Source organism: Candidatus Acidulodesulfobacterium ferriphilum (genome assembly GCA_004195035.1).
GTDB lineage: Bacteria > SZUA-79 > SZUA-79 > Acidulodesulfobacterales > Acidulodesulfobacteraceae > Acidulodesulfobacterium > Acidulodesulfobacterium ferriphilum.
The window spans coordinates 172,704-403,389 of the sequence record SGBD01000001.1 but is presented as its reverse complement, the minus strand read 5'-3'; the positions used below and the strand labels follow the sequence as shown (position 1 = coordinate 403,389).

The 230,686-nt window shown below is 37.0% G+C and carries 220 protein-coding genes, 8 tRNA genes, 1 other RNA gene and 1 pseudogene (2 of these 230 only partly in view); 159 read left to right on the top strand and 71 right to left on the bottom strand.

The window, feature by feature from the left end:
- The 20 genes from EVJ47_02040 to EVJ47_01945 all read left to right on the top strand — a co-directional run.
- A protein-coding gene (locus EVJ47_02040; protein ID RZD15076.1) for a hypothetical protein crosses the window boundary here: on the top strand, positions 1-567 show its 3' portion. The gene continues 477 nt to the left of window position 1, outside the view; 567 of the gene's 1,044 nt are visible here — the last part of the coding sequence; the start codon falls outside the window, past its left edge; it ends in the stop codon at positions 565-567.
- A 188-nt stretch (positions 568-755) separates the two neighbouring features.
- The gene (locus EVJ47_02035) at positions 756-1,760 is read left to right on the top strand and encodes a PhoH family protein (protein ID RZD15075.1); all 1,005 of its coding nucleotides are present in this window, start codon (positions 756-758) and stop codon (positions 1,758-1,760) included.
- Entirely contained in the window at positions 1,723-4,038 is a 2,316-nt protein-coding gene (locus tag EVJ47_02030; protein RZD15074.1) for an HDIG domain-containing protein, read from the top strand. The genes EVJ47_02035 and EVJ47_02030 overlap by 38 nt, the downstream gene beginning before the upstream one ends.
- Entirely contained in the window at positions 3,944-4,474 is a 531-nt protein-coding gene (ybeY, locus tag EVJ47_02025) for an rRNA maturation RNase YbeY (protein RZD15073.1), read from the top strand. The genes EVJ47_02030 and ybeY overlap by 95 nt, the downstream gene beginning before the upstream one ends.
- A 5-nt stretch (positions 4,475-4,479) precedes the next feature.
- On the top strand, positions 4,480-5,235 hold the full coding sequence (locus EVJ47_02020; protein ID RZD15072.1) for a phosphatase PAP2 family protein: 756 nt from the start codon (positions 4,480-4,482) through the stop codon (positions 5,233-5,235).
- 51 nt (positions 5,236-5,286) lie between these two features.
- Positions 5,287-6,150: a nucleoside triphosphate pyrophosphohydrolase gene (locus EVJ47_02015; protein RZD15544.1), complete on the top strand. Its 864-nt coding sequence runs from the start codon at positions 5,287-5,289 to the stop codon at positions 6,148-6,150.
- A gap of 40 nt (positions 6,151-6,190) precedes the next feature.
- Complete coding sequence (lnt, locus tag EVJ47_02010; GenBank protein ID RZD15071.1) at positions 6,191-7,765, top strand: apolipoprotein N-acyltransferase; 1,575 nt, start codon at positions 6,191-6,193, stop codon at positions 7,763-7,765.
- 80 nt (positions 7,766-7,845) lie between these two features.
- Positions 7,846-8,929 (top strand): peptide chain release factor 2 gene (locus EVJ47_02005; GenBank protein ID RZD15543.1). Its coding sequence is split into 2 segments (ribosomal slippage): positions 7,846-7,893 and positions 7,895-8,929, totalling 1,083 coding nucleotides; the frame shifts between segments, so codons are not numbered across the junction.
- A gap of 19 nt (positions 8,930-8,948) precedes the next feature.
- Complete coding sequence (gene lysS, locus EVJ47_02000) at positions 8,949-10,439, top strand: lysine--tRNA ligase (protein RZD15070.1); 1,491 nt, start codon at positions 8,949-8,951, stop codon at positions 10,437-10,439.
- Positions 10,440-10,441: 2 nt separating this feature from the next.
- Positions 10,442-11,686, top strand: coding sequence for a lipoprotein-releasing ABC transporter permease subunit (locus EVJ47_01995; protein RZD15069.1), 1,245 nt, complete (start codon positions 10,442-10,444; stop codon positions 11,684-11,686).
- Positions 11,679-12,416, top strand: coding sequence for an ABC transporter ATP-binding protein (locus EVJ47_01990; GenBank protein ID RZD15068.1), 738 nt, complete (start codon positions 11,679-11,681; stop codon positions 12,414-12,416). The genes EVJ47_01995 and EVJ47_01990 overlap by 8 nt, the downstream gene beginning before the upstream one ends.
- A 31-nt stretch (positions 12,417-12,447) precedes the next feature.
- Positions 12,448-15,192 (top strand): outer membrane protein assembly factor BamA, encoded by a 2,745-nt coding sequence (gene bamA, locus EVJ47_01985; GenBank protein ID RZD15067.1) that lies wholly within the window; start codon positions 12,448-12,450, stop codon positions 15,190-15,192.
- Positions 15,193-15,228: 36 nt separating this feature from the next.
- Positions 15,229-15,762 (top strand): OmpH family outer membrane protein, encoded by a 534-nt coding sequence (locus EVJ47_01980; protein RZD15066.1) that lies wholly within the window; start codon positions 15,229-15,231, stop codon positions 15,760-15,762.
- A 49-nt stretch (positions 15,763-15,811) separates the two neighbouring features.
- Complete coding sequence (lpxD, locus tag EVJ47_01975; protein RZD15065.1) at positions 15,812-16,855, top strand: UDP-3-O-(3-hydroxymyristoyl)glucosamine N-acyltransferase; 1,044 nt, start codon at positions 15,812-15,814, stop codon at positions 16,853-16,855.
- Between the two features lie 36 nt (positions 16,856-16,891).
- The gene (gene fabZ, locus EVJ47_01970) at positions 16,892-17,326 is read left to right on the top strand and encodes a 3-hydroxyacyl-ACP dehydratase FabZ (protein RZD15542.1); all 435 of its coding nucleotides are present in this window, start codon (positions 16,892-16,894) and stop codon (positions 17,324-17,326) included.
- Positions 17,327-17,353: 27 nt separating this feature from the next.
- Positions 17,354-18,124 (top strand): acyl-ACP--UDP-N-acetylglucosamine O-acyltransferase, encoded by a 771-nt coding sequence (locus EVJ47_01965; GenBank protein RZD15064.1) that lies wholly within the window; start codon positions 17,354-17,356, stop codon positions 18,122-18,124.
- Positions 18,125-18,133: 9 nt separating this feature from the next.
- Positions 18,134-18,937, top strand: a complete 804-nt coding sequence (locus EVJ47_01960; GenBank protein ID RZD15063.1) for an LpxI family protein — start codon at positions 18,134-18,136, stop codon at positions 18,935-18,937.
- A gap of 14 nt (positions 18,938-18,951) precedes the next feature.
- Positions 18,952-20,103 carry a lipid-A-disaccharide synthase gene (lpxB, locus tag EVJ47_01955; protein RZD15062.1) on the top strand — a complete coding sequence of 384 codons (1,152 nt, stop codon included), beginning with the start codon at positions 18,952-18,954 and terminating at the stop codon, positions 20,101-20,103.
- Positions 20,104-20,142: 39 nt separating this feature from the next.
- On the top strand, positions 20,143-21,897 hold the full coding sequence (locus EVJ47_01950) for an ATP-binding cassette domain-containing protein (GenBank protein ID RZD15061.1): 1,755 nt from the start codon (positions 20,143-20,145) through the stop codon (positions 21,895-21,897).
- Positions 21,898-21,901: 4 nt separating this feature from the next.
- Entirely contained in the window at positions 21,902-23,257 is a 1,356-nt protein-coding gene (locus tag EVJ47_01945; protein ID RZD15060.1) for a hypothetical protein, read from the top strand.
- A gap of 25 nt (positions 23,258-23,282) precedes the next feature.
- Here EVJ47_01945 and EVJ47_01940 read toward each other — a convergent pair whose 3' ends face one another.
- From EVJ47_01940 to rplU, 14 genes are all read right to left on the bottom strand, one after another.
- Positions 23,283-24,548: a transcription termination factor Rho gene (locus EVJ47_01940; protein ID RZD15059.1), complete on the bottom strand. Its 1,266-nt coding sequence runs from the start codon at positions 24,546-24,548 to the stop codon at positions 23,283-23,285.
- Positions 24,549-24,600: 52 nt separating this feature from the next.
- Entirely contained in the window at positions 24,601-25,605 is a 1,005-nt protein-coding gene (locus tag EVJ47_01935; GenBank protein ID RZD15058.1) for a GGDEF domain-containing protein, read from the bottom strand.
- Between the two features lie 70 nt (positions 25,606-25,675).
- A complete protein-coding gene (locus EVJ47_01930; protein RZD15057.1) occupies positions 25,676-26,266 on the bottom strand; it encodes a dephospho-CoA kinase in 591 nt (196 codons plus the stop codon).
- A 59-nt stretch (positions 26,267-26,325) separates the two neighbouring features.
- On the bottom strand, positions 26,326-27,072 hold the full coding sequence (gene pgeF / locus EVJ47_01925) for a peptidoglycan editing factor PgeF (protein RZD15056.1): 747 nt from the start codon (positions 27,070-27,072) through the stop codon (positions 26,326-26,328).
- A complete protein-coding gene (locus EVJ47_01920; GenBank protein RZD15055.1) occupies positions 27,069-28,001 on the bottom strand; it encodes an RluA family pseudouridine synthase in 933 nt (310 codons plus the stop codon). The genes pgeF and EVJ47_01920 overlap by 4 nt, the downstream gene beginning before the upstream one ends.
- Positions 27,992-29,536, bottom strand: a complete 1,545-nt coding sequence (locus tag EVJ47_01915; GenBank protein RZD15054.1) for a 2,3-bisphosphoglycerate-independent phosphoglycerate mutase — start codon at positions 29,534-29,536, stop codon at positions 27,992-27,994. The genes EVJ47_01920 and EVJ47_01915 overlap by 10 nt, the downstream gene beginning before the upstream one ends.
- 13 nt (positions 29,537-29,549) lie before the next feature.
- The gene (locus EVJ47_01910; protein ID RZD15053.1) at positions 29,550-30,923 is read right to left on the bottom strand and encodes a hypothetical protein; all 1,374 of its coding nucleotides are present in this window, start codon (positions 30,921-30,923) and stop codon (positions 29,550-29,552) included.
- 44 nt (positions 30,924-30,967) lie between these two features.
- Positions 30,968-31,285 (bottom strand): ribosome silencing factor, encoded by a 318-nt coding sequence (gene rsfS, locus EVJ47_01905; GenBank protein ID RZD15052.1) that lies wholly within the window; start codon positions 31,283-31,285, stop codon positions 30,968-30,970.
- A gap of 95 nt (positions 31,286-31,380) precedes the next feature.
- Positions 31,381-32,031, bottom strand: coding sequence for a nicotinate (nicotinamide) nucleotide adenylyltransferase (gene nadD / locus EVJ47_01900; protein ID RZD15051.1), 651 nt, complete (start codon positions 32,029-32,031; stop codon positions 31,381-31,383).
- A complete protein-coding gene (locus EVJ47_01895; GenBank protein RZD15050.1) occupies positions 32,028-33,299 on the bottom strand; it encodes a glutamate-5-semialdehyde dehydrogenase in 1,272 nt (423 codons plus the stop codon). The genes nadD and EVJ47_01895 overlap by 4 nt, the downstream gene beginning before the upstream one ends.
- Positions 33,300-33,370: 71 nt before the next feature.
- Positions 33,371-34,546, bottom strand: coding sequence for a glutamate 5-kinase (gene proB, locus EVJ47_01890; GenBank protein ID RZD15049.1), 1,176 nt, complete (start codon positions 34,544-34,546; stop codon positions 33,371-33,373).
- 65 nt (positions 34,547-34,611) lie between these two features.
- Complete coding sequence (obgE, locus tag EVJ47_01885) at positions 34,612-35,616, bottom strand: GTPase ObgE (GenBank protein RZD15048.1); 1,005 nt, start codon at positions 35,614-35,616, stop codon at positions 34,612-34,614.
- A gap of 171 nt (positions 35,617-35,787) precedes the next feature.
- Positions 35,788-36,048: a 50S ribosomal protein L27 gene (locus tag EVJ47_01880; GenBank protein RZD15047.1), complete on the bottom strand. Its 261-nt coding sequence runs from the start codon at positions 36,046-36,048 to the stop codon at positions 35,788-35,790.
- Positions 36,049-36,137: 89 nt separating this feature from the next.
- Positions 36,138-36,449: a 50S ribosomal protein L21 gene (gene rplU / locus EVJ47_01875; protein RZD15046.1), complete on the bottom strand. Its 312-nt coding sequence runs from the start codon at positions 36,447-36,449 to the stop codon at positions 36,138-36,140.
- A 218-nt stretch (positions 36,450-36,667) separates the two neighbouring features.
- Between rplU and EVJ47_01870 the strand changes: the two genes are divergently transcribed.
- From EVJ47_01870 to ychF, 24 genes are all read left to right on the top strand, one after another.
- Positions 36,668-37,840: a PAS domain-containing protein gene (locus EVJ47_01870; protein ID RZD15045.1), complete on the top strand. Its 1,173-nt coding sequence runs from the start codon at positions 36,668-36,670 to the stop codon at positions 37,838-37,840.
- Positions 37,841-37,845: 5 nt separating this feature from the next.
- Complete coding sequence (locus tag EVJ47_01865; GenBank protein RZD15044.1) at positions 37,846-39,207, top strand: sigma-54-dependent Fis family transcriptional regulator; 1,362 nt, start codon at positions 37,846-37,848, stop codon at positions 39,205-39,207.
- A gap of 117 nt (positions 39,208-39,324) precedes the next feature.
- The gene (locus EVJ47_01860) at positions 39,325-41,136 is read left to right on the top strand and encodes a methyl-accepting chemotaxis protein (GenBank protein ID RZD15043.1); all 1,812 of its coding nucleotides are present in this window, start codon (positions 39,325-39,327) and stop codon (positions 41,134-41,136) included.
- Between the two features lie 97 nt (positions 41,137-41,233).
- Entirely contained in the window at positions 41,234-42,733 is a 1,500-nt protein-coding gene (locus tag EVJ47_01855) for a leucyl aminopeptidase (protein ID RZD15541.1), read from the top strand.
- 105 nt (positions 42,734-42,838) lie between these two features.
- On the top strand, positions 42,839-43,207 hold the full coding sequence (locus EVJ47_01850; GenBank protein RZD15540.1) for an NADH-quinone oxidoreductase subunit A: 369 nt from the start codon (positions 42,839-42,841) through the stop codon (positions 43,205-43,207).
- The gene (locus EVJ47_01845) at positions 43,198-43,692 is read left to right on the top strand and encodes an NADH-quinone oxidoreductase subunit B (protein ID RZD15042.1); all 495 of its coding nucleotides are present in this window, start codon (positions 43,198-43,200) and stop codon (positions 43,690-43,692) included. The genes EVJ47_01850 and EVJ47_01845 overlap by 10 nt, the downstream gene beginning before the upstream one ends.
- A 59-nt stretch (positions 43,693-43,751) precedes the next feature.
- On the top strand, positions 43,752-44,294 hold the full coding sequence (locus EVJ47_01840; protein RZD15041.1) for an NADH-quinone oxidoreductase subunit C: 543 nt from the start codon (positions 43,752-43,754) through the stop codon (positions 44,292-44,294).
- A gap of 30 nt (positions 44,295-44,324) precedes the next feature.
- The gene (locus tag EVJ47_01835; GenBank protein ID RZD15040.1) at positions 44,325-45,524 is read left to right on the top strand and encodes an NADH-quinone oxidoreductase subunit D; all 1,200 of its coding nucleotides are present in this window, start codon (positions 44,325-44,327) and stop codon (positions 45,522-45,524) included.
- 31 nt (positions 45,525-45,555) lie between these two features.
- A complete protein-coding gene (locus EVJ47_01830) occupies positions 45,556-47,460 on the top strand; it encodes a dihydropyrimidine dehydrogenase subunit A (GenBank protein RZD15039.1) in 1,905 nt (634 codons plus the stop codon).
- 107 nt (positions 47,461-47,567) lie between these two features.
- Positions 47,568-49,694, top strand: a complete 2,127-nt coding sequence (locus EVJ47_01825; protein ID RZD15038.1) for a 2Fe-2S iron-sulfur cluster binding domain-containing protein — start codon at positions 47,568-47,570, stop codon at positions 49,692-49,694.
- A 70-nt stretch (positions 49,695-49,764) separates the two neighbouring features.
- Complete coding sequence (nuoH, locus tag EVJ47_01820; GenBank protein RZD15037.1) at positions 49,765-50,751, top strand: NADH-quinone oxidoreductase subunit NuoH; 987 nt, start codon at positions 49,765-49,767, stop codon at positions 50,749-50,751.
- 6 nt (positions 50,752-50,757) lie between these two features.
- A complete protein-coding gene (locus EVJ47_01815; protein ID RZD15036.1) occupies positions 50,758-51,273 on the top strand; it encodes an NADH-quinone oxidoreductase subunit I in 516 nt (171 codons plus the stop codon).
- Between the two features lie 28 nt (positions 51,274-51,301).
- A complete protein-coding gene (locus tag EVJ47_01810) occupies positions 51,302-51,805 on the top strand; it encodes an NADH-quinone oxidoreductase subunit J (protein ID RZD15035.1) in 504 nt (167 codons plus the stop codon).
- Positions 51,806-51,846: 41 nt separating this feature from the next.
- Positions 51,847-52,146 carry an NADH-quinone oxidoreductase subunit NuoK gene (nuoK, locus tag EVJ47_01805; GenBank protein RZD15034.1) on the top strand — a complete coding sequence of 100 codons (300 nt, stop codon included), beginning with the start codon at positions 51,847-51,849 and terminating at the stop codon, positions 52,144-52,146.
- 43 nt (positions 52,147-52,189) lie between these two features.
- Entirely contained in the window at positions 52,190-54,073 is a 1,884-nt protein-coding gene (locus tag EVJ47_01800; GenBank protein ID RZD15033.1) for an NADH-quinone oxidoreductase subunit L, read from the top strand.
- Between the two features lie 47 nt (positions 54,074-54,120).
- Positions 54,121-55,662: an NADH-quinone oxidoreductase subunit M gene (locus tag EVJ47_01795; protein RZD15032.1), complete on the top strand. Its 1,542-nt coding sequence runs from the start codon at positions 54,121-54,123 to the stop codon at positions 55,660-55,662.
- Entirely contained in the window at positions 55,655-57,235 is a 1,581-nt protein-coding gene (locus tag EVJ47_01790; GenBank protein RZD15031.1) for an NADH-quinone oxidoreductase subunit N, read from the top strand. The genes EVJ47_01795 and EVJ47_01790 overlap by 8 nt, the downstream gene beginning before the upstream one ends.
- Positions 57,223-58,170: a 4-(cytidine 5'-diphospho)-2-C-methyl-D-erythritol kinase gene (gene ispE, locus EVJ47_01785; protein ID RZD15030.1), complete on the top strand. Its 948-nt coding sequence runs from the start codon at positions 57,223-57,225 to the stop codon at positions 58,168-58,170. Before EVJ47_01790 ends, ispE begins: the two co-directional genes overlap by 13 nt.
- Before the next feature lie 36 nt (positions 58,171-58,206).
- A complete protein-coding gene (spoVG, locus tag EVJ47_01780; protein RZD15029.1) occupies positions 58,207-58,470 on the top strand; it encodes a septation regulator SpoVG in 264 nt (87 codons plus the stop codon).
- A gap of 39 nt (positions 58,471-58,509) precedes the next feature.
- Positions 58,510-58,584: transfer RNA gene (locus EVJ47_01775), tRNA-Gln, on the top strand.
- A 153-nt stretch (positions 58,585-58,737) separates the two neighbouring features.
- Positions 58,738-59,685, top strand: a complete 948-nt coding sequence (locus tag EVJ47_01770; protein RZD15539.1) for a ribose-phosphate pyrophosphokinase — start codon at positions 58,738-58,740, stop codon at positions 59,683-59,685.
- Positions 59,686-59,730: 45 nt separating this feature from the next.
- Positions 59,731-60,360 (top strand): 50S ribosomal protein L25, encoded by a 630-nt coding sequence (locus tag EVJ47_01765; protein ID RZD15028.1) that lies wholly within the window; start codon positions 59,731-59,733, stop codon positions 60,358-60,360.
- A gap of 20 nt (positions 60,361-60,380) precedes the next feature.
- The gene (locus EVJ47_01760; GenBank protein ID RZD15027.1) at positions 60,381-60,980 is read left to right on the top strand and encodes an aminoacyl-tRNA hydrolase; all 600 of its coding nucleotides are present in this window, start codon (positions 60,381-60,383) and stop codon (positions 60,978-60,980) included.
- A 230-nt stretch (positions 60,981-61,210) separates the two neighbouring features.
- Complete coding sequence (ychF, locus tag EVJ47_01755) at positions 61,211-62,311, top strand: redox-regulated ATPase YchF (GenBank protein RZD15026.1); 1,101 nt, start codon at positions 61,211-61,213, stop codon at positions 62,309-62,311.
- Here ychF and EVJ47_01750 read toward each other — a convergent pair.
- Positions 62,308-62,946 carry a MarC family protein gene (locus tag EVJ47_01750; GenBank protein ID RZD15025.1) on the bottom strand — a complete coding sequence of 213 codons (639 nt, stop codon included), beginning with the start codon at positions 62,944-62,946 and terminating at the stop codon, positions 62,308-62,310. The genes ychF and EVJ47_01750 overlap by 4 nt on opposite strands.
- An 87-nt stretch (positions 62,947-63,033) precedes the next feature.
- Here EVJ47_01750 and EVJ47_01745 point away from each other — a divergent pair, with 87 nt between their 5' ends.
- From EVJ47_01745 to EVJ47_01730, 4 genes are read left to right on the top strand one after another with little or no spacing between them, the layout of a single operon-like run.
- Complete coding sequence (locus EVJ47_01745; GenBank protein RZD15024.1) at positions 63,034-64,185, top strand: glycosyltransferase family 1 protein; 1,152 nt, start codon at positions 63,034-63,036, stop codon at positions 64,183-64,185.
- Positions 64,186-64,232: 47 nt separating this feature from the next.
- The gene (locus EVJ47_01740) at positions 64,233-64,988 is read left to right on the top strand and encodes a hypothetical protein (GenBank protein ID RZD15023.1); all 756 of its coding nucleotides are present in this window, start codon (positions 64,233-64,235) and stop codon (positions 64,986-64,988) included.
- Positions 64,985-65,821: an ABC transporter ATP-binding protein gene (locus EVJ47_01735; protein ID RZD15022.1), complete on the top strand. Its 837-nt coding sequence runs from the start codon at positions 64,985-64,987 to the stop codon at positions 65,819-65,821. The genes EVJ47_01740 and EVJ47_01735 overlap by 4 nt, the downstream gene beginning before the upstream one ends.
- A 14-nt stretch (positions 65,822-65,835) precedes the next feature.
- Positions 65,836-66,792, top strand: coding sequence for a hypothetical protein (locus EVJ47_01730; protein RZD15021.1), 957 nt, complete (start codon positions 65,836-65,838; stop codon positions 66,790-66,792).
- 58 nt (positions 66,793-66,850) lie between these two features.
- Here EVJ47_01730 and EVJ47_01725 read toward each other — a convergent pair whose 3' ends face one another.
- The 3 genes from EVJ47_01725 to hemW all read right to left on the bottom strand — a co-directional run bounded on the left by EVJ47_01725 (position 66,851) and on the right by hemW (position 69,391).
- Positions 66,851-67,471, bottom strand: coding sequence for a hypothetical protein (locus EVJ47_01725; protein ID RZD15020.1), 621 nt, complete (start codon positions 67,469-67,471; stop codon positions 66,851-66,853).
- A 490-nt stretch (positions 67,472-67,961) separates the two neighbouring features.
- Positions 67,962-68,049, bottom strand: a tRNA-Ser gene (locus tag EVJ47_01720).
- A 64-nt stretch (positions 68,050-68,113) separates the two neighbouring features.
- On the bottom strand, positions 68,114-69,391 hold the full coding sequence (gene hemW / locus EVJ47_01715; protein ID RZD15019.1) for a radical SAM family heme chaperone HemW: 1,278 nt from the start codon (positions 69,389-69,391) through the stop codon (positions 68,114-68,116).
- A 123-nt stretch (positions 69,392-69,514) separates the two neighbouring features.
- Between hemW and EVJ47_01710 the strand changes: the two genes are divergently transcribed.
- The 6 genes from EVJ47_01710 (at position 69,515) to panB (ending at position 75,923) form a co-directional block, all read left to right on the top strand.
- A complete protein-coding gene (locus EVJ47_01710; protein RZD15018.1) occupies positions 69,515-70,747 on the top strand; it encodes an FprA family A-type flavoprotein in 1,233 nt (410 codons plus the stop codon).
- A gap of 42 nt (positions 70,748-70,789) precedes the next feature.
- Complete coding sequence (locus EVJ47_01705; protein RZD15017.1) at positions 70,790-71,914, top strand: TIGR02757 family protein; 1,125 nt, start codon at positions 70,790-70,792, stop codon at positions 71,912-71,914.
- 110 nt (positions 71,915-72,024) lie between these two features.
- Positions 72,025-74,013 (top strand): DUF3857 domain-containing protein, encoded by a 1,989-nt coding sequence (locus EVJ47_01700; protein RZD15016.1) that lies wholly within the window; start codon positions 72,025-72,027, stop codon positions 74,011-74,013.
- Between the two features lie 104 nt (positions 74,014-74,117).
- Entirely contained in the window at positions 74,118-74,630 is a 513-nt protein-coding gene (locus EVJ47_01695) for a rubrerythrin family protein (protein ID RZD15015.1), read from the top strand.
- 144 nt (positions 74,631-74,774) lie between these two features.
- On the top strand, positions 74,775-75,104 hold the full coding sequence (locus tag EVJ47_01690) for a hypothetical protein (GenBank protein RZD15014.1): 330 nt from the start codon (positions 74,775-74,777) through the stop codon (positions 75,102-75,104).
- Positions 75,105-75,128: 24 nt separating this feature from the next.
- A complete protein-coding gene (gene panB, locus EVJ47_01685; protein RZD15013.1) occupies positions 75,129-75,923 on the top strand; it encodes a 3-methyl-2-oxobutanoate hydroxymethyltransferase in 795 nt (264 codons plus the stop codon).
- A gap of 67 nt (positions 75,924-75,990) precedes the next feature.
- On the opposite strand, the gene EVJ47_01680 is transcribed toward panB, so the two are convergent.
- Positions 75,991-77,262, bottom strand: a complete 1,272-nt coding sequence (locus tag EVJ47_01680) for an acetate/propionate family kinase (GenBank protein RZD15012.1) — start codon at positions 77,260-77,262, stop codon at positions 75,991-75,993.
- A 149-nt stretch (positions 77,263-77,411) separates the two neighbouring features.
- Here EVJ47_01680 and EVJ47_01675 point away from each other — a divergent pair, with 149 nt between their 5' ends.
- Positions 77,412-77,753, top strand: coding sequence for a hypothetical protein (locus EVJ47_01675; GenBank protein ID RZD15011.1), 342 nt, complete (start codon positions 77,412-77,414; stop codon positions 77,751-77,753).
- A gap of 35 nt (positions 77,754-77,788) precedes the next feature.
- Here EVJ47_01675 and EVJ47_01670 read toward each other — a convergent pair.
- Positions 77,789-77,865: transfer RNA gene (locus EVJ47_01670), tRNA-Arg, on the bottom strand.
- Between the two features lie 172 nt (positions 77,866-78,037).
- Between EVJ47_01670 and EVJ47_01665 the strand changes: the two genes are divergently transcribed.
- Positions 78,038-78,114 (top strand) — tRNA-Arg (locus EVJ47_01665).
- 183 nt (positions 78,115-78,297) lie between these two features.
- On the opposite strand, the gene EVJ47_01660 is transcribed toward EVJ47_01665, so the two are convergent.
- Positions 78,298-78,927, bottom strand: a complete 630-nt coding sequence (locus EVJ47_01660; protein ID RZD15010.1) for a hypothetical protein — start codon at positions 78,925-78,927, stop codon at positions 78,298-78,300.
- Positions 78,928-79,029: 102 nt separating this feature from the next.
- A complete protein-coding gene (locus tag EVJ47_01655) occupies positions 79,030-79,359 on the bottom strand; it encodes a transcriptional regulator (protein RZD15009.1) in 330 nt (109 codons plus the stop codon).
- A 309-nt stretch (positions 79,360-79,668) separates the two neighbouring features.
- Between EVJ47_01655 and EVJ47_01650 the strand changes: the two genes are divergently transcribed.
- The 3 genes from EVJ47_01650 (at position 79,669) to EVJ47_01640 (ending at position 81,405) form a co-directional block, all read left to right on the top strand.
- The gene (locus EVJ47_01650; GenBank protein RZD15008.1) at positions 79,669-79,860 is read left to right on the top strand and encodes a CDGSH iron-sulfur domain-containing protein; all 192 of its coding nucleotides are present in this window, start codon (positions 79,669-79,671) and stop codon (positions 79,858-79,860) included.
- 109 nt (positions 79,861-79,969) lie between these two features.
- Positions 79,970-80,383, top strand: a complete 414-nt coding sequence (locus EVJ47_01645; protein ID RZD15007.1) for a DoxX family protein — start codon at positions 79,970-79,972, stop codon at positions 80,381-80,383.
- 302 nt (positions 80,384-80,685) lie between these two features.
- Positions 80,686-81,405: a hypothetical protein gene (locus EVJ47_01640; GenBank protein RZD15006.1), complete on the top strand. Its 720-nt coding sequence runs from the start codon at positions 80,686-80,688 to the stop codon at positions 81,403-81,405.
- Between the two features lie 16 nt (positions 81,406-81,421).
- Here the strand turns inward: EVJ47_01640 and plsY are convergent, their stop codons facing one another.
- Positions 81,422-82,000 (bottom strand): glycerol-3-phosphate 1-O-acyltransferase, encoded by a 579-nt coding sequence (plsY, locus tag EVJ47_01635; protein RZD15005.1) that lies wholly within the window; start codon positions 81,998-82,000, stop codon positions 81,422-81,424.
- 24 nt (positions 82,001-82,024) lie between these two features.
- On the bottom strand, positions 82,025-83,086 hold the full coding sequence (locus EVJ47_01630) for a hypothetical protein (protein ID RZD15004.1): 1,062 nt from the start codon (positions 83,084-83,086) through the stop codon (positions 82,025-82,027).
- Between the two features lie 288 nt (positions 83,087-83,374).
- Here EVJ47_01630 and EVJ47_01625 point away from each other — a divergent pair, with 288 nt between their 5' ends.
- From EVJ47_01625 to trxA, 3 genes are all read left to right on the top strand, one after another.
- Positions 83,375-84,643 (top strand): radical SAM protein, encoded by a 1,269-nt coding sequence (locus EVJ47_01625; protein ID RZD15538.1) that lies wholly within the window; start codon positions 83,375-83,377, stop codon positions 84,641-84,643.
- 162 nt (positions 84,644-84,805) lie between these two features.
- On the top strand, positions 84,806-85,801 hold the full coding sequence (locus tag EVJ47_01620) for an ATP-binding protein (protein ID RZD15003.1): 996 nt from the start codon (positions 84,806-84,808) through the stop codon (positions 85,799-85,801).
- Between the two features lie 74 nt (positions 85,802-85,875).
- A complete protein-coding gene (gene trxA, locus EVJ47_01615) occupies positions 85,876-86,211 on the top strand; it encodes a thioredoxin (GenBank protein RZD15002.1) in 336 nt (111 codons plus the stop codon).
- Positions 86,212-86,298: 87 nt separating this feature from the next.
- Here trxA and EVJ47_01610 read toward each other — a convergent pair whose 3' ends face one another.
- The 6 genes from EVJ47_01610 to galU form a co-directional block, all read right to left on the bottom strand.
- Positions 86,299-87,552, bottom strand: coding sequence for an HlyC/CorC family transporter (locus EVJ47_01610; protein ID RZD15001.1), 1,254 nt, complete (start codon positions 87,550-87,552; stop codon positions 86,299-86,301).
- Positions 87,533-88,504, bottom strand: coding sequence for a DUF21 domain-containing protein (locus tag EVJ47_01605; protein ID RZD15000.1), 972 nt, complete (start codon positions 88,502-88,504; stop codon positions 87,533-87,535). Before EVJ47_01605 ends, EVJ47_01610 begins: the two co-directional genes overlap by 20 nt.
- 109 nt (positions 88,505-88,613) lie before the next feature.
- The gene (thiL, locus tag EVJ47_01600) at positions 88,614-89,654 is read right to left on the bottom strand and encodes a thiamine-phosphate kinase (protein ID RZD14999.1); all 1,041 of its coding nucleotides are present in this window, start codon (positions 89,652-89,654) and stop codon (positions 88,614-88,616) included.
- 3 nt (positions 89,655-89,657) lie between these two features.
- Positions 89,658-92,135, bottom strand: a complete 2,478-nt coding sequence (lon, locus tag EVJ47_01595; protein RZD14998.1) for an endopeptidase La — start codon at positions 92,133-92,135, stop codon at positions 89,658-89,660.
- Positions 92,136-92,302: 167 nt separating this feature from the next.
- Entirely contained in the window at positions 92,303-92,767 is a 465-nt protein-coding gene (locus EVJ47_01590; protein RZD14997.1) for an Hsp20/alpha crystallin family protein, read from the bottom strand.
- A 32-nt stretch (positions 92,768-92,799) separates the two neighbouring features.
- Positions 92,800-93,666 carry a UTP--glucose-1-phosphate uridylyltransferase GalU gene (galU, locus tag EVJ47_01585; protein RZD14996.1) on the bottom strand — a complete coding sequence of 289 codons (867 nt, stop codon included), beginning with the start codon at positions 93,664-93,666 and terminating at the stop codon, positions 92,800-92,802.
- A 207-nt stretch (positions 93,667-93,873) separates the two neighbouring features.
- Between galU and EVJ47_01580 the strand changes: the two genes are divergently transcribed.
- The 21 genes from EVJ47_01580 to EVJ47_01480 all read left to right on the top strand — a co-directional run bounded on the left by EVJ47_01580 (position 93,874) and on the right by EVJ47_01480 (position 116,834).
- A complete protein-coding gene (locus EVJ47_01580) occupies positions 93,874-94,434 on the top strand; it encodes a TlpA family protein disulfide reductase (GenBank protein ID RZD14995.1) in 561 nt (186 codons plus the stop codon).
- 362 nt (positions 94,435-94,796) lie between these two features.
- Positions 94,797-94,888 (top strand) — tRNA-Ser (locus EVJ47_01575).
- A 206-nt stretch (positions 94,889-95,094) separates the two neighbouring features.
- Entirely contained in the window at positions 95,095-95,430 is a 336-nt protein-coding gene (locus tag EVJ47_01570; GenBank protein ID RZD14994.1) for a hypothetical protein, read from the top strand.
- Positions 95,423-96,895 carry a hydrogenobyrinic acid a,c-diamide synthase (glutamine-hydrolyzing) gene (gene cobB, locus EVJ47_01565; protein RZD14993.1) on the top strand — a complete coding sequence of 491 codons (1,473 nt, stop codon included), beginning with the start codon at positions 95,423-95,425 and terminating at the stop codon, positions 96,893-96,895. The genes EVJ47_01570 and cobB overlap by 8 nt, the downstream gene beginning before the upstream one ends.
- A gap of 243 nt (positions 96,896-97,138) precedes the next feature.
- Positions 97,139-98,335: a dissimilatory-type sulfite reductase subunit alpha gene (gene dsrA, locus EVJ47_01560; GenBank protein ID RZD14992.1), complete on the top strand. Its 1,197-nt coding sequence runs from the start codon at positions 97,139-97,141 to the stop codon at positions 98,333-98,335.
- A 68-nt stretch (positions 98,336-98,403) separates the two neighbouring features.
- Entirely contained in the window at positions 98,404-99,489 is a 1,086-nt protein-coding gene (gene dsrB, locus EVJ47_01555; protein RZD14991.1) for a dissimilatory-type sulfite reductase subunit beta, read from the top strand.
- A gap of 24 nt (positions 99,490-99,513) precedes the next feature.
- Positions 99,514-99,744 carry a hypothetical protein gene (locus EVJ47_01550; GenBank protein ID RZD14990.1) on the top strand — a complete coding sequence of 77 codons (231 nt, stop codon included), beginning with the start codon at positions 99,514-99,516 and terminating at the stop codon, positions 99,742-99,744.
- A gap of 64 nt (positions 99,745-99,808) precedes the next feature.
- Entirely contained in the window at positions 99,809-101,521 is a 1,713-nt protein-coding gene (locus EVJ47_01545) for an FAD-dependent oxidoreductase (GenBank protein ID RZD14989.1), read from the top strand.
- Positions 101,522-101,577: 56 nt separating this feature from the next.
- Positions 101,578-101,919 (top strand): TusE/DsrC/DsvC family sulfur relay protein, encoded by a 342-nt coding sequence (tusE, locus tag EVJ47_01540; protein RZD14988.1) that lies wholly within the window; start codon positions 101,578-101,580, stop codon positions 101,917-101,919.
- 154 nt (positions 101,920-102,073) lie between these two features.
- Entirely contained in the window at positions 102,074-102,835 is a 762-nt protein-coding gene (locus tag EVJ47_01535) for a nitrate reductase (GenBank protein ID RZD14987.1), read from the top strand.
- Positions 102,836-102,910: 75 nt separating this feature from the next.
- Positions 102,911-104,398, top strand: a complete 1,488-nt coding sequence (locus EVJ47_01530; protein RZD14986.1) for a (Fe-S)-binding protein — start codon at positions 102,911-102,913, stop codon at positions 104,396-104,398.
- A 90-nt stretch (positions 104,399-104,488) separates the two neighbouring features.
- Positions 104,489-104,839: a sulfurtransferase complex subunit TusD gene (gene tusD / locus EVJ47_01525; protein RZD14985.1), complete on the top strand. Its 351-nt coding sequence runs from the start codon at positions 104,489-104,491 to the stop codon at positions 104,837-104,839.
- A 44-nt stretch (positions 104,840-104,883) separates the two neighbouring features.
- On the top strand, positions 104,884-105,258 hold the full coding sequence (gene tusC, locus EVJ47_01520; protein ID RZD14984.1) for a sulfurtransferase complex subunit TusC: 375 nt from the start codon (positions 104,884-104,886) through the stop codon (positions 105,256-105,258).
- Positions 105,259-105,331: 73 nt separating this feature from the next.
- Positions 105,332-105,631 carry a sulfurtransferase complex subunit TusB gene (dsrH, locus tag EVJ47_01515; GenBank protein RZD14983.1) on the top strand — a complete coding sequence of 100 codons (300 nt, stop codon included), beginning with the start codon at positions 105,332-105,334 and terminating at the stop codon, positions 105,629-105,631.
- A gap of 247 nt (positions 105,632-105,878) precedes the next feature.
- The gene (gene sat, locus EVJ47_01510; protein ID RZD14982.1) at positions 105,879-107,102 is read left to right on the top strand and encodes a sulfate adenylyltransferase; all 1,224 of its coding nucleotides are present in this window, start codon (positions 105,879-105,881) and stop codon (positions 107,100-107,102) included.
- Positions 107,103-107,214: 112 nt separating this feature from the next.
- Positions 107,215-107,649, top strand: a complete 435-nt coding sequence (gene aprB / locus EVJ47_01505; GenBank protein ID RZD14981.1) for an adenylyl-sulfate reductase subunit beta — start codon at positions 107,215-107,217, stop codon at positions 107,647-107,649.
- Between the two features lie 87 nt (positions 107,650-107,736).
- Positions 107,737-109,644, top strand: a complete 1,908-nt coding sequence (gene aprA, locus EVJ47_01500; GenBank protein RZD15537.1) for an adenylyl-sulfate reductase subunit alpha — start codon at positions 107,737-107,739, stop codon at positions 109,642-109,644.
- Positions 109,645-109,843: 199 nt separating this feature from the next.
- A complete protein-coding gene (locus EVJ47_01495) occupies positions 109,844-111,133 on the top strand; it encodes a CoB--CoM heterodisulfide reductase iron-sulfur subunit A family protein (protein ID RZD15536.1) in 1,290 nt (429 codons plus the stop codon).
- Positions 111,134-111,174: 41 nt separating this feature from the next.
- Complete coding sequence (locus EVJ47_01490) at positions 111,175-113,493, top strand: hydrogenase iron-sulfur subunit (GenBank protein ID RZD14980.1); 2,319 nt, start codon at positions 111,175-111,177, stop codon at positions 113,491-113,493.
- A gap of 17 nt (positions 113,494-113,510) precedes the next feature.
- A complete protein-coding gene (locus EVJ47_01485; GenBank protein ID RZD14979.1) occupies positions 113,511-114,683 on the top strand; it encodes a 4Fe-4S dicluster domain-containing protein in 1,173 nt (390 codons plus the stop codon).
- A gap of 81 nt (positions 114,684-114,764) precedes the next feature.
- The gene (locus tag EVJ47_01480) at positions 114,765-116,834 is read left to right on the top strand and encodes a sodium-translocating pyrophosphatase (protein RZD15535.1); all 2,070 of its coding nucleotides are present in this window, start codon (positions 114,765-114,767) and stop codon (positions 116,832-116,834) included.
- Between the two features lie 70 nt (positions 116,835-116,904).
- Here the strand turns inward: EVJ47_01480 and EVJ47_01475 are convergent, their stop codons facing one another.
- Entirely contained in the window at positions 116,905-118,260 is a 1,356-nt protein-coding gene (locus EVJ47_01475) for a hypothetical protein (GenBank protein ID RZD14978.1), read from the bottom strand.
- 444 nt (positions 118,261-118,704) lie between these two features.
- Between EVJ47_01475 and EVJ47_01470 the strand changes: the two genes are divergently transcribed.
- Positions 118,705-120,069 carry a divalent metal cation transporter gene (locus EVJ47_01470; GenBank protein ID RZD14977.1) on the top strand — a complete coding sequence of 455 codons (1,365 nt, stop codon included), beginning with the start codon at positions 118,705-118,707 and terminating at the stop codon, positions 120,067-120,069.
- A 40-nt stretch (positions 120,070-120,109) separates the two neighbouring features.
- The gene (locus EVJ47_01465) at positions 120,110-120,316 is read left to right on the top strand and encodes a hypothetical protein (GenBank protein ID RZD14976.1); all 207 of its coding nucleotides are present in this window, start codon (positions 120,110-120,112) and stop codon (positions 120,314-120,316) included.
- Here the strand turns inward: EVJ47_01465 and EVJ47_01460 are convergent.
- The gene (locus EVJ47_01460; GenBank protein RZD14975.1) at positions 120,313-120,780 is read right to left on the bottom strand and encodes a nucleoside deaminase; all 468 of its coding nucleotides are present in this window, start codon (positions 120,778-120,780) and stop codon (positions 120,313-120,315) included. The two genes, EVJ47_01465 and EVJ47_01460, sit on opposite strands and share 4 nt — an antisense overlap.
- 97 nt (positions 120,781-120,877) lie before the next feature.
- On the opposite strand from EVJ47_01460, the gene lipA reads away from it, so the two are divergent.
- The 29 genes from lipA to EVJ47_01315 all read left to right on the top strand — a co-directional run bounded on the left by lipA (position 120,878) and on the right by EVJ47_01315 (position 152,787).
- On the top strand, positions 120,878-121,777 hold the full coding sequence (gene lipA / locus EVJ47_01455; GenBank protein RZD14974.1) for a lipoyl synthase: 900 nt from the start codon (positions 120,878-120,880) through the stop codon (positions 121,775-121,777).
- A 60-nt stretch (positions 121,778-121,837) separates the two neighbouring features.
- Positions 121,838-123,046 (top strand): aminotransferase class I/II-fold pyridoxal phosphate-dependent enzyme, encoded by a 1,209-nt coding sequence (locus EVJ47_01450; protein RZD15534.1) that lies wholly within the window; start codon positions 121,838-121,840, stop codon positions 123,044-123,046.
- A 14-nt stretch (positions 123,047-123,060) separates the two neighbouring features.
- Positions 123,061-124,362, top strand: coding sequence for a homoserine dehydrogenase (locus EVJ47_01445; GenBank protein RZD14973.1), 1,302 nt, complete (start codon positions 123,061-123,063; stop codon positions 124,360-124,362).
- Between the two features lie 96 nt (positions 124,363-124,458).
- Positions 124,459-125,520 carry a threonine synthase gene (locus tag EVJ47_01440; protein ID RZD14972.1) on the top strand — a complete coding sequence of 354 codons (1,062 nt, stop codon included), beginning with the start codon at positions 124,459-124,461 and terminating at the stop codon, positions 125,518-125,520.
- 40 nt (positions 125,521-125,560) lie between these two features.
- On the top strand, positions 125,561-126,799 hold the full coding sequence (locus EVJ47_01435) for a cofactor-independent phosphoglycerate mutase (protein RZD14971.1): 1,239 nt from the start codon (positions 125,561-125,563) through the stop codon (positions 126,797-126,799).
- Positions 126,800-127,061: 262 nt separating this feature from the next.
- Complete coding sequence (gene icd, locus EVJ47_01430; GenBank protein RZD14970.1) at positions 127,062-128,306, top strand: isocitrate dehydrogenase (NADP(+)); 1,245 nt, start codon at positions 127,062-127,064, stop codon at positions 128,304-128,306.
- Positions 128,307-128,376: 70 nt separating this feature from the next.
- Entirely contained in the window at positions 128,377-129,618 is a 1,242-nt protein-coding gene (locus EVJ47_01425; GenBank protein RZD14969.1) for a succinate--CoA ligase subunit beta, read from the top strand.
- A 15-nt stretch (positions 129,619-129,633) separates the two neighbouring features.
- Positions 129,634-130,632: a succinyl-CoA synthetase subunit alpha gene (locus EVJ47_01420; protein ID RZD14968.1), complete on the top strand. Its 999-nt coding sequence runs from the start codon at positions 129,634-129,636 to the stop codon at positions 130,630-130,632.
- A 121-nt stretch (positions 130,633-130,753) separates the two neighbouring features.
- Positions 130,754-131,545 carry a citryl-CoA lyase gene (locus EVJ47_01415; protein ID RZD14967.1) on the top strand — a complete coding sequence of 264 codons (792 nt, stop codon included), beginning with the start codon at positions 130,754-130,756 and terminating at the stop codon, positions 131,543-131,545.
- Positions 131,546-131,701: 156 nt separating this feature from the next.
- Positions 131,702-132,658 (top strand): class II fructose-bisphosphatase, encoded by a 957-nt coding sequence (glpX, locus tag EVJ47_01410; protein RZD14966.1) that lies wholly within the window; start codon positions 131,702-131,704, stop codon positions 132,656-132,658.
- A gap of 21 nt (positions 132,659-132,679) precedes the next feature.
- Positions 132,680-133,600, top strand: a complete 921-nt coding sequence (locus EVJ47_01405) for an NAD-dependent epimerase/dehydratase family protein (GenBank protein RZD14965.1) — start codon at positions 132,680-132,682, stop codon at positions 133,598-133,600.
- An 18-nt stretch (positions 133,601-133,618) separates the two neighbouring features.
- Positions 133,619-133,993, top strand: coding sequence for a hypothetical protein (locus EVJ47_01400; protein RZD14964.1), 375 nt, complete (start codon positions 133,619-133,621; stop codon positions 133,991-133,993).
- 201 nt (positions 133,994-134,194) lie between these two features.
- On the top strand, positions 134,195-134,638 hold the full coding sequence (mraZ, locus tag EVJ47_01395) for a division/cell wall cluster transcriptional repressor MraZ (protein RZD14963.1): 444 nt from the start codon (positions 134,195-134,197) through the stop codon (positions 134,636-134,638).
- A gap of 89 nt (positions 134,639-134,727) precedes the next feature.
- Positions 134,728-135,615 (top strand): 16S rRNA (cytosine(1402)-N(4))-methyltransferase RsmH, encoded by an 888-nt coding sequence (rsmH, locus tag EVJ47_01390; protein ID RZD14962.1) that lies wholly within the window; start codon positions 134,728-134,730, stop codon positions 135,613-135,615.
- The gene (locus tag EVJ47_01385) at positions 135,608-135,874 is read left to right on the top strand and encodes a hypothetical protein (protein RZD14961.1); all 267 of its coding nucleotides are present in this window, start codon (positions 135,608-135,610) and stop codon (positions 135,872-135,874) included. The genes rsmH and EVJ47_01385 overlap by 8 nt, the downstream gene beginning before the upstream one ends.
- Positions 135,867-137,834, top strand: coding sequence for a hypothetical protein (locus EVJ47_01380; protein RZD14960.1), 1,968 nt, complete (start codon positions 135,867-135,869; stop codon positions 137,832-137,834). The genes EVJ47_01385 and EVJ47_01380 overlap by 8 nt, the downstream gene beginning before the upstream one ends.
- A 34-nt stretch (positions 137,835-137,868) precedes the next feature.
- The gene (locus EVJ47_01375) at positions 137,869-139,488 is read left to right on the top strand and encodes a UDP-N-acetylmuramoyl-L-alanyl-D-glutamate--2,6-diaminopimelate ligase (protein ID RZD14959.1); all 1,620 of its coding nucleotides are present in this window, start codon (positions 137,869-137,871) and stop codon (positions 139,486-139,488) included.
- A complete protein-coding gene (gene murF / locus EVJ47_01370; GenBank protein ID RZD14958.1) occupies positions 139,472-140,917 on the top strand; it encodes a UDP-N-acetylmuramoyl-tripeptide--D-alanyl-D-alanine ligase in 1,446 nt (481 codons plus the stop codon). The genes EVJ47_01375 and murF overlap by 17 nt, the downstream gene beginning before the upstream one ends.
- 53 nt (positions 140,918-140,970) lie before the next feature.
- Complete coding sequence (locus EVJ47_01365) at positions 140,971-142,026, top strand: phospho-N-acetylmuramoyl-pentapeptide-transferase (GenBank protein ID RZD14957.1); 1,056 nt, start codon at positions 140,971-140,973, stop codon at positions 142,024-142,026.
- Positions 142,027-143,466: a UDP-N-acetylmuramoyl-L-alanine--D-glutamate ligase gene (gene murD / locus EVJ47_01360; protein RZD14956.1), complete on the top strand. Its 1,440-nt coding sequence runs from the start codon at positions 142,027-142,029 to the stop codon at positions 143,464-143,466. It abuts the gene before it with no gap.
- A gap of 2 nt (positions 143,467-143,468) precedes the next feature.
- Entirely contained in the window at positions 143,469-144,599 is a 1,131-nt protein-coding gene (gene ftsW / locus EVJ47_01355; GenBank protein ID RZD14955.1) for a putative lipid II flippase FtsW, read from the top strand.
- The gene (gene murG, locus EVJ47_01350; protein ID RZD14954.1) at positions 144,600-145,703 is read left to right on the top strand and encodes an undecaprenyldiphospho-muramoylpentapeptide beta-N-acetylglucosaminyltransferase; all 1,104 of its coding nucleotides are present in this window, start codon (positions 144,600-144,602) and stop codon (positions 145,701-145,703) included.
- Positions 145,704-145,727: 24 nt separating this feature from the next.
- Positions 145,728-147,185, top strand: coding sequence for a UDP-N-acetylmuramate--L-alanine ligase (locus EVJ47_01345; protein RZD14953.1), 1,458 nt, complete (start codon positions 145,728-145,730; stop codon positions 147,183-147,185).
- 28 nt (positions 147,186-147,213) lie between these two features.
- Positions 147,214-148,155 carry a UDP-N-acetylmuramate dehydrogenase gene (gene murB, locus EVJ47_01340; GenBank protein ID RZD14952.1) on the top strand — a complete coding sequence of 314 codons (942 nt, stop codon included), beginning with the start codon at positions 147,214-147,216 and terminating at the stop codon, positions 148,153-148,155.
- A 14-nt stretch (positions 148,156-148,169) separates the two neighbouring features.
- Positions 148,170-149,105, top strand: coding sequence for a D-alanine--D-alanine ligase (locus EVJ47_01335; GenBank protein RZD14951.1), 936 nt, complete (start codon positions 148,170-148,172; stop codon positions 149,103-149,105).
- The gene (locus EVJ47_01330; GenBank protein ID RZD14950.1) at positions 149,086-149,919 is read left to right on the top strand and encodes an FtsQ-type POTRA domain-containing protein; all 834 of its coding nucleotides are present in this window, start codon (positions 149,086-149,088) and stop codon (positions 149,917-149,919) included. The genes EVJ47_01335 and EVJ47_01330 overlap by 20 nt, the downstream gene beginning before the upstream one ends.
- 59 nt (positions 149,920-149,978) lie before the next feature.
- A complete protein-coding gene (gene ftsA / locus EVJ47_01325) occupies positions 149,979-151,211 on the top strand; it encodes a cell division protein FtsA (GenBank protein ID RZD14949.1) in 1,233 nt (410 codons plus the stop codon).
- Between the two features lie 73 nt (positions 151,212-151,284).
- Positions 151,285-152,442, top strand: coding sequence for a cell division protein FtsZ (gene ftsZ, locus EVJ47_01320; GenBank protein ID RZD14948.1), 1,158 nt, complete (start codon positions 151,285-151,287; stop codon positions 152,440-152,442).
- Positions 152,443-152,451: 9 nt separating this feature from the next.
- Positions 152,452-152,787 carry a LysR family transcriptional regulator gene (locus tag EVJ47_01315; GenBank protein RZD14947.1) on the top strand — a complete coding sequence of 112 codons (336 nt, stop codon included), beginning with the start codon at positions 152,452-152,454 and terminating at the stop codon, positions 152,785-152,787.
- A gap of 2 nt (positions 152,788-152,789) precedes the next feature.
- Here the strand turns inward: EVJ47_01315 and EVJ47_01310 are convergent, their stop codons facing one another.
- Together EVJ47_01310 and EVJ47_01305 are read right to left on the bottom strand one after the other, a co-directional pair.
- A complete protein-coding gene (locus tag EVJ47_01310) occupies positions 152,790-154,523 on the bottom strand; it encodes a radical SAM protein (GenBank protein ID RZD14946.1) in 1,734 nt (577 codons plus the stop codon).
- Between the two features lie 4 nt (positions 154,524-154,527).
- Positions 154,528-154,902: a cobalamin biosynthesis protein CbiX gene (locus EVJ47_01305; GenBank protein ID RZD14945.1), complete on the bottom strand. Its 375-nt coding sequence runs from the start codon at positions 154,900-154,902 to the stop codon at positions 154,528-154,530.
- Between the two features lie 153 nt (positions 154,903-155,055).
- On the opposite strand from EVJ47_01305, the gene EVJ47_01300 reads away from it, so the two are divergent.
- Positions 155,056-155,874 carry an ATP-binding cassette domain-containing protein gene (locus tag EVJ47_01300; protein RZD14944.1) on the top strand — a complete coding sequence of 273 codons (819 nt, stop codon included), beginning with the start codon at positions 155,056-155,058 and terminating at the stop codon, positions 155,872-155,874.
- Here the strand turns inward: EVJ47_01300 and EVJ47_01295 are convergent.
- Positions 155,863-156,621: a hypothetical protein gene (locus EVJ47_01295; GenBank protein ID RZD14943.1), complete on the bottom strand. Its 759-nt coding sequence runs from the start codon at positions 156,619-156,621 to the stop codon at positions 155,863-155,865. The two genes, EVJ47_01300 and EVJ47_01295, sit on opposite strands and share 12 nt — an antisense overlap.
- A 138-nt stretch (positions 156,622-156,759) precedes the next feature.
- On the opposite strand from EVJ47_01295, the gene ssrA reads away from it, so the two are divergent.
- From ssrA to EVJ47_01250, 9 genes are all read left to right on the top strand, one after another.
- Positions 156,760-157,114: a transfer-messenger RNA gene (ssrA, locus tag EVJ47_01290) on the top strand.
- A gap of 80 nt (positions 157,115-157,194) precedes the next feature.
- Positions 157,195-157,668 carry an SsrA-binding protein SmpB gene (smpB, locus tag EVJ47_01285; protein RZD14942.1) on the top strand — a complete coding sequence of 158 codons (474 nt, stop codon included), beginning with the start codon at positions 157,195-157,197 and terminating at the stop codon, positions 157,666-157,668.
- A gap of 64 nt (positions 157,669-157,732) precedes the next feature.
- Positions 157,733-158,305 carry a TlpA family protein disulfide reductase gene (locus EVJ47_01280; protein RZD14941.1) on the top strand — a complete coding sequence of 191 codons (573 nt, stop codon included), beginning with the start codon at positions 157,733-157,735 and terminating at the stop codon, positions 158,303-158,305.
- A 181-nt stretch (positions 158,306-158,486) separates the two neighbouring features.
- Complete coding sequence (locus EVJ47_01275) at positions 158,487-159,053, top strand: chemotaxis protein CheZ (GenBank protein RZD14940.1); 567 nt, start codon at positions 158,487-158,489, stop codon at positions 159,051-159,053.
- A gap of 62 nt (positions 159,054-159,115) precedes the next feature.
- Positions 159,116-159,192: transfer RNA gene (locus EVJ47_01270), tRNA-Glu, on the top strand.
- Positions 159,193-159,513: 321 nt separating this feature from the next.
- Positions 159,514-160,200 carry a hypothetical protein gene (locus EVJ47_01265; protein ID RZD14939.1) on the top strand — a complete coding sequence of 229 codons (687 nt, stop codon included), beginning with the start codon at positions 159,514-159,516 and terminating at the stop codon, positions 160,198-160,200.
- Between the two features lie 48 nt (positions 160,201-160,248).
- Positions 160,249-160,950 carry a hypothetical protein gene (locus tag EVJ47_01260; protein RZD14938.1) on the top strand — a complete coding sequence of 234 codons (702 nt, stop codon included), beginning with the start codon at positions 160,249-160,251 and terminating at the stop codon, positions 160,948-160,950.
- A gap of 2 nt (positions 160,951-160,952) precedes the next feature.
- Positions 160,953-161,027 (top strand) — tRNA-Thr (locus EVJ47_01255).
- 294 nt (positions 161,028-161,321) lie between these two features.
- Positions 161,322-162,131 (top strand): hypothetical protein, encoded by an 810-nt coding sequence (locus EVJ47_01250; protein ID RZD14937.1) that lies wholly within the window; start codon positions 161,322-161,324, stop codon positions 162,129-162,131.
- A gap of 14 nt (positions 162,132-162,145) precedes the next feature.
- On the opposite strand, the gene EVJ47_01245 is transcribed toward EVJ47_01250, so the two are convergent.
- Positions 162,146-162,976 carry a site-specific DNA-methyltransferase gene (locus tag EVJ47_01245; protein RZD15533.1) on the bottom strand — a complete coding sequence of 277 codons (831 nt, stop codon included), beginning with the start codon at positions 162,974-162,976 and terminating at the stop codon, positions 162,146-162,148.
- A gap of 384 nt (positions 162,977-163,360) precedes the next feature.
- On the opposite strand from EVJ47_01245, the gene EVJ47_01240 reads away from it, so the two are divergent.
- From EVJ47_01240 to EVJ47_01220, 5 genes are all read left to right on the top strand, one after another.
- A complete protein-coding gene (locus tag EVJ47_01240; protein ID RZD14936.1) occupies positions 163,361-163,792 on the top strand; it encodes an XRE family transcriptional regulator in 432 nt (143 codons plus the stop codon).
- An 88-nt stretch (positions 163,793-163,880) separates the two neighbouring features.
- Positions 163,881-164,126, top strand: a complete 246-nt coding sequence (locus EVJ47_01235) for a hypothetical protein (protein RZD14935.1) — start codon at positions 163,881-163,883, stop codon at positions 164,124-164,126.
- Positions 164,127-164,345: 219 nt separating this feature from the next.
- Positions 164,346-165,365 (top strand): ATP-binding protein, encoded by a 1,020-nt coding sequence (locus EVJ47_01230; protein ID RZD14934.1) that lies wholly within the window; start codon positions 164,346-164,348, stop codon positions 165,363-165,365.
- A gap of 202 nt (positions 165,366-165,567) precedes the next feature.
- A complete protein-coding gene (locus EVJ47_01225) occupies positions 165,568-165,993 on the top strand; it encodes a hypothetical protein (GenBank protein ID RZD14933.1) in 426 nt (141 codons plus the stop codon).
- A gap of 648 nt (positions 165,994-166,641) precedes the next feature.
- A complete protein-coding gene (locus EVJ47_01220; GenBank protein RZD14932.1) occupies positions 166,642-166,983 on the top strand; it encodes a hypothetical protein in 342 nt (113 codons plus the stop codon).
- A 224-nt stretch (positions 166,984-167,207) separates the two neighbouring features.
- Here the strand turns inward: EVJ47_01220 and EVJ47_01215 are convergent, their stop codons facing one another.
- From EVJ47_01215 to EVJ47_01200, 4 genes are all read right to left on the bottom strand, one after another.
- A complete protein-coding gene (locus tag EVJ47_01215; protein RZD14931.1) occupies positions 167,208-167,477 on the bottom strand; it encodes a type II toxin-antitoxin system RelE/ParE family toxin in 270 nt (89 codons plus the stop codon).
- A gap of 1 nt (position 167,478) precedes the next feature.
- Entirely contained in the window at positions 167,479-167,745 is a 267-nt protein-coding gene (locus tag EVJ47_01210) for a hypothetical protein (protein ID RZD14930.1), read from the bottom strand.
- 248 nt (positions 167,746-167,993) lie between these two features.
- On the bottom strand, positions 167,994-168,587 hold the full coding sequence (locus tag EVJ47_01205) for a hypothetical protein (GenBank protein RZD14929.1): 594 nt from the start codon (positions 168,585-168,587) through the stop codon (positions 167,994-167,996).
- On the bottom strand, positions 168,536-168,937 hold the full coding sequence (locus tag EVJ47_01200) for a hypothetical protein (GenBank protein RZD14928.1): 402 nt from the start codon (positions 168,935-168,937) through the stop codon (positions 168,536-168,538). Before EVJ47_01200 ends, EVJ47_01205 begins: the two co-directional genes overlap by 52 nt.
- 521 nt (positions 168,938-169,458) lie before the next feature.
- Here EVJ47_01200 and EVJ47_01195 point away from each other — a divergent pair.
- Positions 169,459-170,712, top strand: a complete 1,254-nt coding sequence (locus tag EVJ47_01195; GenBank protein RZD14927.1) for a hypothetical protein — start codon at positions 169,459-169,461, stop codon at positions 170,710-170,712.
- Between the two features lie 702 nt (positions 170,713-171,414).
- On the opposite strand, the gene EVJ47_01190 is transcribed toward EVJ47_01195, so the two are convergent.
- Positions 171,415-171,490: transfer RNA gene (locus EVJ47_01190), tRNA-Lys, on the bottom strand.
- A gap of 461 nt (positions 171,491-171,951) precedes the next feature.
- On the bottom strand, positions 171,952-172,284 hold the full coding sequence (locus EVJ47_01185; GenBank protein RZD14926.1) for a rubredoxin: 333 nt from the start codon (positions 172,282-172,284) through the stop codon (positions 171,952-171,954).
- Positions 172,285-172,534: 250 nt separating this feature from the next.
- Between EVJ47_01185 and EVJ47_01180 the strand changes: the two genes are divergently transcribed.
- The 5 genes from EVJ47_01180 (at position 172,535) to EVJ47_01160 (ending at position 179,002) form a co-directional block, all read left to right on the top strand.
- Positions 172,535-173,149: a thiamine phosphate synthase gene (locus EVJ47_01180; GenBank protein ID RZD14925.1), complete on the top strand. Its 615-nt coding sequence runs from the start codon at positions 172,535-172,537 to the stop codon at positions 173,147-173,149.
- A gap of 117 nt (positions 173,150-173,266) precedes the next feature.
- A complete protein-coding gene (thiC, locus tag EVJ47_01175; protein ID RZD15532.1) occupies positions 173,267-174,556 on the top strand; it encodes a phosphomethylpyrimidine synthase ThiC in 1,290 nt (429 codons plus the stop codon).
- Positions 174,540-175,559, top strand: coding sequence for a DUF815 domain-containing protein (locus EVJ47_01170; GenBank protein ID RZD14924.1), 1,020 nt, complete (start codon positions 174,540-174,542; stop codon positions 175,557-175,559). The genes thiC and EVJ47_01170 overlap by 17 nt, the downstream gene beginning before the upstream one ends.
- A gap of 163 nt (positions 175,560-175,722) precedes the next feature.
- A complete protein-coding gene (locus EVJ47_01165) occupies positions 175,723-177,960 on the top strand; it encodes a diguanylate cyclase (GenBank protein ID RZD14923.1) in 2,238 nt (745 codons plus the stop codon).
- A 58-nt stretch (positions 177,961-178,018) separates the two neighbouring features.
- The gene (locus EVJ47_01160; protein ID RZD14922.1) at positions 178,019-179,002 is read left to right on the top strand and encodes an ROK family protein; all 984 of its coding nucleotides are present in this window, start codon (positions 178,019-178,021) and stop codon (positions 179,000-179,002) included.
- Between the two features lie 25 nt (positions 179,003-179,027).
- On the opposite strand, the gene dnaB is transcribed toward EVJ47_01160, so the two are convergent.
- The 6 genes from dnaB to EVJ47_01130 form a co-directional block, all read right to left on the bottom strand.
- Positions 179,028-180,434: a replicative DNA helicase gene (dnaB, locus tag EVJ47_01155; GenBank protein ID RZD14921.1), complete on the bottom strand. Its 1,407-nt coding sequence runs from the start codon at positions 180,432-180,434 to the stop codon at positions 179,028-179,030.
- 10 nt (positions 180,435-180,444) lie between these two features.
- Entirely contained in the window at positions 180,445-180,888 is a 444-nt protein-coding gene (locus tag EVJ47_01150) for a 50S ribosomal protein L9 (GenBank protein RZD14920.1), read from the bottom strand.
- A gap of 3 nt (positions 180,889-180,891) precedes the next feature.
- Positions 180,892-181,914, bottom strand: coding sequence for a DUF2232 domain-containing protein (locus EVJ47_01145; GenBank protein ID RZD14919.1), 1,023 nt, complete (start codon positions 181,912-181,914; stop codon positions 180,892-180,894).
- Positions 181,907-182,182, bottom strand: coding sequence for a 30S ribosomal protein S18 (rpsR, locus tag EVJ47_01140; GenBank protein RZD14918.1), 276 nt, complete (start codon positions 182,180-182,182; stop codon positions 181,907-181,909). The genes EVJ47_01145 and rpsR overlap by 8 nt, the downstream gene beginning before the upstream one ends.
- Positions 182,175-182,540 (bottom strand): 30S ribosomal protein S6, encoded by a 366-nt coding sequence (gene rpsF, locus EVJ47_01135; protein RZD14917.1) that lies wholly within the window; start codon positions 182,538-182,540, stop codon positions 182,175-182,177. Before rpsF ends, rpsR begins: the two co-directional genes overlap by 8 nt.
- A 133-nt stretch (positions 182,541-182,673) precedes the next feature.
- Positions 182,674-184,101, bottom strand: a complete 1,428-nt coding sequence (locus EVJ47_01130) for a radical SAM protein (GenBank protein RZD14916.1) — start codon at positions 184,099-184,101, stop codon at positions 182,674-182,676.
- A 274-nt stretch (positions 184,102-184,375) separates the two neighbouring features.
- On the opposite strand from EVJ47_01130, the gene EVJ47_01125 reads away from it, so the two are divergent.
- The gene (locus EVJ47_01125) at positions 184,376-185,704 is read left to right on the top strand and encodes a divalent metal cation transporter (protein ID RZD14915.1); all 1,329 of its coding nucleotides are present in this window, start codon (positions 184,376-184,378) and stop codon (positions 185,702-185,704) included.
- Positions 185,705-185,765: 61 nt separating this feature from the next.
- On the opposite strand, the gene EVJ47_01120 is transcribed toward EVJ47_01125, so the two are convergent.
- Both EVJ47_01120 and EVJ47_01115 read right to left on the bottom strand, forming a co-directional pair.
- Positions 185,766-186,521 (bottom strand): DivIVA domain-containing protein, encoded by a 756-nt coding sequence (locus EVJ47_01120; protein ID RZD14914.1) that lies wholly within the window; start codon positions 186,519-186,521, stop codon positions 185,766-185,768.
- Positions 186,522-186,619: 98 nt separating this feature from the next.
- On the bottom strand, positions 186,620-186,940 hold the full coding sequence (locus EVJ47_01115) for a YggT family protein (protein ID RZD14913.1): 321 nt from the start codon (positions 186,938-186,940) through the stop codon (positions 186,620-186,622).
- A gap of 138 nt (positions 186,941-187,078) precedes the next feature.
- Here EVJ47_01115 and polX point away from each other — a divergent pair, with 138 nt between their 5' ends.
- Positions 187,079-188,848 (top strand): DNA polymerase/3'-5' exonuclease PolX, encoded by a 1,770-nt coding sequence (gene polX / locus EVJ47_01110; GenBank protein ID RZD14912.1) that lies wholly within the window; start codon positions 187,079-187,081, stop codon positions 188,846-188,848.
- Between the two features lie 44 nt (positions 188,849-188,892).
- Positions 188,893-189,708, top strand: a complete 816-nt coding sequence (locus tag EVJ47_01105) for a hydroxymethylpyrimidine/phosphomethylpyrimidine kinase (GenBank protein RZD14911.1) — start codon at positions 188,893-188,895, stop codon at positions 189,706-189,708.
- 9 nt (positions 189,709-189,717) lie between these two features.
- Here the strand turns inward: EVJ47_01105 and EVJ47_01100 are convergent, their stop codons facing one another.
- The 4 genes and pseudogenes from EVJ47_01100 to dgt all read right to left on the bottom strand — a co-directional run bounded on the left by EVJ47_01100 (position 189,718) and on the right by dgt (position 192,580).
- Complete coding sequence (locus tag EVJ47_01100) at positions 189,718-190,404, bottom strand: hypothetical protein (protein RZD14910.1); 687 nt, start codon at positions 190,402-190,404, stop codon at positions 189,718-189,720.
- A 37-nt stretch (positions 190,405-190,441) separates the two neighbouring features.
- On the bottom strand, positions 190,442-190,606 hold the full coding sequence (locus EVJ47_01095; GenBank protein ID RZD15531.1) for a rubredoxin: 165 nt from the start codon (positions 190,604-190,606) through the stop codon (positions 190,442-190,444).
- A 203-nt stretch (positions 190,607-190,809) separates the two neighbouring features.
- A pseudogene (locus EVJ47_01090) lies at positions 190,810-191,012 on the bottom strand (rubredoxin).
- 83 nt (positions 191,013-191,095) lie between these two features.
- On the bottom strand, positions 191,096-192,580 hold the full coding sequence (gene dgt, locus EVJ47_01085) for a dNTP triphosphohydrolase (protein ID RZD14909.1): 1,485 nt from the start codon (positions 192,578-192,580) through the stop codon (positions 191,096-191,098).
- A gap of 309 nt (positions 192,581-192,889) precedes the next feature.
- Between dgt and EVJ47_01080 the strand changes: the two genes are divergently transcribed.
- Positions 192,890-193,285, top strand: coding sequence for a TraR/DksA family transcriptional regulator (locus tag EVJ47_01080; GenBank protein ID RZD15530.1), 396 nt, complete (start codon positions 192,890-192,892; stop codon positions 193,283-193,285).
- Here EVJ47_01080 and EVJ47_01075 read toward each other — a convergent pair.
- The 6 genes from EVJ47_01075 to purH all read right to left on the bottom strand — a co-directional run bounded on the left by EVJ47_01075 (position 193,266) and on the right by purH (position 201,329).
- Positions 193,266-194,264 (bottom strand): ABC transporter ATP-binding protein, encoded by a 999-nt coding sequence (locus tag EVJ47_01075; GenBank protein RZD14908.1) that lies wholly within the window; start codon positions 194,262-194,264, stop codon positions 193,266-193,268. The two genes, EVJ47_01080 and EVJ47_01075, sit on opposite strands and share 20 nt — an antisense overlap.
- Complete coding sequence (locus tag EVJ47_01070) at positions 194,249-195,250, bottom strand: ABC transporter ATP-binding protein (GenBank protein RZD14907.1); 1,002 nt, start codon at positions 195,248-195,250, stop codon at positions 194,249-194,251. The genes EVJ47_01075 and EVJ47_01070 overlap by 16 nt, the downstream gene beginning before the upstream one ends.
- Positions 195,251-195,282: 32 nt before the next feature.
- Positions 195,283-197,487, bottom strand: a complete 2,205-nt coding sequence (gene argS / locus EVJ47_01065; GenBank protein ID RZD14906.1) for an arginine--tRNA ligase — start codon at positions 197,485-197,487, stop codon at positions 195,283-195,285.
- 225 nt (positions 197,488-197,712) lie between these two features.
- Positions 197,713-198,285 (bottom strand): SIS domain-containing protein, encoded by a 573-nt coding sequence (locus EVJ47_01060; GenBank protein ID RZD14905.1) that lies wholly within the window; start codon positions 198,283-198,285, stop codon positions 197,713-197,715.
- A 16-nt stretch (positions 198,286-198,301) separates the two neighbouring features.
- Positions 198,302-199,579: a phosphoribosylamine--glycine ligase gene (gene purD, locus EVJ47_01055; GenBank protein RZD14904.1), complete on the bottom strand. Its 1,278-nt coding sequence runs from the start codon at positions 199,577-199,579 to the stop codon at positions 198,302-198,304.
- Between the two features lie 142 nt (positions 199,580-199,721).
- On the bottom strand, positions 199,722-201,329 hold the full coding sequence (gene purH / locus EVJ47_01050) for a bifunctional phosphoribosylaminoimidazolecarboxamide formyltransferase/IMP cyclohydrolase (protein RZD14903.1): 1,608 nt from the start codon (positions 201,327-201,329) through the stop codon (positions 199,722-199,724).
- A gap of 318 nt (positions 201,330-201,647) precedes the next feature.
- On the opposite strand from purH, the gene purE reads away from it, so the two are divergent.
- The 7 genes from purE to EVJ47_01015 all read left to right on the top strand — a co-directional run bounded on the left by purE (position 201,648) and on the right by EVJ47_01015 (position 206,819).
- A complete protein-coding gene (gene purE / locus EVJ47_01045; protein ID RZD14902.1) occupies positions 201,648-202,151 on the top strand; it encodes a 5-(carboxyamino)imidazole ribonucleotide mutase in 504 nt (167 codons plus the stop codon).
- Between the two features lie 33 nt (positions 202,152-202,184).
- Positions 202,185-202,634, top strand: a complete 450-nt coding sequence (locus EVJ47_01040; GenBank protein RZD14901.1) for a hypothetical protein — start codon at positions 202,185-202,187, stop codon at positions 202,632-202,634.
- Between the two features lie 14 nt (positions 202,635-202,648).
- Positions 202,649-203,290: a threonylcarbamoyl-AMP synthase gene (locus EVJ47_01035; GenBank protein ID RZD14900.1), complete on the top strand. Its 642-nt coding sequence runs from the start codon at positions 202,649-202,651 to the stop codon at positions 203,288-203,290.
- Positions 203,291-203,339: 49 nt separating this feature from the next.
- Positions 203,340-204,209, top strand: a complete 870-nt coding sequence (gene mtnP, locus EVJ47_01030; GenBank protein ID RZD14899.1) for an S-methyl-5'-thioadenosine phosphorylase — start codon at positions 203,340-203,342, stop codon at positions 204,207-204,209.
- Positions 204,210-204,280: 71 nt separating this feature from the next.
- Positions 204,281-205,192: a sugar kinase gene (locus tag EVJ47_01025; protein ID RZD14898.1), complete on the top strand. Its 912-nt coding sequence runs from the start codon at positions 204,281-204,283 to the stop codon at positions 205,190-205,192.
- A 33-nt stretch (positions 205,193-205,225) separates the two neighbouring features.
- Complete coding sequence (locus EVJ47_01020) at positions 205,226-206,005, top strand: tetratricopeptide repeat protein (GenBank protein ID RZD14897.1); 780 nt, start codon at positions 205,226-205,228, stop codon at positions 206,003-206,005.
- A gap of 19 nt (positions 206,006-206,024) precedes the next feature.
- Positions 206,025-206,819, top strand: a complete 795-nt coding sequence (locus EVJ47_01015) for a helix-turn-helix domain-containing protein (GenBank protein ID RZD14896.1) — start codon at positions 206,025-206,027, stop codon at positions 206,817-206,819.
- Here EVJ47_01015 and EVJ47_01010 read toward each other — a convergent pair.
- On the bottom strand, positions 206,811-207,560 hold the full coding sequence (locus tag EVJ47_01010; GenBank protein RZD14895.1) for a hypothetical protein: 750 nt from the start codon (positions 207,558-207,560) through the stop codon (positions 206,811-206,813). The genes EVJ47_01015 and EVJ47_01010 overlap by 9 nt on opposite strands.
- A gap of 318 nt (positions 207,561-207,878) precedes the next feature.
- On the opposite strand from EVJ47_01010, the gene EVJ47_01005 reads away from it, so the two are divergent.
- The 4 genes from EVJ47_01005 to tatC all read left to right on the top strand — a co-directional run bounded on the left by EVJ47_01005 (position 207,879) and on the right by tatC (position 211,008).
- Positions 207,879-208,112, top strand: a complete 234-nt coding sequence (locus tag EVJ47_01005; protein RZD14894.1) for a sulfurtransferase TusA family protein — start codon at positions 207,879-207,881, stop codon at positions 208,110-208,112.
- A 159-nt stretch (positions 208,113-208,271) separates the two neighbouring features.
- Complete coding sequence (locus EVJ47_01000) at positions 208,272-208,739, top strand: hypothetical protein (GenBank protein RZD14893.1); 468 nt, start codon at positions 208,272-208,274, stop codon at positions 208,737-208,739.
- Positions 208,720-210,117, top strand: coding sequence for a hypothetical protein (locus EVJ47_00995; GenBank protein RZD14892.1), 1,398 nt, complete (start codon positions 208,720-208,722; stop codon positions 210,115-210,117). The genes EVJ47_01000 and EVJ47_00995 overlap by 20 nt, the downstream gene beginning before the upstream one ends.
- Entirely contained in the window at positions 210,118-211,008 is an 891-nt protein-coding gene (gene tatC, locus EVJ47_00990) for a twin-arginine translocase subunit TatC (protein RZD14891.1), read from the top strand.
- Here the strand turns inward: tatC and EVJ47_00985 are convergent.
- The 9 genes from EVJ47_00985 to queA form a co-directional block, all read right to left on the bottom strand.
- Positions 210,995-211,585: a hypothetical protein gene (locus EVJ47_00985; GenBank protein RZD14890.1), complete on the bottom strand. Its 591-nt coding sequence runs from the start codon at positions 211,583-211,585 to the stop codon at positions 210,995-210,997. The two genes, tatC and EVJ47_00985, sit on opposite strands and share 14 nt — an antisense overlap.
- Positions 211,586-211,603: 18 nt before the next feature.
- Complete coding sequence (locus EVJ47_00980) at positions 211,604-212,191, bottom strand: hypothetical protein (protein RZD14889.1); 588 nt, start codon at positions 212,189-212,191, stop codon at positions 211,604-211,606.
- Between the two features lie 2 nt (positions 212,192-212,193).
- Positions 212,194-213,135, bottom strand: a complete 942-nt coding sequence (locus EVJ47_00975) for a hypothetical protein (protein ID RZD14888.1) — start codon at positions 213,133-213,135, stop codon at positions 212,194-212,196.
- Positions 213,136-213,166: 31 nt separating this feature from the next.
- Entirely contained in the window at positions 213,167-215,260 is a 2,094-nt protein-coding gene (locus EVJ47_00970) for a hypothetical protein (protein ID RZD14887.1), read from the bottom strand.
- Positions 215,261-215,268: 8 nt separating this feature from the next.
- Positions 215,269-216,174 carry a protein translocase subunit SecF gene (secF, locus tag EVJ47_00965; protein ID RZD14886.1) on the bottom strand — a complete coding sequence of 302 codons (906 nt, stop codon included), beginning with the start codon at positions 216,172-216,174 and terminating at the stop codon, positions 215,269-215,271.
- A 25-nt stretch (positions 216,175-216,199) separates the two neighbouring features.
- Positions 216,200-217,765 carry a protein translocase subunit SecD gene (gene secD / locus EVJ47_00960; protein ID RZD14885.1) on the bottom strand — a complete coding sequence of 522 codons (1,566 nt, stop codon included), beginning with the start codon at positions 217,763-217,765 and terminating at the stop codon, positions 216,200-216,202.
- A gap of 80 nt (positions 217,766-217,845) precedes the next feature.
- Positions 217,846-218,196, bottom strand: a complete 351-nt coding sequence (gene yajC, locus EVJ47_00955) for a preprotein translocase subunit YajC (protein ID RZD14884.1) — start codon at positions 218,194-218,196, stop codon at positions 217,846-217,848.
- A 121-nt stretch (positions 218,197-218,317) separates the two neighbouring features.
- Complete coding sequence (locus EVJ47_00950) at positions 218,318-219,427, bottom strand: tRNA guanosine(34) transglycosylase Tgt (protein RZD14883.1); 1,110 nt, start codon at positions 219,425-219,427, stop codon at positions 218,318-218,320.
- A 31-nt stretch (positions 219,428-219,458) separates the two neighbouring features.
- Positions 219,459-220,580: a tRNA preQ1(34) S-adenosylmethionine ribosyltransferase-isomerase QueA gene (gene queA / locus EVJ47_00945; protein ID RZD14882.1), complete on the bottom strand. Its 1,122-nt coding sequence runs from the start codon at positions 220,578-220,580 to the stop codon at positions 219,459-219,461.
- A gap of 62 nt (positions 220,581-220,642) precedes the next feature.
- Between queA and tmk the strand changes: the two genes are divergently transcribed.
- The 5 genes from tmk (at position 220,643) to EVJ47_00920 (ending at position 226,531) form a co-directional block, all read left to right on the top strand.
- A complete protein-coding gene (gene tmk, locus EVJ47_00940) occupies positions 220,643-221,386 on the top strand; it encodes a dTMP kinase (GenBank protein RZD14881.1) in 744 nt (247 codons plus the stop codon).
- Positions 221,387-221,521: 135 nt separating this feature from the next.
- The gene (locus EVJ47_00935; GenBank protein ID RZD14880.1) at positions 221,522-222,694 is read left to right on the top strand and encodes a hypothetical protein; all 1,173 of its coding nucleotides are present in this window, start codon (positions 221,522-221,524) and stop codon (positions 222,692-222,694) included.
- Between the two features lie 71 nt (positions 222,695-222,765).
- Entirely contained in the window at positions 222,766-223,482 is a 717-nt protein-coding gene (locus EVJ47_00930) for a stage 0 sporulation protein (GenBank protein RZD14879.1), read from the top strand.
- A gap of 14 nt (positions 223,483-223,496) precedes the next feature.
- Positions 223,497-225,083: a methionine--tRNA ligase gene (gene metG / locus EVJ47_00925; protein RZD15529.1), complete on the top strand. Its 1,587-nt coding sequence runs from the start codon at positions 223,497-223,499 to the stop codon at positions 225,081-225,083.
- Complete coding sequence (locus tag EVJ47_00920; protein RZD14878.1) at positions 225,080-226,531, top strand: YchF/TatD family DNA exonuclease; 1,452 nt, start codon at positions 225,080-225,082, stop codon at positions 226,529-226,531. The genes metG and EVJ47_00920 overlap by 4 nt, the downstream gene beginning before the upstream one ends.
- 6 nt (positions 226,532-226,537) lie before the next feature.
- On the opposite strand, the gene EVJ47_00915 is transcribed toward EVJ47_00920, so the two are convergent.
- A complete protein-coding gene (locus EVJ47_00915) occupies positions 226,538-227,689 on the bottom strand; it encodes an HD domain-containing protein (protein ID RZD14877.1) in 1,152 nt (383 codons plus the stop codon).
- A 141-nt stretch (positions 227,690-227,830) separates the two neighbouring features.
- On the opposite strand from EVJ47_00915, the gene EVJ47_00910 reads away from it, so the two are divergent.
- From EVJ47_00910 to EVJ47_00895, 4 genes are all read left to right on the top strand, one after another.
- A complete protein-coding gene (locus tag EVJ47_00910) occupies positions 227,831-228,868 on the top strand; it encodes a rod shape-determining protein (GenBank protein ID RZD14876.1) in 1,038 nt (345 codons plus the stop codon).
- A 2-nt stretch (positions 228,869-228,870) separates the two neighbouring features.
- Complete coding sequence (gene mreC, locus EVJ47_00905; GenBank protein ID RZD14875.1) at positions 228,871-229,695, top strand: rod shape-determining protein MreC; 825 nt, start codon at positions 228,871-228,873, stop codon at positions 229,693-229,695.
- Positions 229,696-229,753: 58 nt separating this feature from the next.
- Positions 229,754-230,221 (top strand): hypothetical protein, encoded by a 468-nt coding sequence (locus tag EVJ47_00900; protein ID RZD14874.1) that lies wholly within the window; start codon positions 229,754-229,756, stop codon positions 230,219-230,221.
- Positions 230,222-230,509: 288 nt separating this feature from the next.
- Positions 230,510-230,686: the 5' portion of a hypothetical protein gene (locus EVJ47_00895; protein RZD14873.1), read on the top strand. 867 nt of this gene lie beyond the right edge of the window; only the first 177 of its 1,044 coding nucleotides appear in the window; its start codon is at positions 230,510-230,512; its stop codon lies beyond the right edge, outside the window.

Sequence of the window (230,686 nt, the reverse complement as noted above, 5' to 3'; positions counted from 1 at the left end):
GAAAATATCGAAAATCTTATAAATAAACTTAAGATACTTGATGAGGTCTGGAAATCGTTGATTGAGGAACCGGAAGAAATAATAAAAGGATTAACCCCTGTTTTTAGTAAAATAATAATTGAAGGGTATCCGGATTTTAAATTCGAAACTATGATGATTGAAGATTTTTTAAGAGAGAGGATTAAAGAAGGAATTTTATCCGCCGAGGAAATTGAGCCAGAACATACCAATACTCAGGTTGAAGAAAACATAAATCCAAAGAGCATTAAAATTAATGGTAATTATTTTGAGGTAAGAAAATCTCTGGAAATATTGACTAATACTGCGGAATGGCTTATTAAGAAAGGTAAATTGACTAGGAAGGAGTGTCCGATACCAACGGGCCGCAAAAGAAATCTGATTAATACAGAACCTAAACATAGGTATAAGGATAATTTTAGAGCGCCAAAAAAATTATCTAACGGATTATTTATTGAAACGCATTTTAGTACCGCCGGTTGTATTAACAATAGTAGAATGCTGCTTGAAAAATTTGGATACAAAGGAAATATTCTGGAAGTGCATTAGATTTCAGGCTTAAATATGGCAGACGCCATATTTTAAATCTTGCGATTTTGACTTTTTTGACTATAATGTTATAATTAACTATAAATATAAATTTATAAGTGCCGAGAGGTCGTCAAAAACATAATTTGAGAAACATCGATAAAATACGGAAGGCAGCAGCTGCGGAGCGGAAAACGGCGCAGGCGGTTATGGTAAAGGAGTGCGAGCCGAAAGAAAATGTTTCCGCCCGTATTGAAAAGATCGAGTTGGAAGACATTGACCTTTTCAATAAGTTTTCCAGCCCATCCTCGCATATCTTAGATATTATCGGGGCTGAATTTGCCGTCGATATATCGGTCAGGGGCAATGTTTTGTTGGTTAAGGGCAGTAAGGAAAATGTGAGAATTTGCGGCGAATTTATATATGACCTCATAGATTTATATAAAACAAATAAAGTTGTTACGGATAACGATTTAATAAGACTGGCAAAGATGAAAACTGAAAGCCCCGGTCAAAATATCGGCGCCAATTTTTATAATTCCGTCTTAATAACCCCGAGAAAAAAGATTGTAGCTCCCCGAACGATAAATCAAAAAAAATATGTGGACGCCATTTATAAAAACGATATAGTTATCGGGGTCGGGCCTGCAGGGACTGGAAAAACTTATCTTGCTATGGCTTGTGCAGTGTCGTTATTTCAAAAAAAGCTGTTTGACAGAATAATATTAACGCGCCCCGCCGTAGAAGCCGGTGAAAAATTGGGGTTTTTACCCGGAGACATTTCACAAAAAATCAATCCTTACTTAAGACCTTTATATGACGCTCTATACGAGATGCTCGAGTTTGATAAAGTAATGAAACTTATCGAAACGGATGTTATAGAGGTTGCGCCGATCGCGTTTATGAGGGGCAGAACCCTCAATAACTCTTTTATAATATTGGATGAAGCGCAAAATGCCACAAACGAACAGATGAAGATGATGCTTACAAGAATCGGTTCAGGTTCAAAAATTGTCGTAAACGGCGATATAACGCAAACCGATCTTCCTTTAGATAAAGAATCAGGTCTCTTAACCGCAAGCAAGATTTTAAACAATACCTCAGGGATCGAAGTAGTACATTTTAACGGGACTGATGTGCTAAGGCATAAACTTGTTCAAAATATAATAAAAGCCTATGAAACGAACGAAATTTCTCGAATTTCTAAAAAATAACGCCTTAGAAGCAGGAAACCGTTATTATCCCCTTTTAGCATTACTTTTAATATCCTCAATATTTTTGACCTTTTTGCTTTACAACGGCGTGGAATTCATTAAGAACAAGTACAAAGCGGGTGAAATTGCAAAAAAGACAATAATAGCCGAGAAAAGTTTTAGGTATATTAATGTAAAGGCGACCAACAACCTGCTTAAACAAAAAATTGAAAATACCCCCGATGTTTACTTGTTTTACCCCGAAGTCAAGGTAACGCTCCTGAGAAAGATAAGGAGGGCTTTTGCCTTTGCAAGATCTTATAAACATGCTCATCCGCAAAATAATGGAAATTTAGCCGTATCAGGGAATATATTCGCTTCGAAGCTTGGCATAAAATTAGACAAAGCCACCCTCAACGAGTTTTATTTTTTAAATTATAATAAAAATGTCGAAAATTATATTTTAAAAATAGTTGACGATATTTATAAAAAAGGTGTTTTGTCAGAGCCGCCTTCGAATGATAAAAAGATAGAAATAAGAAATGTTATAACAAACAGCTCAAGGATAATAGGCTATCCCCAGATATTTTTCACACTAAACAAGGTTAAAGGTTTTACATATTATTATACGAGGCAGTATTTGAGCTTTTTGCCGTCTTATATGCAGAACGATATATATAAATTGGTTTACCGTGTTATTAAGCCTGATATTGTGTATTCTAAATATCTTACGCTAAAAAAAATCGAGGATATTAAAAAGAAAACCCCGCTTATCTATATACATGTGGATAAAGGTATGCTTCTGATTAATGCGGGCAAGCTTATCACTAAATCCAAGGCTCTCGAGTTAAATACCTACGAATCGATATTTAAATTAGAAAACAATATTCCCTCCCTGATCGGCCTATTTTTTGTTGTCGTAATTCTTTTGTCTCTTTCCTATATTTTTCCTTATAGATATATCAGGAAGTTCAGATTATCGCTTGATTTCAAGAATATTCTTTTTATCATTACGATTTTAATAACATCTATTTTGATAATTAAAGCGGGGATTATTTTCGCGAATGCCCTGACTTTATATTTTCCGTTTATTAATCGTAACGATATTTATTATTTAATACCCTTTGCCTTCGGTCCCATGCTGATTAGAATAGTGTTGAATTCGGAGGTTTCGGTTGTTTATATAGCCCTTTTTTCGATTTTAACATCGATAATTTTCAAAAACTCCATCTTTTTTATGATTTACACATTTGGCGGGAGCTTAATCGCATCCTATGAGGTTTTTGACTTTTCTTCATGGGGCAGAATAGTGAAAGCGGGGGTTATAACCGGCGTTTTAAATGTCTGCATAGTTATCGCATTCGCTTTAATGAGGCTTAACCTGATCAATATCCAGAACATTTACAGCATTGTCTTTGCGTTTTTATCGGGCGTTATTTCATCCATAATGGTAATCGGGCTGATACCTTTACTTGAAAGGATTTTTGGATATACGACGGATTTTAAACTGCTTGAGCTTTCAAATACCAATCACCCTTTGTTAAAACAATTATCCATTGCGGCTCCCGGCACCTATCAGCATTCGATAATGGTTGCCACACTGGCGGAATCAGCCGCATTTGCCATCGGCGCAAACCCCTTGCTGACAAGAGTCGCGAGCCTGTATCACGACATAGGAAAGATCATAAAACCAAATTATTATATCGAAAATATATCTAATCGAGAAAACCCGCACGATAAACTTGCCCCGACGATGAGCAGTTTGATAATAGCCTCCCATGTTAAAGAGGGGCAGGAGCTTTCAAAAAAATATAGATTGGGAACCAGGGTCGAAAATATAATTAGCGAACATCATGGAACATCCATGATTGGAGCATTTTACGAGAAGGCTTCTAAGGAGAATAAAGACGAGGGTCTTTCCAAAGACACATTCAGATACAACGGGAAAAAGCCCCAAACCAAGGAAGCCGGTATAATAATGTTAGCCGATTCCGTCGAGGCTATTTCAAGGACAATGGTTAATATTTCTCCATCCCGGTTAGAATTAATGGTTAGAAAGACGGTGAATAGAATTTATAGCGACGGACAACTCGATGAGTGCGAGTTGACATTAAAAGACCTGCATATTATAGGGTCGGCATTCGTTAAAGTGTTGAACAGCGTTTTTCACCAAAGAATTCCTTATACGGGCAGGTCACTAGAATATGAAGAAACGGAAGCCAAAGAAGATAGTAAATATAACGAATCTCCAAAGGAAGCAGGGAATAAATCAAAGGTTAGTCCGTTATATCGTTCATAGCGCTATCCTAAATCTTTTTTGCGGTTCTTACGAAATCGATATAATTTTTTGCTCCCCTGCCTATATACGGAAACTAAATAAAGCTTACCTGCATAAAGATGCCGCGACCGATGTTTTATCCTTTGAAATCAAAGAGTATGAGGGGGATATTTTTCATATAGGAGAAATTTATATAGCTCCGTCCGTTGCCCGGAAAAACTATTTAAAATACAAGGATTTTTGGGAGAAAGAAAAATGGATTACATGTAACAATAGCAGGGGCATAAATCCCTGCAAGATTAACGGATTCAACAAAGAATTAGCCCTTTTGATAATTCACGGAATTTTACATCTTTTTGGATATGTTCATGACGAAGAGCATATTTTAGATATTAACGATGAAACTTACGATAAAGAAATGAAGGATATGCAAAAACTATTATTCGATAAGATTTGAATATCATGGAAAGCAACCATATTAAAATTAAAGACGATTATAAGCATAGGGATAAAAAATATACTCCGCAAACATTGACCGAATCGTTAAATGCGGCAATAGAAGGAATAATACTTGCAACTAAGACCGAAAGGAATATGCGGATTCATTTTATAGTTGCTTTAAGCGCAATTTTGCTTGCCCTTTTTTTACGGTTGCCCAAAATCGACCTGCTCCTGATATTCATTTCCGTATTTTTTGTCTTATTTGCCGAAACCGTGAACACTTCCATAGAATATTTGTCCGACTTTATTTCTAAAGAACAGTCCCCAAAAATGGCTGCCGTAAAAAATTTGGCGGCAGGGGCGGTTCTTTTGTCGGCTTTTGGAGCTTTTATAGTAGGTTATGAAATATTTTCAAAATATCTTTATTATATGATATACTACATTGTAAATATGATAAGGACACCGGGTTCGGACATCGCAATCGTTGTTATATCGCTTGTTTTTGTCGCTATAATCATAATAAAGGCAATGTTTAATAAGGGTACGCCGCTTCGGGGCGGGCTGCCGAGCGGGCACTCCGCTATTGCTTTTTCAATATGGCTGATGGTTTCATTTTTAACATTAAACCCTGTTGTTTCGCTTCTTACATTTGTTCTGGCTTTGCTTATAGCCTTTTCCCGAATAAATAGCGGTATTCATACAAGGCTCGAGGTTTTTGTCGGCAGTTTAATAGGCGTCCTGATAACCGCTCTAATTTTTAAACTGTTTTATTTTTAAATCCCCTTTTCTTTCAAAATAAGAGGCTATATTATGATTGGTCAAAAGAATATGAAAAATTATGAAAACTATGAAAAATATTCAGGGATTCAGGGACTAATAAACATAGTCAAGAAATTGCGGTCGGAAGAGGGTTGCCCATGGGATAGAAAACAGACCGAAGAGACATTAAAGCCCTATGTTATAGAAGAAGCCTACGAAGTCGTAGATGCGATAAGTTCGGGGGAAAAGATAGAGATAATGGAAGAGTTGGGCGATTTGCTACTCCAGGTCATATTTTTATCCGACATATACGAAGAAAAGAAAGAATTTTCATTAGACGATGTCGTAAATGCCATAATTAAAAAATTGCTCAGAAGGCATCCGCATGTTTTTGATGCCTCTTTTTCATTAAAAGAGGGGGAGTGTTTAGACGATGTTATTCTTAAAAATTGGGAAAGAATTAAGGCTGAAGAGAAAATGGAAAAACAACAAAACATCGGAGCCCCTTCAAAAACAAAAAACTCCTCCGTGTATGTATCCGAAAGCTTGCCCGCTCTTCACAGGGCTAATATGATACAGGAAAAGGCTAAAAGATTAGGATTTGATTTCGACAATTTAGGCGATGCCTTTAATAAGATTTATGAAGAGCTTGCCGAACTTAAAAATGAATTAAATGAATTAAATAAAAGTAAAGATAAACCGAAAGATGAAAATATTTTAAACAAGATTAAAGAGGAATACGGGGATATAATATTTTCGATTGTTAATATAGGAAGATTTATGGATATTCATCCCTGCAATGCTTTAAATAAATCATCGAATAAATTTATAGAAAGATTCGGTTATATGGAGAAGAAAGCTTTGCTTCCGTTTTCCGAACTCGGTCCTCAAAAACTTGACGACTTATGGGAAGAATCGAAAAAGGTTCTTTAGAAATTCAAACGAAGTTTAAATAAATGACCTTAATTCTATAATGCCGAAAATTTCCAGAGACTTTTTAATGAGAGCCGCTTTATCCGCCTTATCGGGATTGCTTATAGCTTTTTTGTTTCCGAATTTCAATCTTGAGTTTCTTGCATGGTTTGCCCTCATCCCTCTTTTATATGTAATAAAGAAATCCAGAGGCTTCAAAGATTCGTTTTTTTACGGCTTTATAGCAGGACTTGTTTCCTATATTTTTATAATGTACTGGATAGTATATACCGTCCATGTTTTTGGAAACCTTCCATATTATACAGCCGTCTTTGCCCTTCTGCTTCTTTCCGCTTATTTAAGCCTGTACATCGCTTTATTTGCAGGGTTCGGTAAAATTTTGTTAAATAATTATAAAAGATTAAGCATTATTTTAATTCCGTCATGCTGGGTTTTTTTTGAGTTTCTGAAATCAAACCTGCTGACAGGTTTTCCGTGGGAAAATTTGGGTTTTTCCCAATATTTAAATCTTCCATTCATCCAAATTTCCAATATAACGGGGGCGTTTGGACTTTCTTTCATCATAGTTCTTATAAATTACTCCATTTTCCACTTTATATTCTTTAAAAATGAAATATCAAAAAAACAGGCGCTTTTTGAGCTGATTTTGGTTTTACTTATCTTTATTTCGGTTATATTGTACGGCTATTATAATATTTATTCCGTAAGGGCATCGTTAAAGAACAAAAAGCCGCTGGAAGTTGCTTTAATTCAAGGAAATATCGGGATGTTTCAAAAATGGAGGATTACAAAAAAAAGGACTACCAAAATTTATTTAAATTTAACTAAAAAATCGTTAAAATACAAGCCCAAAATTGTCGTATGGCCTGAAACGGCGCTTCCATACATCATATCATTCTATCCGTACTATTGGAACAAAATTATGGATTTTGTAAAAAAAAGCAATATCAATTTAATTTTTGGAGCCATAGGCGTCAGGTTTTTAAACGGAAAATACCTCTATTATAACAGAGATTATATGTTTGACAAATCGGGAAGATATTCTTATTACGATAAAAATCATCTCGTTCCGTTTGGCGAATATATTCCGTTAAGGCATCAATTTCCTTTTTTAGCCCATATTTTAAAAGGAGCGGGAATCGGAAATTTCACTGCGGGTAAAAAATTTAGAATTTTAAAAGACGGTAAGATTAAGGCGGGTTCCATGATATGCTATGAAGCATATTTTAACTCATTGGTAAGAAATTTTTCAAAAGACGGCGCTAATCTTTTAATCAGTATTACGGACGACGCCTGGTACGGAAAGACATCCGCGCCGTATCAGGATATGTCTATGACCGTTTTTTCGGCAGTAGAAAACGACAGGTATGTGGCAAGGGCTGGAAACTCCGGAATTAGCGGAATAATATCTCCAACCGGTAAAATACTGGAAGAAACAGGCATTTTCAAAAGAACATTTATGATAGGATATGTAAAATTAATTAATAAAAAGACTTTTTTTGCTTTATATGGTAATATATTTACTTATATCGTTACTGCTCTTTTTTCTTTATCTTTAATATATTTAATAATATCATACCTTTTTTTAAATAAATCTTTTAAAAGGCGGATTTAAATTTTATAATATTTAAGGGAGATTATATAGTGTCTGATTCAAAGGTAAGCGATGTTTTAAATTTAAGCCTTCTGGATAGAATGGTAAAAGGTCTTGACGATAAACTTGAAAAAATAGGGAGGAGGCTTTGAAGTTGCCAGACTAAAGGACAGGCTTAAAGAAATAGACGGGATAACCGCAAAAGAGGGATTTTATAACGATATTTCTTTTTCGACATCGGTGCTAAAGGAAAAGTCGGCAATTGAAAATAGATTGAAGCCGTTTTATAAGGTCTATGGCGAATTTAAACATATAAAGGATTTATATGCTCTGTCTTTAGAGGCTAACGATGAAAATATGTTATCCGACCTTGCGGAGAGCCTAAAGCCGCTTGAAAAAGAGATTTCTGGTTTAGAAATAGATCTCACTCTTTCGGGAAAAGACGATAAGCTTAACGCTATTGTTGAAATTCACGCAGGTTCCGGCGGAACGGAGTCTATGGATTTTGCAAACATGCTTTTGAGAATGTATTTAAGATGGGCGGAACGAAAAAGATTTAAAACCATTATAATGGAGTATAACGCCGGCGAAGAAGCCGGTGTTAAAAGCGTGACATTTGTTGTGTACGGTGAATTTGCTTACGGCTACCTTAAGGCTGAAATCGGGGTTCACAGGCTTGTCAGGATTTCCCCCTTTGATGCCAATAAAAGAAGGCATACATCCTTTGCCTCTGTTTTTGTCTATCCTGAAATAGACGATAATATCGACATCGTCATAGATGAAAAAGATTTAAGGATAGATACATATCGTTCTAGCGGGGCTGGCGGACAGCATGTAAACACTACCGATTCGGCCGTCAGAATCACTCATATTCCGACCGGGATTGTTGTGGCATGTCAAAATGAAAGGTCCCAGCATAAAAACAAGGATGTTGCATATAAGCTGTTAAGGGCAAGACTATACGATTATTATAAAAAGAAAAAAGAGGAAGAGGAAAGCAAGCTTCAAAAAACCAAAAAAGATATATCATGGGGTTCTCAGATAAGGTCTTACACGCTCAATCCAAACCGTGTAATAAAAGATCATAGAACGGGGGTAACCGTTTATGACGACCAGAGTGTTTTTGACGGGGATATAGATGAATTTATAAGCGCATATTTGCTGGGAGTAAAGGCAAAGGAATAAAAATAGGGAGGGCTTTAGTTTGGAACAGGAGCTAAATCTTGTCGAAAAAGGGCGCATTGAAAAGCTAAAAAAATTAAAAGAAAAAGGGATAAACCCTTTTGATAATAATTTTATAAAAGAAGAAAATATTAAAGAGATTATAGGCGAATATAATTCAAAAGACAGAGAGTTTTTTGAAAAAAATACGGCAGGCGTAAAAACTGCCGGCAGAATTCTTATCATAAGAAATTTTGGCAAGGCTTCGTTTTTCAGGCTTCGGGACGGCGAAGGGGAGATACAGTGTTATATCCAAAAAGGTACGGTAAAAGATGGTGATTTTGAGCTTTTTACCGAATTTATCGATGCGGGAGATATTGTCGGGGTGGAGGGACATCTTTTCAGGACAAAAACAAATGAACTGACGATAAAAGTAGAGCGTATCGGCATCCTGACTAAATCTATTTTGCCTTTGCCTGAAAAATGGCACGGGCTTAAGGACATCGAGGCCCGTTTCAGAAAAAGATATATAGATTTAATAGCAAACGAGGGGGCGCGCGAGATATTTAAAAAAAGGGCGCAGACGATTAATTTTATACGCTCCTTTTTAAATTCCAACGAATTTTTAGAGGTTGAAACGCCGGTTATGCAGACTAACCCGGGTGGCGCAACGGCAAGGCCTTTTAAAACGCATCATAACGCCCTTAATTTAGAACTTTATATGCGAATAGCGCCAGAGTTGTATTTAAAAAGATTAGTCGTAGGCGGCTTTGACAGGGTGTACGAAATTGGGAGAAATTTTCGCAACGAAGGCATTTCCGTAAAACACAACCCCGAATTTACGATGTTAGAATTTTATATGGCATACGCGACGCACGAATATTTAATGAATTTTGTCGAGGAGATGCTTTCCGAACTCGCAAAACATATTTGCGGGAATCTTCAAATCGACTATGCCTCTGAAAAATTAGATTTTACTCCCCCCTTTAAAAGAATAAAATTAAAGGACAGCCTTTTCGAAATTGCGGGATTCAAGCCCGAAGAAGTAGATTCCGCCTCAAAGATTTATGACATCCTAACGGCAAAAAATGTTTCTAATATAAGCAGAAATGACAGCTATGGCGAACTATTAACCCTTTTATTCGATGAAACGGTGGAGCCGAAACTTATAAATCCTACTTTTGTGACGGATTATCCCGTCGAAAGCTCGCCTTTAGCGAGAAGGAACGATGAAGATCCCTCGGTTGCGGACAGGTTTGAGCTATTCATAGCAGGAAGGGAAATAGGAAATGCCTTTTCGGAGCTTAATGACCCGTTCGATCAGGAAGAAAGGTTTAAGTCGCAGGTGGATGCAAAAATTAAAGAAGGACTTCCTGTGGAAATGGACGACGACTACATCGAGGCGCTGAAACAGGGGCTTCCCCCCACTGCCGGCTGCGGTATAGGCATAGACAGGATTGTTATGCTTTTAACGAATTCGTATTCCATTAGAGATGTTATATTATTTCCGTTGCTTAAACCCGTTAACAAGTAAAAATGACCGATGATATGAATTTTCATACAAATATTGCTCTTCGTTATTTAAAGCCGAAAAATAACTCCTTTATATCTTTGCTGAGTTTTATATCTATATCGGGCATAGCGATAGGCGTGATGGCTTTGATTGTAGTTATATCGGTAATGAGCGGTTTCGACCGTGCGCTCGAAAACAAAGTTATCGGAATCGAATCTCAAATTATTGTTTTAAATTATAACAGCTCCATTAATCATTATGACGGCGTGATGAAAGATATATCCGCCATAAAAGGGGTTAAAAGCGTTTCACCTTTCATTTATACGGATGTTATGATTTCTTCCGCCGGTACCTCAACAGGCAGCGTCTTAAGAGGAATCGATATTAAAACGGAGGAAAAGGTAACAAATCTAAAAAAGTATTTAATTAAAGGGAGTTTAAACGGGCTTAACGGCAAAAAGTACAACGGTATAGTGCTTGGAAAGGTTCTGGCGCAAAACCTCGGGGTTTCGGTAGGGGATAAGGTGCTTATAATGTCTCCCGAAGGGCAGATGACCCCGTTTGGTATTGTGCCGAAAACCGAAAGGTTCACCGTTTGCGGAATTATAAACAGCGGCATGTACAATTACGACTCCACATTTTCTTTTATCTCTATAAAAAATGCGCAGATGTTTTTGGGATTACCCCGCGGCACCGTAACGGGAATGGAGGTTAAACTTGATAAGATAGGGCTTGCAAACCTCTACGCAAAAAAGATAGAGAGAATATTAAACAAAAAGCCGTCATCCTCTTTTTATGCGTTAAGCTGGGAGGAACTTAACAAAAACCTATTTTCCGCCATAAGATTGGAAAAGCTTACTATGTTTATTATACTTTCCTTAATTGTATTAGTGGCGGCATTTAATATTATTTCTACATTGATTATGGTTGTTATGGAAAAACGCAAAGACATAGCCATATTAAAATCTATAGGTGCAAGTTCGAGGGATATAATGATTATTTTTATGGCCCAGGGCATCATAATAGGTCTTGTCGGAACTTCGCTCGGGCTTATATCGGGTTTTTTAATCGGTTACCTTGAAAAGACTTATCATATAATAAGCCTGCCGTCCTCTGTTTATTACATAACAACCCTGCCTGTAAGAATGACCCCGGGCGAGTTTATAGTTATCGGATCCAGCGCCCTTTTTTTAAGCTTTATAGCAACGCTGTACCCTTCCTATAAAGCAAGCAAAATAGATCCTGCTGAGGGCGTAAGACATGAATAAATATCATGGAATTGAAAATCAGCGGTCCGCAGGACCGGCGGAGCCAACCTCACCTGCAATATGCTTAAGGAAGGTAAGCAAAATATTTAAAACGGGGGACGAAACCGTCAGCATTCTTGACGCAGCCGATTTAGAAATAAAAGCCGGCGAGACATTTGCAATAACAGGGGAATCGGGCACAGGCAAAAGCACTCTGCTTCACATTATGGGGACGCTTTTAAAACCGGATTCGGGAAGTGTCGGGTATTTTGAAAATGCAGATATATACGGGCTGACGGATAAAAGACTTTCCGAATTTCGCAACGAAAATATAGGTTTTGTTTTTCAGTTTCATTATCTTTTAAACGAATTCAGCTGTATTGAAAATGTTGCCATGCCGCTATATATAAGGAATGAACCAAAAGCGAAGGCGTTAAAAATTGCGCGCGATTATTTATGCGAGCTGGGGCTTGAACACAGGCTGAATTTTAAGCCGTATACGCTTTCGGGAGGGGAACAACAGAGGGCGGCAATTGCAAGGGCTCTTATAGGCTCTCCAAAGGTTGTTTTAATGGACGAACCGACGGGTAATTTAGACCCGAGACATGCGGAAAAACTACACGAGATAATTATAAATCTAAATAAAAAATATAATAAGACGCTGATTGTCGTTACTCATGACGAAGAGTTTTCAAATATGATGGGACATAAAATTAAAATCGTAAACGGTATCATAGAACATATAAATTGACATATAATTTATTATTTGATAGGTTATTAAAATGAAATTTTTCAGATTGTCTTTATTTTTACTTTTCATTTCTTTTGTTGTTTTTTTAAATTCGACAAAAGCTTATGCCTTATTAAACAACAAGGATGTGTTTGTCGGTTTTTTCCATCAAAAGGGGACTCCGGCATTAAAAAATATAGATAAATCGTTTACCGATGTTTTTAAAACCTATATGGATTCAAAAAAACCATACTTTGTATTAGCATACACGCTCCTTAAAAAACCGCCGTATTTTAATTTTAATACAAAGATGAACCTTGCCGGAATAAAAAGGCTTGGCATAAAATATCATTCAAATTATATTATAACAGGCAGCATCGCAAGGTTTGGATCTCATTACGAAATTCATGCCATGCTGATAGAGGCCGCGGATATTTATAACTCCAAAACGGTAAAATATTCGGGCGCCGGTAAAAAGTCTTTGGAAAAAAGCATTTATACCTTATCCCAAAAGGTGTCCTCGTTAATTTTGAGCCGCTTAAAAGCGGAAAAAATCAAAAAGCATGTGCCTGTTTCAAAAAAGATTTATTCTATCAGGGTAAAAGGTAATATAAGGACGGGCGCTTCATTTATCGCAAGCAAGATTAAGATAAAAAAAGGGGGTTATTATTCGATTAAAAAAATCAACGAAAGCGTTAAAGACCTTTATAAAACAGGGTATTTTAAAAATATAATGGTTAATGCCCGGGCCGTACCCGAAGGGCTGGCGGTTACTTTTATAGTGTCCGAAAGACCGTACATTAAATACATTAAATATTCGGGAAACGCCTCCGTAAGCGTAAAGAAAATCAAGAAGGTAATAAATCTGAAGGTTAATTCGCCTTATAGCTCTTATGGCTTAGATAAGGCGTTAAAAATTCTTAAATTTATATATTCGGCCGAGGGATATTATAATGCGAAGATAAAAGTAAAAAAGACAACCTTTCAAGGCAATTATATCGGCATCCATTTTCTTATAAACGAAAATTCCCCCGTAATGGTTGAGAAAGTTGAATTTGAAGGCAACAGCTCTTTCCCTTCGGCAAAGCTTCAATCCGTGATGGGCATAAAGACGGTTAATCTGCTGACATGGATAACGGGTGCGGGAAAGTTCAAGAAAGCAAAATTAAATAACCAGATTATTAAATTATTAGGTTTTTACTATAATCACGGTTATATAAATGTAAGGGTCAGAAAACCCGTATTCATTTTCTCTAAAAATAAGAAGTATGTAACAATTATCATAAAGATAGTCCAAGGGCCGCAGTATAGAATATCGAATGTTGACCTTGAAATAAAAAATGTTAAAAAGGATTCGGGGGAATATATTTCCGTTAAAAAACTTATAATCACAAAAGTGGGGGATATTTTTAACAGGCAATATATAGAAAAAGAGATACTGAATATTACCAAGTTCTACACAAATAAAGGGTATGCCTTTGCGAATGTCGAGCCGTCCATAAAAATCAGACAAAAAACAAATTCTGTTTTGATTAAACTAATCGTTCATAAGGGTAAGATTGCAAAATTCGGCAAAATTACGATAACCGGAAATGATGTTACTTACAGCTATGTCATACTTAGAGCGCTCGCTCTTTACCCCGGCGAGGAATATAACCCAAAGCTTATAAAAATATCGAGACAAAATTTAAAAAACTTGATGTATTTTAAGCATGTCGCCATCACCACCGAAAAGGTTCCGGGTGAAAGCATATTAGATGTCAAAGTGCATGTTAAGGAACAGAATACGGGTAAATTTACGATTGGCGGCGGGTATAGCTCTGCCACGGCTTTTATGGCAATATCGTCAATCTCCGAGTCAAATTTATTTGGGACGGGAATATCCGCCTCTTTAAATGCTCAGGTTGGCGGGCCGTATCAGTCGTATAGTTTTAATATTCTTCAGCCGTACCTTACTTATATTTTTGCGAAACCTTTATCGTTTAATTTATCTTTATATGACACCTTTAACGGTCTTTACTATGAATTTGCCTATCGTTCGGTCGGCGGTTCGATTACTTTAGGTTATCCGCTTTATAAAAATGTGCTTACGGAATATTTTAGGTACCTTTTAGAGGAAGACACATCGGTTATAATTCCCGGTCTTTTAAATATTTTGCCTCAGGGGAGATTGATAACGAGCGAGGCTTCTTTAACGACCGTTTATAACACATTAAATAATCCTATGGTTCCGACCGCGGGCAATTTAGACAGTTTCAGGGTCAGCTTTGCCGGTCCCCCGATCGGCGGCAATGACGATTTTATCAAATTTGTAGCGCAGGCAAACCACTATATACCGTTATGGTGGGGGACATCTTTCATGCAGGGGGCGCAGGCAGGTTATGTAACTTCAACCAGGTCTTCCGTTGCATTGCCGATATACCAGAGATTTTTTGTCGGCGGTATAATGAATACATACCCGCTTTTAGGATTTATGTACGATTCCGTCGGTCCCTCGCAAAACGGCTTGCTTATCGGCGGAACAAAGATGTTTACGGTTCAGGCAAAATATTCAGTACCCATTCTTAAAAAGATGGGCTTTTATGGATTTTTATGGTGGAATGCGGGTAATGCATGGGGGCAGAGCGAACCGGTATTTCCATTGGACCTCGTTCAGGCGGCGGGAATCGGTTTTAACTGGTATTCCCCGTTTGGACCCATAACTATTACTTATGGCAAAATACTTGGAACGCCGATAAACGGGAATAATCCGACGAGGATTCAGTTTAGCCTGGGTCAGAGTTTTCCTGGTATTTAGCAATAAAAAAAATAAAAAATAAAACAAGGAGATTGTATGAAAAGATTAATTTTTAATTTAAGTCTTGCGGTAATTTTAACTTTATTCGCCATGGCATTAACTTATTCAAATTCAAAAAATGTATGGGCGGCGGGTTCCTCCATTGCCGTAGTTAATATGCAAAATATTATTTCGATGTCAAATCAGGGCAAAAAAGCTAATGCGGAGCTAAAGGCTTTGTATTCCACATATACCGCCAGATTGTTAACGATGAGAAAAAAAATAGCCGCGATTCAAAATGATTTGAAGCAGAACGGCTCTATAATGTCGGCCAGCGAAAAGGCGCATAAGACAAAGGAGTTTGAAACGGATATTTCAAAGTTTAGAGCCGAGGAGAAGCATGTTCAGGGTGCTATGGCAGAAAAAAGATATACGCTTTTAAAAGGAATAGTAGATAAAGCCACTGCTATTATAACCGCAATTGCAAAGAAAAACGGCTACCAGCTTGTTATCGACAGACCAAGCGTAGTTTACAGGGCTCAGGGGATTGATATTACAAATGAAGTTTTAACGCAGATGAACTCAAAATAAGATATTGTAATATCATATAATATAAATCGTATTTTAATTTTTATTTTTTATGGCCATACCGCTTAACGACATTGTTTCAAAGTTATCTTTACACAGCATAGGCAAACTTCCGGCAGATATTTTTATTTCGGGAGCAGGCTCTTTGCAGGGAGCGAAAAGCGATGAGATTTCGTTTATTTCAAATTTAAAATATCTTAAATATCTTAGCGAAACAAAGGCTTGTGCGGTAATTATGGATTACGAGTCTTTAAAACGGGAACTTCCTTCGGGAATTAAATTCCTTATACTCGACTCAAAAAATCCTTATTTAGCCTTTGCAAAAGCAACGCAGTTATTTAGCGGGAAGAATAGTTTAGACAAAACGGTTTCTAAGGATTTTCTGCAATATGCCAGAGTCGATAAAACTGCGTTAATAAGCGAAAACTCTATATTATACCCGGGCGTTTTTGTAGATGCCGGTTCGGTTATAGGTAAAGATTGCAATATAATGAGCAATGTTTTTATCGGAAAAAATGTTAAGATAGGGGACAGCGTCAAGATTTATCCGAATGTTACCGTTTACGACAATTCTAAAATAGGTAATAACTGCATAATTCATTCAGGTTCCGTTATAGGAAGCGACGGATTTGGGTATGCCAGAGATAAAAACGGCTATGTGAAAATTATTCATTCAGGTTATGTTATTCTGGATGACGATGTCGAATTAGGCGCCAATGTTACCGTCGATAGGGGTGTTGCCGATTTTACTAAAATAGGCAGGGGAACAAAGATAGACAATCTGTCCCAGATTGCTCATAATGTAATAATCGGCAGCAATTGCGTTATTGCCGCACAAACCGGAATTGCCGGCAGTTCGGAGGTAGGAGATAATGTGACGATCGGCGGGCAGGTGGGTATTGCAGGGCACATCAGGATAGGGAACGGCGTTATAATAGCGGCACAGTCGGGCGTTGCGCATAACATAAAGGATAACGACATCATATCCGGTTCCCCGGCTTTTTCTATTAAAGATTGGCGCAGTTCGGTTGTGCTATTCAAAAGACTCCCCGAACTTTTTAAAAGAATAAAAGATATCGAAAAGACAAGGGACTAAAAAATGATTAATGAAGGGTCTTCAAATTTAACGGAAATAGGTATTCAGGAGATACTAAATCTTCTTCCGCATAGATTTCCTTTTCTTATGGTGGATAAGGTTATTGCGCTCGAAAAAGGAAAATCTATTACCGCTATTAAAAATACCACAATTAATGAGCCGTTTTTTCAGGGGCACTTCCCGTCCTATCCCGTTATGCCAGGAGTGCTTATTCTGGAGGCATTAGCTCAGGCAGGGGGAATTCTTGCATATAAAACGGAAGAAGACGACGATCTAAAAAATATGCTCACTTATTTTATGGGAATAGATAAGGCAAGATTTAGAAAACCGATTTTCCCTGGAAGCACTATAGTATTGAATGTCGAGCTTGTTAAAAGAAAGCAGTTTATATGGATGTTTCACGGGAAAGCCTTAGTTGACGGAAAATTATGCGCAGAGGCAGACCTTATGGCTTCTTTTGTAAAACCATAAAAAATATATTTAAGGATAAAAGGGTTTATGATAGATAAAACCGCAATTATTTATGAAGGCGCCAGAATAGACGACTCAACGGATGTAGGGCCATATACCGTTATCAAAGACGGCGTAAAAATCGGCAAGAATAATAAAATCGCTTCCCATGTCGTTATAGAAGGAAATACCACGATAGGGGATAACAATAAAATATTTCAATTTGCTTCTATAGGTTCAATTCCGCAGGACCTTAAATACAGAGGGGAAGATACAAAACTTATCATAGGCAATAATAACATCATAAGGGAATATGCGACATTTAATACCGGAACCGTAACGGGAAACGGTATTACCGCGGTCGGCGATTCTAACCTGTTTATGATGCATGTTCATGTGGCGCATGATTGTATTATCGGTAATCATGTAATTCTCGCAAATAATGCGACATTAGCGGGCCATATCGAGATTCACGATTATGCCATATTGGGAGGTATTTGCGCCGTTCATCAGTTTGTCAGAGTCGGCGAATCGGCTTTAGTTGCCGGCGGTTCGATGGTTGTTCAGGATATTCCGCCGTATCTTATTGCATCTGGAGACAGGGCAAGGATATACGGGATAAATAGAATAGGCTTGGAAAGGAGGGGTTTTTCAAAAGAAGAAATAGATAAAATAAAAAATGCCTTTAAAATTATATATAAATCAAAAGTTACCACCAAAGCCGCATTAGAAAAAATAAAACTGGAGTTAAACGGTTCGGATAAAATAGAAAAGTTTACTAATTTTATCGAAAAATCCAAAAGGGGCATAACAAGGTAACTTTTATTTATGGAAGATAAAAATATTGGAATAATTGCCGGTTACGGAGAGTTTCCTTTAATATACATAAATGAACTAAAATCCAAAGGGTATTCCGTGCATGTGTGCGCGATAGAGGAAGAAGCCGACAAGGGTTTGGCGGAGCATACGGATTCGATTGTTTATATAAGCGTCGGCCAGCTCGGAAAATTGGTAAAATTTTTTAATTCCGTTGGGGTTAGAGATGTAATTATGGCAGGCAAGGTAAAAAAAACCCTTATGTTTAAAAAGGTCAAACCGGATTTAAAGGCTATCACGCTTTTTTTATCGCTTAAAGATAAAAGGGATGATACTATCTTGAACGCAATTTGCAATTTCTTTGAAAAAGAAGGCATAACCGTAGTTCCGCAAACTAAGTATATAACCTCTATTTTCCTGCCAAAGGGCGTTGCTTCTAAACGGGTTCCCACTAAAAAAGAAATGGACGATATCGGCTTTGGATTGAATGCCGCAAGATTGATTGCCGCCGCCGATATTGGACAGACCGCCGTTATAAAGGATAAATCAGTTATGGCATTAGAAGCGATAGAGGGAACGGATGAAGCAATTATAAGAGGAGGAAAACTTGCAAGCGGCGGGGCTGTCGTCGTAAAAGTCAACAAGCCGAACCAGGATTTAAGATTTGATGTTCCTGCCGTCGGCGGCAATACGATAGATGCACTTATGTCGGTTAATGCTACTTGTTTAGCATTCGAAGCCAACACTATTGTTCTAAACAAAGAAGAGTTTATTAAAAAGGCGAACGAATCATCCATTTCCATATATGTAATGTAAATTTATGTTAAACTATTAAAGCCCGACGAAAATTGGCAAAAGTACTTATTATCGCAGGAGAACTTTCAGGGGATATATTTGCTTCCGGCTTAATTAAATACCTTAAAAAAATTAAATCCGGGACAATGTATTACGCGATGGGAGGCGAAAATCTAAAATCGGAAGGGGCAGAACTGATTGCTGGCATCGATAAATTAGCCGTCATGGGTTTTACGGAGGTTATATGCAAGATCAAAACAATCAAAAGTGTTTTAAAGAACGTTTCAAGCTGGATAAGGCTTAATAAACCGGATGTTGTCATATTGGTCGATTTCCCCTCTTTTAATTTTAAAATAGCAAAATTATCGCATAAGTTAAAAATTCCCGTAGTTTATTTTATTCCTCCGAAAATATGGGCATCAAGATATAAAAGGATTAATTTTATAAAAAGGTATATTAAATTTGTGATTACTATTTTTCCATTCGAGCTTGAAATTTATAAAAAAGCAGGTATCGAAGCGTACTATTTCGGGAATCCATTGTACGAGTTAGAATATAAGCAGGAAGCGCAAGCTAAAGAAATGAGCAGTAATTATCCCGTAATTTCATTTTTACCCGGTTCAAGAAAAACCGAACTTAAATATCACGCAAATCGAATTATCAAGTCTTTGCAGCTTATAAAGTCTGCTTATAAAGACGCCTTTTTTATCTTTCCGTTTAGAAAAGGAATAGATTCATCCTATTTCGCACAGGCGTTGAAAAAGAAAAATATATCTCAAGATTGGTATATTATTACAGATTCCGTTAAAGATGCTTTAGCTTCAAGCGACATAATAGTAGCTGCAAGCGGAACAGCCTCTTTAGAAGCAGGATTTTATAAAAAACCGGTAATAATAGTGTATTATTTAAATTTTTTAACTTATTTGATAGCCAAGGTTTTAGTCAGAATTAAGTATATCGGACTTATAAATATAATGGCAAATAAATTGATAGTTCCGGAGCTCATAGAATCGAAATTCACCCCTCAGAATGTCTTTACGGAAATAGACAAAATTTTAAGAGACGATTTCTATAAAAACTCTATGATAGATGAAATTTCAAATATAATTTCCACCTTGAAAACAGGCGTTAATCCGCTTGAAGCATCCGCTAATTTGATATATGATAAAACATTAAAAAATGTTTAATTTTTAACCTTTAACCCCCAAGGCAAGTCAAAAATTGCTATGAGAAAAGACTTCAATATCCTAAAAAGGTTGGTTCCTTATATACTTCCTTATAAAAAAAGATTAATATTAGCTATGATAAGCATGGCTATAGTTTCTGTTTTAACGGGACTTCTTGCTTATGTCGTCAAACCCCTCATAAACAACATATTTATAACAAAAAGCTACGAAGATCTCCTATTGATCCCGATTCTCGTTATGGCTATTTTTGTGGTGAAAAACATTTTCTATTATGCGGAGTTTTATTATATAGGCAATGTCGGGCAGAACATAATAAGAACATTAAGAGACGAGGTCTATTCCGCTATCGTAAAATTTCCCGTCCCAAAATTAAACAAAATTCCGACAGGTGTTTTAATCGCAAGAATAACCTACGATATAAATATTATTCAAAGAACGGTTTCAGATTCTGTAAGCGCGGTTATGAAGGATATATTGACAATACTCGTGCTTATCGTTGTCGTATTTTATATGGACTTTTATCTGGCGGTAGTTGTTTTTGTATTATTTCCGGTGGTTATAATTCCTGTTACGCTGCTCGGGAAAAAAGCGAGAAAAACAAGCACGGATACACAGACGGAAATGGGTAATATTACCAAGTTTTTAGATGAAACCATTTCAAGTTTAAGGACGGTAAAGGCTTATAATATGGAAGAACTTGAGATTAGCCGTTTTAAAAAATTGTCGGACAATCTCTATAGATTCTTAATGAGAATGACAAAGATAAGGGGATTAACCGTACCGTTTGTTGAATTAATAGGCGGCGTTTCCGTTTCCCTCATCATATTTGTAGGGGGGTTGCAGGTAATAAAATTCGGCTATACCCCCGGCAATTTCTTTTCTTTTTTAACCGCAATTCTCTTGCTTTACGAGCCGGTTAAAAGCCTGTCACGGCTAAACAATAGCCTGCAGGAAGGTATTGCGGCGGGAACGCGGATTTTTGAGATAATAGACGGCGAGTCTGAAAAAATGGGCGCTCATCAGCGCTCATTGCCGGAGGAAATAAGTAGTTTAGAGATAAGAAATCTTTATTTTAGTTATGATAAGAGCAAGGGTTACGACTTAAAAAACATAAATATTAAAGCGCTAAAGGGTAAAACGATTGCTATCGTGGGTTATTCAGGGGCGGGTAAAAGCACTATTTCAATGTTAATACCCCGTTTTTACGATCCCGACAGCGGGGAAATATTAGTTAACGGAATAAATATCCGTGAATTTAATTTAAAGGATTTAAGAAACAGTATTTCTTATGTATCGCAGCAGGTAATTTTATTTAATGAATCAATCAGGTTTAATATCGCTTACGGCAGTTTTTCCAAAGACATGAAGGATATAATAAAGGCTTCGGAATTTGCTTTTGCCCATGATTTCATTATGAAACTTCCAAACGGTTATGACACGATTGTCGATGAAGCAGGATTAAGGCTTTCCGGAGGAGAAAAACAAAGGATACTGATTGCCCGGGCTTTTTTGAAAAATGCCCCTATAATTGTGCTCGACGAAGCCACATCTTCTTTGGACAGCGAGTCCGAAAAAGAGATTCAGGGCGCCCTGTTTGGAACAGATGAAAACCCCTACGGCCTGTGCCAAAATAAAATTGCGATAATCATCGCCCACAGACTGTCCACGGTAAAAAGAGCCGATACCATATATGTTTTGGACAATGGTGAGATAGTTGAAAGCGGAAACCATGAAGAGCTAATCGAGGTTAACGGTATTTATAAAAATCTTCTTATCAAGCAAATGGGTAATTAATTCATTGAAAAAGTTTTTGTTTGCTTTATATAATCTTTTATTAATAATAATCCTGCCGTTTTTCTTTATATGGATGCTATTTCTTTATTTTATAAGGGACAAAAGGGGGACGGGTTTTTTAAATAAACTTTTTCCATTCATAGACAAAGGCTTAAGGGAATTGAATTTTGAAAACGGAATTTGGGTGCATGCCGTATCTTTGGGCGAGGTTAAAGCATCCGCAAATTTTACCCTTATGCTGATAAAAGAAATTCAAAAACCCGTTTATCTTTCCGTGGTCACCAAAACCGGTTATGATTATGCAAAAACATATTACGAAAAAGCCGGAAATCATATTTATATTTTTTACTTTCCTTACGACTTTTATTTTTCCATTAAATCCGTTCTTAGTATGATAAAGCCTGCATTATTTATATCCGTTGAAACCGAAATATGGCCGAATTTATTTAATATGTTAAAAAAAAGAAAAATTCCGGTTTCCATTATAAACGCCAGGTTATCCAATAAATCATATAAAAATTATTTAGCCCTTGATTTTTTTTTTAAATATATTTTTGAAAGCATTAGCTTAGTTCTCTGCACATCCGGCGGGTATTACGATAAATTTTTCAAACTTGGCGTAAAAAAGGAAAACATCCACATAACCGGAAATATGAAATTTGATTCAAACCTTGCAAATTTTACGGAAGAAATTTCTAAAAAAATGGAAAATTTAAAAAATATATTTAAAGACGGTAGGGTAATAGTTGCAGGCAGCACTCATAAAGAAGAAGAGAGGCTGATTTTAGACGCCTTTGTAAAATTAGATAAAAAAGATGAAAATTTTTTCCTTTTTATAGCGCCAAGACACCCCGAAAGATTTGAATATGCTGACAGCCTTATAAGCGGCTACAATTTGCAATATTACAGGCTTTCTTCTATTTATTCGTCAAATTATAAACTTGCCCTTCCGCATAACTTTGACTTTAAAAAGACTAGTTCCGCCGGTCTAAAGGTTGTTATTTTAGTGGATATAATTGGAGAATTAATATCAATATACAGCTTATGCGATGTCGCTTTCGTAGGGGGAAGCATGGTGCATGCAGGGGGACATAATTTATTAGAGCCGTTATTTTTTGGAAAGCCTGTAATTTTCGGTAAATATGTGGAAAATTTCGCGGAGATCGCAGGTAAAATTATTGAAATTAAGGCAGGCAAAAAGGTAGCGTCTCCTGAAGAATTATATAATGCGTTATTATATTACTTATACGATGAGAAAGCAATAAAAGATGCAAGAAAAAGCGGTTTAAATCTTATATCGCAAAATAAAGGGTCATCATTAAAAAATTTGGAATATATAGCCCGATTATTAAAAAAATAAAGATGATAATCGTTATTTAACACGCTTATTGATTCATTAGATTTAAGAAATCGGCATTTGATTTTGTATTTTTAATTTTATCGATTAAGAATTCCATTGCTTCGGCCGGATCCATATTAGATAAAACCTTTCTTAAAACCCAAATCTTTTTAAGATGGTCTTTGTCAACAAGAAGTTCTTCTTTTCTTGTACCGGATTTATTTATATCGAAGGCGGGGAATACCCTTTTTTCCGCAAGTTTTCTGTCTAAATTTACCTCCATATTTCCCGTTCCTTTAAACTCTTCAAAAATTACCTCATCCATTCTGGAACCCGTATCTATTAAGGCAGTTGCTATTATGGTAAGGCTTCCTCCCTCCTCGATATTTCTTGCCGCTCCGAAAAATCTTTTTGGCTTATGGAGGGCATTTGAATCAACCCCGCCCGATAAAACCTTTCCCGAGGATGGAATGGTTACATTGTAAGCCCTGGCAAGCCTTGTAATAGAGTCCAGCAGGATAACGACATCTTTTCCTGTTTCAACGATTCTTTTTGCCTTTTCTATAACTATTTCGGCAATCTGAATGTGTCTTTGAGGCGGTTCGTCAAATGTGGAACTGATTACTTCCCCATTTACGGACCTTTGCATATCGGTAACTTCCTCCGGTCTTTCGTCTATTAAAAGAACCATCAGAAAAATTTCTTTATGGTTAGTATTTATAGCGTGGGCTATGTCTTTTAAAAGCATGGTTTTTCCTGTCCTTGGAGGCGCCACGATTAAGCCCCTTTGTCCCTTTCCTATAGGAATAAGCAAATCCATCAGTCTTGTAGATAAATTTTTTGGATCGAATTCAAGTTTTATCCTGTCCTCGGGATATAAGGGGGTCAGGTTGTCAAATAGTATTTTTTCTTTGGCAACTTCAGGGTCTTCAAAATTAACGCTTTCTACCTTAAGGAGCGCATAAAACCTTTCGCTGTCTTTCGGCGGCCTGATTACCCCGCGGATGGTGTCGCCGGTTCTGAGTCCGAATTTTCTAATCTGGGACGGCGATACATAAATGTCGTCAGGTCCGTGAAGATAATTTGCCTCGAGCGATCTTAAAAATCCGTACTGGTCAGGTAAAATTTCAAGTACGCCTTCGCCCGAAAGCAAACCGTTTTTTTCGGCCTGCTGGTTTTTTTCAGTTTCTGCCTGAAGCAGGGCATATATTAAATCTTGCTTTCGCATCCCCGACGCTCCTTCTATGCTATAATTCTTTGCTATCTGCAATAACTCTGAAATTTTTTTTGCGGATAATTCTTTAATATTCATAACTACCTCTTAAGTTTAAAATTTTATTTTGGTTATTTTTATTATATTATAATTATACTATGGACCATTTACTCTTCCTTCTGGCATCTATGCGATGACCTTCGGCTAAATCTAAAACCGTTCGTTCATTATTACCGTCCGCTGGGAATGACGAAACACCGGCATTTAATGATAATATGTCCTGGTTTTCATTCTTAAAGTTTGCCTCAACCTCCGAAAAAATAGTTCTTAAAATATCTTTGACCGGGTTCTTATCCATACCTGGAAACAGTATAATAAATTTATTGCCGTATCTGGCGGCTATATCGAATATTCGTATATGTTTTTTAATAATATTCGCGATTAGCCCTATGTTTTTGTCTCCCGCACTGTGGCCAAATATTGAGTTTAGTTTATTTAATTGATTTATTGAAATTAAAGCAAGGGATAATATTCCTTTTTCATTGGCAATTTTTTGCATCTCTTGAAAAAGTTTTTCATGGAAATATTTAAAATTGTTGAGCCCCGATACATAATCGATCTGGGAACAGTCCCTCATAGTTTGAACGCATTTGTTTGAGTTTAAGATGTACGCAAGTACGGAAAAGATTGTATCGAATACGCCGGTTTTTTCATTTCCGCAGTTCTTAAATCCAGGGACTGAGTACATTATTACAAAATATGAGTCCGTATATGCGGTTTTTAATTCATAGCCGTAAAACTCGGCCACATTATCGTGCTCAAATAAAAAACTATATTCGGAATACTTTTCGTGTTCTTTTTTGAAATCTATATATAAGCCGCCCCGAGCAGATTTTATTTCTTTTAATATAGATAATGGAGGATTTTCATTAAATTTTTTAACATATTCAAGAGAAACCCCTCTTGAAATTTCTATTTTTTCTTCCAGATTATATTTTTTGTATATAAACATTATTGCCGTTGCCCCAAATGTATATTCAAAACCGACATTAACGAAATGAAATATTTCCTCTACCTGTTTTCTTTGATTGGCAAATTCTAAAAGTTCATTTATAAATATATAGCCTAAATCTTCACATTTGCGATATTCTTCCATAGATATATCCCCCTCTTATTTGAATTAAATCCGGGAATCGGGAAATTTTAATCCTTTGAGGTTCTATTTTTCAAGTACGATAAATGTTGTTTAGAAAGTTTATTAATAGCTGAATTTGAGGAATTAAAAATTTAAATCCGTAATTATTGTTGATTATAAAATCAGATTTTTTAATTTTTTCTGCCTGATTTAATTGATTTTTATCCCTTTTTGCAAAATCATCAAAAGTAAATTTTTTATATGATCTTTTAATCCTTCTTGAGAAATCACAGGTAACAAGGATAGTTTTGTCTAACTTCCGGTAATATCCTGATTCGATAATAACCGCGCCTTCAATTATTGCTGCGGATTGTTTGCTTCTTTCAAGTATATTATTGATATTTGTTCTTAAAGTTGGATAGATTATATTTTCTAAGGCCTTTTTTTTAGAGGGGTCTGAAAAAATGACCTCTGCCAGAATTTTCTTATTAATCCCATTATCTTTATTTAAAATGTTTTTACCAAAAAAAGCAACAATTTTTTTATATTCTATCGTATTTTTTTTAAGCAGCTTTTTGGCCTCTAAGTCAAGATTTAAAGTTAAGAATCCATAATCCTTTAATAAATTAAGAACCGTAGTTTTTCCGGAACCTATAGAACCCGTCAGACCTATTTTTATCATTTTTTAATCTTAAAATAAATCTTATATTCTTATGTATTTACGATTACTTCATCCATTTATTAATTTATTATAATAAAAGAAACCTGCCTTTTGTCCGTTTTATTGCGCCTGTAGCTATAAAATTTTTTATCTTCAAAATTACATTTATTTAAATCATAGATATTTTCCTTATTAAATCCGTTTATATTAAGTTCGTTTTTTAAGAAACCCTTCAAATCAAAAAACAAATTGTTTTTATCTGTATTTCTTTTAAAAAATTTTTGATTCAGCATATTTTTAGCTATAAATTTATTCACAAAATCTTCTTTGACTTCGTAACAATTTTTGCAAATAGAAGGACCTATTATAATAATTACATCGTCTAAATTTGATTGAAAATAATCTATTAATATATTCCCTGCATTTGTTATTATGCCTGTGTAAGCCCCTTTCCAGCCGCAGTGGATGGCGCCTATAACCTTTTTAATGCGGTCGTAAAAAAGAACGGGAACGCAATCGGCGGTTCTTATGCACAGCATTATGCCGGTTTTCTGAGTAAAAGCTCCGTCAGCCTCGGCTAAATTTAAACCGTAATAATCATCCCCATCCTTTATTTGAAAATCTTTGTTTAAAACTGCGATGTTATTGCCGTGGACCTGCTTAACTTCATAAATATATATATCTTTTTTATTGAAACCCGCAGGAATATATCCTGAAAGTTCTTTTCTTGCTTCGCTGTTTCCCAATTTAAAATCAAGCGCATTGTCTATAAATCCATATACTATGCGGCTATTATTTATGTCTAAATCTTTAATGGCGTGGATCATATTGTATCGCCGGAATCAAAAGCCCATAGCATATCGCCGGGGACTTCCGCCTTTAAGGCCATTTTTTCTCCGGTTTTTGGATGAAAAAATTCCAGCATATATGCGTGAAGCATCTGTCTTTTCACAAAGTTTAAGCTCTTATATCTGTCCGACGCATCTTTCCTTTTATAGACTTTATCCCCTACTATCGGATGACCTGTTTCAAAAAGGGATACCCTTATTTGATGGGTTCTTCCTGTATGCGGCATTACCTTAAGCAATGTTGCTATACCCTTTATCTGCCTTATAGTTTCGAATCGGGTGAGGCAATATTTCCCAGTTTCCTTGGTTATTTGCATTCTAATCCTGTTTTTTACATCCCTTTTTATAAATCCCTCGATACAGCCGTATTTTTGCGGAAAAAGGCCGTAACATATAGCGAGATATGTTTTTTTTATTTCCCTGTTTTTAAAACTCGAAATAAGAGCGTTATGAGAAAGATCGTTTTTAGCAATTAACATTATTCCCGAAGTATCTTTGTCCAATCTATGAACTATTCCTGGTCTTTCAACGCCGCCGATGCCCGAGAGGTTAGATATTTTTCCAATCAAAATATTAACGAGGGTGTTGTCATAATTTCCTTTTCCGGGATGAACGGTAATGCCTGCAGGTTTATTTATTACGGCGATGCAGTCATCTTCATAAATTATTTCAAGATTATAATCTACGGGAGTTAGCCCTGTTTTTTTTATTTCCAGTTCTTTTACGGTTAATACCGAACCTTCTTTTAATTTATATGCCGGTTTTTTAACGATTAACCCGTTAACCGTCACATTGCCGCTTAATATAAGTCTTTGAATATATGCCCTCGTATTATTAAGTAATCGGGTTTTTAAAAATAAATCCAATCTTATATTGCCATAAGGGCAAACAAATGAAACTATTCCCATAAAACCCGTCCGGTCATCTCCTCCGGTATATTTAAGCCCAGTAATTTAAGAATTGTCGGGGCTATGTCGGCAAGCCTTCCGGGTTTTAATATCGGAATTTCCTTAGGATAATTAGAAACTATAGCAAACGGCACAGGGTTAAGAGTGTGATTGGTCATAGGCATCCCGTTTTCGTCCAGCATTGTTTCGGCATTTCCATGGTCCGCCGTTATAATACAGGCATGATGCTGATTTAAAATTACGGGGACTATCTCGCTAAGGACTGAATTTACAGCCTTGACCGCTTTAACAGCGGCATCATAATTTCCGGTGTGACCCACCATATCGCAGTTTGCGAAATTGCAGACTATTAACTTGTATTTATTAAGTTTAATCCTTTCTATTAAGGCATCCTTAATCTTAAAAGCGCTCATTTCCGGTATCATATCGTAAGTTTTATATTCCCTCGGAGACGGTATTAACAGCCTATCTTCGTTTTTAAATGGTTCTTCCCTTCCGCAGTTAAAAAAATAGGTTACATGGGCATATTTTTCTGTTTCGGCTATCCTTAACTGATTAAAATCAAGGTCAGAGATAACCTGTCCTAAAATATTGTCGTAATTTTCGGGTTCTATAATGTAGCCGTTTTTAAACGAGTCGTCATATTTGGTCATCGATATAAAATTTTTTACGGGTTTAAATCCATCCCTGTAAAATTTATTAAAATCTTTAAATGTGATAGCCATTGTTAATTGTTTAGCTCTGTCCGCCCTGAAGTTAAAAAATAAAACACCGTCGTCCCCGCCTATCGCGCCGTTCTTCCCTTCCTTGTTGTTAATTACGACGGGGTGTACAAACTCATCCGTTATTCCGTCGTCGTAGAACTTTTTTATGGCAAGGGCGGGGTCGTCAAACCTTTCCCCGTTTAATCCCGTAAGCAGATCGAAAGCCCTGTTTGTCCTGTCCCATCTTGTATCCCTGTCCATGGCATAAAATCTGCCGCATATCGTAGATAAGAAAACAAAAGGTTTTAACTTTTTAACTTCTTCCATTAATTTTTTTAAGAAAATTTCTGCGCTTTTTGGCGGAGAATCCCTTCCGTCTAAAAATGCATGAATATAGATCTCCTTTACCCCGTTAGTCCTGAAAAACCGGATTAAGTATAATAAGTGGGATAATTCGGAATGGACCCCGCTTTCGGATAAGAGACCCATAAGATGGACCCGTGAATTTCCGTTTTTGATTTTTTCTAAAAATAAAGATAATGTTTTATTATTTTTTAAGGTATCATTTTCAATTTGCATATCTATTTTTGTCAAATCCTGCATAGTAATCCTTCCGGCGCCGATATTGGAATGCCCCACTTCCGAGTTTCCCATCGTGTTTTCAGGCAAACCGACATCTTTGCCGTGAGTGATTAGAGTCGTAAACGGATAACTTTTAAAGATGGAATTTATGAACTCGGGATTCGCATTTATTATAGCGTTGCCTTTCACGGAAGGCGACAAGCCGAAACCGTCCAAAATAATCAAAGCTAACCCGTCATATTTTTTCATTTGCTTAGCCTGTTTACTCCGAAATCAATGACGGAATATTTTTAATATCATCTTTTTGTCCGCTTTCATAAAGCGTTCCGGAGGTTTTTATATTAAATGTGTTCCATAGGTTGCAGGATGGGCAGATCGAAGAATAATTGTAAGAGACAAACCCGCAATTTGAACAGGTAAAAGGTAACTTGACCGGATATTGGCCTTTAAGAGCCTTTCTAAAATTTACGGCGGAATCGTTATATTTTCCTCTTTTAAAGTAACATTCCGCTAAAAGAAGGCTGAGGGAGTTGTCTTTAAAAATTGAAGCAGGGATTTCATGAAGGCTTGAAAGCGCATCGTCAACCATTTCTAATCTCATATATAGTTTTCCTAAAAATAGCCTGTATTCCCACTTTTCAGGATTATCGTAAATAAGTTCTTGGTAGAATTTAATAATATTTTCGGGATGATTCGTTTTTATCGCTATATCCTCGATTTTGATTAGAATAGCGAAGTTGCCGGTTTTTAAAAATGCCTTTTCCCATAAATCGAATACTTCGGGATATTTCCCTTTTTTAATATAAATGTCTCCCAGAGATATGTACGCGGGGACAAAATTTTTATTTTGGGTTAACACCTGGTTAAATCTTTTAGCGGATCTTACGGTATCGTTTTCCGTTTCTAAAAGATACTTTCCGAATTCATATTTAAGCCCGAGCATGACTAATTCTTCTTTTTTATTAATCTCTTTATCTTTTGATTCAGCGAGAAAGAGCTTAGACATCCTGTATGCATTTTTCCATTCGCCTTTTTTTATGTAAATATCTTTTAACTGCGTTATTGCATATAGATTATCGTTTGAGGATTCTAACGCCTTATTGTAATAAACTATTGCTTTATCATAATCTTTGTTTAATTTATATAGATTTCCGGCCTCATTAAGAGCATTAATATTATCTTTTTCTATTTCCAGCGCTTTATTTAAGTTAAATTCGCTATCTTTTATTTTTCCTTTATGTTTGTAAATTTTCGCCAGAAGTAAATAACCGCTTATGCTGTTTTCATAGGCGGATAAGTATTTTTTTATTAAGTCTATTGCCTTGTCGTATTGTCCTTTAATATAGAAATCGTAAGCTTTGTTAACGGAATTATCTATTTCCGTTTTTATAAACTGCTTTCTTTTAAAGAAAAGATTTTTTATCTGAGAAATTAAATCCTTTAAAATATTTATAGACAGGACAAGAACAATTCCAACCAAAAATGCCGAAAAAATATAAATTATAAGATATTCATTAATTATGTGCTGTGAGCCCGGGGCGTAATGCAGTGGAATCTTCACGGGGTTAAGCATATAAAGATACTCAAAGAAAGCTATCAGCACCAGAATGGCGATTATTAATGTAATGATATACATAATTAATTTTTATCCGTCATTCCTGCGTACGCAGGAATCTACTCTTAATTTTCCACAATTAACTCTTTGGCATCGGGCCATAATCCTTCAAGGTTATAATACGGCCTTAAATCGTCGTGAATTATGTGTATTATGACATCTCCATAGTCAATTACGACCCATCTCGAACCTGAAAGCCCCTCCACTCCGAAGGGACGCTTTTTTATGGAATCTATTAAATTGTTGGCTATCGATGATATTTGACGATCGGATGAACCGCCCGCGATAATAACAAAATCGGTCATTGCGGAAATCCTTCTAATATCGAGCACGATAACATCGTGAGCCTTTTTCTCTAAAAGGGAGCCTATTATAGACCTTATAGTTTTATTTGTTCTTTTTAGTTTTTTTCTTTCTATTTTTGCGTTAATTATTTTAAATCACCTTGTTTAGCAGTTGCAATTATAAATTGTAAAAGTTAAATATACATCTTTTTATTAATTATATAATTAATAACATCCTTTGGCAATAGATATAGGTTGGAAATGTTTTTTTTAAAGTTATTCCTGATTATTGTAGATGAAATATCCATTCTTGTTATTTTAAGGAAATTTATATATCTATTTTTAGACGTGACAAATCTTTTGTTTTTATGGTCTATATCGATTTGCCCTTTTATCCCGTCCGGCAAAAAAGATGTAAGTTTTATTAGATCTTTTGGATTAAACCTTATATTATTTCTGTTAATAACGATAAAATTAATCATGCCAAAGAGGAGTTCGCCGTTTTTCCAATTTTTTAAATCAAAATACGCATCCATTCCTATAATAAAATATAAATCGTCATCCGGGTATAATTTCTTAAACTGAATAACGGTGTCATATGAGTAAGAAATTCCGCCTCTTTTAATTTCAATATCCGAAACTGTGAATTTTTTATGATCGTTTATTGCGATTTTTATCATTTCAAGCCTTTCTTGCGAACTTGAAGGTACTTTTTCTTTATTAGAAGTTATGTTTGTCGGGACAAATATAACTTTTTCCAAAAAGTTTTGCGTAATTTCTTCCGCCGCCCTTAAATGTCCGTAATGAATCGGATCAAATGTTCCGCCGAAAATGCCGATATTCATGTCCTTGTCTGATAGCTGCCGAAAACGATAAATTTAGTCGTGGTAAGTTCCCTTGCGCCCATCGGTCCAAATGCATGAATTTTTGAAGTGGATATGCCTATTTCCGCCCCGAGCCCTAGCTCAAAACCATCGTTAAATCTAGTAGAAGCGTTTATAAGAACGCAGGAAGAGTTTACCCTTTTTATGAACTCAAGAGCGTTGGCGTAATTTTCGGTAAGTATTGCTTCGGTATGATTGGAACCGTGTTTTTTAATATGTTCTACGGCGGCGTCCATATTGGGGACCGATTTTACTGCCAGTGTAAGATTTAAATATTCGGTATCCCAATCGTCCTGTTCTGCCGCTACAAGAAAATTAAATTCCTGTTTGTAAATATTTAAAATTTCATCGTCAACTCTCACTTCCACGCCGTTTTTTTTAAGTTCGCCGAGCATTTCAGGCATAAACCTGTCAAGTATGGAGGAATGGACTAAAAGCGTTTCTAATGCATTGCAAACCGACGGCCTTTGAACTTTTGCATTAATAATGACATTAAGCGACTTCTTAATATCGGCATATTCATCGACATATATGTGACAGAGGCCTTTATCATGTTTTATCACGGGAATTTTAGAGTTTTCGATAACATAGGATATAAGCCCTTCTCCGCCCCTCGGTATTATTAAATCTATATATTTTTTTTGAGAAATTAATTCTTTAATAGCAGATCTATCGGTATAAGGAACCATTGAAACTATTTGAGGCGGAAGGCCGTTAAGATTTAAACTTTTCGAGATTATTGAAGCCAGTATCATATTGGAATTAAAAGCCTCCGACCCGCCCCTTAAAATTACGGCATTTCCAGATAACAGGCAAAGTATGGATGCATCTATTGTAACGGTCGGTCTCGATTCATAAATAATACCTATGACGCCAAGCGGTATCCGCATCTTTCCGACCATAAGCCCGTTTGGCCTAACCGTAATATCTTCTATTTCTCCTACAGGGTCTTTAATTTTCCCCACATCTTCTACCGACTTAATCATTGAATTGAATGTCTTTTCGGAAATCGTCAGCCTGTCAACCATCGGAACGCTAAGCCCGCGGGACTGTGCATTTTCCACATCCTTTCTATTTTCAAGGATTACATTATTTTTGTTTTCGATTAAAAGGTTTTTAATCGTATTAAGTATATTTAGTTTTGTGCTTATCCCGGCGCTTGCGATAAAACTGCTTGTGGCGTACGCCTTTCTTGCAATTTCTTCGATAGATTCTGTTTCAGGTTCCATACGCATTTACCTTAGAATAAATATGGTTAAATTTTATTATAATTTTATTATCATGCTCTTAATATATTTAATTAAGCGGTAACGGCCAATTTGTCCTTATGCACAACTAAAGCCGAAAGGATGCCTTCGCCAAATTTTGTTTTTATTTCATGGGATTTAAGTCCCTTAATTCTTTTTATATCCTTCGAATCAAAATTGGATATGCCGATAGAAAAAATTTTACCTTCTTCGTTAACGATATAAACCCCCTCCCCTTTTTTAAATTCGCCGTTTACTGCAAGAATACCGCTTGCAAGAAGGCTTTTATTTTTGTTGATAATTGCGTCGACTGCCCCCTTATCGATTACTATTTGCCCCTTTTTTTCCATGCCGAATAAAAGCCAGTGTTTTTTCTTGTTAATGTTATTTTTTAAAGACGGAATGAATGTTCCCGTCAGTATGCCTCCGGCGAACGAATCAAGGCTTTTTCCGTCCTTGCCCGAGATAATAATAGTGTCTGTCCCCGCGCCGGCGGCGATAAACGAGGCATAAAGTTTTGATTTCATTCCGCCTGTGCCTTGCAAACTTTTAGATGTTTCTTTAAAATCTTTCATAAAATCCTTTATGTTATCTATCGTTTTAATAAGTTTCGCATCTTTATGCAATACAGGATTTTTGTCGTAAACGCCATGGACATTGGAAAGAATTATTAATAAGTCGGCGCATACGAGGTTTGAAACGAGAGCCGACAAATGGTCATTGTCGGAAAATTTTATCTCTTCGTAGGAAATAGTGTCATTTTCATTTATAATCGGCACAACCTTATTCTTTAACAGCTCGTATATTGTGTTTCTTGCATTGACGAACCTTTTTCTGGAGGATATGTCGTCTTTCGTTAAAAGGATTTGCGCTGTTTTTATTCCGTATTGTTTAAAACAAGAGCCGTAATTTTTCATTAATATCGCCTGTCCGCAAGCGGCAAAAGCCTGCTTTTCCGGCATGCTGAAATTATTTGAAAAATTATTTGAAGGGGACGGGGTATTTAATACATCTTTTCCGGCGGCTATCGCTCCCGATGAAACTAATATTACTTCTTTTTGCTGCCGTATTAACGAATGCGAAAAACTGCAAATTCTTTTAAAGGCGGATAAAGAAAGTTTATCTTTATCGCCTAAGAGTACCTGCGTGCCGATTTTTAAAACTATTCTTTTTTTGGAATTCAAATATTTTCTAAAATCGTTTAATGCATTATATTCTTTATTATTCATTTATTATGCTTTTTGTTATTTTCGGAAGAATTTATATATCACATTTTTATAATTATTATAACAAATCAACAAATCAATTTGTTTAAATTATTTTTCAATTCGTCTATATCCATATTTTCGGATGCGGAAATGAAAAGCGGTTTAATACCCTTTTTATCGAAAAATTTATTAATTTCATCCTTTATTTTATTAAGTTCTTTTAAATTGGATATTAAATCGATTTTATTTATGACGACTATCCTGTTTTTTTTAAGGATTTCTTTATTAAATTTATTTATTTCGTTTATGACCGTTTCGTACCGATTTTCGACTTCAGCAATATTGCCTATTTCGATTAAATGCAGAAGTATGTTCGATCTTTCTATGTGTTTTAGAAATCTTAAACCCAAGCCTGTGCCTTCGGCCGCGCCGGAGATAATGCCAGGTATATCGACTATCGTAAATGTTTTATTGGAATCTTCGTCGCGGCAGACGCCGAGACTCGGCGTTTTTGTCGTAAAGGGATACGGCGCTATTTCGGGATGAGCTCCGGACAATTTAGAAATCAGGGTGGATTTTCCGGCATTGGGAAGACCGATTATGCCTACATCTCCCAGGCTTTTAAGAACAAGGCGGATTTTTTTTGTTTCCCCCTGTGTCCCGGGTTGCGAAAACCGCGGCCTTCTATTAACGGAGGATTTAAAAAAGGTATTTCCTTTCCCGCCCCTGCCACCTTGCAAAACTATAAATTTTTCCCCGTCTTTTGTCAAGTCGGCTATTATTTCGCCCGAGTCATAATCTATTATCGCCGTTCCCACGGGAACATTTAAAATAATATCTTTTCCGTCCCTGCCCTTTTTATTGTTGCCCTGTCCATTCCCGCCGTTTTCGGCGGCGAACCTTGGCTTATATCTGAAATCCAGCAGGCTTGTTATATTGTGGGATGCTTTAAAAATGACATCCCCGCCGTCTCCGCCGTCTCCGCCGTCGGGTCCCCCTTTAGGAATGAATTTTTCTCTCCTGAAACTCACTGCACCTTTGCCCCCGTTGCCGGAGGCTATAGTTATCACGGCATTATCGACGAATTTCATCTTAAATTTAAATTATGATTCTATAGTAATTGATTTTATGTAATGAGGAATTTTGAGGTAAAACAAAGCCGCCTGAAATGTCGTTCCGTCCGGCAGCCCGCCTTTGCGGCGTATTTGGGCTTGGATGCGGCGGATGCATAGGTTGAATCGTTGAATCCGGAATCGCGGCGATTATTTCTCTAAGGGGATAATGCTGACAAATTTTCTATTGTTCTTTCCTGCGTGAAATTTAACAAAGCCGCTCATTATAGAGTAAAGAGTATAATCCCTTCCTTCTTTGACATTTTTTCCGGGGTGGAAAGATGAACCAACCTGGCGAACAATGATTTCGCCCGGCTTTACTAATTCCCCGCCGAATCTTTTTACTCCCCTTCTTTGACCTTGACTGTCCCGCCCGTTTCTGGAACTGCCGCCTGCTTTTTTGTGAGCCATAATTACACCTGTGCCTTATTAGATAAAGTATTATTTATTTTTTTATTATCCGCGTATTTAAAATTTTAAATTTTTGCCCTGAAGGTTATTTATTGAATGTCGGTTATCTTGACTTCGGTAAAATTTTGTCTATGTCCTCTTTTTTTTCTTTCGTCTTTACGGCGTTTCATCTTAAACACGATTATCTTTTTTGCTCTTCCGTTTCTGACCACGATACCTTTGACATTTACATCTTTTAAAGCCTGTTCCCCAAAAAGAATATTGTCGTTATTTTTCAGCATGCTCGGCTTAAAAAATATTTCATCCCCCTTGTTTTTACCTATATTTTCAATTCTTATCAGGTCTCCGGCAGATACCTTGTATTGCTTTGAGCCTGAATTTATGATAGCGTAATCATTCATAAGATAATCCTCTTTGCTTAAAAATAAATTTATAAATATAAAAGCTAATATTAATAGATTTTTGAAATATTGTCAATAGGTTGAAGTAAAATTTTTCAATTAATCCTATTCAAGGTTTATAATTGTGTTATAATAATTGGGGATATCAGCCAAAAAGTGTTTATATTAACAAACCTTTAACAAAATTTTCTATCGATATTTAATTCATTAATTTATTTATGGGATTATTTATGGAAAATAGGGAAAAACAGGTTTTAGCTTTTAGTTCGGATGACATATTAGATAACATAAATGACGGGGTTATCGTTATCGATGAAAATTACAAAATAGTTTATGCAAACAGGCGTTTTTTAAATGATGCCGGCCTGCCAGTTTCGGATGTTATAGGAGGCTATTGTTATAAGATAAGCCATTTCAGGGACGAGCCGTGCGACCCCTTATTAGAATCGTGTTCGGTGGAAGAGGTTATTAAAAAAGGGAAGACGGTTAAGGTTATACACGGTCATTACGGGTCGGAAAAAAAAGAAATTGCCGTCGAAATAAATTCATCCCCTTTGTATGATAATTCAACGGGCAAAAGATATGCGGTCGAGGTTTTGAGGTGTCTGGGAAGCGGTTCCGATGCCCAGCTTAAATTTAACTTATCTCAAAGGCTTTCCGAAGTCGGCCTCTTAGCCGAGGGCGTGGCGCATGAAATAAATAATCCGCTTAACAATATACTGGCTTCCGTAGATATGATGAGGATGTGCATCGGAAACAATGAACCCATTCAAAGCAATCTTCCCGGCGGTTTCAAAGAAGGCAGCTGCGATATTAAAAAATATTTTGAGTTAATAAGAACGGAGATAGAGAGGTGTAAAGATATTACAAAAAAGCTTCTCCTCCTATCCAGACCCGTATCGGTTAAGGCAGATATAGTAAATGTCAATAAGTCGGTGGATGAGAGCCTTTCCTTGCTTTCCTTCCTGGCAAATAAGAAAAATGTTATGATAAAGAAGAACTTTGCCAGACATCCTCCTCTGATTAGTTTCTCGGAAGCAGGGTTAAGGCAGGTCGTACTTAATATAGGGCTTAACGCAATACAGGCCGTTCAGGAAGAGTCGGGAGTCGTGTATTTTATAACCAGGATAATAAAGGATTATATTTATATATTGATTATAGATAATGGACAGGGTATTGCGCCGGCCGATATCAAAAAGATTTTTGACCCCTTTTTCTCGAAAAATAAGGGTGCGGGAAGCACAGGGCTCGGGCTTTCCATATCTTTGAGCATAATTAAATCTCTAGGGGGTTCGATCGAGGTCAGGTCTAAACAGGATTTGGGAACAAAATTCGTAATAAAAATACCGGTTAAAAGCAACTTCAGGGAAAATAACGATAAAGAAAAATAAAAGCCATGGATAACAATTTAATTTCTATACTTATTGTTGACGACGATATAAATTATAGAAATATACTTACGGACTATTTAAGCAGCGAGGGTTATGACGTTCAATCCGCTCCTTCTGCCGAAGAAGCAATAGAAAAATTAGAAAAAGGCTATTTCAACATTATAATATCGGACCTAAAATTACCCCGAAAGTCCGGCATAGAACTATTAAAAATTGTAAAATCAAAAACGAACGATATAGAGATAATTATCTTAACTGCTTTCGGCACCGTCGATTCAGCCGTGGCTGCCTTAAAAATTGGCGCCTGCGATTACCTTGTTAAGCCGCTAAGTCTCGAAGAACTCAGCATAACCATAAAAAAACTAATCGAAAATATTAACTTAAAAAATTATGCCGCCTATTTTAAAAGAGAGATTTTTAAGCGGTTTTTTATAGGAAAATCTAAAGCGGCATCGAAGGTGATAGAAGATATTTCCGCCGCCGCCAAATCGGATTTGAATGTTTTGATTACTGGAGAATCAGGCACAGGCAAAGAATTAAGCGCGAATATGCTCCACAAGCTGTCGATCAGAAAAGATAACCCCCTTATCATTGTCGATTCCTGTAATTTATCCGAAAATTTGTTCGAATCGGAGTTGTTCGGTCATGAAAGGGGTTCGTTTACAGGAGCGGATGCCCTTAAAAAAGGGCTTCTGGAATATGCGGACAAGGGAACGCTTTTTATCGATGAAATTGGCGATGTTAGCGGTATTATACAGGCGAAGCTTCTAAGAATATTAGATACGAAAAGCTTCAGGAGGGTAGGTTCATCCAAAAACCTCTTTATCGACACAAGAATAATAACCGCAACAAATAAAAATCTAAAAAAGATGGTCGAAGAAGGTCATTTTAGAGGTGATTTATTTTACAGGATAAACGGTTTTACGATAGAGCTTCCGCCTTTAAGAGAGAGAAAAGAAGATATTTCTCATTTAGCCCATTTTTTTATGACGAAAGAAAATAAAATTAAATTTTCAAAGCACCTTTCCGCATCCGCCGAAAATAAACTTTTAAACTACGACTGGCCCGGCAATGTCAGGGAATTAAAAAATGTTATCGAAAGAGCAATGGTTTTATCCGACGGCAAAGAAGAAATACCGCCGGAAGCTATTCAGCTTGAAGTTTCATACGATAATGACAGGGATGCGGTTAACGGAAAGACGCTCTTTGATAAAAATCCGACTTTAAAAGAAATAGAAGAAGAATATATCAAATACCTTTTTTCTAAAAAGTTGAGCAAATCCGAAATTGCGGGTATTATCGGGGTAAGCGAAAGAAATCTTTACAGAAAGCTAAGGGTGTTAAAGCAAGGGCAGAGTCCGCATTAGTTCTAGGCTTTATACATAAAGCCTATTGACGACGGAATATTTTAAAACATTTACTTTTTTGTTTTATTATATTTATTATATTTGATATCATTATAAAGATTTTTATTATTTATTTTAATGCAGGCAGGGGGGATAAATAAGGTGGATTTAAATTTGATTAAAAAGGTCTCTATTAAGACCAAACTACTTTTCCTAATCACTTTCGTTTTTATTTTAATTTTATCATTTTTAACTTATTACTCTGTTTCCAGCCAGAACAAAATGTCCGTTAAAATGACATCAAGCGATGCCGTCGTTACTGCCAAAACGGTGCTTTCCAGTTTAAATGCCATGATGCTTAACGGAACTATTTCTAAGAAGTCCGATAGAAGGCAGCTTTTCGGGATATTTAAAAAAATTCAGGGCATTAAAGATGTTAAAGTTATAAGAGGCGAAGCCGTTAATAAAGAGTTCGGTCCAGGGCTCAAACATGAAAATCCGACAACTAAGTTTGACAAAGAAATACTGGGGTCAAATAAGGAAATTATCAGTATATTCAATAAAAACGGACATGAATATCTAAAAGTCGGCGTTCCGTTTGTCGCAAAAAAGATGTCCAGGGGTATAAACTGCCTTATGTGCCATACGGTTAAAGACGGGACGACGCTCGGCGGGGTTAAGCTTATTTATTCCATGAAAAATGCCGTAAACTCATCCAATATTTTTATGAGAAACATTATTATCGTTTCCTTTATCTTTCTTGTTCTATCTATTTTAGCCATATATGGTTTATTAAAATCTATCTTTATAAAGCCGACAAAAAATCTTTACGATAAGCTGAACGATATTGTAAGGGGAGACGGAGATTTAAGCAAGCTTATTCCTATGGACTGTTATAATAAGACAACTATTATGATGAAGAAAAGCAAGAATTGCATGCTTAAAGAAGATGAACTGGAGCCGAGATGCTGGGATAAGCAGCAAGACCGGTATGGAGATACGGGTGGGCAGATTTGCATAAAATGCGATGTTTATAAAAATTCCGTATATGATGAAATTACATCCGTCGCTAACAAATTTAACAAATTTATTATAGATATAAGAGAAATCGTAAAATCTATAACCGAAGAGGCCATGACCATTGTCGATGTAAACACATCGATAGAAACCCATGTCGATGAAATAAGCGGTAAGGCTAAAGAACAGGCTTTGCTTTCGACGCATGTGGCAGCGGCCTCGGAAGAAATGAGTCAGACGATTAAAGAGATATCCAAAAATACGCAAAATTTAAGCAGTGTCGCAAAAGAGGCTTCCGGCAGTGCAAAAGAAGGCTTTGACATAGTCGAAAGGGCGATAAACGGTATTAAAAATGTGGCCGTTCTTACGGAAGAACTTGGAAGCCTAATAAACGGGCTCGAAAAGGGTTCTTACGAGATTGGAGAAATAATCTCGGTTATCAACGATATAGCCGATCAGACAAACCTGCTGGCGCTTAATGCCGCAATAGAGGCCGCGCGCGCCGGAGAGTCAGGAAGGGGATTTGCCGTTGTGGCGGATGAGGTAAGAAAGCTTGCGGAAAGAACGGTTAAGGCAACAAAAGAGATAGTATCGAAGGTTCAAACCATACAGCAAAGCACCCAAAATACAAAATCTTCGATGGATTCCACGATGAAAGAAGTCAGCTTATCGGTGGAATATGCTTCAAAGGCGGGAGAATCGCTTAATAGCATAGAAAGAAACATAGTAGGCCTGGCAGACCAGGTTAATTCCATAGCCGCGGCATCAGAGGAGCAAACGGCGGCAACAAACGAGATTTCCCAAAATATCGAAATGGTATCGAATCTTGCCGCATCAAATTCGAAGCAGTCTTCAAGCACTGCCAAAGAAGCGGCTTCCGTTTACGGGGAGCTGGAAAAGCTTATAGGGATAATAAAAAGGTTTAAGTATTAAAAATAAGTATTAAAACATAAAAAAATAATACGGGGGGGGTATTACATTGGAATTTAAAATTATCGAATCTATCGGGGAAATTTTAAAAGGTAAAGTTGTGCCGCGGTTTGAGCGTATTTTTATATTTGGAGTCTTTGAAGGGGATGAGGGCAGTTTTTTAAAGAATAAAACCCTCAAAGAATTCGAGTTTATATATAAAAGGCTAAAACAACTTAATTTTAAGGCAAAAAAGGGGAAAAATGCAATGATTGAATCCCCTATTCTTTCATTGGTGCACGGCATAGGCAAAAAAGATAAGTTTAATTATGATTCTATGAGATATTTTGTTTCAAGCTCTTTAAGAATTGCCAAAACAAATCGAATTAAAGAGGCAATTTTTATAATTCCCGGATTGCCCGAAGAATATTATATAAAAAACGGATTGTTTTATATGTCTTCAGCCGTTGTAGAGGGAGCATTATTAGGTTTATACGAATTTAAAAAATATAAGACAAAAGATGACGATAAAAATAATAGCAAAGCGGGAGATATTAAGATTGTCGGGATTCATTTCGATTCGCTTAAAGCAGGTAAGGACAAAGAGGAAAATATTAAGGAAGGCATAGGATTCGGAAAAATAACTTCCCAAGCCGCGAATTTTGCAAGAGATATAGTTAACGAGCCGGGAAATATCGCTACACCCGAGTATCTCGCAAATATTGCGAAGGATTTGTCCGCGCAAGAGGGTATAGAATGTGAAATATTCGACGAGAAAGAGATACTTAAAAAGGGTATGCTTTCCTTTTACGGGGTTGCGCAGGGTTCAAAAAATCCTCCCAGATTTATCCATCTGATTTATAAGCCGAAAAATAAAACAAAAAAAATTAAACTTAAAAAGATTGCAATAGTAGGAAAGGGTATAACCTTTGATAGCGGCGGGCTTTCTTTGAAACCGGCCGATTTTATGACGACTATGAAGTCGGATAAGTCTGGAGCCTGCGCCGTCCTGGGAATAATGAAATACATTTCTAATCTGGACCTGAATGCGGAGGTTCACGGCATTATAGCCGCCTGCGAAAATATGCCGGACGGCGGCGCTCAGAGGCCGGATGATATAGTTAAAGCGCTTAACGGCAAGACTATCGAAATAGAAAATACCGATGCGGAGGGCCGTTTAACGCTTGCGGATGCTTTGACCTTTGCGGAGAATCAGGGGGCGGAAGAGATAATAGACATGGCCACCCTGACCGGAGCCTGCGTTGTCGCTTTAGGCGAATATACCTCGGGGGTCATGGGAAACGACAAAGGCTTAATAGACAGCATTATCAAGACAAGCGAGATTTCCGGCGAAAAAATGTGGGAATTGCCGTTCGACGATAATATGCAGGAAAAACTCTTAAGTCCTGTCGCCGATGTCAAAAATGTAGGAAATAAATATGGCGGGGCCATAACGGCAGGGATGTTTCTGGAAGAATTCGTTTCGGAGAAAGTCAAATGGTGCCACATAGATATAGCAGGTCCTGCCTTTACTAAAACAGGTTTTACTTATAATCCAAAGGGTGCGACGGGGGTCGGCGTCAGAACGATGTTATACTATTTAAAACAACATAAAGATTAAGTTATTTTTCTTATTGATTTTGAATATATTATATGATACATTCTATACGATATATCCAACCGCATATTTATAATTAATTTATTTTAGTGTAACATTATGAATAATATGAATGGAGATAGTTTGAATTCTTTTCTACCCATCCTTATAATGCTCGTAATAGCCATATTATTTGCCATTTTTACAATTATAGCCTCAAATTTTATTGGAAAAAAAACATACGAAATCGGAAAATTAAAACCTTATGAGTGCGGGGTTGAACCGACAGGCGATGCCCACTTCAGATTTGATGTTAAATTTTATCTTGTTGCCATTTTTTTTCTTCTTTTTGATATCGAAGCGCTTTTTTTATTTCCTTGGGCCGTTGTTTTTTCAGAGCTGGGGCTTTTCGGATTTATAGAAATGTTTATGTTTATCATAATATTAGTCATAGGTCTTTTGTATGTGTGGAAAAAGGGGGCGCTTAGATGGGAATAGAAGAACATCTGGGTGATAACATTATAACGACATCGTTAGATAAGCTTGTTTCATGGGGCAGAAAATGGTCGATTTGGCCTGCGACATTTGGTTTGGCCTGTTGTGCTATCGAAATGATGACTGTTGCCTCTTCCCGGTATGACTTCGATAGATTAGGTTTAATTTTCAGGTCAAGTCCCAGGCAATCCGATTTAATTATCGTATCAGGAAGGGTTTCATATAAAATGGCTCCCATGGTTAAAAGAATTTATGATCAGATGCCAAATCCGAAATGGGTTATTGCAATGGGTGATTGTGCCTGTTCAGGGGGGCTTTTTAATGTTTATAGCATAGTTCAGGGCGTTGACAGAATTATTCCCGTCGATGTTTATATCCCCGGTTGTCCGCCCAGACCGGAAGCCCTCATATACGGCATAGTAAAACTTCAAGAAAAGATAGAAAAAGGGACTATAAAAAGCGGGGAACCGCCTAAGATTTTAAAGTAAACCCGAACTAAAGCTTTTAATTTTAAATTATCTTAAGATAACATAAATTTAATATAAACATGAGCCTTAAAGAGATGGATGTCTTATTTGCACTTAGCGTCATAAAGGAATCTATGCCAAAATTAGTTTCTTCGATCGAAACTTCTAATGGCGATATGCATATATTCACGGGCAAAGAAAATATTATAGATTTTGCAAAATTCTTAAAAGACGACTCCAGGCTGCAATTCGATATGTTATCCGACTTGTTTGCCGTTGATTATCCAAAGAAGCCCGAAAGAATAGAAGTAATTTATAATTTTTATTCTACAAAAAATAATTTCAGAATATTTGTAAAGAGCAGAAGCAAAATAAACGAGCCTGATTACCCCAGTTTAACGCCGCTTTACAATTCGGCAAATTGGTTTGAAAGGGAAGTTTACGATATGTTTGGTTTAAAATTCAAGGGGCATCCCGATTTGAAAAGAATATTGAATCCCGATGACTGGGAAGGGCATCCTCTTCTTAAAGATTACCCGTTAAGGCAAAGGCCGCCGGTCGAAACGATAAATTTTGATACCCCGGGATATGTCGAAATGGATGAAATAACCCAAAAACCATAAATCACCAAATTATTAATAAGAAATTTAACAATGTTTGAATACAAAGATTTCTTAATAGAGACAGATAAATTTCCATTGAATGTGGGTCCCTCTCATCCCGCCACTCACGGCGTTCTCAGGGTTTTGGTTCAATTAGACGGAGAAGTTGTAGTTAATGCGGAACCTGTTATAGGTTATTTACATACAAGTATGGAAAAATATGCCGAATCCCGAACCTACCATCAGGCCGAGACTATTACGGACAGAATGGACTATGTTTCCGCCGCTTCAAATAACTTGGGTTATATTCTTGCCGTCGAAAAGCTTTGCGGCGTAAAAGCCCCTAAAAGAGCTGAATATGTCAGGGTTATCCTTGCAGAGTTTACAAGAATCAGTTCCCATCTTGTATGGCTGGGTACGCACGCCGTTGATATAGGCGCTTTAACCGAGTTTCTATACTGTTTTCGCGAAAGAGAGTTAATATTAGATATCATAGAAGCGGTTACCGGCGCAAGGATGACCCCTTCCTTTTATCGGGTCGGCGGTTTAGCAATGGATATACACAAAGATTTTATAGATAAAACGCGGAATTTTATAAAAATTTTTCCCGAAAAAGTCAGCGAGTATGAAGCGTTACTCACAAAGAACAAAATTTGGTTAGAAAGAACCAAAAATTTAGGTATAATTTCCGCCGAAGATGCGGCTAATTTCGCATTGACCGGGCCTTCCCTCAGAGGCAGCGGATTAAAATATGATGTCAGGAAGACAAACCCTTATTCAAGCTATGAAGATTTTGATTTCGAAATCCCTCTTGGAGATACGGGAGATGTTTACGATAGATATTTCGTAAGAATAGAAGAGATGAGGCAAAGCCTTAAAATAATAAATCAGGCGGTCGAAAATATTCCGGCGGGCGAATATTTAAGCTATGACGAATATCCCCGCTATGTTATCCCCCCTAAAAAAAGGGCGTTGACCACAATGGAAGGCATGATATCGCTCTTTAAATACGGTATGGAGGGCATAAAGCCGCCAAAGGGCGAGGCATACCACTCCGTAGAAAATCCGAGAGGAGAACTTGGTTTTTATCTGGTGTCGGATGGTTCGGCTTTTCCTTACCGCATGCGGGTGAGACCGCCGTCGTTTTGTAATATCAGCGCTTTGTGTAAAATGACGAAGGGGCATTTGTTAGCCGACTTAGTTGCGATTATGGGCAGTGTGGATATATTGCTGGGAGAAGTGGACAGGTAAAAGATAAAATCATAAATTAAATTTAGACTATATGAAGATTATAGATAAAATTGGTTCAAAATTAGATATTTCATTCTTTAAAAGAACGGGCCACGCCGAAATATCCTCCATACTTAATTGGAACGGCATAGCTTTGCTTGACGACAAGGACAATAAAGTTGATCTGGCAAGATGCTATATGAACGAACTTCAAAAGATTTCTTGCGGCGTTTGTACCCCGTGCATGATTGGAACTTCGGTTGCTTCCGATATTCTCGAACATATATGTAACGGTCGTGCTATTTTAGAAGATTTGGATAGATTAAGGAATCAATGCGAATGGATTTTATCGTCTTCTAAGTGCACCGTGGGAACCATGGGACCGTTAGCCGTTACCGAACTAATAGATAATTTCAGGGAAGATTTCGAAAACGCAATAATAAATAAAGAAATTATACCGAAAGGGGATTATATAACTAAGATAACCGCCCCTTGCATTAACGGCTGTCCATCCAAACTCGATATTCCAAACTGGATAGAAAGGGTCAGGGACGGCAGATTTGAAGACGCGCTCGAATCCGCGAGAAGAAATACCCCGTTAGCAGGGATTTTGGGAAGAACCTGCTTTCATCCGTGCCAAGACAATTGCCGCAGGGCTAATGTCGATGAGCCCATTCAGATATGTTTAATAAGACGATTCGCCGCCGATAACGAATTTTATTCCGATATCAAACCGAAATTCGCAATCAAAGACAACGGGATTAAAATAGCAATCGTCGGTTCAGGTCCCGCCGGTTTAAGCTGTGCGTACTATTTGCGCTTAATGGGCTATAAGCCCGTGATATTTGAAGCGCTGCCCGTTTTGGGGGGAATGATGAATGTCGGCATCCCGAAATACAGGTTGCCGAAAGAATTCTTAGATAAAGAAATTGATTATATCCTTTCTACCGGAATCGATTATAAATTAAATCAAAGACTTGGAACCGATTTTACGATAAGGGATCTTTTTGGGCAAGATTTTAAAGCCGTTTTCCTTGCGGTCGGCGCACATAAGGGACAAAATATAGGGTTGCCAGGAGAGCAGGACAACCTTAAGGGTTTTTATGAAGGGGTTAAATTTTTAAGGGATGTCTCCCTTGGGAATAAAATCGAAACCTGCAGGAAGGTTATCATAGAAGGGGGCGGCAATGTAGCTATAGATTGCTGCCGGACAGCAATCAGGTTAGGGTTCGAAGAAGTTATCGTTGTATATAGAAGAGCGAGAGAGCAGATGCCTGCAGCTCCTTACGAAATCGATACTGCCATTAAAGAAGGCGTTAAATTTGAATTTTTGACTAACCCCGTGAGTATTATCCAAGAAAACGGGGCGGTTAAAGGCGTAAAGTGCATAAAAATGAAACTCGGAGATCCCGATGAAAGTGGCAGAAGAAGCCCCGTGGAAGTTCCTGGTTCCGATTTTGACATAGAATGTGATTCGTTTATTATGGCGGTCGGGCAGGTTCCGGATTTTGATTTTTTGAAAGATACGCCGCAGATTAAAACAGGTAAAGGCAAAATAATAATAGCGGACGAGTTTACGCATATGACCGATATGCCTGGAGTATTCGCCGGCGGCGACGCATTTACGGGACCCATCAGCATAGTCGATTCAAATCGCGACGGTAAAAATGCCGCAAGAAGGATAGATCAATATATAAGAACGGGCTCATTTGAAGCAACGGACGATTGCCTTTTTGAATATCTGTTAGAAAAGATTGGTGTTTATGACAAAAAAGAGATAATAGATTATACCGATTTTCCGAAAGGAAATCCTGCAGCTAAACAGGTGGAAGAAGATGTTGAGATGCGCATAAGTAATTTTATGGAAGTTGACAAGGGTTTAACCAGCGATGATGTTATTTATGAAGCCACAAGGTGTATGAGGTGTTATTTTCTTATGCTTGTAAAGTTTAAATAAAATTTCAAAGCAAACACATTAAAAGAGTTAGATTCGAGATGCACGATAGAAAGAAAGTTTTATTTTAAAAAGCCATATATTTGTACATGTTTACAGGATTGAATTAAATGGATATCGAAATTACGATAAACGGCAAAAAAATAATGACTAAATCAGGTATTACCGTTCTTGAGGCCGCCGCCCAAAACGGTATAAAAATACCAACGCTTTGCTATCTTAAGAGGCTAAGACCTATCGGCTCATGCAGAATTTGCGTGGTTGAGGTTAAAGGAGTTAAAAATCCTCTTCCGTCTTGCGTCGCAAAAGTAAAAGAAGGGTATGAAATTTTAACCGATACCGAAAAACTATGGAAAGTGAGAAAAGAAGTAATGTCGCATCTTCTATTGGATCATCCTCTTGATTGTCCCGTTTGCGATAAATCCGGCGAATGCAGTTTACAGGATTTATCTTTTGAATTTGGCATCACAACCCAGAAAAATGAAAAGATTTTTCCTGATAGAACGCATATATTTAAAAGCGATATTATCGAATATCATGCTACGAGGTGCGTGCTGTGCTCAAGGTGTATTAGGGTATGCACAGATATGTACGGGAATCCGTTTTATCAAATCAAAGACAAAGGGTATAACGGTTACATCGGTTTAAAACAAGACGATAAATTGGAAATGGGCGCAATTCCATCCGAGAACTGCGGGTTTATGGAAATTAAGCCGGAGGTAAATTATTTAGATTGCTATTATTGCGGGAATTGTATCGAAGTCTGTCCCGTCGGCGCATTAATTTCAAAACCTTCGAAGTTTAAAGAAAGGTACTGGCAGGTGTCGCCCTTTTCATCCGTCTGCGATAAATGTTCCGCCGCATGCAGGATTGAGTATTACAGGTATGATAAAGAAGAATCTTTGGTCAGAACTGCTTCTTTATTCGGCGGATATTTGTGCCGCTCCGGATTTTTTTACGAGGGTATCGGAAAATCGGACGGCTATTATATTCAAGCCCCCATTATTAAAAAGAAATCTATGCCGAAAGAAACAGGCATTGAAGATGCAATAAATGAGTTTGTTTTAAGAATTAAAAATATTTCCGGAAAAAACGGCATGGAAAATACCGCAGTTTTAGTATCCCCGGGTATTTCCACAAATGATGGGTTCGTAATTTCTAATTTTGTGAAATATATTTTAAAACCCGCCTATTTCGATATAGCCGAACCGGAATTTTATAGGGAGAACTTTAATAAATTTAAAACCGTTTTTAAAAACGAAGAAAACTTCGAGATTAAAGCCGTACAAAATTCCGATGTAATATTGTATATCGGCTCTATAGAGGATGAAATTCCGTATGTTTCATATAACATTATGAAAACACACAGGGAACATGGAGGAAAACTTTTACTTGTAAATATTAAAAAACAAGTAAATCCTGTTTTAACAAGATTTGAGGATATTGCACATATAAGGAAGGATATAGAGTTATCTGAAATACACTATTTCTTAAATAGTCTAAGATTAAATCTTTACGATTACGGCTTTAAAAAAGATGATGAAATGGACAGTCAGCTAAACAGGGTATCCAAAAATATTCTTAAGTCAAATTCTATTTCCATTATAATCGGCGACTTTCCAATGTCGGCTTATAATATGGGTAAAGATTTTCTTGCTATTAAAGAAATGGTCGAATTTTTGAGGGATGAACAAAAAATAGTATATGTTTATCCTCTTATGAAGCCTTTTAATTATAGAGGACTTGAAAGCGCGGGGGTAAACCCCTCTAATCTTTTAGGTTTTAATTCTATATATTCGGGATTTGATGCGGGGAAAATAAAAAATCTCATTTATATAGGCGACCCTATAAGTAATTACATAACTAAAGAATTGACTAAATATATAACGGATTTAGAGTTTTTAGCCGTTTTTTCTTCTAAGGCGAGCATATTATCTACTATGGCGGATGTCGTTATACCGGTGTACGATTTTCTTGAATCAAAAGATGCGTTCTATGAAAATTTTGAGGGTAAAAAGATACATTTGGATAATGAATTTGATTTGGGCGTATATAGAAGCGATATTTTAGATTTTTTAACCTTAATCTCAAACAAATTAGGATATTCGTTTAATTATATAAAGAATGAATTGTCCGAGTTCGTTAAATCGTTAAAGTTAGAGAATGCAACATATTACAATAAGATTAAAACTAAAAGTAAATTTTATTATAACGATAAAACTAAGTTATATTATTAATTAAAAATAGTTGTTGTGGTATTATGTAAATACTGTAACAATTCTAAATTTATTTTAATAAGCAAAGATTATGATATTTTGGCTTATAGCAGAGATTATAAAAATATTAATCGTTTTCGCGGGTTTGCTTGCGGCGGCGGCTTATCTGACACTTTTAGAGCGTAAGGTGGCGGCGAAAATCCAAAACAGAATGGGTCCTATGGAAGCGGGATTTCATGGGTTATTGCAGCCGATAGCGGATGGAATAAAACTTTTTTTTAAGGAGGATATTATACCCGCGGATGCCGATAAGATTTTGTTTCTTTTGGCCCCTATAATAGTGGTTATTCCTGCGCTGACTACATTCGCGGTTATACCGTTCGGCGCGCCTGTTAAGATTCTGGGGCATACCGTTCCGCTTCAGATTACGGATGTAAATATCGGAATACTTTTTATTTTAGCATTGTCATCGCTCGGGATTTACGGAGTGGTTTTGGGGGGTTGGGCTTCCAACAGCAAATATTCATTGCTTGGAGGAATACGTACGGCGGCTCAAATGATCAGCTATGAAATTCCCCTTGTCCTTTCTATTATTGGAGTAATAATGATCGCGGGGGATTTGAGTTTATCCAGAATAGTTTCCGAGCAGTCGCATATCTGGTTTATAGTTTATCAGCCTGTAGGCTTTATAATTTATTTGATTGCTTCCACGGCTGAAATGAATAGAGTTCCTTTCGATTTAGGAGAGGCGGAGGGAGAGCTTGTCGCCGGGTTTCACACGGAATATTCAAGTATGGAGTTTGCGTTCTATTTTATCGGCGAGTATGCCCAAATAGTAGTTAATAGCGCGATAATAGTTACTTTGTTTTTAGGAGGATGGCAGGGTCCTTTCCTTCCTTCGGTTTTATGGTTTTTAATAAAGCTTTTTTTTGTCGTACTTATTTATTTATGGTTAAGATGGACATATCCAAGGTTAAGGTATGACGAACTCATGGATTTTGGATGGAAGTTTTTATTGCCGCTGGCATTGGCTAACATTATAGTTACCGGTTTTATAATGATATTAATAAACAAATAAAATAATATGGATACTAAGAAACAGGAAAATTCTATTATAGAAATTTCTAAAAATTTATTGGTGGGGTTAAAGACTACGATAAAGACCTTTTTTAATAAACCCGTAACCTTTCAATACCCGAGAGAAAGGCTTGAAATAGCCGAAAGATTCAGAGCCTTTCCCAAACTTAATGTAAATAAAGACGGGTCGTTAAGGTGCGTTGCATGTTTTTTATGCCAGACCGTATGTCCGTCGGAGGCCATTAAAATAAAATCAGGATATGTAGATTACGGCGACAATCACGAACTTACGGAGAGGCAAAAGCATAATCATAGCTTAGACAAGCTTGCGCATAATACATTTAATGACGGAAGAAGGCATCCGTCGTCTTTTGATATCGATTTATTAAGATGTATCTGCTGCGGCTATTGCGAAGAGATTTGCCCTGAAGAAGCAATAAGCATGGGAAGTAATTATGAAGTAGCTTTTTATACGCGGGACGAAGGAATTTACGGGGTAGAAAAGTTAATAGAATCCAGATAAATATTAATAATTTATTAAGAGGATAATTTTGGAAGCGCTTTTTTATATTTTTTCAATTATAGCTGTTTTTTCGGCGTTAATGGTCATATCGATGAAAAACCCTTTAACTTCCGCCTTATATTTAGTGCTTTGCTTTTTTGCTCTTGCCGGTTTTTATGTCCTGTTAGATATGCAGTTTCTTGCGGCCATGCAAATCCTTGTTTATGCCGGGGCTATTATGGTATTGGTTGTATTGGTTATCATGCTGCTCAATCTTTCAAAAATAAAAAAAATTAAAATGGATTTGCACCAGATATTCATAGCGGGGGTAATTTTTATAATTTTATTGGCGGAAATAACCATTTATATTATTAACGGTTACCCAAAAAAACCGACGGGTATTTATACGCATGCTTTAATTAATAAAATTGGGAATACGCAGATATTAGGCGAATTTTTATTTACAAAGTATATATTTCCGTTCGAAGTTGCATCTGTTCTTTTATTGGTCGCCATAATCGGCGCCTATCTATTTGCCAAAAAGAAATCTTAATTGAATTAACTAAATTTAAATAATTTTAATTTATAATAAAAATGTCGATAAACGGTTATTTAATAGTTGCGGGAATAATTTTTTGCATCGGGATGCTCGGCGTTTTAATGCGCAAAAACTTAATAGTAATATTTATGAGTTTGGAGTTAATGTTTAATGCCGCCAATTTGGGATTCGTTGCCGTTTCAAACTACCTTAATCTTATAGACGGAGACATTTTCGTTATTTTTGTGATGGTCGTGGCCGCCGCCGAAGCCGCAATAGCCCTTGGCATTGCCGTTGCGTTTTACAGGGAAAAGGGAACGGTCGATATAGATAAGGCAAATGAATTAAAATTATAAGCCACATTCAATATAAACATAAAAGTATAAAAGGGTATTCTTGATGGACGCAAAATTTATAATTACATGGCTGATACCGTTATTTCCCTTTGCGGGCTGGTTTCTCTGGGGATTATTTGGAAAATATTTCAAGGGGTATTCCGGTTATATAGCAAGTTCTTTTGTAGTAATATCCTTTATTCTTTCTTCCGTTTTGTTTTTTATCGTTTCATATACGCATGGATTTACGACCACGCTTTATCCCTGGATTCATGCGGCAAACTTTAAGGCAGGGGTATCTGCGGTCATAGACAGGCTTTCCGTCGTGATGCTCGTTATGGTTACGGGGGTAAGCGCCCTCGTGCATATATATTCGATAGGATATATGAAGGATGACAAGGGTTTTGCGAGATATTTTTCGTTCTTAAATCTTTTTGTTTTCTCCATGATAATGCTCGTAATTTCCAATAACCTGTTGCTTTTATATGTATTCTGGGAAGCTGTCGGGTTTTGTTCGTATATCCTGATTGGGTTCTGGTACGAGAAGAAATCCGCTTCGGATGCGGGGAAAAAAGCCTTTATAGTTAATAGAGTGGGAGACTTCGGGTTTGCGGTCGGCATTTTTTTGTTATTTGTCACTACGGGAACCCTCAATTATGAAACTATATTCAAAATGATTCCGTCCATTCCGTCCATTACCGTTACGATTATCGCTTTGCTGCTATTCGCGGGAGCCGTTGGAAAATCGGCGCAATTCCCTCTGCATGTGTGGCTGCCGGATGCGATGGAGGGACCTACCCCGGTCAGCGCATTAATTCATGCGGCTACCATGGTTACCGCCGGCGTTTATATGATTGCAAGATTTCATGTAATCTTTTCATATTCGCAATTTGCATCCGAAGTTGTTTTAACGATTGGGACGCTTACCGCATTTTTGGCCGCATTTATAGCTTTGACGCAGTTCGATATTAAAAGGATTATAGCATATTCAACCATAAGCCAATTGGGATATATGTTCATGGCCGTGGGCATTGGTTCTTATACGGCAGGAATATTTCATCTTATCTCGCATGCGGTTTTTAAAGGGCTGCTATTTTTAACCGCGGGCAGTGTAATGCATGGACTTGCAGGCGAGTTAGACTTAAGAAAGATGGGCGGGCTATATTCAAAGATGAAAACTACCGCTATTACATTCATAGTCGGCGGCCTTGCCCTTTCCGGCATACCCCCTTTTTCCGGATTTTTTAGTAAAGACGCAATATTGGCGGATGTTTACAATAAGGGTTTCTATTTTGCATGGGTAATTGGAGAAATTACCGCTTTAATGACCGCTTTTTATATTTTTAGATTAATATTCACGGCTTTTTTTGGAGAATCTAATCTAGATCCAAAGGTGCATGTCCATGAATCTCCGAAAATTATGACGATTCCCATGATAATACTGGCATCGCTTGCCTTAATAATCGGGTTTCTGGGTATCCCCCCATTTAATAATTCCGTATTTTATAGTTTTTTACATGTTGATTTCAAAAACTCATATAACTTTGCCCCATTCGTCAACAATACTCCGTGGTACATTTTAAGCCTCATATCTGTTTTGGTAGGGCTTCTTGGAATATTTATAGCCTATCTTTTATATATCAAAAAGGCTATTGACCCTGAAAAGATTAAAAATATTTTTAAGCCTATATACGCATTGTCCTATAACAAGGTTTATATCGATGAGATATATAATGCAATAATTGTCAAGCCGACCCTGAGCTTTTCCAATTTTTTATGGAAGGTTGTAGATGTTTTAATTATTGACGGAGCTGTTAACGGTATTGCATCAGGTTTTGCATTTTTTGGGGTTAAAGCAAAAAGAATCCAAAACGGCATGTTAATGAGTTATATTTTAACTCTGACTATCGGGGTTGCCGCATTGCTTTTTTATTTTTTTATCAGGTGATTTAAGCATATATTAATTTAATAACGGTTTAACGAAGGTTAACGAATATGGATTTCTTTATAAAATATCTTTTGTCTATATTGATTTTTTTTCCATTGGCTTCGGTTATTTTATTAATGTTTATTAATAAAAAAAATGAAGGATTATTAAGAAATCTTGCCTCAATTTTATCCCTTGTAGAATTTATTTTTTCGGTTTATCTTTTTGTTTATTTTAAACCGGATACATATAAATTCCAATTTGTCGAAAAATTAAACTGGATAAGCACATTCGGCGCGTCATATTTTTTGGGGATAGACGGCGTAAGCCTGTTCTTAATTTTATTAACGACCCTTTTAACATTTGTTTCCCTCATTTCAAGCTATAGATATATAAAAGACCATGTAAAGGAATTTGTCATATTGATGCTGATACTCGAAACATTTATGATTGGAACATTTGCGTCGTTAGATGTTCTTTTATTTTATTTATTCTGGGAATTCATGCTGATTCCTATGTATTTTATTATCGGAATGTGGGGAACGGGCAGAAGGGTGTATTCGGCCGTCAAATTTGTCCTGTACACATTGTCGGGGTCGCTTATAATGTTATTCGGGTTAATTTATATCTTTATACTTCATTACGATCAGACGGGAAATTTTACATTTAATATCTTGAGATTATATAATACTCATATACCGATTAATCTTCAAATATTGCTATTTATCGCTTTATTTTTGGGTTTTGCGATTAAGATACCGGTTTTTCCATTTCACACATGGCTTCCGGATGCCCATACCGAAGCCCCTACAGCGGGCAGCGTCATACTTGCGGGTGTTCTTTTAAAATTTGGGGTTTATGGATTTTTCAGGTTTGCGATGCCTCTTTTGCCCGGCGCAACTTTAATGCTTGCGCCGATAGTTATTATTATCGGAGTTATAGGGGTTCTATACGGGGCATTAGTTTCTATAGTTCAAAAGGATTTAAAGCGATTGGTGGCATTTTCAAGTGTTTCGCATATGGGTTTTATAATGCTGGGCTTATTTGCAATGTCCGCAATTAGCGTGGATGGTTCTATCCTTCAACTTTTAAACCATGGGATTACCACCGGAGCGCTATTTCTTTTCGTAGGAATGCTTTACGAGAGGGCGCATACGAGGCAAATTGCGGATTTTGGCGGTATTGCAAAAAAAGCCCCGATACTTACTACACTTTTTATGATTTCCGTTCTGGCGTCCATCGGACTACCCGGTTTAAACGGTTTTGTGGGGGAATTTTTAATATTGGTCGGGTCTTTTAATCATTATATGCTTTTAACGATAATTGCCACAAGCGGAATAATTTTTGCGGCGGTTTACCTGTTATGGATGTTCCAGCGGGTTATGTTTCAAGGCATCACAAACCCTCAAATAGAAAGTTTTCAGGACATGGATTTAAGGGAAATTATTACGGTTTTACCGTTAATATTGCTGATGTTTCTTATAGGATTTTATCCCGCGCCGTTTTTAGAAAGAATTGATCCTACGGTGGTACATTTTCTCGGCATGATAAGCCGTCATGGATATATTCACAATTTAATTAAATTAAAGATGGGGTTGTCCAATGCTTGATGTATCGCAAGTATATAATATTAATTTTTTGGAAGAAGGCATGCTAAGCGTAATACCTGAGGCTATTATTATAATTTTTGCCTTTATAGTTCTTTTTCTTACTTTTTTTGAAAAACTTTCAAAAAGTGATAATCCATATTATCTTTCCCTTATAAGCATTGGTTTTTCCATGCTTTATATTTTAATGTTGTCAGGGAGGACAATAGACGGTTTTTATGGCTCTATTGTTTTCAACAGGTTCTCCGTATTTTTATTTATCGGCATCCTTTTTTCAGGTTTTTTAACAATCTTGATGTCAAACAATTATATAAATAATTTTGAAGTACCGCTTCCCGAATATTATAGCCTTATTTTATTCGGGGTAGCCTCGATGATGCTTTTGGTATCATCGAATAATCTTATTATGGTGTTTTTGTCTATCGAATTTATGTCTATTACCGCATATATTCTCACAGGCTATTTAAAGGGAAACGCAAGAAGCACCGAAGCTGCATTAAAATATTTTGTGCTCGGGACTTTTGCATCCGCGTTTTTAATTTTTGGATCAGTATTTATTTATGCCGCTACAGGCCATCTAAATTTGTATAATATCCATTTTTTTATCGTTAATATTGCAAGCAAAGGATTGGTAAATTTTGACAATATAAAGATTTATCTTGCTATAGGACTGATTTTATTCTTAGTGGGGCTTGCATTTAAAATGTCGCTTTTTCCGTTTCATGCATGGACGCCGGATGCTTATGACGGAGCTCCCACGCCGGTTACTAATTTTATGGCAACAGGTGTTAAAATAGCGGCTTTTGCAATTTTTTTAAGAATATTTTCCCTTATTTATAATTTTAATATAATGAACTTTAATAATATATTATGGTTGCTTGCTATACTTTCGATGTCATTTGGAAATATTGCGGCTCTTATGTCCTCAAATATTAAAAGGCTGCTGGCATATTCGTCCATAGCGCAAGCAGGCTATATACTCGTGGGGATTATAGGCGGCGGATATTACGGATATTCCGGAACCCTTTTTTATTTATTGGCGTATGTTTTTATGACAGCCGGGGCATTCGCGGTTGTCATTATATTTGAAAATTTTGATTTAATGTCTTTAGACATTAAGAAATATTCGGGCATCGGATATAAGTACCCTGTCGTTGCAGCCGCCATGACATTTTTTCTTTTATCTTTGGCTGGAATCCCTGTCACTTCAGGCTTTATGGGAAAATTTTACGTGTTTTCGGCGGCAATTAAATCAAGATATAACCTGCTGGTCTTAATAGCCTTTATTAACAGCGCTTTTGCCGCATTTTACTACATAAAGATAATAGTACAGATGTATATGCCTGAGAAGGAAGAATTAATTGCATCGCCAAATGGGGTACAGAGAGGCGGCATGGCCGGCGGAGCCGATACAGGTAAGCCCTCCAGCGATTTCGGCATTGTTAACGGTAAAATAAACGAAGGATTAATGATAGTAATTTTTATCTGCCTATTTTTTACATTGCTAATGGGTATTTATCCGCAATTATTTATAAATTTTGCGCATAATTCCATAAGTTCGTTATGGAACATCTGAACCGTTATTTTAAGGATTACGAAAAGCTAACCCCCCCTGATTCAACAAGTTTCTGCTATCATGCCCCCGCCAAAGTTAATTTTTCATTAAAGATAGGCGAAAAGGGGTCCAATAATCTTCATAAAATTCAATCTTTAATGCGTAAAATTGGAATTTTTGATAAAATTTCTTTTAAATTTACGGATGGTTGCTATGAAATTTCCGTTATTTCCGGCAAAATACTAAAGAAAGATATTTTTAAATCAGGATTAGAATCTATTGCAAACTTGGACAACATAATTATAAAAGCGGCTAAAATTTATTTTGAAAAATTAAATATTAAAGATAAAGGCATCGATGTTTTAATAGAAAAGAATATCCCTCTTAAAGCGGGATTAGGCGGCGGATCAAGCGACGGCGCGGGGATGTTACTAAAGTTAAATGAAATATTCGGGGGGGCATTTAGTCTCCGTGAATTGCAAGAATTAGCCTTTGAATTGGGGTCGGATGCCCCCTTTTTTTTAACTAAGGGCGATGCAATTATAACGGGGTTTGGAGAAAATATTTACGAAATCCCCGAGGCGGCATTGCCAAAATACTTTATTGTAATCATAATTCCTGATTTTGGAATAGGCACAAAAGAGGCATATAATTATTTTGACGATTTTTTATTGACAAATAACCTAAATTATTATAATATTCAATACTTAGATTTTAAAAATATAAAATTTGAAAACGATTTCGAGGCCGTAATATTTAGAAAGTATCCGATGCTCAAGGAAATTAAGGATTCTATGATGCGGCGTGGCGCCGAAGTATCCCTTTTATCGGGAAGCGGTTCCACTGTTTTTGGCGCATTTAAAAGCAAAGAAAAGGCGGTAGCATATCTGGCTAATTTAGAGTCAGCTCCTTTTAATAGAAGGATAGTATCAGGTTCTTTGGCAACAACTTTATAAATTATTTACGCAACTTATCTTATTTGGAGGTTTGCTATGCAAGTTACTGAAGTTAATGTGTTTCCTGTTGATGAAGAAAAACTAAAAGCCTATGTTACTATCACCTTTGATAACTGTTTTGTTGTCAGAGACCTTAAAATAATAAACGGCAAGGAAGGTTTGTTCGTTGCAATGCCGAGCAAAAAAAGAAAGGACGGAACATTTAAAGATACGGCTCATCCGTTAAATAATGAAACAAGAGATATGATAGAATCGGTTGTGCTTAGCGCGTATGAAGCCGCTATAAATAGCCAGGATTAGCATTAAAATCCCAAAATCCTCTTTAATTTTATTTAAAATTGGGGCGTCGACAAGCGGCAAGTCACAGGATTTTGATTCCTGCATTCGGAGGTTCGAATCCTCCCGCCCCAGCCAGCATAATGTATGACGAAAGCAGTAAGTAAGATTAACAATATTACCGGTTGGGCGATCATGAGTATATCTTTGACCGCGTGCTTATAAAAGCCGAAGGCTTTTATGGCGGCAAAGATGCGAATCATCCTCCCGCCCCAGCCAAAAGGAAAAATTATGCTCGATAGATTAAAACTGTTCGCGGGTAATTCAAATATAGATTTGGCGAAAAAAATGGCCGAATATCTTTGTATATCTCTTGGAGATGCCGAGGTTTATAATTTTAGCGACGGTGAAACATTTATAAACATAAGCGAAAATGTCCGCGGGTATGATGTTTTTTTAGTTCAATCAACATCAAACCCTGTCGATAAAAACCTTATGGAGCTTTTAATAATGATTGACGCTATGAAAAGGGCATCGGCAAAAAGGGTAACAGCTGTTATTCCTTATTACGGGTATGCAAGACAGGATAGAAAGACAGCCTCGAGAGTGCCGATCACTGCTAAGTTAGTGGCGGACATTATAACTACCGCAGGCGCGGACAGGGTTTTATCAATGGATTTGCATGCGGGACAGATTCAGGGTTTTTTTAATATTCCGGTTGACCATTTATATGCCGTTCCTGTTTTGATGAAATATATAAACGAAAAAAATTTGGACCCTGCCGATATGGTAGTGGTTTCTCCAGATGCGGGGGCGGTGGAAAGGGCAAGAGCATTTGCAAAGCATTTAAACTCAAACCTTGCTATTATCGATAAAAGAAGAGTAAAGGCAAATGTTGCCGAAATAATGAATGTTATCGGGGATGTTAAAAATAAAACCGCCATTATGCTGGACGATATGATAGATACTGCAGGCACGATTACTCAGGGAGCGGCTGCGCTTTCCGAGAACGGGGCAAGCGAGATAATTGCAATGGCGACGCACGGCGTTCTTTCGGGCGAGGCAATGAATAAAATAGATAATTCGCCGATAAAAGAACTGATAATTACCGATACTATAAACCAAAAGAACAGGCGGGAATTATCAAATAAAATTAAAGTTTTAAGTGTTGCAAATCTTTTGGCTGAAGCGGTTAAAAGGATTTATGACGAGGATTCGGTCAGTTCGCTTTTTATTTAGAATAATTTTTATAAAACGAAAATATAAGATAAAAGGAGATATTCATTGGAAATAATTAATTTGAATGTGAACGCGAGAAACAAAGAGGACAATGTTAAATCCCTGAGAAACCAGGGACTTATTCCTGCCGTGATATACGGAAGAAATTTAGATTCTTTAAGGATTTTATTAAACTACAAAGATTTTACTAAAACTTTTGCAAATCATTCCATCTCATCTTTTATTAACATGGCAAGCAAGGAAGATAAGGTTAACGGAAAAACCGCAGTGATCAAGGAGATTCAAAAGGATCCTGTAACGGATAATATTATCCATATCGACTTTCATGAAGTATCTATGGATGAGAAGATTGAGATAGAAGCGGCTATTCACTTTATAGGCAAGCCGGAAGGCGTGAAACTCGGAGGTATTCTAGAGCCACTTATGAGGCATATTGCAATTAAGGGTTATCCTAAAGATATAATCGATACTATAAATATTGATGTGGCATCCCTTCAGATAGGGGATATTATCCATGTCAAGGATTTAAAGCTAAGCGAGGGTATCGAGATAATGGCTGATGAGGATGCGCCTATTGTTACGGTTGCAGAACCCGCGGTAGAAGAGGTAGCCGCTCAACCCGAAGTTCAGGAGGAAGCGCCTGCCCAAACCACGCAAACTCAACCAAAGGCTTAATATAATATAGCCAATGAAAAATGACCTCTGATGTATTTATATTCGGTCTCGGAAATCCCGGGCAGGAATACTCTTTTTCCCGGCATAATTTTGGATTTATTGCCTTAGATAGCTTTTCTAAAGAATACGATTTCCCTGCTTTCAGTCATAAAAAAAATTACCTGATTTCAAATAAGACCGTATCGGATAAAAATGTTTATTTAATCAAGCCGCTTACATATATGAATTTAAGCGGAAAAGCCGTAAAAGAAGCGCTAAATAAGCATGGCATTTTTAAAATATCGGATAATAGCGGCACTTCAAACATTATTTTAATTCACGACGACCTTGACCTTGGTTTTGGAAGCTATAAAATTAAGTTCGGGGGCAGCGGCGGCTCGCATAACGGCGTTAATTCGGTAATAAATTCGCTTCAGAGCAAAAATTTTATTCGCGTAAAATTGGGCATTAACTCTTCGGACAGAACCAAATTTGATGCCGGGGCAGATTATGTCCTGTCGAATTTTTCGAAAGAAGAAATTAAAAAAATTCCGGATATTTTAAAAATCATAAATGAAATTCTGTTAGTTATTATATCGGACGGGCTTACAAAGGCGATGAATGCTTTTTCCCGTAAATAAAAAATAAAGCAATAATAATATTATTACCCAAATCCCGATTTAGAATTTTATATTCTGGATTCCTGCCTACGCAGGAATGACAATTATGGAATTTAGCCTTTCACCCAACGGGTGTCATTCCCGCGAAAGCGGGAATCCAGATTTACTTAGCATTGGAATATATAAATATTTTCTAAATCTGGATTTGGGTTATTATTCTACAAGATGCAATTTGAAACGAGGTTGAGGATATGGGACTTAAATGCGGCATAGTAGGACTTCCGAATGTCGGGAAGTCAACTATATTTAATGCTATTACCTCCGGATGCGCCGAAGCCAGCAACTACCCCTTTTGCACAATAGATCCTAATGTTGGCATAAAACCGATTAACGATAAAAGGCTTTATAAGCTTAAGGAAATGGTTAACCCTGAAAAGGTTACGCCGACTTATGTCGAATTTGTAGATATTGCGGGGCTGACAAAAGGAGCTTCGGCAGGCGAAGGACTCGGGAATAAGTTTCTTTCGCATATCAGAAATGTCGATTTGATTATACAGGTAATAAGAGTTTTTAAAGAAAGTTCGGTCGTGCATGTGGAAGGGGCAATTAATCCCGTCAGGGATCTTGAGATTATTAATACCGAGCTTGCCTTAAGCGATATAGAGATTCTTTCCAAACATATTCAAAAACTTGAAAAAATGGCCAAAAGCGGGGATAAAACCGCATTGTCCAGCCTAGATTTTTTAAAAAATATTAATAAGCAGCTTTCCGAAACAGGCAATATAATTAATAAAGAATTTGGCGAAACCGAAAAAAGCCTTTTAAAATCTTTAGGTATTATATCGGCGAAACCTGTCATATATGTTCTTAATGTCGATGAACAAATGCTGTCCAAAGATTTTTCCAATAATGAGATAGATGGAATATTAAATATTGCAAAACCGGAAAATATACCCGTAATAAAGTTGTGCGCAAAGTTAGAAGAAGAATTGTCAACTTTAAGCCCTGAGGATAAGGACGCTTTTTTAAAAGATTACGGTCTCGAATCCTCCGCTTTAGACATCGTTGCCTCTATCAGCTTCAGGCTTTTAGGCCTGATTTCATTTTTTACTGCAGGAAAGCAGGAGGTCAGGGCGTGGGAGATAAAAAACGGCTGGAAGGCGCCGCAAGCCGCAGGGACGATCCATTCTGATTTCGAAAAGGGTTTTATAAGGGCGGAAGTTATATCTTACGATGACTTTATAAAGGCAGGGTCGGAATCTAATGCGGCAAGAATGGGTCTTTTAAGGCTCGAGGGCAAGGATTATGTCGTTAAAGACGGCGATATAATGCACTTCAGGTTTAATGTTTAACGCAACGGATGCGTAATGTTTTTTATGTAAATCGATATGGTATTAATAATTCCTACCCGCATCATCATAACGGCGTAGGCCGCAAGCAAAAGCGCCGCTAACTTTCCGGCTGCGTTAGAACCTGTTTTTCCAAGGTATTTTAAAATTGTTCTTGTATTTTTTAAAACAACATAAACGATTAAAAGGTTAATAATAAATGAAATCGTGATTACAAAATAGCCATAAATGCCTGTCAGAATTAAAAGAGTGGTTAAAACCCCAGGTCCGACAATCAAAGGAACGCCTATGGGAACAACTCCTAAATCCGCCTTAATGGCTCCGGCAAATAGTTTAGGTTTTTCGGAAATCAGGTTATTTATGGATATTATCAGTAAAAGTATGCCCCCCGCTATTTCAAAATCGTAAATAGATATGCCCATAACGGCAAATAGGGATTTTCCCAGTAAAAGAAACCCGATACCTACGCTAAAGGCTGTGATTAGCGAGTTTTTTCTAATATTTTTTTCTTCATCCATGCTTGTATCTTTTACGAAATCTAAATAAATAGGCAGGACGCCGAAGATGTCTATAGCGACAAATAGAGGTATTAAGGCAAGCAATACATCTTTAGAAAAAATTAGAATAATGTTTGACATATATTTGCTATAAGCTATATTATTAATGAACTGTTTAAATAATTATAATACAATTTTTACAACAATTATATTTTTATATTTTTTATAATGGATAAAAAGGCCAAATTTAATATACTTCATATAGACAGCTTTCAAAATTACGGCGGAGCGCAAAACGATATTGTAATCCTCCTCGAATTTCTAAAACTTTACTATGATAAAAGTTTTAATATTTATGTTATACATAATAATAATAAACGATTAAAAGGAGAATTAGATAAAATAGGCATTAATAATTTATCTATTGAAATGAAGAATTTTCTCGATATTTATGCCGTATTTAAAATAAGGAATTTTTTAACAAAGCATGATATAGATTTGATAAATTTTCACTCCTCAAGGGACCATTTTTTAGGCGGAATTGCCTCGCTTTTAATTTTCAAAAAAAGGATTATTAAGGTTTTAACAAGGCATGTTGCTTATAGGATAAGCTTTTTAAAGGGATTTTTAATCTACAGGTTTTTAACGGACGGGTTTATCGCTATATCGGATTACATTAAAAACATTTTAATTAAAGATGTTAAGATTGATCCAAAAAAGATTGAAACGATTTATAGTCCAAGGATTTATGATGAAGACGGATTGCAGAAGGAAATGTTTGTTTATGAGCTTGAAAGGCAAAATGTTAGAAGCGAACTCGGGATTAAGCCGGACGAAAAAATGATTTCTCTTATCGGAAGACTCTCTAAAGAAAAGGGGCATGAGGTATTAATAAAAGCGGCAGAATTAATAATAAAGACGCGAAACGATATAAAATTTGTTATCATCGGGGAGGGTGTATTATATAAGCATATAACGGATTTTATTAACAAAAAGGGGCTTAAAGAATATTTTATTATAAGCGGCTTTAAAAAAGATATAAAAAAATTTATCGTCGCGAGCGATTTAATAATCGTTCCGTCGGGTCTCGAAGGAATGGGAAGCATTATCATAGAATCATGCGCGTTTAAAAAGGCGGTTATTGCTTCCGACGCGGGAGGGATACCCGAGATAATAAGAAACAACGAAACGGGGCTTTTATTTGGGGCAGGGGATTACGCCCGGCTTTCGGATAAGATTATTTCATTAATCGACAATCGTGAGTTAATTGAAAAATTGGGATTAAATTGCTATAATGAAGTCGTTAAAAAGTTCGACGCTAAAGAAATCGCATCAAAAACGGTTCTATTTTATTTAAAATTATTGGCAGATTTGTCTTAAACCTAAAATATAAATTATTAGAATAATAGCTGGAGCCTGTGGAGCCTGTGGAAATTTTTATTCGCAAGTTTACGAAAGTCTTTGTTGTGTTTATATTTATAATATTTTTGGCTTATTTTATATTTTTTTCTTTTAGCCGTGTAGCTTTATCGAAACATAGCCTAAAATTAAAACTTGCGTCTTTTTTAAGATATTCTTCCGTAAAACCGGAATTTATAAAATTTATCGATTTAAACTTTAATACGCTTTTTTCGGATTACTTTTGGGTGCTTTTTGTTCAGGAGGCTTCATCGTTCAGGCTCGCAAAAATGCATTATCCCTACATGTATAAAATATCGGCTATTACCGTTAGCCTTAATCCACGGTTTAATTATGCTTATCAGGCTGGAGGGACTCTTCTTGGACTGGCGGGCAAGCCGAAAAGGGCTATAAAATTATTAAAAATAGGAATGAAACATCTTAAAGGCAACTGGAATATACCGTTTTTGATAGCATTTAACTATTTTTATAGTCTTAATAACTTCAAAAAAGCCGCCTATTATCTTAAATATGCAATCGGCATGAAAAACAGCCCGAAATATTTGGAGTTTTTATATATGAAACTTCTTAATAAGTCGGGAAATTTTAAAGGAGCTTTGAGTTTTCTTGAAGAGATGTATAAAAACAACAAAAATCCTTATATAAAGCAAATAATCAAATACAGGATAAACGCAGTTAAAAATGAGATGGAGCTTAAAAAAGAACATAAAAAATATAAAGTACCATATTCATTAAAACTATTTTTACCGCAAAAAAGTTTATGATTAAATTAAAAAATACAACAAAATATTTTCGAGTCGGGTTTTTCGGAATTAAAAAAAATGCCATAGAAGATCTTTCTTTAACTATCGAGGATGGCAAGGTTACGGGGTTTTTCGGTCCAAACGGCGCAGGAAAATCTACAACGATTAAGATGATAGTAGGGCTGATTCATCCATCAAACGGAATTATTAAGATAAACGATTACGATTCAACGGATTATAGGGCGCGGCTTAATTTGGGTTATTTGCCTGAAAACCCAAGTTTTCCCCGGGGACTTAAGGGGATTGAGATTATTAATTATTATTCTAAGTTATTGAATAAAAAAATAGATAAAAGCGAAATTTATGATGCGCTAAAATTAGCAGGTATTTTTTACGCAAAAGACATTCATGTCCACAAATATTCAAAGGGGATGACCCAGAGGTTAGCTCTGGCTATTTCTATTTTGGGGGATCCGGAGATTTTAATTTTTGACGAACCGTTATCGGGACTTGATCCTATCGGGAGAAAAGAATTTAAGGATATAATATTTAAATTAAAAGAAAGAAAAAAAACCATATTTTTTTCATCGCATGTGCTTGCGGATAGCAAGGAACTGTGCGATAAAATTGCGGTTCTGGTGGGCGGCAGGCTAATTAAAGATGAAGGCATTGCCGCAATTGAAAAAGAGGCGGAAGGTTATATGGAAGCAAAATTAAATCCTTCCAAGAATCACGAGCGTACGCAAGGTACGGCTAAACCTGAACAAGATAAAGATTACCTTTTAATAGCGGAATACAGTACGCCGTTAGAGGTATATCTTTACGATTTAATGCGTAAAAACAAGAAAAATTAGCAGGTGGTATTCCAATGAAAAAAATTTTATACTCAACGATGTATTCTTTTAAAGAGATAAAAAATTCCAAAATTTTTTATTCGTTTTTAATATTTGCCTTAATTCTTATTTCGGGAAGCTACTTTGTCTCTCAAACAAGTTTTATAAGCCAGGGTAGGATTATGGTAGATTTTTCCATTTTTGCCATAACGATTTTTAATATTTTTATCGGTATTTTTATCGGTTCATCTATAATATATGACGATATAGAGAAAAAAAGCATATTTTTAAGCATTACAAGGCCTGTTAAAAGAGCGGAATACTTAATAGGCAGGTTTTTGGGGTTAACGGTCGCCATAATATTTTCGACAATTATAATGATGCTTATTTTTTACTTTGTTCTTTTGATTATGCACAAATATGTCATACCTTTTAAACCGTTTGCGGGGCAATCTAAGCCGGCCGTCTCTCATTTAAAAAGCATTCATGGCAATTCCGTTAAAGAAAGCAAAAATGCGCCAAATAAACCCATAATCCAAAAGACTAAGGCAAAGCCTTTTACCGTTTATTCTTTGCCTCAGCCTTTGATAATTCAAGCGCTTTTTATTATAATAGAATCGGTATTTATTGCGGCTGTGGCATTACTTTTTTCTTTAATAACATCAAAGGCGTTAGCCTCTATATTTACCGTACTTGTTTTTTTCATAGGCAATGTCTCAAGTAAAATGAACGACCTTGTAAGACCCGTTAAAAAAATTATAGGCGGAAAGACAGTAATTGTTCATCAGGCAAACCATCTGCTTACTAATATTGTCCATATCATTTATACCGTTTTGCCGAATTTTTCCATATTTAATATAAGCTCGGAGGCGGCATATAAAATATTTATTTCGGCAGGCCCAGTCTTTTACAGAATTGTTTATGGTCTGAGCTATATGGTTTTATTAGTTATTATATCGTCTTTAATATTTGCAAGGAAGGATATAAGCTAAGTATTGAAAAAGAAGAGAGCTATTAATTAATCTAATAGCTCTCTTTTGGTAGTAAGGGTTACGCAGGAAGAACGGTTTTTTCCGCCGCCCCGTTAATTAATACGGCTATAGCGGTATAAACCGCGCATAAACCTGAAACTATGCCGACTATTCCTACCACAGGCAGAAGACCCGCTAACGACCCCGTAAAGAGTCCTATAGCCTGTATTAAAAGAAAAGCACCTGTTGTAAAAAGGGCAATTTGCAGCATTACCCATTTTTTTAATACATTAGCTCCGAAAAAAGTTGCAAATGCGAAGATAGCCCACAACAAGTGAAACCAGCCGCCGAACATTGGCGCGGGGCCGGCTGCGGATTTTGTAACGACTGTCGCAATAAAAAAAGTTGAAACAGTCAAAAATAACAAGCCATATCCGGTAAATGCAGCTCCTCCGAAAGCGCTGCCGCGCATAAAATCGTAAATGCCTGCTAAAACTAACCCGACTCCTCCGGTAAAGATAATCGTGCCTAAAATCAGCCCGTTAAACGGACCTGCGAATCCGCCGATTACTGTAGCCAAAAGCGTAAGAGCTATGCCATAAGCAAATAAACCCAACGCCGTTGGGTCGCCAACTTTTTTTTCATCTGACATAAAGATTTCCTCCTTAGTTAAATGTTTTAGTTTTAGTTGCGAGAACATACTCCTCTTTTTTTGTGCCCCATATTTATGGGTACAGCTATCTGTCCTCCTAGTTAAATGTTTTTGATGTTAAAATGTTGTCTTAGGCACAATATTATCATAAAAATAAAGTTTGTCAATTATTTTATTTAATAATAATTATAAATAATAAGTTAATTTAATTATAAATGTTTCATTATATATAAATAATTAATTATAAAAAAAATAAAAAAAAATAAAGGGGTCTGATTTATTTGGAAAAAATAAAGGGGTCTGATTTATTTAATTATTTATTTAATTAGAAAAAATAAAGGAATAAAATAAAAAAGAGGGTGGAGAGAGAGGGATGACACTCCAGCAGGCACAAAAGCCTTGCTTTTGTAAACGCCTGCTTACGTATCTACGGACGCTAAAAGCGACGAACCCCCTTGCGCCCTTCGGGCTTGCCGGGGGTTCGAATCCAACTACCCTTTGCTTTATATTCCCGCTATTCGTTAGTATTTGTTTTAACTGGCGGAGAGAGAGGGATTCGAACCCCCGGATGTTTTGCCATCAACGGTTTTCAAGACCGCCGCCTTAAACCGCTCGGCCATCTCTCCGTAAAATATGTTGCAACTTTATCTTATTATAGATATTGGCGGGTTATATTTCAATATAAAAGTGCTAAACCATAATACGCGCAAATATTTCCGATGATAAAAGCATACCTTTTAAAGTCAGCACGATATTTTCGTTCCTTTTAATTTGCATAAGTCCTTCCTCGATAAAACTGTTTATAATGCCTGAGTTAACCCATTCCGTCAGCCTTTTTGCATTAATTCCCGAATTTGTTCTTAAAGATAGAAATATTTCTTCATTGATTTTGTCTTTTTCGGTCAGAATTTCGAGCAAATCGGCTTCATGTCTATTATCGGTTTTTTGTAAAATATTACCTGCGTATTTATCTAAATCCGCTATATTGGTTTTTCTGATTTCTTTTCCGCCTTCCATTTTCAAAAAAGATGAAGCCGAAGGTCCTATTCCTAAATATTCGCCTCTTTTCCAGTAATTTAAATTATGCCTGCTTTCATATCCTTTTTTTGCAAAATTTGATATTTCATAATGAACATAGCCCTCTTCATCCAATAGTTTACATAATATTTCGTAATATTTCGCCGCGGTTTCTTCAGGTATAAATGTCAGCCTGTTTTTTGCATTATTTTCATTACAGGTTTTATAAAATTTTGTATTCTTTTCGATGCTTAACATATAAGCCGAAATATGCTCCGGTTCCATATTTAATGTTTGTCTTATGTCATTATAAAAAATGGTTTCCGTCTGTCCCGGAAGCCCGATTATTAAATCAAGGGATATGTTTTTAAAGCCCAATTTTTTTGCATTATTAACGGTGCCGTAAATATCTTTTTTATTATGGATTCTACCCGCAGTTTTCAGTACATCGCCGTTAAAGCTTTGCGCTCCTATGGATAGGCGATTTACCCCAAGCGATTTCAATGCCGAGAGCTTTTCAAAATTTCCGCTTTCGGGGTTGACTTCTACGGTTATTTCGGTATTGGCGGCAATTCGAAAGCTGTCATTTATAAATCCCGATACATTTTTAAAAAAACCGGCAGGCATAATAGACGGCGTGCCGCCCCCAAAATATATACTGTTTATAAAAGAGTTCCTAAGATTGAATTTCTCGGACATGATTTCGAGTTCCGATTTAAGCATCCCCGAATAATTACGCGGATTGTCGCTGTTCAGGTTACATTCCCGCCCTTTATTACTCCCGCATGCCTTGTCGTTACACTCTAAATCGTTAAAAATATTATCAACTTTCGACAAAGATAAAGATATAGAATAGAAACTGCAATAATTACATTTGCTTTTGCAAAAGGGGATATGTATGTAAATGCTTAACTGCCTTATTTTCTTACTGTTTATTTCGTTTTTGCTCATATTAGCTTATATTTCATTATATTATATGATATAATATTTTAAAACATCGATAAACGATATATATAAAAAATTTGTTGTTTAATTTACAGCAAATCCTTAAACTTAAATAGGAGGTTTAAGCCAATGGATAATAATAGCGGTCTTTCTCAAAAAGCCTTACCTATAAAGGACGGCGTGTTTTATACCGGCGCATTTGACCCAGATTTAAGAATATTCGACATAGTAATTCCTACTGAAAACGGAACCACATACAATTCTTATTTTATTCAAGGCACTCAGAAATCGGCTTTGATAGATACGGTAAAACTCAATACAAAGGATCAGTTAATAAATAAATTAAGCGGATTAACCGACATATCAAAAATAGATTACATAATTATAAACCATACTGAACCCGACCATTCAGGAGCGCTTCATTTAATAAAAGACATAGCAAAAGACGCGACATTGGTTTATTCGAAAAATGCGCATCACTTTGTTAAACATATTATCAAAAAGGATTATAATAATATTACCGTCGGCGATGGGGATTCGATTGATTTGGGCGGCAAAACATTACAGTTTATTAGCGCTCCGTTTTTACACTGGCCGGATACTATGTTTACATATCTAAAAGAAGATAAAATCCTCTTTCCCTGCGATTTTTTTGGAGCGCATTATTGCGATACGAATGTTTTTAACGACTTATTAGCCGATAAAGATGCCGCATTCGAGGCATTCAAATACTATTTTACCCACATAATGAGGCCGTTTAAAAATTATGCCTTAAACGCTTTAGAAAAACTTAAAAATTATGAAATCGACATAATTGCGCCGTCGCACGGCCCGATTTTAAGAAAAGATTTAAAAAAATATACCGATTGGTATATCGGCGCAAGTAAAACGTCCGACGCAAACGAGACTGTAAAGAAAATAGCGGTTGTTTATGCATCGGCTTACGGCAATACCGAAGAAATGGCGAAACATATCGCGAAGGGCGCTAATGTCGAAGGTTTAACGGATGTAACTTTGGTAAATTTGGTAAATACCGACATTAAAAATGTTGTGGATACAATCGAAGATTCCGATGCCGTTATCGTAGGTTCCCCCACCCTTAACGCAAAGCCGCCCAAGCCGATATTCGATATGATATCGTCTTTAGTCATGCTGAATGTTAAAAATAAAAAGGCGGCTGTTTTCGGTTGCTACGGCTGGAGCGGCGAGGCCGTTCAAATGGTGCAGGACATTCTTAAAAGCCTGAGGTTTGTTATCGTGCAGGACGGCTTAAAGATTCAAATGACGCCGTTTGAAGAGGATTTGCTAAACTGCGAAAAATTCGGAATGGATTTTGCTTATAAGATAACCCAGAGTTCATAAATTTCTTATCCTTATATTTTAACGGCGGGGCATAGCTATATAATGAGTTCTAACGGCAAAAGAGGCGGCAAACTAAACTTGGGAGATGCGGGAGGCGGCTTAAGCAACGAATCCCCCGGCAAATCTTTGATTTGGGAGGATAACGATTTTAACTTTTTTACCTTGATTGACGGAAAAGAGGTTTTTATCGGAAGGGGCAAGGATGTGCCGTATCCGCTCGAAGAGGGAGACTGCTGGTCTTTGCCGAACGGTAAAACATTTGTTTACAGAAACGGCGCCGTCAAATATATAACTCCGCAAAGTCGGGAAAAAAAATTAAAAGAGTGCCTTGAGGATTTATATGAAAAATTTGAGGAATCTTATTTATATTCCGACCCGTTAGGGTTTGTGCACAAGTTTGAAGACATTAAAGATATAGAAGTTGCCGGATTTATAGCTGCGGGGTTTGCGTTCGGCAATGTCAGCCAAATTATTAAAATTTTAGATAAAATAGACAGGATAGTAAATCATAAATTTTATGAATTTACGGTTAATTTTAATGCGGCAGACGGCTTCAAATTGTTTAACGGCTTATATTACAGATTTATTAAGGAAAGGGATATCGTCGCCCTTTTTTTAATTTTAAGCGAAATGCTTAAAAAAAACGGTTCAATCGAAAATTTTTTCCTTAAAGACTATAACCCCTCGGATTTAAATTTAAAAAACGCCGTAATCGGTTTTTCAAAAAGGGCGCTTGAACTTATAGATTTTTCGTCTGTTTATAACTCGGCTGTTCCGCCCGAAGATTCGATGGTGCATTTCTTTTTCACATCGCCGGTTGACAATAGTCCGTGCAAAAGAATAAATTTATTCTTGAGATGGATGGTAAGAAATTCCGATAATCTTGACTTTGGAATTTGGCAGGATATAAATCCGTCCCAGTTAATAATGCCGGTAGATACCCATATAGGTAGAATCAGTCAATATATCGGCTTAACGACTTATAAAAATCCTTCCTTTAAAATGGCGGAAGAGATAACCGAGAACCTTAAAAAACTTGACTGTTTCGATCCGGTAAAGTATGATTTTGCCATTACAAGGCTGGGAATACTGGATCTTTGCCCTAAAAACAAGAATGAAGAGAATTGCGGGAAATGTTCCATTTTTAACATATGCAAATTAAATTAAGAATATTAAGGCCGTTCGGGTTATGAATTTTAAAAATTAAGTTCATTTTATATTAATTATAAGTATCATTAATTTATTATAAGTTTAAATTTTAGTAAGGGGCTAAAGTAATGAGGACATTAAAATTATCACTGTTTTTGGTTCTTTTTTCAATTATTATTAGCAGTTTGAATCTTATAAATCCTGTAAATTCTTTTGCTCTTGGTATTATCCGCCAAAATAAAACGAATAAGCCCAATGAGGAATTTAAATATAAAAAATTTGGGGCTGAATTGCTTAAAAAAAATGTCATTCTTAAACTAAATAAAAATTATCAAGCCAAAATTTATGTCAGCGAATCCATAAAAATATTGTCGCAAAGGGGGATAAACAGATTTTCGGAAGTCATTATTCCGTTTTCTACTAAATATCAGAAGGTTAAGCTGTTATATGCCTATACGCTTCTTAAGGGAATGTTCAAGATTCCGGTAGGAAAGCATGCCGTTAATGTCGTTTCGCCAGGCATTGCCATAAAATATCCGATATATTCAAATATAAAATACTTAACATTATCGATGCCTGCCGCCTCCGACGGTTCGATAATAAACTTTTCTTACGAACTTTATAATTTTAAGCCGCTTATTAAAAACGGAGCATTTTATTCGGACTATTTTACCCGCACCATTCCCGTTAAAGATACGGGCTTTACTTTAATTTATCCTGCCGGCTTAAATATTAATTTATATCTGCATAATATAGTTAATAAATCTTCGGTCGTAAAACAAGCCATAAATATAAAAAACAAAAAATATATAAAACTTTATTTGCGTATTAAGAATATTCCGGCTATAAAAAAAGAATCCTATATGCCCCCTTTAAAAAATTATAGAAAGTATATTTCTGTTTCCACTTATACCTCGTGGAGCAGATTGCTGAATCATATAAATAAGCTGTTCATAAAGTCCGAAAAAGCCGATAAAAAAATTAAAAGATTTGTCAAAAAAAGTATAGGCGGCATTAAGAATAAAAATAATGCGCAAAAAGAAAAAATAATTTCAATTTATAACGATTTCGTTAAATCTTTCAGATATGTCGGGATAGGCTACGGCATAAACGGCTATAATCCTGAGCCCGCATCCTTCACTCTTTCCAACGGATACGGCGATTCAAAGTCTTTAGCCTCGCTTTTAATAACAATGTTGAATATTGAGGGTGTCCGCGCATTTCCCGTTCTCGTAACATCGTTAAATACATCAAATTTAAATATCAAATCCGTTTCCCCAAAACAGTTTGATTCCGTAATTGTCGGGACAAAAATTAACGGCAAGCGGTTTTATTTATATCCGGATTCATCTTCATATAAGGCTTTTAGCCTTCCGTTTAGCATATCAGGCAGAAAAGGAGTTGAGCTGTTATCCGGCCGCCGGTACAAATTTATAACCCTTCCCGCTCAAAAAGCGGGTATGAATGAAAAAGTGTTTAAATTCAGAGGAAAAATAGACAAAAACGGACGGCTGAACGGGAGAATTATAGTTATTTATAAAGGGGTTTATTCAAATTTTAAAAGATCGTCTTTGAAAGATGCAAGCGGGTACCAAAAAAAGATTCAAGCGGCGGGTTTCTTATATAATTTTGCTCCGGGAGCCAATATCGAGCATTTAAGATATAAAAATATTAATAATATTAATAAAAATATTATGTTAAAAATGAAATTTTCAGATAAGCGCTATGGGCAGGCAAGAGGCGATAAGGTAATATTTCATCAGATAATACCCGAAGACACAGGGCTTCTTCATACCGTCTTAAAGTCCCGCAGGATTTACCCGATGGTAATGGGCTACCCATTTAAACATATCGCAAAAATAACTATTAAACTTCCCAAAAAATCTAATATTTATTATTTGCCGGCGGTTTTAAAATTAAGCAATAATGCAGGAACGGCTTCCGGCGAATGTTCTTACTCAAAAAATAAAAATACGTTAAATTGCCTTTATGCGTTTGAATCCAAAGCTCCCCTAATTTCGGTAAAGAACTATGAAAAATATAGGCAGCTTATAAGAACATATCTTGGATATTTAAAAAATTATTATATAGCCCTATCCAGCATATACTTTTATTAATTTATTCATATTTGAGGCATTTTTATGATATAATGCCTATAAACAATAATAATTATTGTTTACTATTGAATAATAATAAATAACCGTTTATGGAGGAATTAAAAATGAGAAAGATGACGGAAGACGATTTAAAAGCTGCTTTTGCAGGTGAAAGCCAGGCACATGTCAAATATATGATATTTTCGGAAGAGGCTAAAAATGAAGGCAAGCCTAAACTGGCAAATGTTTTTAAGGCTATTGCCCGCGCCGAGCTTGTCCACGCCAAAAATCATTTAAAGGCTTTGGGCGGCATTAAGAAATCGAGCGAAAATATAAGCGCCGCATTCAACGGGGAGGATTACGAGATAGAGGAGATGTATCCCGTTTTTTACGAGGTCGCAAAATTTCAAAATGAAAAAGAAGCCGTGCGCTCCACTCATTATGCATTAGAGGCTGAAAAAATACACAGGGATATTTATAAAAAGGCAAAAGAACTGATAGATTCGGGAAAGGATTTTGACGGGGGAACCGTCTATATTTGCCCTGTTTGCGGCCATACCCATGTCGGGGCCGAAGCACCGGAAAAATGCCCTGTCTGTGGCTGTCCAAAAGATAAGTATGTCAAGTTTAGCGCTTAGCGGCACCGGCGTTAAGCGCCTTAAGAGCGTAAACTCGTTTGACAATCCGTCTTTTTGTGGTAATATATAAATTAGAATATTAATTAATAAACAATAATACGGCAATTTAAATTTTAAAATTTTTTAAAGGGGGCGTTAGCTATAATGATTCAGGGTTTAAATAACAATCCGACCGCCTTGCAGCTTTTTAATAACAATCAATCGTATGCCCAGAACGGGCAGTATCAAAATATTGCCGGTCCTAACGATGTTGCCGACAAAACTGCCGCTTTGGCATTAAACACCGTAAAAACGATAAATCAGGGTTTGGTTAACGCCTTAAACGAGTCCATTGCTAACCTTAATCAAAATGCAACATCCAATATTAATGCAGGCAATAACGGCAACGGCAATGCGAATACCCAATATAACGGCAATGGCCGGATTACTGCCGGAGTCAATCAGACAGGCAATATTTTAAACAAAATCGTATAAACCGCAAGCCATATTTTTTGTACAGTGAAAGGAATAGCAGACTTCATTAAAATGAAGTTAGATAAAGAAAAAATCGTGATGGTTACCGCCTACGATTATATATCGGCGGGCATTGCGAAAGAAGCGGGCGTCGATATAGTGTTGGTGGGAGATTCTCTTGCAACCACCGTTCAGGGAAAGGATAATACTATTGGCGTTACTTTGGAAGAAATGATTTACCACGCTAAAATCGTTAAGGGTGCCTTAACGGATGTTTTTGTCGCTTGCGATATGCCGTTTATGTCGTATCAGGTTAGTCCAGAGCAGGCTTTGATTAATGCGGGCAGGATTTTAAAAGAAAGCGGCGCAAACGGAGTTAAGATAGAAGGCGGAGAGACGGCAGGCATGACCATAAAAAAATTAGCCGAAAATGGCATTCCCGTTATGGCGCATATAGGATTAATGCCGCAATTCATAAATGTTTTAGGCGGCTATAAGGTTCAGGGAAGAATCGAATCCCAGATAGAAAGGCTTGTCAATGATGCCGTGGCGCTTGAAAAGGCAGGCGCATTTATGATAGTTCTGGAAGCTATGCCCGAAGAGGCTGCGTTAAGCGTCCAGAATAATGTTTCCATACCGACAATAGGAATAGGAGCAGGCAGATATACGGACGGACAGGTTCTTGTTTTTTATGATGCGGTCGGAATGCTGGATAAAAAACCTCCAAAATTTGTTAAGAAATTTGCCGATTCAAGAACATTAATCGTTAATGCGCTAAAAAGCTATAAAGAAGAGGTAAAAAACGGCTCGTTCCCCGCGGAAGAAAATATTTATAAATAAAATAAATAATAAATAAAGGCCGGTAGCCGGTATATTAAAATATATAAACTTTGGCAATTTAAATTTATTAAGTTGCCGCCGGTTTTTTATAAAATAGCAACTTCACAGCCTCGCTCGCCATCTGAAAGTCCTCATCGGTATGAACGGCAAAAACGGGAATTTTTCCGATGCCTATTGACTTTATCGATTTTCTTATTTTGATTTTTCCATGGCAATCAAATTTATTGAAATATTCCGAAGCCTCTTTGTTTTTCAGGTCATCTATTTTTATGCCAAGGTAAGCCAGGTTTTTACATACCTTTTTTCTTAGGAGGGAAGAATTTTCGCCTATCCCCCCGGTGAAAACCAGAGCGTCTATTCCGTTCAGGGCGGCGCAATACCCCCCGATAAATTTAGTTATTCTATATGCATACATTTTAAAGGCAAGTTTCGAGTTTTCATCGCTATAAGTCAATAGTTCTTTAAAATCGTAAGTTTTTTGGGATATGCCGAGAAGCCCGCTTTTTTTATTTAGAATGTCGTATAATTCTTCGCATGAAACATTAAGTTTTTCTTTAAGAATAAACGGTATGGACGGGTCTATATCGCCGCATCTCGTTCCCATCATAAGGCCTTCTAAAGGGGTATAACCCATCGATGTGTCAACGGAAACACCGTTTTTTACGGCGCAAATACTTGCCCCGTTGCCCAGATGACAGATAATCAATTTTTTTATATCCTTTTTATTCAAACTTAATAAATTATTTATATAAGAATATGAAATTCCATGAAATCCGTATCTTTTTACCTTATATCTATTGTAATAATCGAGCGGTATGGGATATATTCTTGCATACAAGGGAACGGTATGGTGAAAAGCGGTGTCAAAAACGCAAACCTGTTTTGCGTGAGGCAGGTATCTCGACGCAATCTCAAGCCCTTTTAAATTAGAAGGATTGTGAAGAGGGGCAAGTTCATTTAATCTGCTTAGTTTAACGATATTTTCTCGGGAGGCCATTACAGGTTTTCTAAATCCATCGCCTCCATGAACAAACCTGTGAACCACAATGCTAATATTTAAATTGGCAATATTAAATCCTAATTTATGAATCATAAAATTTATTGCTTCGGAATGATCCTTAAAATTTAATTTTCCAAAATCTTCTTTGTCTTTTATTTTGAAATGAAACTCGCCAAATTTAGTCCCGATTTCTTCTATTATCCCCGAAAAAATTCTTCCTGCGTTTAACAATGGATTTTTTTTATCCAAAGAACCCGATATTTCGAAAATTGAAAATTTTACGGAAGAACTTCCGCAATTAATTGATAAAATATGGATTTGACCGGTTTTCTTAATCATCGTGAATACCTTTTTTATTTTTTTCTATTAATGATAATATAATGCAAAGGTATCGCAAAAGCAAAATTTTTTCTTTAAATATATTTTTTTTATTATATAATATTAATAATTATAAAAATAACAATTAAAAACCTGATAAGGAGGCATCCATGAATTACATTTCGTATTTTAAACTTAAAGGTACATTTAAGAACGACTCAAAATATCCCGCACTTTCCCTTATCGCCTTCATTCTTAAAATTATCGCCTTAATTTACCTTGTTGCCGGTTTAATCGGCACCCTTATTATGTCGTTTATATGGGCTGATGAGGCAGGGAAAATGGCCGCGCTATACGGTTCTTCCGGATTCAATTTCGGTTCGGCGATATCTTCATTTTTCTTTTCGCTGATCGGAGGGATTATTGTATCAATCTTAATATTCTTATTGATATGGGCGTATGCAGAGCTTATTTTAGTCCTTATGGATATTGAAAGCAATACTTCCAAATAATAAAGGTGGTTTTAAAGAATATGATTGTTTTTAACTGGTGCCCCCGACCGGAATCGAACCGATGACCAAAGGTTTAGGAAACCTCTGCTCTATCCTTCTGAGCTACGGGGGCAGGTAAAAAGTGAATGATGTAAAACGGCAAAAAATGATTATTTAATTTGCGTTATGCCGAACTATTATATATAATTAATAATATAAAATCAATTATTAAAGTATAGTAATAACAAGCACGCTAACGACATAACTGCCTTAACCGCAATTTTTGCTATATTGCAAATCTAAAAGCGCCCATAGCTCAGCTGGATAGAGCGTCAGACTACGAATCTGCAGGCCGGGGGTTCGAATCCCTCTGGGCGCACCACTCAAAAACGTTGTATACCTTTTAGGGATGTAATTTTAAAATATAATATGGGAGGTAGTTTTAATGCATAAAATAGAAAAAATGATTAAAATAGCAAGAAATACACGAGTTCATGGCGGTTCTTAGAAATTAACGCCCCGCCACAAATTTAGGCGGGGCGTTAATTGTTATCTATCTATCTATCTATCTATTCATCATCATCATTTTTTCATGGAGCATTTTCATTTTTCCGCGAAGCATTTTCATCATTCCGCGCATCATCATCATTTTATGCCTCATTTTCATATTATATGCTTTTAGCATCATTTTTCTTAAGCTTGTGTATTTTATTTTCTGCGAAGCATTTAATAAGCGGTATGCTTTTATGTGGAAGGGGATCATTTCGTAGCCTAGATAGGTTTCGGCGTTCCCTACGGCTTGAACGTCCGTTATCAGTCCTTTAATGCTGGGATTTTCCTGTTTGGCTGCCGTCCTGTATTGCCTTATCGCATTCTTTAATGCCATTATTCCAACCTTGGTTTTCTGAAACATCTCTTTTTGTAAAACTTTGCCTTCTTTTATCTGAGCCGGGGTTAAATCTAAGGCCTTTGCATGCTTCACTACCCACATCGGTCCAGGGTGATATTTGTAAAAAATGGGAATAAAACCCAGCGAATGACGCTTAAAAAACATCACCATTTTCCTAAATTTTCTCATTTTCTCAATTTTCGTCATTCCTTTTCCATTCATCATTTTAGCCTCGGATTTAACGATAAAAGTGAAAATGGCTGCCATTAAGAGCATAATCGAAAATAGTAAAATCTTTTTAAACATTTCAAGCCTCCAATTTAAAGAAATTGATTTATTTTATGTTATTTCGTTTCGCATATTCAACTATACTAAATTATATCACATAAATTTTAAAAACGATTTGCCCTATATTTTCATATTTTTCTTATTTTTAATTGTCCAGTTGTGAATTATTTCTATTGCTTGAACCAGCTCTTTACCTGCTTCCGTAAGACTGTATTCAACCATTATAGGCTTAACATTTATAATTTTTCTATTAACCGCTCCTATAGCTTCCAAAACTTCAAGCCTTTTAGATAATTCTCTGGCAGAAATCCCTTCCGTTTTTTTCTTAATCTGATTAAATCTTAACTTTCCGCTGGAAAGTTCTTTAATTATAATTAAAGACCATTTATTGGCAAGCATTTTAAAGGCTTCCTGCGCAGGACAGAAAGCTTCCTTTTTGTTATTTTCCATAGTTATTTAAATTTATCAAATATTAATATAATAATTTATCGTAATGTTATCTCGGCGCATGGCAAGCAGTAGTGAATTTCGAAACTTGTAATCATTATAATTATATGATTATATTACCACATTTTAATATATATTGTCAATTAAGTATATAAAAATATACTTAATAATAATAAAATCCCTAATTGACATAATATACCTAACAACTTATAATTATCGTATCCATGGGATAAGGCGCCTAAAGTAACTTAAATTAAATTAAAGTAAATTAAATTAAAATTTAAATCAAAGATTATTAAGGAGGTAAATCGAATGGCTCATTTAAAAAAAATTACCGAAAATTCACCGTTAGAAATTAAGGAGGGCGAGTTTCCAATTTATATTTGCAGGTGCCAGCTATCAAAGAACTTGCCTTATTGCGACGGTTCGCATCAATGCATAAAGGATGAAGAAGGACCAAATGCTTTATATGTTTATGAAGGAGATAAGAGGATAAAGTTATAAGTAAAACATATTAATTTCTCCGGCCGCGGACATATGACCGGCGGCCGGGTGAAAGAAAGAAAGGTAAAATTATAATTTAAAAACATTAAATTAATTAAAGAGGTCAAAAATGAAAAAAGAATCCATAAGTTTATTTTTCTTAAGGTTTGTGCTGTTTCTCAGTTTTTTTTACCATGGGACGGGAATTTTATTTGATTGGTTTGACGGACTAGGTATAGCCGGTTTTGCAGGGTATATGCATTTCCCAATCATTATAGCGGTATTGGTAGGCATAGCCGAAACGACTGGAAGCCTTGCGATGATAAGCGGAATATTGACAAGAATAGGGGCGTTAAACATAATGCTTGTAATGCTCGGCGCGATATTTATACTCCATCTGCCGCACGGGTTTAATATTTTGAACGGGGGTTACGAATATGCTTTAACCGAATTTGTCGTAGCATTGAGCATTTTCATAATGGGTCCGGGCGAATATACGCTGACGGCATTAATAACCAAAAACGCGCCTTTCATTTTGCAGTAATAATAAAGTTGCGAAATCGGCACTCTTTCCATAAAGTGCCTTCTTAATCTTAATATTGTATCCACCCGCCGGATTTTTGGAATAAAATAAGATATAATTATTCCGAAAACAGCGGGGAGGGAGGTATAGGTATTAACACTATTCTACACGATTCTAATACGATTTTTGTTGCAACACGCATAAATTTATTATATTATTAAGCTGATTTGCGGTTTATAAGTTTGCATTGCACATTATATATAGTAATAAGATGCGCGGGTAGCATATAGCCATAAAATTAAGATAAAGGAGGTTTTAGGGACATGAAAAATAATAAAATTAATATTAAAAAAAGATTTGGTATAGCAATCATCCTTTTGCTCTCGATTTTTATTGCTTCGTCTTCTCTTAGCGGATGCGCAACTTCAAGGGCGACTGCGGCAAGCGGAACCACAGGGGCATTATTTGGAGCAGGCACCGGTTTTGTAATAGGAGCGTTAACAGGAGGTCCGATTGGCGCAATAATAGGAACTGCCGCCGGATTATCTATAGGTTACGGCGTGGGCTATGTAACAGGAAAGTATGTTGTCACAAGGGAGGGTAAGATTCGAGGAATGTCTATGCTTAACACCCCCTATAAATTGGCAAGCAATGAGTTTATTTATGATCCTGCCGCTGCCGCTCCAAAAATTAACTTTAAAGAGGTTAAAGGCGTATTAATATCCAATCTGAAAATATATACCGCTCCCAAATCGGTAACGGCCGGTAATAAGATTAAGTTAATTATGGAATATAATGTTATCGGGGCATCCAATAATATCAAAAATCATTCCATTCAAGAAACAAGAATATTGGAAGGGTTAGACGGAAAGATTTTTTATAATCATGCCACAAGCACCAATATTGAAAAGGAAGGTTACTACAAAACCGTTTTGCCTGTTACGATTCCAAAATCTGCTCCGAAGATTTACATATACGAGGCAATCATTAAAGTCAACAATGTAATTACGGCATTAAGCTCCAGATTGGTTACGGTAAAGTAAAATAAGATAAAAAAATTTATTTTTTTATCTTATTTTCCGCCCCGTTTAAAAGCCTCTTTATATTAGGGGAATGTTTGTATATTATTAAAATTGCTATGAAGGCGGATGCAATAAACAGGTAAATGCTTTTAAGAGTGTAAAATATTAAAAACGGCATCAAAAAAGCGCTTATCATCGAAGCAAGCGAAACATACCTTGAAAAAAATAATATTACTAAGAATATTAAAAAAGCCATTAAAACCGCTTCGGGGGATATGGCAAGAAATACTCCCAGCGCCGTAGCAACCCCTTTCCCGCCTTTAAATTTTATGAATATCGAATAGCAATGGCCTACTACGGGGGCTATAATTATTAAAGATAAAAAAAATAAAGGCAGATGGGATAATTTTATTGCCAAAAATACCGGTATAAACCCTTTTGCCGCATCTATTACCAGCGTAACAAAACCAAATTTCTTTCCTATAACCCGGGAAACATTTGTTGCGCCGAGATTACCGCTTCCCGCCGTAGTCAGGTCTATCCCCCCCTTAAATTTTGCAACTATGGCAGAGGTGGGGATGCTTCCCAGTAAATATGATGCTAATATATAAATTATTCCCGTTAAAATGGCTAAACCTCTTTAAGCAACTTTTTCCCCGCAATAAGGGCAATATTTAAGTCCGGGCATCAACGGGATTTCCATTCCGCATTTTTTGTTTAGGCATACTTTGTTTATTTCTAAACTGTTTAATTTACCTGTCAGGGTGGTGCTTAATTTATCGACAAGTTTTTCGAAACTTTTCTCATCCTCGTTTTTGAAATTTTTAGTAATTTCATCGATTATTATGGTATCATTCATAAGCCTTTTTTCAAGGTTTTTTTTATTGATATAAAAATATACTTTAAATTTATTTATTTCTTTTCTTGTTATGATGTCTTCATCGATGAACTTCTTGAAACTTTGACTGATAATAGAAGGGGCAAGGCCTGTCTCTTCTTTAACTTTTTTAGTTGTAATAGGTTTTTTATCGTTTTTAATATAAAATTTTATTATCAGTGCATAAACCATAAATTCTGACGGTCCCATTAATTTAATCTGAAAACTGGTTATGAGATATCTGCTTGTCCATAAAGCAAGCACTACATAATAAAATTTAAAATAATTATCGGATTTATTTAAAAAATCGTCAAGGTTTTTTTCCTGCTCGTCATTAATTATCTTGTTGCTTTTAAGGAGGGCTATCGTTCCCTTTATTAAATTATTGATAATATATGTGTCGGTTTCATTGAAATCGCAAAACTGAAGAGCTTTTATATTTATCTCGTTAAATTTTTTAAGTTCGCTATAAGGCAGGATGTAATTCGTTTTGCGTTTATCTTCGCTTAAAGTAGATTTATTGATGAGCTTATTGTCTTGCAAACTCTTAAGCACGGTTGCGAGATGCGGCGTTGAGATATATAATCTGTTTAATTCTTTATAGGAAACCGTTATGCCGTTTTTTTCATAATTCTTTTTTTCTTTTGCGGATGAATGGGTATATTTATAAGAAAAATACGCGAAAATAGTGAATTCTATATCACTTAAATATGCAATGTTTTTATATTCCGGCGGTATTATCGATATAGTGTCTTTGATTAATTTTTCTCTGCTAAGAAAAAATAAGCTAAAAAGAATATATAGCTTAGCTTGCAATGTTTTCATAATATAAATCCTCAATTAAATAAAATAAATTAAATTAAGAATACAGGTTAGCACAAAATTCATTATTAAAACCAAAAATTAAAGTATCTTAAAAATAAATAATTAATTAAATAAATCAATAAATTATTTTTGTATAATTTAGAATAATATATTTATATATATATTTTACATTATAATATTTTTTTACCGTTTATGTAAAGGGAAAATTTTATCGATTGAATTTTTTTTCTTAAAGTAATAAAATAAAAGACTATGGTAAATAAACATATAGGCGAGTTGGACTTTTTCATTAAAGAATACGGCCATTTATTAAACCCCGAAGCCATCATAAAAGAAGACATATTAAGACAGGGGATTTTCTTCGAACCGTTAACGGATGTTAAAAATTTTTCAAGCAAATCTTATTTCATTTTTTCTTTTAACATAGATAATGATAACGATATAATCACAAAAAAATATCCGGAAGAAATTGCCCTTCAAAGCGGGATATATAACCTAAAACGAACTATTATCTCCGTCAGGATTAATAAATCTTCCCCTTACAGGGTTAAGTTTGACGCGGCTGCGAACAAATATGTCCTGTTTCTTGACGATAATTTTATAGGGGATATTATTTTTTCACCCGAAAAATCCTACATGCTGCAAAAAACCCCGTCAGGGAAATCGGTCAGGGATATCGCTCCCACTATCGAATGGGGCTACTTAGTATATCTCGCAGTTTTCAGAATGTGCCAGTATTTTGAAAATAAGAGCGAATGCGCATTTTGCGATATGAACTCAAATTACGTAAATCAAAAGAAAACAAACAAAAGCTATTCCGCCGTAAAATCCATAGACGACATTATCGATGCTCTCGGCATAATCGGCTCATCGGAGGATTCCGAATCTAAGGCTTATACATTGACTGGAGGAAGCATTATAGATGAATTTAAATTTAACGGAGATACGGAGATAGATTTTTATGTCAGGTTTTTAGAAGCCATAGAAGATAAATACAAAGGCAAATGGATAAGCAAGATTGTCGTTCAGGCTCACGATGCAAAAAACCTTAAAAGACTTAAGGATGCAGGAGCTTACATTTATCATACCAACTTTGAGGTCTGGGATAAAGGGCTTTTTGATAATATTTGTCCCGGAAAGTCCAAATTTGTCGGAAGAGATGAATGGATAAAAAGAATAGTGGATGCCGTGTCTATATTCGGGGAATACAGAGTTATTCCAAATTTTGTTGCGGGAGTCGAACTTTCCAAACCTTACGGGTTTAAAAGCATAGACGACGCCATTAATTCAACGGGAGAGGGGCTGGAATTTTTTATGTCCAATAATGTTATACCGAGGTACACCACATGGTGCCCCGAAAAGACAAGCAAGCTCGGGAAATTGGGAAATTCATCGGCTCCTCTTGAGTATTATGTTAAACTGCTTCTCAAATGGCATGAACTCCATTATAAGTACAATTTACCCGTTCCTGAAGGGTACGGCGAGGCAGGTCCGGGCAGGGCGGAGTTTTCCGTCAGCGCATTTATGGATGCGTTTAAAATAGCCAATACCGTGTAATCAGATTTTTAGGTTGAAACAACTAAAAAGCTATGATAATATAAATATATTAATATTTATATATAACATATATGGCTATGTTTAAATATAATGTAATACCCACAAACTTAAATTAATAGAATTAATATTAAATAATAATCAAACTAAACTAAAGAGGTATTTATGCATAATCATGACGATGAAAAGGAATTGAATAAATTTAACGCGGATAGCGAAGACGGGGCTTATGATTTTGAAGAAGGCGGCGGATGCGGATGCGGGGATAACGAAGAGCACGGTTCTTCGTGCGGCTGCGGCGAGGAAAGCGGGGAAGAATCTTCTTGCGGGTGTTCTTCGGGAGATAACGGAGGTAAGCCCAATAAAAATCCGTTTGAGGAGCGAGCCCCTATTTTCGGCGTAAAAAATATTATTGCCGTTGCAAGCGGTAAAGGCGGCGTAGGAAAATCCACATTTAGCGTCAACTTAGCCATCAGCTTGGCGCAGCAAGGTAAAAAAGTGGGCCTTATGGATGCAGATTTGTATGGTCCGAGTATTCCCACGATGATGGGCATAAACAAAAGACCCGATTTAACTTCTCAAAATAAAATAATACCTGTAGAAAAATTTGGGATTAAACTTATGTCTTTAGGATTTTTAATTCCGGAAGATGCTCCCGCTATTTGGAGAGGGCCTATAGTTATGCAGGTCACGACGCAGTTTTTAAAAGATGTAGAATGGGGCGAAATCGATTTTTTAGTCGTAGATCTTCCCCCTGGAACGGGAGACATCCAGCTTACATTAGTCCAAACCGTTCCGATAAATTTTGCCATAGTAGTTTCCACGCCTCAGGATATTTCCCTTATAGATGCCAAAAAGGCGTTGGGTATGTTCGATAAGGTTAATGTTCCTGTTTTTGGCATAGTCGAAAATATGAGCTATTTTATATGCCCCCATTGCAATAAGCGTTCGGATATATTTAAACATGGCGGCGCTAAAAAAACTGCCGAAAAATTAGGCGTTAATTTTCTGGGCGAGGTGCCCATAGTAGAAGAAATTTGCGAGCTCTCCGATAAAGGTGAACCCATTATGACAAAAGATATACATCCGGAGGTAAAAGCCGTATTTAATAAAATAGCGGATTCTTTGATTTTGAGATCGGAACAGAGGGTTAGTGTATAAAAATTATAAAAGCCTGTTTTATGAAACAAAGGGACATTTAAACAAAATTAAAATTTAAGGAGGATTTACTCATTATGGCTTCAGAAAAAGTTTTAGCCTTTACGGATGCCAATTTTGAAACAGAGGTTTTGCAATCTAATAAACCGGTTCTTGTGGATTTTTGGGCTGTTTGGTGTGCTCCATGCAGGGCTGTTGCCCCTATCATCGACGAGATGGCATCGGATTATGACGGCACCATAAAAGTGGGCAAGGTAAATGTTGATGAAAATCAGGTTATTCCAGGTAAATATGGGATAAGAGGGATACCGACGGTTATTTTGTTTAATAACGGAAAAGTGGTGGACCAGATAGTTGGGGCAGCGCCTAAAAATGCATTTAAACAGATGATAGACAGGGCTGTTGCGCATTAGTTAACTTAATAAGTTAAATTAAGTAAATTAAATGAAAAAATTAAAAGTGAAAGCACGGGTAACATTTTAATATTTATTAACTGTTTATCAATAGCTTAAAATTACCTCTTTTAATGATTTGCTTGTTGATTGCGTTATTGTAAAGGTAAGATTATCTATTGTGAACTTTTCGCCCGGAACAGGTATTCTTCCGAGTCTATCCATTATCAAACCGGAGACGGTTTCATAATCTGCTTCCGGGTGCCTTTCTATTTTTAAATTAAAAAGTTCCGATAATTCGTCTAATGTAAGCCTTGCATTTATTATATAAGTATTTTTGCCTATCTTTTTATACATGGGTTCTTCTTCATCGGTCTCGTCCCTAATTTCTCCGACTATTTCTTCCAGTATGTCCTCAAAGGCTACTATTCCCGATGCCCCCCCATATTCATCCACAACTACGACCATTTGCTGGCGGCTTTTTTGCATCCTAATCATTATTGTCGATATTTTTAGCGTTTCCGGTATAAAAAGAACAGGCTTAGCTATATCGCTTACTACCTTATCCATATTTTCCATATTATAAATATCGAAAGCAAATGCAATGCCGGATATGTTATCTATACGGTCTTTATAAACGGGTATTCTTGAATAATTGGATTCTACCAGGATTTGCCTTGCGGTTTTTACGCTTGCCTTTTCATCCACCGCCACCACATTGATTAGCGGGATCATAATGTCTTTAGCGGTTTTATCCCTAAAATCGAATATCCGTTTTATAATCTTTTTATCATATTCTTTAAGTTCTTCTATGTTGCCGCTTATCGTCAGGACTTTTATAAGTTCATCTTTTGTTAAAAATACATTTTTAGATTTGCTTTTAAAAATTACATTTAAAAATTTGGAGAAAGCTATAAAAATAATATTGATCGGAAAGAATATAACCCCAAAGGCGGCAAGCAGGGGGATACTTTTTAACATCAGGCTATTTGCATGTCTTCTATATATCATTTTTGGAATAATTTCGCCGAAAATTACCATAATAGGCGTAAGAATAACTGCCACGATAAATGGAGTGTAAGAGCGGGCATATCGATATATAATAGCCGTTGCTAAAATGGAAGCTGTCGTATAAGCGACACTGTTTCCGATAAGGGAAGTAGAAAATGTGCTTTCGGGCCTTTTTGTCATTTTAAGCAAAAATTTAGCAAGTTTATTTCCCTGAGTTTCCTTGTGTTTTACTTTAATCTTGTCAAAACTTATAATGCCGATTTCCGACCCGGCAAAAAATCCTTCGAAAAATATTGAGGCAATAATTATAATTATATAAATAAGATATGGATTATTGAACATCGTATTCATCCTCTATTTCACCAAATATTTCCTCAAGCAGGTCTTCCATAGTAACAATGCCCGTCATTTTTCCGTATTCGTTTACTACAATTGCAATATGAATCTTTTTTCTTTGAAGCTCCCTGAAAAGTTCCAGGGCATTTTTTGACGACGGTATGAAATAAGGCTTAATCAAAAAAGAGTTAAGAGTTCTTTTTTCCTCCCCAAGATTGTACATTCTGGAAAGTATGTTTTTGGCGAGAAGTATTCCTATGATATTATCTTTCTCTCTAAAATATACAGGCATGCGGGAAAAATGGTTTTCCTCGATAAGCTTCACCGCGGTTAAGGCAGGGGTATTTACATCTAATCCGAAAACATTATCCCTCTTTGTCATAATATTACCGGCTTTTAAATAAGAAAGTTTTAAGAAATTTTTAAGAAACTCGTATTCTTTTTCTTTTATTTCGCCTTCGGTTTTACCGATTTCTATTATCATTCTCAGTTCTTCGTTGGAAATAGCTTCATCCTTTTTTAGCTGGAACTGTTTTCCTTTAATCCCAATTTTATCCATTAAGATTTCTGCGTAAAAAATGGCAGGATAAAATATACGCGAAACGATTAAAGATAATTCTACGGGTTTCTTTAGCGCTATAATTTTTGGAATAATTTCGGCTAAAATAATGAGGGTAAAGGAGATTGATATAATAGAATAAATTTCTGGTATTTTGTGAAAATATTCTGTTAAAATTATCGATCCGAAACTTGCGGTTATAACATTGGCGGTCATATTCCCGATTAAAATTATCACAAGAAATATGGATGATTTTCTTATCAGGAATATTATCTTATTCTTTTTTTTTAGATTTAATTCATCTATATCTGCCTGAGTCAATGAGAAAACGGAAGACTCGGAAATGGAAAAAATCGATGAAATTGCGATAAATAAAATAAAAAATAAAAGATAGGATAGGAGATACATCTGCTAAGTATATATTATATTTATGTTTAATTAATATTAATTTTTACGATAAAAACATTCAGTTTTTATGTATTCATAAAGATGCGCAATGTAAAGATGCAAAAGAGGATTATAAGTGCCTAAAAGTCGAATCTTTAACAGGATATGCAACGCCGTTTTTTAGAAACTTAATTCCGTTAATTCCATTTACGACACGCCCTATTTTTTTAATCTTGATTCCAAGCCTGCTTGATAAGTTTAAAACCTCTTTTTCGTTTTTATCGTCGGCTGTCCACAAAAGTTCATAATCTTCGCCGAACGATATAATATTGTCCGCGCATTTCCTAATTTTTAACAGTTCTGCAATGTGTTTCAGGTTTTCATTAACGGGCAGTTCGTTTATCCAAATCTCGACCCCCTGAGAAAGTCTTAGAATGTTGGAAATATCTTTGTATAAACCGTCGCTAATATCCGTTAAGGAATTCGCAAGTTTTCTTACAGCCAATTCTTTAGCTAATTTAATTCTTGGGGTAGGAAGTTTAAATTTGTTTATAAAGTTTTCGATGGTTTTTTTTTCAAAATTTTCGAGGTTGACGAAGTTTTTATCGATATGCTTCCCATGTTTTTGCAAATAATACGCCATCCATGAATTTCCAATTTCTCCCGAAACAAAAACCGCATCGCCTATTTTTGAATTACCCCTTTTTATGACATTGTCGTCTTTATAGTCGCCTATAATCGTTATGGATATAGAAAATTCGGATGCCCGCGATATATTGCCCCCTATAAGCGAAACCCTGTATTTTTTTGCAACGCCGACCACGCCGTAAAGGGTTTCTTTAATATTTTCTTCATTTACATAATCAGGAATAAATAGCGATAAGGTAAATAAACGAGGGGTGCCTCCCATTGCGGCTATATCGCTTAAATTGACGAGCAAAGACTTGGAACCTATTTCATAAAAACTATAAAACTTAAGCGTGAAATGAACATTTTCCGTTATACTGTCGGTGCTGACAAGCATGCCGTTTTTATCTCTGAAAATAGCGCAATCATCACCTATAGATTTGATAATTATAGATTTATTAAATTTTTGGGTTATAAGGCTTATTTTTTCAATCTCTCTTATTAACTCGGTTTCATTTAGTACTTCTTTTTTTTTCGCCCTCACTTTTTAATTTATTTTACTTGCCTGCTTAGATTTTATTTTACCGGCAGGTTTTGAGTTAAATGTTCCGACTATTGCTTGTTTTATAACTTCGTCCATGTGTCTAACCGGTACGAATTTTAAATTTTTCTTAACTAATTGAGAAATTTCCTCAAGGTCTTTTTTGTTTCGCTCCGGTATCAAAACTGTTTTAATGCCCGCCCTCAAAGCGGCTAAAGACTTTTCTTTTAATCCTCCGATAGGAAGAACATTGCCTCTTAAAGTAATTTCGCCGGTCATAGCAATATCTTTTTTAACCGGTTTTTTTAATAAGGCGGAAATTAAAGATGTTGCCATAGTAATTCCAGCCGACGGGCCGTCTTTAGGTATTGCCCCTTCTGGTATGTGTATATGAATGTCGTTTTTTTCGAATGTATCCGGTTTTATGCCAAGTTCGTCGGCTTTTGACCTTGCGTAGCTGAGGGCGGCCTGCGCCGATTCTTTCATGACATCGCCAAGCTGGCCGGTCAGCGATAATCCCCCTTTTCCTTTAACAAGCACGGTCTCTATGTATAAAATTTCTCCTCCGAACGGGGTCCATGCAAGCCCTGTGGAAACGCCGATTTCATCCTTCTGTCTTTCCTCTTCGGGAAGGATTTTTATAGTGCCAAGATATTTATGGATATTTTTATTGGTTATGGTATATTTTTTAATTTTATTTTCGGCAATCAGCTTTGCCACTTTTCTGCATATGGTTCCAATCTCGCGCTCCAGGTTTCTTAAGCCGGCTTCCCGCGTATATCCAGAGATAATAGTCCTGATAGCGCTTGGTTTAAATTCGATATACTCCTTTTTTAGCCCGTTTTCTCTTATTTGCCTTGAAATAAGATATTTTTCCGCAATCTTTTCTTTTTCTTCAAGGGTGTATCCCGATAAATTTATAATCTCCATTCTGTCTCTAAGCGGAGAAGGTATAGTATCGGCGACATTAGCCGTGGCAACGAACATAACATTCGATAAATCGAACGGAACATTTAAGTAATGGTCGGAAAACGAAAAATTTTGTTCCGGATCCAATACTTCCAAAAGGGCGGAGGATGGATCGCCCCTAAAATCGGTGCCTATTTTATCTATTTCATCGATCATAAAGACAGGATTGTTAGTCCCTGCCTGTTTAATGCCCTGAATAACTCTTCCCGGAAGAGCCCCGACATAAGTTCTTCTGTGCCCCCTAATTTCGGCCTCGTCATGCACTCCGCCCAGTGAAACCCGGATAAACTTTCTATTCATGGCTTTCGCGATAGATTTTCCGAGAGATGTTTTGCCGACGCCCGGAGGTCCGATGAAACACAGTATAGGTCCTTTCATTTTTTTATTGAGTTTTCTAACGCTGAGGTATTCAAGTATTCTTTCCTTAATTTTTTCCAAATCATAGTGGTCCTCATCTAATATCTTTTTTGCCGTTTCTATGTTCAAATTATCTTTTGTTTTCTTTGACCACGGAACATCGGTAAGCCATTCTAAATATGTCCTAACGGTTGATGCTTCGGCGGCATCCTGATGCATCGTTTCTAATCTTGAAAGCTGCTTTTCGGCTTCTTTCAAAACATCCGGCGGCATCTTGGCCGCAAGTATCTTATCTCTTAATTCCGTTATTTCTTGAGTTTTTTCATCCGTTTCTCCCAATTCTTGCTTTATTTGCCTGAGTTGCTCCCTGAGAAAATAATTTCTTTGGGTTTTTGTCATTTCCTCTTTTGCCTGGGATTGGATTTTGGCCTGCATAGAGAGAATTTCAATTTCCCTTGCCAGTATGTCGTTAACCTTTCTAAGTCTTTCTATTTGGTCGGAATCTTCCAATATTTTTTGAGATTCCTCCACTTTCAATCCCAAATTAGACGCCACTATATCGGCGAGCCTTCCTGGATTATTGACATTTTCTAATATTATTAATATATCCTGCGATGGAAGTCTTCCCAGAGAAACATATTTTTCAAGCTGTTCTTTTACATTTCGCATTAAAGCATCGATAGCAGGCGTTATATCGACAATATTTTCTTCTTTTATCTTTGATACTTTTACAAGGTAGAAAGGCTTTATTTGAACAAATGTTTCGATTTTAGCTTTTGATATGCCCTGAACCAATATCTTAACTCTTCCGTCAGGAAGTTTAAGCATTTTCATTATCATCGCAACAACCCCGACATCATAAATATCGTTCTGCGAGGGTTCTTCGACGACAATATCCTTCTGAGCGGATAAAAGTATCAGCCGGTCTTTAGCTATAGCCTCGTCAACCGCTTTAATGGATGCTTCTCTTCCGACAAAAAGAGGAATTATCATAAAAGGAAAAAGAACAAGGTCCCTGATGGGGAGTAGCGGGATAACTTCGGGTACCTGAATTTCTTCGGCTAAATTGGGTTGGTCAGCGCCTTCGCCTTTACCAATCGCAATTTCACTGATGTTGTCCGATAAACTTTCAAAATCTTTTTGATTTGCTCTCACCATATTTGGAAGCTCCCGTATAGAATATGTGTTAATAGAATCTAATATATAAATATCTATTATTATAATATTATTATACTATAAATTCTCAAAATTTGTTCATTATAATTTGTTATAACCAAAGCCTGTATCTTAATCTTACGCCTTTATATTTTATATATTTTATAATCCTAAGATTCGTCATAATGAATAGGTATTCCCACATCCGAGTGGATAAAAATATCGCTTAATTCAAAGCTTATTTTTAAAACCCCGTTGGATAAAACAGCCTTAACAAAATGTTTGGCGGGGCTTATCGGCAGAAGTATAAATTTTTCAAACTTTCCGAATCTTCTTTCCAAACAAAAAAAATTGATATTAGAATTAGTTTTGGGCTCAAGTTTCCACATTATTGCCAGAATATTGTCGCGAACGCCGATGGCAATATTTTCCTTAGAAACCCCGGGCAGTTCTATTTCCACTGCTAATTTACTGCGATTTATATAAATATCTATCGGCGGACCATTTGTTTTAAAGGAATAGGCCGATTCCTCAAGCGAAAAAGATCCAAAAAGATAATTAAACAATCTTTCAACTTCTTTTTTGAATTTTATTATCTTTTTATTAAAATTTTCATTTTCATCAAGAAAATCCATGTAGCCGCTCTCCGTTAAAAATCAAAACAAATTTAAACAAAATCCAGCTTTTTAATAAAATCTATAAGTCCGTTCCTTAGTTCGGCATTTTTTAGCCCGTACACTATTTGAGCCTTAAGCAAGTCAAGTTTATTCCCGCCGTCGTATCTTACCCCTTCAAATTCAAGGGCATAAACCGGCTGAATGGAAAGAAGAGATTTAATGGCATCGGTAAGTTGAATTTCTCCGCCCTTCCCGGGCTTTGTTTTGCTTATGAAATCAAAAATTTGGGGCATTAAAATATATCTGCCTATTATAGCAAGGTTAGAAGGGGCTTCGTTAATTTCAGGTTTTTCGACAAGGTCTTCGACTTTAAACAGCCCTTTTGCTATTTCCTTTCCCTGTATTATTCCATATTTTGAAACATCCTCGTCCTGCACCCTCTGAACGGCTAAAATAGAATACCTGTAATTTTTATATATATCTATCATTTGTTTCATTACCGGAATATCGGAGTCTATTATATCATCGCTTAAAACTACCGCAAACGGTTCCTCTCCGACCATGTTTTGAGCGCATAAAATTGCATGCCCCAAACCTAATGCCTCTTTTTGCCTGGTATATGTGAGGTTGATACGATCGGAAATATCATTGACGGATTTTAACAAATCGTGTTTCCCCTTTTCCTTTAGCATAATTTCATGCTCGATTGATCTGTCAAAATAATCCTCTATGGCTGTTTTTCCTCTGCCCGTTACAATGATTATATCGTTAATTTTTGCGCTTATGCATTCCTCGACGCCGTATTGTATTAACGGTTTATCGACTAACACCAGCATTTCTTTCGGGATAGATTTTGTAATGGGTAAAAGCCTTGTTCCAAGACCTGCGGCAGGGAAGATTGCCTTGTTTACCTTCATCAAATAAGACCTCCGCTTCTTTTGTCAATTAACTTTAGTTTTAGATTAATATATCATAAAAATTAAAATTTTAAAAATTAATTAAAGGCCAATAAAAATTGCATTAATAATTTTTTGATAATAATGTAAGATTATGTTAAAATTTACAAAAGTAAATTATTAATTAAATATATTTAAGCATAAGATATAAGGGGGATTTAATAAATAATGGATAGAAAATATTCTCAAATTTTTAAGGCTTTAATTTTTGTGGCGGCGGTTGTCGTCGTTTCTATTTTAGTAGTTAAAGCGCCTTCTTTGCTATGGAAAAACGGCGTTAAAAAGTCAGGGAGCGAGGTGAAGGCTCCCCAATTTTCTGTCCCGAGTTTAAATTATCAGGGCATGGTTCTATCCCTTAAAAATTATAAAGGCAAAATTATTCTCGTAAATTTTTGGGCCACATGGTGTCCCCCGTGCAGGGACGAAATACCAAGGCTTGAAAAATTTTATAAATTGCATAAAAAAGACGGTTTTGTAATTATCGGCCTTTCCGTTAATAATCAGGGGAAAAAATATGTGATGCATTTTGTAAAAACCTTTAAAGGCGGCATCATAACTTATCCGATAGGCATGGCAGATTATTCTATCGAAAAAGCATACGGGAATATATATGAAATACCGCAATCGTTTATTATAAATAAAAATGGATATGTCGTTGCGCATTTTACGGGAGAAATACCGAGGGGCTATTTGAGTTACGAATTCGGTAAATTAAATAAGGCAAGTTAAATAATTTTTTTTAAAAACGGTAGAGATGGCCGAGTCCGGTTGAAGGCGATTGACTCGAAATCAAACGGAGTTCAGCGTAGCTTATCCCTCCCTCTCCGCCATCAATATGAAATATGGAATTTAATTTACAATTATATAAATATATATAAAGTATTATTTTTTAACGGAGAGATGGCCGAGTCCGGTTGAAGGCGATTGACTCGAAATCAAACGGAGTTCAGCGTAGCTCATTGTAGGCGTAAGCTTACCGGGGGTTCGGAAACGGAGTTCAGCGAAGCTCATCCCTCTCTCTCCGCCATCAATATGAAATATGGAATTTAATTTACGATTATATAAATATATATAAAGTATTATTTTTTAACGGAGAGATGGCCGAGTCCGGTTGAAGGCGATTGACTCGAAATCAATTGTAGGCGTAAGCTTACCGGGGGTTCGAATCCCTCTCTCTCCGCCAGTTATGATAATAAAGTTAATTAATAAATTAATAAGTACATTTGATTATGACAGGATAGAGAGGGGTTCGAACCCCCGAAGCCCGAAGGGCGCAAAGGGGTTTGTCGCTTTTAGCGTCCGTAAGATACGTAAGCAGGCGTTTACAAAAGCAAGGCTTTTGTGTCTGCTGAAGTGCTCATCCCTCTCTCTCCGCCATCCCGTCATTTTATGAAATTTAAATATGATTTAGATTATATCTTAAAGATTACCAAACTGAGCAAAAAATATATCCTGGAATTGCTTAAATATTTCGACGGCCTCCCTTTACAGGCAAAACTCGAGGTGTTTTACATAAGTAAAATAATTGAAGAAGATGATGAATTTGCGTTTCATCAGCACTATTTCGACAAAGAAAAATCCGCGGAATACGAATTTTCCTTATTCATTCTTGGAACCGAAAGGATATATTCCATAGAACACAAAGATACCGAAGGTAAAAAACTTTCTTCTTACAAGCTCAATCTAATTTCAAAAATAAAAGAACTCAGGAAGCAAGATGAATGATATTACCGGCAATAACAAAAAAAATAACCGCATCAACGGATTTTACATCTCTGCGGCAAAAAGGAATTCTGGCAAAACAACCATTTCTATAGCTATAATGCGGCTGCTTAGGGATAGAGGGCTTATAGTTCAACCCTTTAAAAAGGGCCCCGATTTTATAGATCCAATGTGGTTAAGCACGGCTACGGGTAAAAACTGCTATAACCTGGATTTTTATTTTATGTCCAAAAATAAAATTAAAAAGCACTTTTTAGAATATTCGCTTAATTCAGATGTTAGCATTGTCGAAGGGAATCATGGGCTGCACGACTCTTTTGACATATACGGAAAATCTTCTAATGCGGAGATGGCAAAGCTCCTGGACATCCCCGTAATTCTTTTAATCGATGTAGGGGAATTAAACAGGGGGGTTGTTCCGCTTATTTTAGGGTTTCAAAACTTTGACAAGGATGTAAATATAAAAGGGATAATTCTTAACAGGGTGCACAGTAAAAGGCATGAAAAAAATTTAATCAAAGCAATTAATTATTATACCGATTTTAAGGTAATCGGTAATGTTCCGAATGACCCTGAATTTTCCATAAAACAACGGCATCTCGGCCTTTTATCTACGCTTTCCGCCGAAGACATCGAAAATTTTGTTTCCAATATGTCTTCTAAAATTTCAGATTATATCGATATAGATGGCATTATAAAGATTTCAAAAATTGCGGGCAAATCTTACGGCGGCATTAAAAATTTACCTTCTTTATTTCGGAAAAAGAATAAAGCAAGGAATGTCCGAAACACAGTCAAAATAGGTCTTGCTTACGATAATGCATTTAATTTTTATTATAATGAAAATATTGAAGCGCTTGAGAATTTGGGTTGCGAGATAATCAAATTCTCTCCGCTTAAAGATGGCCGTCTGCCCGATATTGACGCCCTTTATATAGGGGGAGGCTTCCCGGAAATTTTCTGCAGGGATTTAGAGTCAAACATTGATTTAAGAAGAGATATAAGGGAAAAGATTGAAACGGGTCTTCCTGTCTATGCCGAGTGCGGCGGACTTATGTATCTTTGTAAAAGCATTTCCTACAGCGATATCGTATGCGAAATGACCGGAGCAATAGATGCCGATGTAAAATTAACGAAAAAACCTAAAGGGCATGGCTACACCAAATTAACGCCTGCCTTTTACGATAAAAATAGCAGGCTATGGTTTAATAAGATTAAATTTATTAAAGGACACGAGTTCCATCATTCATTTTTAGAAACACCATCGCCGGATAACATGGATTTTGTCTTTAATGTGAAAAAAGGATTTGGGGTAAACGGAGCAAGCGACGGTATTATTTATAAAAATATGATTGCAAGTTATACGCATATATTTTCTCCTTCCGCACCCAAATGGTTTAAAAACTGGGTATCTTTTGTAAAAGAAAATAAAAAAGAAGTTAAAAAAGATTTTTTAAAAATAAAATGATGTTAATTTTTTATACATAAAGAATTTTTTTCTTGACAATATAGGAGTAAAAAGATTATAAGGAAATAATACATTTAGTTCATTAACCTACAAGACAAAAAGCCTCGCACCTCAGCGTTATATATGCGGCAGGTGCATGTCGCTTTGCTAAGACTTATCTTAATTAATTAAGTAAAAATTATTTAAGTTAGCGTTTAGCGTTTTTTTAAAATGTCTTTTTAATTTTTTTTTAAAGGAGGTTTTATGGGTAAAAAACATGAAACTCCGCTTCTTGACGAACTTAAAAAGGGGAAGTGGATAAGTTTTGTTAGAGAAATGGAAAGGGCGGCCGAAAAGAGCGAAAGAACTGAAGATCTTTTAGGGCAGGTCGAAGAATCTTACAGGGATAAAATTACCCACTGGAAACACGGAGGCATGGCGGGCGTCAGGGGATACGGCGCCGGAATGGTAGGAAGATTCTCGGAGTTTCCGGAAAAATATCCGGGCGTCAAGGAATGCCACTCAATCAGGCTAAACCAGACATCAGGTTTTTTTTATAATTCCGATGTTCTGAGAAAATTGGCTGATATAGCAGACCAGCATGCCGGCGGGCTTTTTAATTTTCACGGGTCAACCGGCGATATTCAGATATTGGGCCTTACACAGGCCGATGCCGAAGATCTATTTCAAAAAAGCGCAGAATTAGGATTCGACCTTGGCGGCAGCGGCTCGGATCTTCGTACCCCGTCTTGTTGTGTCGGACCTGCGAGATGCGAATTTGCAAACTATGACACTCTCCAGATATGCTATGACTTAACCCATGCTTTTCAGGATGAATTGCACAGGCCGTCGTTCAATTATAAATTTAAAATGAAATTTTCGGGATGCGCAAACGATTGCGTCGCGGCGGCATCAAGGTCAGATTTGGCATTTATCGGAACATGGCAGGATAATATAAAAATAAATCAGGGTGAAGTAAAAAATTACGTTAAAAAATTTAACGTCCAGAAATACGTGTTAGATAAATGTCCCACAAAATGTATGTGGTTTGAAGGAGAAAATCTTGTTATAGACGATTCTAACTGCGTTAAATGTATGCATTGTATAAACGAGATGCCTAAGGCGCTTAAATCGGGAGACCAGAAAGGCTTATCGATTTTAATAGGAGCGAAAGCTCCGTTAGTTACCGGTCCGAGAATGGGCATGATGCTCATTCCTTTCTACGATGTTCATGAAGACAGCAAAAACGACTATGAATGGCTTAAAGGATTAATAAGCAATATGTGGGAATTCTGGGATGAATACGGCGTCAGCAGGGAAAGAATAGGCGAACTTATTGCAAGGGTTGGGCTTGTCACCTTCCTCGAAGGAATAGGACTCGAACCGACAATCGATATGGTCAGGGAACCCAGAAGCAATCCTTTTATAAAGTTTGAAGACGAAGAAGCAGGCGCAGAATAATTATTTATATTTATTTTTTAATTTAATTTTATTAATTAAAGTTGCCATATATAAATTTGGAGGTTTTTATGCCGGAAGAGGTCAAGAAAAAAAGAATAACTGATGTGGGTCCTCATGATTATCATGATTATCTGTCCCCCATGATTAAAAAAAATTACGGCAAATGGGCATACCACGAGATATTGGATCCTGGTACTATGGTGCATGTCGCAGAAAATGGGGATAAGCTATATACAGTAAGAATGGGTTCGCCGAGATTGGTCAGCAGTGGTTTTGTTCGCGATATAAGCGATATGGCGGATAAATATTGCGGAGGATATCTAAGATTTACCACAAGAAATAATGTCGAATTTTTATTAGAAAATGAAAAAAATATCGAACCGTTAAAAAAAGATCTTGAAAAATTAGGCTATAATGTCGGCGGTATCGGCAATGTTGTTGCAAATATAGTTCACACCCAGGGCTGGGTCCACTGTCATACATCTGCAAGCGATGCATCAGGCGTGGTAAAGTCGGTAATGGACGAACTGTATGAATATTTTGTCGAAGATAAGCTTCCTTCAAAAGTCAGAATAGCATTTGCATGCTGTTTAAATATGTGCGGTTCGGTTGCTTCGTCCGATATAGCTATATTGGGAACTCATAGAAAACCCCCGAAAATTAATCACGAAAGGCTTGTTAATCTTTGCGAAGTTCCAAGCACGATTGCCGCATGTCCGACAAATTCTATAAGACCCGAAATGGTCGGCGACAAGAAGTCGGTCAGAGTCAACGAGGAAACGTGCGTGTTTTGCGGAAGCTGTTATACCGTATGTCCTGCAATGCCGATAGCCGATGCCGAGAATGACGGACTTTCGATATGGGTAGGCGGAAAGGTTTCCAATGCAAGAACAAAACCCACTTTTTCCAAATTAGTCGTTCCTTTTATACCTAATGAGCCGCCAAGATGGGATAAGGCAGTTCAGGCGGTAAAGACGATACTGGAAGCGTACAAAAAAGGAGCCGAGCCGGGCGAAAGAGTCATAGAATGGATAGAAAGAATCGGCTGGTCGAGGTTCTTTAAAATAACGGGATTTGAATTTACAAAATACCATGTCGATGATTTTAGGCTTGCCGAAACGAGTATGAATTATTCGTCCCATGCAAGATTTTAATATAAATTTAAAGAGGAAAATATCATGACCGATGAAACAAAACATAAAATAGAAGAGAAAATTATCGGGCTTGTTAAAGAGTACGTGGGCAAAAAAAGATTCAAGCCTGTCGATATAGTAAAAGAGATGGAAAAAGAATTTGCCGCCGAGGGCGTATCTAAGGAAGATATTAAGGGAGCCTTGAAAGAAATAATGGACGATGGCAGGCTGGTTTATGGATATGCAGGCGGAAGCTTCCTGACCCTTCCCGAATAAACTTGATAATATTTTATTAAAATTTTAAATCTTAAATATATTCTAGGATTAACGAGGATAAACAATGCTTGAATTAAAAAAAGTTAAAAAACCGTTAAATGTTTCACAGACGGGCGCATCGGGGATGTCGCAATCGCCTTACAGGCCTAAATATGTCGAAAAGAAGCCGCCCTGTATGGATACCTGTCCTAACGGCACGAAAGTAAGGAATTATATCCAGTTCATCGCCCAAAGCGAGTCTTACGAAAGACCAGTCGACGAGTCTCTTAAGGAAGCGTTTTATATGCTTACCGAGTCAAATCCTTTACCGTCCACGACGGGAAGGGTTTGCCCTCATCCCTGCGAAGATGAATGTAACCGCAAGCATAAGGACAAGCCGGTAGCGATAAACGCAATCGAAATGTTTGTGGGAGATTACGGTATAAAAAATAATCTTCAATTTAAAAAAATAACGGATATTCCGAGAAAGGAAAAGATTGCAATTATCGGAAGCGGACCCGCGGGGCTTTCTGCCGCCTATCACTTAGCTATCAGGGGATACAATGTCGTGATATTCGAAAAATTCCCTGAAGCCGGAGGATACCTAAGATACGGCATACCCAGTTTCAGGCTTCCGTTAGACATTATAGATGCAGAGGTCGAAAGAATTAAAAATCTCGGCGTCGAAATAAAAACAGGGGTGAATATTGGAACCGATATTGCGATGGATAAACTTAAATCCGAATTTGATGCGGTATTTGTCGCAATAGGTACGCATGAACCTATAAAAATGAAGATGAACGGAGCAGATGCCCCTAATGTTTATGCCGGAGTAGAATTTCTTCAGAAAGCAGCTTCGGGCGAAATTAAAGACGCAGGGAAAGAAGTAGTTGTTATCGGAAGCGACAGCGCTATGGATGCGGGAATGGTGTCAAGAAGGCTGGGCGCCAATGTAACCTTTATCTATAATAAAGGAACCTTAAACGATGTTTCCGAAATAGAAGAAAAAGGTTCCGTTGAGGTAAAGGAAGGTTATGCCGAAGGGATTAAATTCGAATTCCTGTTTGCTTTAGACGAAATTATTACGGAAAACGGAAAAGCAACGGCAGTGCGATTGAAAAAAATGAAGCTTTCCGAAAAAGATGCTTCAGGCAGAGTTCATCCGATAATAATAGAAGGCGGACGGGAACTTAATCTTAAACTTGATACATTGATATACTCTTTCGGTCAGAAGCCTGATTATAAAGGGCTGGAAAATTTAACCAAAAATTCGAACAACGAGTTTTTAAATGTTGACGATAATTATTTAGTAGCCAACGAAGATAAGGTTTTTGCAGGGGGAGATATATTAAAATTCGGATTGGTTACCGATGCTATAGGAATGGGCAGATATGCGGCATATTCCATACATCGGAAACTGAGCGGAGAATCCGTAAAGAAAGACGAAAGAACGGTCATTAAATACGGCGACGCGGTAAACAGGGAAGGCAAAAATATGTATATTGCATATTTTCAGACTTCCGAAAGACAGAAAAGAACTTCGAGGGACCCTTTGGCCAGAGTTAAAGATTTCGACGGGATTTTAAACAATCTCGGCATGAATGAATTAATTATAGAGGCAAAGAGATGTATGAGCTGTGGTATGTGTTTCGACTGCGGAAGCTGTTTCGAATACTGTTCTCAGAGCGCGGTAAAAAAACTGCCGAAAGGACAGCATTTCGAGTTTCATTTAGAAACCTGCAACGGCTGTAAGAAATGTGCAGAGAGCTGTCCTTGCGGCTATATAGACATGATTTAAATTTTAAATAAAAAATTAATTAATAACTAAAATAAAATTTACAGGAGGTTTTACTTATGGCTGAGTTTGATTATAACGGAAAGAAGATTGAAACTGATGATGAAGGCTACCTTCAAAATTTAGGCGATTGGGATAAAGGCCTTGCCGAAGTTCTGGCTAAACAGGAAAATGTAACGCTTACGGAAAAACACTGGAAACTTATCGAATGGATCAGGGATTATTTCCAGAAGTTTCAAGTAGCTCCTGCTATTAAGTCTCTTACAAAAGAGGTTATGAATCTTGAAAATTTGCCCGATAAAAAGGAAGCAAACAAGTTTATTTATGAACTGTTTCCCGAAGGTCCTGCTAAACAGCTTGCCAAAATAGCAGGACTTCCAAAACCCACGGGTTGTGTTTAACAGGTGAATAAATAAACTTGTGGCTTTATTTATAAATTTAGGAGTTTTATTTAGTCTATGGGCAAAACATATATAGAGGGAGGGTATCCCTCTATACAGTAAAAGTTTTTGATGTCATAAAATAACATAAATTATTATTTAGGGGGGAATAAATATGGCGCCTCTTAATTTGACGACAGCAATATTTTTATTATTCACATACACGGTCGGCTTGATTTTTATAATCGGGGTAGTATTAAGAATATATCAATATGCAACAACGCCCCAACCTGTTAAAATTCCTCTTACGCCTGCTCCTTTGACTTCCGGCGGGGCTTTTGCCAGAATTTTGGGAGAAGTTTTTTTCTTCAAGAGTCTTTTTAAATCTAATAAGCCGACATGGATTTTTGGATATCTTTTTCATATTTCGTTTTTTATCTTGATATTTATGCACTTTTTAAGGCATTTTATATATTCTAATCCCTTGCCCTGGTGGTATAACATATTTGTCGGTATCGGGATAGTCTGCGGTATTATTATGGTGCTTTCCCTTTTCTTCCTTTTACTAAGGAGGGTGGTCGTGGAGCGTGTTAAATTTATATCGTTATTTGCCGATTATTTAATACTTATTCTTTTAATGCTCATCGGTCTGGCAGGATTGTCTTTAAATTTCGTTTTGTCTCCCGCTGCCCTGACGACTGTTGATAATCAGTTAGATCCTTATATTAACGGACTTTTAAGCTTGCAATTTACTAACATTCCGTCAAATCCTCTTTTTTTAATTCATTACACGCTTGTCATGCTGCTTATAGCTTATATTCCGTTTAGTAAAGTGATGCATTTTGTCGGGATATTTTTCTCGCCGACAAGAATAATGGCAGATAATCCGGAAGAAGAAAGATATTACAGACCTAATGCGAAAGATTTATCTATTTAAATTAAATTGATGCCGGATTACCGCAAATTTGCGGTAATTTTTTGATTTTTAACGGTTAAGCGGAGGATAAATAGTATGGCTAAGCCAAAAGATAAATATAAAGTTCCCGTTCTGGACGGAAAGATTTCGATTCCTAAAATAGTTCCCGGAGCCACGTCTTACGAACACATGATTGAAGCCCAAAAAGACGACATGGAAGCCCTTGGTTTTCCTGCCAAATTACAGGACGGCTGGAAGGAAAAGGCTATCGGGGTTTTTAAAGAGATATTAGATAACAATAAGGCTGTCAGGGATTATATGGATATTTGCGTCAGATGCGGCGCATGCACGGACAAATGCCAGTTTTTCCTCGGAACGGCAGATCCTAACAATATGCCGGTTCAGAGACAGGAACTCATGAGGAAGGTATATAGGTATTATTTTACTCCCGCAGGGTTTTTCAAAAATCTTTCAAATTCGCAAGAATTGACGGAAGAAGTATTGAAAGACTGGTTTACATATTTTTATCAGTGTTCCGAATGCAGAAGGTGTTCCTTTTATTGTCCCTACGGTATAGATACTGCGGAAATAACGATGGCTGCAAGACAAATAATGGATTCTATCGGTCTTGGGCAGAAATACGCAACGGAAGTTGTTCATAAGGTTTATAAAACCGGCAATAATATCGGAATACCCCCTCTCGCCTTAAGAAATACGCTTGACGATTTAGAGGAAGAAATAAAGGAAGAATCGGGGAAGGATGTTAAAATACCGATGGATGAAGAAGGAGTTGAGGTTTTGTTAGTGCCTCCTTCCGCCGATTTTTTTGCAATGCCCCACATGGAATCGCTTAAAGGATATGCAAAGGTATTTTATAAGGCAGGCATAAGCTATACCGTTTCGTCATATGCATCCGAAGCCGGAAATTTCGGTATGTTTTTGGGAAGCTATAAGAATGCAAAAGAAATTAATAAACGAATCTGGGACGAAGCCAGAAGGCTTAAGGTCAAAAGAGTTGTCATCGGGGAATGCGGACATGCATGGAGAGCCGCGTATAACTATTCGAATACCATGAACGGGCCTTTTGACTTCTTAGATGGCAAATACAGGCAGCCCATGCACATTTGCGATTTTACATTAGGGCTCGTAAAGGACGGAGTTATAAAACTCGATCCTTCGGCGAACGACGATAAGGTTGTTACATTTCACGATTCATGTAATATCGCAAGGGCTTCGAGAATGGGTGATTTTCAGGGTGGCCAGTTTACGATTCCGAGAGAGCTCATTAAAGCCGCCGCAAACCGTTTTGTAGAATTAAGGGCAGGCACTACTAAAGAAAAGACTTATTGTTGCGGTGCGGGCGGGGGTTTGTTGACCGAAGAAGTCATGAATGTGCGAATAGCGGGGGCTATGCCGAGAATGCAGACCGTTAAGGAAGCGGTCGATAATCACGGAGTTAATTTTTATGCCCTTATTTGTGCAATTTGCAAAACCCAGTTTACAAAAATATTTCCTATTTACGGGTTTGATGCGGAAATGGTAGGGGGAATTCATCAGCTTGTCAGTAATGCAATAGTAATGTAAAGATAAAAAGTTATCTGATTTAAAATCGGATACCTTTTTTATCTATAAAGTAATTAATTAAGTTAATTTGTTAATTTGCAAGGAGGGTCAATGAAGTTCGGCGTTCTTATAAAAGATGGACAATATACTCATCAAGCAATGGACAGCGCCTATAATTTTATAGTTGCGGCCATGGAACTTGGCCATGAAATAAAAGGAGTTTTTTTTTACAACGAGGGCGTTTGCAATACCTGCGGGACTATGGAACCCCCGAGGGATGAGCGAAATATTAGAAACTTGCTTTTAGGACTTAATGAAAAAGGCATCAGGTTAATTGCTTGTGTTGCCGCGGGTAAAAGGAGAGGTTTAGTGGCTCAAACCGTTTCCAGTGCGGCCGAAATATCAGGATTAGGCCAACTATTGGAATTATGCATAGAGTCCGATAGATTAATAACATTTTAGTAATTTACATATATTAACATTGAAAAAATTAGAGAGGATTTGACATGGAGGAAAAGGAAAAAACAAGCGTTATGTTTATTTGCAGGACTGCTCCGTACGGAACGATTTTTGAGCAGGAGGCAATTGAGGCCATGATTATGTTTGGGGCATATGAACAGGATATAAACGTTACATTTATAGATGACGGGGTATTTTCGTTAAAAAAAGGACAGGATACTGCGCTGCTCGGAAAGAAAAATTTTTCCCTGACATATCCTATTTTAATAGATGATTTTGACATATCCCATATTTATGTCGAAAAGGAATCCCTTGAAGAAAGAGGATTAAGCGAAAATGATTTAATTACCGAAGTCGAGATTATAGATAGGAATGCCTTAAGACAAAAAATGAATGAAATGAAGGCTTTTTTACCTTTCTAATATATTTTATATTTTTTGGTTTCCGTAATGTTTATATTGATATTATCTATAAAATTCGAGGAGGAAATAAAGGATGCTTCATATAGTTAAAAAGTCGCCTTACGAGTCGTCTGCTTTAAATAATGCCATAAATTATATTCGCCAGGGCGATATAATGCTGTTGACGGAAGACGGCGTATATGCCGCTAAAAAAGGCGGCAAATTTAGTAATTTAATAAACGAGGTACTGCAAAAAAATCATGTTTATTGCCTTCTGGCAGATGCAAAGGCAAGGGGAATCCTTGAGTCCGAGGTAATAGAAAATGTTAAATTGCTGGATTATAACGGTTTCGTGGAAAAGGTTGTAGAGCATAATCCTATGACATGGGCATAGTTAAAGTCCCTAAATTTATTTTATAAAAAAAATAAAAAATTTATCAAAAATAATAGTTGACATTTTTATAAGATAATATTAAAAATAAAAGATTAAAAATTATTATAATATGGATATTAGTTTATATGTATATATGTATTAATAATATACCTCATATATTCCGTTTATTAAGAGAAAAGCAAAGAGTCGGGTCGGTCGAAAATTTGTAAAATAAAAAATAAAAAATATACCGAAATCGGAGGAACATATGGCATTGGTGAATCCCCACGGAAAAGAAAAGAGACTCATGCCCTTACTTTTATCGGGACATGAGCTTAAAGAAGCAAAAGAGTATGCTAAAACCCTCAAAAAACTACCTATGACATCAAGAGAAACATCGGATTTGATAATGATGGGCATAGGCGCCTTCACGCCTTTGGAAGGATTTATGGGCAAAAATGACTGGAAGGGCGTTGTCGATAATTTTACGATGCAGGACGGAACATTTTGGCCTATACCTATAACTCTTTCATCCACTAAAGAAATGGCCGACGAAATTAATATCGGGGAAGATGTAGCATTGTTTGATTTTGAAACCTCGGAAATTATAGGGATAATTACCGTCAGCGAAAAATATTCCATAGACAAGGCGCACGAATGCCAAAAAATATTTAGAACAACGGATATGGAGCATCCCGGCGTTCAGAAAGTCATGGCGCAGGGCGATATTAATATTGCCGGCAAAGTTAAGGTTTTGAGCGAAAGTTCTTATCCTGTAGAGTTCAAAGAAATTTATATGCGCCCCGCAGAGGTAAGGAAAATATTCGAAGAAAAAGGCTGGAGCACGGTTGCCGCTTTCCAGACAAGGAACCCTATGCATCGCTCTCACGAATATCTTGCAAAGGTTGCGATAGAAACTACGGACGGTGTTCTGATTCACCAGCTTGTCGGCAAATTAAAACCCGGCGATATTCCCGCCAGTGTCAGAGCGGTTGCCATTAACACATTAATAGATAATTATTTTGTTAAAAATACTATTGTTCAGGCAGGTTATCCTATGGAGATGAGATATGCGGGACCGAGGGAAGCGCTGCTTCATGCCGTTTTTAGACAAAATTACGGCTGTTCGCACCTCATCGTAGGAAGAGACCATGCCGGCGTCGGCGACTATTACGGGCCGTTCGACGCGCATAAGATATTCGACGAAATTCCTAAAAATGCACTTGAATTAAAACCTTTAAAAATGGACCTGACATTTTACTGCCATAAGTGCGACGGTATGGCATCTACCAGAACATGCCCGCATTCAAAGGAAGACAGGCTTACTTTAAGCGGGACGATGCTCAGAAAGCTGTTGTCCGAAGGACAGGAAGTACCCGAACATTTTTCTAGACCTGAGGTTTTAAAAATATTACAGAAGTATTATGCTTCCCTTGCAAAAGAAGATAAGGTTGAGGTTAAACTGCACAAGGCTGCAAAGGGCGAAATATAAAAATAATAATATCCCTTCATTTCATTCCCCTCCCTTTAAGGGAGAGGTTGGGGGAGGGTAAATACTACATTGTTTTATTTAATAATAATACACTAATTGAGGAGGTATGAAAATGCCAAGTTTTGTAATTGCAGAAAAATGTGATGGTTGCAAAGGGAGAGATAAGACTGCCTGCCAGTACATCTGTCCCAACGATCTTATGGTTCTTAACAAAGACATTATGAAGGCTTATAATCAGGAGCCTGACCAGTGCTGGGAGTGCTATAGCTGTGTAAAGATATGCCCTCAGTCTGCCATAGAGGTAAGGGCATACCAGGATTTCGCCCCTATGGGGTCTTCCGTTATTCCGATGAGGGCTTCGGACTCCATAATGTGGACGGTTAAGTTCCGCAACGGAAAGATTAAAAGATTTAAATTTCCAATCAGGACCACCCCCGAAGGCGGCATCGACCCGTATCATGGGATACCGGAAGAAAATAAGGGGGATTTAAAAAGCGAACTTTTGTGCGATGAGCACGGAAAGACGCTTGCAGTGCCTCAGAAATAGATGAGAACTTGTTTAAATTTTTTAAAATTTAAAATTAAAATTTATAAATTAAGGGGATGATTATTTATGGCTGATCAAAAAGGTTCAATGACAAGCGCAGATGTCTTAGCAAACTATACAATAGAAGAAATCAATACCGACCTTTTAATAGTCGGAGGCGGTATGGTGGGATGCGGCGCGGCATTCGAGGTTAAAAAATGGGCGCCGAAAGATATGAAAATAACCATGGTCGAAAAAGCTGCCATCGAAAGAAGCGGCGCCGTCGCAATGGGGCTTTCCGCGATCAATACTTATCTGGGAACGGAAAATACTCCGGAAGATTATGTCAAACATGTTGCAAACGACCTTATGGGCATAGTCAGGGAAGACCTCGTTTATGATGTAGGCAGACATGTGGATTCGTCGGTTAAACTATTCGAGAAATTCGGTCTTCCGATATTTAAAGAAGACGAAGAAGATACAAGAACTATCGAGGAGGGCGCAAAACCCATGAGGGCCGGTAGATGGCAGATAATGATTCATGGGGAATCTTACAAGGTTCTGGTTGCGGAAGCGGCGAGAAAAGCCCTTGGCGAAGAAAACATTTACGAAAGAGTTTTTATAATCCAGCTTCTTATGGACGAAAAGCATGAAAACAGGGTTGCCGGAGCAATCGGTTTCAGCTTAAGGGATGCGAAGATTTATATATTCAAGGCAAAAGCCGTAATAATGGCATGCGGCGGAGCGGTTAATGTTTTCAGACCGAGATCTCAGGCCGAGGGTATGGGAAGAACATGGTACGCGGTATGGAACGCAGGTTCAACCTACTCTATGGGATATGAGGCGGGAGCCGAAATGACGACCATGGAAAACAGGTTCGTTCCCAACAGGTTTAAAGACGGTTACGGTCCTGTCGGCGCTTGGTTTACTCTGTTTAAATCCAGAGTTTTAAACGCCCACGGCGAAGATTATATGCAAAAGTGGGGAGATATGCTGAAAGATTATCCTCCGTATGGGCAAGCTCATGTTCCCGCTACCTGCCTCTGGAATCATGTTATGTTAAAAGATTGGCTCGAAGGCAATGGTCCATTTTATATGAATACCTCGGGCGCAATGAAAAAACTTTTTGAAACACTGCCTGAAAAGAGGAAAAAATCGCTCGAAGCAGACGCATGGGAAGACTTCCTAGATATGACGGTTGCTCAGGCTGGACTTTGGGCAGCAATGGATATAGATCCTCAAGAGACAAATTCAGAGGTTATGCCGACCGAGCCGTATTTCCTTGGCTCGCACGCGGGAGCTTGCGGGATGTGGGTTAGCGGTCCTTCGGATGTTTCGCCTAAAGATTGGCACTGGGGTTATAATCGTATGACAACCGTTAACGGGCTGTTTACCGGCGGCGACGGGGTCGGAGCTTCGGGACATAAGTTTTCATCCGGTTCTTATACCGAGGGAAGATTGGCTGCCAAATCCGCCGTCAGGTTTATATTAGACGATTCCGGTTATGCGCCCACCGTCCACACGGATAACAAGACCCTTGCCGAAAGAATATATGCTCCGATGATCAATTACGAGAAATTCAAGGATTATTCCACAGAGCCGAATGTTAATCCAAACTATATAAGGCCAAGGCTTTATATGTTCAGATTAAATAAACTTATGGATGAATATGTTGCCGGTACTTCGACATTTTACAGAACGAGCGAGACAAACCTTTTAAGGGGATTAGACCTTTTAAACAGGCTTAAAGCCGATGCTCCGAAACTTGCCGCTTCTAATTTGCATGAGTTAATGAGGGCATGGGAAAACTATCACAGGTCTGTTGTCGGAGAACTCCATTTAAGACATGTTTTATATAGACAGGAGACAAGATACCCTGGATTCTATTACAGAATGGACTACCCGCACTTAGACGAACAAAACTGGAAGGTGTTTGTTAATTCAAAACTCAACAGGAAAACAGGGGAACCCGAAATATTTAAAAAGCCTTATGTCGAATTAGTTCCAAAGAATTAAAGATTTATAGTTATCAAATAGTATTAATCGATATTCGTATAATTCCCCTCCTCTATTATGAGGAGGGGTTTTAATATGTATAGTAATCTGATAAAAATAATTAAATAATAATTATTAACCGTAAGCAAATAATCAAGAAAACGTCATTATATTTTATATTAATTAAAAACTTAGCAATGGAGATGTAAAGTTGAGCGAGATAAATAATGAAAATTCTGTTCTTATAATTGGCGGCGGGCATAGCGGTGTTTCTGCCGCGCTTGAAATTACCGAATCTGTCGATAAAGAAGTGTATATAGTAGAAAAAAGACCGTATATAGGCGGAAGAGTTCTGCAAATGTACAAGTATTTTCCTAAACTGTGCCCTCCATTTTGCGGATTTGAAATAAATACTAAGCGAATAAAATCCTCGACCGAAGGTAATATAAAGTTTTTTATTTCGTCCGTCGTAGAAGAAATAAATAAAGATAAAGACGGAACGGGATATAAAGTTAAAATCCGCCAAAAACCGCAATATATAAACGATAACTGCACTATTTGCGGGGAATGCGCCAAAGCCTGTCCTGAGGATAGACCTAATGATTTCAACTACGATATGGACACGACCAAAGCAATATATCTGCCTGCCATATCCACATTTCCCCTTAAATATACGGTGGATGAAAATTACTGCAAGTTTTCATCCTGTAAAAAATGCGAAGAAGTTTGTAAATATAATGCAATTAACCTTAATGCTCAGGAAAATATAATAGAATTAAAAGTTTCGGATATTATTTTTGCGACTGGCTGGAAGCCGTATGCCGTAGAAAAATTAGAAAACTTAGGATTCGGAAAATTTAAAAACGTAATTACCAATGTAATGATGGAAAGGCTTGCAGCGGATAACGGTCCTACAAACGGCAAAATATTAAGGCCTTCGGATAACAAAGAAGTAACCAACGTTGCATTTATTCAGTGCGCAGGTTCGAGAAACGAAAACCATCTTCCTTATTGCTCAGCGATATGCTGTATGGCATCCTTAAAGCAGGCTCTTTATTTAAGGGAAAAAAATTCTGCATCTACCCCGACTATTTTTTATATAGATTTAAGAACCCCCGGAAGATACGAAAATTTCCTCAATAAAGCTACTTGCGATAAAAATATTAAATTTAACAAAGGCGTCGTAGGAAAAATATCTGAAGACCATATGACGGGAGACCTTTTGCTGGATGTCGAAGATATACTTTCAGGCAAAAAAATTAAATTTAAAGCGGAAATGGTTGTTCTTGCGGCCGGCATGTATCCTAATATTAAAGACGACTTAAACGGAATTAAAATAGACGGCGGTATAAAAATAGATATAGACGAAAACGGCTTTATATTCAATGAAAACTTCGAGGGCGGCATTTTCTCAGCAGGAGTAGCAAAGTTTCCTTTAGATGTGTACATGTCAGGTCAATCTGCGACCTCCGCAGCTCTTTCCGTAATTCAACATAATGTAAAATTATAAAAAAGATAAAGAAAAAAGACATATTCGAAAGAGGAGTGAAAATGGATAATAATTTAGGGATTTATATATGTTCCGGCTGCGATATAGGGAAAAATCTTAATGTGGAAAGGTTAGTCAATACAGCAAAGGATTCGAGTAAGCCAGTTGTATGCGTAAGCCATGAATTTCTTTGCGGACCGGAAGGCGTAAATCTTATAAAAAACGATATTTCGGAAAAAAAGATAAATAAATTGGTAATAGCCGCCTGTTCGATGCGCGCCAAGCAGGACGTATTTAATTTTGACCCGCTTTCTATTCATACCGAAAGAGTCAACCTCAGAGAGCATGTAATCTGGATTAGTCTGCCAAACGACAATAATACGCAGCTTCTTGCCGAAGATTATGTAAATATGGGCGCTTCGAGAGCTAAAAAAGCTGCCTTTCCTGAACCTCTTATTCAGGATTTAAATAAAACCGTTCTTGTGGTAGGAGGAGGCGTCACAGGTCTTAACGCGGCGATAAATTCGGCAAAAGCCGGCTATGACGTTGTTTTAGTCGAGAAAAAATCTAATTTAGGCGGGTTTCCGTATTCAAAATATAAAAAATGGGAAACTAATCCCCCCTTCGATAAAAACATCTGGATAAAAGAGGGACTTGACGGACTTATAAATACCGTCGAAAATTCAAAAAAAATTAAAATCTATAAAAATTCTAAAATAAAGTCCGTATCGGGCGCTCCAGGAAAATTTAGCATTGAGATAGAGCCGGAGGCTGGAGATAGTAAAGCTGAAGTTATAAACGAAACTATAGGCTCTATCGTCGTAGCGACGGGCTGGAAACCTTACGATGCAAAAAAACTCGATTACTTAGGATACGGTTTGACCTCTGATATATTAACTAACATTGAACTTGAGGAGTTGTATTCCGAACTTTCCGAAAACGGCACAACGGAAAGTTTTGCCGTAAAAAGAAAATCCAACGGGAAGGCGGTTAAATCTATCGCATTTATCCAGTGCGCGGGTTCAAGGGACGAAAACCATCTGCCTTACTGTTCAACAGTATGCTGTATGTCATCGCTTAAAGAAGCGGCTTTAATCAGAAAAAATAATCCAAACGCAAATGTTTATATAATATATAAAGATATGAGAACTCCCGGAGAATATGAGAATTTTTATAGAAAAATGCAGAACGACGAAGGTATTTTTATGGTTAAAGGCATTGTTTACGGCGTTTCTTACGACGAAGGGAATAATATTATCAATGTAAAAGTTAAAGATACCCTATTCGGCGGGGATATGGATTTAAATGTCGAGATGGTCGTGCTTGCGTCCGGAATGGTTCCTAATTCCGGCGAAACCATACTGAATCAGGATATAAAATTAGAGGTAAACGCATCGGCAGGGACGGTAACGGCAGGAGCCGAAGCGGCTTCTTGTGCGGCGGTAAATTCCGGCGCATCTGCTCAGATAAATAAAAGCGGAATATTGAATCTTGCATACAGGCAGGGAAAAGAAATGCCGGAACTGGCTTACGGGTTTCCGGATTCTAATTTTATATGTTTTCCTTACGAATCGAGAAGGACGGGAATATATCCTGCTGGTTCCGTCAGGATGCCTCTTGACACCGTTTTTTCGGTGGACGATGCAAAAGGGGCCGTTTTAAAAGCGGTGCAGTGTATTAGACAGACTTCTAAAGGCAAGGCGGTTCATCCCCGTTCGAACGATATGACATATCCGTTTTTCGACCTTCCGAGGTGCACCCAGTGTAAAAGATGCACGGAGGAATGTCCTTTCGGCGCAATAGACGAGGATGAAAAAGGAACGCCGAAACCTAATCCCGAAAGGTGCAGAAGGTGCGGCGTCTGTATGGGCGCATGTCCTGTAAGAATTATATCTTTCAAAAACTATTCGCCTGATATTATTGGCTCGATGATAAAAAGCTTATATGTTCCGGAAGACCCTACGGATGAGAATTACAGAATACTAGTATTCGCATGTGAAAACGACGCGTATCCGGCGCTTGATATATTAGGGCTTAATAAAATAAATTTATCTTCTAATATCAGAGTTGTGCCTGTAAGATGTCTGGGATCTATCAACAATGTCTGGTATGCCGATGCCCTTTCTAAGGGTATTGACGGAATACTTTTGTTAGGGTGTAAATTCGGCGACGATTACCAGTGTCATTTCGTAAAGGGTTCGGAGCTTGCATCGTATAGAATGGTAAATCTTAAAGAAACTCTTACAAGGCTGGTTCTTGAGGAAGAAAGAGTCAGACAGGTTCAGCTAGAATATACAGACTATATGAAATTGCCTGAAATAGTGGAAGATTTCGTTAATAAAGTTAAATCGCTTGGGCCAAATCCATATAAAGGTTTTTAAGAAGGGGGGGGGTTATTTTGAAAAATACCGTAATAAAAACTGACAACGAGTTAGTTGAATATATAAACGAAGTTGGTGAAAGCAATTTCAAAAAATGTTTCCAGTGCGGAACATGCTCGGCGGTTTGCCCATTATCGACGGAAGACAGACCGTTTCCTAGAAAGGAAATGATACTTGCGGGATGGGGAATGAAAGAGCAGTTAGTAAGCGACTTAGACCCTTGGCTATGTTATTACTGCGGAGAATGTTCCAAAAACTGCCCGAGAAAAGCCGAGCCAGGAGAATTAATGATGTCCCTTCGCCGGTTCTTAATAAGCGCATATGACTGGACGGGGATATCAAAAATTTTATACAAATCTAAATATGCGGAATATATTGCGATATTGATAGTCGCTCTGGGGGTTTTAATAGAATGGGCTGTGCTTTTCGGGTTACATCCCGCGGCAGGCGCTACTCTGGAACAGGCGGTATCTCCCGATAAAATCGATTATTTTTTTGACTGGCCGATTACGGTATTTCTGGGAGTAATGCTGACGTCTTTTATTTATAATATGTTCAGAAAAACGGTTTTAAGCGATAGGGGCGTAAAAATTCCTCTAAAACTTTATTTTACCGAAGGCTGGTCGTTAATGTTCAATTTTTTTACACAATACAGATATGCAAAATGCGACGATTCAGAGGAATCTTCTTCTAAAAAACTTGCGACCGGAAAATACAATTTCTGGCTGACGCATCTTTTTCTTATGATTAGTTATGTGGTACTGTTTGTCGGCATAGTGTTCTTTTTGGACTGGTTTCAGGCTGAAAACAGCCTTCCGTATCTCCACATAATTTTATTCGATTATTTTGCCAGCATAGGACTTATATTCGGTACCGTTTATTTTGTAATTAAGAGGCTTACCAAGAAAATAGAAAGGAGCAAATTCTCTCATCATACCGACTGGATGTTCGTAATCTTGTTATTTTTAACCGGCGTCAGCGGAATAATACTGCGCGCCGCCATAGTATATAATTTCCCGGTTTCTTCGATATTTTATATATATATAGTTCATCTGATGATTTTATTTCCCATGTTAGTCATAGAGGTCCCTTTTTCCAAATGGTCGCATTTGGCATACAGACCAGTCGCAATTTATTTTGCAAATTTAAAAGAAAAAGCTAAAAGCCTTAATAACGTTGAAATTAGTTAATATGTTCAGCATATTTGTTAAATTTAATTTCATTAAAATTTAATCGGGGGGTTTTTGGACATGAATGTCTTTGACAAAGCTATGATTTTTGGAATCATTGCCGGTCTTATCGCCGTTATCTACAGCATATCGGTAACGATATGGGCGTTGAAGCATGATGAAGGTTCCGAGAAAATGAAGCAGATTGCAAAAGCTATCCAGGAGGGCGCAACGGCTTTTCTTAACAGGCAGTACAGAACCGTTGCTATCGTCGGAATTATTATTTTTGTCTTAATTTTTGTCGGCGGAATCTGGATACCGCAGTTTGGAATTCTAACGGCATCCGGTTTTTTACTCGGGGCAATTTTATCGGCTCTTGCCGGTTATCTCGGAATGTTTAACGCCGTAAGGGCAAATATTAGAACGGCTCAGATAGCCCACAAAGGAGTCAAACCAGCTTTAAAGTTTGCATTTAAAGGCGGTTCGGTCACCGGTTTAATGGTTCTCGGTCTCGGTGTTCTGGGTATATCGGTCTTTATGCTTATCGGTCATTCGATAGGCGGTCTTGGCGGAGTAATAAATTCGTTAATAGGCTTTGCTTTCGGGTGCAGTCTTATATCGGTTTTTGCAAGGCTCGGCGGCGGTATTTATACTAAAGCCGCAGACGTCGGAGCGGACTTAGTCGGAAAAGTCGAAGCTGGTATTCCCGAAGACGACCCAAGGAACCCTGCAGTTATAGCAGACCAGGTCGGAGACAACGTAGGCGACTGTGCAGGTATGGCGGCTGACGTATTCGAAACTTTTTCGGTGACGATAATAGCTTCTATTTTATTAGCTTATTCCGTTTTTAGAGGACACGGTTACGGCGAAAGCGCATTAATGAAGGCGATACTTTATCCGCTTTTGCTTGGCGGTATAGCCGTATTTACTTCTATAATAGGCGTTTTTTTCGTAAGCGCTCCCACAAAAGAAAAGATTATGCAGGGTTTATATAAAGGATTATTTGCAACCGGAATAATTTCCGCTATAGTATATTATTTTTTCACGATGTATTTTATGAAAGGCGTCGGCGATTATTCGGCAATAGATTATTATTATTCGGCATTGGTAGGCTTAGTATTAACAGGGCTTATCATCGTCATTACCGACTATTTTACTTCGACTAGCTTTTCGCCGGTAAAATCTATAGCTAAGGCTTCTACTACCGGTCACGGAACAAATATTATCGCAGGGCTTGCCGTAGGACAGATGTCAACCGCCCTTCCTGTTATCGCAATCGCTTTCGGCATTTTGCTTTCTTATCATTTCGCAGGGTTTTACGGCGTTGCGATTGCCGCTTCCAGTATGCTCTCGATGGCAGGCATGGTAATAGCGGTCGATTCGTTCGGACCTATTACCGATAATGCTGGGGGTATCGCCGAAATGAGCGAACTTCCGGAAGACGTCAGGGAAACCACCGATGCGCTTGATGCGGTAGGCAATACGACCAAAGCCGTAACGAAAGGATACGCTATCGGCTCGGCGGCTCTTGCCGCAATAGTTCTTTTCGGAGAATATTCCGATTTGATTAAAGTCGGCATTCCGGATATATCGTTTTCCATAGCTCAGCCCAAAGTTTTAATAGGGCTTTTCTTAGGCGCAATGCTTCCGTACATTTTTGCTTCCCTTGCAATGAAATCCGTAGGTAAAGCCGCTGGAGATATAGTAGTAGAGGTCAGAAGACAGTTTAAAGAGATTCCCGGCATTATGGAAGGCACCGGCAAGCCGGAATACGGCAAATGCGTCGATATAGTTACCAAGTCTTCGCTTAGAGAAATGATATTGCCGGCGTTCATACCTATCGCAGGCCCGATAGTTTTCGGTCTTACGATGGGACCGCAGGTTCTCGGCGGAATTTTATTGGGAACTATCATATCGGGGCTTTTTGTCGCTATCTCTATGACGAGCGGCGGTGCGGCATGGGATAACGCAAAAAAATTAATAGAAAAAGGATTTGAATATAACGGGCAAACATACCGCAAAGGCAGTGAAGCTCATAAGGCTGCCGTAACCGGCGATACTGTCGGCGACCCCTATAAAGATACGGCTGGGCCGGCTATTAACCCTATGATAAAGGTCGTAAACATCTTTACCATCTTAATAATCCCGATAGTTTTAATTTTATGGCATTAATCTAAATCTGGATTAGGTAAGTAAATATAAATATTTAAAAGGCGGGTTTACATTCCCCGCCTTTTTATTTTTAAGGGTTTGTTTCGGGGGTTTTACTTAAGTTTGCGTCAATTGCTTGCGGAGCGGCGTTTTTAGCCTTTCTGCTGTATATAAAAACCCCAACCGTAAGTAATATATTCGTGGTTATGATTACCAGAAAGGCATATTCCGGAAATGCGGATGTTCCAGGGATGCCCTCGTTTAAAGGCATATAAGCCATAATAGCTGTTGCCAGAGCCCTCCCGATCATTGAGAGCATGAAAAACCGTTCTTCCTTAGGGGTAGGCGGCGCATCTTTTATCTTTTTATTATTCTCTAATTTAAAAGCTATCCATACCGCAATATAGCGGGATAAAATAATCAGGACAATTATTATAAAAAATCTGTCAAAAAACTCCCAGTTTAAATTTGCCAGCTCTACCACAACGCCCAAAAATACAAAAAATACCGTCCTTATAAGGAATGAGAACTCATGGTTAAACTGTTTTATGACGGAATTTTTTATACTCATATTAAAAAAGTTAATTTTAAACCTGTTCAGCAAGTCTTCGTTGCCCATTATTATTCCAAAGACGAGTATGGCAATTGCGCCGTTTCCGTGGACATAGTGCATAATTAAAACAAGAACGAGCATAGCGGCAAACGTGACCCCGTAGGCAAATTTTGTTTTTACGAGAACCTTAAGCGCCATATACCAGACAATCCCTAATACCGTGGCTATAAGCCCGGATATGCCGAAAGAATACGCGGTTTGAAAGGCTATTTTACCGTAATTCATGTTTATGGAAGCATGTTTTGCGATACTTATAAGTATAATTAGCAGTATTATCGCAAACGCGTCGTTAAATGTAGATTCGATAGCGATTACGGTTTTGCTTTTTTCGCTTGCGTTAATATTGGGCAAAAGAGGTATTATAACGGTCGAACTGGAACATGAGACGATAGTTCCAAGCATAAGCGATTGAATGAAATCCGCTCCGCCCATTATATAAAAAATAACGCCGACAAAGACTGTTGAAAGAATCAGACCCGATAGAATCAAAATCATCGAAACAAAAGAAGACTTAAAAACGGTAAGAAAATTGAGTTCGAGCCCGCCCTGGAACATAATTAAAACTAAAACCAATGTGCTTAGATAAGGAGCGAAGGATAAAAAAACATCTTGGTTAAACAGGTGATAGATTGGGCCGAGCAGCAGTCCCGCGGCCATTAAAAATAATATGGAGGGCAGCTTGGTGTATTGAAACAGTATTTCTCCCAAAAAACCAAGGATTATTATTATACCAAAAATGCCGATGGCAATGGACGGGGACATAAATTTTTTATTTTTATCTATTTTAAAATTTATTTTAAAATTTGTCTTGACATAGTTTTTATAAAATAGCATACTTTAAAATATAAGTGCAAATAAAAAGCAAATAAAAAGGATAATATTTTATAAAATTTAAATAGAGGAGTTATTTATGCGAAGTGAGCCCGACAGTAGTAACTATCACACTATCATCTGTCATTGTTGTTTAACAAATACAGGAAGTGGCTTTAGCTCATTATTTAAGAGTCTAATATTAAAAAATACAAATTTTTCACCTGCCTCGTCAATTTATCTGATTTAATCCGCTTTGTATAATCTTTTAATATTTCTCTCTTTCAGGTAAGCAGTTAAAGTTACTTATAAAGAGAGAAAAAAATGTTAAAGGATAAAATCCGTAAAGCCTGCTTGGCAATATTTCTTTTAATCCTTGCACCATTTTTCTCCCTCGGCGTTTATAAAGCGTTCAACCTTATGCGGCTCAATGCCTTAAATGCCTTAAATTATCCACATAATTTTTAAATGCGGAGGCGAAAATTGAAAGAAGATTACAAAAATAAACTGGACGAACTGCCTGTCGATATAAAGCTCAGGGCGGTCGACAGGCTTAAGGTTCATCTTATGCGGCAAAAATATGGTTATTTTTCCAGGCTTTGCCTGTTGCTTGCATTAATAGGTCCAGGTATATTGGTTATGATTGCCGACAACGATGCAGGCGGGGTTATAACCTATGCGCAAACAGGCGCTATATTCGGAATTGGATTTTTTATTCCATTTATGGTATTAATGCTTCCGGTTGCCTATATAGTTCAGGAGATGACCGTCAGGTTAGGCGCCGTTACGCACAGGGGGCATGCCGAAATGATATGGAAAAGATATGGAAAATTTTGGGGGCTGTTTAGTCTTTTCGACCTTGTCGTTGCAAATATTTTAACATTGATAACGGAATTTATCGGGATTACGCTTGGCATGGAGGTTTTTGGAGTATCTCCGATAATTTCGTCGATAACGGCTGTTGTCATTATCGCATCTATTCAACTATTTTTGCGTTATTTTACATGGGAGTGGATTAGCTTAAGCATTGCGGCATTTAATCTGGTTTTTATTCCGTTAGTCTTTTTTGTCCCGCATCTCCACTGGGGAGCCGTTGCGAAAAGCTTTGCCTCATGGCATATACCCGGCGGAGTAAGTTCGCTTTTTATATATGTGATTCTGGCAAATCTGGGGACTACCATCGCCCCGTGGATGTTATTTTTTCAGCAGTCTTCGGTTGTGGATAAAGGGCTTACCGTCAAAGATATCAGAGACGGACAGATAGATACCTTTATAGGTTCTTTTGTTATGATAATAGTCGCTATCGCAATAATTATAATAACCGGTTTTACGGCTTATAGCGCGAATAGCACCGCTAAGCTGGATATACAAAATATTCTTTCTATCGTCTCTTTAAAAATGGGTCCTCTTGCAATGAAGCTGTTTGCTTTTGGGCTTGTGGAGGCAGGTCTTATAGCCGCGATAGCCATTTCCGCAAGCACCTCATGGGCTATGGGCGAGGCATTCGGCTGGACAAGAAGCATAAATCTCCCGCCGCTCAAAGGCTGGCACTTTTACCTTCCGGGGCTTGTAAGCATCATGTTTGCGGGGGCAGTAGTTCTTATCCCGAATGTTCCGCTTGGATTTTTAAATTTAACCGTTCAGGTCATAGCTTCCATTTTTATGCCGGCGGCAATGATGTTTTTGCTTTTATTGTTAAACGATAAAGAGATAATGGGGGTTCATGTCAATAGGCCGTGGCAAAATATATCCGCTTTTATTATAGTCGGATTTCTTATGCTGATGAACGGATTATACGGCTTAACGGTAATGTTTCCGCGCATCTTTGGTTAATTATTTTATTATATTCTAAGTTTAATTTACGGAGAATAAAATGAACGAAAATAAGATTATAAAAAAGGTTAATCTGGACGAAGATTGGGAAGAGTTTGTTAAGAACGAAGGACTTCTGGATTACAATAAGATACCGCTTAAAAGAGCGGAGATACGGGGATGGATAAAAATAGCCTTCTGGTTTTTAAGAATTTATATATTGATTATGGTCATAATGGTAATAATAGGTTTTTCGAGGATACATTAACCGTTTATTCTTCTTTTTTCTTTAAAAAAATTTTTTAACAGGAAGGATGATTCTAACTCCATAATTCCCGCAACTATTTCTACATTATGATTAAGCCTTTCATCGTTAAGTGTACTATAAAGCGAATTTACGGCTCCTGCTTTTGGATCTCTCGTTCCGTAAACCAACCTTTTTATTCTCGATAAAACTATTGCGCCGCAGCACATAAGGCAGGGCTCAAGGGTAACATATAAAGAACAGCCTTCGAGTCTCCAGTTATTAAGTTTTTTTTGCGCTTCTAAAATTACCTTTATTTCTGCGTGCATTATGCTTGATTTATCTTTTTCCACAGTATTAAAAGAAGATGCAATCAGTCTGTTGTCTATTGCAATAACAGCGCCGATAGGTACTTCATCGCATTCTTTTGCCTTTTTAGCCTCGCCCAGAGCCAGTTCCATAAATTTAACATCATAATGATAATTCATAAATAAAATTATTAATTGAAATTTGTTCAGATATTATGGTATAAACAATAAGATATTTATTATATAATATAATACATTATGATTTTAGTCTAATAAAATTAGCAATAGTTTTTATAATTTTTATAAAGTGAATAAAAGGCTGCCGGATTATTTAAAAAACGAAATTTTAAAGATAAAGACCAAAAAAGATATTTCTAAAACTTTCCATGTAATAAGGGAAAAAGAGCTTAATACCGTTTGTTCTTCTTCGAGATGTCCCAATCTTAATCTCTGTTACTCAAATAAAACAGCTACATTTTTACTGCTCGGAGATAAATGTACAAGAAGGTGTCCTTTTTGCAATATAGATTATATCTCCGAAAATCAGGTTGTCGATCCGTTAGAACCGCAGAAGATAGCTTATGCCGTGAAATCTCTTGATTTAAAGCACGCCGTAATTACTATGGTTACGAGAGACGACCTGAAAGACGGCGGAGCCGGTATTATAATTAAAACCGTTGATGCAATTAAAAGGAATACCGATTGCCGGACAGTCGAGGTTCTGACATCGGATTTTAACGGTAACGAAAAAGCTTTTATGGATGTCGCTGACAGCGGTATAAATATATTCGGACACAATATCGAAACGGCAGAGCGGCTATATAAAACAATCAGGCCTTCAAGCTCTTATAAGCGGTCTCTAAATATATTAAAAACTGTAAAAGAGGAAAGACCCCATATTACTACAAAATCCGGAATTATGGTCGGCCTTGGAGAGCAGGACGGGGAAGTTTTTAAAACGATAGACGACCTTGCGGATAACGGCATAGATTTTATAACCATAGGGCAGTACTTAAGGCCGTCTCTTCAAAATATTCCCGTTCAACGGTTTGTCCCTTTAAAAAAGTTTATCGAATATAAAGACTATGCAAAAAAAGTGGGAATTAAGAATGTCTTTTCCGCCCCGCTCGTCAGAAGTTCTTTCGGCGCAGAAAAATTTTTTAAACATTCTTTATAATGATTTTGATTGTTTTAAAATTTAAATAAAATTGTGTAAAATTACGGGAATTTCATTATGATAGAAGATTTTGAAACTATAAAAAGGCTTCCTCCTTATGTTTTTGCAGAGGTAAATAAGATAAAAATGGAGGCAAGAAAGCGCGGCGACGATATTATAGATTTAGGCATGGGCAATCCGGATTCGCCTACGCCGGGCTATATAATAGAAAAATTAATAGAGGCTTCCAAAAATCCCAGAAATCACAGATATTCCGTTTCCAGAGGCATATATAAGCTAAGGCTTGCCATAGTAAATATGTATAAAAAACATTACGATGTCGATCTCGATCCGGATAGCGAGGCTATCGTTACCATGGGCATAAAAGAGGGCTTAAGCCATCTGATGCTTGCAACAATCAACAAAGGAGATGTTGCTTTTGTGCCGAACCCTACTTATCCGATACATGCTTACAGCGTTATTATCGCTGGAGGCGATGTCAGAAGCATACCTTTGATTCCGGGAGAGGATTTTTTTGAAAATCTTATGACCGCCTTAAAACAGACATGGCCGAAACCCAAGTTTATAATATTAAGTTTCCCGCATAATCCTACGACGATCACGGCGGAGCTCGATTTTTTTGAAAAATTGGTCGATTTTGCAAAGGATAACGGTATATATATAATTCATGACAACGCGTATGCCGATTTAACATTTGACGGCTATAAGGCGCCCAGTTTTTTACAGGCTAAAGGGGCTAAGGATGTGGGAGTAGAATTTTTTTCCATGTCCAAAAGTTATAGCATGGCAGGTTTCAGGGTTGGATATGCTTTAGGAAACAGGGTTTTAATAAATGCGCTTTCGAGAATTAAGAGTTACCTCGATTACGGGATGTTTCAGCCCATCCAGATAGCCTCGATTATTGCTTTAAATGAAGAGACGAAACATAACGCAATTTCGGAAATGGTTTTGCATTATAAAAAGAGGAGGGATGTTTTAATAGAAAGTTTCAAAATAGCAGGATGGAATATTGAAAAGCCTAAGGCAACGATGTTTGTTTGGGGAAAAATACCTGAGCGGTTTTTAAACGCAGGAATAAAATCGCTCGAATTTTCCAAACTGCTTCTAGATAAGGCAAAAGTAGCAGTTTCCCCCGGCATCGGGTTTGGCGAATATGGCGACGAATATGTCCGTTTTGCCTTAGTCGAAAATGAAATGCGCATAAGACAGGCATCAAAAGGCGTAAAGCATTTTATTAACAATGAAGAATACTTTCACAAGACGGTATAATAAAGGGCGCAAACATGAAAAAAGAAATCAATATCGGGCTTCTGGGTTTTGGAACGGTCGCTTCAAGCCTGTATCATATATTTAATGAGCGAAAGAAAGAAATCAATTCTCTCTTTTCCGTCCCCGTTAATATTAAAAAGATATTTACAAGGGGGAACAGCCACCCCGTCCCCGAAAATGTAAAAGGATTTTTGGTTAAAAATATTGACGAAATATTGGAAGATAAAGATATAGATATTATAATAGAACTTATCGGAGGTATCGGTCCGGCTAAAGGCTTTATAACAAAGGCCGTAAATAACGGAAAGAGTATTATTACGGCAAATAAAGCCCTTTTGGCGGAACACGGCGAAGAGATATTTAAACAATGTCTGAATAAAAATGTCCACATAGGATTCGAAGCGGCGGTCGGCGGAGGAATCCCGATTTTAAGGGCAATAAAAAACGGTCTTGCGGGGGATTCTATAAAATCGGTTTATTCCATAATTAATGGAACCTCAAATTTCATACTTTCAAAAATGACAAATGAGGGTGGAAAATTTGAAGATGTTTTAAAAAAGGCTCAGGAAAAAGGTTATGCCGAAGCCGACCCTTCGCTCGATATAAACGGCACCGACAGCGCCCATAAGCTTGTTGTTCTCGGGAGGCTCGCCTTTTCCACAAGTTTGTCTATAAAAGATGTTATAATAGAAGGCATAAAAGACATAAATCCTTTGGATGTCAATTTTTCAAAAGAGCTTGGTTATACCATAAAGCTATTGGGAATACTTAAAAATGAAGATTCAAGAATAGAAATAAGGGTTCATCCTACCTTAATACCTTCCTCCTGCCTTTTATCAAAGGTCGATGGAGTGTTTAACGCATTTTTCTTGAATACAAAATATGCGGGACCATTAAGTTTAACAGGATACGGCGCAGGAGGCAACCCGACGGCAAGCGCCGTTATGGGAGATTTAATGGAAATCGCCGGTAAAATTATAAACAACGATAATCATCACGATTTTATTATTTCGGAAAATATTAATAAACTTAAAGTCAAGAGTAAAAACGAGATAATTTCAAGATATTATCTCAGGTTTTCGGCTATGGACAGGCCGGGCGTTCTTGCAAAAATAGCGGGTATATTGGGTGAGAATTCGATTAGCATCAGCTCCATGATTCAAAAGGGCAGAAAAGTCGAGGGTTCTGTTCCGATAGTGATTACAACCCATGAAGCCAATGAGGAAGACCTGTTTAAAAGCGTAAAATTGTGCGATAATCTTGATGTGGTTTCCGCAAAAACAGTCGTTTTAAGAATAGAAGACCGCATTAATTAGCCGTTTTTTAATAATTATGGGGGTATTTCTCTGATTTTAAACGATATGTTATTTCCATCCCTTTGCGGGAGGGGTTAGAGGAGGGTAATTTTGATAGTGCCTAATTATGAAGGAATAATAAAAAGATATAGGGAGTTTTTGCCTAAAATAGACGATAAACATATTATTACTATTCTCGAAGGCAATACCCCTTTGATAAAATCAAGGAATATTCATAAAATTATCAATCCCGGCATCGATATATATTTTAAGTATGAGGGATTAAATCCAACCTGTTCCTTTAAAGACAGGGGTATGACCATGGCCGTATCCAAAGCCGTTTCCGAAGGGTCAAAAGCCGTTATTTGCGCCTCGACGGGAAATACCTCCGCCTCCGCCTCCGCTTATGCCGCGAGGGCGGGAATAAAATCGTTTGTTTTAATTCCCGAAGGAAAGATCGCCGCAGGCAAACTATCCCAGGCTCTTGTTCACGGTTCTATCGTGATGCAGATACAGGGAAACTTTGATGAGGCTTTAGTTATCACAAGGGAGATTGCGGGAGATTACGATGTTACTCTTGTAAATTCGGTAAATCCTTACAGGTTAGAGGGGCAAAAAACTGCCGCTTTCGAAATTATAGACGAGCTTGGTTTTGCTCCCGATTATCACATGCTTCCGGTCGGAAACGCGGGAAACATAACCGCATATTGGAATGGATACACGGAATATTTTAAAGCAGGAAAGGGGGGTAAGCTGCCTAAAATGCTCGGTTTTCAGGCAGAAGGCTCCGCCCCTATCGTTTTAAATCATATAGTAAAAGAACCGCATACGGTTGCAACCGCTATTAGAATAGGGAACCCCGCAAGCTGGCAAAAGGCTGTTGCCGCAAGAGATAAATCCGGGGGCTTAATCGAAGCCGTGAGCGATGAAGATATATTAAAGGCTTATTCTATGCTTGCCTCAAATGAGGGGATATTTTGCGAACCGGCTTCGGCAATAACGCTTGCAGGCTTAATCAAGTTAAACGAAAGAGCATTTTTTAAAAAAGGAGATGTTTGTGTTTTAACCTTAACGGGTCACGGGCTTAAAGATCCCGGAAATGCGATAAAGGTCTCGAAAGAACCGATTATTGTTCCATGCGATAAACATTCGGTACTCAAGGTTATGGGATTAGCCTGAATTATAAATTATAAATTATAGGAGGTTTGATTTTAAATATATGGATAGTCATAAATACATTATTTTATGTCCCGACGGTATGGCAGATTTCCCTTTAGAGGAGCTTGGCGGGAAAACCCCGTTGGAGTACGCGCGTACCCCGAATATGGATATTATCGCAAGCCGGGGCGTTACCGGTCTAATTAAAACCATTCCCGAAGGATGCCTGCCTGGAAGCGATATCGGTTCAATGTCCATATTAGGTTACGATCCCGTTAAATACTATACGGGAAGGTCTCCCTTAGAGGCGGCAAGCATGGGGGTAGAATTGGAGGCAGACGATGTCGCTTTCAGGCTTAATCTTGTCAATATACTTGAAGAAAACGGAAAAAGAATTATGCATGATTATTCCGGCGGGCATATTACTACGGAGGAGGCAAAAAGCATAATAGAGACATTCCAAAAAGAACTGGGCGACAGCCGGTTTCAATTTTATCCCGGGGTTAGCTACAGGCATCTCATGGTTGCTAAAAATATCGATATAAAAGGACTTAAAACCGTTCCGCCCCATGATATACCCGATCAACAAATAGATGAATATCTTCCCCATGGAAATTCTTCAAGCGGCGGCATACTCAATATAATACAAAAGGCGGAAAAAATACTTGAAAATCATGATATTAATAAAAAAAGAATTGCTTCCGGCAAGCTTCCAGCAAATTCCGTGTGGCTCTGGGGGCAGGGATACAAGCCTTCTATGCCTACAATAAAAGAAGAATACGGCATTGAGGGTTCGGTTATTTCAGCAGTCGATCTTGTTAAAGGAATCGGTAAATATGCGGGACTTAAAGTTATAAATGTTCCGGGAGCTACGGGATATTTAGACACCAATTATAAAGGCAAAGTTGATTATGGCATCGAGTCTTTAAACTCGGGCGATTTTATATATATACATGTCGAAGCCCCTGACGAAGCTTCCCATGAAGGAAGCGTAAGCAAAAAAATAAAAGCCATAGAGGATTTCGATAATTTTATCGCCGGCGGCGTGCTCGAAGGTCTTAGAAAATTTAGCGGATACACTTTAATGATTTTACCCGACCACTATAATCCCGTGAAATTAAAAAAACATACACCGGAGCCTGTCCCGTTCTGCGGGTTTTCCACAAAAATAAACGGCGCAAAAAACAAGTACCGTTCCGATGCCTATTCCGAAATCATGGCGCAAAACAGCGGTTTATTTTTTAATTCTGGCTCTTTATTGTTTAAAGGATTCTTGAATTCATTTCAGGATTTTATTTAACATATTTAATTTTTTACTTGATTTTAAAAAAATGTTTTATTATAATCGTTAGCAGCTAAATTTTTCATGTAAAGATAAATATTCGCCAGAGTGTATTTATGCCTTTTAACAATTAATCGCGCTTAGAATTCCTGTAAAATAAAAGTTTATAATACAATACCTTTATGTGGATATTTGTGTTTATAAATAAAATTTCCGGCTTTTATATGTACTATAAAAGTTATACAACATTAATAATTAATAGATTATAAGGAGGTAATCTATGGCATCTTATCAAAAACTCACGGAACCTAAGGAAGGTTCGAAAATTAAGGTCTTAGGGCCAAACAAATTTGAAGTTCCAAATGATCCGGTTATTCCGTTTATCGAAGGAGACGGAATCGGCGCCGATTTAACGAGGGCAATGCATATCGTTATTAACGCCGCGGTAAAAAAGGCATATGACGGCAAAAGAAAAATTAACTGGTTTGAGGTCTATGCGGGAGAAAAGGCGGTTGAGAAATATGGAGAAGGGCAGTATCTGCCGGAGGATACCATTACCGCATTTAAAGAATATTCCGTCAGCATTAAAGGGCCGCTCACCACGCCCGTTGGAGGAGGATTCAGGTCGTTAAATGTTACTATCCGGCAGGTGCTGGACCTTTTTGCCTGTGTAAGACCTGTTAAATATTACAAGGGAATACCGTCGCCGGTTAAGCACCCGGAAAAAGTCGATATGATTATTTTCAGGGAGAACACGGAAGATATTTACGCAGGCGTGGAATTTATGTCAGGCAGCGAAGAGGCTAAAAAACTTAGAAATTTCTTAATAGGTTTAGATCCAAAGATAAAAGAAAAGATCAGGGAAGATGCCGCTATCGGCATAAAACCCATGGGGCCTTTTGCCTCAAAAAGGCTTATAAGAAAATCTATACAGTATGCCGTTGACAATAATAAATCCAGCGTAACCTTAGTTCACAAGGGTAATATAATGAAATATACCGAAGGGGCTTTTAAGGATTGGGGATATGAACTCGCAAAGGCCGAGTTTGGCGACAGGTTAATTCCGGAAGCCGAAGTTACCGGTTCCACAAACAAAATAATTATAAAAGACAGAATAGCCGATTCCATGTTCCAGCAGGGGCTTCTTCGTCCCGACGAGTATTCTGTCCTTGCATTGCCTAACCTTAACGGCGACTATATGTCCGATGCTTTAGCCGCACAGGTAGGCGGACTAGGTATGGCTCCGGGAGCAAATATGTCGGATACCATAGCCGTTTTCGAAGCAACGCACGGTTCTGCTCCCAAATATACTAATCAGGATAAGGCAAATCCGGGTTCTTTAATTCTGTCGGCGGTTATGATGCTGATACATATGGGATGGAAAGAAGCGGCAGACCTTGTAGAAAAAGGGATTAACAAAACGATAGAGCAGAAATACGTTACTTATGACCTTGCAAGACAGATGGAAGGCGCTACCGAGGTTAAATGTTCGCAATTTGCGGAAAGAATTGCTCAGAATATGTAAAAAATAATTAAGACGGCATTCCCGCCGCTTAGCGGGAATGCCGATTGATAAGTTAAAACGAGGATTATTTATGAAACTTTACGAATATGAAACATACGATACTATATTTAAAAAATATGGTGTTCCTACTCCAAAGTATTTAGTCGTTCAGCATCCCGGACAAAATATATCGGATTTTGTCGAGCAGTACGGCGACGTCGTTATAAAATCGCAGGTACTTGTCGGAAAAAGAGGGAAAGCCGGCGCCGTTAAGTTTGCAAAAACGGGAGACGAAGCAAACGAGCATGTTAGCGCTTTAATGGAGACAGAGGTTTACGGGGAAAAACCGGTTAGCGTCATCATACAGGAAAAGGCCGCTATAATAAAGGAGCTATATGTTAGCTTTACATATTCGTCAAAACCGAGGCGCCCGGTTTTTGTTATTTCGCTTCAGGGCGGAATGGACATCGAGGAGCAAGATCCGTCAACGATATTTACCTTTGAGATAAATCCGCTCGAAGGACTTTTTCCGTATAAAGTCAGGGAATATTTAGTTGAAATCGGATTTGACGACAAAGCGGTATTGAGACAGCTTTCCGAGGTTATTGCCAATATGTATAAGGGATTCTGGAATTCGGAATCCCGGCTTTTAGAGGTAAATCCGTTAATTATTGCAGGCGATAAGGCAAACCCCGAAAAACAAAAGATTCTTGCAATAGATGCGGTAACGATGATAGACGACGATGCGAGAATCGCGCCTTCAAAAATATATACCGCAAGGGGCGCTATGGGAAGACCTCTTACCGAAAGGGAAGCGGCGGCCCATTTAATAGACAGAGACGACCACAGGGGGAAAGCAGGTTCTTATGTTGAATTAGACGGCGACATAGGAATGATGACATTTGGGGGCGGCGGTTCGACTATCACGGCAGAAACGGTTTTCGCGCTGGGAATGAAGCCTGCAAATCTTACCGATATCGGCGGAAATCCGCCGGCGGAAAAGATGAACAAAATTTCTAAAATCATTCTTTCCAAGCCCGGACTAAAAGCCATTTTGGTGTGCGGCGGAACGGCAAGCAATACGCGAATAGATGTTACGCTCGGCGAAGGTCTTGTTTCCGCGATAGAGGAGATGAAAAAGGACGGAACATTTCCCGAAGGTTTGGTATGGGTTGTCAGAAGAAGCGGTCCCGAATATCAAAAGGGATTAAAGATGCTCTACGACTCTTTTGTAAAAAATAATATAAACGGCGTGATATACGATTCGGAACTCCCGCTTACGGAGGCTCCGCAAAAGCTTTACGAGATTTTAAAATCTAAAAATATGATATGATTGGAGATTAATTCTATGAAAGGTACTAAGTATTTAAACGACGGAACAGGTGTTATTGTAATCGGTATCACGGGCAGAGAGGCTTCCCAAGTTGTTATAGAATCGGAAAAACTTTATCCCGGTATCGTAAAATGCGGCGTAACGCCGGGAAAGGGTGAAACCGTTCTTAAAGATGACTGCCCCGTTCCGGTTTTCGATACCGTAAAAGAAGCTTTGAAAGTTAAGGAATTAAAGCAGTCGGTAAATACCGGTCTCATATATGTCCCTCCCACTTCCGTGCTCGACGCCGTTTATGAATTAATCGACAACGGCATTAAGTTAATGTACATCATTACGGAACATGTTCCTATCAGGGATTCCATTATAATTTACGAACTTGCAAGAGAAAAAGGAGTTACGATTATCGGCGGGACATCCTTAGGATGTTTTGTTCCGTCTGTGGGCAGGATTGGCGCAATCGGGGGGAAAGACCCCAGCGTTGCTTTTAGAGACGGTTCCATAGTCGTTCTTTCAAAAAGCGGCGGTCTTACCGTTACCACATCCGAAATGTTTAAAAGAAGGGGCTTTGGTATATATATGGCGCTGGCAGTGGGGGGCGATGTTATAGCCTGCACGACATTTGCGGATGTTTTGCCCGAACTGGAAAAAGACAAAAATGTTCAGGCTTGCGTTATAATGGGAGAACCGGGCGGCACATATGAAGAACAGGTTGCCGAACTGGTTGCCAAAGGCGGCTATACTAAGCCTTTAGCTGTTTTTGTCGCAGGTGTTTTTCAGGAGATGATGCCCGAAGGGGTTTCTTTTGGACATGCAGGCGCAATCGTGGAAAGGGGCATGGGAAAGGCGACAAATAAGATAAAAATGCTTGAGAAAGTAGGAAAGAAAACAGGCACAATCAAAGTCGCGAAATTTTACCACGAGCTTGTTAACGCATTGATTTCCCTCGGAGTTAAAAGGGATTTTGAGGATAGCTCATCCAACGATGTCAGACCATTATATAGCACATTGAAGTAAGCCGTGTCGGCAATATTTAGAAATATAATTCATTCTCCCTTAGTTTCTTCTGCGCGGTTGAGGCTAAGGGAGGTGTTGTTTTAAAATCAATGCATAATAAAAATAAAAGGAGTTTAAATCTATGTCCGAAACAAATTCACAGAAGGAATGGCGAACTGCCATTACATCCAATCAGGATGGAAAGATTCTTATAAGAGGCTACAATCTCGATAATTTAATCGGCAATAAATCTTATGCCGAAGTCTGTTTTTTACTTTTAAAAGGCGAAATGCCTACGCCAAACGAGGCAAAAATGTTAGATGCCATTTTTGTTTCAAGTATAGATGCAGGTATTGCAACACCTTCAGCCGTTGCCGCAAGAACGGTATTTTCGGGGGGAAATTCACTGAATGCCGCGGTTGCCGCAGGAATATTGACTCTCGGCGATGCGCACGGGGGAGCTATAGAAAAAGCCGCCAGGATGTTTCAGGATTATTTGAAGGGGAAAGAAGACCTCTCGGCTGCGGGCATCGAAGAAATGGCTAAAAATATCGTAGATGACGCAATTAAAAACAAAAAAAGGCTCGCGGGTTACGGTCATAAATTGCATACGGTTGACCCGCGAACAAAAAGACTTCTGGAGGTTGCCGGAGATTTAAATTTTGGCGGCAATTATGTTAAACTTGCCGCGGCAATTGCGGATGAATTCAGGCTGAAAAAACCGGAGCAGAAACTTCCGCTTAATGTTGACGGCTGCATTGCGGCAATAATTTCCGATATGGGTTTCGATTACAGGCTCGGCAAGGGATTCTTTATTATCGCCCGTTCTGCCGGACTAGTCGGTCAGGTTTTCGAGGAATGGATGAGGGAAAAGCCTTTCAGGAGATTAGCTCCGCACTTACATGAATATGACGGGGTTCCTGAGCGCAGGTAAAACTTTTTCTTTTTTCCCCTTCACTTTTTTTCTTCCCGCCTTCGGAAGATGCGCGGCATTTCGGGGTCGCCTATATCTTGTTTTAGAATAAAATATAAGGTATAATGAGGCAAAACATAAAAGGTATAATGTATATGAATAAGCAGGGGAGGATTTATGGATGATAAAGCGTTAACGATCGAATTTGTCAGGGTTACGGAGCATGCCGCCATATCCGTTGCAAGGTTTATCGGCAGAGGGGATGAAAAGGCGGCGGATAGAGCCGCGGTCGAATCGATGAGAAGCTCCCTCGAGTATATAGATGTCGATGGAACAATCGTTATAGGGGAAGGTGAAAGAGACGAAGCACCCATGCTTTATATCGGAGAAAAAGTGGGAAGCGGAAAAGGGCAAAAGGTTGATATAGCCGTTGATCCTTTAGAAGGAACGACATTAGCCGCGACAAGCGCTCCAAATGCCATTGCCGTCATGGCAATAGGCGATAAGGGAAACTTTCTTCACGCCCCGGATACATATATGCAGAAGATAGCCGTCGGTCCCAAGGCAAAAGGAGCTATAGATATCAATCTTACCCCAACCGAAAATCTTCACAGAATCGCGGAGGTTTTAAACAGATATGTCGAGGATTTAACCGTTATTATTCTTAACCGCGAAAGGCACAAGGCTTTAATAGAAGAGGTAAGAAAAACAGGAGCAAGGATTAAGTTAATTCAGGACGGGGATGTCGCAGGCGCGATAGCAACGGCAAAAGAGGATTCCGGAATAGATGTCCTTATGGGTACCGGCGGCGCTCCCGAAGGCGTTCTCGGCGCCGCGGCGTTAAGATGCGTCGGCGGAGATATGCAGGGCAGGCTTTCATTCAGGAACGAGGAGGAAAAAGAGCGAGCCGTAAAAATGGGAATAAAAGATTTAAATAAAGCATATAATATTAACGAGCTTGCCGCAGGCGATGTCATATTTGTTGCAACGGGCGTTACCGGAGGCGATTATCTCAAGGGTGTGGATTTTTTTCAGGGCGGGGCAAAGACTTACTCCGTCGTCATGAGGTCAAAGACCGGAACCGTCAGGTATATAGAGGCTGTTCATTATTTTAATTACAAGCAAATAAAATAATTCAGTTATAGAGTGAAGAATATGAGGATTTTTATTACCGGCGGAACCGGGTTTGCAGGCTCGGCGGTATCCGAAAAAATTAAATCTTTTGGCGTTTCCGTTACGCTTTTAGAGCGTAATAAAAAGAAAATTCCAAAATTAAAAGAACAGGGCTTCGAAGTTTTTGAAGGAACCCTTGAAGATAAAGATGCCGTAAACGGTTTTTTGTCCAATAATAGATTTGACGCAATAATAAACCTTATCGGGATAATAAGAAGCCAGCCGGGTTTCTCATTTCAAAAGGTTCATGTGGATTATGTGAAGATACTCTTGGATTTGGCAAAGAAAAACGGCATAGGCAGATTTATCCATATGAGCGCGCTTGGCGCAGCGGTTAGTGATTCCGAATACTTTTCTACAAAATACGAGGGTGAAGCGCTTGTTAAAAATTCGGGTTTAAAATGGACGGTTTTCAGACCTTCTTTGATTTTTGGGGACAATGCGGCTTTTTTTGACGATCTCATAAATTTAGTAAAAACAAGGGTGTTTGTTCCGATAATCGGAACGGGAGAAACTAAATTTGCTCCGATAGATGTTTTTTCCATTGCCGATGCATATAACAATTCTTTATATAACGAAAAGGCGGTGAACAGGGTTTTCCAACTATGCGGCCCGGATGTTTACACCTTTGAGGGTATGATAGATTTAATTATGGAATTATCCCCTCCCAAGAAATTAAAACTTCATACGCCTTCTTTTATAGCAGAAAAATCTTTAAATATAGTCGAAAGATTATCGTTACCCATTGTTAAAAATCTGCCGTTAACATCCGACCAAATTAGGATGCTGAAGTACGATAATGTTTGCGGCGAGGATATGAGCGAGACAGACGAACTGCTTAAGTTAAAAAGAACGCGCTTAAAAGACTGGCTTAAAGAATATTTACATAAAAAATATAACTAAAATATTATATAAAGCGGAATGGAAGACGAAAAAATTTTGATAGTCCAGCTTGCCGACCCCGAAACAGAACCGGAAAAATGTATAGCAGGTCTAATATTTGCAAGAACTTTAGCTGTTATGGAACAGGAGGTTTATATATTCAGCATGGCTAAGTCTCCATTGCTTTACACAAAAAATATAGCCGAAAATCCCCGCATAAATAAAACATTTAAGGATTTAATAGCCGAAAATTTAGCCGGCTTGCTTCAAAACTCGCCTTCCGTGTATATCTGCTCAAAAAGCAAAGAACTCTTAAGCCTCGAAGAAGATATGCTAATCCAGCCGTTTCAAATTGCCGGAATGCTCACCCTGCATAATTTAAAGCAAACAGTTAATCATACCTATTTTTTTTAAAATACTAAAAATAAAATTTCTATCGCAGGATTAACGCCATCCATAGTTTTTTAAATGCACATTTCTAAATATCCCAATTGAATAAAATTTTTTTATTCAATTCGCTTGACTTTTATTAAATTTGTTAATATTATTTAAATGTGGTAAAAAGTGGTAAAAAGTGGTAACTTATTAAATATATTAAAATATATTTTTAATTTTATGTTTAGCGGAAGATATATTCATTCAATCGACGACAAAGGCAGGGTTAAACTTCCACAGAAGATTAAGGAATCTCTTATCTCAAATTATAACAATACCTCTCTTGTAATTACAAACCTCGATAAATGCCTTGTTGCTTATCCCATGGAAGAATGGCGTAAACTGGAAGAAAAAGCGCTTAAACTGCCCTCTATGCAGAAAGATGTCCTTGAGTTTTTGAGGTATTTTTTTTCAGGAGCGGAGGGGGTTGAACTTGACAAAATGGACAGATTTCTCATTCCGCAGTCGCTTAAAATCGGTGGAAACTTAGATAAAGAAATAATACTTGTCGGAATAATAAACAGATTCGAAATATGGAATAAGGATTTATGGGACGCAAACTTCGAAGGCGCCAAAACTAATTTTGAATCGATTGCCGCTACGATGTCTCAAATAGGCTTTTGAATCTTCAGGTTCGGGTATGCAGCAACCGTAATTTCCTCTCCCATTTCATCGGGGAGGGCATGGGCATGGGGTAGCGGCGGGGGAGCAATATGGAAGGACTTAAGCATATACCCGTAATGTTAAATGAAGCCGTCGGTATCTTGAATGTAATGCCTGGCAGAGTTTATGTGGACGGAACCATCGGAGGGGGCGGTTTTTCTAAAGAAATTTTGAGAAGATCTTCCCCTGACGGTTTTTTAATCGGCATAGACAGGGACGCGGACGCGGTTAAAAATGTTCAAATAGAACTCGAGAAAGAATTTGACAGAAAAAGATTTAAGTTATTTTATTCAAATTTTAGTAAAATAGATAAGATAGTTAAAGAGTCGGGTTTTAAAAATGTTGACGGAATAATTCTCGATCTCGGTATAAGTTCGATTCAGCTTGAAGGAGATAGAGGTTTTAGTTTTAAAGAAGAGGGTGGCCTCGATATGAGAATGGATAAAGGGGACGGATTAACCGCTTACGATGTTGTGAATCGTTACCCCGAAAAAATTCTTGCGGATATTATATGGAGATTTGGAGACGAGAGACACTCAAGAAAAATAGCACGGAAAATTGTGGAATCTCGAAAAAATAAACGGATAGAAACCCCAGTAGAGTTATCGAAGGTCATAAAAAAAGCTATTTTTAAAGGTTCCGGAAAATTAAGAATAGATCCTGCGACAAAAACATTTATGGCATTAAGGATTTTTGTAAACAAAGAGTATGATTCGTTAATAGAATTTTTAGGAAAACTTAAAGATGTTCTTAATATAGGAGGAGTTATAGCTATTTTGTCTTTCCATTCGGGGGAAGACAGAATAGTCAAAAATTTTTTTAAAAATAACCCGGATTTTAAATCGTTATCCAAAAAACCGATATTGCCTGAAGGCGAAGAGGTCGGATTTAATCCAAGATCAAGAAGCGCAAAATTGAGGGCTTTTTGCCATGTCTAAAATAAAACCGTATTTTATTGTTTTAATAATAATGTTTACGATATTGGGCATGTTTTATGTTTGGACAACTATGGAAAGCATAAAACTTGGATACGATATTAACAAACTAAATACTATAAAATCGGGACTCGAACATAAACATAAAGAACTTTTAATTAAAAAAACGGCATTAAGCTCGCCTTCGAGGATTTATAAGATTGCCAAAAAGATGGGTTTTATCTATCCGAAAGAGGGTGAAATTATAATGGTTCATGATTAAATTATGGAAAACAACTTTAAGGCTGAGAATGCTAATCGGTTTTACTGCCATAGCAATTTTTGGGGGTTTATTAGCGGCCAGGGCTTTCAACCTTCAAATAATCGAAGGAAAAGGACTGAGGCAGCTTGCCCGCAAACAGTTTCATGCGGAAGTATATTTTACTCCCGAGCGCGGGAATATTTATTCGTCTAACGGCAGCATACTTGCGACAAGCGTCAATGTGCCTGGAATTGCCGTTGATCCGTTAATGGTGAGGCATAAGTTTAAAAATGCCGAAAAGTTATCCGGATTAACGGGCATTAGTTTTCAAAAAATAATTGGAATATTAAATCAGGGTATTCAATTTGCATGGATTAAAAGGAGGGTTTCGGGGCGTATCGCCAAAAATGTCGAAAAACTGGGGATTAGCGGGGTTATTATAGTTAAACAGCCTGTAAGATACTATCCTAACGGATCATTATTGGCTCATGTTTTAGGTTTTGTCGGGATTAATGACAACGGTTTATCGGGAATAGAATATAAATATAATAAATTTTTAAGGGGCGGCAGACACGCACTAAAGGTTTTGCACGATGGTTTAGGGCAGTATATATTCATCAAGGGTTTCGGGCTTAGAAAGGCAACCCATGGGGATAATATTTATTTAACTATAAATAAACAGCTGCAATTTATTACGCAGTATTATTTAGACAAGGAGGCAAAGGCGGCAGGTTCAAGAGGCGCTTTTGCAATACTTATGGATCCAAATACTGGGGCAATTCTTGCAATGGCGGATTATCCGGGATTTAATCCTAATTATTACTGGCAGTATTCCGCAAGATACTGGAGGAATAGAGCCGTTACCGATGATTTCGAGCCGGGTTCTACTATGAAGCCGTTTGTGGTTTCGGCTGCGCTAATGGAAGGGCTTGTTAAGCCGGGCACTATAATTAACTGCCATCATGGATCATACTCAATAGACGGAATAACTGTTAGCGATGTGGAAAACTGGTTTGGACATTTCTCCGTCAATCAAATCGTTGAGTATTCAAGCAATGTCGGCGAGTGCCAGATAGGCATGAGATTTAAAAAAGCGGAACTTTATAAGTGGTTCGGCTTATGGGGATTTGGACATAAACCTCATGCGGGACTTTTGGGTGAAGCAGACGGCATAGTGAGGCCGTTAAATAAATGGTCAGAGGTGGGTCCGTGCGAAATGGCTTTTGGCCAGGGAATAAGCGTTACGGGTCTTCAGGAAATAGCCGGACTTGCGGCAATCGCAAATGGCGGACATATAATGAAGCCATATATTATTAAAAAAATTGTAAATCCTTACGGCAAGGTTATTTATAAGGCAAAACCTGAGGTTTTAAAAAGAATTATTACGCCGCGCGTCGATAAAGAGATTAAGCATATGATGAGATTAGTCGTTAAAGGCGGAACAGGGCAGTATAGCAAACTTATAGATTTTAAGGTTTCGGGGAAAACCGGAACAGGGCAGATAGCTGATCCAAAAACGGGCAGGTATTATAAAAATAAATACACAGCGTCTTTTATGGCGTTTGTTCCATATAAACATCCAGAGCTGGCAATGATTGTGGTGCAGGAAAAACCGTCGAAAATCAGCTATTACGGCGGAGCCGTGAGCGCTCCGGTAGTAAGAAGCGTATTTAAAAACGCTTTAAATATATTAAACATATACCCGGGAGAAAGGGCGTATAAAAAACAATCGATGTCAGGTAATAATGTAAACAATATTGCTTTAACGAAACAGGGCAGGAAAAAGCTAACGGCATTAAAAGGCTATTCAGGAATGATGCCCGATTTAAACGGCGATACGATGTATGATGCCTTAAAAATAATCAGACAATATAATCTCCATGTAAAAATTAAGGGCAGCGGCTTTTTATATTATCAAAGCATAAAGCCGGGTTCGAATATGAGCGGCGAAAGAAATATTGTCCTAAAATTTAAATCTTGAACTAAAAAATTTTAATAATCGGTAAGAACTATTTATGAAGCTTAAGGATATTATAAAAGATAATGATTTAAATATTGCCGTAGAAGGAAGAAATGACATAGATATTCTGGGGATATCGAATGATTCCCGCAAGGTAAAAAGCGGATATATATTCGCCGCGAGAAAAGGGGTAAACATTAACTCTAATATTTACATATCAGGGGCGGTTTCCAACGGAGCTGTCGCAATATTAACCGATGAAGAGGGTTACGAAAAAGAAATCAGGGATAAAAATATGGGGGTAACAATAATAATTGCGCAGGATGCCTTGAAGGCTTATGCTATTATTTCCAGAAACTTTTTTAAACATCCTGGTCAAAAAATAAATGTTACCTGTGTTACGGGAACAAACGGAAAAACAACAACGACATTTTTAATAAAATCTATTTTAATGAACGCTAAAAACAATGCAGGGTTAATAGGAACAATATATTATGAAACCTCCGGCAGTGCGGTAAACTCAGGCAATACGACGCCGGACGCTTACGAATTAAACGGGATGCTGAGCGATATGGTTAATTCCGGCGCAAAATATTGCGTAATGGAGGTATCTTCTCATAGCCTTATTCAGGACAGGATTTACGGAGTTCCCTGCGATGTTGCCGTTTTTACTAATCTAACCCGCGACCATCTTGATTACCATAAAGATATGGAAAACTATTACTCAGCGAAAAAAAAGTTATTTTCGGAAATACTCTTAAAAAGTAATAAGCCAAAAAAATTCGCCGTGATAAATAACGATGATTTTTATGGAAAAAGGTTAATAAAGGAATTAAAAGACGGGTTGAGGGATTATACCACTTTTAAAAACAGGCAGGAAGGCGGCATAGGCATAGTAACTTACGGCATGGAAAAAGACAGCGATATATTTGCGCAAGACATATCGTATTCTAAAGACGGATTAAAATTTAATGTTATTTTACCGTCAGGGCAGGAAAGATTAGAAATTTCTTCAAAACTTATAGGAAGTTATAATGTCTATAATATTCTTGCCGCATGTGGTGCGGCGTACGCTCTTTCTATTCCCTGCAATTTTATAGCGGAGGGCGTAAAAACTCTGCTCAATGTTCCGGGCAGGGTCGAAAAGGTAAATACCTGCAATGCCGAAACTCCTTTAATATGCGTAGATTATGCCCATACCGACGACGCGCTTAAAAGGGTTTTATCCGCCTTAAGAAATATTAGCGGCGGCAGGTTAATAAGCGTTTTTGGGTGCGGCGGGGACAGGGATAAAGGGAAAAGGCCGCTCATGGGCAAACATTCCACGGATATTGCCGATATTACCATAATTACATCCGATAACCCAAGAAGTGAGGAGCCGCTGAAGATTGCGAAAGAAATAGAAATTGGGGTAGAAAATGCAATATTTATCGATTTTTTAAATGTGGATTTGCAAGAACTTAAAAACAAACTTAAAAATGTCCGAAATAACCATATTTACACGATTATCAAAGACAGGTCTGCCGCAATAAAAATGGCCCTTTCTATTTCAACGGTGGGCGATACAGTTTTGATAGCGGGAAAGGGGCACGAAGATTATATGATAGTAGAAGGAAACAAATACCATTTTAGCGATAAAGAAGAAGTATTAAAATTTTATGAAAATAGAATATAATTTGACATTAGACGAAATTTTAAATTGTACCGGCGGAAAAACCGTAATAGCCGGAGACGGAGCGACTCCCCTTGTTTTTAACGAAATATTTACGGATTCAAGGGAAGTTCCGCCGCAGCGGAAGGGCGCCCAATTTTCAATTTTTATAGCATTCAAGGGAAAGACCTTTAACGGCGAAAGCTTTGTCGATTCCGTTTTCAAAAAAGGGACGCCGTGCGCCATTGTTTCATGGAGTTTTCTCGAAGATTACGATATATCCGATTACGGGGGTAAAATTATTATAGCGGTTGACGATACGGTGGATGCTTACGGCAGTATAGCCAAGATGTACTTGAGCCGGTTTAATTTGAAAAAAAAGATTGCGATAACCGGTTCCTGCGGCAAAACGACGACGAAGGATATGGTTTATAAAATATTATCCGGAAAATACGGCGCCCCGGCGGTGCTGAGAAATATTTATAATTTCAATAACCTTATAGGCGTTCCAAAAACTATTTTAGGATTAAACGCAAACCATGAATTTCTTATTCTGGAGATAGGAACGAATAAAAAAGGGGAAATAAAAAAACTTGCGGAAATTATATCCCCCGATATAGGAGCGATAACCAATATCGGCAAATCTCATCTTTTGGAGTTTAAAGACCTCGAAGGAGTGCTTGAAGAAAAATTTGCTTTGGCTTCAAGCCTGAAAGAGGACTCTTATTTAGTATTAAACGCCGATGACGAAATGCTCGGGGACAAATATCGGACGGTGCCCGGTATTAATTTTCTTTCATTCGGATTCGGGCAAAAAAGGGGGACGGATATCATATGCGGCAATATCGGATACGAAAGGGATTATACGAGGATGCTTATCTTGTTTAAAGGTAAAAAGTATCCCGCGAATGTCAAGTTTAAAGGGGAACATTTAATATACGATTTTTTGTGCGCGCTCTTAATCGGGTATATTTGCGGAGTAGATATCGACTCAGGCATAAAGGCTTTAGAATATTTTGATCTTCCGGACGGAAGAATGCAGATAATCGATAATCCGTCGAGGGAATATGTATTGATTAACGACACTTATAATTCGAATCCCGATTCGTTAAAGGCATCGTTAAATTCGATAAATGTCTATTACCCCGATAAAAAAAAGATATTAGTTTTGGGAGATATGTTAGAACTGGGAGATTCTTCCGAAACCGAACATTTTAACGCGGGACAAGAAGCGGCCAAGTCCGCCGATTATATTTTTTATAAAGGCGATTATTACGATAATGTAAAAGAAGGGCTTTTAAAAGCGGGATTTGATACAGGCAAACTTTTTTTATTCGACGATAAAGATATTTTCGAAGAAAAATTTTTAAAACTAGATAAAAAAAATAGCGTTGTTCTGGTAAAAGGCTCGAGAGGAATGAAGCTGGAAAAATATTTTAATTTCAATATATAACAGGTTGCCCCCCTTCCTGGGAGGGGAGGGATTGGAAGAGGGAAAAAATATTTATGATAAGTTTAAATCCGAATTTTTTTAGATATATTACATTCAGAGCATCTTATGCGATAATTTTATCTTTAATCTTATCTATCGCGTTCGGAAATATATTTATTAAAATGTTAAAAAAGATGAAGGTTTCCCAGATTGTCAGGGAAGACGGTCCAAAATCCCATATAACGGAAAAAAAAGATATTCCGACCATGGGAGGTCTTTTAATTTTATTCAGCGTGATAATACCTGTATTGCTGCTTACTAAACTTTACAACTTTTATCTCTACACGGGTTTATTTACGCTTTTTAGTTTTGGACTTATCGGTTTTGCGGACGATTTCTTGAAACTCAAGGGGCGTTCTTCGAGAGGGCTGAAGGGTAAATATAAGTTTACGATGCAAAGCTTAACGGCGCTTTTTATCTCCACCGCTTTATACATCCATGACGAATCTTTAGGCATGGTTATTATACCCTTTGTTAAGGATTATTATCTTAATTTAGGTCCATATTTTATTTTATTTGCATCGTTTATCATCGTGGGCACTTCTAATGCGGTTAATCTGACCGACGGACTTGACGGGCTTGCCATAGGTATTTTCGCAATTTCCATAGCAGGCTACCTTATATTTTCTTATGCAAGTTCAAATTATAAATTTGCAAACTATTTGTCCATACCATATATAAAAAATATAGGAGAAGTGGTTATTCTATGCGCCGCTCTGTTGGGAGCATCCATTGGGTTTCTCTGGTTTAACAGTTATCCCGCATCCGTTTTTATGGGGGATGCAGGTTCAATACCCTTAGGCGCTATTTTGGGTTATGTATCTATAGTTTCAAGGCAGGAGATACTTCTTGTTATAATAGGATTTGTATTTGTATTAGAGGCTTTAAGCGTAATCTTTCAAGTCGGTTCCTATAAGCTTAGAAAAAAGAGGATATTTAAGATGGCTCCTATTCATCATCATTTTGAGATGGAAGGCGTGCCGGAGCCAAAGATAGTAATAAGGCTCTGGATTATATCCTTAATATTAACCATATTTGCTCTTTCAACCTTAAAGTTGAGGATTTTTTAAATGAACACGCTAATCTTAGGCTACGGCAAAACAGGAAGGGCTGTTTACGATTATCTTAACAACCAAACAAATCCCGGTTCTTTAGACAGGGTATTTGTATATGACGATGTTCTGACAGACAATAAGATTAACGCTTTAAATAAAGCGGCGGATTTGAAAGCCCATAAAAACGCCGTATTTTTTAATAAAACTAATTATAAAGTTTTTATGGAAAAATATTGCAGGGATATAAGCAGGTGTATAGCGAGTCCGGGGATAGAAAGAAATCATAATGTGATTTCAAAACTTAAAAAATATAATATTCCTGTTTATAGCGAAATTGAATTTGCCTATAAAATGTTAAATTCAAAAGAACATAAAGAAGCGGCAAAAATTATTGCCATTACGGGGACAAATGGAAAAACTACAACAACCACCCTTTGCGAGAAGGCTATTAACAAGGCAGGTTTAAGCAAAACAACATTTGTCGGCGGGAATCTCGGTGTTCCTTTTATTTCGGGCGTAAAAGATTTTAATGATTTTATTCTTGAGATTTCAAGTTTCCAGCTTGAATGGGTTTACGACTTTAAACCAGACATTGCGGTTTTACTTAATGTGGAAGACGACCATTTAGACAGATATGAAAATTTTGACGAATACAGGCTTACGAAATATAAACTCTTTAAAAATCTTAAGCAAACCGACGCCGCTATTTTAAATTATGACGATTATAATTCAAGAATTTTAAAAGGCGTCGTCGGTTCTAAAGCTATTTTGTTCGGGTTAGATGAAAATAAATGCGACGCATATTTTAAGGAAGATGCGATTCACTTAAGGTTTAAGGATATTACCGGCTTTGACGCTACAATACCGTTAAAAAATGTAAAGGATAAAAGAAGGTTCGTTATTTATGATATGCTTGCCGCTGCCTGCTCTTTGGCTTTATTCGGCGTTTCGCCGGAGGATATTGCCTCGGCCTGCGCCGAATATGAACTTTTAAAGCATCGGGTTGAATATATCGGCAGCGTCGGAGATATAGAATTTTATGACGATTCCAAGGCGACAAATCCCGCGGCGGTCGTAAGCGCCCTTAAATCGCTTAGCGAAACCGGCGAAGGCGATAAGGATATAGTTCTTATATTAGGAGGGAAGGATAAAGGATTTAATTATGAATGCTTAATTCAACCTATAAAAAATAGCGTCAAGGCATGCGTTTTAATCGGGGAAACAAAAAATATTATAAAGGATACGCTTAACGGCTATGTCCCGCTGTTCATGGCAGGCGATATGGAATGCGCCGTTAAAGAATCATTCCTTTATTTAATAAACGATCGTAAGCGGGTAAACAAGGGAATCGTTTTGCTTTCACCGGCCTCTTCCAGTTTTGATATGTTTAAGGATTACAACGAAAGAGGAGATGTATTTAAAAAATGCTATGAGGGTTTGAAAGAAGAGGCATAGTTATGATTAATTACGGAAAGGTATTTATAAGGAAATATGATATAACTTTATTTTTAACGACGATAATACTTATAGCGCTGGGTCTTATTATGGTCTATTCCACAAGTGCAATGGCTTCGATTGTGGAATACGGCATAAGCTATCATTTTATAATAAGGCAGATAATATATGTTATTATATCTGTATTTTTTATCGGTTTTTTAATGAGAAACGATTATCATAATTTAAAATCATTTTACGGCATCATTCTATTTTTAATAATAATTTCGATGTTTTTGGTGTTTGTTCCGCATATAGGGCTTAGCGCTGGCGGTTCCAGGCGGTGGATAAATTTAAGGATTTTCAACATCGAGCCTTCGGAATTTTTAAAAATTATTTTTATCGTATATTTGGCTAATTTCCTTGAGAAAAAAAAGGATATATTAGATAATAATCGGTATTCGCTGATGTTTATAAGCCCATTTATATTTATGGGTTTTTTAGATATTTTGCTTTTAAAAGAACCCGATTTCGGAACGGCGTCTATTTTGTTTTTTATTACTATTATCATGTTGTTTGCAGGTGGAATCTCTTTGCTGTACCTTATTTTTACTCTCCTGTTCGGAGCGGCGGCATCATATTTTCTTATTTTTACCGTGACATACAGGAGAGACAGGATACTTGCATTCCTCCATCCTTTTCATGATAAGACAGGTATAGGTTTTCAGATTATACAATCGATGTATGCATTTGCAAGAGGCGGATTATATGGCGTCGGGCTGGGAAACGGCAAGGAAAAACTGTTTTTTCTACCCACCCCTTATTCGGATTTTGTCTTTTCGACGGTGGGAGAAGAGCTTGGATTTATCGGAGTTATTTTTTTTATTTTACTTTATTTGATTTTAGCATACAGGGGGCTGAAAATTGCAATAAACGCGCCGGATTTATTCGGGACATATCTTGCTTACGGATTTACTTCCCTTATTGTTTTAAGCGCTTTTATAAATATCGGCGTGGTTCTTGGTTTTTTGCCGACCAAAGGGCTTGCCCTGCCGTTTATCAGCTATGGCGGAAGTTCTATGCTGGCTTCATGTATTGCGATCGGTATTCTGCTTAATATATCTTCGCAAAGCGTTAAAAGGAAAAATATATAGATGAACATCGTAATAGCAGGGGGAGGTACAGGGGGGCATTTATTTCCAGGCATTGCGGTTTATGAAAAATTAAAAAGCGTTGACCCCGATACTAAGGTTTATTTTATAGGAACGGAAAGAGGAATCGAAAATAGGCTTAAAGATGATTATAATTTTGAATTATTTACGATAAATGTTAAAGGATTTTCGGGAAAAAGTTTTATGAATAAAATACAATCGGTAAAGGGGCTTTTTAAGGCCGCAAAAGATATAAGCGCAATTTATGATAGAGTAAAGCCTGAATTTGTTTTGGGCTTAGGCGGCTACATATCTTTTATGCCGCTCGTTATGGCAAAATTAAGGGGAATAAGGAGCGGGGTTATGGAGCAAAATGCTATGCCCGGACTTTCCAATAAGATACTGGGATTACTTGGCGTAACCATTTTTGCCTCTTTCTTCGAGACAAAAAAATATTTGCCGTTTTCCAAGGTTATCGTTACGGGAAACCCTGTTAGAAAAAATATTTTAGATTTAGCAGATATAGGGGCAAGGGATGTTTCTAAAGATGAAGCCAAAAAGGATTTTTCACTTTTTATTTTTGGCGGCTCGCAGGGCGCTTCCTCTCTTAATAAGGCGGTTATAAGCATGCTGCCGCTGCTTAATAAGGACATTTTGAACAGCTTGACGATATTCCATCAAACCGGCGATAAGGATTATGAATCGGTTAAGGGTTTTTATAATGACGGCGGAATCCCCATAAAAAAATCCGAAATTTTTCCTTTTACGAAGAATATAGAACATTACTATACGGGAAGCGATATCGTAATATCCCGTTCCGGAGCGGGAACTTTATCGGAGTTGATTGCGCTAAGGAAGCCTGCAATTTTAGTGCCTTATCCATATGCCGCCAAAAACCATCAGGAGAAAAATGCATCGGTTTTTTCAAAAAAGGGCTGTTTTTATACCGTAAAAGACGATAAAAATCTTTCAAAAGAATTATTACAAACCATTAATAAAATATTTTATAATAGAAAATTATTAGATAATATGTATAATAATCTAAAAAAAATAGACATTGAAGACTCTGCTTTAAATATAACAGGTATAATTTTGAACAAAAAATAAAATTTAAGTTTAAGGAGCGTTATAATGAAAAACGGCGTCAAAAGGGTTCACCTTATCGGAATTGGCGGTTCAGGTATGAGCGGCATTGCGGAAGTTCTTATCAATTCGGGTTATGCGGTTACCGGTTCGGATATCGAGTATAGCAAGACTATCGAAAAGATAGAATCCATTGGCGGTAAAGTCTTCATTGGCCACAATCCTGAAAACTTGGCGGATTCGGAAGTGGTTGTCTATTCTACGGCTATTCAAGACGATAATGTCGAGCTTTTGTATGCGAAAAATAAGAAACTTACGGTTTTAAGGCGCGCAGAGATGCTTGCCGAGCTCCTATCCTTAAAAAAGGGTATAGCTATTGCGGGTTCTCACGGGAAAACAACGACAACATCGATGGTATCCAATATATTCGGTGAAGCAGGGCTTGATCCGACTTTTGTCGTCGGGGGAAAGGTCTTTGGAATGGGTATGCATTCAAAGGTTGGGAAGGGTGATTTTATGGTCGTAGAGGCTGATGAGAGCGACGGTTCATTTTTAAAGCTTAAGCCCGATTATTGCGTTGTCACGAACATTGATTATGAGCATCTGTGCTATTACGGCGATATAGAAAATTTAAAATCAGCTTTTAAAGACTTTATTAATAATACGCCCTTTTTTGGTTTTGCCGTGCTATGCGCGGACAACCGCTTGCTAAGGTCTATTTTCCCCGAAATAAATAAAAAGTATTTTACTTACGGAATCGAACAAAAAGCTGATTACTACGCTCTGAATATTGCTATCGAGAAAGATTCATCGGTTTTTGATGCTTATTCAAAAGGGAAATTCATAGGAAAATTTAACTTATCCGTTCCGGGGATTCATAATGTTTCAAATGCCCTTGCAGCAATAACCTTAGCCGTGGAGTCGGGAATAAAGACGGCATATATTCAAAAGGCTTTAAAGAATTTTCATGGAGTCGAAAGAAGGTTTCAGATTAAAAAAGAAGACGACAGACTGATAATAGTAGATGATTATGCCCATCACCCTGTTGAAATTACGGCTACACTCAAGGCTGCCAAAAATTGGAACAGGCATATCGTTGCCGTTTTTCAGCCTCATAGATATTCAAGAATGAAGAATTTAATGGAAGACTTTGCATCCTCTCTCAAAATCGCCGATGCCGTTATGATAACCGATGTTTATTCGGCAGGAGAAAGCGAAATAGAAGGGGCGTCATCTTTTGCCTTAAGTGAAAAGATGCGCTGCGCCGGTTATAAAAATGTTTATTATGTTCCCGATAAGAAGGATATAACATCTAATTTGAAAACCATTTTAAAAGGCGGGGAAATGGTAATATTTTTGGGAGCAGGCGATATAACAAAGAGTTGCGATGAATTTTTGTACAATAGCAAAGATAAACCAGGTAAGGTTAAAGTTAAATCTAAAAATGTTAAACAGGACAGACAGCCGTCTTCTCAATTGGCTAATCTTATTTTAAAACAATCATGAAAAATAATACTTATTAGCTTATTTTTATATGAATAATTTAGATAACATAAACATAGTAAACGGTTTAAGAGAAAATGGCGTAGAGTTCATCGAAAATGAACCCATGTCTTTATATACTTCAATCAAAATAGGCGGAAAATGCGATATAATCATTTTTCCAAAAGACGAACAGGAACTGTTTTTTATAATCCGTTTGTTAAAAGAGAACTCTCGCAATTACATTATAATAGGCCGCGGAACAAACACCCTTTTTAAAGATGCAAGGATCAGCTTTCCCGTCATATCTTTTAAAAAGGGATTTCGGCATATAAAAGAAATAGATTATCCGGCAGAGAAAAAGGATAATTCTAAAATAAGTTTAAGAGCAGGTTCAGGCGTAGCTTTATCCCAAGTTTTAAACTATGCCGTAAAAAATTGTTTAAGCGGATGCGAATTCTTTTTTGGGATTCCCGGTACTTTAGGTGGAGCGGTTAGAATGAACGCAGGGTCTAAGGAAAGCGTGGCGGGGAATATCGTAGAGGGTATAGAAATTATTACTAAGGAAGGGATTAAATTAAATATCGAAAAAAAGGACTTGCAATTTTCATACCGTAATCTTGATGTCAATGGCGTGGGCGAAGGTTACTTTATTACAGGGGTAACTTTATCGCTGAACAGGTCGGACAAATCAAAGATAGCAGATAATATAAATCTTTTCAAAGAAAGAAAGTTAAGACAGCCGTTGGGGGAATATTCTTTAGGTTGTATTTTTAAAAATCCCGAAGGCGATTCAGCGGGAAAAATTATCGAGGAAATCGGGTTTAAGGGTTTTTCTAACGGAGATGCGGCAGTGTCGGATAAACATGCTAATTTCATAATAAACAAAGGCATGGCCAGTGCGGAAGATATACTTGAATTAATAAAGAACATCCAAAAAACGGCATTATTACGGAAGGGCATAAAATTAAGCACGGAAATAAAGATAATCTGAATCGCGGATATCAAATGAAAGACAGTTTAAAAAAATTACGAATCGGCGTTTTAATGGGCGGAAGATCTGCCGAAAGAGAAATATCACTTAAGACCGGCAATGCCGTTTTAAACGCGTTTATAGGAATGGGGTATGATGCTTTTGGTTTCGATACGGATGAGAACTTTACCGAAAATTTAAAAAAAATAGACATATGTTTTATCGCGCTTCACGGGACTTTCGGAGAGGACGGAAGGGTGCAGGGGGTTCTTGATTTATTTGGTATTCCATACACTGGTTCAGGTGTTGAGGCAAGCGCCATTGCAATGGATAAAATAAGGTCGAAGGTAATATTTAGCTACTATGGTTTGAAAACCCCCCCGTTCTTTTTGGTTGTAAAAGATGAAGATAGGGAAGGGGAGGTTTTTAAAAGCAAATTTGGACAATTTAATCCGCCGTATTTTGTTAAACCCAATTCTTCAGGGTCAAGCGTCGGTTGCTCTATTGTTAATTCCACAGGGGAAGAACTTGAACAGGCGCTGAATAATGCTTTTAAATATGACGATGAAATATTGGTAGAAAAGTATATAAAAGGGAGGGAAATACAATTTGCAGTGGTTTCGGGAAAGCCTCTCGGGTGCGTAGAGGTAAAGCCAAAGGATGTTTTTTATTCTTATGCCGCTAAATATACGAAGGGACAAACGGAATATTTATTAGATCCTATTCTGAGCAAAGAAGAATATGACGCATGTGAGTCTGCCGCCGTTAACGCTCATAAACTTATCGGCTGTAAAGGGGTTTCAAGAACCGACATGATATTAGGCGGCGAAGGGAATGCCTATGTGCTGGAAATTAATACGCTTCCGGGATTGACCGAATTTAGCTTGGTTCCAATGATTGCAGGGAATAAAGGCATAAGTTTTAACGAATTAATAGAAAATATCACCATAGATGCGATTACTAAAAAATAAGAATAAAAAAAAAGCCCTGAAGATACATTTCTTAAAATATATTTATGCCGCAGGGATAACGGTTTTTGTTTTAGCCGCCGGTTTTTTTGGGTACAGGGCGTATAACTATATTATTTATAAGAAAAAGTTATTCGTTCTTAAAAAAATTAGTATAACAGGAAAAGGCATAAGTTATGCAGAAAAAGTGAAAGTTTTAAGGCTGGCAGGCTTATATAAAGGAGAAAATTTATTTAATATTGATTTAAAACGGGTTTCGAGGTTGATTGCATCGGATAGATGGATTAAAGATGTGACGGTTTACAGAAAATATCCCGATAAGGTTGTCATTGTCCTAAAAAAAAGGAATGTTTTTGCAATAGTAAATAAAGAAAATTTGTATTATATAAGCCAAAGCGGGTATATTATGGGAAGGGCAAATTCGACTATAGGCTATAATTATCCTGTTATTACAGGTTTAAACAAAGACGGCTTGAATAATTATTTTAATAAGATAAAAAAGGCCATATATTTTTTAAATATTTCGAAGTTTTCCGTTATCTCGAATTATATTAGCGAGATACATTTAGAAAAGGATAACGGTATAGTAATCTACACAAATAACGGTACATTGATAAAGTTTGGAATTGGAAGATATAAAAATAAGCTAAAAACGCTTAAAAGGCTATTTTATGAAATAAACAGGATTCACCTTAAGTATAAGCAGTATATTAATTTAGAGTATAAGGATGAGGCGGTTATTGCGGTAAATCCCGGGTCGAGGGTTTTGCCTGCGGACTATAAAAAGACTGCGATACCTTCGGATATTTTTAAATAAAAATAATAGATATAAATTAATTAATTCCCACCCGTGAAGGTGGAAATTCAGAGGTCAAATTGGAAAAGAGTAACAATATCGTTGTCGGATTAGATATTGGAACTACCAAAGTTTGCGCAATAGTTGCCGAGGTAAAAAAGGATTCCCTCGAAATAATAGGGGTAGGTTCAAGCAGTTCCGCCGGGCTTAAAAACGGGGTTGTAGTGAACATCGAAAATACCGTAGGTTCCATTACGAAAGCGGTAGAAGAGGCGGAACTTATGGCAGGTTATCAAATTCAGGAGGCCGTTATCGGCATTGCCGGTTCGCATATACGAGGTTTTAATTCCAGAGGCATTGTGGCGGTGAAAAGCAGGGAGGTTACCCAGCAGGATGTGGATAGAGTGATATCTGCGGCTAAAACGATAGCAATACCGCTCGATAATGAGGTTATCCATGTGATCCCGCAGGAGTTTATCGTCGATGACCAGGATGATATCAAGTACCCTATCGGGATGAGCGGCTTAAGGCTTGAGGCGCGCGTTCATATAGTTACGGCGTCCAGTATAGCCGCCCAGAACATCGTAAAGTGCGCAAACAAAGCAGGATTAGATGTGTCCGATATAATTCTTGAACAAATTGCCTCGAGCGAGGCTGTTTTAACCGAGGATGAAAAAGAATTGGGCGTGGCGCTAATCGATATCGGCGGGGGAACAACCGATGTTGCAATATTTTCTGGAGGAACTATCATACACACATTTGTCATACCCAAGGGCGGGCAAAGTATTACAAGCGATGTATCGCTGGGAACCAAAACCGTTCCTTTAGACGCAGAAAAGATAAAGATAAAGTTTGGTATTGCTAAAGAATCTCTTGCAAGAAAGGATGAAATAATAGAGATTCCAGGGTTTGGAGGAAGGCCGCCAAGGTCGATATCCAGACAGGTTCTCGGCAATATTGTCGAGCAGAGAATGGGTGAGATTTTTACATGGATAAGAAAGAATATCGAAAAAAACGGCTTAGAAAGCAAGATTCTTTCAGGCTATGTTATCACGGGGGGCGCTGCTCTAATAGAAGGTTGTTCGGAGTTGGCGGGGGATATTTTTAATGCCCCCGTGAGAATCGGATTGCCTTTAGATGTCGGAGGCTTAACGGATGTCATAAGTTCTCCCGTATATTCGACAGGCGTCGGCCTTGTTAAATATGCTTTTAAAAACAATAAAAATAAAGAGCCGTTATTTAAAAGGGGAGGGAAGAATGTCTTTGAATCTATAAAGGACAGGCTCTTAAAATTGTTGGAGGAATTTTTTTAATAATATTTAATAATAATACTAAACTTACATTAAACATTTTACGATATATTTAAAGATAGACAAGGAGGTTACCATGTTAGAGTTCGTTGAAAACAATGAATTATCGGCAACAATAAAAGTGGTGGGCGTCGGCGGGGGCGGAAGCAATGCCGTTAATACTATGATAAAATCGGGCTTATCTGGTGCAGAGTTTATCGTCGCTAATACGGATGCTCAGGCGTTAAAAGCGAGTGTTTCCAATATAAAAATTCAACTTGGAGAAAAAATCACAAAAGGGCTTGGAGCAGGGGCAGATCCTGAAATAGGGAAACAATCGGCTATCGAAGACAGGGATAGAATACGAGAAATTTTAAACGGCTCGGATATGGTTTTCATAACCGCGGGGCTTGGCGGCGGAACAGGGACAGGCGGCGCCCCGATAATTGCCGAAATAGCCAGAGAAATTGGCGCTTTAACGGTTGCCGTTGTTACCAAACCGTTCTTTTTTGAGGGCAATAGAAGAATGAGGCAGGCCGAAGAAGGGCTAAGGGAACTTAAATCGGTCGTGGATACGGTGATAACAATACCAAATCAGAGGCTTTTAGCCGTTGCAGGAAAATCGACCTCGATGGTCGATGCCTTTAAAAAGGTTGACGAGGTTCTTCTTCAAGCCGTTAAAGGTATTTCGGATTTAATAAATATTCATGGTCTTGTAAATGTCGATTTTGCCGATGTCAAGACTATAATGTCGGAAATGGGGATGGCTCTTATGGGCACAGGTATAGCGGAGGGCGATAATAAGGCTTTGGAAGCCGCTCAAAAGGCGATTTCAAGTCCGTTGCTCGAAGATATCAGCATAGAAGGCGCAAGAGGGCTGCTTATCAATGTTGCAGGCGGACCAGATATGACGCTTTTTGATGTCAATGAAGCTGCCGAGAAGATTAAATCGGAAGCCCATCCTGACGCTAATATCATATTCGGAGCGGTAATAGATGACACTTTGGGGGACAAGATGATGTTAACCGTGATAGCCACGGGGTTTGGGAAAGATGTCAAAATTTCCCCTGTTCAGGTTTCTAATCCGACAAATGATAAAAATTTGGAAACCATAAATATAAATAATAAATTTGGACAAAATACAGGCAAACCGGATAAAAATGAATATATCGAAAGGTTTGGCGATCATGAAGAAGACGATTATGAAAATGAAAAATATGATATACCAACCTTTTTAAGGAGGCAGGCGGATTAAGATAAAAAAATGGGGGAGAACCTTGACATAAAAGCAAAAATATGGCTTGAAAAGGATGGGGAACCTGTTTTTGGAATGGGAAGGCTTATCCTTCTTAAAAAGATTGAATCTTCGGGCTCTATATCTGCTGCCGCGAAAGAACTCAAGTATTCTTATAAAAAAGCGTGGAGTTTTATAACTCTTATGGAAAAAAGATTCGGCTTTGAGCTGGTGAATAAAAAAATCGGCGGTAAGCACGGCGGAGGGTCCGTTCTTACAAAAGAGGCAAAAAATTTAATAAATATGTATGAAGAACTTTTAAGAAAGGAAGAAAAATTTTTAGAAAATTATCAACATACCCCTTAACCTCAACACACCCCGCATCTTTTACATCCTTCAAAACATTGAGGTGTTGTTTTAAAGAGGGTGCTATTTTTATACTCTTTTAAAAGATATTTTTTTGTGACACCCTGGTCTATTATCTCCCATGGCAAAAGTTCGTTTGTATTAAATTTTCTTATAAAGTCGTTTATATTAAAACCGGAACTTTTGGCCGCCTTTTTTAAACTTATTTTATTCTTATGGGAATTAATCAGAATATCTAACGACAGCCTTGAACCCCTCGCAAAAAAAGCTTCGATATAAGCGCTTTTAACCTGGTTTATTTTTATATTAAGATTTGGCAGATGTTTGAGGCTGTTCGAGATGTAATCCATTTTATGCCTGAGTATCGTTAAATCCTCAAGATTTTCCCACTGAAGAGGCGTCCATGCTTTTGGAACAAACGGGCTAAATGAGACGGTAAGCGAGCCTATCCTTTTGTTAATTTTGGAAGACGATACGAATTCCTTTTGCATTGTTTTTATTAAATTTATCGTCTCATCTAAATCTTGTTTTTCTTCGCAAGGAAGTCCGACCATAAAATAAGACTTTATGTTCATTATTCCTTTTTCAATAATATTTTTAAGGACAATTATTATTTCCTCATTTTTTATATCTTTGTTTATCAATCTTTTAAGTCTCGAAGAACCCGTTTCTATGCCGAGCGTTATCGTCTTTAAACCAGTTTCTTTTATTAAATTCAAATTATTTTCGTCGAGGCAGTCAAACCTTATCGACGATAACGAAAAGGGTTTTTTGGAGTTCAATGAAAACTCCATAAACCTCCTGATATTTTTACTGTCCATTGTGCCTAATCCCACAAACCCCGCTTTCTCGTTTTCATTTAGCGATTCAATCGTTTTTAAAACATCATCGGGTTTAGATTCCCTTAACGGCAAATAGATATATCCCGCGCTGCAAAAACGGCACCCCCTTTTACATCCCCGTTCTATTTCGATCATATTTATGTTGCTGAGTTCGGAAAATTTTGTGGTAATAGCCGAAGAAGAAATAAAATCTTTGCCCGCCCATCTTCGTTTTATTTTTTCGGGGAAACGGGGAAGGATTTTAATTTCTTTCAATACATTTACTTTTTTAGCGTCAAATATAAATTGATAAGCGGCAGGAACATAAATACCGCTAATTTTTCCACAATCTTCTATAATTTCATTCTTATTTTTTTTTAGCGATATTCTATTATGCTTTTCAATATTTTTAAAAAAATCAGGGAATATCGCCTCAGCCTCTCCAACGAATAACATATCAAAAATGGGGGCGACAGGTTCAGGGTTTAAGAAAGCGATTACTCCTCCTGCCATAATAAGCGGAAATGTTTTGTCTCTATCCGCGGATAAAAACGGAATTTGTCCGGCATCTAAAATTGAAAGAATATTATAAAAATCATTTTCATAGCTTAAAGAAAAAAATATAAGGTCGTAAGTTTGGAGCCTTTTTCCGGTTTCTAAGGATATGATGCCTTTTGATGTGTCATCCTGCAAAAAAGCCCTGTCGCATGATATAAAGCCGGATTGATTAATTAATTCGTATGCCCTTAAAAAGCCTAAATTTGACATTGCAACGCCGTAATAGTTTGGAAAAACAATGACGGCGTTCAGAGAGGCGTCTTTACGCTTTATTAAACGGTTTTGTTCGGATTTAAGGTAAAGGTCGTAGAGTTTGTTTATATTGTTTATATTTATATTATTGAAAATATTTTTCACCTGCTTAAGCTAATTTTATGGATTCGATTCTTTCCATTACAAGTTCCGCTAATCTTTCGTCAATTCCAAGATAGTCTCCTAATTTTAACTTGATATCAGGGTATTTTTCCCTGTACTCGCCTAATATCTCTGGAATATCTCTGGACACATGGTTTCCGGAATATAAAAAATACGGTATGACATATATAGAATCATAGCGGTTTGCGGCTAATTTTTCTATAATATCCCTGATATTAGGCTCCGCAAGCTCTAAAAAGGCGTATTCTATATTAATTCCAAGAAACTTCGGCTTGATTATTTTTACTATGCTTTTAAGTATATTATTTGCTTCGCTTCTCCTTGAACCATGCCCGAGAAGAACTATAGATTCTTTTTCCATAAAAATTAATATTTTTAAATCGTTAAATCGGAACTTTCTTGCGAAATTAATGTTTTACTATGCTAATGTTATATTTTATAATATTATTCAATAATGCGCAATAAAAGGTGAACCAGAAAATATAAATTTCATGTTTAAAAGCGAGAGGTCGTTATGCCGGTTAATTTTGAATTTGCCATACTGGTCGAGCATTTAGTTAAAAAATATAAGGATATAGTTGCTGTAAATGATATATCTTTTAGCGTAAATAAAGGCGAATTTTTTGCCTTTTTGGGGCCGAACGGCGCCGGAAAAACAACTACTATAAAGATTCTGTGCGCTTTGGTTCGTCAAACAAGCGGCATTGCATATATAAATGGTTATAATACCCTCACAAACAGAAAAGATGTAAGGAAATCCATAGGGCTTGTATTTCAGGACCCGACCCTCGATAATGACCTGAGCGCTTATGAAAATCTTAATTTTCATGCAAAACTTTACGGTATGGATAAAAAACGCATTAAAGAAAGAATAGACTATATGCTGAATTTTATAGATTTATATAATTATAAAGATAAGCCCGTGAAGCTGTTATCTGGCGGCATGAAAAGAAGGCTCGAGGTCGGAAGGGGGCTCCTGCATTCCCCGTCCGTTTTATTTCTTGACGAGCCTACGGTGGGCCTCGACATTCAGACAAGGATAAATATGTGGGGTTTTATCGATAGACTGAGAAAAGAAGAGCAAACAACCATATTTCTTACCACGCATTATATCGAGGAAGCCGAAAACTGCGACAAAATAGCTATAATAGATAACGGCAGGATTATAGCAATAGACACCCCTTCAGAGTTAAAAAAATTAGTCGAATCAAAGAACGGGAAAATTCCGACGCTTTCGGATGTTTTTATATCTCTTGTAGGGAAAGAGATAAGGGAAGAATCGGGAACGGCAATAGACAGGATGAGGGAGCTTAGCAGGGCGCTAAAAAGATAAGCATTTTAAAATAATTTTCGCCGAGGCCTCCAGCATTATCGTCCATCTCAAAGCATCAAGCGGCGTATTTCCCCACGAGAAAGAGCCGTGGGATTTTATCATGAATACCCCGTTTTCTTTAAATATATCCTTTGCTTCAAAATCTATTCTTAGATTTTTTGTTTTAATGTCCAGGGTAAAATCAAGCGGGAAAACATATATTTTAGGAAAAAAATAAGCCGATTCAAAATCAAGAGGTGTTATTTCGTCTAATTCTGGATATTTTTTATAAAGTTTTTCAAGAAAAAAGGGGACGGATTTAAATCCGTTCCCTTTTTTCTTGTTATTATCCGTATTTTTATGAAGGCTTAAACTTAAAGCGATTGCGTTTACGGGATGAGAATGAAAAACCGTCGAATTCGGGAAACTTCTTAATATAAACCGGTGAATATCGATTTCCGACGAAGCGCCGCCGTTATCATTATTATCCTTGTTATCATCTTTGCCGCCCGCCGTTTTACGGATTTTTGCCGCTGCGGCGGCAGGAACATTTCCACCGTCTTCTTTTTCCGGTTTTATTACGGGGGCAACGGTAAAATCTTGCGGCTTTAAATCAATCAGGCTCCTTCCAGTTTTTGTAATTAAGAGGTTTTTATCTATCCCCATGCTTATGTTTCCGCTGTGGGTATCTATAAGGTCTTTATCGAAAGCAATGTTGCAAACCCGCTTGAGTTCCGCAATTTTTTTTATGTACAGGAGTTCTTTCAACTTTTACCGCCCCGCTTTTTATTTTTTAATTAAATAATTTTATAAATTATATAACATTACAGGTAAAATTAAAATAAATACGGTGGATTAAGAATTTGACTATTAATATACCGGATGATATAATTAATAACATAATATGGGGGCGTAACGGTTTCGACGGTGATATTAAGGCTGTGAGCTGCATGTCGAGGACGCTTTGTGGGCTCGTTAATCATTCGAAGCATAAACATAATCGCAGACAATTACGATTACGCATTAGCCGCTTAATCGGCTAACGTCTTTGAAATTTCCACCTGCAAAATTCAAAGACGACAACTGCAGGTTATAGCGTAAAAGTTTCCTTTACTTTTACACCGAACTCTTTAAAGGATGGCTGAAAAGAGGTTTTGTTTATTCTTTGCTTTTTGAAGCCATATTTAAAGAATAAACTAAACATGTAGATGCTTTAGTGTTAAATCTTCGGACGCGGGTTCGACTCCCGCCGCCTCCACCATTATTCCCTTCACGCAACTCTCAGGCAAAACGGAGTTCGGTGAGGCTTATTCTCAATAATTTTGTATCATTCATATAGCCATGTCCCATCAACCTAATAAATCTAATATTAAAATCCTGTCTGACAATAGAAAGGCATCATTTCTTTATGAAATCTTAGAAAAATATGAGGCAGGTATTGCGCTATACGGACCGGAGATTAAATCCATAAAATCAGGGAAAGTAAATCTTTCCGACGGATATGTCGTAATAAAAAACGGCGAGGCGCTTCTCTTGAATGTTCATATCAGCCCATATGAAAAGGCTGTAAGAGAAAACAAAGACCCCCTTAGAACGCGGGTTTTGCTATTACATAAAAATGAGATTATGCGGCTTTACGGCAAAACAAAAGAAAAAAATCTTACAATAATTCCGTTAAAAATATATTTAAAAAGCGGCAGGGCAAAGGTGGAAATAGCCCTTGTCAAAGGAAAAAAGATTTACGACAAAAGGGCATCTATAAAGGAAAAGGAGCAGAAAAGAGAGGTTGAAAGAATAATCAAGAGCAAAAGATAGATTATAAATAATAAAAATATTTAAGTATGATTATAATTTAAAAAATTATTTTTGGAGGACTTAAATGGAAACGGAATTCAGCAGTTCGCAGGACAGGAGGAGTCAACCTCATATGAATAGAGTTAAGACTAAAATTAAAATAATAGTTTTTTTGTTTTTGCTTTTTAGTTTAGTTTACATTTCGAGTGCAAGCGCAAATGCAAAACCAGAAAAAGCTCCTGATTTTACATTGAGGGCGCTTAACCCGTCCGTTTCAGGCTATACCGATTTCTCACTAAGCAGTTTTAAAGGTCACGTGGTTATAATTAATTTCTGGGCAACATGGTGTCCGCCGTGCAGGGCAGAAATCCCGATGCTCGAAAATTTTTACAAGTCTTATAAATCAAAGGGAGTGATTGTGGTCGGAATAAATGTTAACGACAATGTGTCCGGAGTTAAGTCTTTTACTAAACTTTACGATATGACATATCCTGTCGTGTATGCAAGCTCGAGCGTAATAAGTAATTATGGCGGCGTGAACGCAATACCGCAAACATTTTTTATCTCAAAAAGCGGGTATATTATGTTTCACTGGGTGGGCGAGATTTCAAAAGGGGCGTTATACGGAATTACGGACAAACTTCTTAGTATCCGGTAGGCAATATAAAATAAAATCGCCGAGTTGTGAAAAATTAATTGTTTTTTAATATAAATTATTGTATAAATTAGAGGAATTCAAATAATAAAGCCGTTTATTTACAATCTAATATTTAAATCAAAAATATTAATATTTTTAACTTATATATAAGTTATATATAAAAAATTAACAGGGCGGTATTATGGCGATAGACGATATGTTGGCCGAACTTAAAGATCTTGCAAGGGTTGTGGACGATGCCACAAAAAAGATCGGGGATTTAAAAAAACCGGTAAAAGAGAGTTCCGAGAGTATTCCACTTGCGCAGGACGGAATTTCGGATATTATTAAAGAGACTGAAAAGGCCGCCAATAATATAATGAATCTACTGGATGATATAAACGAAAACTCCGGTGTTATAGATAAAAGTCTATGCAGCCTCATCGACCTTAATCCCATAAAAAAAATTAAAGAAAGTCTGATCAATTTAAAAGAACTTAACAAAAAAAATATCGATAAGATTCTGGATGTGTTAGCCCTTCTTTCATTTCAAGATTTAACCGGACAAAAACTTTATAAGATACAGAACACTTTGAACGAAACAAAGATAAAACTCCTGAAGGTGTTGGTCGATTCTGAGGTTGAGGCTAAAGAGCTTACCATCGAAAGGAAACAGGAAATATACGGCAAATTAAACGATTTAGTCTTAGATAATCAAAAGATTGCCCAAAACGATGTAAATTCAATATTGAGCGAATTAGGGTTTTAATATATTTTTTCCTTGCTTTTTTCATAGCTATCTGGTAGTATAGTATTTCTTTATCATTTATTGTCCCCATCGTCTAGCCGGCCCAGGACATCGCCCTTTCACGGCGGCAACACGGGTTCGAATCCCGTTGGGGACGCCAAATTAATCCCCATTTTCCATTCTATTATACGGTTTTTCATCAATAATTTATTTATTATATTAAATAAATTATTGAATTTACAATTGACATTTTCTAAAATAAAGATATAAGATGTTTAACATCTGAGAAAATTGTAATATATTATTATTTTATCATTTTAAACCTTAGACCGAGTCAAAGTCGAAGTGAATTTATTTGCTTAAGTAAATTTTTTTTGATATTATTATAAATAATAAATAGATAAAAATATATATTTAATAAATTAATAATATTTTGATTAAATTTTGTTATTATTAACTAATATTTTTTCAATAAAATAAAATGATACTTGAAGATATAAAATATCAATTGGACCAGTTTTATAGTTTCGATAATATAAGACTTTCATTTGAGATAGCAGACAAAAGCGGGTTAATATATTATAATGAGGGCAAGATAACAAAGGCAGTTTTTGATCTCAAAGAAGATATAGACGCTTTTCGCGAATTAAAGGATTTAGAGGGGCAGATTAATATTCAGGTTAGTATCGGAGAGCCGGCCCCCGAAAATACATTAGATAAATCTTTCGATGAAATTATTGAATTGATCAGCGAAGCAGGTATTAATGAAGAAGATGAACCGTTAATAGTTAAAAGTCCGGATGTTTCGGATTTAAGCGCGGCAGCCGAAATAAATACAGCCTTAGTTGCTAAAATTAGCGAAGGTCTGGCAAAGATTTCAGGGGTAGAAGGTATTTTGGCGGTAAGGCCGGACGGAGAGGTTTTGTATTCCAAAGATGTCGAAGACCCAGATTTTGAATCCGCCGATTCCATATTTTTATATAACCAATCAAAAGAATTGGGCGACATATTAAATTTTAAAAATCTTAAAAGTACCGTATGCGAGGCAGGCAATTATAAAAAGATAATTATTAATAATAAAAACATATTGTATAGTATAAAGGTTTCCCCAACGGTTCAACCTCTTAAAACCCAGATAGAAGCGGTTAAATTACTTGAAAATGCATAGCGGCTGTTATAGCCAATATTGTATAATTTATAGGTCATATATACTTTTATGGATGACAAGGACAAAAGTATAATCGATAAAATACTCAAAATTTCGGGCGTAGAAGCCTGTGCAATATCATCGCTTGACGGTGAAGTTTTAAGATTTGATTCTAAAGATGAAAATATTACCCCCGAAGCGATTAATAAAATTTCGTCGGAAATAAGCAAACTTTTTGCTTCGTATTCCATTTCTTCTATCGATATACAATCATTATATCTTAATTTTCAAGAGCAAAATATTATCGTAAACGGATTTGGAAGCGGTTTTATTTTTATCGTAAGTCAGAAAAATTCCAATGTGAACCTGCTTAAAATGGAGACATCATATCTTGAAAGCGAGTTTATAAAAATAGTCAATCAATCTATTGAAAGTTTTTCCTCAACACCTTTGACCGATATACACGAAAAAAGAGTTAGTTCTCAGGATGAGGATATATTCAGTTCCTTACTGGGTGAAACAAAGTGGGGCGAGACTAAAACTCTCAAAATAGTACCTATCGATAAATTAAATGCTATCAAAGATATTTTTTCCTCGAGCTTAGGCCCGATATCCGCAATGCTTTTTGATGAAAAAGTTAAGGAATTAAACGAAGATTTTAATAACTTTAATGTTGAAAACATCCAGAACTTAATAAACCGTTTAGCAGAAGAAATAGAAGATAAAACCGATAAGCTTAATTTTATTAAAAATGCAAAAAGAGTTATATAACCGCCGGCGTGGCTCAGGGGTAGAGCAGCTGATTCGTAATCAGCGGGTCGTAGGTTCGATTCCTATCGCCGGCTCCATTAAAAACAAAGGGTTCGCAGGTTCGGCGTTTCCTTCATTTTCACCCCCCCGTTTAATATTGTAAGTTTGTGCATTATTTCCGTTAATCCATCTTATTTAGGGGGGGACTTTGTCCTAACAAAGCTATCCCTGAACTCCAAGCAAAATCAGTGAGGCATGTCGCAGTATTCTAACAATATTAGTACAATCGTATATTCTTAATTACCACTTTAATGAAAGGATTTTATTAGAAACTTTAATTATAATAAATTTCAGTACAAAAATTTTATTCTTATTGTGGATATGGAGAGTTCATGAATGATTGCGAAAATGTTTTAAAAACAAAATTGCAAACGGGTCGAAGCCGGTTAGACAGGGAAAACAAATCGCAACTTAAAGAAAAAAGACTCAAAAGACTTAACGAAGCGATTTCTTTTAAAAGTGGAACCCGGGAAAACCCTCAAGAACATGTTATCAGTGTTTTACCAAATAATATCGAAGTATATTTCCTTAAACCTGGAAAAGAGGTCTTTCGTCCCGAAAATCCTAATCTTTATGACATGACCCCTATGGTTAGCGGCGTCGGCTTATTAAGTTTTAACGAAATATTTGATATTATTTTAAAGGTATCTTTGACGAATAAAGGTCAATTCAAGAAATTACTTACGTTAATATATCGATTGGCTTATATGCTTGATTTTAAGGAAATGGAAGGCGGAAAATTAAGATATGCGCCCAACCGTCAAATTTTAAATTGCATTGAAGATATAGAAAAGAATTGCAAGGATTGCTTTGGTTCTTATGGTTTATTAGGTTTTTTAAATTTTTTAGATATTTTAGGTTGGAATGAAGACGATAAATATCATATGATTTCAAATAAGCCGGATTTTAATAATAATGCGCGCTTTAATATCGGCAGAATAAATACTTTATTAAGTTGCATAGCAATTCCATGTTTAGCTTTCGATTTTGTCGAACATGTCTTAGCTAAAAAAGATAATCCTAAAAATATAAACCATAATAATATTCTCGATATAATACAAAGGCTCATAAATTCAAAAGGAATTTGCGTTCCGAAACGAAGCGAAATATTGGAATGGCTAACCCCATATTTATATATTTAACGATATACTAAATATTATTTTAACAAATCGGGTTGACGCAAAATAGTAGATATTCCCCTTTGAATTTCGCGGTTATTTATATTTAGCCGATATTTTTCGTCAATTTTACCGTTATTTAACCGGTCAAGAATCATATTATAATATTTCTCGTCAATTTCGGAAGAAATAAATTGTCTATTTAGTGTTTTGCAAATTTCTATTTCCGAGCCGCTCCCTCCAAATAATATTAAAACAATATCTCCAGGCATCGTACAGGACTTGAGCAACATTTCTGAGAGCTTTTGCGGTATCTGGCAGGCGTGAAACGTTTTCTCTTTGCTGACGTTTTTAACTAAATCATAATAAAACCAATCGTAAGGCATCCTTCCTTTTGAACCGTTTGCCATATTTTGCATTATTCTTTTATCCGTAGGATTTTTATAAGGAACGGCTACATTATCTTTATAAAATTTGTTATTTTTAGTTTTTATGCAATGCAATATGCTTCTGTGGGCTGTGGTAAATCGTTTCGGGGTATGCCCCACATTTGTATTGTACACCCAAACATAATCATAAACTTCATGGCATGCCTTATCTAAGAATTTTGCCCTGACATGTGCGTTTTGTTTGGGATAGTTGATTAAAAACATATTTCCTGTGTCCTTTAAAACTCTTAACGATTCGGCGGCTAATTTAATATACCATTCAATATATTCGTCAAAGTTTTTGGTATAGGTTTTATCGCCGTATTTTATTCCAACATTGTAATCCGGGTCTCCATAAATCATATCGACGCTGTGAGCCGGAAGTTTTTTTAGAAGAACCATTATATCTTCAAGGTAAACTTGGTTAAGATAATATTCAATATTTTTTTTAGCCGTATTTTCCATTTAAATATTTTTTAGTTTAATTTAAAATTAATTTGATTGATTTTTTATTAATTTATAATTCATCCTTATTTAGACATAAAAATATTATATCAAATAAAATAATGCAGTAGTATGAATTTTATGTTTATTTTTTGTTACAAATCTATTACAGTTTTATTAAACTTATGCGAACGCAGGTTTTAAAAACCGCACTATTACTAATTTTCCGAATATTAATTTTTCCTATGTCATATTTATGTTAAAATTCTAAAAAGATAATGCAAACAATATTTACAAAATACCACTTTAATGATAAGTATGTCAAATTAATTATTACTTTAATGAAATAATTTTATTTTTATTTTATATTAAAGTGAAAATATGGTTAAAGAGAAAAAAAGCAAAGACGATAACTTATTTAAATTTATCGGAAAGAGAATTAGGGAGAAAAGAAAAGAACTTAAAGTATCTCAAGGAACTATCGCCGATTTATTAGATATTAGCGATACTCAAATATTTAAGTTTGAAACGGGCGAGTCTAAAATAGCACTGGATTATCTTTTTAAGCTTGCTGATTTTTTTCATGCGGATATTAATTATTTTTTTCCCGAAAATGAAAAAATTACTCATTTTTCTGCTATCTCACAACTTGAAAAGAGAATTGTGTCAATTAAGAAAATATATAGCTACAATGATGAAAACCTTATCGATTCGGTAAACAATTGTATAGATTCCATACAGCAAACTATATTAAAAAAACAACAGAAACAAAAAGAGAGGAGAGATGCAAAACCTGATAAAAACAACAACTAAAGCGGAAAGTAATAATAATTTAAAAGAAAACTAATATCATTGTGATAAGATAACCAGAAGTAGAAAGATAGGAGAGATTAAAAACAAGATGGGAGAAAATATCGATAAATCTAAAAACGACAAACCAGAAGCAATAAAAATAACTACTACTGACAATCAAGAACCGGAACAAACTGCCGATGCCTCAAATTTTCTTGATTATATCTTTGAATTTCTAGATAATAAAAGTTTAATTGAATCAATTTCAAATGCAATTGATTCATGGTCAAAAAATAAGCCAGTTATAACTAAATATTCATATAGAGCAGCCATTTATAGCCTATTTTTGGCATAGCAGTCCTTGCCGCTATTGGTATTTTTGGCTATTTGCATATTATTTCAAAAGATGTAACAGGCAGCCTTCTTGGTGCTTTAATCGGCTATTGGTATGGGCAGCAAAAACAAAATAAAAAATAAATTTGTAGACTTAAAATATTAAGAAGTAATGATATTAAAATAGCTCAATTAAGAATAAGAAAGAATAATTTGATATTTTTTATTTAAATGAATAAATATGCCTAAAACATTTCATCAAATAATAGCGGATTTATTAAAGCTTAGATCCGATAACACATTATATCATCGTGAGAGTGAATATTTAGAATTTAAAGAACAATTTAATTTAAGTAATTTAGCTGAATATTTTCGTGATTTTGCGGCTTTTTCTAATAATAAGGGTGGATTTATTATATTTGGCGTAACAGATAGTCCGCGAAAATTAACTGGATTAAATAAAAAATCAATAGATCAATTTGAAAAAATTGATCCTGGGATAATATCCGGTTCATTAATTGAAATATTTGCACCTGCAATAAATTGGAAACAATATCCTTATGAATTTAACGGCAATAAATTTGGTATATTTTATATAGATGAATGTAAAGAAAAACCGGTAATTGCCAAAAAAAACGAAGGTAGAGACTCAATTATAAAAGATGGTGATATTTATTTCAGATACGGGGGGCGAACTCAAAAAATATTATATACAGAATTAAATAATATTCTATATAAAAGAATGTATAATAACAATAAAAATTTTTTAAAATTGATAGAGAAAATTTCAAATGTTGGACCTTCAAATGCTGTTATTCTTGATACTGAGAAAGGTTTGATTGAAAAAAATGAACGACAAATATTAGTTATAGATGAAGAGTTAATGAAAAAAATTAGTTTTTTAAAAGAAGGTTCATTTGTCGAAAAAAACGGTGCTACCGCACTAAAATTGGTTGGAGATGTTCATCCGATTAATTCTATTGAGGTAATAAAAATAAAGAAAGAAAATTTATTGGAACAATATCCATTATCTTGCCAGGATTTAATAAATGAAATTCAAAAGAAAAAAACAGATGCTAAACGCCATGATATTTATCGCATAATAAAAGATAATAATTTAAAAAATAGTCCCGAATATTCCGTTTATAACTTTAGAAATAAAACGCAAGAAGATAATTATAATAAAACTGGTAATATACCTAATGGTATACCAAGTATATATAAGCGTGCAAGCGTGGAGTTTGTAATTAATCATTTGTAAGTATAATATTTAATTGAAAATAAACTTATATTTTTCAATAGAAATTAAGGTATAATCAAATATTTATTTATAAATTAACTTATTTGATATAAGCCGGAACTTTTTCGGGCAAGTTAAATTTTTTGTAGCAGGGCTTTTTAGGCTTACCGTTTCGATCTATGATTTAATCAATTTAAAAATCTTAAAATTAAGAAGAGGAGTTATGCAGGAATCGGAAGAATCAATATGGACAAAGTATGAATTAGAAGAAAAAATTACTAAAATTCTTAAAGATGTGGAGCCAAAAGATTATGCACCTCATTTTGGCAGATACGTTTATCTAACCGCTTATCAAATTGCAATAGAATTTTGCAAGAACTACAAAGAAGATTTTGATGATATTAAAAAGACGCTTGGCGGGAGTGGAACCGGCAGCAAGGGGGATTCGTTGCCCAGATATTTTTCTAATACACTATCAAGGTTTATAAAAGAAAAAAAAGTTAAACATATAGAAGCAACGCAATTATCTAAAGAATATATTTATGAAGTTAAATTTTATGGGCATAATTGCGAAAATCAAGAGAAAGAAATCATAGCCTCCAATCCGGATTGGGGATATGATATATCATTATATAGATATAAAGAGTAGATGACATTATAGTTATAGGGTAATCCTTTAAAAGCCCCTGACGGCTATTGGTGTTTAAAAAAAGAAGCTGTGGAGTGTTGTTTGTCAATAAATTTTTAATTCAAATAGCATAAAAAGAAGGGGCAAATCTATTTGCCAAATAGTTTCAACTTTTTAGTGCATGAGAAGATTATATAAGTAAAAATCCATAAAAGGATTGTTAGTAAATTGGTAGTAAAATTTTCTAAAAACCGCCACAAACCGCCATAAAATACCATAAATCAAAATTGCTTTAAATCAAGATAATAAGCGTAGATGCGCAGTTTATGTTATTTTTAAGCCCGCATTCGTAATCAGCGGGTCGTAGGTTCGATTCCTATCGCCGGCTCCATTAAAAAACCGCAGTAAATAGCAATAAGTAAGACATTTTCCCGCTATAAAAACATTTAAACAGAAAGGCTTATATCGCATTGCGAGCCTTATTAAAGCCTATCGTGATAACTGCTTTAAATACAGGAATGAGAAAATCGGAGATACTTAAACTTACCTGGGACAGGGATTAAGGAACCGGTTAACCTTACTTGATAAAACGAAGAACGGCGAACGGCGGGAAATTCCGATAAACCAGATGTTGTATAACGCTTTACCGAGCATTGCAAGGCATATAAAATACGATTATGTCTTTTAAATCCTAAAACACTAAAGCCTTATTATGATTTTAAAAGAGGGCTTACATCGGTGCTTAGAAAATCGCACATCTTAGACTTTCACTTTCACGACTTAAGGCATACGTTCGCAAGCAGGCTTGTTATGGGCGGGGTAGATTTAACGACCGTTAAGGAGTTGTTAGGACATAAATCAATTACTATGACCTTAAGATACAGTCATTTAGCTTCGGCGCATATACAAAATGCTGTGAAAGTATTAGATAATAAGGATTTTGAAAAAAACTTTACCGATTCTTTACCGCAAGGAGATATTCAAAAAACAGAATATCTTAAAAATGTTTAAAATAGTGGTGAGCCGCGCGGGGGTCGAACCCACGACCACCTGATTAAAAGGCTAATTCAAGTAAAATTAACAAACCGACTTTCCGCCTGTTTTTGCAGATAATAAAAGGTTTTACCGCTTTCCGGCAATTCCGCGTAATCACTCCGATTTTGCCGTTTTTTTGCGTGGAGCGTTGCAAAATCGTTGCAGTGCGATTAAATTAACGCACGGGGAAAAATTTCGGACTATATTCTTTTAACGGCAGTTTTATAAACGTCTTTTCTGTGTTTTATGCACAGTATCGTAACTTCATTTTCTTGAATCTCGTAAATGACCCTGTAATCGCCCACTCTTAATTTATAGCAATTCGATAAATCGCCTTTAAGCGGGATGCCGGAGCTTTGCGGCGAAACCTGTAGTTTTTCTTCTATTGCTTTTTTGATTTTATCTCTGTGCCGGTTATCTAATTCTTTAATGTCTTTTTTTACGGCGGGATAATATCTTAGCGTAAACAAATTATCTCCAGGCTTCTTCGTGGGATATTGTTGCGCAGGATTCGTTTTCTTTCTTTCTTTTTTTGACGATATTTAATAACCTGGAGTCTTCTTCCTGTTCAATCGCCTTATTTAATAATTCCTCGACCACAATGGACAAAGAAGTTCCTTTGGTTTCAGCTATTTTCACGATAGCTTCATATCTTTCGCCGCTTATAGTAATTGTGTTGGTTTTCATCTTTTTATTTATCTTATGTTTTTTGCCTCTGTATAAAATATTATACCACAAACTTTTAAATTCCCTCGAGGAAATTTTACGGATATAATTTTTATAAATTCTTCAAATATACAAAAACATGGAATTTTTGCCTTTTTGCCGAGAAAAGACCGCCGCATTTGCTTTTTAAGGCCGGTTAAATATCATTTAGGTAGTTTCCATTAACCAGTTAGAAACTCCGTCTCATTTTTTATCGTGGCGCGTTTTTGTGCGCATGATGGGCATTCTGACCATAAAATTAAAATGTCGGTTTGAATAATTTAAAAATCGATATCCGTATCCGGGGTGTTTTTCTGGTCAGGTGTTTCTCTATCTCGTTGCAATACTTTTTCATCAATAAATCTTTCAAGTCTCTGCTTAAACCAAAAGGTTTCTTCAGTGTTTATAAAGTTTATCTTAGATACCCTTTCCCTTAGAGTTTGCTCATCGATGTTATAACGGGTCGCAATCTTCTCGGTATCCTCGATATCAATATCTGCTCCCCTTCTTAACTTTGAAATGATAAAGTCGACCGGCTCTAATGTTTTTACAGTGATATTGCCCTCTTTATAAATCTGGGTAGCACGGTCTCTATACCCTTCTGGCATTGGAACCATACCCCAACCATCAAAATCTTCATCTATGTTAAATTGAATTTTGTTTTCCTTTAGATATTCCAATGAAGTTTTATAAATATTCTCAGGGCAATTTAATATTTCAGCATCGATATCTCTTGTAGTTCTATAATCCCCATAAAAAGACATAGCGGTTCCACCGACCACTATAATATCGATGTTCTCGTCGGTATTTTTAGCCAAAAAATCTACGAGTTTTTTAACTCTTTCAATGGAATCTCGTGAAGAACTTTCGTCCATACGATTCTATTCTCCTTGAATTCTCTTAATTTAACCGTTCCCGGAGTCTTAAGTTTGACAATCCCGTTTTCGACGAGTTTTTCAAGCTCTTTATTGGGTCTTCCACCGTAATATTTATTATCATAAAATATATATCTGAAAGCATAATAATACGTGGCCGCTCTCTCTAATGACTCTTTGATTATAGGGATATTAATGAAAGCCTGGGCTTCTCTAACAGAATTTTCGTTTAAAATGAATTCGCCAAAAAGGTATTTATGGAAACGTTTTATATTAGCAATATCTCCAAACGATTCCGGCAATAAGCTATCTAACTTATTTAAAAAACTAAATTTTTGTATATTTTCCATAATAATTAATTATAACATATTTCAATAATCTATTAAACGCAGATAATATGCCCTTTTTTATGAATTTAAATCACAATTTCCAGTTGGACAATATTTCTTATGCCTTGTTTCTATATAATCCTGGGCCGTTCTTAAATCGTCGGATGCCTGGTTAAGCCAAAAAATAATTTTATAACCAGCATAATTGCTGGTAGAACAGGCAAAAGTGTCCCGAATCGGGACAAAAAATCCGCAAAGCTATGTGTTTATTGGCATCAAGCCTTATTTTTTTAGTCTAAATTTCAGGTTGACTTCCGTAATAAAAAATTATATTTTGAGAATAGGATAATTTTAATTTAATTAATTTATTTTATTATCAAAATGCCGAACCCAACACATATTCCTGCCCATTTATATGTTTCCATTATCAACGGACATGATGCATGGCTTGCACCGCTATTAGGCGTAGCCGGCTTAATCGTCGGCGCTTTTACGCTTTTATTACTGGGGGAGTATCTCTTTATATAGAACATTATCGCCATGTGAAGCAAAAACTCGCCACGGCTTATGCCTTTAAGGGCGAGATAAGTGCTTTACTGGATATTATTGCGAAAAGAAAATATATCGAAGCGTTAAGTGATAAAATTAAAGAATTAAAAATGTCAGTTGAAAAATTAGATGGATATTTTGAAAAATATATAAGAGAGCCAGAGGAATTTAAATCCACGATTAAATACTTAGGCACTACTCCTATTTATCGGTTTTCTTTTGTTGTAAACGAAGATATTTTTTATGTTAAGAATTCTTTAAAAAAAGACATTGGTTTACTGGACAACGCATCCGTTCCGGTTATCAGATTTTATGGGATGACAAATGCTTTATTGCTTGATTTGATAGAGAATAATAAGAGTAATGATGAAATAAATTCTAAGTTTTGGAATATATCGGAAAAAGATATTCTGAATAACCTTTACTCTTATTACGGATTTTTTAATATTCATGCTTTAGCCAAGAAAAACTTGGAGTTTCACGAGTCGATGCTTGAAATTTCAAAAACCATAATAGAATCAGGCAATAAAAGCGTTAAAGAATTGAATAAGTTTATAAAAAAGAACGATTTTTGGTGTAAAAGGATATTTAATTTTTTTGAGGGGTTATTAAATCGGAAAAAGAAGGGGGATGGTGAAATGATGTCTGATGGGGATAAGAGCAGTGTAGAATCTGGTAAGATTAATAATTTTAATTCAAAAATAATAGAATGGATTAATAGCAAGTCGTTTAAAAACTTTTTTATCAGTTTCTCCTGGTTCGGCATAATATATTTGGTTTTTAGTAGATTTATTCAACAGTTTTACAGTATTTCACTAAAAGAAATAAATTGGCATACAATTGCAGAAATTATTGTTGCTTTTGTAGTTTATCTTATCGTAATTGTTTTTATTTTTTCATACCAATTGTTAAATGTATTCAATTTGAAAGGCAGAAAAGAAATAGGGGAAATTCCTTCTTGGTTGGTAGCGCTTTTAATATTTGGTCCCGTAATTATAAATGTTTTCCTTTATATTTTTTTGCCAGGATGGCCTCCTTTTATATATGAAATTATTTTGGCCATTACAATTTTAATCGGAGCATGCATTTTTGATGTCTTCTTGAAAAGAAAATACCATGTAAAATCATCATTATCGCGCTTTTTATTCAAATTAATACTCTTGGCAATTTATTTTATTTTTATAATAAAATCCAACGTTAATCCATTATTGCTTCATCTTTTGCATCTTATAGCTCATAAATCCTAAAAAAATTATAATGTCTTATTGAGGTTCGTAAATTTATTATTCTGTGTTTAATAAAATTAAATTATGACGATATTAGCTTTCTGGGTTAGAACATCAAAGCAAGGGATGGAAGAGTTGGTAATGATTTCTGATAACCGACTTAATGGTCACGGAAAACATAGATTGCGACACATTAAAAATAACTTACTTAATAGGTAAAAAATTCTAATTGTAATGTTTTATTTGGATTTATCTTTAAGGTGCAAAAGTTATTGAAACTATACAAAATATAATAAAAACTTACAAATAAATTTTATTTTATCGGTATCATCAACTTTTGGAAATTACAACTGTTGTAGATGTTAGAAAACTTGCTTCATGTAAAGAAGAGTTTAAAAATATTGAATAATTTCTACTGTTGTAGATAGGTAAGATATCTCTATCCATTTATTTAAATTAACCAAAACTGCATAGCAAAAGACATAAAACTGCATATCTTATAAAAAAATAAAATTTGAATTAAATAAGGAGCTCCACAACCAATACGTCGAGCTAAAAAAAATTGATGGAAGCATTACGACTACAAGTATCTCCAGGAAGGGCTTCAATCAAACTATTAAGGAAGTTGAAGAAAGAATACAGGAATTTGAAAAATCTTGCACAAAATAGGGCACAGTCAAAAAAATTAATTATTTTTAATATGCTGTGAAGCCTTGATTTTAGTGGTGAGCCGCGCGGGGGTCGAACCCACGACCACCTGATTAAAAGTCAGGTGCTCTACCAGCTGAGCTAGCGGCTCAAAAAAGTTTGAATATTCGGAGGACAAGTTAAACTTTAAAATTTAATTAATTAAATTTTAAAGTTTAAAAGGAAGTATTTTGGTTAAATCAGGGAAAGAGTAGTTTAGTCCCGTTGCGGCAAAAATGCCCAGCCCGACTATAACGATAATGCTGATAACAACCACAACCCACATTACTCTGACAAAATGTTTGTTGTCCTCCATTTGGTTCCCCCCTTAACTTAATAAATTTATTAATTATTAAAGTATTGCATATTTTTATCCTAAGTATATTAACAAAAATATATCAAAATAGCAATATGTTAATTTCATTTTTTTCATTAATTTATTTATTGAATTTAAAAAAGTGGATTAATAAATACTTCAGCCCCTTTACCTTATAAAAAACTTTAGATAAAGGGGTTGAAATTTGTAACGCCGTCTATAGGATAAGACCCGCCGCTGTTAAATGAACTGTGCGATTAACCCCATTTTTGCTTGCTTATATGAGCGACTATCTCGGCTTTTGACATCTGCCTCAATTCATGGGCGGCTTTTTTTGCCTTCTGGAATATGCTTAAACAATTGGGGTCAAGATTATCCGCTATGCCTTCTTCCGAAATTGCAATAATCTTGGTTAATATATGCGTTAAATCCATGTGTAATTGATTGGTCTTTCTTGAACGATCAATAAGCTGCTCGACATCCGGAGCAATTTTTTCGAATTTTTCTTTCGGCGATCCACATTTTGGGCAAACATCCGGCGCCGAGTCGCCGTCATGAATATAACCGCAAACGGAACATTTCCACTTCATAAGATACCTCCGTAATAAAATTTATTTAAGTTTTAGTTTAGGTTAGGATTGCTCGCTGTTACTTTGATTTTAGCATAAAAAAAATAAAATGCAAGATAAATTTAATAATAATTATTGAATAATATTAATTATTGTTCATTTCATTTCATTTAATTTAATAATCCTGCCTAACTTTAAAAATACTTTAATTGACAATATAAAATCCAAAATATATAATTAATAAGGTTTTATAAGGTGTAGGTGGGTTTTTATGAACTTTAATTTTAATATTTATTTAATCGGCGATAAAAATTTCTTTGCGAGCGAAAAAGATTATTTAGAGGCTTTAAATAAATGTTTTGACAGCGGAATAAAAGCTTTTCAACTAAGGCAAAAAGATGTCGGCATTAGAGAATTTATCGCATTAGGGGAAAAGATTAAAAGAATAATAGATAAATACAAGGATGTGAAGCTTTTTGTAAATGACAGGATCGATGTCGCATCGGCTCTTGACGCATATGGCGTTCATTTAAACAAAAATAGTATTCCGATTAGCGCCGTTAAAGAAAAAATCAAAAATCTTAAGGTATTTTATTCTTCCCACTCCATTGAAGAGATAATAACGGCACAGGATGCAGGTGCGGACGCCGTAACATTCAGCCCGATTTTTAAAACTAAAAATCAGGACTTCGAACAGGGGACGGATTTGCTAAGGAAGGCTCTAAATTCGGCAAAAATACCGGTTTTTGCGCTGGGCGGCATTAACAGGGATAATATAAGCAAAATTAGAGATGCCGGGGCCAAATATATTGCAGTTCAATCGGGAATTCTCAAGGCAGACAATATTTATGATGCCGTTAAATTTTTATCCAATAATTTAAATTAAATATCCAAAAATATATCAATATTTATCCCGCCCCCTTACCGTCCCTGCTCTTAAAAGGTTTATAAAAAATGCAAAGAATGATATAATATAAAAATAGGAGGAAAATATATGAATCAAATGAATCAAATAGAATCTGCCAAAAATAATATAATAACGGATGAAATGAAATATTGCGCGAAAATGGAAGGCGTTTCAGCCGAAGAGATTCGCATAGGCATAATGAACGGACATACCGTTATAACGAAAAACCGCGCCAGAAATATAAAACCGCTTGCGATAGGCAGAGGTTTAAAAACAAAAGTAAATGCAAACATCGGTTCGTCGGGGGACAATTATAATATCGAAACGGAATTGGAAAAACTCTTTACGGCAATCCATAGCGGCGCGGACGCCGTTATGGATTTATCCACGGGAGGAAATATTGTGGAATTCAGGCGGGAGATAATTAAAAACTCGTGCGTGCCGGTGGGAACCGTTCCGTTATATGAGGCATTCCAGCCCGCGATAGGAGCCGGTGGCGCAGATTCAGGTTCTAATATAAATAAATTTGACCCGGAGTACCTTTTTGAAGTTATCGAAAGGCAGTGCGAAGAAGGCGTCGATTTTATTACCGTTCATTGCGGGTTAACATTGGAAGCCGTGAGAAAGATGAACCTGCAGACAAGGATTATGGGAATAGTTTCAAGGGGAGGATCCTTGATTGCTTCGTGGATGATAAGGAATAACAGGGAAAATCCGCTTTACGAAGAATACGGCAGGCTTTTAAAGATTGCAAAAAAAAACGATGTTGCGTTAAGCCTCGGCGACGGATTAAGACCCGGAAGCCTTGCCGACGCGACGGACAGGGCTCAAATTTCGGAACTTATTACTCTTGGAGAGCTTCAGAAAAAGGCTTTGGAAGAAGGCGTGCAGGTTATGATAGAAGGCCCCGGACATGTTCCGTTAAATCAGGTGGAGACAAACATAAAATTGGAAAAAAGCCTTTGCAACGGCGCTCCGTTTTATGTTTTAGGACCGCTTGTTACGGATATTGCTCCTGGCTACGATCATATCACAAGCGCGATAGGCGGGGCAATAGCCGCCGGAGCGGGCGCCGATTTCTTATGTTATGTTACTCCTGCGGAGCATCTGAGGCTTCCAACGGCGGAGGATGTTAAAGAGGGTGTCATTGCGGCTAAGATTGCGGCGCACGCAGGGGATATCGCAAAGGGCGTGAAAGGCGCAATGGAAAAAGACATCGATATGAGTAAAAATAGGCGCGCAATGAATTGGGAAGCCCAGTACGAAAGTTCGATAGACCCGGAAAAAGCAAGAGAGATGAGGGCTTCTTTACCCCTTAAAGACGACAAGGTTTGCTCTATGTGTTCTTCTTATTGCTCTATAAAATTAAATGCCTCTTTTAAATAAAGGCAGGCATGGATTACTGCGAAAAATGGATAAATTTGATTATAGCCTCTTAAGCGAAATTGACGGCAGGGATTTTTTTTCTTTGTTAATCAAGGAAATTCAAAAAACAAACAATTTAATTTCCGAAATATATAACAATTATAAATCGCGCGATTTAAGCAAGCAGGGTTACGAGTTTGAGATTATAAAATACACCCCCGAAGATTTTGAATCGCATGGGTCTTTTAAGTTTTTTAAGGTAAACGATAAATGTGTTTTAAAACCTATAACCGATTTTCGTTCCAAAGACGTTTCAAGGTCTAAATCCTTGTCTTTGGCCGATTTCATCGGGATAGATAATATAATCAAGGATGTTTTTCAAAATACTATTAAATTTGCGTCGGGGAAATCCGCCAACAATGTGCTTCTATGGGGCGACAGGGGAACAGGAAAGTCTTCCCTTGTCAGGGCTATCGCAAAATCTTTCGGCGAAGAACCCTATATATCTAAAATTAAATTTATCGAGATTGTGGAAGATACCGCCGAATTTATCTATGAGTTAATCACCATCATTAAAACAAAACCTTACAGGTTTATATTGATTTTTGACGATATTGCTTTTGATGCGGATTCACTGTTTTACAAAAAGCTTAAATCCGTTCTCGACGGCGGATTAGACGAGCTTCCTGAAAATATAATTATTTACGCAACATCCAATAAACGCCATCTTACTACGGAAAAATTTTCTCCGGAAATATCAAACGGCGATTTTATTCATCCGGAAGAAGAGGTCGAAGAAGGCCTTTCTTTAAGCGACAGATTTGGTTTGACATACGGGCTTTACAGCTTTGACAGGGAAGTTTACCTTAAAATAGTAGAAATGTATTTAAAAAAATATGATATTAAAATCTCGAGCATTAATATGGATCAGGTAAGAAAGGACGCAATTAACTTTGCAATTATAAAGGGTTCGCGTTCAGGCAGGACTGCAAAACAGTTTGCCGTTAGTTTAATAAAGGATTAAGACCCTGCTTTCGCATGCCTGCCTGCCCATTTCGCCCCATAGGCTTAATTTTCGGCAATGAACCGACGAAATTTAAATTTAAACATTTTTATTGCAATAGTTCTGATAAAATTATAAAACGATAGTTAGGTTTCATAAAAATAACAAAATAATACGCGTTTTTATGTCTAATATCGAATATTCAACGGGCTTTAGGCCCAAAATGAGCATCAAAAAGAAATTTGTGCTTTCATTTTCTTTAGCCGTTTTATTACCCCTGACGCTTCTTGCGGTCGCCAACACATTTATTTTTAAGGAACAAACAAAAAAAGCGAGCTTAAATAAAGTTAAAATCACATTAAACGGCGCCCAAAGAATTTATTATTCGCAGGGAAATCGTCTCAAGGGTGCTTTCTTAATAAGTTCATACAACCCTTATTTAATTAATGCGATTACGCATAAAGATATTCCTTTTATAAACAGTCTGATTAAGTCTTATAAGGATGCTTTCGGTTTTGCAAGCTATATAGGAATTACGGATAACAGGGGCAGTCTTTTGGCTTCAACTTCCGGCGCCCTTGGATTTAAGCCGTCTTTGGGCGGAATGATTTTTAATGTTTTTCATACGGGTTTTCCCGTTGTTAAAACCGCGCTGATTAGAAAGATTGTATTGACAAGAATGGGTATTAAGATTGCCAATGACGAGTCTAATATGTTTTTGGTTACCGTCGTTCCGTTTATACATAACGGCAAGGTAATAGGCTCGATATTCGGACTCATTAATTTAAACGGCAACGGTTACTTGCCGGAAACGATTTATAATGAATACCGTTTAAACACGGCTGTTTTTGCTTCAGTGTTTAATACGCAGGTATGTCTTGCAACATTAAAAATTCCAGGGAATGTTTTTGGAATAGGTTCAAAACTTCCCGATTCTATACATAGAAAAATTCTTGAGGGGAAAAATTTTATCGGAGAGATGAACTATGGCGGCGAGGATATTTTTGCCGCCTTTCATCCTATAAAAAATATAGACGATAAGGTTATAGGTTCTATCGCTGTTTTTATTTCAAACAAAGAATACCTGTCTATTTTCAGAAAAACCGCTTTTTATGCCGTGGTAATTATTATCATAGGTTTAATTATGTCCTTCATTATATCTTATTTTGCTTCGAAAGATACTTTGAATCCAATATTTGCCATAACGAAGGCGATAAAAAATTTTACCGAAGGGGACCTTGATACAAAACTTATAATAAAAACAAACGATGAATTTGAAAGTATCGGCAAGGGCTTTACCGAAATGGCCGAAACCGTCAAGGACAGGGAAGAAAGGATGCGGAAATATAATATCTTTTCCGATTTTTTAGTCGGTTCGTTAGATTTCGAGAAGATAATATCTTCCGCTTTAAATATTTTAGAGGAGTTATTAAATCTTTCATCGGGTATTATATATATTTACGAAAAGGGCACTGTTTTGACAGGTCAAGACGGCAATATCGGCACATACGGCGATAATTCGGAAGGCTTTTTAATTCCATGGAAATTTTACGGCATAAGAAAATTTGTTGCCAATAAAATAAAGGCAGATGAGGGAATCACGGGGCATTGTCTTTCAAAAAAGAAAACTGTATGGTTTCACGATATTCCGGAAAATGCCGTCCTTTTAAAAGATGCGCTTTTGGAGAACGGCGGAGCCGGGAAAGCGATAGATTACGGTTTTTGCGAGGTATTTCCAAAGGATATTGCATGGTTCCCTCTTTATGTAGGGGATGTGAATATCGGCGTTTTAACCGTTTCAAGTATTCACGGTTTCAATGAGGAGGATATATCATTTTTAGAACATGCCGCAAAAGAGCTTTCGGTAGCCTTAGATAATTCAAGATTACATAAAAAACTTAATGAACTCAGCATAACGGATGAACTTACCGGGCTTTATAACAGGAGAAAACTAAATGAAGCGCTAGAAATAGAATTCGATAAAGCTAAAAGATTCAACAACAGCCTGTCAATATTAATTATAGATATCGATCATTTTAAGTCTATCAATGATTTTTACGGACATAAGGTTGGAGACATAGTTCTGGCAAAATTAGGAAGCCTTTTAAGTAAAAATACGCGGAATATCGATATTGCCGTAAGATACGGGGGAGAGGAGTTTGTGATAATTTTATCTCAAACCGATTTTAAAAATGCGATCGAAGCGGCTAAAAAGATAAAAAAGATAATACAGGATTTCAAATTTACCCCGATAGAAAAAGAGATTACCGTTTCGATCGGCATCGCTTCATTGCCGGATGAGGATATTAAGAGTGTTGACGACATGTTAAAAGCAGGGGATGATTTTCTTTACGAAGCAAAAAACAGCGGGAGAAACAGAATTGTAGGTTCCTGCTCCGGCAAGAAGGTTGAAATAGATTAATAATGTCCTTTCCGCAGCGTCTTTGGACGGAAATAGGTTGGAGGAATAGCATGATCATATGAAAAAATATTATCTTGGAGCGGATATCGGCGGAACGAATCTCAGGCTCGGCATTGTAGATGAAAGCGGAGCCGTGATAGACGAAGATTCTAAATCTTTCCATAATGAATTTATCAATGAGACGCCTGCCATGCCTGTTCCGCCTTCAAAACAGGTTAAATTTATAATGGAAAATTTAAAATGTTTTCTAAAAAAAAATACGAGATATGCTATTTCGGGAATTGGCGTCGGTATTGCCGGACAGATAAATGAAAAAACGGGAGATGTTTTATTTTCTCCGAATTTAAATTGGCGCGATGTTCCCTTGAGAACGATATTGGAAAAGGAGACGGGCTTAAGCGCCGTTGTCGTAAACGATTTAACCGCTATTACTTACGGCGAATGGAAATGGGGGGCTGGAATCGGCAAAGATAATCTTGTATGTATTTTTGTCGGCACGGGAATAGGTTCGGGGATTGTAACAGGCGGCAGGTTGATTTCCGGTTGTTCAAATGCCGCCGGTGAGATAGGGCATATTGTAGTAGTTTCAGGGGGCAGAAAATGTACATGCGGCAATAACGGCTGCTTAGAAGCTTATGCAGGCGGATGGGGAATTGCAGAGATTGCAAAGGAACTGGCCTTAAAGGATAAGGCCGGTTTTAGGGAAATTATTAAGATAGCGGGGGAAATAGGCAATATTAGCGCCGAAACTATTGCTAAAGCGTATTATGACGGAGACGATAATGCAATTAATATTGTTAAAAAAACAGGGTTGTACTTAGCGGACGGGGTTATAACCGTTGTAAATTTAATAAATCCATGTATGATAATATTAGGCGGCGGTGTGATAGACGGCATCCCCGCTTTATTCGATATTACCGTAGAAGAGGTTAACAAAAGGGCGCTTAAGGCTTCCATATCGCATCTCGGAATAGTAAAGCCCGTGCTTGGCAAAAACGGAGGAATTGTGGGCGCCGCGGGTATAGCGCGGCATTGCGATTAATTATTATACAAATCCTTCCCATCCTTCAGATATAACTGTCTTCCTCGTAAGCAAGATTTTCAAAAGATGTGTATTTGTCGGTATAAGAAAGTTTTACTATGCCCGTCGGACCGTTTCTTTGCTTGCCGATAATCAATTCCGCTATGCCTTTATTCTCCGTATCTTTTTTATAAACCTCTTCCCTATAAACAAACATAATCAAATCGGCATCCTGCTCTATGGCGCCGGACTCCCTTAAATCGGCAAGCTGCGGCTTTCTATCCTGTCTGGATTCGACCATTCTGTTTAATTGGGATAGGGCAATCACAGGTATATTCAGTTCCTTTGCAAGGCTTTTTAAAGAACGCGAAATATCGGCGATAGCCTGCTCCCGGGATTCAATATTAGGCGAGGCTTTCATAAGCTGGAGATAGTCGATGATTGCAATCCCTATCCCCTTTTCCCTTTTTAACCTGCGGGTTTTAGCCCTTAACTCGGTAACGGTAATGCCCGCGCTGTCATCGATATAAATAGGAATATCCTCGAGCATTTCCAGCGCTTTATGTATGTTTTCGATGTCGGGGTTGTGAATTCTCCCACGCCTTAACATGGAAGAATCTATTTTTGCAGTTAAAGATAAAAGCCTTGTTGCAAGCTGTTCTTTGGACATCTCGAGAGAAAAAAACGCAACCGGAATTTTTTTTACGGCAATATTTTTGGCAATGCTAAGGGAAAGGGCGGTTTTGCCCATGGAAGGCCTTCCAGCAATAATTATCAGGTCAGAAGGCTGGAAGCCGTTGGTTAGTTCGTCGAGATACTGAAAACCGCTGTGCACTCCAGTAATATCGCTATCATCATTCTTTTTAGAGGAAAGTTTTGTAAAATAGTTGACTATTAAAGGATATACCTCGACATAATTTTTGGACGAATCTTTTTCCGTGGCATCAAAAATAGTTTTTTCCGAAAAATCGATTATGTCGTCAACATCATCACGCTGTTCATAGCATTTTTGCCTGACTTTATTGGACGCATTAATCAGATTTCTTAATATAGATTTTTCTTTTACTATTTTTGCATATTGCTCAACATTAAAAAGACCTGCCGGCATTTCATACAATGTCGTTAAATAGGCGCTTAAATCAAAATCCGAAAAATATTGCGAATAATCCCTTTCTTTTTGTATCGCATTTAAAATGGTTATTATATCGATGGGTTCGCCTTTTTCGCCCAATGATACAAGTACTTTGAAAATCCTTGCGTTGACCGTGTCATAAAAATCTTCGGGCATAATACTTCCCAGTACCGAATTTGCCTGAGAATTATCGATTAGTATAGAGGAAATTAAAGCCTTCTCAGCCTCCAAAGAATTTGGAGGTACAATTTTGAGATTATTATCGGTTAAGGATGGTGAGCCGTTATTATTAAAAACTATCTTTTTATTTTTTATAGCCATATTTCAGACTTTACTCTGGAACCACATCGACTTTAATTTCGGCTATGATTTCAGGATGGAGCTTAATCTTAACGGTTTGAATACCCAAATCTTTTATGGGACTGTCCAGCATAATAGATTTTCTATCGATATTAAAGCCGAGTCGTTTAAGTTTATCTTCTATATCCATAGAGGTTATAGAGCCGAACATCTTATCGTTCTCCCCTACCTTGGCGGCGATATTAATCTCCGCTTTTTCAAGATTATTTTTAATATCCGTAACCTCGCTAAGGATTTTTCCCTTTCTTTTGTTAATAAGCCTTTTTTCATGTTCCACTGTTTTAATGTTAACTTTGGTGGCGGGAATGGCAAGTTTTTTGGGTAATAAAAAATTTCTTCCATACCCATCCGCAACATTTACCATATCACCCATTGTGCCTAAATCCTGAATATCTTCTTTGAGTATTACCTTCATATCTCAGTTAGAACCCCCTTTATTTAATTCAATTTTTCTAAAATTAAACCATATATCGAATATCCCCATAAAAATAACGAAAATTACCAGCGGATTATTAAATAAAATAATTAAGATGTAAGTCAATGTTTTTAAAAATAAATTTAAATTTAACTTGTTAAAAAAGAAAGATATTATCGTTAATCCCTGAACTAAATAAACGGACGACGCCAGAAAAATTATATTGTATCCTATAAATTTATATATGCCGCTCGCAAATATTGCAATTATAAAGCCGGATAATAAAAACAATATAAAAAAATCGGACGATTTCCATAAGGATAAGTTTTCATTATTTTTAAAAAAATCCGAGGGTTTTCTCTTAGAAAATTTTCTGAGTATTATAAAGCTGAACCAGAGCCCCATCCATGAAAGCGTTACAGCTATAGACGGGAGGAGCAGCAGCACATCCGTAAGCAATTTTGAAATTATCGGCCGCATTTTTGCAGTGGTAAGGTATGTAATGCCTATTTGCTTATAAACGCCCATCATATTTTTTAATATAGTATTGGAATAAAAGTTTAATAAAGAATGGATATCGATTTTATTATAATATAAGTAGCCAACCGCAATAGCAAAAATTATAAAGAATACGGTTGATACAGGATAATAAATCGATTTCGCCAGACTAATTTTTTTTGAAATTAAAATAGAAAAAATGTACGGTATTAGAACAAATACTAATAGTTGAATTATTAATGCCAATATAAACAGGCCGTTTTCAAAACTATGGCCGAAATAACCCGGCAATTTACCGCTATTTTGAGTGAAAGATAAAAATATAACGGCAAAAAGTGCCGCGATAGATATCGGTATAATCGATTTAGCACCGATAATTCTAAACAGCAATATTAAGGTAATGCTGAAATATAGATACAAAAAGGGATTTATAATAGCATAACCCCCGGAATATATCGAGTCCATTAAAAATAAAAAAAGTAAAAACGATAATAATAAACCTGAAAAAAAGGTTTTAATCTTAAACATTAATAGATGTATATGGCATTATAGAAACAATTCTAGACATTTTGACCGCTTTTGCGACTCTTCTCTGGTGATAAGCGCAATTGCCCGTGATCCTTCTGGGCATTATCTTTCCTCTTTCGGTAACAAAATTTCTCAAAAGCTTGGAATCCTTATAATCGATTTTTAAATTTCTATCGGCGCAAAATCTGCACACTTTTTTTCTCATGTATGTTCTGCGCATAAAATGTGTCCCTGCCGGTTTTGTAGTTTTGCGAGGCGACCTATTCATTTACCACTTCCTCCTTAACGGTTTCAAGGTTTTTTGTATATAAGACGGTTTGAAATCTAATGCAGTCTTCTATAATCTTTAAGTTTCTTTCAAGTTCCTGAATAAAGGAGCCCTTAGCCGAAAAATGTATCACCGCGAATTTTCCTCTATTAAAATTCTTAATGTCGTATGAAAGCTTTCTGATTCCCCAATCGTTAAAATCTAAAAATTCGGCGCCGTTTTTCGACATTATTTCCTTAACCTTATCCAAAAACTGGTTGAATTTTAGTTCTTCCATATCGGGATTAAGAATAACGACGGTTTCATATTTTTTGGGAAACTGATGTTCGATTTCCTTTAAAAAATTTTTCTTCTTCAATATAAAATCCTCCTTAAAAGTAAGCAAATATTTAAAGAAACTATTATAATATTTGAAAAATAATTTTGCAATAATTAATTTTGCAATAATTTATAAAGCGGCGTCTTTAAAAGTTTTAATGAGGGGCTTTAGACTAACTTGCGTTATTCGCAAGCAAACATTTTTCATATGTGGATGGAGTCGATAGTAATTTCATGGACTTTTTTAGTTTAAACATATGATTCAAAGGCATCTTGCCCGTTATGAGATATTTTATAACGAATAAGACATCGTTAGCCCTTAAATTCAAGGACTTATATGAAGCCTTGTAAAGATTTGAAAATTCTTTAAAGAATTCGGCTTTAGATAAATAAGTGTCTAAAACGGGATGAAAAAGATCAAAATAATTATAATCGAGCATTGTCAACTTTTCCTTAAGTTTATCATACAGCTTGGTTCCGGGAAGAGGCGTGAGAACCGAAAAAGCGGGAACGCTTATCTTAAGCCTTTTTACAAAATCGATTAATTTTTTGAAATCTAAATTTGTAAAGTCGGGGGAAACTATAAATGAAGCCGTGACGGCTACATCATGCTCTTTGGCGATGTAATAAGCTTTTTCATTATTAAGAGAAGAGTTGCTTTTGTTAATGCTGTTAAGCTTTTCGTCATCGACGCTTTCAAAACCTATGAAAATGTTGGAAAGCCCCAATTCTTTCCACTGAGAAATGAGTTCGGGGTGTTTAACGATAGTATCGCTTCGCGCTTGAATTGTGTATAATTTATGAATTTTTTCCTTTTTTAGAAGCTCGCCTATTCTTTTAGCCCTTTTAACATCGCTAAAAAAGTTATCGTCTGTGACTAAAATATAATCGTCTTTAATTTCTTTGAGTTCAGCAACAACCCGTTCGGGAGACTTAGACCTGTAAGAACCCCTGTAAAAATTCCAGACGCTGCAAAAATCGCATTTGAAGGGACAGCCCCTTGCGGTTTCAAGGCAGGCTAACGATGTTCTTATACCGAGATAGTAATTTTTTCTATATTCACGGGTAAGATTCCTTGCAAAAAACGGAAGCTCGTTTATGTTCTTAATTAATTCGCGGGGCTCGGTCTTTATTTGACTGCCGTTCTCATTGTAAATGATGCCTTTAATCAAAGATAATGGAGTATTTGAGGAAAAAGCCCTTACGAGTTCGACGGCAGTTTGCTCACCCTCCCCTATAACTATTGCATCGATTTCTTTTATATTAAAATCCACAGGATAAACGGAAACATGATGTCCGCCGATAAAAACAAACCTTGCCCCATAATCGTTTTTTACCCTTTTTGCAAGTTCTATCGTTCTATAAACATCAGGGGTAAATGAGCATGAAAAGCCAAAAACATCTGGTTTGAATTCTTTTATCGCATCTTCTAAATACTTATCGGCGTTATTATTTACGGCCCTTAAATCCACTATATGAACATTATGACCGTCTTTCAAAAAGCTTCCGGCAATCGCTTCAAGGCCCGTCGGCTCGATTAAAGCGACATTGTTAAGTCCGATAGTGTTTTTATTATCCGGTTGAATAAGCAGTATTTTCATTTTTAATGTTTAGGTTAAATCTTATTAAGCCTTTAAAATTATATTATATTATATGCGGTGCTATGGTGAAATCAATATTTACAATAAAAGTATATCACAAATAAAAAAATTTACCAAATTATATTAAATTTTTTTTCCTTGACAAATAAAAATAATTATATAATACTTAAAAGGGAAAATACATTACAATTTTAGTAATGTATTTTATCCGTTATGACATATTCCAATAAAGAAAATTTTCCTTCGGAAAATTTTAGAAGGAGTTTCTAATTCAATGAACAACAGGGTGACAAAAGATAACGGCGTTAAAGAAAATATAACGGAAAAAGAGGGCGGGGGAGAAAGAAGCAGAAAAAGGCATAGATATAGATATAAAAGAATTTTTTACAGGACACTCCATTTTTTTAAGGTTTTAGGACCGGGATTTATTGTTATGATAGCGGATATGGATGCAGGCTCTATCACAACGGCGGGTGTTTCAGGGGCTAACTGGGGATATAAACTAATACCGCTTCAAATCCTTTTAATTCCTATACTTTATCTTGTTCAATCCATGACCTCGAGGCTTGGCTGTGTTACCAGAAAGGGGCATGGAGAACTTATAAGAGAATTTTACGGTGAAAAGTGGGCTATGTTTGCCACAATAACACTTTTTCTTGTCGTTTTTTCCGCGTTGATAACCGAGTTTTCGGGAATTGCCGCAAGCGGGGAAATATTTGGAATACCAAAGGTTTATACGGTTGGAATTAGTTTTTTAATACTGCTTTTCGTGGTTTTTACCGGAAGTTATAAAAAAGCCGAGAATATAGCTCTTATTTTTTCTTTATCCGGATTCGTATTTATACCTGCTGCAATTTTTGCCCACCCCGATATCCATGAAATAATTTTTAACGGTTTATTTGCAAAGCAGCCGTTACATAATAAAGATTATATCTGGCTCATAGCCGCAAATGCAGGCGCCGTCATAATGCCGTGGATGATTTATTATCAGCAAAGCGCGACGGTCGATAAAAATTTATGCAAAAAAGATGTCAAGCTGGCCGAAACGGACACTTTGATTGGCAGTATAGCAACGCAGATTCTTATGATTGCGGTAATAGTTATGACCGCAGCTACATTGTTTAAGGCAGGCATTAAACCCTCAACGGCACAAGCAATCGGAACATCTTTAATACCTTTGGCGGGGAAATATGCAGGGCTTCTTTTTGCAATAGGGCTTTACAGTTCAAGCCTGCTTGCCGCCTTTGTGGTTTCTATGGCTTTTACATGGGCGGCAGGCGAGACATGGGGGTACAAACACAGCCTGAATCATAAATTTAGCGAGGCAAAAATCTTTTACTTCGTATATGTCGCGTTAATTTTTATTTCGGCTATGCTTGTTCTTATTCCGGGCCTTCCGCTTGTCACTATAATGGTGGATGTGGAAGCATTTAACGGATTCATTCTTCCCGTTGTTTTAGGTTTTTTAATAGCGCTTGCCGGAAATAAAAAAATTCTCGGAGATTATGCTTATTCCAAACCGGCGCTTGCGGGAGTAGGACTTTTAAGCGCGGCAATGGTTATTCTCGGTATAATAACCGTTTTGCCGCATAACTGGCTATAAATGCAAGATTAATATAACGAAAAAATATATACGGCTGCGGGCGGCTTGAACCTTTTTCGCTTTAAAGGGAAAATTTGTTTACGCCTTTCAATAACTCGTCTAAATCTTTTTCCAAATCTTTTCTTTCGTCTTTTTCTTCAGGTTCTTTATTTTTAGGCGGCTCGTTATTGCTTTCGAAAAGTTCGTTGTCTTCCTGCTCCACATCTTCCCGTATTTGCTTTTCTATTTGTTTGTCTTCCCGGACAAGAACAGGTTCCGGTTCAGCAGGCTCAGCAGGTTCTTTTAAAGTGTTTTCATTTTCATTAGTGTTTCCGTTATTACCCGCATTTTCAAATTTTACTTGCTCTGGAATAAAAGAAATTTCGACTTTTCTTCTTGCTTCCTGTTCGATTAGATTAATATTTGTAGAAAGCAGATTTTTTATAGAGCTGATTATTATAAGTCTTTTGTTTAATAAATCATTAATATTATTTACTATTTCAATGTATTTCGCATTGGCGCCGCCTATTATTTTTTTTGCATCGATAAGCGCATTATTTTTAATGCTTTCTGCTTCGGAAATTGCCGCTTTTTTTATGTCACCTGAAACGGATTGGACCATGAGAATTGCCTCGCTTATGGACTTGTCTTTTTCCTTATAATCCGCAATCTCCTGGTTCTTCTTAACAAGTTCTTCTTTTAAGTTGTAGTATTCTCCGTAAAGCTTTTCCAAGTCTTTCGATACGATGTCAAGAAAATTTTCGACCTCGGTTACATCATATCCTTTAATCTTTTTCGAAAACTTTTGTGACCTAATTTCTAATGGAGAAAGTTCCATGCCGCTCCCCCCTGTTTTTTAAATTTAGTTGGACAAATTAATAAATTAAATTTCACTGCGCGGCCAGTTAATTATAATATAACATAACTTAATTAATGTCAGCGTAAATAATTAGTGAACATTAAAGGCAATACATAATAATATTCGACATACCGTAAAATATATTGAATAAAATATATTATTAAAATTACTATAATCGGAGATAAATCAAAAGCCATAACATTTCCCAGCGGCAATATTATTCTTACTTTTTCTAAAACCGGCTCCGTAATATCATTTATAAACCGGACTATGGGATTATACGGATCGGGATTGACCCAGGAAAGCAGGGCTTTTATTATAATTATCCACATATAAGCCCAGAGAATAAAATTTAAAGCGCTGAAAATAAATTGAATAAAATTATATAAAAGCCCCATAGATTAGTTTATATTATATAGTTATTAGAATATATATTTATTTGCTTCTTTTTACCCTTTTATTATATATTATAACAATAAATTTTACAATGTTATTAAAAATGTCATCAAAAAAGATGCCGTCAAAATTAGAATATTATGACAAATAGTGAAATTGCAAGGGTTTTCGAGCAAATTGCCGAGATTCTCGAAATAAAGGGGGAAAATCCTTTCAAGATACGCGCTTATTTAAATGCGTCGCGCGTTATTAATCAGCTGGGCGAAAGCCTCTCGGATATAGCAGGAGAAAACGGTTTAATTAATATTCCGGGAATTGGGAAGGATCTTTCTTTAAAAATAAAGGAGCTTATAAAAACAGGACATCTTGCCTATTATGACGAGCTTGCAGGTTCAATCCCTCAGGGAGTATTAGAGTTAATTAAGCTAAGAGGATTGGGGCCAAAAAAGGCAAATATGCTATATGAAAATTTCCATATAAAGAGTATAGACGGCCTTTATAACGCGATTTTATCGAATAAACTGACAAAAATGCATGGTTTTGGCGAAAAAACGATAGAAAATTTAAAGGAATCTATTGAAGAATACAGGACATTCAGCCAGAGATTTTTATATGTTTTTGCTCAGGAAGAGGCTTCGGCCTTTGTAGATTATTTGAAAAATACGCCTTATAAACTTGCAGGTGTTATTGCGATAGCCGGTTCATTGAGAAGGAAGATGGAAACGGTGGGGGATATAGATATTGTTGCTTCGGTCAAGGAAAAAGACAAACAAGTCTTTACGGAAAGATTTGTAAATTACGATAAGGTTTTAAGGATTGAATCCACGGGAGAAACCAAAATCAGCGTTATTTTAAAAAGCGGCATCCATGTCGATTTGCGTATAGTTCAAGACGAGGATTTCGTGTATGCCCTTCACCACTTTACCGGCTCCAAGCTTCACAATGAGGAGCTAAGGACATTGGTAAAAAAAGACGGCTATAAAATAAACGAATACGGAATATTTAGAGATAGAGGCATTGACAATGCCTCCAATAAAGTTAAGGTTGCAAATGAAATCGAATTTTATAATGTGTTTGGAATGCAGTTTATTCCACCCGAATTAAGAGAAGGCACGGGCGAGATTGATGCCGCCTTGAGCCGCGGCATCCCCGAACTTGTCGAAGAAAAGGATTTGCAGGGTATTTTTCATGTTCATACCACATATACTGATGGAAAAGACAGCTTAGAGGATATGGTAAAAGCTTCCTTGAAAAACGGCTATAAATATGTCGGAATTTCGGATCATTCGGTTTCGGCGCATTACGCCAACGGGCTTGACAGGTCGAATTTAGGATCCCAAATTGAGTATATAGACAGGCTAAATGATAAATATAAGGGCAAAATTAAAATTTTCAAGGGAATAGAATCCGACATACTGGCGGACGGCGGTCTGGATTACGATGACGAAACGCTTTCCATGCTTGATTTCGTCATAGCGTCGGTTCACTCTAAATTTAATATGCCCGAAGCCCAGATGACGGAAAGAATCATAAATGCGGTTAAGAATCCATATACTACCATGATAGGGCACTTAACGGGGAGGCTGCTTTTGGAAAGAAAAGGGTATGCCGTGAATGTTTCAAAAGTATTGGATTACGCCTCAAAATATAGAACTATTATCGAGTTAAACGCCAATCCAAAGCGGCTTGACATCGATTGGAGACACATTAAAGAGGCAGTTTCAAAATCGGTGCTAATCGCGATAAATCCAGACGCCCACAATGTTTCAAGCATTTATTTTGCCGGTTACGGGGTAAATGCCGCCAGAAAGGGTTGGGCAAAAAAGGCGGATATTTTAAATACAAGAAGCGCAAGCGAAGTAATGAATATTTTTAAAGACATAAGGGATTACAAGCTTAAGTTAAGATGAGAGGAATTTTTAATTATGGGTCTGGTCGGTGAAAAGGTGAAAAAATGATAAAGGCTTTATCGGTAGCGGGTTTTGACGGTTCGGGCGGGGCTGGAATAACATCGGATGCCAAAATATTTTCAAGGCTTAAAATATTTGGGCTGTCGGCAATAACCGCTATGACGGCGCAAAATCCCGATAACATCTACGGGATAATGCCGGTTTCGGAAGGTTTTTTCGATATGGAGCTTAAGGCCGTTTTTGATTATTTCAAAGTTGATGCCGTCAAAACAGGGCTTATAGCCTGTGAAGAGCAAAGCTTGACATTAAGCAAATACCTGAATAAATATACGGTCAAGATTGTCGTAATAGATCCCGTGCATATTTCAACCTCTAATAAAAGGCTTATAATGAAGGATAGCAGTTATCCCGATTTTTTAATGCCGTTATTTAAACTTGCAACGGTTATCACTCCGAATATCATGGAGGCGGAATTGATTTCAGGAGAAAAGATTGATAATTTAAACGGAATGAAAAAGGCGGCGAAAAGAATTAAAGAAAATATGCCGGGGATTAAGAACATTATAATAAAAGGGTCGCATATTAACGCAAATCTTAATAAAGGCAAAATATACAACATCATACTGGATTCGGGAAACCACTTTTTTGTTAACGAAAGCGAAAGAATTGAATTAGATAAAAAAATTCACGGCACAGGGTGCGCTTTTTCCGCAGCCTTAACGGCATATCTTGCGAAAGGTTTAAAAATAGAAGAGGCGCTTGTTAAAACGGAGATGCTAGTTTCCAAATTTATAAAGGGTTTCAAGAATATTCCCGATAACAGCGGGGATAAACATATTTATATTACGGGAAATATATAAATTTAAATCTTACTTTACGGTGTTTTGGAGTATTTTGTTTATCTGGGAATATGGACGGTATCCTACGAGTTTTTTATAAAGTATAAGCCCCCTGTATATAAAAAGAGTCGGCGTCCCCGTGACCCTTAATCGTGTTCCTGCGGCCATATTGCTTTTTATAAGTCTTTCAGGCAGACCGCTTTTAACGCAGGATTCCAATTTTTTAAGGTTTATTGTTCCTTTGGCATAGGTTTTAAGGAAATAATATAAATCTCCTACAGCGCTCCAATTATTTTGACGGCGGTATAAAAGACTCCGTATCTGCAAATATTTTCCCTGAGTCGCCGCGCAGTCCGCATACTCTGCCGCCTTGAAAGCATAGGGATGAATCAGCGTAAGCGGAAAGTCTCTGTATTCCATAAGGATTTTCCCTGTTTTAACATAGTCCTTAATTATATATGGAAGGTCTTTTTCTTCAAATTTTCTGCACCACGGGCACTGGTAATCAGAATACAGGATAACCGTAACATTTGCGTTTGGATTTCCTTCCTGCCGGTATTTATTAACCGTTTTGACAAAATTTTTATAGGAAAAACCGTAGGCTCTGGAACCGGCATTATTTAAAAATGCCAAGCCGAGAAATAAAAATATAATGACGAATGTTATTTGCTTAAATATAAATAATTTGGATGGTAATATTCTAAACATATTAAACATATTAATATATTTTAATGTAAAGTCAAGGAAAAAATTTTTATCCCGTAAAATGTTGAAAATGGGTCTTATCGGCGCCACAAATAGGGCAAACCCAGTAGTCGGGAAGATCTTCAAACGGCGTTCCAGGTTCTATTCCCCCAACGGAATCCCCAACCTCGGGGTCATAAATATATCCGCAAACATCGCATTGATATTTAGGCAGCGCAAGCTCTTCGGATTTTGCCATTGATTTACTCCTTTTTAAGCGCGGTAATTAAGCGCAATAATCAAAATAATATCATAATTATCTTCGCATTGCAAATGATAATTCGACCCGCGCCGGCCATCGAGGTTTCTATCCCCCATCCTTAATAAGCCTTAGCTTAATAAGAGAAGGGGGAGAAATTTAATAAAATTCGCGTTTCCCTACATTTTTACAAAATGGGTCTTGTCCATTTTGCATATCGGACATAGCCAACATCAGGTATATCTTCGAACGGCGTTCCGGGGGCGATTCCGCCCTCGGGATCCCCCTTTTCGGGGTCATAAATGTAAGGACATGTCTCGCATAAATATCTATCTTTATCCGTTATATTTTGAATATCATTTTTAGTTTGTATATTTATCATATTATCGTCCTCTTTGCCTCCTTTTTCCTTACAGTTAAATTATACCAAATTTTTACCGTTTTTTAAAGGCATTAAAGGAGGAACTACGATTCGATAGAAGAAGAAATACCCGGAAAACTCTTGGCTTCAAATAACGCCGAGTACAGCTTAACGGCATATATATCAGTCATGCCGCTAATATAATCGCCGCACATTACATAAAATCCATTTTTTCCGAATCCGCCGTAAAATCCATTTTCATATAACTCCTGAAAATCGTCGGGATAAAGCTTCAGATTGTTTTTATCCGAAAATACGCAAAATAACTTTTCTATAATGTTTTTAACCTTATATCTGTTTAACAGTATATCCTTGTTTTCCATAACAAGCCTGTATGAAATTTGTTTTAGCGCCTTGATCTCGACATTAACCTCATTTTTCCAGATAAGATTATACTTATATGAGTCGTTTTTAAAATCGAGCGGGATTTTTTTAATTAAATCGTTTTTGCCCCGGCCGATGTATTTTTCCCTGTCTTCTATATCTATGTTTAAAATAAATTTAGATATGTATCTTGAAAAAAATTCCTTTAAATCGGTTTTTATTTTAATTCGACACATAGCGGGGTATATGTTATCACCTGCATGATGCGGGCTCCGCCTGGTTCCGCTCCGTTCTGTTTGCGCCGCCCTTCCGTTATCGTTAAAGGATCCAAATATATCCTTAAGGCCGTTAAAAAATTTATCTATTCCGGACTCTATTCCCGCTAAATCCCCGGCAAGAAACCCGCCTTCCTTCACATATCTTTTGACTTTTAAACGACCATCTACGCCTATAAGTTTCGACTCGACCCCGTCTTCTAAATCGTGCGTCGCATACGCTATGTCATCCGCGGCATTCAATATCTGGCATTCCAAGCATCTTGAAGCCTCAAAAAATTCTTCCTTAATATTTTTGTTTTCATGTTTATTTATATAATGAAAATTTTTTTCTATAAATTCTATAAAGCTTTTTCCGTGGAGCCGTTCCAGTATAAAAATATCGCCGTCGTATATAAAATGTTTCGATTTATCCGATAAATAATAGGGCAGTTTATATTTTAATATTCCGTCAATCGTTTTTAGAGACGGATTCAGTCCATATATTTTATTTTTATCCTTGTCGTAAAACTTTTTTTCGAGAAAATTAAGTATTCTGATATTCTGGGCATTTGCCTCAAAACCGCACTCTCCATCGGTAATTCCTTTTAGTTTTTCATTTATAATAGATTCTCCCACATGCCCAAACGGGGGATGCCCTATATCGTGGGCAAGGGAAATTGCCTCTATAAGGTCTATATCTATATTTAAACCGTATTTTTTGTTCATGTTCGATGCAATGGAGCGGGCTATTTGGGAAACCTCGAGTGAATGCGTAAGCCTTGTTCTATAATAATCCAGAGTAAAAACCCCAAAAACCTGAGTCTTGTTGCGAAGCCTCCTGAATGCGCTAGAGTGGATTATTCTATCCCTGTCTATTTGATAAGGCGTTCTTATCCCGCCCTCTTTTTTATTGTCATAGCCGTATTCATAAACTCTTATAGATTCCATTATTTTGCCTCCCCGCGCTTATAGGTCTCTACCATAGGCCTCAACTTTGGCCTCAACTTTAGACTTGCTTTTACATTTCATTAAATATATACTAAACCAACATTTTTAAAAAGTAAAATTTTTTTGAGCGGAGAAATGAAAATGAAAAATAAAAAAATAGCAAAGGATAAACATGTGCCTGCAAAAAAGGCATCGGCGGCAAAAGATAAAGATAAAACTATTCTTAAGGAGAATCAAATTGAAAATCACCCGGCCGGAGCCGTGTTTTCGGATAAAGAACTCGGGGAAATAAAGGAAACCCTGACCCTCATGAAAAGGGCAATTTTTAAGGAGATAGATGCAAGCATTAAAGAGGGTTCGTCAAAAGATTCTTCCGAATACCAGGGGGATAACTATGATATTGCATCAAACGAAAGAGATCGTGAACTATCATATATGCTCGGGGATAGGGAAAGAAAAAAAGTAAGGGAAATAGATAATGCTCTTCTCAAAATAAAAGAAGGAACATACGGGGTTTGCGACGAATGCGGGGAGCCGATTTCAAAAAAAAGGCTGAAAGTAATTCCTTATTCTAATTTATGTATAAATTGCCAATCCCGCGCCGAAGAGGAAGGCAAGATGCAGGCGGCGGACGATTATATCGAAAATCTTAGGCACTTATCCCTGATAGATGAGGACAGCACATTTAAAGACCCTGATGAGTAAACGGAAAAAAACAGCTTGCCATCCTGTTATCCCCGACATCTTTTAACGGCGGTTCATTTTTCCCGCATATTTCTTTTGAAGCATAGCATTTTTTAAAATATGCGCATCCTTTTTCTGCCCCTTTTTCTTTGCCGATTAAACCCGATGCCGTGTTTTTTCCGTTTAAATCCGTAAAATTTAACTGTTTTTTAAACTTATAAGGCAGCATCGAATTATAAAGGATATTGGAATAAGGGTGGGCAGGTTCTTTAAAAAAATCCGCAGACGGTGAAATCTCCATTATTTTTCCGCCGTACATAACGCAAACCCTGTCCGCAATATGCCTTACTATCTTTAAATCATGGGTTATAAAGATATAGCTCATCTTATCATGCGCCTGTAAATCCATAAGAAGATTCAAAACCTGCGCCGATATGGACATATCGAGAGCGGATACGGGTTCATCGAGAATTAGAAGCTCCGGACCTACGGAAAGGCTTCTTGCTATTCCCACCCTTTGCCTTTGCCCCCCCGATAATTCGTGAGGATAGCCGTACAGGATTTCTTCATCCAATCCTACATTCTTTAGTAAAGATGCGGCAAAATCAGACCTGTCCTTTTTTTTGATAATATTGTTCTTAACGGCGGGATAAGAAATTATCTTATATATCTTTTTTTTTGGATTTAACGACGAATAGGGGTCCTGAAAAACTATTTGGATTTTTTTCCTAAAGTTTTTCTTTTTATCTTTATAATCTAATAATTCTCCATCGTAATAAATATCTCCGGAGGTCTTGCTTATTAAACCCGTAATCAATTTAGCAAGGGTGGATTTGCCGCAGCCCGTTTCCCCGACTACCGCAAAAATCTCATTTCTAAATACCCCGAAGGTTATGTCGTCAACCGCTTTAATAACATCCCTTTTAATATCGAATATGGACTTATAATATTTGTAATGTTTTGAGAGATTTAAGACATTTAAGATTATTTCTTTTTCCATTTGACGCACCTGACAAATCTTTCCCCGTTTATTCCGTTTAAGGGGATGTTTTTTAAGCAATTTTCATCCCTTTTAAAACATCTGGCATAAAACCTGCATTTTCCTTCCGCAAAATCATCTCTTGTCAAATAACCCGGTATCGTAAACAGCTTTTGCTTCGGCATATAATCCGCAGCTAAAGAGGGGACGCTGTTAATCAAAGAAATTGTATAGGGATGCAAAGGGTTATCCATAATTTCCTCCGTTTTTCCGGATTCCATTACCTGTCCGGCATAAAATACATAAATCTTATCGGATATATTTTTTGCAATGCTTAAGTCGTGCGTTATAAAAATAATTCCCAGATTCGATTCGAGTTTTATCTTTTCGATAAGGCTTAAAACCTGTAAGGATGTGGTAACATCTAGCGCCGTGGTGGGTTCGTCGGCGATTAAAAAACAGGGATTAAGCACCATAGCCATTGCAATCATAACCCGCTGCCTCATACCCCCAGATAATTCATGAGGGTATGCGTTAAACCTTGCCTTCCCGTCGATGTTCATACGGTTAAGATAAGAAATTGCAATTTCTTTTGCCTCTGGTTTGCTTATTTTTTTATGGGCAAATATTGCCTCGGTAATCTGTTCCCCTATTTTAATGACCGGGTTTAGCGAAGTATTAGGGTCTTGAAATACAATAGATACCAACCTGCCCCTCACTGAGGGGAGATTTTTTGGATTTAACCTTATAATGTCCAGTGCCTCTTTTTCTGCCGGACATCTTATTTTAACAAAACCGGAAACTACTTCGGAGACATTGGGCGGGTTTAATCTCATAATGGAAAGCCCTAAAAACGATTTGCCGCTCCCTGATTCCCCGACGACGGCCGCAATTTCGCCGCCGTTCACATATAAATCCACGGAATCGATCACATTTATATATCTGCCCGCATATTTTTTGGGATACAATCTTACGGTCAGGTCTTTTATTTCAAGGTTTGTTGACATACATTACATAATTACATTACATAATTATATTATTACATTTTTTCAAGAATCGGCACGCAAAGAAGTTTTAAGGCATTGATTAAAACTATCTTAATTGCCGCCAGCAGATAAAGGCGGGGTTTAATGTATTCGTAATCCCGGCCTATCAGCCTGTAATTTTGATAATATTTGTTAAAAAGGGACGCTAATTCCAGAATATATGAACTTATAATAGACGGTTCGTTTAAATTTAACGCTGTTTCTATGCTGTCTTTAAAAATGGAAATCTGCTTGGCGATAAGATATATTTCATTAAAGTCGTTATCCTTTTCGGATACGGAAAATGTGTTGTCTGACGGAGTTCCGGCTTCCTTAATACCGGCAAAAGCATTAAACGCCGTATCGTTTGTGCCGTTTTCTGCGGGACTTGCGCCGTTGCCGCCCCCTTTGGTTAGCCGGCTTATAAGGCTGTTTATCCTTGACGCCGTATATTGAAGATACGGCCCTGTCTGCCCCTCGAAGGATAAAACATTATCCCAGTTAAAGTTGACATCCATATTGCGCCTGGTTTTTAAGTCGTTGAATATTACGGCGCCCAGACCTATTTTAAGCGCCGCTTCTTCCTTTAATTCCTGCGATAGTCCTATTTCCGCATCCATGCCGGAAACATTCGTCCTTTCGCTTAATTTCTCCATAGCTTTCGCTTTCGCTTCGTTGATATAATCCTCTAAAAACACAAGGTTGCCTTTTCTGGTGGACATGCCGATTATCCTGCCGAACTTAACATGGACGAGCCTGCCGCCTATACCTGCAATATATTTTTGCAGCGGCGGGTATTTTTCAAACCTGCCCGATTCCTTTTTCAGTAGCGCAAAAGCAGAGATAAGCTGGTTGAAATGAAGGGATTGTTCCGAACCGACGACATAAATCATCTTGTCGTAGCGAAATTTCGCCATCCTTAAAATAGCCGTAACTATATCCCTCGAAAAATACAGGGATGTCCCGTCGCTTTTCGCAATTAGAGCGGGGATTTTTATATCTTCCAAAGGCACTATGACGGCGCCTTCGCTTTCCGATGCCAGCCCGCTTTCCGACAAAATTTTTACGATTTCGCCGGCAAATTCCGCGCTCAGGGACTCCCCCTCGTAAACATCGAATGATATGCCAAGAATAGAATATATGCGCTTAAATTCGTTTATACTAAGTTCCCTGAACAGTTTCCACAAGATTAACTCACCCTCGCCGTTGCTATTTTCATATCCGCAGAGTCTGTCGCAATAGGCAGGATTTATAGAATCTATATTTATGGCCGCAGTATATTTATCATAAATTTCGGACGGGTTCTCTTCGCCGCCCCCGACGCCGGAAAGATTTGCATCCAAATTCGTATTAGCCGCGCCCCCTCTTTCTTCGCTATCTTTTAAAAAATCTTCGATTCCTTTCCCGCTTTTGCCCATAGCAAATTCCAATTTTTTAAATCTTGTCCGCGCATCCATTTCCAAAAAAGCATACCACGACATAGCCGCGCCCAGGACGGGCTTTATTTTCCCTTCCTCTCCCCATTCCTCTATTTTTTCGCGGGCATCCGTTCTTCGAGAAGAAGGGTCTTCTATTTCTTTATGATATTGAACATACAGCCTGTAAAGAAATTCTATCGGCTTTTCTTTAAATTCGCTTAACGGAAACCCTTTTTTGAAAACGCAGAATGCCGTAATCAATTTGCCGAACTGGGTTCCAAAATCACCGAGATAGTTTATTTTTAAGACATTATACCCGCAAAATTCATAAATGTTGGCAAGGCTCATTCCTATGACGGTTGACCTCAGGTGTCCTACCCCAAAAGGTTTTGCTATATTCGGGGACGAAAAGTCTATAATAACCTTTTCGGGTTTGCGGGGGAGCCCTCTTCCGTAGTTGCTGTTATGCTTTAAAACATTTTTTACGATAACCCCGATAAATTTTTCTTTATGGACAAAAAAATTAACATAAGGACCTTTTATTTCTATCTTGTTAAAGAAATCTTTTATTTGCTCAAAATTAGCCTGCGCATAATTTAGAAGTTCCGAAGCGGCATCCTCGGCTTTGCCTTTAAAACCGTATTTGGTTAAATAATAAGAGGCAACGGAATAATCTCCGTAAGAACTGTCCGGCGGGGTTTTAATAAGTTTTTCGGCCTCTTGCGGGTCAATATCCTGCTTATTTTTTTCTTTAATAAACGGTATAATAAACGAAATTAAGTTTTCTTTAAAAATATCCATATTTCAGCCTTTCCCAAAATTGCCGATAGAAAATTTCTTTTCTGGATTCCTGCCTACGCAGGAATGACAATCCCTGAATTTAACTTTTCATCCAACAGGCGTCATTCCTGCGTAGGCAGGAATCCAGAATTTATAATATGTTGAAACAGTTTCAAAGATTTCTATCGGCAATTTTGAGCCTTTTTTGATTCAGGTTCAGGTTTATCTGCCGAAGTCGTCATCGGCTTATTCGAAAGCAAGCTCGACTATCTCGCATATAATATGGGCGATTAGAATGTGGTTTTCCTGTATTCTCGGCGTGTCCTTGGAAGGAATTTTTATTATAAAGTCGCACATATTTGCCATTTCGCCGCCGTCTTTTCCCGTAAAACCGATAATCTTCATATCGAGTTCTTTAGCTTTTATAATAGCCGATATTATGTTTTTCGAGTTTCCCGATGTCGATATGCCCCAGAATATATCTCCTTTGCGGCCGTTTGCCTCTAATTGCCTCGAAAATATCTTGGAAAAATCATAATCGTTGGCAATTGCGGTTAAATTGGAAGTATTAACGGTAAGGCTTTCCGCGGGAAGCGCCCTTCTTTCTTTGTAAAACCTTGAGACAAGTTCTGCGGCTATGTGTTGGGCGTCGGCGGCCGAACCGCCGTTTCCCGCAATAAAAATTTTTCCGCCGTTTTTATAGGCGCCTTCGATGGCTCTGGATATTTTGCTTATCGTCTTTATAGCCTCCCTGTCCGAGGCCGTTAATTCCAAAAGCCTTTGCGCATCGCTAAATCTTTCTATTATTAAATGTTCCATAATGTAATGTAATATTTTATTTAAAAAGCGATTTCCCTATATCGTTTCGATAATATTTATTTTCAAATTTTATATTTTTTGCAATTTCGTAAGCCTTGTCCACGATGCCTTGCGTTTTGCCTTTAACGCAAACATTTAAAACCCTGCCGCCGTCTGTGTAATATTTTTCGTTTATTTTTTTTGTTCCGGCATGAAAAATATAATAATCCGCGCTGTTATCCCTGCATAGATTAGGCAAATTGCCGAATGAAATCTCGTAGCCGGTTTTATAATCTTTCGGATAGCCCAGTGATGATAAAACAAGACAAATAGATTTATTGTCGTCAAACTCAAGCGTATAGTCTTTTAAATTTTCATTTATCACGCTTAGAAACAGATCTATTATATCAGATTTAAGCCTTATGAGTATCGCCTGGGTTTCGGGGTCTCCAAACCTGACATTAAATTCGAGAACATAAACATCGCCGCCTTTTATCATAACCCCTGCATATAATACGCCCTTATAATCCACGCCTTCCTTCTTAAGCCCTTCCAAAGCAGGTTCTATTATGGTTTTATTAATTTTATCCTCCAAATCTCTCGAAACGAATGGATTAGGAGAAACGGCCCCCATTCCTCCGGTATTTTCGCCATTATCCCCGTCTAATATCTTTTTATAGTCCATGCTGGTGGCGAGAGGCTTATAAGAAATACCGTCGGTAATTACCATATACGAAAGCTCGAAGCCGTCTAAGTAATCTTCGACAATGACCGTTTCTCCGCTTTCCCCGAAAATATTTTTATTAAAAATAGAATCTAAGATACTTTTGGAATCCTCAACGCTGTTGGAAATAAAAACCCCTTTTCCGGCGGCAAGCCCGCTCGCCTTAATAACTAAAGGATGAGGTTTTTTCAGGACAAAGTTTGATGCGCAGGTAAAATCCGTAAATGACCGGTAATCCGCTGTTTTTATGGAATTTCTTTTAAGGAAATCTTTGGCGTATTCCTTAGAGGATTCCAAAAGGGATGCTTTTTTATTCGGACCGAATATCTTCAGGCCGTTTGCCGTAAATTCATCGACTATCCCCAGAGACAGGGGTATTTCAGGACCTACTATCGTTAAATCTATTTTGTTATTTTTTGCAAAATCAACAAGACCGCTTATGTCATCCTGCTTTATCATTATATTTTCGGCATTATCTAATGTACCGCCATTGCCGGGGGCGCAATACACTTCGGTATCAATCCTTGAATTTCTAACGGCATGAATTATGGCGCTTTCCCTTCCGCCTGAACCTATAATAAGAATTTTCATAGATATGTTTTTGCCTTTCCTTTAACTAAAATTTAAAATTGTGGGTGGAACCGTTAAAAATGTTTCAAAGCCCGATAAAACTGAAAATTGCTTAACATCGGAGTATCTAAAATATTTTTCATTGCTTGATTAAGAGATAAAATCAGTGTTTAAAATGCCTTATGTTTGTAAATATCATCGGGATATTTAATTTATCCGCCTCGGAGATAACCTCGTCATCCCTGATTGACCCCCCAGGTTCTATTATCCCGATAACTCCTATCTTACCAGCATATTCCACGGAATCCTTAAATGGAAAAAATCCGTCCGAAGCCATAACGAAACCCCTGACATCCCCGTAAGAATCTTTCATTTTTTGATAAGCAAATTTAGCGCTGTCTATTCTCGACATCTGTCCTGCCCCGATTCCCATGGTAACGCAATCTTTCGCATAAACTATGGCATTGGATTTGACATGTTTTGCAATCTTCCACGCAAAAATCAGGTCGTTTAATAAATAATCGTCCACCTTTTTATCCGTAACCGTTTTAAAAGAAAGCGTATTTTCCGGCGCATCGTCTTTTTCCTGAACAAGAACCCCGCCCGAAGCGCTCCGTAAAGAAAATTTATCTCTTTTAAGAATATAATCGGTAAAATACTCGACGATTATCGTATTTTTCTTGGTTTTTAAAATTTCTATGGCATCCCTGCTATAACCCGGGGCTAAAATAATTTCAACAAAAAACGGCTTGATTTCGAGGGCGGTTTCTTTATCCACCTTCTTATTAAAACCTATTATCCCTCCGTAAGATGAAATCTCGTCGGTCTTTCTTGCCTTAAGGAATGCATCTTTTAAAGATGTTTTACTTAATGCGGCTCCGCAAGGGTTGGTATGTTTCACGATTACGGAGAACCAATCGTCCGCTGCATAAAAATCCCTTATTATATTGAAGGTTGAATCTATATCTAACAGGTTATTATATGAGATATCTTTTCCCGAGATCTTTTTGAAAGCGGGGTAATCGTCCCTCTTTTGTTCGTTTGCTGCAATTTCCTTTAAATCTTCTTCAAACTCCGCCTCGTAAAATGCGGCTTTTTGGTGGGGATTTTCACCGTATCTTAAAGGCGATAATTTTTTAAGATTCAGATTCAACTCTCCTTTAAAAACTACATCCTTTTTTTCTTTTTTTGAACCTAAAAAATTGGAAATTTCACTGTCATACTCTGCCGTAAGTTTAAAAGCCTCATATGCAAACACCTTTTTGATTTCTTGCGGTATTTCCTGTTTGTTTTTAAGAAATTCTATTATATCAGGGTAGTAAGCAGGGCTTGTCGCTACCGAAACATGCCTGAAGTTCTTTGCCGCCGCCCTTATTAAAGAGACGCCGCCTATATCGATAAACTCAAGCTTTTCTTCGAATGTTATATCTTTATCTTTCATTTCTTTAAACGGATACAGGTTTACGACAACGAAATCGATGGGGCTTATATTATTTTTTTTCATATCTTCTATATGGTTTTCGTTGTCCCTGATTGACAGAATTCCTCCAAAAATAACGGGATGCAATGTTTTAACTCTTCCATCCATTATCTCGGGAAAATTTGTTATCTCGTCTATTCTTTTTAAATCCGTTATTCCAGCAGATTTTAATGTATTATAGGTATTTCCTGTCGCGATAACGGTATAACCGTCTATCTCGAGGTGGGTTGCAAGTTCCACAACACCTGTTTTATCATAAACGGATATAAGCGCATATCTTTTTTTGAGCATAAGTAAATTTTCCTTTGATTTTAAAATATTATATAGTAGAATATAAAAAAATTTTATTAATTTTACTAATTTTAAATATTTATTTCAAATGAAAAGATTGAAACTTTGGGTTTTATTATTTTTAATTTTTTTTACTATGAATTTTCTAACAGGGTGCGCGCTTCTGCTTGTCGGCGGTCTTGCGGGAACCACAGGCTATCTTGCCGCAAAGCAAGGCTATGGCGTTCAATCGCCGGTAACAAAAAAATAAAAGCTTACTGCTTGATAATTGCGCAATAACCGATAATTAGAATTAATACATAATAAAAGGGAGATGTCATGGAAGTTTTAATTATCGTAGGGTCTAAGAACGATTTAACCGAGATGGAGGGGGCGGTTCAGGTATTAAAAAAGTTTGATACCGCCTTTGAAATTCATGTTTCATCCGCGCACAGGTCGCTTAAAAGAACTATCGGGCTGATAGAATCTGCCGAAAAAAGCGGCACCAAGGTAATTATAGCGGCTGCAGGGATGAGCGCTCATCTCCCCGGAGTCATAGCCGCTTTAACCGTAATCCCTGTTATCGGCGTCCCTCTTAATTCTTCCGCCCTGAACGGCCTCGATAGTTTGCTGTCCATTGTCCAAATGCCTTCGGGCATTCCTGTGGCAACTACCGCCATCGGTAAAAGTGGGGCAACAAATGCCGCCCTTTTAGCAGTTTCCATTCTTGCCGTTAATAATGCGGGCTTAACTGAAAAACTTAAAAAATACAGAAAAGAAATGGAAGAATCCGTCATCGAGGCGGATAACGAACTAAATTCAAAGTCGGCCCGCCAGGTCTGAGTTTTTATCTTTAAGGCGGCGGGGAGAAAATTTATGTCAAAAATTAAATTAAAGCCTTCCATATATGTTAATCTGGCAATTTCTATTTTTACGGGAGTTTTTGCGCAGCTTTCCATGAAATACGGAATGAACGGTTTAAAGGAAAATATCCATTTAACCGCAACGGGTTCTAATATACCTTTAAACCTGTTAAGCTCCTGTTTGAAAATTATCAAAATTTTGCTTATTATTTTTACGAATAAATTTGTAATCATAGGTATTGCTTTATATCTGATATCGATGTTTTTCTGGATCAGCGTGTTATCGAAAATCGACTTATCAGCGGCATATCCGTTTGTGAGCATCGGGGTTATTTTAACCGTGATACTTGCAGCGATTACCCTCCATGAATCCATACCGCTATTAAGATGGGCAGGAATATTTATTACTCTTTCGGGGGTTTATTTGATAGTCTCGTCCCATCAAGATAATAACGCTAAATAAGAGAAGAATATTAAATGAAAATATATAGCCAGAACAGTTTAACCGAAAATGATTATATAGATATCGGGAAACACTTAAGTTCATCCGGCATTTTGATTTATCCGACCGAAACATCATACGCAATAGGGGCTAATGCTCTTGACAACGCTGCGGTAAAAATGATTTACGATATTAAAGGAAGGGATTTTACAAAACCGCTTCCCGTATTAGTTAAAGATTTAAATATGTTGATTAATATAGCTTATGTCGGCAGGCAGGAAGAGGATATTATTTCAAAATTTTGGCCGGGACCTTTAACTATACTTTTTAAGTCTAAAATAAGCGGCAAATATTTGTTTACTTCTGATTCGGAATTTGTCGGGGCGAGGATTTCGCCGCACCCTTTTCCCGAAATGCTGTTTAACAAAATAGACTTTCCGATAACCGCGACAAGCGCGAATATTTCGGGAGAAGATAGTTTAGCGGATTTCGAAAGCATAAAAAGGGTTTCCAAGGGATTTGAAGAAAAAATTGTGCTGATAGACGGCGGAGAACTTACAGGGGGCGCATCTACGATAATAAGAATCGAAAAAAAGAAAGTTATAATGGTGAGAGAAGGCGATAATAATACAAAGGAACGGTTAGTCTGCTATATGAAAAACAAAAAAATTTTATAATAAAGCCACAATAATGCCCCCGATGGGTTGGGGCGGAGGTATGGAAATAATGAATGAAAGTAAAGATGTATTGGGAATAATCGGCGGCAGCGGATTATACCATATGGACGGGTTAAAAAATATAAAGGAGGAGTCTTTTGACACGCCGTTCGGCAGTCCTTCGGATAAATTGGTTTTCGGAGAAATAGACGGGAAAGAGCTTGTCTTTATCCCAAGGCATGGAAAAGGGCACAGAATTTTGCCTTCGGAGATAAATTATGCCGCGAATATTTATGCGCTTAAGGCGGCAGGGGTTAAAAAAATTATATCCGTTAGCGCGGTCGGAAGCCTTAAGAGAGGTATTAAGCCAGGCGATATGGTTATTATCGACCAATTTTTCGATTTCACAAAGAACAGAAAGAATACCTTTTTCGGAGATGGCTTGGTTGCGCATGTTTCGATGGCCGAACCCGTTTGTCCGCACTTAAGAAAAGTTGTGGTAAATTCGTGTAAATCTTTGGGGATGCCTTACCATGATAAAGGGACATATTTTTGCATCGAAGGTCCGCAATTTTCCACAAAAGCGGAATCTTTTTTCTATAAAAGCGGCAATTTCGATGTCATAGGGATGACAAATGCGACGGAGGCTAAACTCGCCAAAGAAGCCGAACTTTGTTATGCCACGATTGCTATGTCAACGGATTACGATTGCTGGCACGAGGAGGAAGACAATGTCAGCGCCGATATGATACTTAAGATTCTTAACGAAAATGCCCAAAAGGCTAAAAATATAATTAAAGAAGCGGTTAAGATAATGAACTTTGAAGAAAGGGAGTGTGAATGTGGGTCGTCCCTTAAGCAGGCGGTAGTTACCGCAAAAAACGATGTTCCGAAAAGGACATTGGAAAGGCTTGCTATTTTTAATTTATACGGGAAGTGATATTTAATGTCCTTAATCTTTCTAACACGGGATTAAGGAATAAAAATTTATATTAATTTAGGGAGTGGCAAATGGCTGTAACTGTTGTCGGTTCTGTAGCTTTAGATAATGTCGAAACGCCGTTTAAGAAGATGAATAATATTCTCGGCGGTTCGGCCTCGTTTTTTTCCCTGTCGTCCTCGTTTCTCACCGATGTGAAAATAATAGGGGTAATAGGCGACGATTTTAATCAAACATATTTAGATATTTTTAAGGACAAGTCAATCGATATTACCGGTTTGAAGACGGAAAAGGGGACGACTTTCCACTGGGAAGGGAGATACGGATACGACCTGTCAGACCCAGAAACATTAGAAACGGACCTCGGGGTTTTTTCTTCTTTTAAACCGGTGGTGCCTCATAGCTTTAAAAATGACACGCTCTTTCTTGCCAACATAGACCCTGATATTCAGTTTGATGTTTTAAGCCAGATGAATTCGCCAAAATTGATTGCTCTCGATACTATGAATTTTTGGATTGAAAGAAAAAGAGAAAAACTTATCAAAGTAATCGAAAAATCCGATATTTTTATTATAAACGAGTCGGAAGCAAGGCTTTTGACGGGTGAGTCGTCCATATTTTTAGCCGCTAAAGCCATACATAATTTTGGGGCAAAAATATTAATCTTAAAAAGGGGGGCTTACGGAGCCACAATGTTTTTAGACGACCATTTCTTTATTGTTCCCGCTTACCCTTTAGAAGACATTAAAGACCCGACCGGGGCGGGCGATTCATTTGCGGGGGGTTTTTTGGGGTATATAGATAACACCGGCGATATGTCGTTCGAAAATTTAAAAAAGGCTCTTGTTTTCGGAAACATTATGGCTTCTTTTGCCGTCGAGGATTTTTCGGTGGACAGGCTATTGGCAATAAAAATGGACGAGATTAAGGACAGGTTTAAGAAGTTTAGGGATATGACATATTTCGGAGAGCTTTCACTTTAAATTTAATTTAATTAATGATATTATTCTTTTATTATGTTTAGATTAAATAATCGTTTAAAATTAATTTATATAATCCTTTTAATAACAGGTTTATCCGCCGTATTATACGGTTGCGGGCTGTCCCAGGTTTCCGAGACGAATAAACTTAAATCAAACCTTTATTATAAGCTCGGTGTCGGGTATTATCAAAATGAAAACTATGTAAAGGCGATGCAGGAATTTATCAGAGCAAAGAAACTAAATCCGTATTCGGCAAAAAATTACAATGCTATCGGAATGGTTTATATGATGACGCATAGGGAGGGTAAAGCTATAATAAACTTGAAAAGGGCGATTGATTCAGATAAAAAATTTTCCGATGCGTATTATAACTTAGCGCTTATTTACATAAAAAAACATAACTATAAAATGGCTAAAATCAACCTAAAAATGGCATTGAAAAACCCGTTTTATAATCGGCCTTATAATAGCTATACCCAGCTTGCAAGAATTTACATTAAGGAAAATAAATTAGAAAAGGCAAAAAAATTGCTATTGATTTCAGAGTCATTGAATAAAAACTATTTTCTAACTTATTATTATCTTGGAGAATTTTATTTTATCAAAGGGAGATTAAATCGCGGTTTATTTAATTTCAAGAAGGCTTTAAGCATAGATGTATTTTTTATTCCCGCAAAATATAAAGAAGGCATAATATATTTTAAACTTAAAAAATATAATAAAGCAAAAGTAATTTTTAATTCTATTTACAAACAATACGGGAGCAGCGAGATTGGGATAAAATCGTTTGATTATTTAAAAAAAATTAAATAATTAAAAATATTACAAACTTATGGAAACGATAGGGGAATATTTTAAATTAAAAAGGGAAGAAAGCGGGTTGACTTACGGCAAAATTTCCGAAATAACAAAAATAAGACCCCAGTATATCGAAACTATCGAGAAAAATGATTTTTCTTTATTTTCTTCGCCGCAAATATTAAAAGGGTATATTAAATTAATAGGCAAAACGGTAGGAGCCGACGAGGAATACGCTTTCAGCCTATTGGAGCCGCAGCTTAAAGAAGGTTTTAAGGATAAAAATGTCGAAGATATTCTAGGTATGAGGTTTAAGGAAGAAAAGCAAATATCGTACAAATTTAAAAAAAGAATTATAATAACTATAACTGCAGCTATAGTTATTATAATTTTGTCTTTTGCGTCCATGAAGGTTTTTGAATTTTTTAAGTTTAAACATCGGGGTTTAGCCGTTACTTCATTTCGTTTGTCCCCAAAAATAGCGCCCGGCAGGCATCTAAAGAAAAGAAAAAAAAGTATTTTAAAATACGCCGTTATATTAAAAGGAAGTGTGACGAAAAAAACATGGGTTGCCGTCAGGATAGATGATAAAGGGCAAAAAACTTATATGTTATATCCTGGAGATGTCGAAACATGGAAGGCAAAAAAGGACATGAGGATTAAAATAGGAAACGCGGGCGGAATCCGCCTGAATTATAACGGAAAGAGTCTGGGAAAATTGGGCAAAGAAAAGGAAGTTATAACTTTAAATTTTCCCGCTAAGAGCAAAGAGGTCAACCCTGCCAACCCTAATCCAAAGAAGCAGAAAACTTCCCCCGCTTCAGGCTAAGTTACCCTTTCTGTTTTTAACTTTATACCCAATTTTATCTAATAATAATGAAAGTATAAATAAAACCACGCCGACGGCAGGAATAATTAAAATTAAGTCTTCGTCCTCTATGTTAATCTTTAAACCCTGGAAGCCCCAGTAGATTGCAAAACTGATAAGCAAAACGGATGCTATGCCTTTAATCCAGTGAGAGGGAATCTTCTTAAAGTATTTTCTTAAATGTAAAGATAAGATTAAGATAAGACAGGAGCTGATAACAAGCGAGGAAATTACCGGAATCCATTGATTGTCCGTAATTGCAAACGGAACGGCTACCACGCCGACCTCGAAAGCCTCTACTATAACCGCGCTAAAGGCAACGAAGAAGGATTTGGGCGAGCATTTTTTATGCGTGACGGAAGCGGTTTCCATCTTTTTAAAAAGCGGTTTTCCTCCTAATTTTGATGAAAACGGCGTCAGATAAAATATGAAACTGAGCAATTTGTAAGAAAAATACAGTCCTATGGCAAGCAGAATAACCGCTATTATTAATTTGACGGTAGAAATGGGAACGGATCTTATAAGGGTTATGCCGCCTATAAAAAGAATGAGCAATGAGCCGAAAAATCCTGCTATTCCTCCGGCAAGAGCGCTCGATAAACCGATATCCTCGCCGACGACGAATATTATTGCGGCCACTTCGCTTAGCTCGATAACTGCTACGGAAAAAACGGCTATAAATATAAGTATGCTTAGATTCATAGCGCAATTATATCAGATTACCGATATAAAAACAATGGAACAAAAGATTGCAAAAATTGCCGATAGAGATTGTTAAACATATTGTAATGCATTAAGAATACTGGATTCCCGCTTTCGCGGGAATGACTTTGAGGGATTTTAAAAGTTCACCCGTTGGGTGTCATTCCTGCGAAAGCAGGAATCCAGAAAAATAAATTTCTATCGGCAATTTTGAGAGATTGCAAGGGGGTAAAAACTTTATTGACTTTTCTGAGAATAAGTAATAAACTGAAAAAGTTTTGAAAATTTAATAATGTATATTCTTAAGGAGGTAACATTATGGCAGTATCCCCCAACAAAACTCTTGACGCAAGCGGTTTATCGTGCCCATTGCCGATTGTTAAGACCAAAAAAGAAATCGACACGATGAGTTCAGGACAGGTTTTGGAGATAATCTCAACCGATCCCGGTTCTAAAAACGATATGACGGCCTGGTGCAAAAGAACCGGCAACGAACTTTTAGAATCGATGGAAGAGGGCGGAAAATTTAAGTTTTATGTCAAAAAATCTTGATAAAGCTTAAATTTATATATAAAAAAATCAGAGGTCATGCCTTAAAATTTAATAAAAATTTCAAAGCATGACCTTTTTATAAAAAATCTAATTCCTAATTCCATTTTTTTGTTATAATAATTCATATTATTCTTTATCTTACATTTAATTAACGAAAAGATGAAAAAGGAAAACAAAGTTTCGAAGAAACTTTATATGACTGCATCCGCGTGTCCGTCTTCGCATGCCGAAGACGCGGGTGGGGGCGGCGGAGCGCGAAAGCGAAAGGGTCAAGTTTATCGGGGCTCATTCTCGATTTTTTTGATTATTATAGCTGCAATTTTATCCCAGTTTATAAGCACAAGGACTTGTTTCGGGCTAAAAAATCCCTTTATATCCCCTTTTAAAGCGAAGCAATATAAAAACCGCATAGAAAATCCGTTAAACGGCATAACCCTGCAAGCAATAGTCAGCAGTTCGAATCCAAATAAAAATGTTGCAATAATTAACGATAAGCCTTATTATATAGGTTCTAAGATTGTGGGGAAAACGGTTGTCGGAATATCGTCCAAAGCCGTTACCATTAAATTAGAAAATGGAAAAATCGTGAAACTTTTATTAGTGCGATATGAAGGATTTAAAAAATAATTCACTGAAAGCAGATAAAAAAAATATGCCGGTTAAACTTAAGCATATTACCGTAATCCCTTTTTTTATCTTTATTGTTTTCATATTAATAATATCCATAACTGCCAAATTTTCCTTTGGTTTTAACAATTATAACAATTCTTACGATATATACCGCATAAACGGGATCAAGCTGCCCGATAAAAGAATTACGATAGAGGGCAACGATATTCCCTTAAGACCTCTGATAATAGGAATAGCCTACAAATTTCATCTTAATTATGTTCTGAGCAGTTCGGTAAAAGGATATGTCACATTGCATATACGGAAGGTTCCGCTGCCGTCCGCTTTATCCATTATCTTTAAGGCGGGGAATTTGGGTTATAGCGTCAGTAACGGGATTTTATTTATCGGTCCGCGGTCTTCGCTCACAAATAGCTATGTCGATTACAGGATAAATTTAAAATACATACAGGCTAAAAATGTTCTTCCCGTTTTAACGCCGATTTTACCGACAGGGGCAAAGGCTTATGCTTCCCCCCATGGAAATTCGATACTTGTTTACGATATTCCTTCTAATATCACAAAAATAAGGAAAATTATAAAAAGCATGGATGTCAAAAAAAGGGTTGTTCTCTTAAATGCAAGAATAGTGGACGTGACGGATAATTTTGTCAGGAATTTAGGCGTAGCATGGTCTTTTACCCCGCGAATAAGCCCTAATACAAATACGGTCACCAGCACATTAGGAAGTCCGACAGGATTTTCCGGGGCGGTTTCCTCTGCTGCGGGGTCAAATTATGGCAATATAAGCATTGGAACGGCATGGCAAAATTTCGGGCTTATATCTGCCCAGCTTTCCGCCGGGCAGCAGTTAGGATGGGATAAGATTATCGCCTCTCCGAATGTTTCCGTCGTAAGCGGACAACCTGCCACGATAAATTCAGGGGTAACATTATATTATGTGGCCTATACCTCTTCAGGCCCTTCTACGACACCTGCAAGCGGAACAAGCGGTACCACGATTATAACCCAGCAACCCGTAACATCGACGCTTCAAACTATCACGCTCGGGCTTACATTAACCGTTACACCGATAGTCGAAAGTAAAAATAATATACTGCTAAATATTACCGTTACAAATTCTGAGCCTAATTTTGGACAAGAGGTAAACGGATTTCCGGCTGTTAACAATAAAAGCGTTACAACCACCGTCGTGGTTAAAAATAATTCCACCTTAGTTATCGGCGGGATTTTATATACCGATAAATCCCATTCCAATAACGGCGTTCCATTTTTATCCACCATACCGGTTATCGGATACCTGTTTTCTTCAAGGAATAGAAGCGTTTCGAAAGAGCAGCTAATGGTATTCATATCCCCTAAAATAGTAAATTAGATGAAGGATAATATAAAAAAAGAAAAAAGCGGGAAAGGCGGGAGCGCTAAAAATGAAGAAGGCAGGATGGCTTTTCTGGAGCATTTTTCCGAATTAAGAAAAAGGATAATCTATATTTTTATCGCCCTTGTTATCGGAATGGGGTTTTCGTGGCATCTGTCTTATACCGCCATTAACTTTATAGAACTTCCTTTAAATAAACCAACCTATATTACATATTTATCGGGATATGCAAAGGTATTAATCAAAAAAGACGCTCCGTTCGCTTATTATACCTTTGGCTTAAATAAAACGCCGAAGAAATTCGTAAAACACATTTTACACTATTCAAGACCGTTGGAGCCGTTTTTTATGCAGGTCAAGGTTTCCCTTATCCTTGGATTTATGATAGCCCTCCCGTTCATACTGTTTGAAATATGGCAATTTATAAAGCCCGGTTTGTTAAAGAGAGAAAGAATGTATCTTGTCCCCTTTTTATTTTTCGGGACGCTATTTTTTATTGCGGGGATGATGTTTATGATTTTGTACATCTGGCCTGCCGTTATTAACTTTTCGTTAAGCTATCAAAGCCCTAATTTATCCCCCCTTATCAATCTAACCCATTATATCAATTTTGCATTAAGGTTAAGCCTTATATTCGGCTTAATATTCGAGCTTCCGTTAATATCTGCCCTTTTTTCCTTAGCGGGCATACTTAAACCCCATTTTTTAAAAAAATACAGGAAATGGGCTCTACTGTTAAGCCTTATTATTGCCGCTTTTCATGCCGATATAGTTACGATGTTTTTTATAGCGGTTCCGTTATATTCGATGTATGAGATAAGCATTTTAATATCTTCTATTATATGGCGGATGAAAAAAAAGCCCGCCCCGGCTTCTAATCCTGCATAGAAAAAACAGTCCCTTTTATATCGGCTTTAATGTCGGGAAAAGATTTTTTGCTTGCTTTAACGGATATGTAATCTATTACAAAAATTCTTTTTAACGAATTTATATTTTTAACGAATTTTATCGACTTGTTAAAGCCGCCGGCGATTGAAATGCTGACCGGCAGGGCCGTCACGCCCAGGGTTTTAACCGGTTTTCCAAAATCTATTTTTTCGATAATAAAGTTAGATGTCGGGGCGCTTTTAGAAATCTCCTTTATTAATGTTGAGACCATAAAGGTTTTTGGGAGTTTTGTCCTCTCCTTTTTTAACTCCGCCTTCAGGCTTTTTATCTGGTTTTTAAGATTCAACAAGCTATTTTTTTCATTCGTTAAAGATACGGTTATATTTTTTAATGTTCTAATTTTATCATTAAGCCTTATTATAGTACCGTTATTTGTTTTCAAAGTATTACTCGCGTTATTTAAAAACAAATCTTGATTTACAAGATATATAAATACAAATATCATTAAAATAACGACGGCTATTTTATTTGTCCTTAAATAGCCCGGAATTTTTTTTAATTCTTCAGATAAATTCATTTTTTTGCTTTTGCTCTTTTATTTTATAACCGGAGTTAAAGTTGCTTTCAATTGAAAGCGGTAAAAGGTGTTTCCGCCGATAATTTCCCTGCCCGCATCGGTTAAAATAACCTTTTTAAACATATTCGTTGTTTTCAATCTATCCATGTATATAGAAATTCCATTAAGAGAAATGGAGTTTCCCTCTATCGTAATAACGCCTTTTTGGAGCAATAGTCCGCTCATCCAAACCCCCGAAGGCGAAGCCTGAACCATGTCTCCTATTTTTTTATTCCATGCGACCTTAAATTTTTCAAGATTTTTTATAATTAAAATCCTTTTTTTGATTGTGTTTTTAAGATTTTTTCTGCTATTTATTGCCGATTCAAGCGATTTATTGAGAAGATTTTTGGTTTTCATCAGCGTTAGTTTCTGGTTTAGCCCGGAAATATAAATTCTTTTTGAGCTGTTTTCAAGGTATGCCGTAAAATCCAGCAAAAAGATAAAAAATCCATATGCGATAATTATAGAAAGTATTATTGCCTTTTTTCTATTTTTTATAAACCTTTCTTTATCGGCAGCGGGTAATAAGTTAATCCTTGTTTTATTGCCGTTTTTCTTTTTCATTTTTATCTGTTAACGATTAGGCCGAAGGTTGTCCACATTTCTTCAAGAGGCTTAAAGAAATCATAGTTTTCATTTATATTATATTTTACTAACCTTTTTGATAAAAATATTTTTCTTTCTTTTAACAGGCTGATAATCGAAACAGAATATGTTTTTAGGCGCATCATGTCCTTTATTTTGCCGTTAAAGTCTTCGTTTCCCGAATAAATGCCTGTTATTATTATACCGTCTATCGGAGCGATAAATTTTCCCGCAAAATAAAAATCTACGGTCTTTTTTAATTCATCCCCGATTAAAAGCGATGATTCGTCCTCATTTAGATCTTTTAGATCAATTCCTTCTATCGTCCTTTCGAAATTAACTGCATTATCTCTGATAATAACAATTTTTGCCGCCTTCTCGCCAATATCGCACAACAATAAATGATCGACCTTATTATTGCTTAAAAACATAATGTTATTATAAATTGAAGCGGTTTTGCATTCGATTGATTTTAATTTGATATCGGACTTTGCAAATATTTCTTTGAAGTTATTTATATCGTCCGCCTTAGAGACAAATGCGGTTATGTTAAGGGTTGAACCGTTTTTGACGAATATGTAATCGAATATGCAGGAAGATATAGGGAAGGGAATAAGCTTTTTTATTTCATATTCCACCGCTTTATTTAAATCGTTCCGGGGCATATCGGGTAGATAAAAATTGTAACTGTGAACGGCATCGTCGTTAATATTCGCAAATACATTATTTTTGCTTATTTTGTTGTCGTTCATTAATTTGTTAAGATTAATAGCGCTCACGCTAATATCGGGATGATTTAAGCCTGGAAGTTTAGCGTTGATAAAATTGTTCAGAAAGTAGCCGCGCCCCTTTTTTACGACTTCAAGTATTTTAAAATGATCGTAGTCAATCTCGACAGCCGTAAAAAGTTTTGTAAAAAACATATATGCAAAAAATGAAATTAAAAATTAAAAATTAAATAAAATTTAGTATTTTAATATATCCGTTAAAAAATTCGAATATAATGCCGTTAACGGGAATTTTATTTTTATAATCGCTGTCTTTATCGTAATCGCCGAAAATGCTTCCCGTAGTTTCATATTCACCGCTTTTACCGCTCCTTCCTTCCATCACTTTCCCGAAGGTACTCATGAAGGCTTTGCTCTTATTAAATAAAAATGCCTTGGGTTTTATATTGTTGTTACAGGAAGAACCTTCGATATTAAGCGTAAAATAACAGTTAAATAAACCGTTCTTTTTTGAATTTGCGTTTTTATTTTTAAACTCTCTTTTATTGATATTTAAAAGGGTAATATCCCTGATCAAAAATCTTGGCTGTTCGTTCAAAGGTCCGTGCGGGGACATCAGCTTAATTAAACCCGTTAAATCTTTTTTGACGACGGCGTTTAAATCGATTTCTTCATCGTAATCAAGAATTTTACTACCTTCGGGGGTGGAATTGTTTAAATAATCTGGATTGAGATTAACATCGGGTTCGGGAATTCGGACGGCATTTTTGGAAATGCAAGACATAAAGCCGTCGAAACTCTGCCCCTTTTTGATTGTGAGCCCGCAAGCCATTTTATGCCCTCCGAACTTGGCAAAAAATGATTCGTAATTTTTTAAAAACGCATAAATGTCGATATTGCCGCAAGACCGGGCAGAGCCGATATATACGCTGTCTTTATAACCGGTAAGAAGTAAAACGGGCTTTTGTAAATAATCGACTAATTTTGACGAAACAATGCCGATAACGCCGGGATGCCATGACTGCCCGTTTAAAATGAGGATTGGAGCGCCGTCCTCCTTTAAGTTTTTTTCGTTAATTTGACTTATTGCCTCGTTAAAACAAATGTCTTCAAGCGCCTGTCTTTTTCTGTTGGCGGCCTCCAATTCCTGAGCGAGCCTATAGACATCTTCAGGGTCTTTTTGCGTTAAAAGTTCAACGGCTATGGACGGGTCTGAGACCCTGCCGGACGCATTAATTTTTGGGGCGATTTTCCATGCAACATCAGATTCGTTAACATTGTCAAAGTGGAGGCCGCAAATCCTTTTAAGCTCCTTTATGCCAGGTCTGGGGCTGCCGTTAATTTTCTTTAATCCGTAATATGTGAGCGTCCTGTTATCCCCGTACATAGGAACTATATCCGCTATAATGCCTAGGCAGACGATATCGAGATAATCCTTAAGGTTCAGCACGGCGCGAACCTCGTCCGGGCGGGTATTAATCAAACCGTTTATCACCAACCGTTTTCTTAATGCAATTCCCAAATTGAAGGCAATGCCGACCCCGGGTAAAAGTTTAAAAGGAAACCTATCGCCTTTTCGCTTGGGATTAAGTATCGCATACGCATCGGGCAAAATTTCCTCGAAGCATGTTTCTTCTTCAGATAATAATTTGTCGTTATTTTTGGAAGCCTGCATTTTAACAGGAATTTCGTGGTGGTCGCATATTATTACATCTATATTTTTTGAATTTGCATACGATACCTCTCTAACATTCGTTATGCCTAAATCGACGGTTATCAGTAAGGATAGAGGTTTACCGCCCTTTTGATTTATGAAATCATAAATCTCGTTAATCGGTTCTATTCCAAGTCCATAACCGTCTTTTATTCTGTCGGGCAATTTATAAAAAATAGTGTTGTCATTGCCGCCTGCCTTCATCAGGTTTTTTATTTCCCTTAAAAAAGAAACAAGAAAGGAAGTCGAAGTTATTCCATCCACATCGTAATCCCCATAAATGCAAATGTTTTCATCTTCTATTAACGCTTTAGCTATACGCTCTACAGCCTTATCCATGTCTTTAATTAGAAAAGGGTCGCTCAAAGATTTTAGGGACGGACTTAAATAGTTAGATACAAAGTTGTTTAAGTAGTTATCTATGGGAGCTTTGGCGGGTTCATCTTTGCAAAATTCTTCCGAAAAAAAGGGATCGAAGTTTAACTGTGAATTAATTCTTTTCAGGACTAAAGATACAAGGGTGGTATTTGAAGCGGTTGGGTATATTTGAGCAAATGTTTTTTTTAGATATTCTTCTATATGTTCTTCAACATAATTTTTTTGCATATTTTAAATTATTTATTTTCGTTTAACATAATCATTACGGGGCTTGCGATGAATATCGAAGAGTATGTCCCGATTAAAACCCCCCATAATAATGTAAAAGCAAAGTCATGAAGAACTATGCCGCCGAGGAAAAACAAAGATAAAACCACTAAGATTACCGTAAGCGATGTAACGACAGTTCTTGTCAAAACCTCGTTTATACTTTTATTTACCAGGTCATTTAAATTAATTTGCTCTGTCTTCTCCGCTCTTTTTTTCAAGTTTTCTCTAATTCTGTCAAAAACAACGACTTTATCGGTAAGGGAATAACCCGCAACGGTTAAAATAGCCGTAATAACAAGAAGGGTTATTTCTTTCTGAAAAATAAAAATAATTCCCATAAGCGCAAGGACATCGTGGGCAAGACCGATAGCGGCGGCAAGGCCGAATCTAAATTCAAATCTCCATGTTATATAAAGTATGATTGCAATAATCGATATTATAATTGCGACAATAGCGTCTTTAGCTAATTTTTTACCGACGGAGGGACCGATCATTTCATTATTTAACACTTTGGACGGATTGTTTTTAAAGGCATTTTGTACAGTTGTCTTTATTTCATCCGTATATTTATTTAAATCCTTGGCCACCGCTTTAGTTTGGATTATAATATCGTTTTTACCCTTTATTTTAACGATTTTTACATCTTTAAACCCTTTTGACAGAAGTTCCTTCCTGACATCCGCGACGGATATTTTATGTTGAAACGAAAGCTGCAAAGACAGCCCGCCGGTAAAATCTATTCCGATTCTTGCCGTGCCTAAAATCATCGTAATTAATTCGATTAATCCGAGTACTACAAGAATAGACGATAATACGAACGAATATTTTTTTTTGCCGATAAAATTAAAATTTGTGTTTTTTATAAATTCCAATTTTTTTTAACTCCTTGAATTAGAATTAAATGCTTAATTTGTTAAGTTCCCTTTTGTTCGATATAATGTCGAATATAACTTTTGTGCCGACTAACGAAGTAAACAGATTTATAATAATGCCGAGAGATAATGTTACGGCAAAGCCTTTTACTGGACCGGAACCAAAATAGAATAAGACGGCGGCGGTTATAAGAGCGGTGACATGAGAATCTAAAATCGTAAAAAATGCCTTGTTATACCCGTTTTCGATAGCAATAACCACCGGTTTATTTTCTCTTAATTCCTCCCTTATCCTTTCAAAAATGAGGACATTCGAATCAACCGCCATACCTATAGTAAGAATTATTCCTGCGATGCCGGGAAGAGTCAAGGTCGCGCCGAACAAGGACAGAGCGGCCATAAGGAATAATACATTTTCAAGAAGGGCAAAATCTGCGATTAATCCCGATAGTTTGTAATAAAATATCATAAATCCGATAACTAAGATAGTTCCGACAATGGCGGCAAGTATGCCCGCATGTATGGAGTCTGCCCCCAGAGTAGGGCCTACCGTTTCATTCTGGATTATTTTTACCGGAGCGGGTAATGCCCCGGAACGAAGGGCTATTGCGAGATTATTAGCCTGAGCCATGGTAAATCTTCCTGAAATAGAAGCGTTTCCGCCCAGTATGGGTTCTTCTATAACAGGAGCCGAGATTACATTGTCGTCGAGTATAATGGCAAGCCTTTTGCCCGTGTATTTTGTAGTTATATCCCCAAATTTTTTTGCCCCGTCCGAATTCAAAGCGACCTCGACAATAGGCTGATTGTAACGGTTTATCTGGACATTTGCGCTTGAAATTTCGGCCCCGCTCATTAAAATCGGCTTTTCTATAAGATACGGCCTTTTTGTCGTTTTATGAGAAAATTTGTTGTAGGTTGTATGGTAAAGAATTTCGTCTCCTTTCTGGATTTTTCCGTTTAATGCTTTTAGCAGGCTGTGTTTATCGTCAACTAATTTAAATGTTAATCTTGCGGTTTTTCCTATAAGCTTAACGGCCTGTTTAACATCCTTGACGCCGGGCAGTTCCACGACTATTAAATTTTTGCCCTGTCTGGCAATTTTTGGAGCGACTAAGCCAAACTGGTCGATCCTGTTTCTCATAACCTCCACGGCGCCGCTTACCGCCTCTTCTTTATATTTTGAAAGAGCCGATTTTTCAAAATATATTTTATCGCCCATAAGCTGCAGGGAGCCGTGATGTTCCGCAAGATATTTTGTCAGTTCCTGCGTATTTTTTAAAAGTTTTCCCTTAATTTTTATATGTGAATCTTCGAAACTTACGGCATCTTTGCCGTAGCCTTTACTCCCAACGAATGATTTTATATCCGTATAATCCTTATAAAGTTTTTCTTTTACCGCTTTGCCGGTCTCGACTCTTTCGACAAGATAAACGCCGCCCTGAAGATCGAGTCCTAAACGCATCTCCGCGTTGCCGATGACGGCTTTCCACCAGCCCGGCGTGTTTGGATAAATCGAGGGAATTACCGAAAAAATAGATATAACTATAAGAGAAATTATTAAAATTAATCTGGTTTTAACAGGTTTCATCGGGTTTTCCTATGAATATGTGAATATTATGGTTTTTAATTTTTGTAAAATAATAGACGCCGCAGGATCTTAAAGCTCATTTATGATTTAGAAGTCTTTGTCGCTATGGCATTTTTTGCAATTTTGATTTTAACGTCTTTTGCTATTTCTATCGTAAAGACCTGGTCCGCTATTCCGGATATAATGCCGTAAATACCGCCGTTAGTAAGAATTTCGTCTCCCACTTTTAAAGAGTCTATCATTTTCTTATGGTCTTTTGTTCTTTTTTGCTGGGGCAATATTACCAACAGGTAAAAGATAACCACGATAGCGATTAGCGGGGCAAAACTCCACAATGTTCCCTCCCAGCCGCCCTGCCCGGAAGATGCGGCGGATGCCGCATAGGCATTTTTTACGGTAAATAGATTAAACAGATTGGATAAATTTTCCATAATAGTTTAAAGGCTTAATGCTGTTTTAAGTTTTAGATTAAGCCCTGTTACCTCCTTTTTGATTTTATTTTTATAAATTTTTATCAGGTTTTATTAATATTATATTTAAATTAAAATAAAGTCAAAACAAAGATGAAGGTTTTTGCATATTTATTTTGTTTAACATATTAAGAAAACTGTTTTCCTTTATCGCCTGCCTTATTTTTACAATTAGATTCTGATAAAAATGAAGATTATGCAATGTTAAAAGTCTTTGCGAAAATATTTCTTTTGTCATAAAGATATGCCTTACATAAGCGGCGCTAAAATTTTTACAGCAAAAACAGCCGCAACCTGCATCAAGCGGTCCCGTTTCGGATTTATACTTTGAGTTTTTAATGTTCAGTGTGCCGGAGGATGTAAACACGAAACCGTTTCTTGCATTTCTTGTGGGCATTACGCAATCAAACATATCGACGCCCAGAGATACCGCATTTATAATATCTTCTGGCGTTCCGACGCCCATAAGGTATCTCGGCTTATTTTCGGGAAGATTTGATGCCGACGAGGCTAACATTTTAAACATAATTTCTTTTGTTTCCCCGACGGCCAACCCGCCTATCGCATAACCGTCGGCATCAAACCCTGACATGATTTTGGCCGATTTTTCCCTCAGGTCTTCAAAAAAGTTGCCCTGGGATATAAGAAAAAGGAGATTGCCGTCCTTTTTTTTTGCCGACATTGATCTTTCTGCCCATTTTATCGTTATGTCAAGGTCTTTTTCCGCCTTATCCCTTGAGGCTTCAGGTCCTGAAAATACATCCAGCTGCATCATTATATCGGAATCAAGCGCCTCCTGTATCTCAACGACGCGCTCAGGGGTAAAAAAGTGCGTCTCGCCGTCTATATGGGACATAAATGAAACCCCGTCGTCTTTAACTTTGGCAAATTTAGCGAGGCTAAAAATTTGAAACCCGCCGGAGTCGGTTAAAATCATTCCTTTATATCTTGTAAAATTCCTTAAAGAGCCGAATTTTTTTATTATGTCTATGCCGGGACGCAAAAAAAGATGGTAAGTGTTTCCGAGCATAACCTTAAAACCCTCGTCATAGATTTCGAAAGGGGATAACGATTTTACCGTTCCTATTGTCCCGACAGGCATAAAAACCGGCGTTTCTATAATGCCGTTTTTAGTGGAAAGCTCGGCTATTCTGGCGCCTGTGCATTCATCTTTTTTAATTATTTTAAACATCTTAAAAATTATATATTAAAAAAATTAATTTTTAAATATTATATAAATACATGGCATCCCCATAACTAAAAAGGGAATAGCCGTTTTTTACAGCCTCTTCGTAAACGGCTTTTGTTTTGTCTATGCCTATTAAGGCGCAAATCATAATAAATAGGGACGATTTTGGCTGATGAAAGTTTGTTATAAGGTTTTTTGTTATTTTAAATTTATAGCCTGGACGGATATACAAAGATGTCGATTTTTCCGCGGCCGGAATTAAAATTCCGCCGCTATCCGCGCCTGATTCGAGGCACCTGACCGAAGATGTTCCCGTAATTATGATTTTATTGCCAGACTTCAATGTTTCGTTAATTAAACGAGCTGTTTTTTCCGAAATCGTATAAGTTTCAGGGTGTATATTATGTTTGCTTATGTCTTTTTCCCTGACGGGCATAAATGTTCCAAGCCCGATATTTAAAGAAACATTCGCAAAGATTCCGCCCTTTCCGTTAATTTTATTTATCAGATCGTCGGTAAAATGAAGTCCTGCGGTTGGAGCCGCAACGGAAAAACCGCTTAAATTATCGGCGTAAACCGTTTGATAGTACGACTCGTCTATATTCTCGGGACTCCTTTTAAGATAGGGAGGAAGGGGTATTCCCGCGCATTTATCGAACAGGAAATCGCCGTCTTCTTTGTTATTTATCAGAATATCGTAATTTCCGTTTCCGTGATTCTTCAGAGCGGTAATTTTAAGATAATTCCCACTTTTTATAAAGGTATTTTCTCTATCGCCTTCTTCGCCGGCTTTATTTTCCGTTTTATTTTCTTCGGTTATCAGTATTTTTTCCCCCTCTTTAACGGTTTTATGCGATTTTATAAGGGCGTTCAGCCTGAGCGGAAACGATATGTTAAAAGGGAATTCGGTGATAAATATTTCTACTTTTCCTCCCGTCTGCCTCCTGCCGAATATTCTTGCTTTCTTGACGAAAGAGTTGTTGACTATGACGGCGTCGTTTTTATTTATATAATTTGTTATGTCGTAAAATTTCTTGTGCTCCATTTTAAAATTTTTTACATCTACCGCAAGAAGCCTTGCTTCATCTCGTTTTTTAAGCGGGTATTTTGCGATTAATTTTTCGTCGAATTTATAATCGAATAAATCTAATTCCATAAACGGAAAAACCGGACCCCCCCCATATATTTTTTAAATTTTTATAATTTTTATGTTATGATATGATTTTAGATTTTTTATTCAAACTTTTTAATTATAGCATAATTACGGAATTTATCGTGGGAATTTTTATAACGCTTGAAGGTATAGACGGAGCGGGCAAAACCACCGCCGCAAATTTGATAGCAGATTCTTTAAGAGAGGCGGGGTATAGAGTCTTGCTCACGCAGGAGCCGACAGGCACTTATCTGGGAACGGTTGTCAAAGATATTATTATCGGGAGAGACTTCGGGAAGAATATAGATTTATCCTTTTTAAAAACATCGAGCAAAAAAACAGTCTCTATTATGGCCTTATTTTTATTTTCGGCAGATAGAGTAGTCCATTTGGAAGAAATTTCAATAAAACTAAAGGATTTTGATGTTATACTGTGCGATCGGTTTATCGATTCCACATACGCCTATCAGGCGGCTTACTCGAGCGGTAAAGACGATAAAAGTTTTGAAGAGCTTATTTTAACTATAAACGATTTTGTCCTCGGGCAAAAAAATGTCGGCATAAGCAGAACCTACCTTTTCGATTTAAAGCCGGAGGACGCCTTGAAGAGATTAAACGGAAGGGCAGGCAAGTTTGACGGTTTTGACAGCGAACCCTTAGATTTTTTCGACAGGGTCAGAACTAATTACATATATCTTGCGGACAGATTTAAAAGCAGAATTAAAAAAATCGACGCAGCCGCCCCAGTTAAAGATACGGCGAATATAATAATTAAAGATATTGTAGAATTAATTAATGCTTTACCTTAAATCACCATTAGAAATTTCTTTTTCTGGATTTATAATATGTTGAAACCATTTTAATAGGTTCTAACAGTGAGTTAAGGCTTTATATTAAGTTTTTAAATTCAGATAAATATAAAATTTACGGATTTTACGGATTATATGGATTACGGCATTTCTAAAATAATAGGGCATGAAAAATCTATAGGGTTTTTAAATGAGCTGTTCGTAAACGACAGGATACCTCAGGGGCTTTTATTTTACGGGCAAAAGAATATCGGAAAAAGGCTTGTCGCGACATCTTTCGCCGCTTCCGTTTTATGCAGAGACTACTCATATTGCACCGGCAGCAGGACAGTGATTAAAGAAAATCCAGAAAATCCCCCTGCTTTGTCTCTTTTTGAAGAGAAAGATTATAAAGATCCCAAGAATGAGGAATCAGGCAACTATAAAACCGCGGGCGCCAAAACATTAAGCGGGTATTTTTGCGGGAAATGCCCTTCGTGCATCGGGGTATTAAACGAAACAAACCAGAATCTGATAATTGTGGAACCTTCTGGAAATTCAATAAAAATTGAAAAAATTCATCAGGTTAATTCGCTTTTAAGTTTAACACCCTCCTTCGGGGGTCACAGGTTTGTCATAATAGACGATGCGCAGGCAATGAATCCAAACGCAATGAATGCCCTCTTGAAAATCCTTGAAGAGCCGCCGGATAAGACCGTTTTTATTTTAATTTCACCTGTTATAAACGGCCTTTTGCCGACCATTGTTTCGAGATGCTCCCTGCTCGCTTTTAAACCTGTTCCCGATGAGGTTTTATTTGATGCCTTTAAAGCCGTGTTAACGGAAACGCCTGACGATATTTTAACGGTTTACTCAAGGCTTGCGAAAGGCAGTTATTCAAATTTCGAAAAGTTGGCAGGCGGCCAATATTTTGAAACAAGAAAATCGATTTTAACGCTGATTTTTAACGAACCCTTTTATAGCGACCCGGCATTGCTTGGATATGATATGTCGGACGAGTTTAACAGGGTTTTAAAAAATTTGAACGAAAAGAATAAAGATAAAGATAATGAAAATAAGGCCGAATTATTTGAAATATTTTTGTTCATCCTGAGGGATGTTTATATTTATCGTATGACAAAAAATAAAAAATTATTATATAATATAGATATTTGCGAAAGCATCGGGAAGTTTATAAAAGATTCTAAGATTACTCCGCAAAGATTATTAAATATGATTGAGCTAACGGCGGAATATATAGACAAAACCGGTTATAATTTAAATAAAACTATTGCGATGGACGCCTATTTTTCGGATATTTTAGCGTAAGGCATGTCGCGGCAATTTTAATTTTTTAAATTTTTAAACAATCAAAGGTCAAGGAGATATATACTATAAATATGAGAATAGCAGGAGTGAAGATACACGAAAAAGCCAATATCGAGGAATTTAATGCAAAAGCGCTGCAATTAAAGCTTGATGATAAAGTGCTTGTCGAGAAAGACAGCGGAATTTTTTTGGGGACAATTGCGGAAGACATTAAAATTGCCGATAAAGACCCCAAAACCACACCACGGATAATCAGAAAAATTTACGGTTTCGAAACGGGGGAAAGGTTTGTATTTTACCCTATCGAGAGCGAGGGTTTCTCTTTCTGCAAGGAAAACATAGACAAGCTTAAAATTATAATGAAACTCCTTAAAGTTAAATATTTGCCTTCCGAAAACAAACTTATATTTTTTTATAGCGCCGAAGAAAGAGTGGACTTTAGAGAGCTTGTAAAAATACTTGCCGGAAAATTTCATTTAAGAATCGAAATGCGTCAGATTAATATCAGGGATGAATGTAAACTTTTAGGGGGGATAGGCTTATGCGGAAGAGCATGCTGCTGCAGCTCGGTTGGCAAAGAGTCTAATTATGTAGCCTCAAAAATCACAAAACTACAATGTCAGAATGCGGGTAAACTTGTAGGATATTGCGGCAGGCTTTTATGCTGTCTTGCTTTTGACCCGCTAAACCCGGATGAAGATATTTGCAAAACGGTAAAAGAGAGAAGCGATGTTTTTTACCATAGCAGCTTTGACTCTTATAGCGATAATCCTGATGAGCAGGAGTGAAGAAGAATAAAGTTATGGCAAATAAAGATAATTATAAAAACTATTTTTATGTTACTACGCCTATTTATTACGTAAACGATAAACCTCATATCGGTCATGCGTATTCAACGGTTATTGCCGATTCTATCGCAAGGTTTAAAAGGTTATCCGGCTATAAGGTATTTTTTCTGACAGGGACCGACGAACACGGATTAAAAATAGAAAAAGAAGCAGACGCAAGGGGGATAAGCCCGAAAGAGCTTGCCGATGCCGTTCATATCAAGTTCAAGGACCTTTTTGGGATGCTTTCCATATCTTATGACAGGTTTATTAGAACTACCGATGAAGACCACATAAAAACGGTTCAACTCGCATTTTCCGCGTTAATGGAAAAGGGGGATATTTATCTTTCCGAATATGAGGGCTGGTATTGCACTCCCTGCGAAACTTTCCTGACCGGCAAGATCCTTATAGACGGCAACTGTCCTCAATGCGGAAGACCTGCGTCGAGGGTTAAAGAGGAAAGTTATTTTTTAAAATTGAACAAATATGAAAAAAGGCTGGAGGAATATATCGAAAGCCGCCCCGAATTTATTAAGCCGCCTTTCAGAAAAAACGAGGTTTTATCCTTTATTAAAGAGGGATTAAACGATTTAAGCGTTTCAAGAACATCTTTCAGCTGGGGCATTCCCGTTCCCGGAAACGATAAACATATTATATATGTCTGGTTCGATGCCCTTTTAAACTATCTTACGGCAATAGGTTTTGAAGAGTTTCTGGAGGGAGGGGATAACGATTTTAATTTGTTTTTTAAAACCGCAAACCATATCGTAGGCAAGGATATTCTTAAGTTTCACGCCGTTTACTGGCCGGTTATGCTTTTTGCTTTAGATTTGCCGCTTCCAAAAACAATATTCGCCCACGGCTGGTGGCTTATGGACAATAAAAAAATGTCAAAGTCCCTCGGCAATGTTATAGACCCGGTTTATTTGATAAATAATTACGGAGCGGATGCCTTAAGGTTTTATCTTTTAAGAGAGATAACATTAGGTTTGGACGGCGATTTTAATATGGATAATTTCATTACAAGATATAATTCCGAGCTTGCAAACGATTTAGGAAATCTGGTTTCGAGGACAACCGCCATGCTTCAAAAATATACGGGGGGCAAATTGCCGGGTTTCGGCGAAGCGGGGAGCATCGATGAACATTTAAGCAAAGCGATTTGCAATATAACTTCTACCCTGAACGAAAGATATGACAATTATGATTTTGCAAGGATTTTGGAAGAAACTTTTAAATTTATCAATACGGTAAATAAATATATAAACGATAGCGCTCCATGGAAAATAGATATTTCTTCGCAGGAAGGCAAAAGAAATTTATATAAAATTTTAAGAAGCGCGGTTGTTTCGATATATTGCATATCATATTTAATATACCCGTTTATGCCGGATACGGCGGCAAGGATTAGCAAGATATTAAATGTAGAGGCTTTTGCATTTTTTAAGTCTTCAATCGTTCCGGAAAATATTTTTGACAGCAGCGGGGCATTATTTAAAGACGGGCATAAAATCAACGAAAGCAGGGAAATTTTATTTCCAAAGATAATAAGTACATGATAGATTCACACTGCCACTTAGAAATGCCTGATTTTGAAAGCGATTTTCAATCCGTTTTAGACAGAATGCGCGAAAACGGCGTAACGCACGCCATTTCCATAGGTTCTTTAGCTCAAAATGAAAGAATAGGAAAAACCATGGATATTGTCAACTCCCGCGATTTTATTTATACCACGCTCGGGGTTCATCCTAAAAGCCCTTATACTAATTTTGAGGGCATCCTGAAATCGTTTGAAAATTACTATTCGAATAACAAGGAAAAGATTGTTGCCGTGGGCGAAATCGGACTCGATTATTTTTTTAACGGAAGGCTCGCGGGGGATATTAATGAAATCAAAAGATTACAGGAAGAACTGTTCAGGTTTCAGATAGAACTTGCTTTAACCAACAGGCTTCCCATCATAGTTCACATAAGAGATGCCTATAAGGAGGCTCTCGATATTTTAAAGAGCTGCATAAATGCGCCGGCAGGGTTTTTTGGCGGAGTTATACACTGCTTTTCGGCTGACGATTTAGGCATTGCCATGGAATTTATAAAATTAGGCTTTTTTATCTCTTTTTCGGCAAATATTACATATAAAAAAAATGAACATATCAGGTTGATAGCAAAGAATATTCCCGATGAAAAGATTTTAACGGAAACGGACAGCCCTTATCTTGCGCCGCAGGCTTTTAGGGGTAAAAGGAACGAGCCGTCGTATGTTCGTTTTGTCTTGCAGGAGATTGCAGGATTAAAAGGAATTGAACAAAAAAGATTCGATGAGCTTACGGTGCAAAACACCGTAAATCTTTTTTCCATTGACGGGGTACAGGGCTTTTATCCCGCCGTTGCTTATAAAATTAGAAACTCGGTCTATATAAATTTAACAAATAAATGCACCAACAGATGCTCCTTTTGTCCGAAATATCAAAATCAAAACGGACAGAATAATTTCAATGTCCGGGGTTACAACCTTGAATTAAAAAAAGAACCTTCTGCTTCGGAGGTTATTTCGTCCGTTTTCCATTACTATGATTTTAACGAGGCGGTTTTTTGCGGACTCGGGGAACCGACACTGCGGCTGGCAACCCTTAAGGATGTCGCAAAGGCCGTCAAAGAAAAAGGGGGTGGCGGAATAAAAGTGAGGCTCGATACGGACGGGTTAGCAGGCGCCGTCTATAACAGAAACATCGCTCATGAATTAGAAGGGCTTATAGATAGCGTGAGTGTCAGCCTTAATGCTCATAACAGCGATTTTTACGACAGGATTTGTCTTCCAAATTTGAACAAGAAAGGGGCAGATGCTTATGCAGTAGTTATCTCCTTCATAAAAGAATCGAAAAAATACATAAAAGAGGTTACTGCAACCGCCGTCGATTTGCCAGGCCTCGATGTCCCATATGTCGAAAACCTTGCCCATGAATTGGGCGTAAAGTTTAAACTCCGCAAATATAACGATGTGGGATAGTCTGCCTCAAAATAATTCGCCGGTAAAGACTTCGTTCGGATTATTATCGTCATTGCCGGCATCATTATTGCTGCCGTTTTTTTCATTTATGTCTTTACAGCCTGCGCCGTTTTCTTCTTCGGCATCAGGATAACCCTTAAGACTGCTCATTGCCTTGCTCCGCGCGTGCCGTTCCGTTTCTTTTAATTTTTGCGAATAAAATATTTTTGAATTTAACAGGTACCTGTCAAGCTGTTTCGAATATGGACTCCACGGCGTGTTCTGGCTTTCCGTCGCATCTATGAATTGATTTGTTTTTGCATCCATATTATCTATAAAATGAAGTAAAAGAGCCTCAACGGTTTTTGGCCTTTTCGGCGAGCCGAATTCCAATTCCCCGTGATGGGATATAATGGAGTGGAGCAGCAGCGTCCTTAAATTTTTAGGAAAACCCTGAATTTCATCGATTTTTTTATCTATAATGTTTGCCCCAAGAACTATATGTCCCAATAGTTTTCCGTCATCGGAATATTCTGTTATATTGTTTTTATTGCTTAACTCTTCCATTTTACCGACATCATGAAGGAGAATAGACGCAATCAGGATATCCTTATTTACACCTGTTCCATAGTGTTTTGAGAGAAAAAGTCCGATATTTAACATGCTCAAAGTATGTTCGAGCAGCCCCCCTATATAACCGTGATGAATGGATTTTGCGGCAGGCATTGTTTTTAATTTTTTAATGTAATTCTCGTCGTTTAAAAATTTTTTGGTGAGTTGTATAATGTATTCATCGGTCAGCGTTTCGCTTAAAAGGTTTGAAAGTTCCGAAAACATAGTCTCTATGTCATATTTGGTTGATTTTAGAAACAGCCTGAGAAGATTTTCGTCTATGCCGGCTCCGTCCAGCTTTTCCAGTTCCGAAATGCTAAGCTGAAGCTCGTTCTGAAATATATTCGATTTTGATTTTATTTTAATTAAGTCTCCGGCATCAAAGAGTTCATTGTATTTTTCGATGTTATCCCAAATGTATCCCTTAATTTCACCCGTTTTATCGGATAGTTTGAGATAGATATAAGGCTTTCCCGTTTTTCCGGTCGCATGGGATTTGCTTTTAACAAGAAAAATAGATTCGACTTTTTGATTTTCTTTTATATCCGAAACTAAAATTTTTTCCATAGCTATTCATATTAGCAAAACTGACATTAAAAATCAAAATTAACTTTTTTGTTGCCAAAAAAGATAAGATAGTATAACATCTAAAAGATATTTGGATAAAAATCAAAAAAATTCTATTTTATATGATAAAGAGGGAATGTTATGTTTATTGACAATTTAATCGGCTTATTCAGCAACGACCTTGCGGTTGACCTCGGTACCGCAAATACGCTTATTTATGTTAAAGATAAAGGCGTTGTTTCAAACGAACCGTCCGTTGTTGCGGTCCATATCGATTCGCGGGGGGATAAAAAGATTCTTTCCGTGGGAAAAGACGCTAAAAAAATGCTTGGCAGAACGCCCGGAAACATTGTTGCGATCAGGCCTATGAAAGACGGCGTGATTGCCGATTTCGAGGTTGTCGAAGCCATGCTTAAATATTTTATAAGAAAGATTCATAACAGAAAGACTATGATAAGGCCGCGGGTTATCGTGGCAATTCCTTCAGGTATTACCGCCGTCGAAAGAAGAGCCGTTAAAGAATCAGCGGAAGCCGCCGGGGCAAGGGTCGTTTACCTTCTGGAAGAACCTGTTGCCGCCGCCATTGGAGCGGGACTTCCAATTACGGAAGCCGCCGGCAATATGATAGTCGATATCGGTGGAGGCACAACGGAGGTTGCCGTGATTTCTATGTCGGGTATAGTTTACGCTAAATCGCTCAGGGTCGGGGGCGACAAGATAGACGATGCCATTATACAGTATGTTAAGAAAAAGTATAACCTGCTTATAGGAGATAGAACCGCCGAGCTCGTAAAAATGACGATAGGAACGGTCTATCCCGTCGAAGAAGAATCGAAAATGAATATAAAGGGGAGGGACCTGGTTAGCGGAATACCTAAAATTATCGAGATAACATCGTCGGAAGTACTGGAAGCAATATCGGAACCGGCTGGTCAGATAGTCGATGCAATAAGAACCACCCTTGAAAATATACCGCCGGAGCTTTCGTCCGATATCGTTGACAGGGGAATCGTTCTTGCCGGCGGGGGGGCTCTTTTAAAAAACATCGATGTACTTATAAGGGAACATACCGAGCTTCCTGTTATAATAGCCGACGATCCGCTTACATGCGTTGTAAGGGGGGCAGGCAAAGCATTAAACGAAATTAATGTGTTAAAAGATATAATGCTTGAGAATTAGTTGTGGGAAAATTTTTTAAGAATGTAAAGATTAAAAAGTATAAGGATGTGATAGTCCTATTTGCAGTCGTTGCAATATCCGTTTCCTTATATATCCTCTCTATCAGCGGTTTTAAATTTGGCGGCTTGTTTTCTAATTTTATAAATAACTCTTTATATAATATATATAAAGCGGCAGACTATCCGTTAAATATTTCCCAAAGATTATATGGAAATTATTTAAATATCCTGTCCGTCAAAAGCGATAATAAATTGCTTAAAGCCAGAATAAAAATCATTAAATATAAATTAAATAAATACAGAGCTTATAAAATAGAAAATGAAAAACTAAAAGCCCTTTTATTTTTAAAAGACACCATATCCAAAAAATCCATCCCCGCATCCATCACGCTTCACGGGATAGAAGGGTGGTGGGACAGTCTTCGTATAAATAAAGGGAAGAAAGACGGGATTAAGGTGGGAGACGGAGTTATCTCTTACAGCGGTGTTGTTGGAAGGGTTGTTTACGAAGGAAATAATAATGCGAAAGTTATCCCTGTTACCAATCCTAAATGCGTCTTTTCCGTAGTGGATGCAAATACGGGAACCCTTGGCATAGCGCAGGGGCTTGGAAACGGCTATCTTAAAATGCGGTTCGTATTTAATTCCCAAAAAGTCGAAGTGGGCGACGAAATTTTAACCTCGGGACTGGGAGGGATTTTTACCTCGGGCATAAATGTCGGTAAAGTATCTTCGGTAAAAAGAAGAGGGTATAAAATATTTCAAAGAATAACTATAATTCCCCATAAAAATTTATTTAATGCCAAACATGTCCTTGTCGAAGAATAATACGGTAAAATATATTTACATATTTTGTTTTTCTTTGTTTTTAATACTAATGTCCTTAGTGTTAGCAAATAATTTTAATAATTTTAATAAAATCGGCATTTTCCCAAATCTTTCCCTTATAACTTTAATATATCTTTCGGCATATTTAGATGTCTATCCTGGCGTAATATTATCGTATCTGTTATTTTATATTTACGGTTCTATGACCGCTTTGAATCCGGCGGTTTTCTCGCTTGCCGGCGTCGTCTCTTACAGCGTTTCTTATGTTCTATGGCGGAAAGTTTCGACGGAAAATTCTATGAACGAGATTTTAATTACCTTTTTTTCATCCATAATTTACTACCTTATTCTCTTTTTAATAGTTTTTTACTCCATCGGCATTCATTTTAATTACCTGAATTTTTTTCTTTTATACAGCCTTCCCGCATCCATAACTACTTCACTAATTTCTCCGTTGATATTTTTAGTCTTTAAAAAGATAGGTTATAAAATTTTTTTAAAAAGAAATAAAATAATTTTTGATTAGCATCGATTAGATTTTAAGCATGTCTCATTTTTTATTTGCATAAAATTGTATTGCCATATAAAATAAAACTGTATGGGGACGAAAAAATACCCAAATCCAGATTTAGAAAATATTTATAAGTTTTAATGCTAAATAACACTGGATTCCTGCTTTCGCAGGAATGACACCCAACGGGTGAAATTATAAATCACTGCATTGTCATTCCCGCGAAAGCGGGAATCCAGAATATAAAATCCTAAATCGGGATTTGGGAAATAGATAAAATTCTTTGAGGGGTTTTAAACCATTATGCTGGATTTTTTAAGAAAATTTTATGCCTCTGCCTTAGGCAAGGTTATTACAATCCTTGTAGGGGTGTTGTTTGTCGTGGGTTTTAGTTTTCTTCCTTACATTATCGGGACCGGCGGAGGAGTTTCGCCCTCGGATGTCGCCACCGTCAACGGCAAAGGAATCTCTATGGATGAA

What these genes read in the sequence shown, in the direction of transcription:
- EVJ47_01690 (RZD15014.1), top strand. Translation starts at nt 74,775, where the DNA reads ATGATTCAGGGTTTAAATAACAATCCGACCGCCTTGCAGCTTTTTAAT.
- EVJ47_01645 (RZD15007.1), top strand. Translation starts at nt 79,970, where the DNA reads ATGAAAAAAGAATCCATAAGTTTATTTTTCTTAAGGTTTGTGCTGTTT.
- dgt (RZD14909.1), bottom strand. Translation starts at nt 192,580, where the DNA reads ATGGAATCTATAAGAGTTTATGAATACGGCTATGACAATAAAAAAGAG.
- mraZ (RZD14963.1), top strand. Translation starts at nt 134,195, where the DNA reads ATGTTTAGCGGAAGATATATTCATTCAATCGACGACAAAGGCAGGGTT.
- EVJ47_01315 (RZD14947.1), top strand. Translation starts at nt 152,452, where the DNA reads ATGGGGGAGAACCTTGACATAAAAGCAAAAATATGGCTTGAAAAGGAT.
- dsrA (RZD14992.1), top strand. Translation starts at nt 97,139, where the DNA reads ATGGGTAAAAAACATGAAACTCCGCTTCTTGACGAACTTAAAAAGGGG.
- EVJ47_01230 (RZD14934.1), top strand. Translation starts at nt 164,346, where the DNA reads ATGCCTAAAACATTTCATCAAATAATAGCGGATTTATTAAAGCTTAGA.
- EVJ47_01300 (RZD14944.1), top strand. Translation starts at nt 155,056, where the DNA reads ATGCCGGTTAATTTTGAATTTGCCATACTGGTCGAGCATTTAGTTAAA.
- EVJ47_01265 (RZD14939.1), top strand. Translation starts at nt 159,514, where the DNA reads ATGATACTTGAAGATATAAAATATCAATTGGACCAGTTTTATAGTTTC.
- EVJ47_01695 (RZD15015.1), top strand. Translation starts at nt 74,118, where the DNA reads ATGAGAAAGATGACGGAAGACGATTTAAAAGCTGCTTTTGCAGGTGAA.
- EVJ47_01860 (RZD15043.1), top strand. Translation starts at nt 39,325, where the DNA reads ATGCAGGCAGGGGGGATAAATAAGGTGGATTTAAATTTGATTAAAAAG.
- EVJ47_01950 (RZD15061.1), top strand. Translation starts at nt 20,143, where the DNA reads ATGAGAAAAGACTTCAATATCCTAAAAAGGTTGGTTCCTTATATACTT.
- mtnP (RZD14899.1), top strand. Translation starts at nt 203,340, where the DNA reads ATGAATGAAAGTAAAGATGTATTGGGAATAATCGGCGGCAGCGGATTA.
- spoVG (RZD15029.1), top strand. Translation starts at nt 58,207, where the DNA reads ATGCAAGTTACTGAAGTTAATGTGTTTCCTGTTGATGAAGAAAAACTA.
- EVJ47_01840 (RZD15041.1), top strand. Translation starts at nt 43,752, where the DNA reads ATGAGCCTTAAAGAGATGGATGTCTTATTTGCACTTAGCGTCATAAAG.
- EVJ47_01150 (RZD14920.1), bottom strand. Translation starts at nt 180,888, where the DNA reads ATGAAGGTAATACTCAAAGAAGATATTCAGGATTTAGGCACAATGGGT.
- EVJ47_02020 (RZD15072.1), top strand. Translation starts at nt 4,480, where the DNA reads ATGGAAAGCAACCATATTAAAATTAAAGACGATTATAAGCATAGGGAT.
- EVJ47_01580 (RZD14995.1), top strand. Translation starts at nt 93,874, where the DNA reads ATGGATAGAAAATATTCTCAAATTTTTAAGGCTTTAATTTTTGTGGCG.
- EVJ47_01080 (RZD15530.1), top strand. Translation starts at nt 192,890, where the DNA reads ATGAAAAGGGCAATTTTTAAGGAGATAGATGCAAGCATTAAAGAGGGT.
- EVJ47_01850 (RZD15540.1), top strand. Translation starts at nt 42,839, where the DNA reads ATGAATGGAGATAGTTTGAATTCTTTTCTACCCATCCTTATAATGCTC.
- EVJ47_01280 (RZD14941.1), top strand. Translation starts at nt 157,733, where the DNA reads ATGGAAACGGAATTCAGCAGTTCGCAGGACAGGAGGAGTCAACCTCAT.
- EVJ47_01790 (RZD15031.1), top strand. Translation starts at nt 55,655, where the DNA reads ATGCTTGATGTATCGCAAGTATATAATATTAATTTTTTGGAAGAAGGC.
- EVJ47_01750 (RZD15025.1), bottom strand. Translation starts at nt 62,946, where the DNA reads ATGTCAAACATTATTCTAATTTTTTCTAAAGATGTATTGCTTGCCTTA.
- EVJ47_00995 (RZD14892.1), top strand. Translation starts at nt 208,720, where the DNA reads ATGAAGGATTTAAAAAATAATTCACTGAAAGCAGATAAAAAAAATATG.
- EVJ47_01725 (RZD15020.1), bottom strand. Translation starts at nt 67,471, where the DNA reads ATGTTCTCGCAACTAAAACTAAAACATTTAACTAAGGAGGAAATCTTT.
- EVJ47_01545 (RZD14989.1), top strand. Translation starts at nt 99,809, where the DNA reads ATGCTTGAATTAAAAAAAGTTAAAAAACCGTTAAATGTTTCACAGACG.
- EVJ47_00950 (RZD14883.1), bottom strand. Translation starts at nt 219,427, where the DNA reads ATGTTTAAAATAATTAAAAAAGATGAATGCACAGGCGCCAGAATAGCC.
- argS (RZD14906.1), bottom strand. Translation starts at nt 197,487, where the DNA reads ATGGATATTTTTAAAGAAAACTTAATTTCGTTTATTATACCGTTTATT.
- icd (RZD14970.1), top strand. Translation starts at nt 127,062, where the DNA reads ATGGCATCTTATCAAAAACTCACGGAACCTAAGGAAGGTTCGAAAATT.
- EVJ47_01070 (RZD14907.1), bottom strand. Translation starts at nt 195,250, where the DNA reads ATGTCAACAAACCTTGAAATAAAAGACCTGACCGTAAGATTGTATCCC.
- lon (RZD14998.1), bottom strand. Translation starts at nt 92,135, where the DNA reads ATGGTGAGAGCAAATCAAAAAGATTTTGAAAGTTTATCGGACAACATC.
- EVJ47_01465 (RZD14976.1), top strand. Translation starts at nt 120,110, where the DNA reads ATGAACGAAAATAAGATTATAAAAAAGGTTAATCTGGACGAAGATTGG.
- tusC (RZD14984.1), top strand. Translation starts at nt 104,884, where the DNA reads ATGGAGGAAAAGGAAAAAACAAGCGTTATGTTTATTTGCAGGACTGCT.
- EVJ47_01700 (RZD15016.1), top strand. Translation starts at nt 72,025, where the DNA reads ATGAGGACATTAAAATTATCACTGTTTTTGGTTCTTTTTTCAATTATT.
- EVJ47_01800 (RZD15033.1), top strand. Translation starts at nt 52,190, where the DNA reads ATGGACGCAAAATTTATAATTACATGGCTGATACCGTTATTTCCCTTT.
- EVJ47_02035 (RZD15075.1), top strand. Translation starts at nt 756, where the DNA reads ATGGTAAAGGAGTGCGAGCCGAAAGAAAATGTTTCCGCCCGTATTGAA.
- EVJ47_01730 (RZD15021.1), top strand. Translation starts at nt 65,836, where the DNA reads ATGAAAAAAATTTTATACTCAACGATGTATTCTTTTAAAGAGATAAAA.
- EVJ47_01415 (RZD14967.1), top strand. Translation starts at nt 130,754, where the DNA reads ATGTCCGAAACAAATTCACAGAAGGAATGGCGAACTGCCATTACATCC.
- EVJ47_01250 (RZD14937.1), top strand. Translation starts at nt 161,322, where the DNA reads ATGAATGATTGCGAAAATGTTTTAAAAACAAAATTGCAAACGGGTCGA.
- EVJ47_01710 (RZD15018.1), top strand. Translation starts at nt 69,515, where the DNA reads ATGGATAATAATAGCGGTCTTTCTCAAAAAGCCTTACCTATAAAGGAC.
- EVJ47_01130 (RZD14916.1), bottom strand. Translation starts at nt 184,101, where the DNA reads ATGAAAATACTGCTTATTCAACCGGATAATAAAAACACTATCGGACTT.
- EVJ47_01305 (RZD14945.1), bottom strand. Translation starts at nt 154,902, where the DNA reads ATGGAAAAAGAATCTATAGTTCTTCTCGGGCATGGTTCAAGGAGAAGC.
- EVJ47_01020 (RZD14897.1), top strand. Translation starts at nt 205,226, where the DNA reads ATGTTTAGATTAAATAATCGTTTAAAATTAATTTATATAATCCTTTTA.
- tatC (RZD14891.1), top strand. Translation starts at nt 210,118, where the DNA reads ATGAAGGATAATATAAAAAAAGAAAAAAGCGGGAAAGGCGGGAGCGCT.
- EVJ47_01385 (RZD14961.1), top strand. Translation starts at nt 135,608, where the DNA reads ATGTCTAAAATAAAACCGTATTTTATTGTTTTAATAATAATGTTTACG.
- EVJ47_01105 (RZD14911.1), top strand. Translation starts at nt 188,893, where the DNA reads ATGATAAAGGCTTTATCGGTAGCGGGTTTTGACGGTTCGGGCGGGGCT.
- EVJ47_01335 (RZD14951.1), top strand. Translation starts at nt 148,170, where the DNA reads ATGAAAGACAGTTTAAAAAAATTACGAATCGGCGTTTTAATGGGCGGA.
- EVJ47_01380 (RZD14960.1), top strand. Translation starts at nt 135,867, where the DNA reads ATGATTAAATTATGGAAAACAACTTTAAGGCTGAGAATGCTAATCGGT.
- EVJ47_01275 (RZD14940.1), top strand. Translation starts at nt 158,487, where the DNA reads ATGGCGATAGACGATATGTTGGCCGAACTTAAAGATCTTGCAAGGGTT.
- EVJ47_01705 (RZD15017.1), top strand. Translation starts at nt 70,790, where the DNA reads ATGAGTTCTAACGGCAAAAGAGGCGGCAAACTAAACTTGGGAGATGCG.
- murG (RZD14954.1), top strand. Translation starts at nt 144,600, where the DNA reads ATGAACATCGTAATAGCAGGGGGAGGTACAGGGGGGCATTTATTTCCA.
- EVJ47_01015 (RZD14896.1), top strand. Translation starts at nt 206,025, where the DNA reads ATGGAAACGATAGGGGAATATTTTAAATTAAAAAGGGAAGAAAGCGGG.
- secD (RZD14885.1), bottom strand. Translation starts at nt 217,765, where the DNA reads ATGAAACCTGTTAAAACCAGATTAATTTTAATAATTTCTCTTATAGTT.
- ychF (RZD15026.1), top strand. Translation starts at nt 61,211, where the DNA reads ATGGGACTTAAATGCGGCATAGTAGGACTTCCGAATGTCGGGAAGTCA.
- EVJ47_01035 (RZD14900.1), top strand. Translation starts at nt 202,649, where the DNA reads ATGAAAATATATAGCCAGAACAGTTTAACCGAAAATGATTATATAGAT.
- hemW (RZD15019.1), bottom strand. Translation starts at nt 69,391, where the DNA reads ATGAGCAAAAACGAAATAAACAGTAAGAAAATAAGGCAGTTAAGCATT.
- EVJ47_01160 (RZD14922.1), top strand. Translation starts at nt 178,019, where the DNA reads ATGAAAAAATATTATCTTGGAGCGGATATCGGCGGAACGAATCTCAGG.
- EVJ47_01795 (RZD15032.1), top strand. Translation starts at nt 54,121, where the DNA reads ATGGATTTCTTTATAAAATATCTTTTGTCTATATTGATTTTTTTTCCA.
- thiC (RZD15532.1), top strand. Translation starts at nt 173,267, where the DNA reads ATGAATCAAATAGAATCTGCCAAAAATAATATAATAACGGATGAAATG.
- nuoK (RZD15034.1), top strand. Translation starts at nt 51,847, where the DNA reads ATGTCGATAAACGGTTATTTAATAGTTGCGGGAATAATTTTTTGCATC.
- EVJ47_00920 (RZD14878.1), top strand. Translation starts at nt 225,080, where the DNA reads ATGATAGATTCACACTGCCACTTAGAAATGCCTGATTTTGAAAGCGAT.
- aprB (RZD14981.1), top strand. Translation starts at nt 107,215, where the DNA reads ATGCCAAGTTTTGTAATTGCAGAAAAATGTGATGGTTGCAAAGGGAGA.
- nadD (RZD15051.1), bottom strand. Translation starts at nt 32,031, where the DNA reads ATGAATATCGGCATTTTCGGCGGAACATTTGATCCGATTCATTACGGA.
- rpsR (RZD14918.1), bottom strand. Translation starts at nt 182,182, where the DNA reads ATGAATAGGTCGCCTCGCAAAACTACAAAACCGGCAGGGACACATTTT.
- EVJ47_00975 (RZD14888.1), bottom strand. Translation starts at nt 213,135, where the DNA reads ATGTTTTTTACAAAACTTTTTACGGCTGTCGAGATTGACTACGATCAT.
- murF (RZD14958.1), top strand. Translation starts at nt 139,472, where the DNA reads ATGAAAATAGAATATAATTTGACATTAGACGAAATTTTAAATTGTACC.
- EVJ47_01345 (RZD14953.1), top strand. Translation starts at nt 145,728, where the DNA reads ATGAAAAACGGCGTCAAAAGGGTTCACCTTATCGGAATTGGCGGTTCA.
- EVJ47_02015 (RZD15544.1), top strand. Translation starts at nt 5,287, where the DNA reads ATGAAAAATTATGAAAACTATGAAAAATATTCAGGGATTCAGGGACTA.
- EVJ47_01400 (RZD14964.1), top strand. Translation starts at nt 133,619, where the DNA reads ATGGAAGACGAAAAAATTTTGATAGTCCAGCTTGCCGACCCCGAAACA.
- ftsZ (RZD14948.1), top strand. Translation starts at nt 151,285, where the DNA reads ATGTTAGAGTTCGTTGAAAACAATGAATTATCGGCAACAATAAAAGTG.
- aprA (RZD15537.1), top strand. Translation starts at nt 107,737, where the DNA reads ATGACAAGCGCAGATGTCTTAGCAAACTATACAATAGAAGAAATCAAT.
- EVJ47_01200 (RZD14928.1), bottom strand. Translation starts at nt 168,937, where the DNA reads ATGGAAAATATACAAAAATTTAGTTTTTTAAATAAGTTAGATAGCTTA.
- EVJ47_01165 (RZD14923.1), top strand. Translation starts at nt 175,723, where the DNA reads ATGTCTAATATCGAATATTCAACGGGCTTTAGGCCCAAAATGAGCATC.
- EVJ47_01640 (RZD15006.1), top strand. Translation starts at nt 80,686, where the DNA reads ATGAAAAATAATAAAATTAATATTAAAAAAAGATTTGGTATAGCAATC.
- lpxD (RZD15065.1), top strand. Translation starts at nt 15,812, where the DNA reads ATGGCCATACCGCTTAACGACATTGTTTCAAAGTTATCTTTACACAGC.
- bamA (RZD15067.1), top strand. Translation starts at nt 12,448, where the DNA reads ATGAAATTTTTCAGATTGTCTTTATTTTTACTTTTCATTTCTTTTGTT.
- cobB (RZD14993.1), top strand. Translation starts at nt 95,423, where the DNA reads ATGAATGATATTACCGGCAATAACAAAAAAAATAACCGCATCAACGGA.
- EVJ47_01825 (RZD15038.1), top strand. Translation starts at nt 47,568, where the DNA reads ATGGATATCGAAATTACGATAAACGGCAAAAAAATAATGACTAAATCA.
- polX (RZD14912.1), top strand. Translation starts at nt 187,079, where the DNA reads ATGACAAATAGTGAAATTGCAAGGGTTTTCGAGCAAATTGCCGAGATT.
- lnt (RZD15071.1), top strand. Translation starts at nt 6,191, where the DNA reads ATGCCGAAAATTTCCAGAGACTTTTTAATGAGAGCCGCTTTATCCGCC.
- EVJ47_01145 (RZD14919.1), bottom strand. Translation starts at nt 181,914, where the DNA reads ATGTTTAAGATTAAAACCTTTTTTTCAGGTTTATTATTATCGTTTTTA.
- EVJ47_01040 (RZD14901.1), top strand. Translation starts at nt 202,185, where the DNA reads ATGTCAAAAATTAAATTAAAGCCTTCCATATATGTTAATCTGGCAATT.
- EVJ47_01470 (RZD14977.1), top strand. Translation starts at nt 118,705, where the DNA reads ATGCGGAGGCGAAAATTGAAAGAAGATTACAAAAATAAACTGGACGAA.
- EVJ47_01100 (RZD14910.1), bottom strand. Translation starts at nt 190,404, where the DNA reads ATGTTTAATATGTTTAGAATATTACCATCCAAATTATTTATATTTAAG.
- proB (RZD15049.1), bottom strand. Translation starts at nt 34,546, where the DNA reads ATGAATAATAAAGAATATAATGCATTAAACGATTTTAGAAAATATTTG.
- EVJ47_01225 (RZD14933.1), top strand. Translation starts at nt 165,568, where the DNA reads ATGCAGGAATCGGAAGAATCAATATGGACAAAGTATGAATTAGAAGAA.
- EVJ47_01620 (RZD15003.1), top strand. Translation starts at nt 84,806, where the DNA reads ATGCATAATCATGACGATGAAAAGGAATTGAATAAATTTAACGCGGAT.
- dsrB (RZD14991.1), top strand. Translation starts at nt 98,404, where the DNA reads ATGCCGGAAGAGGTCAAGAAAAAAAGAATAACTGATGTGGGTCCTCAT.
- tusD (RZD14985.1), top strand. Translation starts at nt 104,489, where the DNA reads ATGAAGTTCGGCGTTCTTATAAAAGATGGACAATATACTCATCAAGCA.
- EVJ47_01940 (RZD15059.1), bottom strand. Translation starts at nt 24,548, where the DNA reads ATGAATATTAAAGAATTATCCGCAAAAAAAATTTCAGAGTTATTGCAG.
- rsmH (RZD14962.1), top strand. Translation starts at nt 134,728, where the DNA reads ATGGAAGGACTTAAGCATATACCCGTAATGTTAAATGAAGCCGTCGGT.
- murD (RZD14956.1), top strand. Translation starts at nt 142,027, where the DNA reads ATGAACACGCTAATCTTAGGCTACGGCAAAACAGGAAGGGCTGTTTAC.
- EVJ47_01185 (RZD14926.1), bottom strand. Translation starts at nt 172,284, where the DNA reads ATGAAGTGGAAATGTTCCGTTTGCGGTTATATTCATGACGGCGACTCG.
- EVJ47_01535 (RZD14987.1), top strand. Translation starts at nt 102,074, where the DNA reads ATGGCGCCTCTTAATTTGACGACAGCAATATTTTTATTATTCACATAC.
- EVJ47_01980 (RZD15066.1), top strand. Translation starts at nt 15,229, where the DNA reads ATGAAAAGATTAATTTTTAATTTAAGTCTTGCGGTAATTTTAACTTTA.
- tmk (RZD14881.1), top strand. Translation starts at nt 220,643, where the DNA reads ATGATTTTAGATTTTTTATTCAAACTTTTTAATTATAGCATAATTACG.
- EVJ47_01075 (RZD14908.1), bottom strand. Translation starts at nt 194,264, where the DNA reads ATGGAAAAAGAAATAATCTTAAATGTCTTAAATCTCTCAAAACATTAC.
- EVJ47_01960 (RZD15063.1), top strand. Translation starts at nt 18,134, where the DNA reads ATGGAAGATAAAAATATTGGAATAATTGCCGGTTACGGAGAGTTTCCT.
- EVJ47_01760 (RZD15027.1), top strand. Translation starts at nt 60,381, where the DNA reads ATGACCTCTGATGTATTTATATTCGGTCTCGGAAATCCCGGGCAGGAA.
- EVJ47_01650 (RZD15008.1), top strand. Translation starts at nt 79,669, where the DNA reads ATGGCTCATTTAAAAAAAATTACCGAAAATTCACCGTTAGAAATTAAG.
- EVJ47_01025 (RZD14898.1), top strand. Translation starts at nt 204,281, where the DNA reads ATGGCTGTAACTGTTGTCGGTTCTGTAGCTTTAGATAATGTCGAAACG.
- EVJ47_01125 (RZD14915.1), top strand. Translation starts at nt 184,376, where the DNA reads ATGAACAACAGGGTGACAAAAGATAACGGCGTTAAAGAAAATATAACG.
- nuoH (RZD15037.1), top strand. Translation starts at nt 49,765, where the DNA reads ATGATATTTTGGCTTATAGCAGAGATTATAAAAATATTAATCGTTTTC.
- EVJ47_01405 (RZD14965.1), top strand. Translation starts at nt 132,680, where the DNA reads ATGAGGATTTTTATTACCGGCGGAACCGGGTTTGCAGGCTCGGCGGTA.
- EVJ47_01420 (RZD14968.1), top strand. Translation starts at nt 129,634, where the DNA reads ATGAAAGGTACTAAGTATTTAAACGACGGAACAGGTGTTATTGTAATC.
- EVJ47_01205 (RZD14929.1), bottom strand. Translation starts at nt 168,587, where the DNA reads ATGGACGAAAGTTCTTCACGAGATTCCATTGAAAGAGTTAAAAAACTC.
- murB (RZD14952.1), top strand. Translation starts at nt 147,214, where the DNA reads ATGAATAATTTAGATAACATAAACATAGTAAACGGTTTAAGAGAAAAT.
- EVJ47_01835 (RZD15040.1), top strand. Translation starts at nt 44,325, where the DNA reads ATGTTTGAATACAAAGATTTCTTAATAGAGACAGATAAATTTCCATTG.
- obgE (RZD15048.1), bottom strand. Translation starts at nt 35,616, where the DNA reads ATGAAATTCGTCGATAATGCCGTGATAACTATAGCCTCCGGCAACGGG.
- EVJ47_01550 (RZD14990.1), top strand. Translation starts at nt 99,514, where the DNA reads ATGACCGATGAAACAAAACATAAAATAGAAGAGAAAATTATCGGGCTT.
- EVJ47_00935 (RZD14880.1), top strand. Translation starts at nt 221,522, where the DNA reads ATGGATTACGGCATTTCTAAAATAATAGGGCATGAAAAATCTATAGGG.
- EVJ47_00915 (RZD14877.1), bottom strand. Translation starts at nt 227,689, where the DNA reads ATGGAAAAAATTTTAGTTTCGGATATAAAAGAAAATCAAAAAGTCGAA.
- EVJ47_01865 (RZD15044.1), top strand. Translation starts at nt 37,846, where the DNA reads ATGGATAACAATTTAATTTCTATACTTATTGTTGACGACGATATAAAT.
- EVJ47_01120 (RZD14914.1), bottom strand. Translation starts at nt 186,521, where the DNA reads ATGGAACTTTCTCCATTAGAAATTAGGTCACAAAAGTTTTCGAAAAAG.
- sat (RZD14982.1), top strand. Translation starts at nt 105,879, where the DNA reads ATGGCATTGGTGAATCCCCACGGAAAAGAAAAGAGACTCATGCCCTTA.
- yajC (RZD14884.1), bottom strand. Translation starts at nt 218,196, where the DNA reads ATGGAAAATTTATCCAATCTGTTTAATCTATTTACCGTAAAAAATGCC.
- EVJ47_00985 (RZD14890.1), bottom strand. Translation starts at nt 211,585, where the DNA reads ATGAATTTATCTGAAGAATTAAAAAAAATTCCGGGCTATTTAAGGACA.
- ybeY (RZD15073.1), top strand. Translation starts at nt 3,944, where the DNA reads ATGAAGAAACGGAAGCCAAAGAAGATAGTAAATATAACGAATCTCCAA.
- EVJ47_01460 (RZD14975.1), bottom strand. Translation starts at nt 120,780, where the DNA reads ATGAATTATCATTATGATGTTAAATTTATGGAACTGGCTCTGGGCGAG.
- EVJ47_01990 (RZD15068.1), top strand. Translation starts at nt 11,679, where the DNA reads ATGAATAAATATCATGGAATTGAAAATCAGCGGTCCGCAGGACCGGCG.
- EVJ47_01115 (RZD14913.1), bottom strand. Translation starts at nt 186,940, where the DNA reads ATGGGGCTTTTATATAATTTTATTCAATTTATTTTCAGCGCTTTAAAT.
- EVJ47_01000 (RZD14893.1), top strand. Translation starts at nt 208,272, where the DNA reads ATGAAAAAGGAAAACAAAGTTTCGAAGAAACTTTATATGACTGCATCC.
- EVJ47_01965 (RZD15064.1), top strand. Translation starts at nt 17,354, where the DNA reads ATGATAGATAAAACCGCAATTATTTATGAAGGCGCCAGAATAGACGAC.
- EVJ47_01240 (RZD14936.1), top strand. Translation starts at nt 163,361, where the DNA reads ATGGTTAAAGAGAAAAAAAGCAAAGACGATAACTTATTTAAATTTATC.
- queA (RZD14882.1), bottom strand. Translation starts at nt 220,580, where the DNA reads ATGGAATTAGATTTATTCGATTATAAATTCGACGAAAAATTAATCGCA.
- EVJ47_01845 (RZD15042.1), top strand. Translation starts at nt 43,198, where the DNA reads ATGGGAATAGAAGAACATCTGGGTGATAACATTATAACGACATCGTTA.
- EVJ47_01005 (RZD14894.1), top strand. Translation starts at nt 207,879, where the DNA reads ATGGCAGTATCCCCCAACAAAACTCTTGACGCAAGCGGTTTATCGTGC.
- EVJ47_00910 (RZD14876.1), top strand. Translation starts at nt 227,831, where the DNA reads ATGTTTATTGACAATTTAATCGGCTTATTCAGCAACGACCTTGCGGTT.
- EVJ47_01675 (RZD15011.1), top strand. Translation starts at nt 77,412, where the DNA reads ATGAATTACATTTCGTATTTTAAACTTAAAGGTACATTTAAGAACGAC.
- EVJ47_01570 (RZD14994.1), top strand. Translation starts at nt 95,095, where the DNA reads ATGAAATTTAAATATGATTTAGATTATATCTTAAAGATTACCAAACTG.
- ispE (RZD15030.1), top strand. Translation starts at nt 57,223, where the DNA reads ATGGAACATCTGAACCGTTATTTTAAGGATTACGAAAAGCTAACCCCC.
- EVJ47_01735 (RZD15022.1), top strand. Translation starts at nt 64,985, where the DNA reads ATGATTAAATTAAAAAATACAACAAAATATTTTCGAGTCGGGTTTTTC.
- EVJ47_01235 (RZD14935.1), top strand. Translation starts at nt 163,881, where the DNA reads ATGGGAGAAAATATCGATAAATCTAAAAACGACAAACCAGAAGCAATA.
- EVJ47_00980 (RZD14889.1), bottom strand. Translation starts at nt 212,191, where the DNA reads ATGAAAAAGAAAAACGGCAATAAAACAAGGATTAACTTATTACCCGCT.
- EVJ47_01480 (RZD15535.1), top strand. Translation starts at nt 114,765, where the DNA reads ATGATTTTTGGAATCATTGCCGGTCTTATCGCCGTTATCTACAGCATA.
- EVJ47_01915 (RZD15054.1), bottom strand. Translation starts at nt 29,536, where the DNA reads ATGAAAAAATATGACGGGTTAGCTTTGATTATTTTGGACGGTTTCGGC.
- EVJ47_01680 (RZD15012.1), bottom strand. Translation starts at nt 77,262, where the DNA reads ATGATTAAGAAAACCGGTCAAATCCATATTTTATCAATTAATTGCGGA.
- EVJ47_01770 (RZD15539.1), top strand. Translation starts at nt 58,738, where the DNA reads ATGCTCGATAGATTAAAACTGTTCGCGGGTAATTCAAATATAGATTTG.
- EVJ47_01445 (RZD14973.1), top strand. Translation starts at nt 123,061, where the DNA reads ATGAAAAAAGAAATCAATATCGGGCTTCTGGGTTTTGGAACGGTCGCT.
- EVJ47_01610 (RZD15001.1), bottom strand. Translation starts at nt 87,552, where the DNA reads ATGAATACGATGTTCAATAATCCATATCTTATTTATATAATTATAATT.
- EVJ47_01365 (RZD14957.1), top strand. Translation starts at nt 140,971, where the DNA reads ATGATAAGTTTAAATCCGAATTTTTTTAGATATATTACATTCAGAGCA.
- EVJ47_01435 (RZD14971.1), top strand. Translation starts at nt 125,561, where the DNA reads ATGGATAGTCATAAATACATTATTTTATGTCCCGACGGTATGGCAGAT.
- EVJ47_01590 (RZD14997.1), bottom strand. Translation starts at nt 92,767, where the DNA reads ATGGATTTTCTTGATGAAAATGAAAATTTTAATAAAAAGATAATAAAA.
- EVJ47_01630 (RZD15004.1), bottom strand. Translation starts at nt 83,086, where the DNA reads ATGAAAACATTGCAAGCTAAGCTATATATTCTTTTTAGCTTATTTTTT.
- galU (RZD14996.1), bottom strand. Translation starts at nt 93,666, where the DNA reads ATGAAGGTAAACAAGGCAATCTTCCCTGCCGCAGGTCTTGGAACAAGG.
- EVJ47_01910 (RZD15053.1), bottom strand. Translation starts at nt 30,923, where the DNA reads ATGTATATCATTACATTAATAATCGCCATTCTGGTGCTGATAGCTTTC.
- EVJ47_00930 (RZD14879.1), top strand. Translation starts at nt 222,766, where the DNA reads ATGAGAATAGCAGGAGTGAAGATACACGAAAAAGCCAATATCGAGGAA.
- EVJ47_01745 (RZD15024.1), top strand. Translation starts at nt 63,034, where the DNA reads ATGGATAAAAAGGCCAAATTTAATATACTTCATATAGACAGCTTTCAA.
- EVJ47_01930 (RZD15057.1), bottom strand. Translation starts at nt 26,266, where the DNA reads ATGATAAAAATAGGTCTGACGGGTTCTATAGGTTCCGGAAAAACTACG.
- purD (RZD14904.1), bottom strand. Translation starts at nt 199,579, where the DNA reads ATGAAAATTCTTATTATAGGTTCAGGCGGAAGGGAAAGCGCCATAATT.
- EVJ47_01660 (RZD15010.1), bottom strand. Translation starts at nt 78,927, where the DNA reads ATGTTTAAAAAGATTTTACTATTTTCGATTATGCTCTTAATGGCAGCC.
- smpB (RZD14942.1), top strand. Translation starts at nt 157,195, where the DNA reads ATGTCCCATCAACCTAATAAATCTAATATTAAAATCCTGTCTGACAAT.
- EVJ47_00970 (RZD14887.1), bottom strand. Translation starts at nt 215,260, where the DNA reads ATGCAAAAAAATTATGTTGAAGAACATATAGAAGAATATCTAAAAAAA.
- EVJ47_01170 (RZD14924.1), top strand. Translation starts at nt 174,540, where the DNA reads ATGCCTCTTTTAAATAAAGGCAGGCATGGATTACTGCGAAAAATGGAT.
- EVJ47_01530 (RZD14986.1), top strand. Translation starts at nt 102,911, where the DNA reads ATGGCTAAGCCAAAAGATAAATATAAAGTTCCCGTTCTGGACGGAAAG.
- EVJ47_01010 (RZD14895.1), bottom strand. Translation starts at nt 207,560, where the DNA reads ATGAATCTAAGCATACTTATATTTATAGCCGTTTTTTCCGTAGCAGTT.
- EVJ47_01330 (RZD14950.1), top strand. Translation starts at nt 149,086, where the DNA reads ATGCGATTACTAAAAAATAAGAATAAAAAAAAAGCCCTGAAGATACAT.
- EVJ47_01475 (RZD14978.1), bottom strand. Translation starts at nt 118,260, where the DNA reads ATGCTATTTTATAAAAACTATGTCAAGACAAATTTTAAAATAAATTTT.
- EVJ47_01880 (RZD15047.1), bottom strand. Translation starts at nt 36,048, where the DNA reads ATGGCTCACAAAAAAGCAGGCGGCAGTTCCAGAAACGGGCGGGACAGT.
- EVJ47_01935 (RZD15058.1), bottom strand. Translation starts at nt 25,605, where the DNA reads ATGGAAGAATATCGCAAATGTGAAGATTTAGGCTATATATTTATAAAT.
- purH (RZD14903.1), bottom strand. Translation starts at nt 201,329, where the DNA reads ATGCTCAAAAAAAGATATGCGCTTATATCCGTTTATGATAAAACAGGT.
- EVJ47_01425 (RZD14969.1), top strand. Translation starts at nt 128,377, where the DNA reads ATGAAACTTTACGAATATGAAACATACGATACTATATTTAAAAAATAT.
- EVJ47_02030 (RZD15074.1), top strand. Translation starts at nt 1,723, where the DNA reads ATGAAACGAACGAAATTTCTCGAATTTCTAAAAAATAACGCCTTAGAA.
- EVJ47_01605 (RZD15000.1), bottom strand. Translation starts at nt 88,504, where the DNA reads ATGTATCTCCTATCCTATCTTTTATTTTTTATTTTATTTATCGCAATT.
- EVJ47_01830 (RZD15039.1), top strand. Translation starts at nt 45,556, where the DNA reads ATGAAGATTATAGATAAAATTGGTTCAAAATTAGATATTTCATTCTTT.
- EVJ47_01375 (RZD14959.1), top strand. Translation starts at nt 137,869, where the DNA reads ATGAAGCTTAAGGATATTATAAAAGATAATGATTTAAATATTGCCGTA.
- EVJ47_01655 (RZD15009.1), bottom strand. Translation starts at nt 79,359, where the DNA reads ATGGAAAATAACAAAAAGGAAGCTTTCTGTCCTGCGCAGGAAGCCTTT.
- glpX (RZD14966.1), top strand. Translation starts at nt 131,702, where the DNA reads ATGGATGATAAAGCGTTAACGATCGAATTTGTCAGGGTTACGGAGCAT.
- EVJ47_01920 (RZD15055.1), bottom strand. Translation starts at nt 28,001, where the DNA reads ATGGGAATAGTTTCATTTGTTTGCCCTTATGGCAATATAAGATTGGAT.
- ftsW (RZD14955.1), top strand. Translation starts at nt 143,469, where the DNA reads ATGATTAATTACGGAAAGGTATTTATAAGGAAATATGATATAACTTTA.
- dsrH (RZD14983.1), top strand. Translation starts at nt 105,332, where the DNA reads ATGCTTCATATAGTTAAAAAGTCGCCTTACGAGTCGTCTGCTTTAAAT.
- EVJ47_01895 (RZD15050.1), bottom strand. Translation starts at nt 33,299, where the DNA reads ATGGAACCTGAAACAGAATCTATCGAAGAAATTGCAAGAAAGGCGTAC.
- pgeF (RZD15056.1), bottom strand. Translation starts at nt 27,072, where the DNA reads ATGATCCACGCCATTAAAGATTTAGACATAAATAATAGCCGCATAGTA.
- EVJ47_01060 (RZD14905.1), bottom strand. Translation starts at nt 198,285, where the DNA reads ATGGAACATTTAATAATAGAAAGATTTAGCGATGCGCAAAGGCTTTTG.
- purE (RZD14902.1), top strand. Translation starts at nt 201,648, where the DNA reads ATGGAAGTTTTAATTATCGTAGGGTCTAAGAACGATTTAACCGAGATG.
- EVJ47_01490 (RZD14980.1), top strand. Translation starts at nt 111,175, where the DNA reads ATGGATAATAATTTAGGGATTTATATATGTTCCGGCTGCGATATAGGG.
- EVJ47_01995 (RZD15069.1), top strand. Translation starts at nt 10,442, where the DNA reads ATGACCGATGATATGAATTTTCATACAAATATTGCTCTTCGTTATTTA.
- metG (RZD15529.1), top strand. Translation starts at nt 223,497, where the DNA reads ATGGCAAATAAAGATAATTATAAAAACTATTTTTATGTTACTACGCCT.
- EVJ47_01815 (RZD15036.1), top strand. Translation starts at nt 50,758, where the DNA reads ATGGATACTAAGAAACAGGAAAATTCTATTATAGAAATTTCTAAAAAT.
- EVJ47_01180 (RZD14925.1), top strand. Translation starts at nt 172,535, where the DNA reads ATGAACTTTAATTTTAATATTTATTTAATCGGCGATAAAAATTTCTTT.
- EVJ47_01260 (RZD14938.1), top strand. Translation starts at nt 160,249, where the DNA reads ATGGATGACAAGGACAAAAGTATAATCGATAAAATACTCAAAATTTCG.
- EVJ47_01870 (RZD15045.1), top strand. Translation starts at nt 36,668, where the DNA reads ATGGGATTATTTATGGAAAATAGGGAAAAACAGGTTTTAGCTTTTAGT.
- tusE (RZD14988.1), top strand. Translation starts at nt 101,578, where the DNA reads ATGGCTGAGTTTGATTATAACGGAAAGAAGATTGAAACTGATGATGAA.
- dnaB (RZD14921.1), bottom strand. Translation starts at nt 180,434, where the DNA reads ATGGCTATAAAAAATAAAAAGATAGTTTTTAATAATAACGGCTCACCA.
- trxA (RZD15002.1), top strand. Translation starts at nt 85,876, where the DNA reads ATGGCTTCAGAAAAAGTTTTAGCCTTTACGGATGCCAATTTTGAAACA.
- rplU (RZD15046.1), bottom strand. Translation starts at nt 36,449, where the DNA reads ATGAATGATTACGCTATCATAAATTCAGGCTCAAAGCAATACAAGGTA.